Below are 230686 nucleotides of genomic sequence, written 5' to 3'. Positions count from 1 at the left end.
CGGCGATGCCTGAGCCGGCACACTGGCCACAAGCTGCACGTCGTCAAGGAATGGCGCCTTGGCAGGATGGCCGCGTTCGGTTCGTCTTGCGCGGCCAGCGGACATTTGCTGACCCCTCCAGGCCCGAGCGGATCGGTACTCACGTTGCCATTCTCGGGCTGGTTGCCGCCGCGGCGCTGACTGCATGCACCAACGTCGGCGTGCCGGCCCCTACCCATCCACGAATCGTGTCGACGTCACAAACCATGACGCCGGCCACACCGGGCGCACCCGACCCGCTGCGTGTCAACCAGTGGGCGCTCGATGCGGCGCGCCTGCCCGGCGCGTGGGAGCACTCCACCGGCAGCGGGCAGGTGATCGCCATCGTCGACACCGGTGTCGACCCCGCCCACCCCGATCTGGCGGGCAAGCTGGTCGGCGGCTACGACGTGCTCACCAACAGCACGGAAGCCGCCGACCCCCATGGTCATGGCACCCACGTGGCAGGCATCGCGGCCGCGGCCGCCAACAACGGCATCGGCATCATCGGGGCCGCCCCCGACGCCAAGATCATGCCGGTGCGCGCCCTCGACGCCAACGGCGCCGGCAGCGACGACACCATCGCCGCCGGCATCGACTGGGCCACCGAGCACGGAGCGAACGTGATCAATCTGTCCCTGGGTGAGTCCGGTCTGGCGGGCCGGCTGAGCAAGGGCGGCCCGATCAACGCCGCGATCCGCCGTGCCGGCGCGGCTGGGGTCGTTGTCGTCGGGGCCGCCGGCAACGACAGCGACCGCAAGCGCGTGTACCGCATTGGGGTACCGGTCATGGTTGTCGTGGCGAGCGACCAGAACGGCCAGCCGACCGGCTTCACCAACACCGGCGACCTGCGGTCCATCGCCGCGCCAGGCCAGGACATCCTGTCCACCGCTCCGATCGGCCCGACCACCGGGTGGCCGCAGGGCACCGATGGATACGCCACACTGTCCGGCACGTCGATGGCCAGCCCGCTCGTCGCCGGCGTCGCCGCGCTGCTGCTCGCCCAGGGGCGCAGCGCCGAACAGGTGATGACCATACTCGCGGACACCGCGACCAACCCCAGCGCAGATCGACGACTTGGTGCCGGCATCATCGACGCCGCAGCCGCCGTCACCGCCTGAAACCTCAGACGCAACGATCCATCAGCGCTCGGACACCCGACCGCGCGGTCAAGTGACCTGCCGCGATCATCGTTTCGACAGCTACGCTGCGCCAGACTCGCGGCGATCCTTGGTGACGGCGGCCCTCGATGCGTGAATCGCTGCCCTGTCAGCAGTTGAGAGCCACCGTCTAGAGACGCCATCGGCCTCCGATCAGGACTCCATCGCCTGCAACCACATTTCCAGTACCGCGAGCTGCCACAACGCGTTCGACCCGAGAGTGGTCCGTTGGTCGTTGGGCGCGGCGAGCATCACCTCGACCGCTTTGGGTTGATAAAGGCCGCGCTGGCGAGCGGCCTTGTTGGTCAAAGATTCTCGCACCAGGTCGAGCACCTCGCCGTGCAGGTGGCGGATGCCCGGCACCGGGAAGTAGCCCTTCGTGCGGTCAATGACCTCGGCCGGCAACAGCGTGCGGGCCGCGTCTTTGAGCACCCCCTTGCCGCCGGAGGCCAGTTTCAGTTCGGGGGGACAAGTCGCGGCCAGTTCGACGAAGTCGTGGTCCAGGAACGGCACCCGGGCCTCCAGTCCCCAGGCCATCGTCATGTTGTCCACCCGCTTGACCGGGTCGTCGACCAGCATGACCGTCGTGTCCAGGCGCAGCGCGGCATCGACCGCGCTGTCGGCGCCGGCTGCTTCCTGGTGCGCCGCGACGAAGTCGTAGCTGACGTCGCGATCGAGGTGGAAGTCGGGTGCGAGGAGCGCTCGGATATCGTCGTGGGTGCGGTCGAAGAACACTTTCGCGTAGGCGTCAGTCACCTGGTTGCGGGCGACGCTGGCAAGCGGTGGATACCAGTCGTAGCCGGCGAGGATCTCGTCGGCGCCCTGACCCGACTGCACCACCTTGACCGACTTGCTCACCTCCTCGGACAAGAGGTAGAACGCCACACAGTCATGGCTCACCATCGGTTCGCTCATCGCCGCGATGGTGGGGGCGACCGCGGGAACCAACCTTGAGCTGTCGATATGGATGCGGTGATGCTCGGTGCCGAAGGTGTCGGCAACCAGATCGGAATACTGGTATTCGTCGCCGGATTCGCCGCCGGCAGAGTCGAATCCGATCGAGAAGGTCTCCAGTTCGGTTTGGCCCCGCTCGGCCAGCAGGGCGACGACGAGCGAGGAGTCGATGCCGCCGGAGAGCAGCACACCGACGGGCACATCGGCGACCATGCGCCGGTCCACCGCGGTGCGTAACGCGTCCAGCACGGCGTGTTGCCAGTCCCGGGCGGACCAGGAGGACCGCTCCGGTTGACGGCTGAACACCGGGTTCCAATACACGGTGTCCTCGTGCGTGCCGTCCGGCGCGATGACCCGGACGGTGGCCGGCGGCAGCTTCCGGACGCCCTGGTAGATAGTGCGTGGGGCGGGCACCACCGAATGAAACGTCATGTAGTGGTGCAGTGCGTGCCGGTCGATGTCGGTATCCACGTCACCGCCCCGAAGCAGTGCACGGATCGTGGAGGCGAAGCGGAGCCGACCCGCTGCCTCGGCCAGGTAGAGCGGTTTGATGCCCAGCCGGTCGCGGGCGAGGGCAACCACACCGGTGTCGCGGTCGGCGATCGCGAACGCGAACATGCCCTTGAACCGCTCGACGCACCGGGGTCCCCACCGGTGATAGGCCTTTATGACAACCTCACTGTCGGCGGTCGAGAAGAAGCCGTAGCCGGCATACTGCAATTCGGCGCGCAACTCATGGTAGTTGTAGATGCAGCCGTTGAAGACCAGTGTGAGCCCCAGTTCGCTGTCCACCATCGGCTGTGCACCGCAGGCCGACAGATCGATGATCGACAGGCGCCGGTGACCGAAGGCCACCCGGCCGTAGGCGACGACACCGTCGGAGTCCGGGCCCCGACTGGACATCGCCGCGGTCATGCGGTTGACCGCTGACAGGTCAGCCGACGTGCCGTCGAACGTGATGTCACCACAGATGCCGCACATCGCACCCCTCCTTCAGAACACCGGCTGCCCGGTACCGATCCAGGTATCTTTGCTGCCTCCACCCGACGAGGAGTTGACAATGCTCGAACCGCGTGTCGCGACCCGTGTCAGCGCGGCGGGCAGCACGTGCGCGGTGACAGAGTCACCGGTTCCCGGCCGCAGGTGAACGAAGGCCCTGAGATCGACGTGGTGTGGATACATTCCTTCACCGTCGAAAGTAGGGTGGGTGGACAGGCGCACCGTGTCCTGGGCGACGAATCGTTCTGGCTGCGTGAGCAGTTCGCGACGGCGCTGCTCGATCGCGGCGTCCGAGGATTCGGGTCCGATGAGCACACCGCTGCCGCCGAATCCGTCGATGGGCTTGACGACCAACTCAGCAAGATGAGCCAGGACGTGATCGCGTTCGTCGCGCTGTCCGCACACCCAGGTCCGCACCTGCGGCAGCAGCGGTTCCTCGCCGAGGTAGTACTTGATCATCGCCGGCACGCGGGGGTAGATCGCCTTGTCGTCGCCGACGCCGTTGCCGAGGGCGTTGGCGATCGTCAGGGTGCCCGACGCGAGCGCCTGAAGGAGGCCTGCGCGCAGTGGCTCCCCGTCATAGCCGGGCGACGACAGCAGCATGTCCTCGTCCATGCGCACATAGAGGACGTCGACACGGGTTTGGCCGCGCCCGAGGTGACGCCACAGGACGCCGTCGCGCACCGAGAGGTTCGAGGCATGCGCCAACGCGACGTTCATCTCCTCGGCCAGGAAGGTGTGTTCAAACCACGCCGAGTCCTCCCAGCCCGCAGACAACAGCACCACCTGCGGGTCGTCGGGCGCCTCCACCGGAGCGCTGGCGCGCAGCGTTTCGAAAAGCATGCGGGGCACATCGTCGACATCGGCCGTCGTCGCGGGACGGTGCCATTCGGGCACGTGCCGGTCCAGCAGGCGCCTGTTGGCGACCGCGTACGCAGTGCCGGACGGGATCCGCAGGTTGTCCTCCAACACCAGCCAATGCCCGTCTCGGTCGCAGATCAGATCGGTGCCGCTGATGTGGGCGCGTACCGGCCCGGCGAAGACGCGCCCCGTCGAGCGGAAGCCGGGGGCGCGGTCAAGCGCATGCTCGTCGAGGATTCCGTCGTGCAGGATCGCCTGCTCGGCATAGATGTCGCGAAGGAACTCGTTGAGAGCTCGGGCACGCTGAGCCAGGCCCACTGTCAGGGTGTGCCAATCCTCGGCGGTGATGATGCGGGGAACCAGGTCCACCGGGAACACCTGGGCCCGTTCCTGACCGTTGACGCGGAAGGTGATGCCCCCGGCGCGCTGGTCCTGCTCAATCGCACTTTCGCGGGCCCGCAACCTAGCGGCACCGAGGCTGGCCACGCTGTCGAAGATCGCCTTGTAGTGCCGGCGCGGTACGCCGCCGGGTTCGATGGCCTCGTCGTAGCAGACGGCGGGCTGCTGCGATTCGGTGTCGGCAGAGGCGGGGCCTTCAGCGACCTGGTAGCCGAACAGCAGGGAGGGGTCGGCGGCGGCGGCCGCCACGGTGGCAGGCCAGCGTCCCGCCGTCTCGGCGACGAGTTGGTCGACCACGTCGGTGAGTCGGCCCCTGCGGCGCAGCGCACGACGCTGGCGAGCGGCGGACGTTCCCGCCACGAGCACCTCTCGGACGAGCCCGCTGACCTTCGGCCAGTCGCCGAACTCCTCGAGCTGAGGCCGCAGGGACTCGACGAACGAGCTCACGACGGCGCTGGCGGGCCGACTGGCCGGGTGCTGGACGTCGACCAGCTCACCCTCCAGCCCAGAGCGCGCGGCCCGCCAGGTCGCTGCACGGCACAGTGTCGGGGAGATCACCGTCGCCGGCACACCGCGCCGCAGTGCGTCGACTTCACGTTGGACCACGGCGCGGAACAAGCCGGCGATCAACACGATCGTCGCGACGGATGGACAGCTGTCGCAAATGCGCAGCTCCAGCGTCGGCGCCGAATTCGACGGACGAACGTCGAAATACGCCATTCCGGCGTCGGTGATGACACCGCTGCGGATGAGATCCTGGATCAGGGCGTCGTACTCTGCGGCGGTCGCGACCGGCGCAGCCGGTCCCGTCGTCGGCCATCGTTGCCAGACAAGTGTCCGCACGCTGCTGTAGCCGGTGTCCGAGCCGTTCGACCAGAACGGCGAGCTCGCCGACAGCGCCAACAAGATGGGCAGGAACGGCGCCACCCGGTTGGCTGTCGCAACGGCCTCGTCCCGGTCGTCGACACCGACGTGGATTTGCGTGCCGCAGATCAGCTGCTCACGGGCCAGCAGCTGGTAGTCGGCCAGCATCTGGCGGTAGCGCGGAGTCGCGGTCACCTGCATCTCGGCGGGCACCGACAACGGCACCGCCCCCGCCGCCACCACCCCGATGCCCAGGGCCGACGCCGCATCGACCAGCACCCGGCGCCGCTCGCGTAGCTCATGGTCGAGGTCGTCGAGGGAGTGCGTGACCGCACTGTTCATTTCGACGACGCAGCGCTGCAACTCCGCCACGTAGCTGCTTGGCAAATCGCCGAGCAGTTCCGGCGCACGCGCCGTCAATCGCCGAGTGTTGAGGTCGACGAGGTGAAATTCCTCTTCCACTCCCAACGTCGATGGCATCGCCTCCAGCACCCAGGTCACGGTAATTGACGGTTCGTTACGGCAACGTTAAGGCGGATGCCGCTACGTAAACTCTCGCTCTCACTGGGGGCTATGACCCGAAGCGCGAAACCTGTGGGGCGACCGTGAATGCAAAACGTCACGCGGTAGTCACCACGGCGCACCACCCGCCGGCCCTCGAACTCGTATCGCAGCGGCTTGGATAGCCCAGCGATTCAAGGTCATCAGCGGACATGATCACCGCGCCACTCAGCCGTGGCGGGCGATCTGGATGACCTCGTGGGCTTTCCCCGCCCCATCGACATAGGCTGAAGCCTGTCCTTGGCCGCCGACAGCACAATATTCTTCACCATCACGGATTCTTCACCATCACGGATTCTTCACCATCACCGATTCTTCACCATCACGGGATTTTAGACGCACAAAAGGCCTCCCAGTAGCCCGGGGACCGGCCGATCGGCGCGGGTGAGGTCAACTGAGATGCGAGCCACCGCCGCCGAGATGGTACGGGCAAGTACGCAGAGTAATTGACCCCGTCGTGCAGCGCCCGCGCCGATCGATTCGCCAGCCTGATCATTGTGCGCCCAGGTTTCGTCGCAGGCGCGAAATGTCGACGCCTGTGCGACGACGCCTGCTGTTTCCTTGAGATTGCTCAGTCCGGCGTCTACGGCAGCGACTAACGCAGAACACTGGCGAGCATGCCCGCGCCCGCGGCGACCAGCTACTCTCTGCCGCACTCGCTGAATTTGCCGACGACATCCTCGAAGGCTGGGCTGACGCCCTCGAACCATGTTCGGCCGCGTGTTTTAGGCTCGTCGTCGGCGCGGCAATGCTGATACGTGATACACAAGGACGCACGCGTTCAGCGGCTCCCATTTGATCGCTAACTCACGTCGCTGAGACCGACTGATCCGCACCGGCACAACTGGCGCGGCGCTCACTAGCCTTCGATGTCGTCGATCCATTCGTCGGACGTGTCAAAGTCTTGCGCCCATTCCTTGAGGATGGCCGCGATTCCCTGTACGTCGATCTGCCCTTCGGCGACATCCACTTGAGGCCGACGACCTGGCCCGCTTCGGTATAGAGGTTGTAGCCGTTGACCATGTAGAACATCGCCGTCGCCATCCACGCCGTGCGCTTGTTGGCGGTGACAAACGGGTGGGTGCGGGCGAGCGCGTGCAGCAGCGCCGCCGCCTTTTCGTGGATGGTCGGGAAGGCGTCGGCGCCGTGCGCGCTCATCTGCGGACGGGTGACAGCAGCGTCGAGCAGTCCGAAATCGCGGAGTTGATCAGGGCCGACCAACCGTTGATTGATCGTGAGAACGTCGTCGGTAACGAGGTAGACGATCAACTACATGTCCGCCAGCTTGTCCAGCGCCACGTTGTGCTGCTGTAGGACGCGGGCGAACGCCGACTCCATGAGTTCGGTCCGCCCGTGATTCTTGAGGTATTCGATGAGGGCGCGCTTGATAACTTCGTTGGCCGATGTGTCGGTCACGAAGGCGTAGTTCTTCAGCGCGTCCGCAACTTCCCCAGGGAGCCGGACGGTCAGCCCAGTGGTGCGCTGGGCTGACTCATTGGTCACCGTACTCATGACACCATGGTGTCATGGTTGTCAGCCATTGTCACCCGTTGCCAGCCATTGTCACCCGCAGTGACCCATGATGAGCCGTAATCAGCCACTGTCGGCCCTTCACACTTGCCCGGGGTCAAGCTCGCGGGCGGGCTACTCGCCTGCGGCGACAACTTCATCGCGATCGTGAGCGAGATCGACGCCGTCGACGGCTGGAAGGTCGTCGCCCTGGCGCTCAACGGCGATGTTGCGTCACTCGCTCACCAGGTCCATGGCGACGAGGGCAGCAGTGGCTTGACCACTGAGTGGCGGGGATGCTCGACCGTAGCCGCGCAGAGGAAGGACGCGCAGAAGAAGGACGCGCAGAAGAAGGAGGGGAAGCAAGCTAGCAGCTGGCGGGCACACGACCGTGTCTGTCGGTCGCGGTCGCTACATTCTCATTGCATTCATTCAGACATTCTTGAGAGTCGGCGGCACCGTGGGGGCATAGCGAACCTATGTGGAGTGGCGGGAGCGGTGGCCGAAGATCGTTGTCAGCCGTCGAACGGACGAGGCGGTCGAGCTGTTGCAGCGTCGCTGTGGCTATTCGGCGGCGTATTCGAGGTTCTCGATCGCACGGCGCAGTGGGTTGCCTGCGGCAACGTATGAAGGGCCCTGGCGCCGGCAGTCACCCGGCCTGCCGCCATACCGCCGTCGCCGCTGCAAGGCCGAGGAGGCCCACGATCCGCGACTCCTCGTGCTGAACCGGCAGCTGGCGGCGGCCCTGTATCCCGACCACCCGCTCGCTCGCCGTGGTCGCGACGGGACGTGATAACCATTCCCGCATGGGGCTGGGCACGTCTACGCATTCCGTTCAAGGGCTATCGGGGCCGAAGCGTCTACCACTGCTGTCACATCCTCGACCACGAGGACGCGGGCATGACGGCCGTGGGCCCTACGTGCGATAGGCCGTCGACGCGCCATAAGCCATTGCGCGCGCCGACGTCGGTCGCGATGGGCCATCCCGCTTGTGGCCGCCTCAACGATATGACGTTGCGCGTCCGCCGTTTTCACCACGAGCGGGACCGACAGACTACGCCGGCCACCCAGCCGAGCTGAGCTCGGAGACGGCAACTGCCGCCTATCGCGGACCGCCGGCGGGCGTCGCAAGAACTTACTGCCCTGGTGCGGTGGCTCCGGGCGCCATCTGCCCGGGCGCCATACCCCGGTCCATCATGCCTGAGCCCATGGGCAAGTTGCACCTCGTCATCAGATCGTGCATCGGTCGGCGGATGTTCTGGAACGCAGCGGCCACGTCGGGATGAGTATCAGTGAATGACTGGATAGCGGCGTGCCGTTCCTGAGAAGTGGCCTTGCTTCTCGCATCGATGAAGACCTGCTGAACGTCGGGACGGGAGTCCAGGTAGTCGGCCATTTGCGTCATCACGCCGGCATGCACACGCATCACTGCTGCGGGAGAACACGGGTCCGGTGGCGGCGGTTGCGCAACCCCAGTGCCGGCTGCTGCCAGCCCAACAAAGCCCGCCGCCGCAACGGCAGTAGCTGCGCCAACGACACGGCGTCTTGGCCACAACTGCAGACTCCTATTCACTCGATCTCTCCTCTCGTAGTGCTGATGGCCAGCTACCGCCCGTTGCCGGCAAAGGTACACCCAATAATATGCACACTGCCGCCGGAGCTGTGCCTGCCGCCAGACGCATTGGCATGAGTTTCTAAAGTGTCTATACACCGCCGGCTGGCCCACTGAGGATGAGAAGCGACGCGAGCCAGGCCAGGCGGTGGGGTTGTTCCGCTACCAGTTGATCTGCACTGGACGCCGACCTCTCGGCGAAGTGCAACGCATCTTGCGGGCCAGCGCGGGGTTGGGGATGAATCGCCGCTCGGGGACCTCTCTCACGAAAATTGGGTGCCCACCGCTGGTAACCGATCGGTGCCGGGTGTTATCCGGCTTCGATGAGTGCTCGAAGTGCGGTTGGTCGACCAGCGCGTATGCCAAGCAGTTGCGTCAGCGCCGCGGGATGTGTGGTCGAGGTGGACTCGCCGATCCGCGCCTGACCGAGCGCGTGAGCATGGATGGTTCACATTGGCCCGGGTGTTCCTCCTCGGCATCATCAGCTGTTCGCTGGTGGGGATCTTCATCAGCAAATCCCGCCAGCAATGCCGTTGCTGCAGCGGTCAACACCAACGGCCCGGCCGTCGGCCTGCAGTTCATCTCGGGGACCCATGTGCCGTTGGTCGCGTTGCCGACACGGATGTCGGTCGCAGGCTCGGTCTTCCCGGTGAAGTGGATGGCGCAGGGATCCGCACCGTCCTCCTGCCCGAGCAGATGTTCGCCTTGGGCGACCCTGGCGCGTTCGCCATGAACTCACCCGGCTGGGCTGATTCAGATGCTCCAGGTGGTGGTCTCGCGAACGGAGCGCCGCTCGAGCACCGGCAGCGGAGGGCCGTCGGCCGGAGCCCAACCCACCCGGATCAACACCTGCGGATACGCGTCGCCGTCGAAGACCTCGCATGCCAACGACAGTCGACTGCGGGTGTCGCTCAGCGGCGTCGTAAGCGGACAGGTGGCCAACCCCATCGCCGTGGCCATCAGCATGAGCTCACTCATGATCTCGCCGGCGCGCAGCTGCGCGAGATCGTTGTTCGCCTCGGTGGCGAGCACCACCAGCACCGCATCGTCGGCCGGTGCGTCCACTGTCCGGCCGTACTGCAACACCACGTCGCCTTGGGTGGACCGGCCCCAGCCAGCTTTCGGAACCACACCGAACCGCACACCGTCGCGTTCCGCACGCACAAGCAACAACTCCAGCGAGCCCTCAGGAAGCGGCTGCGCCCGATAGCGACGCCGGTCGGCCCGCCGCTGTGGGATCGCCGCCGCCAGTTCGTTGTCACGAACGCTCGGCGGCGCCTCGATCAGTTCAATCAGCGCCAGATGGTCGGCATCGTCACGAGCCGGGAACCGGTGCACCCGCGGAGCCCATCCGACGGCGGCGAACGCCACCGCGCAGTGGTGCAGCACCGCACCACAACTGACCAGGACGTCGCGGCGATCACCCTCGCTGTCCCCCAGTCGGCGACTCCAGTCGGTGAACAGGTCGACGCCGCCGGACGTGACGCGCCAGTGCCAGGGCTGCGCGTTCTGGGCCGAGGGTGCCCGAGCGGCAGTGTCCAGGGCACGCTCGAGCGTCGCCACATCGGGCATGGAACCCGCCAGGTGTCTCACCTCCGCCGGACGCAGTCGTCGATCGATGATAGTGGCACCTGTGACCACTCGTGATGAAGTGGCACCTATGACCACCCGTATTGTTAAGGACGTTGGCCATTCCGCCGGCCGTGGTCGCCCGCGTCGGCGGTGATCTGAACGAAGCTCGAAGACCTCCACCGCGCACTGACCCGTATCAACATCGCTGCCCAAGCGGCAGGCGCCCTCGACCTCTGACCACCCACCACGCCCAGGAGCCACCATGGCCGACGCCCGACCGTCGTTCTTCCAGCGCATCGCCTACGCCTACGGCCGACGGCTGCCCGCATCGATGAGTCGCTGGGTCGCCGAGGACCTCGCCGGGCACGGCGCCGTCCGCAGGCACATGATCCGCATGGCGATTCCACCGCTGCTGGTGCTGGCTCCGCTCTGGCTGCTGCCCACGTCCTTCTACGTGCGCCTGGAGATGACCGCACCGATCTACATCTGGGCGCTGCTGATGGCCCTCGCACTGAACAAGGTGTGGCGCCGTCACCGGTTGGCCCAGCACAACCTCGATCCCGAGCTGGTCGACGTGATCCAGCGCCAGAAGGACGCCCACATCCATGAGAGCTACGCCCGTCGCTTCGGACCCCGCCCGGAAGAGGCCAAGTGGCAACAGAACAGCAGTCCGTTTTGACCCGGTAGCACCGGCGCTACGGCGATTTGGAGAAGGCTTCCGCCGGGCAGTACATTGTCCGACGGCCCGATCCCCGCTGCAGAAAGCCCACGAACATGCCTGCCACGATTCGGAGCAGCCACGGATGCCGTCGCCGATCCAACTCGCGCGGCGCACGTCGCCGAACCTTTCCCCCCATGGCCGGCCAAGCCTTCGAGATCGTCGTGACCCGTGACACGACCGGGTGGACGGTGACCGTCCCGGAACTCGGCTCTGTCACCCACCGCGCCGACCGCGCCGAGGTGGAGATGGCCGCCCGCGACCTCATCGCCCGCCACACCGGCATCCCGCACGGATTTGTCGCCGTCTGGTCACGGGACTGAGCCCTCGGAATAGAGCCCTCGGAATAGGTTGGTCTCCAACAAGGTTCCGCAACCCCACCGAAGCTCAATCGTGACGTGGCACGCCGTCAGGAGCCCGTGCCGCACAGCGTTCGGCACATATTGTCGGGCGATGCGGGTTGTCCTGGTCGCCACGGCCGTGGTGGGCTCACTGTTCACCATAGGTTTCGCACCGGGCGTCGCCTCGGCGGCGCCGACCACCACCACCGAACCCGTTGAGCGCCCGCTGAGTTCGGCCGAAGTGCTGGTTCACAGCCGGTTCGACATCGTCAACGGCGAACCGTTGGGCTTCGAGGCCTGGAGCCCGCTATCCGACACCGCCGGCGTCCGTGTCTACTTCCTCTCGGGTACGCCCGCCTGCTACGGCGTCCGAACCGTCACCACCGAGACCGTCGACACTGTCACCGTCGACCTGCAGTCGGGCTTCCTGCCCGAAGCTGCCGACCGCATGTGCACCGCCAAGGCCGTCCTGGCCGCCACGGACGTCGCACTCGACGCTCCACTGGGCGTCAGAAAAGTCCTCAGCAGGTATTGAGACCGCCCGACAGTTATCTCCGGCCGAGGTCGGGCGTCCTCCGCACTCACCACCGGCTTCACCGAGCACGTGCTCTCGGTGCTGGCCTCGGCGTGAGTAGCTAGGTCCCGAGACCAGTAGACGGACCGAACTGATCACCAGGACGACCGCGATGCAACAGTAGACCGCATCCTTGAACACTCGCCCCAGCGGCAGACGCCGCCCGAGCCGGCCAGCGGTCGATTCACCCGCGCGAGAACCACGAACAGGGCTAGCGCAGCGCGGCGAGGTTGCTGACCGATTTGCGCACGTCGGACTCGATCACCTTCGCCACCAGCGACCCAACCCGGGTGTTGAGCAGACCACCGGACAGGTCGGCGATGACCCGAAACTTCGAGCCGATGTTCGGCTCTTCCTCTACGTGCAACGAGAGCGCGATGCGGATCGCCGGGAATCCGGTCCCGATCAGCTCGATCTCCTTGAGTTCGTCGTACCGGGTGACCCGCCAGTGGATGGTGTTGCGGAATCCCTTGACCTTGATCAGAGACGACACGCAGGTGCCGACCTCGATCTCGGCGGGTACCTGGCTGCGCCATCCTCCGAAGATGGTCAGCCACTCGTCGAACCGCCGGAGATTGGAGGCCAACTCCCACGCCCTCTCCGGCGTGAGGTCCGATGAGACAGCCACGTCGACCGATGCCATGCCACCCTGACTACCCTGGCCGCGGCGTCAGGTAAACGACGTGCGCGGATTCGGGACGGTACACACGTGACGCGCGACACGGTCGCACACCACCGCACCGGTTCCACGCGCCGGGATCGGCGATTGCTTAACCGTAGTCCGCTGCTCTGTGATCTGCGGAGGCTGCTTTCTGACCCTCTGCTCGAAGTGGTCCGCCTGACCGACTTCGCCAAGCGCAAACGGGACACAAGCTGGATGGGTTCCGGTTCCGGCTTTTGTCGTCTTCTGACGGAATTCGGCGATCCGCGTCTCTCCAGGCGCCCGATAAGGGGATCATGGTGCCGATTGACGCGCGGGCAAGGGGGTACCCGCGGGGTGTCGGGATGGCAAGCGAGGGGGAACTCGTGGACATCGGCAAGGCGGCCTTCGTGGTCGTCGCAACCGCGCTCTCGGTCAGCTGGTGCGGGTACCGTCTGGACGTTGGTTTGGCCCACCCCGGGCCGGCCGCCCAACCGGCCGAGACCCGAACCATAGCAGCATCCGCCGCGGCATCCGAGGCGCCGAAGGTCCGGAACAACGTGTCTGTCGCCGCGGCGCACCTTGGTGTCCCCCCGAACGCCGACGGCGACCCCGCCTGCCCGCCGACGCTCGCGTGGGGCCGGCAACCAGACGGCGACGGCGTAATGGTCACGGTGCTGGTCGACGATGCGACCGCCGTCACCGTGCTGGTGCGCACCAGCACCGGTGTCGACGTCGCCGACCGTGCGATCCTCGATCGCGGCGACCTCCGCCTGTTCGAATTCCCAAGGATCGACGCCGCCGCGGTACGAGAGGTCCTGATCATGACGAACACCCAGCGCTGTTTCGCGGTCGCCGATCCACTGACGTTCAAGTGAGGCCGCGGGCGTCGTTCCGCAGCACCGACGCGCAAGACTGTCCGTCGGCGGCGTTTGTGACATGTTCGGCGGGGGAACACACCGCAACATGCTTATTCGACGTATCGCGCGACCCATGTTGTCTGCTGTGTTCATCGGGCGTGGAGTGGAGGCTCTGCGGAGCCCCCAACGGGCTGTCGACGCGGCCAAGCCAACGCTCGAAGGTTTGAGCAAGCTGCCTGATCCGGTCGGCACGAACGTGCCCACCAATGCCGAGACCGTCGCCCGCATCGCCGCGGGCGTGCAGATCGGTGGTGGGCTGCTGCTGGCCTCCGGCAAGCTGCCCCGCCTCGCGTCCGCAGCGCTGGCGTTCAGTGTGGTGCCCGGCAGCCTCGGCGGCCACATGTTCTGGACCGAGACCGACCCGGAGCGTAAGGCCGAGGAGCGCCGCGCCTTCCTCACCGACGTCAGCCTGATCGGCGGCCTGATCATCGCGGCCGTGGATACCGAGGGCAAGCCGTCGCTGGGTTGGCGCAGTCGGCGGGCCGCGCAGAAGGTCACCGCGGCCCTGCCGGTCGGCGCGGCGGCGGGCGGGTCGCTGGCCGACAGTGAGTTCGCCGAGAAGCTTGGCCACGGCCTGCACGTCGGTGCCGAGCGCGGACGCGAGCTGGCGGGCGTCGCGCGGGAACGCGGCGCCGAGCTCGCCGAGGTCGCGACCAAGCGCGGCGCCGAGCTCGCCGAGGTCGCGACCAAGCGCGGCGCCGAGCTCGCCGAGGTCGCGAGCAAGCGCGGCGCCGAGCTCGCCGAGGTCGCGAGCAAGCGCGGCGCCGAGCTCGCCGAGGTGGCCCGCGATCGCGCACCCGAACTGGCCGATGTCGCCAAGGGACGCAGCGCCGAACTGGCTCTGCTGGCCCGCGAGCGGGCCAACGAACTGGCCGAGACCACCCGAAAGCAGACCAAGCAGTCCAAGAAGCAGGTCCGCAAGGAGGCCAAGCGCCGGCTTCACTGACCGTCGTCGATCCTGTCGAACCGGGCGCGTTGAAGCGCCCGGTTCGTCGTCTTCCGGCGGTAGATTCGTTCCCACCCACTACGCGGTCAGGAGCGGATGCAATGACAACCGGTGACTACCCCCCTCAACCGGGCCAGCCGCAGTATGGCCCCCAATCGCAGTACGGGCAGCAGCCGCCGTACGGCCAGCCCGGCGGCTACCCGCCGCACGCTGGCGGACAGGTACCCGGCAGCCTCGGGATGCGTTTCCTGGCCCGGTTGATCGACGGCATCGTCGTCGGCATCGTCGGCGGTCTGCTGATCGCACTGACCGATTCGATGTCCAACTTCTGGGTCACCGGCCTGTTCACCGGGGTGCTGTCGTTCCTGTACTACGTCGTCTTCGAGGTGACGCAGGGCTGGACGCCGGGTAAGAAGCTGCTGGGGATGAGCGTGCGCGGTCCCGGCGGTGCGGCCAAGCCCTCGGCGTCCCAGTCGGCCATTCGCAACTTGTTCACGCTGCTGCCCATCATCCCGTTCATCGGTGGCCTGCTCGGCGTCATCGCGATCATAGTGATCGCGGTGACCATCAACAGCAGCCCGACCAAGCAGGGCAAGCACGACGAGATGGCCGGCGGCACGCAGGTGGTCAAGGGTTGAGATGCGCTGAGACCAGACCCTGAGTACCAGACTGGGAAGTTCCCCGACTACCGTCCGGGGGACTTCTGCTTGGCCGTGCCGACCTCATGATCGGCCGCCTCGGCGTTGGTGGTTGACTTTCCGATGTGAGGAGACGCCCGGACCTGGCCCGCCGCCTGTTCGACCGCATCGAACCCGTGCACGCCGTCACGTATTTCGCCCCCGAATCCCGTTCGGCCCTCGAGGGACTCGGCTACCGCGGATTCTGGATGGGATACTTCGCCGCGCGGTCTGCACCGCTGGGCCGGGTTCCCGCCGACGTGGTGACCGCGATCTTCTACAACTTCACCCCTGAACGGGTCGGCAAGGCGCTACCCGCCGCGTGGGAGGTCGCTCCGCCGGAGGCGGCGCTGAAGGCCAGGGAGCGGTCGGCGGTGGCGGCTCTCGGCCGGTGCGGTGTGGGTTACGACGAACGGGTTCGCACTGCAGCCGCCCTGACCGCGAAGGCGGCGCGCGATCTGCCCGTGGACGGTCGACCGCTGTACGCGGCGAACAAGTCACTGGATTGGCCTGAAGACCCCGTCGCCGTCCTCTGGCACGCGACCACCCTGCTGCGCGAGCACCGCGGCGACGGGCACGTCGCCGTGCTGGCCGCCGCCGGATTGAGCGGCCGTGAGTGCAATGTGCTGCACGCTGCCGCTGGCCGGGTGCCGCGCGAGATGATCATGCGCAGCCGCGATTACGACGACGACCAGTGGCAGCACCACACCGACCGCCTGGCGGAGCGGGGTCTGCTCGACCCCACCGGCGCGCTCACTTCGTCAGGGCAGGCGTTCAAACAGCAGATCGAGGACTCGACCGATGCGCTGGCGCTCAGTGCTCTGGACGCCCTCGACGACGACGAGACCGAGACGCTATTCCAGACGCTGACGCCGGTTACCCGTGCGGTCATCGCCGCGGAGATCGTCCCCATCGCCACTCCGATGGGGCTGTCCCGCGACGATCTCGAGGACTGAAGCGCCCACCTGGCCTGACCCAATTGATCTCCCAGCGGTCGGCGCGGAAGCCGTCGACCACCACTCGCGGCACCGTCGTAGAGCACCGGCAGTGGGCCGTCCACCGGCTTCTCCTGGGCGACCACGTTGAGAGTCAGGCAGTCCTCGCTCATCTGCTGACGCGTGCCCACACCGAGGAGCGTGCACTTCGGGTCCTGGGGCGCAGTTGCCCACGCTGTGGCGGTACCTGACCCCGCGCCAGGGCTCGGCGGGCAGTGGGGCGCGGAACCTGCGGCGCCCCACCGGTGGCTGAGCGTAGGGAATCGCTTAGCCAGCGGTGCACCCGGTCGCGGGTGAACCCCTCGATCGTTCCAGTGCCGATGGTTGCGCGGGTGGTGTGCTCGTGGATCTTCTGACGGGAGCGAACACGTCCCGCCGACGCGCCTGGCCGGGGTGGGCGTGTCGGCCCGCTAGCCTGTCGACCATGCGGATTGCTGTGATGGTCGCGGCGGCTGCGCTGGTCGCGGGCTGTTCCCAGGTGGTCGACGGGCAGGCGCGGCAGACGGAGCCGGCCGTGTCGGCGCCCTCCGGCACCACGCGCACCCCGCCGTCTTCGACGTCGAAACCCCCACCGGCCAGTGCCCCGTCCGCCCGAGCCACGATCGGCGAGGTGATCCGGTGGATCGAGGCCGCGCCTCCCGCCGCACCCGACGATTTCCGCACGGTGATCCGCGACGGGACCGGCACCGAGCTCGGGGACGGCGTCGCGTTCACCACTCCGACCGGCACGTCCAAGTGCGTCACCGACCGCCGCGCCGAGGGGGCACTGACCTGTCTGGTGGACCTGCAGCAGCCGCCGGCGCGTCCACCCGACGTGTACGGCGAATGGAAGGGCGGGTGGGTCGACTTCCCGGGCGCCACACTGGACGTGGGCTCTGCCCACGCCGATCCCGGTCCCTTCTCCGACGGTTTCGGTGTCGAACTGCCGTACGGGCGGGCGCTGAACTTCGGTGACTACCGGTGCCGCGCTGACCAGTCTGGGCTGTTCTGCGTCAACTACGCCCACCAGTCCGCGGCGCGGTTCAGCGACGCGGGGATCGCACCGTTCGGTTGTCTGCGGCAGGTGTCGCCGCCACCTGAGGTCGGCGCCCGGTTCAGCTGCTGACCCTCCGCACACAGTGTGCCGAGCGGTGCGGGTGGCCTCGTGGTACGGCGTCGAGACCCTGATGACAGCGCGTCGGCCGACGAAATCACCGCGTCGTCAGTAGATCGTTCTCGGTGACGGTTGCCATCGCCAGCGTGCGGTATCCGTAATCATCGAACAGCACGGTGACGCGGTCGGTGTCACCACCGATCACCACGCCGTCGCCCCACTCTCTGTGTGCGACCGCGGTGTTGATTGGGATGGCGGACGGTCCGCCGGTGTCCTCGCCGGCGGCCTGGCCGCCGTCACGGCAGCGGTCACAGTTGCCACACGGGCCGGGTAGCGCCTGGCCGAAGTAGGTGAGCAGGAACTGCCGCCGGCAGTGCCGTGACTCGGCGTAACCCCGCATCATCTCGACGCGACTGCGGTCCACGCGTTCGCGCGCCTCCACCACCTCGATCGCGGCATTTACCGCATCCCGGGGCGGGATTCCGTTGGAGAGGAATCCTTTTCGCGTCGACCGGACCGCGCCCGCCTGTTCGAGGAGGTTGATCGCGTTGGTCAGCCGGCGTGCCCGCACGTCGAGTCGTTGGCGAAGCGCCTTGGCCCGGGTGGACTTTTTGGTGTCGAGCGCCTGGTAAACGGCGTTCACTAGTTCGGCGTCGGGACGGTGGGTGGTGAAGAAGCGGGCCAGCCCCAGGTCCTCGGCGCGGTAGAACAGCAGCACGCGCGCCGGGTCACCGTCGCGCCCGGCCCTGCCGATCTGTTGGTAGTAGGAGTCCAGTGAATCGGGCACCGACGCGTGCACGACGAACCGCACGTTGGGTTTGTCGATCCCCATGCCGAACGCCGAGGTCGCCACGACCACGTCGACGTCGTCGTTGCGGAATCTCTCGTGGACGCTGTCGCGTTCGGCCGCCGCCAATCCGGCGTGGTACACCGCCGTACGCACCTCGTGCCGGCCCAGCGCTTCGGCGTAGCGTTCGGCGTCCTTGCGTGTGGCGGTGTAGAGCAGGCCGGGAGCCTCAAGGTCGGCGACGGTGTCCACCACCGCTGCGCGTTTGTCGGGGTCGCTGACGAACTGCTGCACCTCGAGCGTCAGGTTCGGCCGGTCGAAGCCGCCCACCACCAGCAATGGGTCCCGCAGCTTCAGCCGTTCGACGATTTCGCGGCGGACCACGACCGACGCGGTGGCGGTGAGCGCCGCGACCGGCGCGCCGTTGGCGAACCGGGCGAACGCGTCGGCCAACCGCAGGTAGTCGGGACGGAAGTCGTGCCCCCACGCGGAGACGCAGTGCGCTTCGTCGACGACGATCAGCGATACCGACACCTCGGCGAGACGGGCGACCACCTCGTCGTTGGCCAGCTGTTCCGGTGAGACGAAGATGTACTCCGCCTCATGGTTGCCCACCGCCTCCCAGTTGTCCTGGGTCTCGGAGGTCCGCTGCTGGGAGTGGATCGCGACGGCCTCGGGGGCGCGGGTGTCGGCCAGGCCGGCGATCTGGTCCTGTTGGAGCGCGATCAACGGCGAGACCACCACGGTGGCGCCGTCGAGCAGCACCGCGGGAACCTGGTAGATCGCGGACTTGCCGGATCCGGTCGGCAGCACCGCGAGCAGGTCGCGGCCGGCCAGGACGGCCTCCATCGCCTCGAGCTGTTCGGGGTGCAGTTCGTCCCAGCCGAACACCCGTCGGGCCGTGCGGGTCAGCTCCGCCGCATACCTGTGTTCTGAAACCACCGCGCCCAGTTACCCGTCCCGCGACCGGGAAAACCTAACGCCAGCCGTCGGCCGCCCTGGCCGCCCGCATCAGGGCGTCGCACAGCTGACGAAGCTCCTCGGATCCGGCGCCTTCGTCGATCGCGGTTGCGACGTCTTCGGCCGCACAGCGCACCTCGAAAACCCGGTCGGCCAGCAGGGCGGCCTCCTCGGCGGTCAGCACGACGGCGTCCGGGGACAGCGAGGTTCCGCGGACCATCGCGCGCTGCTCATAGGCGCGTTGGCGGCACGACTGCCTGCAGTACTGGCGGCGACGGCCAAGACCTGCGTCGGCGACCTCGCGGCCGCACCAACGGCACGGCTGGGGGCGGGTACGCCGTCTGCTCGCGGTCTCCACGGATTCAGACTGTAGACGGGTCACCCCGCCGATCCCGGTATCATGGAGGGTCGAGTCGGGAACCGTTCGCGGCTCCGCCGCGTTGATAATCCGGCAAGAATATTTTCGATGAGGAGTGTTGACGATGGCTGATCGAGTCCTGAGAGGCAGTCGCCTCGGAGCTGTGAGCTACGAGACCGACCGCAACCACGACCTGGCGCCACGTCAGGTCGCCCGGTACCGCACCGACAACGGCGAAGAGTTCGACGTCCCGTTCGCCGACGACGCCGAGATACCCGGCACGTGGCTGTGCCGCAACGGCCTGGAGGGCACCCTGATCGAGGGTGACGTCCCGGAGCCGAAGAAGGTCAAGCCGCCGCGCACCCACTGGGACATGCTGCTCGAGCGGCGCAGCGTCGAGGAACTCGAGGAACTCCTCAAGGAGCGCCTCGAGCTGATCAAGACCAAGCGGCGCGGCAGCTGAGCGCCGGCTAGCACCGGTATTCCAGTCCGCGGGCGCGATCGAAGCGCCCGCGGATTCCCCAGTCCGCGACCTTGAGAATGGCCTCGCGGATGTTGGACCCGCTCATCTTCGACTGCCCCAGTTCACGCTCCCTGAACGTGATCGGCACCTCTACGACGACGAAACCGTTGTTGATGGTCCGCCAGGTCAGGTCGATCTGGAAGCAGTACCCCTTCGAGTCGACCGCCGCCAGGTCGATCTTTTCGAGCACCTCGCGCCGATAGGCGCGGTAACCGGCGGTGATGTCATGGATGTCGACACCGAGCAGCACCCGGGCGTAGGTGTTGGCCGTCTTGGACAGCGCATACCGGCGGCGCGGCCAGTTGCGGACCGTGCCGCCCGGAACGTAGCGCGAGCCGATCACCAGGTCGGCGCCCGCGTCGACGGCATCGAGGAGCCGGTGTAGCTGCTCTGGTGCGTGGCTACCGTCGGCGTCCATCTCGACCAGCACGGAGTAACCGCGGCCCAACCCCCACGCAAACCCGGCCAGATAGGCCGCGCCGAGCCCGTCCTTGCTAGTGCGGTGCAAGACGTGCATCCGGTCGGGGTCGGTCAGCGCCAACTCGTCGGCGAGTTCCCCGGTGCCGTCAGGACTGCCGTCGTCGACCACCAGGATGTGCACCTGCGGACACGCCTCATGCACGCGGTTGACGATCAGCGGCAGGTTCTCCCGCTCGTTGTAGGTCGGGATGATCACCAGCGTCCGCTGGCTCGCGCGGACGTCCGCGCGGGTCGGGCGTTGCGCTTCCGTCGCCGGGTCGGTCATGAGGCTCCTTTGTTGCTGCCGCTGCGTGCGCCGGACCGGGTGTCAGGGTCCGGGGTCGCGGTTCGGCGCCGCCGCAACCACGTGGGCACGAAATTTCCATTGTGCAGTATGGCGGCCGTCATGGCTCCCACCCCGGCAATGACCAGCAGCGCCTGCACGAGCGGACCCCACCGGGTGGCCGGCGTGACGTCGGTCTTGAGCCGGATCTGGGTGTCCAGATAGGCGGGTTCGAAGAATCCTGTCCGCGCGAGGTCCCGGCCGTCCGGGGCGATCACCGCGCTGATGCCCGTCGTGCCCGCGACCACCACGTACCGGTCGTGCTCGACCGCACGCACTTTGCCAAAGGCAAGTTGCTGGCGGCTCATGGCCTCGTCGAAGGTGGCGTTGTTGGTCGGCACCGCGAGCACCTGTGCCCCGTTGCGGACGGACTCCCGGGCGGCCCGGTCGAAGATGACCTCCCAGCAGGTGGTGATGCCGACGGGCACACCGGCCGCGGTGACCACCCCGGTGCCGTCGCCGGGGACGAAGTAGCCGGCCCGGTCGGCGTAAGGGGACAGCTTGCTGAAAAAGCCGCGCCACGGCAGGTATTCGCCGAACGGCTGCACGATCCGCTTGTCGTGACGGTCAGCAGGGCCGGTGCCCGGATTCCACACCAGCACCGTATTCGTCGACACCGGGTTGTCCGGAGTGTAGTTCGGCGCGCGTACCACGGCGCCGACGAGGATCGGTGCGTTGATCGCCGCGGCGGCCGTCGAGATCCGCGCGGCGGCGTCCGGATTGGCCAGCGGATCGATGTCCGAAGAGTTCTCCGGCCACACCACGAACATCGGTTGCCGCGCCCGGCCGGCCCGCACGTCCTGCGCCAGCCGCAGTGTCTCCTCGACGTGATTGTCCAGGACCGCGCGCCGCTGGGCGTTGAACTCAAGACCCAGTCGCGGGACGTTGCCCTGCACGGCCGCCACCGTCACCGGCTGGTCGTCGACCGCACCGGTCGCCGAGTGCCGCACCTGCGGCCAGACGACCGCCGTCCCGAGCAGGACCACCGCGATGACCGCTCCGGGCAGCACGACCGCAGGCGGTGTGGCGGCGCGGATGTCGTGACCACGAAGCCACTGCACGGTCTCGCCGGCCAGTGCCGCCAGCGCGAACCCGCCGAGCATCACGGCGAATGACAGCAGTGGCGCGCCGCCGATGCGGACCAGCGACAGCAGCGGACCGTCGCTCTGACCGAACGCGACCACACCCCACGGGAAACCCCCGAACGGCACGCTTGATTTCAGCCACTCCTGAGCCGCCCACAGCGCGGCGAACCACAGCGGCCACCCGGGCAGCCGGCGCACCACGACCGCGGCGAGGCCGAACAGCGCGGGAAAGAGCGCCTCGACGGCGGCCAGCGCCAGCCACGGCACCGCCCCCACCAGACCGCTGATCCACGGCAGCAGCGGGATGTAGAAGGCCAGCCCGAAGAGGAACCCGTACCCGAACCCACCCGCGCGCGTCGTCGATTCCGTGCGCAGCACCCACGCCAGCAGCGCTGCCGACAGGAACGCGCAGTACCACCAGTCGAACGGCGGGAAGCTCACGCACAGCAGCAGCCCGCCGGCGATCGTCGCCACCAGCTGCCACATCCGGTCCACGACCGCCTGCCCGAAGCCGCGCAGCCGAGGCCCCAGCGCCGTCATCCGGCCACCCGGTGCGTCACCCATGGATGACGACACCCCGGTGCACCGTCGCGCGACAGCGCGGCAACGCGTCGCCGGGGTCAAGCCGCGGCAGCGCGGGAACGCGCGACCGCGGGTCGGTCGACCAGCGTTGGACGGTGTCGGCGGGCGCGCTGACCGCGAAGTCGTCGGCCTCCCAGATCGCATAGGACGCCGGGGCGCCGGGCACCAGGGTGCCGCTGACCCCGTCCCGAGCGCCTGCCGCCCGCCAGCCGCCGCGGGTGGCAGCGGCGAACGCGGCCCGCGGCGAGATCGCGCTGGCCGGGCGTTGGTGGTGACTCGCCGCCCGCACGGTCGACCAGGGATCGATGCTGGTGACCGGGCTGTCCGAGCCGAACGCGAGTGGCACGCCATGGGATGCTAACAGCGCGAACGGGTTGAGCCCGACAGCTCGATCCCGGCCCAGCCGCTGGGCGTACATGCCCTCCGGGCCGCCCCACAGGGCGTCGAAGTGCGGTTGCACACTGGCCACCACACCCCATGACCCGAGTTGGGCGGCCTGCTCGGTCGTGACCATCTCCAGATGTTCGAGGCGGTGCCCACAACGGGCCACTGCGGGTGGGCCGAAGCGCTCGACGACCTGACTGAGGGCGGCCACCACCGTGCCGACCGCTGCGTCGCCGATGACATGGAAGCCGGCGGTCACACCCGCCTGTGTGCACGCGTGCAGGTGAGCCGCGACGGCGTCCTCGTCGAGGTAGGCGTTGCCGCAGTGCTCCGGTGCGTCGGCATAGGGCCGGGTCAACCATGCGGTGCGCGAGCCGAGCGCACCGTCGACGAACAGGTCGCCCGCCAGCCCGCGGGCGCGGGTGCGGTCGACGAGGTGGCGGGCTTGGTCGGCGTCGGTGACGGCCTCACCCCAGTAGCCGACGATGTCGACCCCGTGCTCGAACTCACGGGCCTCGAGCCAGTCCTCGAGGCCGCCGATCTGGGGTCCGGCACACTCGTGGACCGCGACGATGCCGTGTGCGGCGGCGGCGTCGAGGGCGGCGCGCAGGGCGCGTTCGCGCTGGGCGGCTGTCAGCAGGGCCCGTGCGGTTGCCCGCACGAGGTGGTGTGCGCCGGCGGTCAAGGGCCGCTGCGGGTGGTATCCGGCCGCGTCGGCCAAGCCTGTCGTGCTGTCGCGTAGCGCAGTCGAGGCAGCCGCGGAGTGGGCATCGACGCGGGCGAGATACACCGCCCGCTGCCCCACCGCGGCGTCGACGTCCTCGGTGCTCGGCGGGGTGCCTTCGGGCCACCTGGATTCATCCCAGCCGTGCGCCCAGATCACCCCGTCCGGGTGGGTGCGCACATGCTGGGTGATCAGGTCGAGGCAGTGGCGCAGCGAGGTGGTGTCGCGCAGATCGATGCCGACGAGCGTCAGACCGGTGGCGGTGAGGTGGACGTGGCTGTCGACGAAGGCCGGCGCCACGAAGCCACCGTCGAGGTCGACGGTTTCGGCCTGTGGGAACTGGGCGCGGCCGACGTCGTCGCTGCCGAGCCACACCACGGTGCCGTCGTGTACGGCCATGGCGGTGGCATCGGGGTGGCTGGTGCTGTGCACGCGCCCATTGAGCAGCAGTGTCGTCACGGAGCCGACAGACTAGCCGGGTCAGTCGACCCGGCGCTCCACCGAGGGGGGTTCCACGTCGACGACGTCGACGACCTCACCGTCGATGTAGTCCCCGGTGCGGGATCTGCGCGGCGTACCCATCACGACGATCGGCATCCCGCGCCCGAAGCGACGCGCCGCCAGTGCCGTGACGACCGGACGGGCAGCCACCCGTGTCGGCGGCAGCAGCAGTAGCGCACCGGCGACCGAACTGGCGAGGCCGGGCAGTACGACCAGCACGGTGCCCAGCGCAACCAGTGCGCTGTCGGTGACCGCCCCCGGTGCCGTCGTCGCCGTCAGGCCCGAACGCAGGCGCCGCAGCTGCCGCTTGAGTTGGGAGCCGGCCAGCACGAGACCCAGGACGAAGGTCGCGAGGGAGATCAGGAGCGTCCAGCCCAGACCGACGGTCGAGACCAGTGCCACGACGACCGCAACCTCGACGACCGCGTAGAGCAGGAACAGCCGCATTGCCATAGCCCTCCAACGTCTCAGGGGCCGGGTGGGTTCCGTACATTCGTGACATTCGTGAACCAACAGCAGGTACTTCTCGCCGTGGAACCGCGTTGAACCTGGGGCCACGTCAGGCCGCGGCCTCGATCTCGATGGTTACGTTGTTCTTCATGCCCCCGCGCAGCTTCGAGGCAACGTTGAAGGTCTTGCCGAGCAGTCCGTACTGATTGCCGAGTGCGTCGTAGGTCGCGGCGTTGGCGGACTTGTCGAGGATCTTCGCCGTGGCTTCCACCGGCTCGCTCTTCGGTTTGCCGGTTCGGTCGCATTTGGCGATCGTGACGCGCTGGGTGTTGCGAATCCGCTTGACCTTCCACGACTTCTCCTGCGTGATCACCAGGAGCTTGTCGCCGGCCGGGGCGGCCCAGACCGCCGTCGGCTTGGGTCGGCCGTCCCTGGTGAAGGTGGTCAGCAGGATGTACCTGGAGCCGGCGATGTCGGGGAAGGTGCGGGCCATGTGATCAACCTATCGAAACGGTCTAGTTCTCCAGCTCACCTTCGGTCTCCAGCAGCACCCGGCGCAGCCCGTCGACGATGGCGGGGTCCGGTTGGGCCCACATGCCGCGTCCGGCGGCCTCCAGCAACCGTTCGGCCATTCCGTGCAGTGCCCACGGATTGGACTCCTCCATGAACTTGCGGTTCTCCGTGTCGAGCACGTACTCATGCGACAGCCGGTCGTACATCCAGTCCGCCATGACGTCAGCGGTGGCGTCGTATCCGAACAGATAGTCGACGGTCGCAGCCATCTCGAACGCACCCTTGTAGCCGTGCCTGCGCATGGCGGTGATCCAGCGGGGGTTGACCACGCGGGCGCGGAACACCCGGCTCGTCTCCTCGGACAACGTGCGGGTGCGTACCGCGTCGGGACGGGTGTTGTCACCGATATAGGCCGCGGGAGCCTTACCCGTCAGTGCGCGCACCGTCGCGACCATGCCGCCGTGGTACTGGAAGTAGTCGTCGGAGTCGGCGATGTCGTGTTCGCGGGTGTCGGTGTTCTTGGCGGCCACCGCGATTCGCCGGTAGCTGCGGTTCATGTCGTCGGCGGCGGGTCGACCGTCCAGCCCCCGGCCATAGGCGAAACCGCCCCACGCGGTGTAGACCTCGGCGAGGTCGGCGTCGTCGCGCCAGTTGCGGCTGTCGATCAGCTGCAACAGACCAGCCCCGTAGGTGCCCGGCTTGGAGCCGAAGATCCTTGTGGTAGCGCGCCGTTGGTCACCGTGCTGGGCAAGGTCGGCCCGGGCGTGGGCACGAACGTAGTTGTCGGCGTCGGATTCGTCGAGATCGGCGACGAGGGTCACGGCGTCGTCGAGCATGGCGACCACGTGCGGGAAGGCATCGCGGAAGAAGCCGGAGATTCGCACGGTGACATCGATCCGGGGCCGGCCGAGTTCGGCAGGCGTGATCGGCTCCAGGCCGACCACCCGGCGCGACGCGTCGTCCCACACGGGCCTGACGCCGAGCAGCGCGAAGACTTCGGCGATGTCGTCGCCGGAGGTGCGCATGGCCGAGGTGCCCCACACCGAAAGGCCCACCGACCGAGGCCATCCGCCGTAGTCCTCGCGGTAGCGCTCGAGCAGCGAATCGGCCATGGCGACACCGGTTTCCCACGCCAGCCGCGACGGCACGGCCTTGGGGTCCACGGAATAGAAGTTGCGTCCGGTCGGCAGGACGTTGACCAGGCCGCGCAGTGGGGACCCCGACGGGCCCGCGGCGATGTAGCGGCCGTCGAGCGCCCGCAGCACCTGTCGGATCTCGGCGGCGGTGCCGGCCAGACGCGGCACCACCTCGGTGGCGGCGAACCGCAGGATCGGCGCGACCTGCGGGTGGTCGGTGATGGTGTCCACCGCCGCGACATCCCAGTCGGCCGCCTGCAGCGCCGCCACCAGGTGGCGGGCCTGCGCTTCGACGGCGTCGACGCTGGTTCTCTGGTCATGACCGTCTTCGGCGAGGCCGAGCGCCTGGCGGAGGCCGGGCAACCTCTGCTCTCCGCCGAACAGCTGACGCGCCCGCAGGATCGCCAGCACCAGGTCCAGTTCGGCGTCATCGACGGGCGCGGCGCCGAGGATGTGCAGCCCATCGCGGATCTGGACGTCCTTGATCTCGCATAACCACCCGTCGACGTGCAACAGCATGTCGTCGAACGAGTCCTCGTCGGGGCGCTCTTCGAGGCCGAGGTCATGGTCCATCTTCGCCGCTCGCATCAGCGTCCAGATCTGTTGGCGCACGGCGGGCAGCTTGTTCGGATCGAGCGCCGAGACGTTGGCGTGCTCGTCGAGCAGCTGCTCGAGTCGGGCGATATCACCGTAGGACTCGGCCCGGGCCATCGGCGGAATCAGGTGGTCGACGAGCGTGGCGTGGGCGCGTCGCTTGGCCTGGGTCCCCTCCCCCGGATCGTTGACCAGGAACGGGTAGATCAGCGGGAGATCGCCGAGTGCGGCGTCGGTGCCGCACGCCGCCGACATGCCGAGCGTCTTACCCGGCAGCCATTCGAGGTTGCCGTGCTTGCCGAGATGCACGACGGCGTGGGCGCCGAACCCGGAGCCGATCCAGCGGTAGGCCGCCAGGTAGTGGTGGCTGGGCGGCAGATCCGGGTCGTGGTAGATGGCGACCGGGTTCTCGCCGAAGCCGCGGGGCGGCTGGACCATCAGCACGATGTTGCCGGTCTGGATCGCGGCGATGACGATGTCGCCGTCGGGATCGCGGGTGCGGTCGACGAACAGCTCACCGGGCGGTGGGCCCCAGTGCTCGACGACGGCGTCGGTCAGTTCGGCGGGCAGGGTGGTGAACCAGGCTCGATACTCGCCGGCGGACAGGCGGATCGGGTTGCCGGCGAGCTGACCCTCGGTGAGCCAGTCCGGGTCCTGACCGCCGCGCTCGATCAGGGCGTGGATCAGCGCATCGCCATCGCCTGAGTCGACGCCGGGTACGTCACCGATGTCGTAGCCGGCCTCCCGCATGGCCCGCAGCAGCGCCACCGCACTGGCGGGGGTGTCAAGTCCCACCGCGTTGCCGATTCGCGCATGTTTGGTGGGGTAGGCGGAGAACACCACCGCGACCCGCTTGTCCTTCGCCGCGGTTCGCCGCAGGCGGGCGTGTCCCAGGGCGATGCCGGCCACGCGGGCGCACCGTTCGGGGTCGGCGATGTAGGAGATCAGTCCTTCGCTGTCGATCTCCTTGAAGGAGAACGGCACGGTGATGACCCGGCCGTCGAATTCCGGGACGGCCACCTGCGTGGCCACGTCGAGCGGCGACATGCCGTCGTCACCATCACTCCACTGCGCCCGCGAGCTGGTCAGACACAGGCCTTGCAGGATCGGCACGTCGAGCGCGGCGAGATGGGCGACGTTCCAGCTGTCGTCGTCGCCTCCGGCACCCACCGTGGCGGGAGTGGCAGCACCGGCCGCGAGCACCGTCGTGATGAGTGCGTCGGCGGACTCCAGGAGCTTCAACAGTTCCGGTTCGGCGTTGCGCAGGGATGCGCAGTAGACGGGCAGCGGCCGGCCGCCCTGCGCCTCGATCGCGTCGCACAGCGCCTCGATGTAGGCGGTGTTTCCGGCCAACTGCTGAGCCCGGTAGTACAGGACGGCGATCGTCGGGCCGTCGGTGGTGGGAGCACCCCGTTGCAGCAGCCCCCACGTCGGCATGGTAGCGGGTGGGACGAATCCGACGCCGGTCATCAGCAACGTGTCGCTGAGGAAGGCGTGCAACTGCCGCAGGTTCTCGACGCCGCCCTGCGCGAGATACCCATGCGCCTGCAGCACGGCGCCCTGCGGGACGGTGGAGTGCCTCATCAACTCCGCGTCAGGCTCCCGCTCGCCGCTGACCACGACGGTGGGCAGCCCGGTGGCCGATACGGTGTCGATGCCGTCCTGCCACGCGCGGTAACCGCCGAGCATCCGGATGACCACCACGTCGGCGCCGTCGAGCAACCCATCGAGCTCCCCCGGCACCAGGCGGGAAGGGTTCGCCCAGCGGTACCCGGCCCCGCTGGAGCGGGCGGTGATGAGGTCGGTGTCAGATGTCGACAGCAGCAGAACGGTCGGCGCGGGAAGCGGCGGGGGCACTGGTCATTCGTACCGCACCGCGTCCGCTCACTGCGCCGAGCCACCGCACCGGCGGTGCCACGCACCGCGGCCCGTTCCTAGAATGGCAGGCAGTGACGACTCGATCCTTCGATCAGGACGCGTGCCCGGGTGCCCTCTCGGTGCACCAGGCCGCCGACGGTGCGCTGGCCCGGGTCCGGCTGCCCGGCGGCGTGATCTCCGGCGCCGCGCTCACCGCGCTGGCACAGGCCGCGACCCGCTTCGGCGCACCGGATCTGGAACTGACGTCGCGCGGCAACCTCCAGATCCGCGGGATGACCGACACCGGCGCGGTGGCTGATGCGGTCGGGGACGCGGGCCTGCTGCCGTCGCCGACCCACGAGCGGGTCCGCAACATCGTCGCGTCTCCCCTGTCCGGGCGCTCGGGCGGGCTGGCGGACCTGCGACAGGTGATCGGTGACCTCGACGCGGCGATCCGGCGGGAGCCCGTGCTGGCGGAGTCCTCCGGCCGGTTCTGGTTCGGTCTCGACGACGGTCGCGGCGACATCTCCGGCCTCGGCACCGACGTCGGTGTGCACGCCCTCGACGGGGAGCAGGCGGCGCTGCTGCTGGCGGGCCGGGACACCGGCGTGCGCCTGTCCCTCGACGACGCGGTGCGCACCCTGATCGACGTCGCGGTGCGGTTCGTGGCGGTCCGGGGCAACGCCTGGCGTGTCGGCGAACTCGCCGCCCCCCAGGATCTGCTCGCAGGCCTGCCCGTCACCGCGGAACCCGGCGCCACCTGGCCCCCGGTGATCCGTCCACCGGTCGGCTGGCTCACCCAGAACGACGGCCGGATCACGTTGGGCGCCGGGGTTCGGCTCGGTGTGCTGCCCGCCAGGACCGCCGAGTTCGTCGGCGCGGTCGAGGCACCCGTGGTCATCACGCCGTGGCGGTCGCTGCTGATCTGCGACCTCGACGAAGGCGTCGCCGACGTGGCACTGCGCGTGCTGGCGCCGATGGGGCTGATATTCGACGAGAACTCCCCGTGGCTCGATGTCAGCGCGTGCACCGGGAGCCCGGGCTGCGCACGTTCGGCCGCCGACGTGCGCGCGGATGCCGCTGCCGCCGTCGACGCCACCGCCGAGGGCCACCGCCACTTCGTCGGGTGCGAACGAGGGTGCGGCAGCCCGCCGGACGGCCAGGTCCTGATCGCCGGTCCGGACGGTTATCGGCCGCGCGACCGCCCGTCGTAGGGTGACGGCGTGCTGGACTACATCCGCGACGGCGCCGAGATCTACCGGCAGTCGTTCGCGACGATCCGCGACGAGGCGGATCTGGCGCGGTTCCCCGACGACGTGAGTCGCGTGGTGGTCCGGTTGATCCACACGTGCGGTCAGATCGACGTGGCCGACCACGTGGCGTTCAGCGACGACGCCGTCGGCCGTGCCCACGCCGCGCTGGCCGCCGGCGCACCGGTGCTGTGCGATTCCTCGATGGTCGCCGCCGGCATCACCCGGTCACGGCTGCCCGCCGACAACGAGGTGGTGTCGCTGGTCGCGGACCCGCGGGCACCCGAACTCGCGGCGAAGCTGGGGTGCACCCGGTCCGCCGCAGCGGTCGACCTGTGGGCCGACCGGCTGGGTGGCGCGGTGCTGGCGATCGGGAACGCGCCGACGGCGCTGTTCCGGCTCCTCGAACTGATCGACCAGGGCGCCGCGGTTCCGGCGGCCGTACTGGGTGGGCCGGTCGGGTTTGTCGGTTCCGCGCAGTCGAAGGACGAACTCATCGCACGGCCCCGCGGCATGGCATATCTCGTGGTGACGGGACGGCGGGGCGGCAGCGCAATGGCGGCGGCCGCGGTGAATGCGATTGCGAGTGAGCGCGAATGAGGGGCACGCTGTACGGAGTCGGGCTGGGACCCGGCGACCCGGAACTCGTCACCGTCAAGGCGGCCCGGGTGATCGGGCAGGCCGACGTCGTCGCCTACCACAGCGCACGCCACGGCCGCAGCATCGCGCGCCGCATCGCCGAGCCGTACCTGCGCGGCGGTCAGCTCGAGGAGCATCTGGTCTACCCGGTGACCACCGAGGTGACCGACCACCCCGGCGGTTATGCCGGGGCGATGGAGGACTTCTACCGCGACGCCGCCGATCGGATCGCCGCCCACCTGGATGCGGGCCGCGACGTGGCGCTGCTCGCCGAGGGCGATCCACTGTTCTACAGCTCCTACATGCACATGCACACCCGGCTCACCGAGCGGTTCGCCGGTGAGATCGTGCCGGGCGTCACGTCGGTGAGTGCCGCGTCGGCCGCCATCTCGACGCCGCTGGTGCAGGGAGAGGAGGTACTCACGATCCTGCCGGGGACCCTGCCCGCCGATGAACTCGAGCGCCGACTGGCCGACACCGACGCCGCCGTCGTGCTGAAACTCGGCCGCTCGTACCCGGCCGTGCGGGCCGCTCTGGCGGCGACGGGCCGGCTCGACGAGGCGTTCTACGTCGAGCGTGCGAGCACCCCCGATCAGCGGACGCTGTCGGCGGCGGACGTCGACGGCGACGACGCGGTGCCGTACTTCTCGCTGGCGATGATCCCCGGCGGCTCCGGCAGGCGCACGGCGCCCGGAAGCGTCACCGTCGTCGGACTCGGCCCCGGGGCGGCGGAGTGGATGACCCCGCAGAGCCGCCGTGAACTCGCCGTGGCCACGGACCTGATCGGTTACGGCCCGTACCTCGACCGCGTCGGACTGCGCGACGGCCAGCAACGCCATCCCAGCGACAACACCGACGAGCCGGCCCGCGCGCGGTTGGCCTGCACGCTCGCCGAGCAGGGCCGCGCCGTCGCGGTGGTCTCCTCGGGTGATCCGGGGGTGTTCGCGATGGCGACGGCCGTCCTCGAAGAGGCCAAGCAGTGGCCGGGTGTCGAGGTACGGGTGATCCCGGCGATGACGGCCGCCCAGGCCGTCGCCAGCCGGGTCGGCGCACCGCTCGGCCACGACTACGCGGTGATCTCACTGTCCGACCGGCTCAAGCCATGGAAGATCATCCAGGCCCGACTGACCGCCGCCGCGCAGGCCGATCTGGTGCTGGCGATCTACAACCCGGCGTCGAAGTCGCGCACCTGGCAGGTCGGCGCGATGCGAGACCTGCTGCTCGCCCACCGTGATCCCGGCACCCCGGTGGTCATCGGCCGCGACGTCGCGGGTCCCCGCGAAGAGGTTCGGGTGGCGCGGCTGGCGGATCTGGACGCGGCGGACGTCGACATGCGGTCACTGCTGATCGTCGGATCGTCGCAGACACAGTGGTACACCGCCGGTGCCGGCGAGCGGGTCTTCACGCCGCGTCACTACCCCGGGTGAGCGTGTGCACCCTCGACCTCACCGCACCCGCGACCTGACCCACGCCACCGCCTCCTCCACCGAGTGCACCGCGCGGACTCCGGTCGGTGCCGGCGGCCGGTCCACCATCACCACCGGAATACCGAGGGCCGCCGCAGCGTCCAGTTTGGGCCGAGTCATGTCGCCGCCGCTGTTCTTGGTGACCAGCGCGTCGATGCCGTGGGCGCGCAGGACGGCCAGTTCGTCGTCGTAGCGGTACGGGCCGCGTGAAAGCAGCAGTTCGTGGTCCCGCGGGAGGGCCTCCGCATCGGGCGGGGTCACCGCCCGGATCAGGAACCAGGCGTCGCTGTCCCGGAAGGCGGCGACGCCGGTGCGGCCGGTCGTCAGGAATACCCGAGAAAACCCCTTGGCGACAATGGTTTCCGCCGCCTGGCGATCGGAATTCACCAGGATCGCCTCGCCCGGAGCCCATGCGGGCCGGGCCAGCAGTAGATGCGGGAGTGCCAGGTCGGTGCAGACGGCGGCGGCGTTGGCGGTGATGGTCGCCGCGAACGGATGCGTCGCATCCACGACCGCGTCGACCGGGGTGTCGATCAACCAGCGGCGCATCCCCTCGACGCCGCCGAACCCGCCGATCCGAACCTGCCCCACCGGTAGCGCCGGATCCGGAACCCGCCCGGCCAGGGAACTGATCACGTCGACGTCGGGGTGCAGTGCCGCCGCGAGCGCGCGGGCCTCCATCGTGCCGCCCAGCAACAGAATTCGCATCAGTGCCGCCCCCGGCGCACGCGCCCCGACGAGTACAGGTAGCTATCGGTGCCGCCGGCCGCCAGCACGTCGCCGATGAGGATCACCGCGGTGCGAGTGACGGCGGCGTCGTGCATCTGCGCGGCGATGTCGGCCAGGGTCCCCCGCAGCACGATCTGCCCGGGCCAGCTCGCGAACGCGACGACTGCGCAAGGCGTTTCGGGACGATAGCCGCCGGCCAGCAGTTCGGGCACGATGTTGTCGACCTGCGCGGCGGCCAGATGCAGCACCAGGGTTGCCCCCGATGCGGACAGGCTCCGCAGATCCTCGCCGGGCGGCATGGCCGTCGACAACGTCGCGACTCGGCTCAGGGTGACGGTCTGGGCCACGCCCGGCACGGTGAGTTCACGGCCCAGCGCGGCCGCCGCCGCGGCGAAGGCCGGCACCCCGGGCACCACCTGGTAGCCCACGCCCCGCGCGTCGAGGCGGCGGCACTGTTCGGCCAGCGCACTGTAGATCGACGGGTCTCCTGAGTGCAGGCGCGCCACGTCCTGTCCTGCGGCGTGCGCCCGCGCGAGTTCGTCGACGATCTGGTCGAGCGTCAGCGGGCCGGTGTCGACGATGCGCGCATATGGCGGGCACAGTGCCAGGAGATCCTCGGGCATGATCGACCCGGGGTACAGGCACACCGGACAGCGGCTCAGCAACCGCTGCCCGCGCACGGTGATCAGATCGGCCGCCCCTGGCCCAGCTCCGATGAAGTAGACCGTCATGGCTTGACCGCCACCCACTGGGTCACCGGCATGGCGGGCCGCCAACCGGTGAACGTGCCGACCGGCTCACCACGGTAGTGCTGGTAGCGGCGCAACTCTCCACCCATCTCCGAATACCACCGCGCCAGAACGGCTTCGGACTCGGCGGTGACGGCGTTGGCGACCAGCCGGCCGCCGGCGGGCAGCGCGGCGAGGCAACCGTCGACCAGGCCGGGAAAGGTGAGACCACCGCCGATGAACACCGCCGACGGTTGCGCGGTGACTCCGCCCTGGGTGGGCACCGCCCCGCCGAACGCGGCGGGAGCCGCGCCTCGCACCTCGACGTCCACGCCGTGGGCATCCGCATTGGCCGCGATCCGCGCCCGCCGCTTCCCGTCCCGCTCGAATGCGATCGCCCGGCATCCCGCGCCGCTGCGGCACCACTCGACGCCGATGCTGCCCGATCCGGCGCCCACGTCCCACAGCAGCTCACCCGGGCGCGGCGCCAACGCGGCGAGGGTGACCGCGCGCATCGGCTGTTTGGTGATCTGCCCGTCGTGGGTGAACGCGTCGTCGGGGAGCACATGGAACCGCCGGTCCTCGGGTAGGTAGCGGATGGCGATGACGTTGAGGGCGTCGACGTCGCCGGGCGGGTCGGTCGCCCACGCCCGCGCGGTGGTGTCGCGCCGGCGCTCGGCAGGTCCGCCGAGTTGCTCGAGCACCGTCATCTCGGAGTCGCCACGCCCGGTGTCGGTGAGGAGCCGGGCCAGCACCGCCGGGGTGGATTCGTCGCGGGACAGCACCACCGCCCGACCGCCGCGGCGCACCGCCGTCCTCGGAGCGCCCGTGACCAGGCTGATCACCTCGGTCTCCTGCACCGCCCACCCGAGCTGGGCGCAGGCCAGCGTCACCGACGACACGTGCGGAAGCACAGTGACGCGTTCGGCTCCGATGATCCGCACCGCCGAGCCGCCGATGCCGTGCAGCATCGGGTCGCCGCTGGCCACGATGTGCACATCGCCGTCCGGGGCGTCCCGGATGGCGTGTAGGGCGGGCAGCAGCGGGGACGGCCATTCCCGGCGTTCGGCGGCCACGGTGTGGTCAAGCAGATCGAGCTGTCGAGTCGACCCGTAGATCGTTGTGGCCCGGCGTAATTCGTCGACGGATGCGGGCGAGAGCCCGGCCATACCGTCGGCGCCGATGCCGACCACCACCACCCGGTGCGTCACCTCGGCATCCTTCGCCACACGAACCGCGGCAACATCCGCATGACCACCACCGCGGCACCCAGCGCCCGCGGAATCCACACCTCCCGGCGCCCCTTGGCGAGCGCCTTCACCGTCGCCTCGGCCACCTGCGCCGGGGTGCTCGACAGCGGTGCGGGGTCCATCCCCGCGGTCATCCGCCCGATCACGAAGCCGGGCCGCACCAGCAGCAGGTGCACCCCCGTACCGTGCAACGCGTCGGCCAACCCGTTGGCGAACCCGTCTAGCCCAGCCTTGGCCGAACCGTAGACGTAGTTTGCGCGGCGGACACGGGCGCCGGCCACCGAGGAGAACACGACGATGGATCCGGAGCGGTGCTCCCGCATGGTTGCCGCCAGCACCGTCAGCAGGCTGACCTGCGCGACGTAGTCGGTGTGCACGATCGCCGCCGCGTGCGCCGGGTCCCGTTCGGCGCGCGCCTGTTCGCCGAGGACGCCGAAGGCGACGACCGCAGTGGTGATCGCGCCGTGCTCGGCCACCAGGTTCGCCACCAACGGGGCGTGCGACGCGAGGTCGTCGGCGTCGAAGTCGACGGTGTGCACCGCCGCCGCACCCGCCGCCCGCACCGCGCGGACCTCCTCGTCGAGGCGGTCGGCACCGCGCGCGGCCAGCACCACGGTCGCACCCGGCGCCAGCCGAGTCGCCACCTCGCCGCCGATCTCGCTGCGACCGCCGAAGATCACCACCAACCCGCTATCCGTGTCCCTCACGGCTGCCAGTATCTCCTGCGCTAGCGTGGGTCCCGTGGCTACACCGGGCCGCAAGGCAACCACCCGGCTCACCAGCGATGCGTTGGCGTTCCTGACCGAACGTCATCTCGCCATGCTGACCACCCTGCGGTCGGACAACTCCCCGCACGTCGTGGCGGTCGGGTTCACCTTCGACCCCAAGACGCACATCGCCCGGGTGATCACCTCCGGCGGCTCCCAGAAGGCGGTCAACGCCGAAGAGCGTGGTGTCGCGGTGCTCAGCCAGGTCGACGGGGCCCGGTGGCTGTCGCTGGAAGGCAAGTCGACCGTCAACTCCGACCCGGACGCCGTCCGCGACGCCGAACTGCGCTACGCCCAGCGGTACCGGACGCCACGGGTGAACCCGGAGCGCGTGGTCATCGAGGTACGGGTCGAGCGGGTGCTGGGCTCCTCGCAGTTGCTCGACCGCTCCGGCGACTGACTGCCCGTTGCGCGCCGGCGCAGGGATTACGCCGTCGCGTCGGGTCCCGCGGTCACGACGACGAGGTCGCGCGGCCGGTTGTTCACCGACTCCGCGCCGTCCTCGGTGACGATCACGATGTCCTCGATGCGCGCGCCCCACTGTCCGGGGAAGTAGATGCCCGGCTCCACGCTGAACGCCATGCCCGCCTCGAGCGGCAGGTCGTTACCGGCGACGATGTAGGGCTCCTCGTGCACGGACAGGCCGATGCCGTGGCCGGTGCGGTGCACGAACGCCTCGGCGAGCCCCTCGGCGGCCAGTACGCCCCGCGCGGCGGCGTCGACCTGCTCGGCGGTGACGCCTGGACGCACCGCCTCGACGGCGGCCTGTTGCGCGCGCTGCAGAACGGCGTAGCGGCGCGCCACCTCGGGGTCGGGTTCACCCAGGCTGTAGGTGCGGGTCGAATCGGAGTTGTATCCCGGTTCGTAGGGCCCGCCGATGTCGACGACGACGATGTCCCCGGCGCGCAGCTCACGGTCGGAGGATTCGTGGTGCGGGTCGGCACCATGCGGCCCGGATCCGACGATGATGAATGCGACCTCTGAATGCCCCTCGGCCACAATCGCTTCGGAGATGTCGGCGGCGACGTCGGCCTCGGTGCGGCCGGCCACCAGAAACTCCGGAACCCGCGCGTGCACCCGGTCGATCGCCGCACCCGCCTTGCGCAGCGCGTCGATTTCGGCGGCGTCCTTGACCATCCGCAGCCGCCGCAGCACGTCGGTGGCCAGCACCGGCACCTCACCGAGCACACCGGCCAGCGGCAGCAGATGCAGTGCGGGCATCGAATCGGTCACCGCCGTGCGGGCGGGCGCACCGCCGAGGGATTCGGCGACGAGCTGGTACGGGTTGTCGCCGTCAACCCAATCCCGCACCGTCACACCGAGTTCGGGGATCACGGATTCTCTGAGCGCGGCCAGTTCCAGCCGGGGCACCACGATGGTCGGATCGCCGTCGGCCGGCAGCACCAGGGCGGTGAGCCGTTCGAAGGTCTGCGCGCGCGAACCCACCAGATACCGCAGGTCGTAGCCGGGGCTGATCACCAGGCCGGCCAGTCCGGCGTCACCCGCCGCAGCTGCGGCGGCCCGAAGTCGTCGGGTGTAGACATCGGTGTCGAATCGGCTGCCGGTCATGACTTCAAGGCTACTGTCAGAGGCGATGCTCCGAGATATCCGTACTGATCGACGACCACGATGCCTATCTGTAGGGCACCGGTGGCACGTGACCTCCATGGCGCGCGGCAAGACGGGACCGTTCCGGGTGCAGCCCGAAGTCGTATCGGCCGTCGGCGGGATCACCAGCACCTCCCACGTGTGGGCGAGCCATCCGTGAGCAGCCCGCTGCTGCTGCTCGACGGCGCGAGCATGTGGTTCCGCTCCTACTTCGCGCTCCCCTCGTCGATCACCGCCCCGGACGGCAGACCCGTCAACGCGCTGCGTGGGTTCCTCGACACCGTCGCGATGCTGATCGGCAGAGAGCGACCCGCACGGCTGGTGGTGTGCCGCGACGACGATTGGCGACCGCAGTGGCGCGTGGACCTGGTCCCGTCGTACAAAGCGCACCGCGTCGCCGAACCACAGCCCACGGGAACCGATGTCGAGGTGGTCCCCGACGAGCTCACCCCGCAGGTCGACATGATCATGGAAATGCTCGACGCGTTCGGGATTCCCCACGCCGGTGCGCCCGGATACGAGGCCGACGACGTGCTCGGCACCCTGGCCGCCGCGGAGACACGCGATCGGGTGATCGTGGTGAGCGGTGACCGGGACATGCTGCAGGTGGTGCGCGACGCACCGGTCGAGGTGCGGGTGCTCTACCTCGGCCGCGGTATGAGCAAGGCCACGCTGTTCGGGCCGGCCGAAGTGGCCGACCAGTACGCGGTGCCCAAGGAACGCGCCGGCGCGGCCTACGCCGAACTGGCGTTGATGCGTGGGGATCCGTCCGACGGCCTGCCCGGCGTGCCTGGCGTCGGCGAGAAGACCGCCGCGGCGCTGCTCGCCCAATACGGCTCGCTGGAAGCGATCGTCGCGGCCGCGAAGGACCCGAAGTCGAGGATGTCGAAGGCGTACCGCAAGAAGATGCTGGCCGCCACCGACTACATCGAAGCCGCGGAGCCGGTGGTGCGGGTGGCCACCGACGCCCCCGTCACGATGGCGACGAAGACCGACGAATTGCCGTTGGCCGCGGCGCATCCCCGCCAGGTCGCCCAGTTGGCGGGCCACCTCGGCGTGACGTCCTCGGTCCGGCGCTTACAGAAGGCGCTCGACGCCCTCGATTAGCGCGGCCGGCCGACCTCGTAGGTGCCGTCGTCGTCCTGGAATGTCACGGTGACTTGGCGTTTGGTGCCGTCGATGCTCACCTCGCAGTCGAACGTGGCACCCTTGCGGACCTCGGGGCTCTCCCCGTTGTTGCACTTGACGTCGCGCACGTTCTTGGCGCCGTAGCCGTTCGACTCGTCGGTGAGGATCTGCTGCACACCGGACTGCGCGGCGTTGACGTCCAGCTTCGTCGTCACGAAGAAGCCGGGCTTCCAGAAACCGAGCACCCCGATCACCAGGAGAAGGACCACCAGCAATGCGCCGACGACGCCGCCGAGCACCTTCATCGACGGTTTCGAGCTGTCTTCACCACCGTGGGGTGGGAAGCTTCCGTACTGGCCGGTCTGACCCGGCTGGCCGTACTGCGGCTGTTGACCGTACGGGGGTTGCCCGTACTGCGGCTGACCGTACTGACCGGGCTGGCCGTACTGCGGTTGCCCGTACTGACCGGGCTGGCCGTACTGACCGGGCTGGCCGTACTGACCGGGCTGGCCGTACTGCTCGGTCGGCGGGTAGGGCGGGTACGACGGCTGCTGCTGAGTCGGCTGCTGATACTGCGGATACTGCTGCGGCGTGTACGCCGGCGGCTGCTGCCACTGCGGGTTCTCGGAAGTGCCCTGCTCGCCGCCCGATCCGGCTGCCTGCCACTGATTGTTCGACGGGTCGCCGGCCGGCTGGTCCGTACCCGCGTCCGGTTGTTGACCGGCCCACGGCTGCGTCGGATCAGGTCCCTGCGGTCCGCTCATCGTGTCTCCTTGGTCCTCGCTCGGCTCGCTGGCACCACACCCTACCCCGCATCAACTGCCACGACGCCGCGTCGAATGTCGTTGATTGCGCGTTTCGCGGCGGCGCGCAGAGCGGGCGTCGGCGCGGCGTTTCGGACCTGGTCGAGCAGGTCCAGCACCTGTCGGCACCACCGGACGAAGTCGCCTGCGGACAGCGGTGACCCGCCGCCTGACGCGTCGGATGCGGCCAGCGCGGTGGTCAGGTCTCCGGTGGTCGCCCACCGGTAGATCGTGGTGACGAAGCCCTCGTCGGTCTCCCGGCCAGGGTTCAGCCGGTGGCGGTGTTCGTCGGCGCGCAGGTCGGCCGACAACCGCCGGGTCTGCGACAGCGCACGGCGAACCTTCGCCGTCGGCGCCTCGTACCCCGCTGGGACCCCGGGCGTGTCGCCGCGTGATTCGAACAGCACCGACGACAGCACCGCGGCCAGTTCGGCGGCGTCGAGTCCCTCCCAGGTGCCTGCACGCAGACACTCCGCGACCAGAAGATCACTCTCACTGTAGATGCGGGCCAGCAGGCGGCCGTCATCGGTGACCTTCGGGTCCGCACCGGTGGTGTCGATGAACCCGCGTTCGGCGAGCAGGACGACGATCCGGTCGAACGTGCGGGCCAGCGAGTTGGTGGCGGCGACGACCTTCTTCTGGATCTGCGCGTTGTCGCGTTCGATGCGCAGATAACGCTCGGCAACGCGGGCCCGGTCCTCGCGGTCGGGCAGGTGATGCGCGGGGTGGCGGCGCAACTGGTCCCGCAGCGATACGAGTTCGGGGTCGGTGTCCTGGTCCTCGTGCGCGCCGCTACGCCGGCCTCGCGACTCCGGCATCGCCATCCCGGCCGCCGCGGAGAGCAGCGCCGACGCCAGGTCGCGACGCACCCCTGGGTTGCGGTGCTCGACGCGTTTGGGCAGCGTCATGGTGCCCACAGGCGCAGTCGCGCCGGAGTAGTCGGCCGAGGAGATGCGGCCGGCCCAACGGTGCTCGGTCAGCACGAGCGGGCGCGGATCGTCAGCATCGCGGGCGGATTCCAGGACGACGGCCAGGCCACCGCGCCGCCCGTTGGTGATGGTGATGATGTCACCGCGCCGCAGCGCGCTGAGTGCGTCGTTGGCGGCGGCGCGGCGCTGCAGCCGCGACGCGCGGGACTGCGCACGTTCGCGTTCCGAGATCTTCTCGCGCAGCCGGACGTAGTCCAGGATCGGCGCATCCGGGCCGCCGAGTTCGGCGGCGATCTCGTCGAGCATCCGTTCACCGCGTTGGACACCGCGGCGTAGACCCACCACCGAGCGGTCGGCCTGGTACTGCGCGAACGACTGCTCGAGGAGTTGGCGCGCCTGCGCCGGCCCCATCTGGTGCACCAGGTTGATGGTCATGTTGTAGGACGGCGCGAACGAACTGCGCAGCGGGAACGTGCGGGTCGAGGCAAGACCGGCCACCTCGACGGGTTCCACGTCGGGGGTCCACAGGACGACTGCATGCCCTTCGACATCGATGCCGCGGCGTCCGGCCCGGCCGGTCAGCTGGGTGTACTCCCCTGGTGTCAACGGCATGTGCTGTTCGCCGTTGAACTTGATCAGCCGTTCGAGCACCACGGTGCGGGCCGGCATGTTGATGCCCAAAGCCAATGTCTCGGTGGCGAAGACGGCCTTGACCAACCCGGCGGTGAAAAGTTCCTCTACGGTGTGGCGGAAGACCGGGAGCATGCCGGCGTGGTGGGCGGCCAGGCCTCGGAGCAGACCCTCGCGCCATTCGTGGTAGTCGAGCACTATCAGGTCTGCCTCGGCGAGGTCTGCGCAGCGGCGGTCGATCACCTCGGCGATGCGCTGGCGTTCCCCGTTCGTCGTCAACCGCAGCGGTGACCGGAGACACTGCTTGACCGCGGCGTCACAGCCGGCACGCGAGAACACGAACGTGATAGCCGGCAGTAATCCCTCGCGGTCCAGGACGGCGATCACGTCGGGCCGGGCGGGCGGGCGGTAGATCGTCGGCCGGCTGCGGTGCGCCGAGCGCCCTCGGCCACGCGGCTGCCAGTCGGCGAGGCGGTCTGCTTCGCGCCGGTGGGCGATGTGGCGCAACAGTTCCGGGTCGACGACGAGTTCACGCCCGCTGCGGGCCGGACTGTGCTTGCGGTAGTCGAACAGGTCGAACAGCCGCTTGCCGACCAGGAGGTGCTGCCACAGCGGCACCGGCCGATGCTCGTCGACCACCACGGTGGTGTCGCCGCGCACAGTCTGAATCCAGCCGCCGAACTCCTCGGCGTTGCTGACCGTGGCGGACAGGCTGACCAGCCGGACCTCGTCGGGCAGGTGCAGGATCACCTCTTCCCACACCGCACCACGCATCCGGTCGGCGAGAAAGTGCACCTCGTCCATCACGACGTACGACAGACCGTGCAGGGTAGGCGAGTCCGCATAGAGCATGTTGCGCAGCACTTCGGTGGTCATCACGACGATGTCGGCGTCACCGTTGATCGACTGGTCCCCGGTCAGCAACCCGATCTGCTCCGGCCCGTAGCGGCGGACGAGGTCGGCATGTTTCTGGTTACTCAGCGCCTTGATCGGGGTGGTGTAGAAGCATTTGCCGCCGGCGGCCAGGGCCAGGTGGACGGCGAACTCACCGACGACAGTCTTCCCGGCACCGGTGGGTGCGCAGACGAGCACGCCGTGCCCGTGCTCGAGCGCGGCACAGGCGCGGACCTGGAACGGGTCGAGCGCGAAGGGCAGCGCCGCGGCGAACGCGGCCAGTTGAGGGTCAGGTGGATTCGTCATGAATGGAGGTCCGAGACGGGGTCGACACCACGCTCGGCGGTTCGATCGGTTCGACACCGCCGATCGGCGCGGCCTCGTCCTCGGGCACGGTCTCGGCGGCCTCCCGCTTCGCCTTGCGCTTGTCGTGGATCCGGGCGACCTGGATCGCGACCTCCAGCAGCACGGTGAGCGCAGCCGCCAACGCCAGCATGGAGAACGGATCCGAGCCGGGCGTGAACAAGGCGGCGAACACGAACAGCGCGAAGATCAGGCCGCGGCGCCACGCCTTGAGGCGTTCGTAGGGCAGCATCCCGATGAAGTTGAGCATCACGATCAGCAGCGGGAACTCGAAGCTGAAGCCGAACACCAGCAGCAGGTTGATGAGGAAGCCGAAGTACTGGTCGCCCGACAGGGCGGTGACCTGGACGTCGCTGCCGACGGTGAGCAGGAAACCCAGGGCGGTGGCGAGCACCACGTACGCCAGGATCGCGCCGGCGACGAAGAGCACCGCCCCGACCCCGACGAAGGCCGTCGCGAAGCGGCGTTCGTTGCGGTACAAGCCGGGGGTGATGAACGCCCAGAGCTGGTAAAGCCACACCGGGCAGGCCAGCACGATGCCCGCCATCAGCGCCACTTTCAGCCGCAGCATGAACTGGTCGAACGGCGCGGTGGCCAACAAGCGGCACTGCCCGTCGTCGGTGATGGAGGCCCGGGCGTAATCGGGCAGCGCACAGTAGGGCCCGCGCAGCCATTCGCCGAGGCTGTGGAACCCGAGGATGCCGTGGCTGTACCAGAAGAAGCCCAAGATGGTGGTCAGCACTACCGCCGCAGCGGCGACGAGCAGCCGGTTGCGCAGCTCGTGGAGATGCTCGACCAACGACATGGTGCCGTCGGGGTTGGCCCGTGCGCGGCGTTGCCGCGGGTCGAGCCGCTTGAGGAAACCGGGGGTTTGCACGTGAAGTTGCCTAGGGGCCGCCGACGGACGCGGCCTGACGACGCGGCGTCAGGCCGCGTGGGACGGAAAGCGTGGGATCAGGCCGACCGCTTGTCGGGCTGATCGGCCGTCGGGTTGGCGATGTCGACGCGCTCGGAGGCGATCGGCGTGGCCGGCGAGTTTTCCGACTTGCCTTCCGCCTGCATCTCCTTGATCTCCGACTTGAAGATCCGCATGGACTTGCCCAGCGAACGAGCAGCATCCGGCAGTTTCTTGGCGCCGAACAGCAGCACGAACACCACGATGACGATTACCCAATGCCAGGGTTGTAGACCGCCCAATGTGCACCTCCTCGAAGTCGTGGCCGAGTCTACCCGTCGGCGGGGTCGTTCTCGTAGGCGAGCAGCGCCGCGGCGGCCGATTCACGCACTTTGTCCGCCAGTGCCTGTGGTCTGAGGACCCGCACCGCCGAACCGAAGCCGAGTACGAAGCGGGCCATCCAGTCGTCCGAGGCGTACGTCATCGCCGCTTCGCAGGCGCCGTCGGGGAGCTCGCGCACCACTCGAAGGGGGTAGTAGTCGAACATCCACGAGGCCGACCGGTCGACCAGCAGGGTGGCCGACGGCAGCGCCGGATCGGCGTCGAACAGCGAGGTGTCGGGGCCGGCCTCGACCGCGGGCGGCGGCGGGGCGGCGGGTTCGTCGAGCAGGCGGGCATCGACGATGCGGTCGAAGCGGAACAAGCGGACACCTTCCGCGGAGCGGCACCACGCCTCCAGGTAGGTGTGGTCGGCGACGAGGACCACCCGGATCGGATCGACGACGCGGCTGGTGAGCATGTCGTGGGAAGCCGAGTAGTACTCGATCATCAGCGCGCGGGCGTTGCGCACCGCGGTGCGGACGGCGGTGGCGGCCTCACTTTCTCGCGGCGCGGGTTCCTCGACGGCGGTGACGGCGTCACCGATGTGGTGGCCCGCGACACCGGCGGCCTGCTCGATCTTGGCGATGGCGCTGCGGGCCGCTTCGGGGTCGACCATGCCGGGCACGTCGACCAGGGCGCGCAGCGCGACCAGCACGCCAGTGGCCTCCGGCGAAGTGAGGCGCAGCGGGTGGTCGATTCCGGCGGAGAAGGTGACCTCGATGGTGTCGCCGGACATCTCGAAGTCGATGAGGTCACCGGGTCCGTAGCCGGGCAGGCCGCACATCCACAGTTGGTTGAGATCGTCCTGCAGTTGCTCGACGCTGACGCCGAGGTCGGACGCGGCTTCGATGTAGGTGATCCGCGGGTTGGCCTGGAAGTACGGGACCATGTTGAGCAGCCGGACCAGCCGGGTGGAGACGGCGCTCACGCGGTGGCCTGCGCTTTGAGGCGGGCGATCACGTCGTCGCGCAGGGACTGCGGTTCGAGCGCGACCGCGTCGGCGCCATAGCTGGCGACCTCGCGGGCCAGCCGGTCGAACATGCCGACCTCGACCGTGATGACCTCCCCGGCGCGGCCGCCGAGGGTCATCGGGGCTTCGGCGACGGCTTGGCGGCGCAGCGCGGTAGCCCGGCCCGCGGCGACCCACACCTGGGCTCGGGTACCGGTGGGCCAGTCGGCGACGGCGAGGCGCACCAGCTCACGTAGGTCGACGCCGTCGGGTTTGTGGACGGCGTTGGACGGTCCGATGGTGGTGACGTCGTCGGCGATACGGGACAGGCGGAAGGTGCGGGGTGCGTCGCGGTCGCGGTCGTGGCCGATGAGGTACCACCGGCCGCGGTGGGTGACGACTCCCCACGGTTCGACGGTGCGGGTGGTGTAGGGCTCGGAGCGGTCTCTGCGGTGACCGAACTGGACGGCCTGACCGTTGTCGATGGCTTGCAACAGGGTTCGTAGCGTTTCTTCGTTGCCGCGGACGCCGGGCAGGGTGGCCGTGGAGATGGCGACGGTGTCGGCGGGGTCGACGTCCACGCCGGCGGCGCGCAGCTTGAGCAGCGCTCCCTGGGTGGCGGTGATGAGTTCGGGTGACTCCCAGAGCTGGGTGGCGACGGCGACGGCGGCGGCTTCATCGGCGGTGAGCTCGACGGCGGGCAGTGCGTAGGCGTCGCGGTTGATGCGGTAGCCCTCGGTGGGGTCGAACTGGGAGACGCGGCCGGTTTCCAGCGGGATCCCGAGGTCGCGAAGTTCGTTCTTGTCACGCTCGAACATGCGGGAGAAGGCCTCGTCGCTGGGGCTGTCGGCGTAGCCGGCGACCACCTGCCGGATGCGGTCGGCGGTGATGAAGGTGCGCGTCGAGAGCAGCGCGATGACGAGGTTCATCAGCCGTTCGACTTTGGAGGTCGCCACTCCTAAGAGCTTAAGGCGTCAGCGAGTCGGTCAGGCCCGGCGACGCGGGGGTCTCGGACAGCAAAGTCCGCGGACTACCGCTTCACGACGAGCGCGTCGCCACTCATCACGCTGACGTGCTGCCAGTACAGCCAGTCGGCGATCGCTGCGCGCTGCACCGCGGCGTCGGGCGCTGTCTGCGCTTTGTGCAAGGCGAGTTCCTGGGCGTGGTTGGCGTAGTTCACCATCGCTTGAAGATGGGCTGCGCCGCGATCCGCCGCGGTGCTCATCAACGGCTTCATCACCTCGAACCACAGCATCATCGAATTGTCAGCCGGCGGAGTCGCATCCGCGGGCGCGGGCGGCAGCAAGTCACCCAGCATCGCGTCGTCGACCGAGCCCAGTTGGCGTGCCGCACCCGGGGCGATGACCTCCAGGCGGGACCGGCCGGCCATGTCGCCCCGCTCCGGGATGTCGTCGGCCGTGAGGATCACGCGGGCCGCACCCGGGTCAAAGCCGTCGAACTGCTCCGCCGTCGCCACCACGGCACGCAATGGGACGTCATGGTGCTGGGCCCAGCCATGCAAGGCCAGCATCGGGAAAGTGGCCCACTTCGCGCGCTCTTCAAGCGCAATCGACTCGTCGGCGCTGACCATCTTCACCCCCTCAGGCAACTTCACGCCGTCGGGGATATAGCCGATGCCGTAGCTGTTGGCCACCAGTATGGTGCCGTCTTTGCTGACGCCGGTGGCCCAGAAGAACCCGAAATCCATTGACTCCACGGCATTTAGGGCTGCCGCGACTCGACGCGCCACCTGTACCGGGTCACCCCCTGACTGTCGACGCATCGAGCCAGCGATGGCGTCGCGTTCGGCACGGGCTGCAGACACGGGCACAGGCGCGGGAGCGCCGACCACCGATCCGGCGCTCGATGCCGAAGGCGCCACCGGAGGCGGTGCAGCCGAAGCAGGAACGACCGGCGCGGCGGGCGATGGTGTCGGTGGCGGACCCAACGGCATCGGCGGTGGAGGCATCGCCGGACCGCCACCCGCCATGGGCATACCGCCACCACCGGCCGACGGTGGAGCTACCGGCGCGACCGGCGTTTGCGCCGCTTGGCCTGTCACTGGATTGGACGGACCGGCGGATATCGGCGGCGGAACGTCCGCCGGCGCCGCCATAGACGCGGCCGGCGCCGCCATAGGCGCCGACGCTGGGGCCGACGCCGGCTGCATCGGAGGGCCGAAGTTTGACACAGTGTCCGAGATCGGCGGGGAATGGATCGGCGCCTGATCGCCGTAACCCGACGACGCGCCGGAGGCGCCTTCGCTCGGATCGAAACTCGGCTGGCCGCCGATCGAGGACTGGCTGTCACTGGCAGGACTGCTCGACGAGCCGCCGGACGATGACCCGCCAGCACCGCCGCTGACTCCAAACGACGCGCCACCGCCGGAACCGCTTCCTCCTCCAAGGCTGGGTGCTCCACTTGAGGACGACCCACCGCTGCTCAATGGCGAAGCCGGCGACGTAGACATCAAACGCGCGTTCGCGGATGGCACGCCAGAGGTGAATGGCGGCACCGAAGCGGTGGGCTTACCTGAGGGAGAAGGCGGCGGTCCAACCGGACTGGGTCCGGCTACGGAAGCAGGCAGAGTTTCACTCTCAACTCCTCCGCGACTCTGGAGCGGAGGGTTCGGAGGTACCGGGGCTTGTGGCGCGGAATTGGAGACGAACTGACGATCGACAATTTTTTCTGGTTGCTGCGTTGGCGGAAGGCCGCTCGAAGATGAAGGAACCGAAGTCGAGACTCGACCACCGTCAGTTGGCTTAGTCAAAGTCGAGACCGCTCTGATAGTTGAACCGCGATCTCCATCCCCAGGATCTAATAAATCGTCTTCATCAAACGGCGTTTGAGGGATTCCGCGTTCGAAACCCAACTTCTCAGCGACATCACCGAGCGTATCGAAGTTTTCCATGTACTTGTCGTTTACAAGCGACCGAATTGCATAGGTGGCATCTTTGCCCTGTTCTGCAGCGAGGCGTTCCATCTCCGCGATCTTCTCTTGGGCGCCCCGGACGTTTCCCCCTATCGTCTCTTTCGCACCACTTATATGCTCCGTTGCGCGATCACACCATTGGATCGCAACCTTCAACTGTTGCTCGTGCAGCGCCATCGACCAGGCACTCTTACTTACCTGCGCTCCGGCCTTCTCGGATGCACCTCCCGACCAAACATGGATTCCGTTGAACAGGCTCGCTTGATTTGTCGCCCAACTCTGCCGCGCTCGTTCGAGACCAGTCAGGGTCTCACGAAGAGCACTGGCGCGATTCGAATAGGCGCTTTCACTTGTCTCAGGCCAAGCGCCAGGTCCAGTCATCTCCGCCGCATAAGGGCCGGACGGCTTTTCCGTGGCTGCGGCTCGCCCGATCATTCCGCCGCCTTGCACGCCCACAAAATGGCGTTGACAACGTACGTTGAAGCCGCCGACAGGTAATTATCGGCACTCGTGTAGTCAGGTAAAGCGGCGGCGTAACCGCGGCGGTACTGTGCAGCAAGGTAAGCAAAATCTTCGAACACCGCGTTGCCGCTAGTACCCCCTAAGCGAACGAGAGCGACCGCGTTCGCCTCCATCACAGGGATCGTCTCATCGATGACCCGTCGTTGGTCAGGTGTCCAATCAGCGGCAGAAATATTGGCGTCTATATCACGCCACGGACGAACAGCCGACGAGAAGTCTTTTGCTGTAGAATTCCAATCATTGCAAGACGAACTCGGGGTGTTAAGAAACCGCTCGCCTTCTGACGAATCTCCCAACGATGGTGCATTCGAGGGATCCGGGACTCCTTCTACGAGTGGTGAAACTGCCTGTGCCGAACCATAATTGGTGGCGGAACAAATCATCGCAAGCCCTGAGGCCAAGTTGTCGACAACTACGGCAAGGTCGTCGTCTTCCGGCTCATAAGAAGGTATTCCGTTGGTGAACGCCCGCGAATACGCCTGGAATTGCTGATACAACTCCCGCATTTCACGGTGAGTAGTCAGCTTCACTAGATTCTCAACTTTGTCCGCAGCGTTCTCCATGGATGCGCCGACAGACTCGTACATCGCACTTTGATCGGGGGTCCACGCGGAGGCGGGGACCGAAGCGTCACGAGTTGCCCATCCAGCGCCTTCCGTCGATTCGCTGTACTCCCGTGAAATGCGCCCCCACGCGTCGCACGTCGGGTCCTCGGTGATGATGTTGACCGGTCCGGTGTCGTTGGCGCTGGCGAACTCCGACGCCTTCCCATCGCCGGGCGGCGTCGGCGAATTCTGGTTTGACCCATCGCCCGTCACCAGAATCGTGACGGTCACCGCCAGGGCGACCACCAGCAATAGGATCACGCCACCGAGGACCCACTTCCCCTTACCACCCTGTGACGGCGGCGGTCCGGGGGGCGGACCACCCCACTGTGGTTGCTGCGGCGGTGGACCCCACGGCGGTGGCCCACTGAACTGCCCCTGCCCTGCACCCGGCTGCGCCTGACCACCCCACTGCGGCTGCCGTCCGCCCTGCGGCTGGCCGCCATAGGGCGACTGACCGCCGTACGAATCGGGAGGGGGAGGCAGACTCATATGCGCACCTTCGCGTCAGGAACACTCACGGTCACAACACAATCGTTGAATCAGCAGGCCGTGTCGGCGCCGGCTTCGGCGCAGGCGGCGGCGCCTCAGGCGCGGTACCGGCGGCTTCCGGGGCCTCCGGAGCCGCATGCCGCGGGACGTACTCGGGCACCCGCTCCCCTGCCGTATCGCCCGGTGCAGCACCTTCCGGCTGCTTCTCCTCGAAACGCTCATCCTTCTTCTCGGGCTTCTCACTCAGCCCGTCGTCCAGCGCGGACTTCTGGTCCTTCTCGGCCCCGCCCATCTCGCCGAACTGGCTCGTCATCTGGCCGACCTGCTGCATCCCGCTCTGCACGCCCTGCATGATCCCCTGCGGAATCTGCATCGCCATCCCGGCAAGCTGCATCGGAATCTGCGCGGCCTGCTGCGCCAACTGCATGGGCATGCCCATCATCTGGCCCATCTGGCCCATCTGGTCGCCTGCACCCGTCGCAGCACCGGCCGCACCGCCACCAGGAGCACCCGTCGCAGCACCGGCCACGCCGGCACCGCTCCCGGCGATGGCAGGACCACCGGCACCACCAGCCGGAGCGCCACCGCCGCTGCCGGGAGCGCCCGCGCCTTCCAAGTCCGCCAACGCCTTGCGGATCTGGTCGGCGACCTGCTGATCGGTCTGCTCGTAGAGCCCGGCGGCTTGGATGATGTTCTCCGCGGTCGCCAGTGCTTCGGCCTTGGTCTTCGGCATGCCCTCGATGAGCGGCAGTTCGATCTCCTGAGTCTTGCTCTGTAGCGCCAGCGACAGCGCATCGGTGCCGGTGGTCACCAACGGTTGCAGCGGCTCCGGGATCGCCCGCGCGCCGCTGACCAGACCATTCCCCCCGTTAGCCAGCTCACCGGTGTTGACTCTCAACTCGGTCATCGCCACCCCCACTCACCAGTGCGCGAAACCCTCACCGTCGAACCATCCAGCAAGCACTTCGCCGACAAGATCAAACCTCATCTGCCTCAAGACACGTCTCGGCCACCCGTTCACGAATCGTCCAGCAAATGTTACCTGAGCACGGCTCAACCCCACTGCACGAAATCTGCGGCAGCGGGGCGAGACCTACATGCTGGCGATGAGCCGCTTGACCCGTTCGTCGACCGAGCGGAACGGGTCCTTGCATAAGACGGTGCGCTGCGCCTGGTCGTTGAGCTTGAGGTGCACCCAGTCGACGGTGAAGTCGCGGCCGGCTTCCTGCGCCGCGCTGATGAACTCACCGCGCAGTTTCGCGCGAGTGGTCTGTGGCGGTGTGTCGACGGCGACGTCGATCTCCTCGTCGGTGGTGATCCGCGCCGCGAGACCTTTGCGCTGCAACAGGTCGAACACCCCGCGGCCGCGTTTGATGTCGTGATACGCCAGGTCCAACTGGCTGATCTTCGGGTCGGACAGCTCCATGTTGTAGCGGTCCTGATACCGCTGGAACAGCTTGCGCTTGATCACCCAGTCGATCTCGGTGTCGACCTTCGCGAAGTCCTGGCTCTCGACAGCGTCGAGCTGACGGCCCCACAGGTCCACCACCTGCTCGATCTGCGAATTTGGCTCCCGCGCCTGCAGATAGTCCACCGCGCGCGAGTAGTACTCGCGCTGGATGTCCAACGCGCTGGCCTGCCGCCCACCGGCCAGACGCACCGGACGCCGCCCGGTCAGATCGTGGCTGACCTCGCGGATCGCGCGGATCGGGTTGTCCAGCGAAAAGTCGCGGAACGGAACTCCGGCCTCGATCATCTCCAGCACCAGCGAGGCGGTGCCCACCTTGAGCATGGTGGTGGACTCGCACATGTTCGAGTCGCCGACGATCACGTGCAGCCTGCGGTACTTCTCGGCGTCGGCGTGCGGTTCGTCGCGCGTGTTGATGATCGGCCGGGACCGGGTGGTCGCCGACGAGACACCCTCCCAGATGTGCTCGGCGCGTTGGGACAGGCAGAACGTCGCCGCCTTCGGCGTCTGCAGGACCTTGCCGGCACCGCAGATCAGTTGGCGGGTGACCAGGAAGGGCAGCAGTACGTCCGAGATCCGGGAGAACTCCCCGGCGCGGACAATCAGGTAGTTCTCGTGGCAGCCGTAAGAGTTGCCCGCCGAGTCGGTGTTGTTCTTGAACAGGTAGATGTCGCCGCCGATGCCCTCGTCGGCCAACCGCTGTTCGGCGTCGATGAGCAGGTCTTCGAGCACCCGCTCACCGGCCCGGTCATGGGTGACCAACTGGATCAGGTTGTCGCATTCGGCGGTGGCGTACTCAGGGTGGGAACCGACGTCGAGATATAACCGCGCGCCATTGCGCAGGAAGACGTTCGAACTGCGCCCCCACGACACCACCCGCCGAAAAAGATATCGGGCGACCTCGTCCGGACTGAGCCGGCGGTGGCCATGGAACGTGCAGGTCACGCCGAATTCGGTCTCGATCCCCATGATTCGTCGCTGCACCTCATCGAGCTTACGGGTTCGTCGCCGGTCTCGGCATGCATGGCCTCCGCTAACGCGTCGGCGGAATCGACACCGAACGGACGGTTTGGCACACCCCGTGCTGACCTGGTCGCCGCAGTGGCCCGGCTGCCTGCCGACAGCGGGCTTCGCGAAGTCACCCGGGTCAGGGGCCTGCTGAGCCGACCGGACTCACCCGGTGATGCGGGCGACGCACCGCGGTGAATCGGCGCAGGTGATGCCGTCGATGCTGTGCCCGCACCCGGGTACCGGCTCGGCGCCCACCACGCGGGCGGGGGGCCGGTCGGTGCGCAGTTCGTCGACGAGGTCCAGCGCGAGCCGGGCGTAGCGCCGGTCGGCGTTCGGGGTACGGGCCCGGGCCATCGCGATACCGAGGTCGGCGGCCTGTTCGCGCACCTCTCTGTCGAGGTCCCACACGACCTCGATGTGGTCGGCGACGAATCCGATCGGACAGATAACGACCGCCCTGGTGCCTTGCTCCGCAAGGACGGCCATGTGGTCGCCGATGTCCGGCTCGAGCCAGGGGATGCGCGGCGGACCCGACCGCGACTGCCACACCTGATCGAACCCGGAGTATCCGGCCGCGGCGGCCACCAGTCGGGCGGCGTAGGCGACCTGCCGGCTGTACAGGTAAGGACCGTGCTGCTGGTCGGCGGCGACCGGGATGGAGTGCGCGGTGAACACCAGCCGGGCCTCGTCGCTCAGCTCAGCCGGAAGCGACCGCACCGCAGCGCCGATCGACTCCGCGAACATCTCCACCAGCAGGGGGTGGTCGAAGTAATGCCGCAACTTCACCAGGTGCGGGGCGTTGTCACCGGCGGCCGCACGTCCCCTGGCGATGTCTTCGTTGTACTGCGTGCAGCTGGAGTACCCGCCCCAGGCCGAGGTGGCGAACACCGCCGCGCGGCGCACCCCGTCGTCACGCATGGCCCTCACGGCGTCCTCGACGTAGGGATCCCAGTTGCGGTTGCCGAAGTACACCGGCAACGTCTCGCCGCGAGCGCCGAGTTCGGCGTCGATCTCCGCGATCAACGCGCGGTTGATGTCGTTGATCGGTGATACGCCGCCGAAGTGCAGATAGTGTTCGGCCACGCTTTCGAGTCGTTCCCGCGGGATCCCGCGGCCCCGGGTGACGTTCTCCAGGAACGGCATCACCTGGTCGGGGCCCTCGGGTCCGCCGAAGGACAGCACCAGCAGCGCGTCGACCCCCATGGCGGCGCTAGAGCAACTGGGTGTGCGCGCCGCCGTCGGCGTACACGACGGTGCCGGTGGTGGCCGGTAGCCAGTCCGACAGCAGGGCACACACGGTCTTGGCGACCGGTGTCGGATCCTTCATGTTCCAGCCGATCGGCGCCCGCTGGTCCCAGCCCTCCTCGAGCAGCTTCATCTGCTCACCGGCCTCGGCGCCGAGGGCGCCGCCGACGATGGCGCTCATGGCCAACGTCCGGATAGGTCCGGCGGCAACGAGATTGGAGCGCACTCCGTAAGGACCTGCCTCGCGCGCGACGAAGCGGTTGACCGACTCCAGCGCACTCTTGGCCACCGTCATCCAGTTGTAGGCCGGCATGGCGCGGGTGGGATCGAAATCCATGCCGACGATGCCGCCGCCGCGGTTCATGATCGGCAGCGTGGCCTTGGCCAGCGACGCATACGAGTAGGCCGAGATGTGGATGCCCTTGGCGACGTCCTCGTACGGCGCGTCGAAGAACGGGTTGACGCCCATGCCGGTCTGCGGCATGAAGCCGATGGAGTGGACGACGCCGTCGAGTTTGTTGCCCGCACCGATCTCTGCGGTGACGCGGTCGGCCAGCGTGTCGAGGTGCTCCTGATTCTGCACGTCGAGTTCCAGCAGCGGCGCCGGATTCGGCAGCCGGTCACAGATGCGCCGGATCAGTTTCATCCGGTCGAAGCCGGTGAGCACCAGTTCGGCGCCCGCCTCCTGGGCGACCTTGGCGATGTAGAACGCGATCGACGAGTCGGTGATGATCCCCGTGACCAGGATGCGCTTGCCTTCGAGAAAGCCTGTCATGTAAAAAGTCCCTAACTCTTAGTGGCCCATGCCCATGCCGCCGTCGACCGGGATGACCGCACCGGCGATGTAGCTCGCATCCTCCGACGCCAGGAAGCTGACCGCTCCGGCGACCTCCTCGGCGGTGCCGATCCGCTTGGCGGGGATGAAGTCCAGCGCGCCCTCCTGGATCCGCTCGTCGAGCGCTCGGGTCATTTCCGTGTCGATGTAGCCCGGGGCCACGACGTTGGCCGTAACATTGGCCTTCGACAGCTCGCGCGAGATGGAGCGGGCCATGCCGATCAGACCGGCCTTGGCGGCCGCGTAGTTGGCCTGGTTGCCGATGCCCCACATGCCCGACACCGAGCCGATGAAGATGATGCGGCCGAAGCGCTTGCGCTGCATGCTGCGCGACGCGCGCTGAGCCACCCGGAACGCGCCGGTGAGGTTGGCGTCGATGACGTTCTCGAACCTCTCTTCGGTCATCCGGATGAGAAACGCATCGGCGGAGATGCCGGCGTTGGATACCAGCACCTCGACCGGGCCCTGATGCTGCTCGACCTCTTTGAAGGCGCGATCGACGGCGTCGTTGTCGGTGACGTCACACCGGACACCGAACAAACCTTCGGGCGCGCCGGAGCCTCGGTGGGTCACCGCGACCTTGTGGCCGTCGGCGGCGAGGCGCTGCGCGATCGCCAAGCCGATGCCGCGATTCCCGCCGGTTACCAGGACAGATCGTGACACGAACGGCGGTCTGCCGCCCGCGGCCTGGCTTTCGGTGTCGGCTGCTGCGGAGTCGGTCATGTCCGTCAACTTAACGTCTGGCCCGTCGTCCGCCGAAATCGGCCGTCGGCGTCGCCCAGATCGACGTTTCGCCAGATTCCACTCGCACTTTCGCGCCCGTTTGTTCGTTTCGGCGCAAGAACGGTGGGAGCGGCGTCATCCCGGCAGGCGCCGGTTGAACAGCATCGCCGCGAGCGCCGACAACGCCAGCAGGAACGCGCCCAGACGCAGCCAGCCCACGCTGGCGTCACCCTTGATCGTCTCGTAGCCGATCTGCTGCTGCAGGTTGGCGTAGACCTCACGCAGCTGCTCGAGGCTCGAGGCGGTGAACGCCTCACCACCGGACAGGTCCGCGATCTTCTTGAGCATCTGGTCGTCGACCGGCACCGGTTGGCGCTGATCGTTGATCTCGACGTAGCCGTACGGGGTGCCGAACGAGATCGTCGAAATAGGCACACCCTGGTCCTTCGCGGTGCGCGCTGCGGTGTACGCCCCCTTGGGGTTGTCCGGATTCGACGGCACCGTCTCCTTGCCGTCCGAGAACAGCACGATGCGCGCAGGCGGCGGTTCGTCCCCGCCCCCGATGACGGCGCCCACGGTGGCGATGGCCTGCAGCGCGGTGAAGATGCCCTCACCGGTCGCGGTGCGGTCGGCCAGCTGCAGCTTGTCGATCGCATTCTTGGTGGCCTCACGGTTGGTGGTCGGCGAGACCAGCACCGTGGCGGTGCCCGCATAGGCGATCAGTCCGAGGTTGATGCCGGGTGTCAGCTCGTCGACGAACTGCTTCGAGGCCTCCTGCGCGGCGGCCAACCGGCTCGGCGACACATCGGTGGCGCGCATCGACTGCGACACGTCGATCACCAGCATCACCACGGCACGGTTGCGCGGCACCCGCACATCGTGGGTCGGCCCTGCCATGGCGACGGTGAGCAGCAGCAACGAGGCGACGAGCAGGATCGCCGGCAGGTGGCGCCAGCGGCTGGGCCGGTTCGGCGCAACGCTCTGGAGCAGCTCCATGTTGGCGAAGCGCAGGACCCGGCGCTGCCGGGCCAGCGCGACGATGACGTAGAGCCCGGCCACGCCGAGCACGACGATCAGGAACAAGAAAAACCACGGATGTTCGAAACCCGACAGAGACATCGGGCCGAGCAACGGTAAAGTCATGTGCAGCTTGTCATTTCGTTGTCACGACATAGTGGACAGGTCATCGACGGGCAGGTGATCTTCGCGCGAGCGCTCCTCGCCCACTACCGGCCGGCCATGGCTCCGCGCCGGCGGCTCGCCACGAACTTCACCACGTCGGCGATCCAGTCACGGTCGGTGCGCAGGCTCAGCAGCGGGGCGTCGCAGCGCCGCAGCGTGCGGGCCACCTCGGCCCGGTGCGCGGCGGCCGCCCGCTCGAAATCCTCACGCAGTTGGTGGTCGATGGTGAACTCGCGTGTCACCCCGGTCTCGGCGTCCTGCAGCACGACGTCGCCGACCTCGGGCAGCTCGACGTCGCGCGGATCGAGCACCTCGATGCCCAGCACCTCGTGGCGACCGGCGATCGCCCGCAGCGGGCGCATCCAGTTGATCGGACCGAGGAAGTCGCTAATGATCACCGCCATCCCCCGCCTGCGTTCGGGACGGCGCAGCGCGTCGATCGCCGCGGCCAGGTCGCCCCGCACGCCGGTCGGCGCCTTGGGCATGGTGGCGATGGTCCGCAGCATCTCCTGCTCGTGCATGCGCCCCGACAGCGCAGGCACCCGCCGCACGGATTCGCCGTTGGCGATGATGGCGCCGATCCGGTTGCCGCCCCCGCTGTTGAGGAAGGTGATCGCGGCGGCGGCGGCCACCGCGAGGTCGCGCTTCTCGCAACCCGCGGTGCCGAAGTCGAGGCTGGCCGACATGTCGACCACCAGCCACGTCTCCAACTCGCGGTCGGCGATCATCTCGCGCACATGTGGGACCGTGGTGCGCGCGGTCACCGACCAGTCCATCCGGCGGACGTCGTCGCCGGGCTGGTAGATGCGCGACTCCCCCGGTTCGGAACCCGGACCGGGGATGAGGCCGAGGTGGTCGCCATGGAGGACGCCGTCGAGCTTGCGCCGGACGGTGAGTTCCAGCTTGCGCAACGCCGCCGACAGCGCGGGATCGCGGATCTGGCCACGCTGCAGCGACGGCAAATCGACCGAACGGCCCTCCGAGGAGGTCACCGACCGCCCGCCACACCCGCTCCGGCCGGGACCGCGGGCGGTGCCGAAGGACCTTGTTGCGGAATGGCGTTCACCTGCGGCAGCGCTACGGTCTGCATGATGCGATTGATGACCGTCTCCGCCGAGACCTCGTCGGCCAGCGCATCGTAGGTCAGCACCAGGCGGTGGCGCAGCACGTCCGGGATCACCTCGACGACATCCTGCGGGACGACGTAGTCGCGGCCGCGGATCAGCGCCAGCGCGCGGGCCGCGGCGATGATGCCCAGCGACGCACGCGGGGAGGCCCCGTAGGCGATCCACGACTTGGCGTCGGGCATCCCGAACTTCTCGGGTTCACGGGTGGCGGTGACGATGCGGACGACGTAGTCGACCAGTGCGTGGTGCACGAAGGTGTTGGCCGCGACGTCCTGCAGACGCAGCAGGTCACCGGTGGCGAGGATCTGCTTGGGCTGCGGGGCCTTCACACCCATCCGGTAGATGATCTCGCGCTCTTCCTCGGGCGACGGGTAGTCGATGTTGAGCTTGAACAGGAAGCGGTCGCGCTGCGCCTCGGGCAGCGCGTACACGCCCTCCTGCTCGATCGGGTTCTGGGTCGCCATGACCAGGAAGGGCTGCGGCAGCGGGAAGGTTTTTCCGCCGATGGAGATCTTGCGTTCGGCCATCACCTCGAGCAGTGCGGACTGCACTTTCGCCGGGGCGCGGTTGATCTCGTCGGCCAACAGGAAGTTCACGACCACGGGTCCGAGCTCGATGTCGAACTCCTCCTTGCCCTGGCGGAAGATGCGGGTACCGATGATGTCGGTGGGCACCAGGTCGGGGGTGAACTGGATGCGCGCGAACGTGCCGCCGACCACCTTGGCGAAGGTCTCGACCGCCAGCGTCTTGGCGACACCCGGGACGCCCTCGAGCAGGACGTGCCCCTTGGCGAGCAGGCCGACGAGCATCCGCTCGACCAGCCGGTCCTGCCCGACGATGATCCGCTTGACCTCGAAGACCGCCCGCTCCAGCGTGTGCACCTCGGAATGCAGGCCACCGTTGTTCTGTGGGGCGGGGTTCTGCGCACCGGCGGGAGTCTGCGGCGCTGCGTGGGAGCCGGCGGGATACCCCTGCGCCGGGTTCGGACCGGAATAACCTCCGGCGCCCTGCGGCGGCCCACTCGGTGACGTCATCGAGATCCTCCCACTGTTGCTTCTTCATGGCGATGCGCAGGCGTGTCCCGCGTCAACCCAGGGCGCCCGGCGCCCGCCGTCAACTATTCCAGGCACTTCGGAATCCGTCGACGTCGCCCGGTCCGCCTCAGGCTGTGCTCAGGATTCGATGATGCGGGCTGCGTACGGCTGCAGACCGCTTGTCCGCAACGGGGCGACGGAGACCTTGCCGGCGCTGCTGGCGGACTCTAGCAACTGCCCGTTGCCGAGGTACATCGCCACGTGCTGGCTGCCGCCCGGTCCCCAGAACAACAGGTCGCCGCGTTTGGCCTGCGACACCGGCACCTTGCGCCCGGTGTTGTATTGGTCACCCGAGTACTTGGGGATCAGGACGCCGACTCCCGCGTACGAGAACTGGGTGAAACCCGAACAGTCGTAGCCCACGGTGTTGGCGCCGGAATCGATACCGCGGCTCGGGCCGTTCGGCTTGCCGCCGCCCCAGGAATACGGCGTGCCCATCTGCGAGGCGCCCCGCCGGATCACGTACTCGATGGCCTGCGGACCACGCACGCGGCCGGCGGCCGCAGCGGTCGGCTCCGCCCCGCCCAGCCCGATGCTCGACAGGAACTTGCGGCCCAGGTCCATGGTCGCCTGGGTGGCTTGTGCAGTGGCCGCCAGCGAGGCGTTGGCGATGGCCAGCGGATCGCCGGGCGCGCCGGCGCTGAGCAGTTTGGGCAGCGTGGGGTCCCATTGACCGTCGTCGGGTTCCGCGGCTGCCGGCGTGGCGAGACCGAACAGCAGGGCCACCACCGACACCAATAGCACAAGGCTTGTCATGCAATGTAAATGCCTGGGGCGCAAGGTAATCCTCTTCGTCACCATTCGATTAGTCGGGTCGCATACGGAGTCATGCCGCTCGTGCGGACCGGCGAGACCTTGACCACCGACCCGGTGTACGGGGCCTCGAGCATTTGGCCGTCGCCGAGGTACACCGCGATGTGCTGGCTGGCGTTGGGTCCATAGGAGATCAGGTCGCCGCGCCGCATCTGCGACGACGGAATTTTGCGGCCGGCGTTGTACTGCGAGCCGGAGTAGTGGTCCAGCTTGATGCCGACGCCGGCGAACATGTACAGGACCAGCCCGGAACAGTCGAACCCGACGGTGTTGGCACCCTGGTCGATACCGCGGCTCGGGCCCGAAGCGTTGCCGCCGCCCCACGAGTACGGCACACCCAGTTGCGACATGCCGCGCCGGATCACGTACTCGGTGGCCTGTCGGCCGTAGACCCGCGGGATCGCGCCGTTGGTGTAACCGGTGGGCGTGGGCAGCAGGCCCATCTTCTGCAGGAAGCTGCGGCCCATCTGTGAGGTCACCTGGGCCGACGTCGAGGCGATACCGAGCACGGCGTTGATGATCGCGATCGGATCGCCGCTGACGAAGGCGCTCGGAATGGCGGGCAGCGTGGGATCCCATGCGGTGTCCCAGTTGCCGGCGGCCGGTGCCGGGGCGCCCGGTGCGCGATCCCAGTTCGAGGCGACACCGGATGCGGCGGCCTGCGGAGCGGCCGACGGTGCTGCGGAAGCGGCCGCCACCGCGGGCGCCGAGGCCTTGCGGACCTCGGCGAGCCGGGCCTGGGCGGCGGCACGCTCGGCGCTGAGGCGCTCCAGTTCGGCCTGCTGGCTCCCGAAGTTCTGCTGAGCCTCGGTCAGCGCGGCGACGGCCGCCTGGTAGCTGGCCTCGGCGTCGGCGGCGGCCTGGTCGGCCTTCTGCTTGGCCCGTCGCGCGGCCGACTCCTTGTTGACCTGTTCGGTGCGCGCCCGGTGCAGGTTGTCCATCACCCGCGCCGAACTGATCTCCAGGGTCTGCGCGGTCGACGCGGTGTGCAGGACGTCGGCGGGGTCGGCAGCGGTCACGTACGACGTCGACGGACCACTGACGTAGGTGGCGGCGGCGAAAGTGTCGAATCTCTGCTGCGCGCCGGCGATCGCGATGTTGGCATCTTCGACGCCCCGCCGGCTGGCCTCGAGCTCGCGCTGGGCGGTCGCGGCAGTATCGCGGGCGTTCTGCACCTCGAGGATCGCCTTGTTGACACCTTCCTGCGTGCTCTGCACGGCGGCACCCAGGTCGTACAGCTTCTGGTTGGCGTTGGCGACCGCGGCCACCAGGGTTGCGACGTGGTCGGTGTCCGCCGATCCCGGAGCTCCACTCCACAGCGCCGCGGACATCAGCATTCCGACGGTCAGAGGCAACGCGCACATCCGGCCGAGAAGCCGGGAAGCGGAGGCGCGAGCGGTGCGTCTCATTCGACTCAAGTCTCCTAAGGGTCGACGCGAACGCGGCGGCACGTTCGTGACGGGCACCGATGCACATAAGTCACATCAGGCACAGCAACAACATTGGGTACCGAATGCACCGTACGTCACAATCGACGCTGAAGAAACTTTAGTCACGAATTACATGTTTGTAATTGAAATAACCGTTATCGAATGGTGATCTTCGAAATGCGCAGCGCGACGAAGAACGGCGTCAGCGCTGGTCAGACTCGGTAGTCCCGATTTCGGCCGCCGCGGCCCGTTTGCCTCGAATCTGTAACCACCGCGTCGCCGCCGTAGCGCCCGCGACCCCTAATACAAGGACAATCGTCAATGCGGTCCACGGGAAATCCGGAGTGGTGAGTTGCCCGACGAAATTCTTCGATGACTGGACCGGATCACCGGTCTTGGCCAGATCCTGACCGGCCTCGAGTGTCACCCGATCGAAGACCGGACTGTAGGTGCCAGCGTACGACGGGCTCATCGCCAGGACCGTCGACCCCGGATACGCGTGGCCCACCTCGGTAGCGATGTCGCGCAGCGGCGTTTCGATGTGCGGGTTGGTGTCGATGACGACGATCTTGAGGTCGATCCCGTCGGCGTGGGCCTCGGAGACCACCTGTCGCAACGCCGCCTCGTCGGCGCCGGGTGCGCTGACGCCGTCGTCACCCACGTCGGCGATCACCTTGGTCATGTCGACATCCGGCGGGATGAACCCGGGCAGAAAAGGTACGACCTCCGGCGCGCTCACAGGCAGCACGGTACCGCGACGGCCGCCACGGGGGGTGGCGCGACCCACGGCTGACGACAAGACTGTAATGAGCCCCGGATGTTTGCAGGACAAGCGTACTGTTAGAATCGGACACGCCGCCGACACAGCCCGTCGCGGCGAGAACTATCGGGAGTTGATGTGAGCAGCAAGGATTCTTTTGGAGCCCGTGACACCCTGACCGTCGGGGACAAGTCGTACGAGATCTACCGCCTCGACGCCGTTCCCGGCACGGAGAAACTGCCCTACAGCCTCAAGGTGCTCGCGGAGAACCTGCTGCGCACCGAGGACGGTGCCAACATCACCAAGGACCACATCGAGGCCATCGCGAACTGGGATCCCGACGCCGATCCCAGCATCGAGATCCAGTTCACCCCGGCGCGGGTCATCATGCAGGACTTCACCGGCGTGCCCTGCATCGTCGACCTCGCCACCATGCGGGAAGCGGTCGGCGAACTCGGCGGCGACCCGCAGAAGGTCAACCCCCTCGCACCGGCCGACCTCGTGATCGACCACTCGGTGATCGCCGACCTGTTCGGCACCGCCGACGCCTTCGAGCGCAACGTGGAGATCGAGTACGAGCGCAACGGCGAGCGCTACCAGTTCCTGCGCTGGGGACAGGGCGCCTTCGACGACTTCAAGGTCGTGCCGCCCGGCACCGGCATCGTGCACCAGGTCAACATCGAATACCTGGCCAGCGTCGTGATGGAGCGTGATCGGGTGGGAGAAACTGGGGGGGAAACGGTCACCGTGGCCTACCCCGACACCTGCGTGGGCACCGACTCCCACACCACGATGGAGAACGGTCTCGGCGTGCTCGGCTGGGGCGTCGGCGGTATCGAGGCCGAAGCCGCCATGCTGGGCCAGCCGGTGTCGATGCTCATTCCCCGTGTCGTCGGGTTCAAGCTCACCGGTGAGCGCCGCGCCGGCGTGACCGCCACCGACGTGGTGCTGACCGTCACCGAGATGCTGCGCAAGCACGGCGTGGTCGGCAAGTTCGTCGAGTTCTACGGCGAGGGGGTGGCGGAGGTGCCGCTAGCCAACCGCGCCACGCTGGGCAACATGAGCCCCGAATTCGGTTCCACCGCAGCGATCTTCCCGATCGACGACGTGACCATCGACTACCTGCGGATGACCGGCCGCGCCGACGAGCAGCTGGCCCTGGTGGAGGCGTACGCCAAGGAACAGGGCATGTGGCACGACCCTAGCCGCGAGCCGAAGTTCTCCGAGTACATCGAGCTGGATCTGTCCGACGTGGTGCCGTCGATCGCCGGACCGAAGCGCCCGCAGGACCGCATCGCGCTCGACGACGCGAAGTCCGCGTTCCGCAAGGACATCCACAACTACGTGACCAACGGCAACTCGGCTCCGGAAAGCCGGCTCGACGAAGCCGTCGAGGAGACGTTCCCGGGCAGTGATCCGGTGTCGCTGTCGTTCTCCGACGAGGTCGACGAACCCGCCCACTCCGCGGCCGTCGGCGCCGACGGCCGGCCCACCAACCCCGTGAAGGTCAGCTCCGCCGAGCGCGGTGAGTTCATCATCGACCACGGCGCCGTGGTGATCGCCGCGATCACCTCGTGCACGAACACCTCGAACCCGGAGGTGATGCTCGGCGCGGCGCTGCTCGCGAAAAGCGCCGTCGAGAAGGGCCTGACCACCAAGCCGTGGGTCAAGACCACGATGGCGCCTGGATCGCAGGTTGTCACCGACTACTACGACAAGGCGGGCCTGTGGCCGTATCTGGAGAAACTCGGCTTCTTCCTGGTCGGGTACGGCTGCACGACCTGCATCGGCAACAGCGGTCCCCTGCCCGAGGAGATCAGCAAGGCCGTCAACGACAATGACCTGTCGGTGACCGCGGTGCTGTCGGGTAACCGCAACTTCGAGGGCCGGATCAACCCGGACGTGAAGATGAACTACCTGGCGTCTCCGCCGCTGGTGATTGCCTACGCGCTGGCCGGCAGCATGGACTTCGACTTCGAGAACGACTGCCTGGGCACCGACGAGAACGGCAACCAGGTGTTCCTCAAGGACATCTGGCCGTCGCAGCAGGACATCAACGACACCATCGCCTCGGCCATCAACACGGAGATGTTCAAGAAGAACTACGCCGACGTGTTCAAGGGCGACGACCGGTGGCGCAACCTGCCCACCCCGAGCGGTAACACGTTCGAGTGGGCCGAGGATTCCACCTATGTGCGCAAACCTCCGTACTTCGAGGGGATGCCCCCCGCGCCTGAGCCGGTCAGCGACATCGTCGGCGCACGGGTTCTCGCGTTGCTGGGTGACTCGGTCACCACCGATCACATCTCCCCCGCGGGCAGCATCAAGCCGGGCACCCCGGCCGCGCAGTACCTGGAGGAACACGGCGTCGAGAAGAAGGATTACAACTCCTACGGATCGCGCCGCGGCAACCACGAGGTGATGATCCGGGGCACCTTCGCCAACATCCGGCTCAAGAACCAGCTGCTCGACGACGTCTCCGGCGGTTACACCCGTGACTTCACCAACGGTGGCGAGCAGGCGTTCATCTACGACGCCGCGCAGAACTACGCCGAGCAGGGCATCCCGCTGGTGGTGCTCGGCGGTAAGGAATACGGGTCAGGATCGTCGCGGGACTGGGCGGCCAAGGGCACGAGCCTGTTGGGCGTGCGCGCCGTCATCACCGAGTCGTTCGAACGCATCCACCGCTCGAACCTCATCGGCATGGGCGTCATCCCGCTGCAGTTCCCCGAGGGTGAGTCGGCCGCGTCGCTGAAACTCGACGGCACCGAGACGTTCGACATCACCGGTATCGAGGCACTCAACGTTGCAGGCGAGCGAAGCGACGGGGAAGCCAGAGCCAAGACCCCGGAGACGGTACACGTCACGGCGACCAAACCAGGCGGCGAGACGGTCGAATTCGACGCGGTGGTCCGCATCGACACCCCCGGTGAGGCCGACTACTACCGCAACGGCGGCATCCTGCAGTATGTGCTGCGCAACATGCTCGGGTCCAAGTAACCGGCGCGGTCAGGAGCTGGACTGATGCCCCGGGTCACCGACGACCATCTGGCGGCGCGCCGCCGCCAGATCCTCGACGGCGCCCGGCGCTGCTTCGCGCGGTACGGATACGACAAGGCGACCGTGCGGCGGCTCGAAGACACCATCGGGCTGTCGCGCGGCGCCATCTTCCACCACTTCCGAGACAAGGACACGCTGTTCTTCGAGCTCGCGCGTGAGGACGCCGAGCGGATGGCCGACGTCGCCTCCCGCGAGGGGTTGATCCAGGTGATGCGTGACCTGTTGGCGGCGCCCGATCAGTTCGACTGGTTGGCCACCCGGTTGGAAATCGCGCGCAAGCTGCGCAACGACCCGGTCTTCCATCAGGGCTGGGAGGAGCGCTCTGCCGAACTCTCCGCCGCCACCACGGCCCGCCTGCACCGGCAGAAGGAGGCTGGCCGGCTACGCGACGACGTCCCCAGCGAGGTGCTACAGACCTACCTGGATCTGGTTCTGGACGGGCTGGTCGCGCGGCTCGCCTCCGGCGACGACCCCAAGAAGCTGGGCGCGGTGCTCGACCTCGTCGAAGCGTCGGTGCGCCAGCAGAGCCCCAGCGTCAGCTGACGCTGGAACGACGCGAACGGTGATTCGGCCCGCCCCGGCTGCGCATCGTCGCGCCAGATTCTCGCAGCATGCTGTGGATAGAGCCGTAGGATCGCCCGGTTTTTGCCACCAGTGCGCGGATGCTCGCGCCCGCCTCGTATTCGGCCCGCAACTCGTTGAGGAGTTCTTCCCGGGATTTTTCCGATTTCTTCATTGACATGTCCCCGCTGTTGCGATGCCCGACTGCTCCCATAACTACCCAACCGGGCAACCGCTAACCGGGCGTGCGCGAGATTTCGTCGACAGGTTCGTGAACCGGCTCGAGGCGACGGGCAGCTAGGCGAGCTCGATGAGCTCGCGGTACTCCTCGGACCAGTAGTCCTCGGTGCCGTCGGGAAGCAGCACCACGCGCTGCGGTTCGAGTGCCTCGGCGGCACCGGGGTCGTGGGTGACGAGCACGACGGCGCCCTGGTAGCTGCGCAGGGCGTCGAGGACCTGCTCACGGGAGGCCGGGTCGAGGTTGTTGGTGGGTTCGTCGAGCAACAGCACGTTGGCCGTGGACGCGACCAGACCGGCCAGCGCCAATCGCGTCTTCTCACCACCGGAGAGCGTGCCCGCCGGCTGCTCCAGCTGCGGCCCGCTGAACATGAACGCACCGAGGAGCCCGCGCAGCTCCTGCTCACCGGTGTCGGGGGCGGCGTGCCGGATGTTCTCCCACACGCTCGCCTGGCCGTCGAGGGTGTCGTGTTCCTGGGCGAAGTAGCCCATCTTCAGCCCGTGTCCGGCCTGCAGACCTCCGGCGTCGGGGGTCTCCACCCCGGCCAGCAGACGCAGCAGCGTGGTCTTGCCCGCGCCGTTGAGCCCGAGGACGACGACCCGGGAACCGCGGTCGATCGCCAGGTCGACGCCGGTGAACACCTCGAGCGACCCGTAGTTCTTGGTGAGGCCCTTCACCACCAGTGGCGTGCGACCGCACGGCGCCGGTGTGGGGAACTTGATCCGCGCCACCTTGTCGGCCACCCGTTCCTCGTCCAGCGACGCCATCATCCGGTCGGCCCGACGCAACATATTCTGAGCGGCAACAGCTTTGGTGGCCTTGGCACCCATCTTGGCGGCCTGCGCCCGCAGTGCGGAGGCCTTGCGCTCGGCGTTGGCCCGCTCCCGGCGCCTGCGCTGCTCGTCGGTGGCCCTGGCGTCGAGGTATTTCTGCCAGGTCATGTTGTAGACGTCGGCCTCGGCGCGGACCGCGTCGAGGAACCATACCCGGTTGACCACCGCGGCGAGCAGGTCCACGTCGTGGCTGATCACGACCAGCCCGCCGGTGTGGTTCTGCAGGAAGTCCCGAAGCCACGTGATGGAATCCGCGTCAAGGTGGTTGGTCGGCTCGTCGAGCAGCAGTGTGGTGTCAGAGCCTGAAGCACCAGAACCGCTGTCGCCGGCGGCGAACAGGATGCGCGCCAGTTCCACCCGGCGCCGCTGACCGCCCGAGAGCGTGCGCAGCGACTGGGTCAGCACCCGGTCGGGCAGTCCAAGGCTCGCGCAGATGCGGCCGGCTTCACTCTCGGCCGCATAGCCGCCAAGCGCGGCGAAGCGCTCTTCCAGCTGGCCGTACCGGCGCACCGCTTTGTCGCGGGCGGCGTCGTCGGCCACCTCTGCCATCAGGACCTGCTGCTTCTCGAGGTCGGCGAGCAGCGTGTCGAGCCCACGCGCCGAGAGCACCCGGTCCCTGGCCAGCACATCGAGGTCGCCTTCGCGGGGGTCCTGCGGCAAGTAGCCGACCTGCCCGCTGCGGGTGACCGTGCCGGCGTAGGGCTCCCCTTCGCCGGCGAGAATACGCATGGTGGTGGTCTTCCCCGCGCCGTTGCGTCCGACGAGGCCTATCCGGTCGCCGGGCTGCACGCGCAGCGTCGTGCCCTCGGTGTAGAGCAGCGTGCGCGCCCCGGCGCGGACCTCCAGGTCCGTTGCGGTGATCACGGGCGCGGCTCCTCATGCAGGGTGGGACTCGTGCAGGGTGGTGGGACGGGATTCTGGCGCGGCGAAGCCGGACGCAGACATGGGCTACCTGGGAGGCTACTTGCCTGCCCACATAGGGCGCCAACTCGCTACCGCGGTAGTGGCAATGCTCACGGTTTGCCGTCGCTGAACACGCCGCAACTCGTCCACGTCACTCCGGCTGACCGTTCTCCTGCTCGGCCATCGCGGCGTCGATGTCGAATTCCTTCACCTTCTGCACCAGCTCCTCGAGCGCGGCGGGCGGAAGGGCACCGGCCTGGTTGAACACCAGCTTGCCCTTCTTGAAGGCCATCAGAGTGGGAATCGAACGGATGTCGGCCGCGGCGGCGAGCTGCTGTTCGGCCTCGGTGTCGACCTTTGCGTGCACGACGTCGGGATGCTTCTCGGACGAGGCGGCGAAGGTCGGCGCGAAGGCGCGACAGGGCCCGCACCAGGACGCCCAGAAGTCGACGAGCACGATCTCGTTGTTGATGATGGTCTCGTTGAACCGCTCTGCGGTGATGTCTTGGGTAGTCACGAAGGTCCCAACGCCGGTCGCGGGTGAAGTGTTCCCTGGCCCAAGGCCCGAAAACACCAGCTCAGCCCCGCGGCTGGCGATCGTCGCGCTCGGCCTCGTCGAAGTGACCGCTTGGCCAACGCCGCGGCGAGCGCGGAGTTCAGTAGCAGTTCCCTGGGGCGGGCGGCCACCACGTCAGCTCGATGAGGTAGACGCAGGAGGCGACGGTCTCGCGCACCAATCCGGTGACGGCGTCGACCACCGCGGTCACGAGCGCGACGACCAGAACCACCGCCACACCCAGCCGTACCGATACAGCGGTTCCGCCGAGGCGCGCAGTCCGGTGTCGTAGTCCAGGACGCCGCGGGCCAGTCCGGGATCGCCGACGGGGTATCCGCGGCGGGCGGCCCGCACGACCGTCACCCGGTCAGCGGGGCTGAGTTCGTCGGCGCCGGACCAGTAGCGGTTCATCCGCCGCACCGTCCAGACACCGACGAACGCCCCCGTGACGACGAAGACCACGCCCCGCGCCAACAGCATGCCGGAGTCGAGCAGCGCGAGCGCTCCGAAGAACAGCCCGCCGTCGCACCGATCAGCACTCGCGCGCGATCGGACCGCCGGCCATCCGGTGGCGGGAACGGTCATCACGACGTGATTGTCATCCGCCGGACGGCGTCAGGGACTCAGACCGTGAAACCGAGTGCCCGTAGCTGTTCGCCACCGTCCTTGGTATAGCCGCTCGTCGTTCGTCTGGTTCCGACCGTACGTTCCGCCACTGCCTACTCGCGGTGATCGACGCTTCGGCGCAAGTCACTAGCGGGTCGACAGGCCCTCGGAGGGGTGACGCGGAATCAACGCCGCCGGTGCCGCGTTGTACACCTGCGTGGCTATTGACGATCTGTTTCGACCGCTCACTGTCGGTTCGCTGACTGTCTCCAACCGGTTCGCGATGGCGCCGATGACCCGGCAGGCGTCGCCCGGCGGCATCCCGGGCGCCGACGTCGCCGAGTACTACCGTCGCCGCGCCGCGGGCGGCGTGGGGCTGATCATCACCGAAGGCGTCCGGCTGCCGGATCCCACCTCCGGCTACCCGTCCTCCATCCCCACGCTCGCCGGCGACGACGTCCTCGCGGGCTGGTCACGCGTCCTCGACGCGGTCCACCGGGAGGGCGGCACGGTCGCCGCGCAGCTATGGCATCAGGGCGCGCAGCGCGAGGATGCCGACGGTGTCGTCCCGGTCAGCCCCTCGGGCGTGGACGGACTCGGTCAGCCGCGGGGACGCGCGCTCGAGACCGACGAACTCCCACGGATCGCCGAACTCTTCGCCGAAAGTGCGCGGACAGCGCGGGAGGTCGGCTTCGATGCCGTCGAGTTGCACGGTGCCCATGGGTATCTGCTCGACGAATTCCTCTGGGAGCGGACGAACTTGCGCACCGACGGCTACGGCGGATCTCTTGCCGCGCGCACCCGGTTCCCGGCCGAGGTCGTGGCGGCGGTCCGCGCGGCAGTCGGTCCGGATTACCCGATCGTCTTCCGGTTCTCCCAGTGGAAGGGCACCGACTACGCGGCGTCCATCGCCGACGACCCGACGCAGCTGCAGGACCTTCTCACCCCGCTCGCCGAGGCCGGGGTGGATGTCTTCCATCCTTCGACGCGCAGGCACTACGTCCCGGCGTTCCCCGACCATGACGGTGAGCTGAGCCTGGCGGGGTGGACCAGGAAGGTCACCGGGCTGCCGGTGATCGCGGTCGGCTCCGTCGGTTTGGAGACCCAGTTCCGCAGTGAGAAGCAAGGCCAGGTCATCCAGCCAGCTTCCGTCGATCGCCTCGTCGAGCAGTTCGACGGCGGTGAGTTCGACATCGTGGCGATCGGCCGGGCGCTGCTCGCCGACCCGGCGTGGGTGAACCGCCTGCGTGACGGCGAACTCGACGGCTTCGCCGGATACAACCCCGAGGTGGCGCTGGCGAAACTTGCCTGAGAGCTTCGCGATTGGCTACGGTGACCGCATGCCGCTCGCGTGCACCGCATCCCACGGCCTGACGTCATGAGCTCGCCCCGATGCGCGTGGACGACCTTCCCGTCGTCGACACCGAGGTCCTGGTCGTCGGGGCGGGCCCGACCGGCTTGATGGCCGGTGTGGTGCTCAACCGTCGCGGAGTGCCTGCGGTGGTGGCCGATCGCAAAGCCGGGCCGATCCGGGAGTCCCGGGCGTTGGCGGTGCAGGCCCGCACAATGGAGGTCTACGACCAACTCGGTGTGGCCGACACCGTGCTCGAAAAGGCCTACCCGGCATCGCGGATCCAGGTCGGCGGGTCCGGCGGCGGCGGCCCCGACCTCGTGGCCCTGCAGGACGGGGCCACCCGGTTCCCGGGTATCCAGATCTTCGAGCAGAGCCGTAACGAGGAGGTGCTCGTCGCGGCTCTCACCGCAGGCAACGGTGACATCCAGTGGCGGCATCGGCTGATCGACCTCGTCGACCACACGGCAACACCGGGCGGCCGGGTCGAGGCATTACTGGAGGACGCCGCCGGTGGCCTCCTGCGCATCCGGGCTCGGTGGTGCATCGGCGCCGACGGGACTGCGTCAGCGGTGCGGCGCGAGCTGAACCTGCCCTTCGAGGGCACAACGGACGAGGCGACGTTCTGGGTCGCCGACGTGCGCGACGTGAGCGGAGTGCCCGACCAGGCGCTGAACTTCAGACCGGGCAAGCGGACCTTCGCGGCGGTGTTCCCGCTCGGACCCGAAGGTCACGTCCGGCTGCTGGGGCTGGCCGACAAGGACGCGATCACCGAAGACGAGGCGCTCGCCACCGTGCGTGCCGAGTTCGGGCTGACCCACGGGACGGTGGAGTGGTTCTCGACGTACCGGGTGCACCACCGGGTGGCGGCCAGGTTCCGCGTCGGATCGGTCTTCCTGGCCGGCGACGCCGCACGCGTGCACTCTCCGGTCGGCGGCCAAGGGATGAACACCGGTCTGCAGGACGCCCACAATCTGGCCGTGCCCGCGCGCTTCGCCGCCCCGGCCCGCAAACCCATGCTGCACGTGCCCGCCCACTGGGCCTGGCAAGCCGGATGGACAGCCCTGTGGGACAACGTCATCGGGCTACTCGACCGCGCAACCCCGCGCCGCCTGACCCGACCGGTCAGTCCCTGCCCACCCTGCCATCCCAGGCCCGACCCGACCCGAGGACCTCGCAACAGGAAAAGCTGGTACAAACCAGCGGATCACGCATGCGCCCACGCGAGACACTCAGCCGCATTTCAGGGCAACCACGCCGACGGCACGTCGATGTCCACGAACATCCGTTCGTCGGCCCCGGCCAGCAGCGGGGTGCGCGCCGCCAGCGCCACCAGATGTGCGCGGGCCACCGCGGCGAGCTGGTTGGCGTGTCCAAAGGTGAACTCGCGCAAGAAGATCCCCAACGTGGATGGCGCATACACCTCGTCGAACACCCGCGGTGTGCCACCGGCGCGCAGCACGTTGCCATCGTCGATGCTGTCCGCACCGCAGGCCATAGCCGCGATGATCGAGGTCAGCTTGCCGACCGGGTTCACCGCCCCGGAGCGCACCCGCGTCGACGGCAGGTCCACATGCTCGCCGATCAACTCCGAAAGCCCCGTCCGCTCAGCCAGTTCAGCACCGGAACCAATCCCGCAGCCGACAGCAGATTCCGTTCGTCGAAGACCGCCGAGTCCACCGTAAACGTATACGATGATCGCACCGAAAGTGCCTTCCCGAACGTTGGACAAAACGACTTCACCAATCGCTATTGTCCTAGTCCAGAAGGCACTTTCGTTGTTCACACGCCGATCACGTCACCGGTCCTATCCATTGGTAGTCAGGGGCGCGGTGTCTGCAGAGCAGGCCCGTTTCCCCATCCCCTTTCAATCCGTGCGTTCGATTTTCCCGCACACGGCTTACCGATGATCTTCTAGACACGGTTACGCTGCCTTCGGGTAGCGATTAGTGCCGCGAAGCCGGTGCAGGCCGTGACCGTTAAACCACTCCTCAGTCCACTGACCGGCCTGGCCGGCACGCAGATTGCGGCCCCGCTTCTTAACCATTAAGCGAAACAGCCTCCTGGTGACATACCAGTCGATCTGGCGGAACTTGTCGGCGGCGTTACCGGTGCGAAAATAGTTACCCCAGCCGCGCAGGATCGGATTGATGTCCGCGATCACAACACGGATATCCGTTCCGACGCGGTTGCGGCCGGTCCGTTCCCGGACCTTGTCCCGCAGCCGAACCATCGCCCGCTGCGAGGGCCAACGATGCAGGTAGTACCGCACAATGCGGCGCTGCTCCCACAACCGCCCCGACATGCGAGCCCGGAAATGACAACCCAGAAAATCCAGGCCCTCACACCCGTCGCGCAGGTCGACCACCTTCGTCTTGTCCGGATGCAGCCGCAGCCCCAAAGACGCCAGGATTTCTCCCACCGCCGCCAAGGCGTGCTCTGCTTGTGCCGCACCGCGGCACAACACCACGCCGTCATCGGCGTAACGCACCAACTCGCCCACCCCACGGGCAGCCAACTCGGTGTCGAGCACGTGCAGGTAGATGTTGGCCAGCAACGGGGAAATGACCCCGCCCTGCGGTGTGCCAGCGACCGTCCGCTGCACCACACCGTCAACCATCACCCCTGCCTACAGCCACAACCGCAGCAGTTTGAGCACCCGCCGATCCGAGACCCGCCTGCTGACCTCCGCCAGCAAACGCTCGTGGTCGATCTCGCCGAAGAAATTAGCGATATCGAACTCCACCACGAACCGATAGCCCTCGATGAACCCGGTACGCAACCGTTCCATTGCCTGCGTCGCCGACCGCTTCGGCCGAAACCCATACGAGCACGGCGCAAAATCCGCCTCGAAAATCGGTTCCAACACCAGCTTGGCCGCCTGCTGAGCCACCCGGTCCCGCACCGTCGGTATCCCCAACGGCCGCTTACCACCTTGTGGTTTGTCGATCTCCACCCGACGCGCAGGCGCCGGGTGATACACGCCCTCGCGAAGGTCATGGCGCAACTCTCGCAACATGCATCGTCCAGATCGTGTCGGAGTCTCCCGCGACGAAGTGCGCGCCGAAGACCCGCGGCCAGGGCCATGGCAGGAACGGGTAGAACACCAGTTTGGTGCCGGCGCTCTGGTTGCGCGCTGCACGAGTGGTTAGGCGATCGCCACCGCGGCCGTGACTGCCGTGCATCACTGAGGTGTGGAATCACCGCCAACGTCAGCACCTCGGCGTCGCCGATGCGGGGGACGAACCCCACTTTGGGTCTGGGTGGTACCCGTTCAGGGAACGCTGATCCTGGATGCTCTCACGCCGTCAACCCCATACGACACACCAGTCACACCCCTTGGAATCACTCATCTAGACGGTGAAGCCGAGCGCACGAAGCTGTTCGCGACCGTCCTCGGTGATCTTGTCCGGCCCCCATGGCGGGTTCCACACCCAGTTGATCTTGATGTCCTTGACCAGGCCCGCGCCGACGAGCGCGGTGCGGGACTGATCCTCGATGACGTCGGTCAGCGGGCACGCCGCCGAGGTGAGCGTCATGTCGATGAGCGCCACGTCGCCGGCGTCGCCCTTTTCGACGTCGAGTCCGTAGACCAGTCCGAGATCGACGACGTTGATGCCGAGTTCGGGGTCGACGACATCGCGCATCGCCTCCTCCAGGTCGGCGAGCAGTTCCTCGTTGGGTGCGGTCATCTCTTGTCCTCCGAATCGTGCGACGCCTGGGCCACGGCGTCCTTGAAAGCCATCCAGCCGAGCAGCGCGCATTTCACGCGTGCCGGATATTTCGAGACGCCGGCGAAGGCAATGCCGTCACCGATCACCTCTTCGTCCGCTTCGATGGCGCCCCGGGACGACACCATCTCGGTGAACGCGGCGACGGTCTTGAGCGCATCGCCGACGGACTCCCCGATCACCAGGTCGGTGAGCACCGACGTCGACGCCTGGCTGATCGAACAGCCCTGCCCGTCGTAGGACACGTCGGCCACCGTCTCACCGTCGTCGGCCAGCGCCACTCGCAGCGTCACCTCGTCCCCGCAGGTGGGGTTGACGTGATGCACCTCGGCGCCGAACGGTTCCCGCAGCCCGCGGTGGTGCGGGTGCTTGTAGTGATCGAGGATCACTTCCTGGTAGATCTGCTCGAGCCGCACGCGAAACCTCAGCTCGTGCCGAAGAATTCGACGGCGTGCCGGACACCGGCCACCAACCGCTCGACCTCGTCGAGGGTGTTGTAGACCGCGAACGACGCGCGCGCGGTCGCGGTGATGCCGAACCGGCGGTGCAGCGGCCACGCGCAGTGGTGCCCGACGCGCACGGCCACACCGTCGTCGTCGAGGACCTGACCGACGTCGTGGGCGTGGATCCCGTCGACGACGAAGCTCACCGGCGACCCGCGGTCGGTCATCGACAGCGGCCCGACGATGCGGACGCCGTCGATGCCCGAAAGTCCTTCCAGCGCAGCGGCGACCAGGTCGGCTTCATGCGCCTCGACCTCCGTCATCCCGATCGTCGACAGGTAACGCGCCGCCGCCGCTAGCCCGACGACCTGCGAGGTCATCGGCGTGCCCGCCTCGAAGCGCTGCGGGGCGGGCGCGTAGGTGGCGCCCTCCATGGTCACCGTCTCGATCATCGAACCGCCGGTGAGGAACGGCGGCATCTGCTCGAGCAGCTCACGGCGGCCGTAGAGCACACCGATCCCGTTCGGCCCCAACATCTTGTGACCGGAGAACGCGCCGTAGTCGACACCGAGGGCGTGGAAGTCGATCGGCTGGTGCGGGACCGACTGGCAGGCGTCGAGCACCGTCAGCGCCCCCACCGCCTTGGCGCGGGACACCAGTTCCGCGACGGGGGCGAGAGCGCCGGTCACGTTGGAATGGTGGCTGAACGCCACCACCTTCACGCGTTCGTCGAGCTGCAGTGAGTCGAGATCGATCCGACCGGCCTCAGGCCCATCAGAAGTGACCGAGTACCACTTCAGCGTCGCCCCCGTCCGCCGGGCGACTTCCTGCCACGGGATCAGGTTGGCGTGGTGCTCGAGTTCGGTGGTGACGATGACGTCGCCCGGACCGACGGCCCGGCCCTCGAATCGCTCATCGCCCAGCACGTAGGCGACGAGATTGAGCGCCTCGGTCGCGTTCTTGGTGAACACCAACTCGTCGGTGTCGGCGCCGACGAACGCCGCGATGTCGGCGCGGCCGGCCTCGTAGGCGTCGGTCGACTCCTCCATCAACTGGTGCGCGCCGCGGTGCACCGCGCCGTACGACGTCGTCAGGAACTCACGCTCGGCGTCGAGCACCTGCAGCGGACGCTGTGACGTCGCGCCGGAATCGAGGTATGCCAGCCGGTTTCCGCCGCGCATCACCCGCTGCAGGATCGGGAAATCCGCGCGGATGCCCGCCACGTCCAGCCGGCTCGCCGCGGTCGTCATGGCAACAGCCCCCTTCAGGCGCCCGTCGAAGCAGCCTGCGCGGCGAACCGCTCGTAGCCGTTGGCGTCGAGCTCGTCGGCCAGCTCGGGCCCGCCGGACTCGACGATGCGACCGCCGACGAACACGTGCACGAACTGCGGCTCGATGTAGCGCAGGATGCGGGTGTAGTGGGTGATCACCAGGACGCCGCCGTCGTTGTCCTGGGCGTAGCGGTTCACACCCTCGCTGACGACCTTCAATGCGTCCACGTCCAATCCGGAGTCCGTCTCGTCGAGGATCGCGATCTTCGGCTTGAGCAGCGCCAGCTGCAGAATCTCGTGGCGCTTCTTCTCGCCGCCCGAAAAACCTTCGTTCACACTGCGTTCGGCGAACGACGGGTCGATGGACAAAGCCTCCTGGGCGGCCTTGACCTCTTTGATCCAGTGCCGCAGCTTCGGCGCCTCACCGCGCACGGCGGTGGCGGCGGTACGCAGGAAGTTCGACATCGACACCCCGGGCACCTCGACCGGGTACTGCATGGCCAGGAACAGCCCGGCACGGGCGCGTTCGTCGACGCTCATCGCGAGCACGTCGCGGCCGTCGAGGGTGATCGATCCCGACGTCACGGTGTACTTAGGGTGGCCGGCGATTGCGTAGGACAGCGTGGACTTGCCGGAGCCGTTGGGCCCCATCAAGGCGTGGGTCTCCCCCGAGTTCACGGTCAGGTTGACGCCCTTGAGGATCTCCTTGGCACCGCCGTCGGCGCCGCTGGCGTCCGCGCCCGCGGCGACGGTGACGTGGAGGTCCTTGATTTCGAGTGTGGTCATGACTGGTTGTTTCCTTCAGTGAGGGCTAGCTCGCGTTCGATGGCGTCGGTCAGGCGCTCACGCACGGTGGGTACGGCGATCTTCGAGATGATCTCGCCGAAGAACCCACGCACGATGAGCCGCCGGGCCTGACCCTCGGGGATACCGCGGGCCTGCAGATAGAACATCTGCTCGTCGTCGAAACGGCCGGTGGCGCTGGCGTGTCCGGCGCCGACGATCTCGCCGGTCTCGATTTCGAGGTTGGGAACCGAATCCGCCCGGGCGCCGTCGGTGAGCACCAGGTTGCGGTTCACCTCGAAGGTGTCGGTGCCGGTCGCCTCCGCGCGAATCAGCACGTCGCCCACCCAGACGCTGTGCGCGTCGGGTTTGTCGGACTTCGGGTCCCCTTGCAGGGCACCCTTGTAGAGCACGTCGGACTTGCAGTTCGGGTGCGCGTGGTCGACGAGGAGTCGCGCTTCGAGGTGCTGACCGTCGTCGGCGAAGTAGGTGCCCAGCATCTGGGCGTCCCCGCCGGGTGCGGTGAACCGCACGGTCGCCGAGGTCCGCACGAGGTTCCCGCCGAGCATGACGTTGACGTGGCCGAGCACCGAATCCTTGCCGAGACGGGCGTGGTGGGCGCTGACGTTGACCATGTCGGCGGCCCAGTCGGCGATCCAGATGACCCCGAGATTGGCGGCGTCGCCGACGATGATCTCGACGTTGTCGGCGTAGGTGCCGCTGCCGCGCAGGTCGACGACGACGGTGGCCCGTGCCAGTTCCTCGACCCGGATCTGCAGATGCCCGTAGGCGACCTTGCCCTCGCCGGGTCCGGCGACGGTGACCTCGATCGGTTCGGCGACCACGGTGTCACGCGCGACGGTCACCACGGTTGCGGACTGCAAAGACGAGTACGCCTGGGCCGCAATGCGGTCCGCGGGTGCACCGCCCTGGCCAAGCCGCTCGTCGCTGGGCGCCACGGTCTCGACCGTCACACCGGGCCGGTGCGACACCTCGATGCGGGCGGTACCGGACGCGACAGCCGAACCGTCGTGCAACCCGCGCAGCCGCCGCAGGGGGGTGAACCGCCAGATCTCGTCGCGGCCGCCGGGCACCTCGAACGCGTTGACGTCGAATGAGGTGAAGGCCTCACCCTTGTTGGCGTTCAGTATCGAACCCGGTTTGGCGGCACCCTCGACCGTGTCGGTGAGATTCTCCGTCACTAGCCGACAGCCCCTTCCATCTGCAGCTCGATGAGACGGTTGAGCTCCAGTGCGTACTCCATCGGCAGTTCCTTGGCGATGGGCTCGACGAAGCCGCGCACCACCATCGCCATCGCCTCGTCCTCGGTGAGGCCGCGGCTCATCAGGTAGAACAGCTGATCCTCGCTGACCTTGGAGACGGTCGCCTCGTGACCCATCGTGACGTCGTCCTCGCGGATGTCGACGTACGGATAGGTGTCGCTGCGGCTGATCGTGTCGACAAGCAGCGCATCGCATTTCACGCTCGATCGGGAACCGTGCGCACCCTTGTTCACCTGGACCAGACCACGGTAGGAGGCCCGGCCGCCGCCACGGGCCACCGACTTGGACACGATGTTGCTCGAGGTCTGCGGAGCCAGGTGCAGCATCTTCGCGCCGGTGTCCTGGTGCTGGCCCTCACCGGCGAACGCCACCGAGAGCACCTCGCCCTTGGCGTGCTCACCGGTCATCCACACGGCCGGGTACTTCATCGTGACCTTGGAGCCGATGTTGCCGTCGACCCACTCCATGGTGGCGCCCGCCTCGGCGCGGGCACGCTTGGTGACCAGGTTGTAGACGTTGTTCGACCAGTTCTGGATGGTCGTGTACCGGCAGCGGCCACCCGGCTTGACGATGATCTCGACGACCGCGGAGTGCAGCGAGTCACTCTTGTAGATCGGTGCGGTGCAGCCCTCGACGTAGTGCACGTAGGCGCCTTCGTCGACGATGATCAGCGTCCGCTCGAACTGGCCCATGTTCTCGGTGTTGATCCGGAAGTAGGCCTGCAGCGGGATGTCGACGTGCACACCCGGCGGCACGTAGATGAACGAGCCACCCGACCACACCGCGGTGTTGAGCGCGGAGAACTTGTTGTCCCCGGCTGGGATGACGGTGCCGAAGTACTGCTTGAACAGCTCGGGATGCTCGCGCAGACCGGAGTCGGTGTCGAGGAAGATCACACCCTGGGCCTCGAGGTCCTCACGGATCGAGTGGTAGACCACCTCGGACTCGTACTGTGCGGCGACACCGGACACCAGCCGCTGCTTCTCGGCCTCGGGGATGCCCAGCTTGTCGTAGGTGTTCTTGATGTCGGCGGGCAGGTCGTCCCACGTCGCGGCCTGCTTCTCGCTGGACCGCACGAAGTACTTGATGTTGTCGAAGTCGATGCCGTCGAGGTCGGAGCCCCAGGTCGGCATCGGCTTCTTGTCGAACGTGCGCAGCGCGCGCAGCCGGATGTCGAGCATCCACTCGGGTTCGTTCTTCTTCGCCGAGATGTCACGTACGACGGCCTGGGACAGTCCGCGCTGCGCGCTGGCGCCCGCCGCGTCGGAGTCGGCCCAGCCGTAGCCGTAACGGCCCAGCGAGGCGATGGCCTCCTCCTGCGACAGCGGCTCACCGATGGTGTGTTCGGGCGTGACGCTCGTCGTGTCCGGGGTGGCGGTCATGTCGACGCTCCTTGGTCGGTCGGGACGGATCCGGCGCGGGCTGTGCGCCGGAGTGGTGGTGTCGTGTCGGGCAGAAGCGGCACGTGGGTGGTGCAGGCACAGTCGCCGTTGACGATCGTGGCCAGGCGCTGCACGTGGGTGCCGAGGATCTCCGAGAACGCCTCGCGCTCGGCCTCGCACAGCTCCGGGAACTCCTCGGCGACGTGTGACACCGGGCAGTGATGCTGACAGATCTGCACACCGTCGATCGGACCGCTGACGCGTGCGGTGGTGGTCGCGTAGCCGGCCTCGGTAAGCGCATCGGCCACCTGCTCCGCAGTTGATTCAACACCGTCGACCCCCTGGGTTACTCCCGAGAGGATGGTGTCGATCCGCCGGCGGGCGAAAGTGCGCACGGCGTCGTCGCCGCCGATCTCCCGAAGCTGCCGCATCGCGGCAGCCGCCAGGTCGTCGTAGGTGTGGCCGAGCTTGGCACGTCCGGCCGCGGTGAGCCGATAGCGCTTGGCCGGACGGCCCCGGCCGGTGTGCTGCCACGCCGCGGCCGCGGCGGCCTGTGCGTCGCCCGCGTCGATCAACGCGTCCAGGTGCCGGCGCACGCCCGCGGCGGAGATGCCCAGCCGTTCGCCGATCGCCGATGCGGTGACCGGACCCTGCAGCAGCATCTGGATGATCGCGCTGCGGGTGTGCCCGTCCGAGACGTGCGCGGCAGGCACGCCGACAGCCTCGGTTGGGATTTTCACAACACCATTGTGACGGAATTCGACGAACGGTTCCACCAAGGCCACCCTTAACGGAGCGTGGCCATGTCCATGAGGGGCCGTACGCCCGGCGGCTACTCTGCTCGAATGGCTCGTATGGCCGGGCGGCTGCAGTCCTTCAGCTCCGTGATCGCCCGCTGGCACGGCGACGAGCGCACAGTCGGCTCACCGCTCACCGAGGCCGATCTGGTCGCGCTGCGCCGGACGCGGCTGTTCGGGGCGACGGGCACCGTGCTGATGGCGATCGGCGCGTTGGGCGCCGGCGCCCGCCCCGTCGTTCAGGACCCGACCTTCGGGGTCCGGCTGCTCAACCTGCCCTCCCGCATCCAAACGGTGTCCCTGACCATGACCACGACCGGTGCGGTGATGATGGCGCTCGCGTGGCTGATGCTGGGCCGCTTCGCGCTCGGCAGTAGGCGGATGTCGCGCAGCCAAACCGACCGCACCCTGCTGCTGTGGGCGATCCCGCTGCTCATCGCCCCGCCGATGTACAGCAAAGATGTCTACTCATACCTCGCGCAGAGCGAGATCTCGCTGCAGGGACTCGACCCGTACGAGGTCGGTCCCGCCACCGGGCTGGGTCTCGACCACGTCTTCACGCTGTCGGTGCCCAGCCTGTGGCGGGAGACACCGGCGCCCTACGGTCCGCTGTTCCTGTGGATCGGGCAGAGCATCTCCGCGATCACCGGCGAGAACATCGTCTGGGCCGTGCTCTTCCACCGCTTGGTCGTGCTCCTCGGCGTCGGCCTGATCGTGTGGGCCACCCCACGGCTGGCCCGCCGCTGCGGCGTCGCCGAGGTCAGCGCGCTGTGGCTGGGGCCGTGCAATCCCCTGTTGTTCATGCACCTCGTCGCCGGCATCCACAACGAGGCACTGATGCTCGGCCTGATGCTGGCGGGCACCGAGTTCGCCCTGCGCGGCGTGGACGCCGCCCGGCCACTCGTCCCCCGACCGTTGCACTGGCCGTCGACAGGGGCGCAGTGGGCGCGCTGGTATCCGATGGCGACACTGCTCGCCGGGACCGTGCTGATAGCGATGTCGTCGCAGGTCAAACTGCCGTCGTTGCTCGCGCTCGGCTTCGTCGCGATGGCGCTCGCCTGCCGCTGGGGCGGGACCGTGAAGGCGTTCTTCATCGCCGGCGGATCGCTGACCGCGGTCGCGGTCGCGGTGATGGCGCTCATCGGTTGGGTCAGCGGGCTGGGTTTCGGCTGGTTGTTCACCCTAGGCACCGCCAACGTCGTACGCAGCTGGATGTCCCCGCCGACACTGATCGCGCTGGGCACCGGTCAGGTCGGCATCCTGCTCGGACTCGGCGACCACACCACCGCGATCCTCGGGCTCACCCGCGCCATCGGCGTGAGCATCATCGCGGTGCTGGTCAGCGGGCTGCTGCTGGCGGTGTTGCGGGGGCGGCTGCACCCGGTCGGTGGCCTCGGCGTGGCGCTGGGGGCGACGGTGCTGCTCTTCCCGGTGGTGCAGCCATGGTATCTGCTGTGGGCGATCATCCCCTTGGCTACGTGGGCTACCCGCCCGGGTTTCCGCGGCTCGGCGATCGCGGTCACGCTGATCGTCGGCATCTTCGGCCCGACGGCCAACGGCGACCGGTTTGCGCTGTTCCAGATCGTGATGGCGACATTGGCGAGCACGGTCGTCGTCGCGGTGTTGATGGCACTGACGTGGCGCCGGCTCCCCTGGAAGCCGTTGCCCGAAGGGGATCCGCCGGCGATGCCGGGCCTGGCGTCGACGTCCTCGGCACCCGCGGGATCGGATTCGGGACCACCGCAACCGCGGTCCGCGGCGCCGGGCGCATACGCTGACTCCCCGTGACCACCGGATCCGAAGCCGTCGGCTCCTCCGGCGAACGCTCGGCCGCCCAGCCCGTGCGGCTGCGCGGCGTGACCAAGCGCTACGGGTCGACGACGGCGGTCGCCGGGCTCGATCTCGACGTGCACCGCGCGGAGGTGCTTGCCCTGCTGGGACCCAACGGCGCGGGCAAGACGACCACCGTCGAGATGTGCGAAGGATTCCTGCGGCCTGATTCGGGCACCATCGAGATCCTCGGTATGGACCCGGCGGCGCACAACACCAGGGTGCGTGAGCGCATCGGGGTCATGTTGCAGGGCGGCGGCGGTTATCCGGCGGCCCGAGCCGGCGAGATGCTCGACCTCGTCGCCGCCTACGCCGCCGACCCGCTCGACCCGAGATGGCTGCTCGACACCCTCGGGCTCACCGACGCCGCACGCACCACCTACCGCAGGTTGTCGGGCGGCCAGCAGCAGCGGCTGGCGCTGGCGTGTGCCGTCGTCGGCCGGCCCGAACTGGTCTTCCTCGACGAACCGACCGCCGGGATGGACGCCCACGCCCGGATCGTGGTCTGGGAGTTGATCGACGCGCTGCGCCGCGACGGTGTCACAGTCGTGTTGACCACCCACCAGCTGACCGAGGCCCAGGAGCTGGCCGACCGGCTGGTGATCATCGACCACGGTGTCGCGGTCGCCGCCGGCACACCCGCGGAGCTGATGCGCAGCGGCGCCGAGAACCAGCTGCGGTTCAGCGCGCCACCCAAGCTGGATCTGTCGCTGCTGATCACCGCGTTGCCGGAGAGCTACCAGGCTACCGAGACAACCCCTGGGGAATACCTCGTCGAAGGTCACGTCGACCCGCAGGTGCTGGCCACCGTGACGGCCTGGTGTGCGCGGCTCAACGTGCTGGCCACCGACCTGCGCGTAGAGCAGCGCAGCCTCGAGGACGTGTTCTTGGACCTGACCGGCCGGGAGTTGCGGAAATGACGACCAACCAGTTCGTGCCGGGCACCTTCACACCCGATCCGCGGCCCGCCGCGGTTCCCAAGATGCTGGCCGCCCAGTTCGCCCTCGAACTGCGGTTGCTGCTGCGCAACGGCGAACAGTTGCTGCTCACGATGTTCATCCCGATCACCCTGCTCGTCGGGCTGATCGTGTTGCCGCTCGGCGAGTTCGGCGACGACCGCCCGGGCACGTTCGTCCCAGCCATCATGGCGCTCGCGGTGATCTCGACCGCGTTTACCGGCCAGGCCATCGCCGTGGCCTTCGACCGCCGCTACGGTGCGCTGAAAAGGCTTGGTGCGACGGCACTTCCGGTGTGGGGAATCATCACGGGCAAGTCGCTGGCGGTGGTCGCGGTGGTCTTCCTCCAGTCGATCCTGCTGGGGGCCATCGGCATGGCGCTCGGTTGGCGGCCCGAGGTGGTCGGGCTGTTGCTCGGCGCGGTGGTCATCGCGCTGGGAACCGCGGGATTCGCGGCGCTGGGCCTGCTGCTGGGCGGCACGCTGCGCGCCGAGATCGTGCTCGCGGTCGCCAACCTGCTGTGGTTCGTGTTCGCGGGCCTCGGCGCGCTGACACTGGAAGGTCAGGCGGTGCCCGGCGCGCTGGCATGGGCAGCGCGGCTGACGCCGTCGGGTGCGCTCACCGAAGCGCTGACGCAGGCGATGACATTCTCGGTCGACTGGCTGGGTCTGGCCGTGCTGGCGGCGTGGGGCGGCGTCGCGGCGCTATGCGCGCTGCGCTGGTTCCGCTTCACCTGACACCGGCGCCGGCAGCAGGGTGCTCAGTCCCGTTCGGCTCCCCGCGGTGATCAGGCGGGCCTACTACAAGTCGTAGTTAGGACTGCTCTACCATCGGATTCGTGCCCGTCAGACGACTCTTCCTGCAGTTGGTCGACCTGCTGCCGGTGCCCAGTCTGCGGGTCCAGCGTGCGATCGCCGTCGCGGTCATCCTCACCCAGGGCGGGATCTCGGTCACCGGCGCAATCGTCCGTGTCACCGCGTCGGGGCTCGGCTGCCCAACCTGGCCGCAATGCTTCCCGGGCAGTTTCACCCCGATACCGCACGCCGAGGTGCCGGGCATCCACCAGGCCGTGGAGTTCGGCAACCGCCTGATCACCTTCCTCGTCGTGCTGACCGCCGCCGCGGCGGTACTGGCCGTCACGCGCGCGCGGCGCCGTCGGGAAGTCCTCGTCTACGCGTGGCTGATGCCCGCGTCGACGGTGGCGCAGGCGGTGCTCGGCGGGATCACCGTGCTGACCGGGCTGCTGTGGTGGACCGTCGCGATCCATCTGCTGGTCTCCATGGCCATGGTGTGGCTGTCGGTGCTGCTGTTCGTCAAGATCGGTGAACCGGACGACGGCACGCGGATGCGCACGGTGCCGACGCCGCTGCGCCAGTTGACGAGCGTAAGCGCACTGGCACTGTCGGCGACCCTGGTGACCGGCACCCTGGTGACCGGAGCCGGGCCACACGCCGGCGACAAGAGCATCGAGCAACCGGTGCCCCGCCTGCAGGTCGAGATCACCACGCTGGTGCACCTGCATTCCTCGCTGCTCGTCGCGTACCTGTCGCTTTTGGTCGCGCTCGGGTTCGCGCTGCTGGCGGTGCGGGCGCCGAGGCATGTGCTGACCCGGTTGAGCGTGCTCGTCGCGATCGTCGTCGCGCAGGGCACGGTTGGCGCCGTGCAGTTCCTCACCGGCGTGCCCGCCGCGCTCGTCGCCGTGCACGTGGCCGGTGCGGCTGCCTGTACGGCGGCGACGGCCGCGCTATGGGCGTCGATGCGACAGCGGACCGAGACCGAGACGCTCGAGCGCGACCTCGACCGCGACGGCGAAGTCGCGCTGGCGGTCCGCGCGCGTGCCGGCGTCGAGTTGCCGCCAGCCCAGTGACGGATCGACGAGTTCCACCTCGAGGATCCGGGCGTCGGCGTGATCACCGATGACGTCGACCCGCGCGTAGAGCAACTCGCCGACCTCCATCCCGAGGATGTCCGCAGCCGCCCGCAGCGCCGCGTGCCCGAGGTCCCACAGCTCGAAGTCAGGTTCGGCAGGAGCCAGCGTCTCCAGTGCGTAGGTGCCGGACTCGTCGAACTCGGGCGACCCCTCCGACGGCAGGATCGCGGCCTTGGTGAACGCATGCGACTGCTCACCGCCGAGGAACACCAGCGCTGTCTCCCCGTACTGCACCCTCGCGTCGTACGGCTGTACCAGGACTGCACGGCCCTGGGCCTGAAGCTGCGCCGCATGCGCAACGGCGGGGACGGGGTCGGTGAAGCGTTGCGCCCCGACCGAGCCGCCGCCCACCGCGGGCTTGACCACCACCTCACCGGCGGGGACGACGACACGTTCGCGGCTGCCGAAGCAGCGGGTCGGCACCGTGGGCACTCCGCAGCGCTCCAGGTCCACGAGGTAACGCTTGTCGGTGTTCCATACGACCACGTCGGGGCTGTTGAGCAGATTGCGCACCTGCCGCGCCCAGCCCCTGAACTCGTCGACACGCTCGATGTGGTCCCATGTCGCCCGCAGGATCACCAGGTCGGCCTCCAGCACCGCCAGGTCGTCCCAGGGCAGCCAGCGGGCGTGCAAGCCGCGCCTGCGCAGCGCCTCGGGCAGCCCGTCGTCGTCGCCGTCGCCCTCGGGCAGTGCGCGGCAGGAGGCCAGCACGATCCTCGGATGGAACAGGTCGGGACGCGCGAGCTTCACGTTGGTCATGCTAAGCGGTGGATGATGGTCCGCATGTACGCGATCGAAGTGTCCGAAACCGGCGGTCCGGAGGTCCTCACCCCCGTCGAGAAGGAACCGCCCTCGCCCGGTCCGGGTCAGGTGCTGATCAGGGCCGAGGCAATCGGCGTCAATTTCATCGACACCTACTTCCGCTCGGGCTTGTATCGGCGGGAGGTGCCGTTCGTCGTCGGCACCGAGGTCTGCGGCACCATCGAGGCCGTCGGCGACGATGTCGCGGCCCTGCAGGTCGGGGACCGGGTGGTGACCGACAAGGCGCTCGGCGCCTATGCCGAATACACCGTCGCGCCAGCGGACTTCGTCGCCTATGTGCCCGACGGGGTGGCTCCCGCGGTCGCCGCCTCCTCACTGTTGAAGGGGATGACAGCCCATTACCTGATCAAGTCGACCTATCCGGTGCAGCAGGGCGACACGGTGCTGGTCCACGCGGGAGCCGGCGGGGTCGGGCTGATCCTCACGCAGTGGGCGACCAGCCTCGCAACCAAGGTCATCACCACCGTGTCCACACCGCAGAAAGCCGAGTTGTCCCGCCAGGCCGGGGCGATCGAGGTGCTCGACTACCCCGGCGATCCGCAGGAGTTCGGTGCCCGGGTCCGTGACCTCACCGGCGGCAACGGTGTGGCTGCGGTCTACGACGGCGTGGGTGCGGCGACCTTCGACGCCAGCCTGGCCAGCCTCGCCGTACGCGGCACGCTCGTCCTGTTCGGCGGGGCAAGCGGACCAGTGCCGCCGGTCGACCCGCAGCGGCTCAACTCGTCGGGGTCGGTGTACCTGACCCGGCCGAGCCTGGTGCACTACACCCGTACCCCTGACGAATTCTCATGGCGTGCAGGTGAAGTACTCAACGCAATCGCCAAGGGACAGATCACGGTGACCATCAGCGAACACTATCCGCTGCGCGATGCGGAACGCGCGCACCGCGATCTGCAGGGGCGCAAGACCGTGGGATCCGTCGTCCTGATTCCGTAAGGTGGTGCGGTCAGCCGAACAGTGTCGGCAGCGCCAGTACCGAATCGACCGCCAGGGCGGCGAAGACGACGGCCAGGTAGTTGTTCGACTGCAGGAACAACCGCAGCGGCTTGACCGGCTCGCCGCGCTTGACCGCGCTGTAGAGCTGGTGGGCCATGACCAGGAACCAAGTACCCGCCAGCGCTGCCGCCGCCGCGTACAGCCAGCCGGTGGCCAGCGCCAGCACCAGCGTGGTGAGCACTGTCAGCCACGTGTAGATCAGGATCTGACGGGTGACCTGACGCTCGGTGGCGACCGCCGGAAGCATCGGCACACCGGCCGCTTTGTAGTCGTCCTTGTAGCGCATCGCCAGCGCCCAGGTGTGCGGCGGCGTCCAGAAGAAGATGACCGCGAACATCACCAGCGCGGGCCACTGGATCGTGCCGGTGACCGCCGACCAGCCGATCATCACCGGCATGCAGCCGGCCGCCCCGCCCCACACGACGTTCTGAGAGGTGCGGCGCTTCAGCAGCAGCGTGTAGACGAAGACGTAGAACGCGATGGTGGCGACAGCCAGCAGGCCGGACAGCAGGTTGCTGGTGCCCCACAGCCAGAGAAAGGAGGTGACCGACAACGTGAGACCGAAGACGAGCGCGTTGCGGGTGGAGACGGTGTCGCGGGCGAGCGGCCGGCGGGCGGTCCGCTTCATCTTCTTGTCGATGTCGGCGTCGGCGACACAGTTGAGCGTGTTCGCCCCGGCGGCAGCCAGCATCCCACCGATGAGCGTGTTGAGAATCAGCAGCGGATCGACCGTGCCGCGATCGGCCAGCAACATCGCCGGAATGGCGGTGACCAGCAACAACTCGATCACGCGTGGCTTCGTCAGCGCCAGATAGGCCAAAACCGTGGTGCGAATGCGAGACGGCGCCCCATGGCTGAGGTGGCGCTCGCGAATGCTCACGCAGTCAACTCCTCATCGTCGGCGGTGGTCGTGGCGATGTTGATGGTCTTCCGCTTGGCGATTGGTCCTTGGCGATTGGTCCTTGGAGATCGGTCCTTGGTGATCGGTCACAGCCGCCGCGCAACATCTACTACAGACGATGGTAGACCTCCCGAGACCCCGAGTATGACCGCAGGGTCGATTCCGCGTTACCACCGTAACGGGAAAGCAAATCCCCCGCCCGCACCATGCGGCGGTCCGTCCCGGAGCACTAGGGTTGGAGGCGCGGTCCCGAAGGTTGTGCGCGGCCGCTGACCGAACATGCCATCGAGGAGCGAGCCAGTGACCACCGTCGACGACATCGCGACGCTGACCGAAGCCCACCATCCCGACGACTGGACCGAGGTGGACTCCGCCGCGGTCGACACCGTCCGGGTGCTGGCGGCGGACGCGGTCCAGAAGGTCGGCAACGGCCACCCCGGCACGGCGATGAGTTTGGCGCCACTGGCGTACACACTGTTCCAGCGGACCATGCGGCACGATCCGAGCGATGTGCACTGGCTGGGCCGGGACCGGTTCATCCTGTCCTGCGGTCACTCCAGCCTGACCCTCTACATCCAGCTCTACCTCGGTGGGTTCGGCCTCGAACTCGAGGACATCCAGTCGCTGCGGACCTTCAAGTCCAAGACCCCGGGCCATCCCGAGTTCCGCCACACCAAGGGCGTGGAGATCACGACCGGCCCGCTCGGCCAGGGCCTCGCCTCCGCCGTGGGCATGGCGATGGCGGCGCGCTACGAACGCGGTCTGTTCGACCCGGACGCCGCACCCGGCACCAGCCCTTTCGACCACCACATCTACGTCATCGTCTCCGACGGCGACATCGAGGAGGGCGTGACCAGCGAGGCCTCGTCGCTGGCGGGCACCCAGCAGCTCGACAACCTGATCGTCTTCTACGACCAGAACCAGATCTCCATCGAGCACGATACGAACATCGCCCTGTCGGAGAACGTCGCCGACCGCTACCGCGCCTACGGCTGGCACGTCCAGGAGGTCCAGGGCGGCGAGAACGTCACCGGAATAGAAGAAGCGATCGAGTCCGCCAAAGCAGTGACGGACCGCCCGTCGTTCATCGCGCTGCGCACGATCATCGGCTATCCGGCGCCGAACAAGATGAACACCGGCGGCGTGCACGGCTCAGCCCTCGGCGAGGACGAGGTCGCGGCGGTGAAGAAGATCCTCGGCTTCGACCCGGACAAGACGTTCGAGGTGCGCGACGAGGTCATCGAACACACCCGCAAGCTCGTCGACCGGGGCCGCGAAGCCCATGAGAAGTGGCAGCCGGAGTTCGACGCGTGGGCCGAACGCGAACCCGAGCGCAAAAAGCTCCTCGACCGGCTGCTGGCCCAGGAACTGCCCGAAGCGTGGGACGCCGACCTGACGTACTGGGAACCGGGCAGCAAGGCGGTGGCGACTCGTGCCGCGTTCGGCCAGGTGCTCAACGACGTCGCCCCCAAGTTGCCGGAGCTGTGGGGCGGTTCGGCCGACCTCGCGGGCAGCAACAACACCACGATCAAGGGGGTGAAGTCGTTCGGGCCTCCGTCGATCTCGACCGACGACTTCACCGCCGACTGGTACGGTCGGGTGCTGCACTTCGGTGTGCGCGAGCACGCGATGGGTGCGATCCTGTCGGGCATCGTGCTGCACGGGCCGACCCGCGCCTTCGGCGGCACGTTCCTGCAGTTCTCCGACTACATGCGGCCGGCGGTGCGGCTCGCGTCGCTGATGGACATCGACACCATCTACATCTGGACCCATGATTCGATCGGTCTCGGTGAGGACGGGCCGACCCATCAGCCGATCGAGCACCTCGCCGCGCTGCGTGCGATCCCGAACCTCTCGGTGGTCCGGCCCGGTGACCCGAACGAGACGGCCTATGCGTGGCGCAGCATCGTGGCCCGCGGGAACGGCAGCGGGCCGGTCGGGTTCATCCTGACCCGGCAAGGGATCCCGGTCCTGGAGGGCACCGACTCCGACGGGGTCGCGCGCGGTGGGTACGTCCTCGGCGGCGATGATGCCGGCGGAGCCGACGTCATCATCATCGCGACCGGATCGGAGCTCCAGCTGGCGGTGGAGGCCAAGAAGCGCCTCGCCGACAAGGACATAACGGCTGCGGTCGTGTCCATGCCGTGCGTGGAGTGGTTCGAATCGCAGCCGAAGGAATACCGCGACAGCGTGCTGCCGCCCAACGTCTCCGCGCGCGTCGCCGTGGAGGCCGCCGTCGCCCAGAGCTGGTACAAGCTCGTCGGCGACACCGGTGAGATCGTCTCCATCGAGCACTACGGGGAATCCGCCGACGCCAAGACGTTGTTCCGTGAGTTCGGCTTCACCGCCGAGGCCGTGACCGCCGCTGCGGAGCGATCGATCGCCAACTGACCACCCAGCACCGCTGAAAGGCAATACCATGACCCAGAACGCCAACACCGCCGCACTGTCGGCCGCGGGAGTGTCCGTATGGCTCGACGATCTGTCACGTGAGCGGTTGCAGACCGGCAATCTGCAGCAGCTCATCGATACCCGCAGCGTCGTGGGGGTCACCACCAACCCCTCGATCTTCCAGGCCGCCCTGTCCAAGGGTGATGCCTACGACGCGCAGGTGAAGGAACTCGCGGAGCGGGGCGCAGACGTCGACGCCACCATCCGCACCGTGACCACCGACGACGTGCGCACCGCGTGCGACGTGCTGGCCAAGCAGTACGAGCTGTCCGGCGGCGTCGACGGTCGGGTGTCCATCGAGGTGGACCCGCGGCTGGCGCACGACACCGACAAGACGATCCTGCAAGCCATCGAGCTGTGGAAAATCGTCGACCGGCCGAATCTGCTGATCAAGATCCCGGCCACCGAGGCGGGTGTGCCGGCCATCACCGCGGTGATCGCCGAGGGCATCTCGGTCAACGTGACGCTGATCTTCTCCGTCGAACGTCACCGCGCGGTGATGGACGCCTACCTGGAGGGTCTGGAGAAGGCGAAGGAAGCCGGCCACGAGCTGTCCACGATCCACTCCGTCGCCTCGTTCTTCGTCTCGCGCGTCGACACCGAGATCGACAAGCGCCTGGAGAAGATCGGCTCCGAAGAGGCGCTGGCACTGCGCGGTCAGGCCGGGGTGGCCAATGCCAGGCTGGCCTACGCGGCCTACGAGGAGGTCTTCGTCGGCGGGTCGCGGTTCGGCGAACTCAAGGCCGCCGGCGCCCGCGTCCAGCGGCCGCTGTGGGCGTCGACCGGGGTGAAGAATCCGGACTACTCCGACACTCTGTACGTCACCGAACTCGTCGCCCCCAACACGGTGAACACGATGCCGGAGAAGACGCTGGAGGCCGTTGCTGACCACGGCGTGATCACCGGTGACACCGTGACCGGTAAGGCAGCCGAATCACAGGCGGTGTTCGACGAACTCGACGCCGTCGGCATCGACCTACGAGACGTGTTCATCGCTCTCGAACAGGAAGGCGTCGAGAAGTTCGAGAAGTCGTGGCAGGAGTTGCTCGAAGCCACGCAGGGCCAGCTCGACGAGAAGAAGTCCTGAGCCGATCTATGGGTGCAGCTGAGGCCGCAACCGGATGGCGCAATCCGCTGCGGGACAAGCGCGACAAGCGGATGCCCCGAATCGCGGGGCCGTGCAGTGTGGTCATCTTCGGAGTGACCGGCGACCTGGCACGCAAGAAGCTGATGCCGGCGATCTACGACCTCGCCAACCGGGGTCTGCTGCCGCCGACGTTTGCCCTCGTCGGGTTCGCCCGGCGCGACTGGGCCGACGAGGACTTCTCCCAGGTCGTCCGCGACGCGGTCAAGCAGCACGCCCGCACCCCCTTCCGCCAGGAGGTGTGGGACAGGCTCTCGGAGGGGATCCGGTTCGTCCAGGGCACGTTCGACGACGAGAAGGCGTTCGAGCAGCTCGCGGAGACGCTCAACAAGCTCGACGCGGAACGCGGGACCGGCGGCAACCATGCCTTCTACCTGTCCATCCCGCCGAAAGCGTTCCCCCAGGTGCTCGAACAGCTGTCGAGTACGGGTCTGGCCAAGAAGGCCGAAGGCTACTGGAGCCGCGTGGTCATCGAGAAGCCGTTCGGTCAAGACCTCAAGAGCGCCGAAGAACTCAACGCCATCGTCAACAACGTTTTCCCAGAGTCGTCGGTCTTCAGGATCGATCACTACCTGGGTAAGGAGACCGTCCAAAACATCCTCGCGTTGCGGTTCGCCAACGAGCTCTTCGAGCCGGTGTGGAATTCGCACTACGTGGACAGCGTGCAGATCACGATGGCCGAGGACATCGGACTCGGCGGGCGCGGCGGCTATTACGACGGCGTCGGCGCCGCCCGCGACGTCATCCAGAACCACCTGCTGCAACTGTTGGCCCTCACCGCCATGGAGGAGCCCGTGAGCTTCTCCCCCGACGAGTTGCAGGCCGAGAAGATCAAGGTCCTCTCGGCCAGCACGCTCGCCGAGCCGCTTGACCAGACAACCTCACGCGGCCAGTACACGGCGGGATGGCAGGGCGGCGAGCGGGTCGTCGGGCTCCTGGAGGAGGAGGGCTTCTCGCAGACGTCCACCACCGAGACGTTCGCGGCGATCACCGTGGACGTCGACACCCGCCGATGGGCCGGGGTGCCGTTCTACCTGCGGACGGGAAAACGCCTGGGCCGCCGGGTCACTGAGATCGCGCTGATCTTCAAGAGGGCGCCGCATCTGCCGTTCGACGCCACCATGACCGAGGAGCTCGGACAGAACGCGTTGGTGATCCGCGTGCAACCCGACGAGGGCATCACGCTGCGGTTCGGATCGAAGGTCCCGGGCAACCAGATGGAGGTCCGCGACGTCAGCATGGACTTCTCCTACGGATCCGCCTTCGCCGAGGAGTCGCCCGAGGCCTACGAACGGCTGATCCTCGACGTCCTGCTGGGCGAACCGTCGTTGTTCCCGGTGAACGAAGAAGTCGAACTGTCCTGGAAGATCCTGGATCCGGCGCTGGACTACTGGGGGTCCCACGGCAAGCCCGACCCCTATGAGTCCGGCGGTTGGGGGCCCGATTCTGCGTTCGAGATGCTGCGGCGGACCGGCAGAGAGTGGAGGCGGCCGTGACGAGCGCTCGCGCGAGGAACCGACGCACACCGACGAGCGCTCGCGCGAGGAACCGACGCACACCGACGAGCGCTCGCGCGAGGAACCGACACGCACCGACGAGCGCTCGCGCGAGGAACCGAGAACGCCGATGATCATCGATCTGCCCGATACCGGCACCGGCGCCATCGCCAAGAAGATCCAGGCGCTGCGCGAAGAGGGCGGTGCGGTCACCCTGGGCCGCGTCCTCACCCTCGTCATCGCACCGGACACCGAGTCCCTCCTCGAGGAGTCCATCGACGCGGCCAACGCGGCCAGCCGCGAACACCCGTGTCGCGTCATCGTTGTCGCCCCCGGCGATCGACGCGCGGAGAAGGCCCGGTTGGACGCACAACTGCGGGTCGGCAGCGATGCCGGCGCCAACGAGGTCGTAGTGTTACGCCTGTCGGGGCCGCTCGCCCATCACGCCAGCAGCGTGGTGATGCCGTTCCTGCTGCCCGACACACCCGTGGTGACCTGGTGGCCGGACGTCGCACCACGGACCCCCGCGCAGGATCCGTTGGGCAAGTTGGCGATAAGGCGAATCACCGATGCCACCAACGGGATCGATCCGCTGGCGTCGATCAAGGGGCGGTTGACCGGTTACACCCCCGGAGACACCGACCTGGCGTGGAGCCGGATCACCTACTGGCGTGCGTTGCTCACCGCGGCGGTGGATCAGCCGCCCCACGAGAAGATCAGCTCGGCGCTGGTGTCCGGACTGGGGACCGAACCCGCACTGGACGTCCTGGCAGGTTGGCTGGCCAGTCGCATCGACGGCCCGGTGCAGCGCGCCGTCGGCGAACTCAAGGTCGAACTGGTCCGAGACAGCGAGACCATCACGCTGAGTCGCCCTCAGGACGGCATTACCGCGAAGATCACCCGAACCGCCAAGCCGGAGGCTCTGATCCCGTTGGCGCGCAGGGAAACTCGCGAATGCCTGGCCGAGGACATGCGCAGGCTGGATGCCGACGAGATCTACTTCGAGGCACTGCAGGGTATCGACAAGGTGCAGTACGTATGAGCGTTTCGGTGCGCCGGTACCCGGACAGCGATGCCCTGGTCGCGGCTGTCGCCGACCGGCTCGCCGACGAGATCGTGTCGGCCGTCGCGCTGCGCGGGCGGGCGAACGTCGTGTTCACCGGCGGCGGCACCGGCATCGAGGTGCTCGCTCGCCTGGGCACCCATGACGACCGCATCGACTGGTCGAAGGTGCACGTCTTCTACGGCGATGAGCGGTACGTGCCCGAGGGGGACGACGAGCGCAACGACAAGCAGGCGCATGAGGCGCTGCTGGACCGCATCGACATCCCGGCGAACAACGTGCATGCGATGCCGGCGGCCGACGGCGAGTTCGGTGACGACCTCGGCGCCGCCGCGGTCGCCTACGAGCAGGTGCTGGCGGGGCAGGCCGAACCCGACGAACCGACGCCCGTGTTCGACGTGCACCTGCTCGGGATGGGGCCGGAGGGACACGTCAACTCACTGTTCCCCCACACCCCGGCGGTGCGCGAGACGGCCCATATGGTGGTCGGCGTGCCGGACTGCCCCAAACCGCCGCCACAGCGAATCACGTTGACACTGCCCGCAGTTCGGCGATCCCGTGCGGTCTGGCTGGTGGTGTCGGGTGACGGCAAGGCGGCGGCGGTGGCAGCTGCAGTGGGCGGCGCCGACCCCGACGACTGTCCCGCGGCGGGTGCGGTCGGACGCGAGGCGACGGTGTGGTTCCTCGACGAGGCGGCCGCGTCGCAGCTCTGACCCGCTACTCGTCGCCGACCCGCTCTGCCTGGGCGTCGGCGTAACCGGCGGCATAATCGGAGATGCGGCGGAGCGCATCGCCGCTGACCGACGGTCTCGGGGCGTTCTCGCATTCGCGTGACTGCACGCAATTGAGACGTCCGGACCGGGTCGGCGGTTCCCGGAGCTGTCATAATGGCGGTCATGGTCGACAGAGGCGGTCGCAACACCCGTACGGGCACCGAGCGCATCAGAAAGCTCGCACAGGCGGCACTCAACGCGGACATGACGGTCCAGCAGGTCGACACCATCCTCGAAGGCCTCAGCGGCACGCTTGAGGACCTCAACAGTTCCACGACCAACCTGGATGCGACGCTCGAGCGGTTCAACGACACGATCAACCAGATCAACGCGCTGGCGCCGCGGCTCATCGCGGTGGTCGACCGCTTGGAGGGCATCGTCACGCGAGTCGAACGCCTCGTCGGCATGGGCGAGGCGGTGCTCGGCCCGTTGGCCGCAACGGAGAACGCGGTGCGCGGTGCGCTCAACGCGGTGCGCCGCAGCACCGGTCTCTAACCGCTGGCGCAGGCCCTTCGGGTCGGCCGCGCGTTCGCGGTGGGTGGCCCAATACGCCCGGCACCGATCCGCGGCGTCGCGCTGCAGCGCTCGACGCAGCCGAAACACCGCCTCCCACTGCCGTCCCAGCCGCTGGCGCATCGGTTCCTCCGAGGCGTCCAGCTCGAGGCGGATCACCGCCACCGGCCCGTCGTATTCGAAGTTCGGGGCCTTCGACCTGCCCCGGCGGCGCGATGCGACCACCACCTCATCGCCGCCCTGCCACACCGATGGCGAAACCTGCTGCCGCTGACCGGCCTCACCCGCCACCAGGTCCACGCCGTCTGCGCCGCGGCCCGGCACACGCTGCCCCCACGCCCCGGGCGGCCCTGGAGCCTGCCGCTGCCGGTCAGGGTGTTGCTGATGCTGATCCCTCTACGCACCAACCTCACCACCCGCGCACTGGCCGTCTTATCCGCCAGCAGCCAATCCACGTGGATCGGATCATTCACCACCTGATGCCGATGCCGGTGCTGGCCAAAGCGCTACGCCCCGCCCCCGACACCAGTGCTCACCCTCAGATCATCGACGCCAGCCCGATCCCCGTGTGCAGCATTGTCGCGGTCAGGCAGTGCCGGCCGGGCAACCGCAACGACATCATCGTCGCCCGCGCAACCATCACACACCTGCTCACCGGAGCACATGAGATCCTCGGCGATGGCGGCTACCGCGGCACCACGTCAATCACCAGCCCGACTCAAGGACTGGCAGATCCTTCGACAATGCCGCCGACGACGCGACGCCATCAACCACAGCCTGCAAATCGTTGCCGAACTCTGGAACCTCAAAACAGCCAGTCAATTACGGGTCAGCTCTTAGCCGCTGTTGCGAAGCGCCGTCGCCAGCCCGCTCATCGTCAGCAGGATGCCGCGCTGCACCAACTCGTCGTGCTCCCCCGACCGGTACCGGCGCAGCAGTTCGACCTGCAGGTGGTTGAGCGGTTCAAGGTAGGGGAACCGGTTGAACACCGACCGGGCCAATGCCGGATTGTCGGCCAACAGGTCCTCCTGACCGGTGATCAGCTTGTGCATCCGGATGGTGCGCTCGTGTTCGTCAGCGATCTTGTCGAAGACCCGGCGCCGCAGTTCTTCATCTTCGACCAGCTCCGAGTACCGCGCCGCCAGACCGAGATCCGACTTCGCCAACACCTGCGCCATGTTGGACAACACGGTCCGGAAAAACGGCCAGCGCCGGTAGAGATCCTGCAGCACCTCCAACCGGTCCTGCCCGTCGGCTTTCCCTTCGACGATGTACTGCTCGAACGCGCTTCCGGTGCCGTACCAGCCGGGCAGCATGACCCGTGACTGGCTCCAGGACAGCACCCACGGAATGGCCCGCAGGTCGGAGATGGAGTTCGTCGGCTTGCGGGAGGCCGGTCGGCTACCGATGTTGAGGGCACCGATCTCGCTCACCGGTGTGGAGGCCTTGAAGTAGTCGACGAAACCCGGTGTCTCGTGGACGAGTTCGGCGTACGCACGCTGTGCGCGCGCCGCCAGGTCGTCGAGCACCTGGTAGGCCGGTCCGGCCTCGCCACCGAGGCCCTCGACGTCGAGCAGCGTGGATTCCAGCGTCGCGGCCACCAGCGTCTCGAGGTTGCGGTGGGCGATGCGCGGTTCGGCGTATTTGGCGGCGATCACCTCCCCCTGTTCGGTGATCCGAAGCGAACCGTTCACCGCACCGGGAGGTTGCGCCAGGATCGCCTCGTAGCTCGGTCCGCCGCCACGGCCGACGGTCCCGCCACGACCGTGGAAGAGCCGCAACCGGATGCCGGTCTTGCGGGCGGATTCGACGAGGTCGAGTTCGGCGCGGTAGAGCGCCCAGTTGGCGGCGAGGTAGCCGCCGTCCTTGTTGGAGTCGGAGTACCCGAGCATGACCTCCTGGCTGTCGCCGCGCGCGGTGACCATGGCGCGATACAGCGGAAGGTCGAGCGCCGCCTCGAGGATCGACGATCCGCGCTGCAGGTCGTCGATCGTCTCGAAGAGCGGGACGATGCCCACCGGTGCGTACGGTTCGTCACCGGAGACGTCCAGCAGGCCCGCCTCTTTGAGCAGGACGGCGGCCTCGAGCATGTCGGACACCGACTCGCACATCGAGATGATGTAGTTGGGCACCGCCTGCTGGCCGAACACCCGCACCGCACGCGCGGCGGCGCGCACGATGTCGAGTTCTTTGCGTGCCAGTTCCGAGAGATCCGTATTCTCGGAGGTGAGGGGCCGTCGGGTGGCGAGCTCGCCGACCAGCAGCTCGATGCGGTCGGACTCGGGTAAGGATGCGTAATCGCCGTGCACGCCCGCCCAGGCCAACAGCTCGGCGACGACCTCCTCGTGGACGTCGGAGTTCTGCCGCATGTCCAGTCCGGACAGGTGGAAACCGAAGACTCGCACCGCCTCTCGCAGTCGCAGCAGCCGGTCGTCGGCGAGTACGGCACTGCCGTTGTCCCGCAGTGAGGCGTCGACTACGTCGAGGTCGGACAGCAGCTCGGCCGGCGTGGCGTAGCGGTCCAGACCGAGATCGAGTTCGTGTTCGGGCTGGCTGTCGAGGATCTCCCGGGCCGTGGCGGTGAGCCTGCCGTGGATCACGCGCAGCGCGCGGCGGTAAGGTTCGTCGGCGCGCGCCGCCTCGTAACACGCATCGGCCAGCGCGGTGAGGTCGTCGCTCACGTGGACCAGCCGCGAAGACATCGACAACTCCTGCTGCAGTGCGGTCAGTTCGGCGAAGTAGTGGTCGAACGCCGTATACGCGGCGCGAGACGTGGCCAGCCGCACCACCTCCGCGGTGACGTTGGGGTTGCCGTCGCGGTCGCCGCCGATCCAGGAGCCGGGCCGCAGGATCGGTTCGGCCAGCAGATCGGTACCGGGCCAGCGGGCCTGTAACGCGGTGCGGACCTCGGCGTTGACGCGCGGGATGACGTCGAAGAACGCGGCTTTGTAATAGCGCAGCCCGGTCTCGATCTCGTCCTGGATCTTCAGGCGCGACAACCGGATCAGTGCCGTCTGCCACAGTGTGAGGATGTGCCTGCGCAACTCCAGTTCGATGTCGCGGTCGTCGTCGGTGGTGTCGTGGCCGTGGGCCCGAAGCCGCATCAGCTCGGTGATGCGGTGCTGGGTGTCGAACACCGTGCGTCGGCGGGTCTCGGTGGGATGAGCCGTGATGACCGGCGACACCAGCGCACCGGTCAGCGCCGTGGCCACCTCATCCCGATCCAATTGCGCCGAATCGAGTTTGGCGTAGGTCGCGGCGAGGCTGCTGTTCTGCGGCGGCTCACCCGCGGCCACGTGGACGGCGCGGCGACGCTCGCGGTGGATGTCCTCGGCCACGTTGGCCAGGAGCGCGAAGTGCGTGAACGCCCGGATGACGGGGATCGCGGCGGGTGGACCGATACCGTGGAACATCCGGGTGAGTTCGGAGCGGTCGATCTCGGAGCGGCGGACCCGGAAGGACTCGACGCGGGCGCGTTCGACGAGGTCGAACACGTCCTCGCCGTTCTGTTCGCGGACGGTGTCACCGAGGATCGCGCCCAGCAGTCGGATGTCTTCGCGCATCGGCTCGGTGGCTTCCCGGCCAACTTCTGTGCGGGTCACCGAGCCGATCGGTCCGAGCGCGTCTGGGAGGTCAGCCATGCGTTAAGTATCGGTGCCAGGCGGACCCGCCGCATGGCGGGCGGGTCCACCGGACGGCGACGTGCCGGCCGGACTAGACGCCGTCGGCGGGCTTGTCTGCGCCGGTGATGTCACGCTCGTGCTGCACGCGGCGTTCCAGTTCGTCGTCGTCGATGGGACGCGGTTCCTTGGCGTGCTCACGATGGTCCGGGTGCACCTCTTCGGTCGGCACCATCACATCGCTGATATCGGGCACATCGCTGATATCGGGATTGTCGTCTCGAGCCATGACGGTTCGATACCCACGGCGAGCGTCCGGCAACCGGCATGGGACCGGTGCCACGGGGTCAGCTGTACTTGATCTGCAGCGCCACGCCGACGATCGAGACCACCCAAATGCCGACGACGAACAGGGTCAGCCGGTCGAGGTTCTTCTCGACGACCGTGGAGCCCGAGAGGCTCGACTGGACGCCGCCACCGAACAGGGTGGACAGACCGCCACCCTTGGCACGATGCAGCAGCACCAGGAGCACCACCAGCAAGCTGGTGACGATCAGCGTGATCTGCAGTGCGAGAACCATGGCGGACAGCCTACAGGCCCCGGGCCCGTGGTCAGGGCAGCGGCCCGCCTGCGGCGATGGCCGACAGCGTGGCGAACTGCTCGCCGTCGAGGGAGGCGCCACCGACCAGCGCGCCGTCGACATCCTCCTGGGCGACGATCTCACCGACATTCTTGGCGTTCACCGACCCGCCGTAGAGTACCCGGATCCCGGCGGCCAGCTGCGGTGAGGCGATCTTCCCCAGCTCGTCGCGGATCGCCTTGCAGACTTCCTGTGCGTCCGCGGCGCCGGCCACCCGGCCGGTGCCGATGGCCCAGACGGGTTCGTAGGCGATGACGGCCTGACCGACCTGCTCCGAGGTGAGCCCCGCCAGCGAACCACGCAACTGCTCGACGTTGTGCTGAACGTGGTTGCCAGCCTCACGCACCTCGAGGTGCTCACCGATGCAGACGATGGGCGTGATGCCGTGCCGGAAGGCCGCGGACGCCTTGGCGGCCACCAGGGCGTCGTCCTCGCGGTGGTAGGTACGGCGCTCCGAGTGGCCGACGACGGCGAACGTGCAGCCCAGCTTGGCCAGGAACGCCCCGCTGATCTCCCCGGTGTAGGCACCGACGTCGTGCTGGCTGAGGTCCTGCGCACCGTAGGTCAGGCGCAGCTTGTCACCGTCGACGAGCGTCTGCACGCTGCGCAGATCGGTGAACGGCGGGATGACGGTCACGTCGACCCTGTCGAAGTACTTGTCCGGCAGGGAGAAGGCGATCTTCTGCACCAGCGCGATGGCCTCGAAGTGGTTGAGGTTCATCTTCCAGTTGCCGGCGATCAGCGGCTTACGGGCCATGCTCTAGGACTCCAGCACTTGGATACCGGGCAGTTCCTTGCCCTCGAGGTATTCCAGCGATGCGCCGCCGCCGGTGGAGATGTGGGAGAAGCCGTCCTCGGCCAAGCCCAATTGGCGCACCGCCGCGGCGCTGTCGCCGCCACCGACGACGCTGAAGGCCCCCTTGCCGGTCGCACCGATGATCGCCTCGGCGACGCCCTTGGTTCCGGCGGCGAACGCAGGGAACTCGAACACTCCCATCGGACCGTTCCAGAACACCGTCTTGGCGTTCGACAGCAGGGTGGTGAACCGCTTCACCGACTCCGGGCCGATGTCGAGGCCCATCTTGTCTTCCGGAATGCGGTCGCTCGCCACCGTTTCCGGCTCTGCGTCGGCGGAGAACGCCGGCGCCACGACGATGTCGACGGGCAGGTGAATTACGTCGGCATAGGTGTCGAGAAGTTCGCGGCAGGTGTCGACCATCTCCGGCTGCACGAGTGACTTACCGACCGGAACCCCTTGAGAGGCAAGGAAGGTGAAGCACATTCCGCCGCCGATCACGAGGCTGTCGGCCTTCTTGGCCAGCGATTCGATCACTGCCAGCTTGTCGGAGACCTTGGAGCCACCGAGCACCACCGCATACGGGCGGTCGGTGGAGGTGGTGAGCTGTTCGAGCACCTTGACCTCGGCGGCCACCAGTGTGCCCGCGTAGTGCGGAAGCAGTGTGGCGACGTCGTACACCGAGGCCTGCTTGCGGTGCAGCACGCCGAAACCGTCGGAGACGAAAGCACCCCCCGAACCGTCCGGGCCACCGACGAGTTCGACCAGCGCCTTGGCCAGCGCCCCACGTTCGTCGTCGTCCTTGCTGGTCTCTCGCGGGTCGAAGCGGATGTTCTCCAGCAGCAGGACGTCACCGTCGGTCAGACCTTCGGCGCGGGCCAGCGCGTCGGTGCCCACCACGTCGCCGGCCAACTGCACGTGCCGGCCCAGGTGGTCGCCCAGCGCGGCGGCGACCGGCTTGAGCGAGTACTTCGGGTCCGGTCCGCCCTTCGGCCGCCCGAGGTGGGCGGTGACAATCACCTTCGCGCCCGCCTCGGCGAGGGCTTTCAGCGTCGGCACAGAGGCGATGATGCGGCCGGGATCGGTGATGGCGCCGTTGTCGTCCAGGGGGACGTTGAGGTCGGAGCGCACCAGCACGCCCCGACCTTCGACGCCGTCGTTGAGCAGATCTTCGAGGGTCTTGACGGCCATGTGTCTAGATCTTCTCCCCGTCGCTTCGCTCGCCGATCAAAGGGACTTACCCACCAGCGCGACCAGGTCGACCAGGCGGTTGGAGTAGCCCCACTCGTTGTCGTACCAGGAGACGACCTTGGCGTGATTGTCGATGACCTTGGTCAAACCGGAGTCGAACAGCGAGCTGTGCGGGTCGGTGACGATGTCGCTGGAGACAATGGGGGCGTCGTAGTACTTGAGGATGCCCTTGAGCGGTCCCTCGGCGGCGGCCTTGAAGGCGGCGTTGATCTCGTCGACGGTGCCCGGCTTGTTTAGCTCGGCAGTGAGGTCGGTGACCGAACCGGTGGGGATCGGCACGCGCAACGCGTAGCCGTCGAGCTTGCCCTTGAGCTCGGGCAGCACCAGGCCGATGGCCTTGGCGGCGCCGGTGGAGGTGGGGACGATGTTGATCGCCGCGGCGCGCGCGCGACGCAGGTCCTTGTGTGGACCGTCCTGCAGGTTCTGGTCCTGGGTGTAGGCGTGAATTGTCGTCATCAGGCCCTTGACGATGCCGAATTCGTCATTGAGCACCTTGGCCAGCGGCCCGAGGCAGTTGGTGGTGCAGGAGGCGTTCGAGATGATGTTCTGGCTGCCGTCGTACTTGTCCTCGTTGACCCCGAGCACGATGGTGATGTCTTCGTCGCTGGCGGGCGCGGAGATGATGACCTTCTTGGCGCCGGCATCGAGGTGGCCCTGTGCCTTGTCGCGCTTGGTGAAGATGCCGGTCGACTCGACGACGACGTCGACGCCCAGGTCACCCCAGGGCAGCGCGGCGGGGCCCTCCTTGATCGACAGACCCTTCAAGGTGTCTCCGCCGACGACGATGTTTTCTCCCTCGACGCTGACGTCGAACGGCAGCCGGCCGAGGATCGAGTCGAACTTCAGCAGGTGGGCGAGGGTCTCGTTGTCGGTGAGGTCGTTGACCGCCACGATCTCGACATCGGTGTTCTCGCCTTCGAGCTTCTGGGCGGCCAACGCCCGGAAGAAGTTGCGGCCGATACGGCCGAAGCCGTTGACGCCTACCCGGATGGTCACGTGGATATCCCCTGTCTGCCTGGCGGTGGATTGCTCGCCTGCCAGCCTAGTGCGGCCGGACCCCCGACGCGCGGGCTGGTCAATGCACGCCCAGCCTCTGGTCGGCGTACGGATTGCCCAGCCATGTGCGGCGGATCTGCTGCAGCGTGCCCGCGTCCTCCAACTCGGCCTGCGCGACGCTGATCCGGCTCAGCAACTGCCGGTCGTGGCCGGCGACGGCGATCGCGATGTTCTCGACGGACAGTCCCTTCTGGACCACGTCGACGGCGGGAAGCCTCTTGGTGAGTTCAGTCAGCGTCGGCGCGAGCGCCATGACGGCGTCGCAGCGGCCGATCGAGAGGTCGGACAGCGCGGTGGGCAGGTCGTCGTACGGCTTCAGCTTCGCGGCGCGACCCTGTTCGACGAGGCTCTCGGCGACCTGCCTACTGGGGTTGTCGCGCTGTACGGCGATGGTGAGGCCTTCGAGGTCCTCGGTGCCGTGGACGCCGGGCAGCCGTGCGGTGTCGACGGCGAGGGCCTGTCCGGTGATGAGGTAGGGCGGGGCGAAGGCGGCGTGCCGTTGACGGCCGTCGGTGACGGTCACCCCAGCGATGCAGTCGAGGTCGCCGGCCGCCAGGGCGTCGAAGGCCGTGGCGCCGTCGGATGGGACGAACTGCACCGTCTCGCCGATCGCCTCGGCGACGGCTGTCATGAGGTCGACGTCGAGGCCGGCTTCGCCGTCCATGCCGGCGAACGGCGGGGACAGGACCATCACGCCGACTCTGAGAGTGCCCATACCGGCCACCGTAGCCCCGGGGGCGGTATGCGGCGATCGAGACGGTGGCCGCCGCGGCCAACCGCGGCCGGGCACGCTGGGCGGCAATGGGTCTGCGCTAGGCCTCCTCGAGCAGGTCGGGTGTCACTGCGGACTCGGTGTCCGGGATACCGTCATGCTTGGCTTTGCGGTCAGCCATCGACAGCAGCCGCCGAATTCGTCCGGCGACAGCGTCTTTCGTCATTGGCGGATCGGCGAGCCGGCCCAATTCCTCCAGCGAGGCCTGACGGTGCTCGACACGCAGCTGGCCCGCGGACGCCAGATGGTCGGGAACCGTGTCGCCGAGGATCTCGAGTGCCCGCTCCACCCGCGCCGCCGCCGCCACAGCTGCGCGCGCCGAGCGCCGCAGGTTCGCGTCGTCGAAGTTTGCCAACCGGTTGGCGGTGGCCCGCACTTCCCGCCGCATCCGGCGCTCTTCCCACGCCAGTCTCGTGTCTTGAGCACCCATCCGGGTCAACAGCGCACCGATGGCCTCGCCGTCGCGCACCACCACCCGGTCGCTGCCGCGCACCTCTCGCGCCTTGGCGCTCACACCCAGCCTGCGGGCGGCCCCAACCAGCGCCAGCGCCGCCTCGGGTCCCGGGCAGCTGACCTCGAGCGCCGAGGACCGTCCCGGTTCGGTGAGCGAACCGTGCGCCAGGAACGCGCCGCGCCAGGCGGCCTCGGCGTCGGCCACACTCCCGCCCACGACATCGGCCGGCAGTCCGCGCACCGGGCGGCCCCGCAGGTCGATCAGCCCGGTCTGCCGTGCCAACGCCTCGCCGTCCTTGGCGACCCGTACCACGTATCGCGTGCCCTTACGAATACCACTGGCGGACAACATGTGCACGACGGCGTTGTAGCCGTACAGGTCGTGGATGTCCTTGCGTAGTCGCCGCGCGATGATGCCGAGGTCCACCTCGGCCTCGACGACCACCCGGCCCGACACGATGTGTAGTCCGCCGGCGAAGCGCAACAGCGAGGCCACCTCGGCGCGGCGGGCACTCACCGAGTTCACCACGAGTCGGCTCAGCTCGTCTTTGACCTCGGCTGTCATCGCCACGAGTCGTCACCTCTCGGTCGGTTTCAAAGTCGGGGTACACGCAGTCGGCACCTCGTCGCGGCCCCCCGCCGTCCCGCGAAGCCGGACACCTTCAAGGGCCGCGGCCAGTCGCGCCGGATCATGTAAAGGTGTACCAGGTCGGCAGACGTCGGCGAACCGTACTCGGGCATCGAGGATGTTCGCCGTCCGGCTCAGTTGGTCCCGTTCCCGATCACTGGGCACCCGGCTGGCGTCGACGATGATGTCGTGCACGGTGAAGTTCGGCGCGTGCTGCCACAGCACGTGGATGTGCCGCTCGACGGAGAAACCGGCCGTCTCCCCCGGTTCGGCGGCCAGATTGAGCACCAGCGCCCGGCGCGCCGAGGTGGCGCTCAACGCGGCGGCCAGTTCGGGCACCAGCACGTGCGGGATGACGCTGGTGAACCACGACCCGGGCCCCAGCACCACCAAGTCGGCCGACATGATCGCGTCGACGGCCTGGCGCGTCGCCGGTGGATCGGCCGGCAACAGCCGCACCCGGCGTACCTTTCCGACGGTCGTCGCAATGGCCACCTGACCGCGGATCACGCGGCTCATCCGCGGATCGGATTCCAGGCCGGCGACGTCGGCCTCGATCTGCAGGGCGATCGGGCACATCGGCAGCACCCGGCCCTTGACCCCGAGGACGCGGCCCAACTCGTCGAGGGCGGCTACCGGGTCGGCCAGCACCTCCGAGAGGCCGGCCAACATCAGGTTGCCGATCGGGTGCCCGGCCAGCGCGCCGCTGCCGCCGAACCGGTGCTGGATGATGGTCGCCCACAGCCGCCCGTGCGGGCTGTCGGATGCCAAGGCGGCCAAGGCCATTCGCAGATCACCCGGGGGCACGATGTCCAGTTCGCTGCGCAGCCGTCCCGACGACCCGCCGTCGTCGGCAACCGTGACCACCGCGGTGACATGCGGGCTGAGCCGACGTGCCGCGGACAACGTCGCATACAGCCCGTGTCCGCCGCCGAGTGCGACGATGCGTGGGCTCACCTGCCCTCCTCGCGCGCGGGGAAGCTCATTCGCGCCCCAGGTCCCGGTGCAGCACCCGCACCGTGAGCTCGTCACCGCCTTGCAACCGCCCAGCCAGCGCCTCGGCCATCGCCACACTGCGGTGTTTGCCGCCGGTACAGCCAATCGCTACGGTCATGTAGCGCTTTCCCTCCCGCCGGTAACCCTCGATCACGACGTTCAGCAGCCGATGGTAGGTGGCGACGAACTCCTCCGCGCCGGGTTGACCCAGCACGTAGGCGCGGACGTCGGGGTGCTGACCGGTGTGCGGGCGCAACGCGTCGATCCAGTGCGGATTGGGCAGGAAGCGCACGTCCATGACGATGTCGGCGTCCATCGGCAGGCCGTACTTGTAGCCGAACGATTCGACCGTCACGCTCGTCTCCGCGACCACCTCGCCGCCGAAAGCCCGCTCGATGCTGTCGCGCAGGGCATGTACCGACAGTTTGGAGGTGTCGATCACCAGATCAGCGGAGGCGCGGACCGGTGCCAGCAGCGCCCGTTCCCGCGCGATGCCCTCGGCGAGTGTCTGTCCGCCCTGCAGCGGGTGGCTGCGCCGGTTCTGCTCGTAGCGACGCACCAGGATGTCGTCACTGGCCTCGAGGAACAGCACGCGCGGGGTGATGTTGCGGGTGGCCAGATCGCGGCGCACCCAGTCCAGGTCACCGGTGAACCCTCGCGACCGCACGTCCATGACGACCGCCAACTGGGTGATGCGCGAGCCGGCGGCCAGCCCCAGTTCCACCATGCGGGCGATCAGCTCCGCCGGCAGGTTGTCGGCGACATACCACCCGAGGTCCTCGAGCACCTTCGCCGCGGTTCCGCGGCCTGCGCCGGACAGCCCAGTGACGAGCACGACGTCGATCCCCGATGCGGAGGGTTCGACATCCCCCTGCAGCTGTTCGCTCATGTCCGATTCTGTCATCCCGTCACCCTGCGTTGATCATCGTCGATGACGGCTGCCGCCGCGCCCGAATCGGCCGCTGCGGCCTGCGGGACGCCAAGGGCCTCGAGCACCGCGCGCGCGGTCGTCACCCCGATCCCCGGCACCGCGGTGATCTCCTCGACCGACGCCTCCTTCAACCGCGCCACCGAACCGAAGTGTGTGACCAACGCTTTACGCCGGTGCTCGCCGAGCCCCCGCACCGAGTCGAGCGCCGACGCCGTCATCCGCTTGGACCGCTTGCTGCGGTGGTAGGCGATCGCAAAGCGGTGCGCCTCGTCGCGCACCCGCTGCAGCAGGTAGAGGCCCTCGCTGTTGCGCGGCATGATCAGCGGATCGGGCTCCGCGGGCACCCACACCTCCTCGAGGCGCTTGGCCAGCCCGATCACCGCGACATCGCTGATCCCAATATCGTCGAGCACCGCCTGCGCCGCGTTGACCTGAGGGGCGCCGCCGTCCACGACGAACAGATTCGGCGGGTAGGCGAACTTGCGCGACTTGCCTCCCGCCGCCACCCCGCCGGCGACATCGTAGGGGACCGACGGCACCGTCGGATGCTGCGTGTCGTGCAGGTGCCGGTAGAAGCGTCGCCGGGTGACCTCCGCGATCGAGGCGACGTCGTCGCTGCGGCCATCACCGGCGGCCTCGCGGATCGCGTAGTGCCGGTAGTCCGATTTGCGGGGCAGCCCGTCCTCGAATACCACCAGCGACGCCACCACATCGGTGCCCTGGACGTGGCTGATGTCGATGCACTCGATCCGCAGCGGCGCGTCGGCCAGCCCGAGTGTGTCCTGAATGCTCTGCAGCGCAGCCGTTCTGGCCGTGAAGTCGCCGGCCCGCTTGAGCTTGTGCTGCGCCAATGCCTCTTTGGCGTTACGCTGCACCGTCTCGAATAGCGCCTTCTTGTCGCCGCGCTGCGGCACTCTCAGTGCCACCCGGGATCCCCGCAACTGCGACAGCCACTCCGTCAGCTCGTCGACGTTGTCGGGCAGACAAGGCACCAGCACCTGGCGCGGGACCGGATTCGTCGCCTCGTCCAGACCGTTGTCGCTGGCCCCGCCGAGCTCGGCTTGATCACCGTAGAACTGGGTGAGGAATTGCTCGACCAGCTCACCTTCGCCGGATTCACCGGGGTCACCGGACTTCTCGACGATCCAGCCGCGCTGCCCGCGCACCCGGCCACCACGCACGTGGAACACCTGCACGGCGGCCTCGAGATCGTCGTCGGCGAAGGCGACGACGTCGGCGTCCGTGCCGTCGCCCAACACGACCGTCTGCTTCTCCAACGCCCGCCGCAGGGCGCCGATGTCGTCACGCAGCCGCGCGGCCCGCTCGAAGTCGAGGTCCTCGGCGGCGGCGTTCATCTTGCGTTCCAGGTCGCGCACCAGCCGGTCGGTCTTGCCCGACAGGAAGTCGCAGAAGTCGAGCACGATCTGGCGGTGCTCCTCGGCACTGACCCGCCCGACGCAGGGCGCCGAGCACTTGTCGATGTAGCCGAGCAGACACGGACGGTCAATCTGGTTGTGCCGCTTGAACACACCGGCCGAACACGTCCTGGCCGGGAACACCCGGGTGAGCAGGTCGACCGTTTCGCGGATCGCCCAGGCATGCGAGTACGGCCCGAAGTAGCGCACCCCCTTCTTCCGCGGACCGCGATACACCTTCAGCCGCGGGAACTCCTCGCTGAGGGTGACGGCGAGCACGGGGTAGGACTTGTCGTCGCGGTAGCGAACGTTGAACCGCGGGTCGAACTCCTTGATCCAGTTGTACTCGAGCTGCAGCGCCTCGACTTCGGTGTTGACGACGGTCCACTCCACCTTGGCCGCCGTCGTCACCATCTGCCTGGTCCGCGGCGCCAGCCCGGAGACGTCGGCGAAATAGGAGTTCAACCGGCTGCGCAGGCTCTTGGCCTTGCCGACATAGAGCACCCGGCCGTGCGGGTCCCGGAACCGGTAGACGCCCGGTTCGACGGGGATCGCCCCGGGCGCGGGCCGGTACGTCGATGGATCGGGCACGCTCCCAGGTTACTGCCGCGGCTGCTGCGGGTTGGATCCGCGCGACCCCGCTGAACAAGCCGCAGCGCGACGTGCGGACAGGCCGCGAGTGACTCCGCTACCGTCGAAGGGTGCGGATACCGGCGTCGGTACAGAAGGTGACCGCCCTGCTGGGAGGGGTGGTGTTGCTCATGGCCGGATGTTCCGATCCCCAGCAAGCTCCCCCGACCCCGCCGCCGGTGCCCTGCGAGATCGTGTCGAACGGCACTCCCACCCCCAAGACCCCCGAGGCGGCGCCATCGGGGGATGGTCGGGACGACCTTGCCAACGAACCGGAGGTGGGCACCGGTTACCGCAAGGACATGACGGCGGTGCACACGGCTCGATACTCGGTGTCGACGGCAAACCCGCTGGCCACCCAGGCGGCCTGTCGGGTGCTTCGCGACGGCGGTACCGCGGCCGACGCCGTGGTGACCGCCCAGGCGGTGCTCGGACTCGTCGAACCGCAGTCCTCCGGCGTCGGGGGCGGCGGCTTCCTGCTGTACTACGACGCCGTATCGGCAACGGTGCAGGCCTACGACGGTCGCGAGGTCGCTCCGGCTGCCGCGACGGAGAACTATCTGCGGTGGGTCAGCGACACCGACCGCACGCCACCCAAACCGGATGCTCGGGCGTCCGGGCGCTCGATCGGCGTGCCGGGCATCGTGCGGATGTTGCAGACGGTCCACGACGCGCACGGCAGCACCACGTGGCGGGAACTGTTCGAGCCGGCGGTCCAACTCGCCGACGACGGCTTCGACGTCAGCCCGCGGCTGGCGGCGGCGATCTCCGACAGCCGGGCGGAACTGCGACTCGACGCCGCTGCGGGACGGTACTTCCTCAACGCCGACGGCAGCCCGAAGGTCGCGGGCAGCCGCCTGACCAACTCCGCCTACGCCAAGACCCTCGGCGCGATCGCGTCCGACGGCGCCGACGCATTCTACCGGGGCGCGATCGCCGAAGCCGTCGTCGAGGCGGCGGCGGACGCCTCGGGCGGCCGCACACCCAGCGCGATGACTCTGCAGGATCTCGCCGACTACACCGTCGAAGTCCGTCAGCCGCTGTGTCGCCCGTACCGCGGCAAGGAGATCTGCGGAATGCCGCCGCCGTCGTCGGGCGGTATCGCGGTGCTCGCGACGCTCGGGATGCTGGAGCGTTTCCCCATGGCCGACTACCGCCCCGACGACATCGACCGCAACGGCGGCAGGCCGGACGTGATGGGGGTGCACCTCATCTCCGAGGCCGAGCGGCTGGCCTACGCGGACCGCGACCGCTACGTCGCCGACACCGCCTTCGTACCACTGCCCGGCGGCTCCTCGGACACCCTGCTCAACACCGCCTACCTGGCCGGCCGTGCCGCGCTGATCAACGAACGGCGCAGTATGGGCACCGCCAAACCAGGGCAGTTCGGGCCGCCGGCCGCGCCCACCGCGCAACCCAAGGAGCACGGGACCAGCCAGGTCAGCATTGTGGACTCCTACGGCAACGCGGCGTCACTGACCACCACCGTGGAGTCGCAGTTCGGGTCGTTCCACATGGTCGACGGATTCCTGCTGAACAACCAGCTCACCGATTTCGCCGCCGAACCGGTGGGCCCCGACGGCGTGCCCGTGGCCAACCGGCTGCAGCCCGGTAAGCGGCCGCGCAGCACCATGGCCCCGACGCTGGTGTTCGACGCACCGCCCGGCGCACCCGGCGCACGGGGGCCGCTGTACGCGGTGCTCGGCTCCCCCGGCGGCGCGGTGATCATCCAGTTCGTGGTGAAAACCCTTGTCGGCGTGCTGGATTGGGGCTTGGACCCGCAGCAGGCGGTGGGCATGGTCGATTTCGGGGCCGACAACACCCCGGAGACCAACGTAGGCGGTGAACATCCCAACGTCGACATCACCGACAACGGTGCCAACGATCCACTCGTGACGGGTCTGCGCAAGCTCGGTCACCGTGTCGACCTCGCCGACCAGTCCAGTGGGCTGTCGGCGATCGTCCGCGATGACGCCGGCTGGATCGGCGGCGCCGACCCACGACGCGAGGGGATGGTCATGGGCGACGGCCGGCAGGCAGGAGCGTAGCGACTTGGGGAGCCAGACCCAATGACCGAACAGCACGTCACCCGGCTGACCGAAGCCGACTGGTGGCAATTCGCCGTGGTGCGGTTGCGGGCGCTGACCGATTCGCTGGGTGTCGACGACGCCCAGTACCGGCACGAATCGTCCTTCACCGCCGCGCAGTGGCGCCGCCGACTGCGCGAACACGCACAGTTCGCGGTGCTCGTCGAGGGCCGCCCGGCCGGTCTGATCAGCGCACAGCGCGAAAACCCGCAGTCGGTGTACCTGTACTCGCTGTGGCTGGACCCGGATGCGCGTGGACACGGGCTGGCCCGCCCGCTGGTCGAGGCGGCGGTGGACTGGGCGCGCAGCCAACGGGTGCACACGGTGAGGCTGCGGGTGGCCGCCGACAACGCGGTGGCGCGTGCGGTGTACGAGAGCGTCGGATTCCGGATCTCGGCAGCGACCGTCGGGCCGCGCCACGAGTTCGCGATGTCACTGACTGTGTGATGTCACTGACTGTGTGAGATGTCACTGACTGTGTGAGCGGTAATACGTCAGCGCTTCCCGCAGCTTCTCCATCGCATGGACGGCGCGCTCCTTGTCGACGGCCTGAATGGCCATCAGCGGGATGTACTCGTCGTCGGGCAGGTCCACCCTGGCCCAGCGGGCACCGGTGGGAAACGAGACACCCACAACGTCGGACCAATCGAGAACCCGGTCGGCCCAGAGATTGCGCACCGACAGGCCGCGCGGGCCGACCCGGACCCGTGGGCGCGCGAACAACGTGACCACCGCGCCGATGATCACGCCGAGGAGCGCGATCGCCACCTGGTCGGCAGTCTGGAAGATGACGCCGCTCGAGCCGATCTTGAGCAGGAATCCGACGGTGACGTGCGCCGCCACGATCACCGCGGCCGCAGCATAGGCGAAGTAGGGCGTCAGGTGGGGCCGGATCACCACTTCCCAGTCACTCACGAGAGTCCGCGCAGCTTCCGCAGGGTAAGCGCGGTGGACAGCGCCGCGGCGGCGGCCTGGGCTCCCTTGTCCTCGCTGGAACCGGCGAGCCCCGCGCGGTCGAGCGCCTGCTCCTCGGTGTCGGTGGTCAGCACGCCGTTGGCGACCGGAGTCGAGGCGTCGAGCGAGACACGCGTGAGGCCCTGGGTCACCGCGTCACAGACGTAGTCGAAATGCGGTGTCTGCCCGCGGATCACGACGCCGAGCGCGACGACCGCCTCGTGGTCCGCCGCGAGCGCCTGCGCGACGACCGGGATCTCGATGGCACCGAGTACCCGAACCACGGTCGGGTCACTCACGTTGGCTGCCTGGGCGACCTTGCGCGCGCCCTCGAGCAGTGCATCGCAGATCGTCGAGTGCCAGGTACTCGCGACGATGCCCACCTTCATGCCGGACGCGTCGAGCTGCGGCAGATCCGGCACCCCGGCGCCACCGCTCACCGAGCGCCACCGAGGTCGGTCGGGTGTCGCTCGCCGAGCAGGTACACGCCGTCGTCGTAGTCGTCCATGCTGTGGGACTCGCTGTACTCGTCGAGTCCGGTGAGGTCGTGGCCCATTCGGTCACGTTTGGTCATCAGATAGCGGATGTTCTCGGCGTTGGCGCGGACCGGCAGCGGCACCCGCTCGATGATGTGCAGGCCGTATCCGTCGAGCCCGACCCGTTTGGCCGGGTTGTTGGTCAGCAGGCGCATCGACCGCACACCGAGGTCGACGAGGATCTGCGCGCCGATGCCGTAGTCACGGGCGTCCGCGGGCAATCCGAGCTTGAGGTTCGCATCGACGGTGTCGTCGCCGGCATCCTGCAGCTGGTAAGCCTGCAACTTGTGCATGAGTCCGATACCGCGGCCCTCGTGACCGCGCATATAGAGCACGACGCCGCGGCCCTCTCGGGCGACCATCGCCATCGCGGCGTCGAGTTGCGGACCGCAGTCACAGCGCCGGGATCCGAAGACGTCACCGGTCAGGCATTCGGAGTGCACACGGACCAGCACGTCGTGTCCGTCGCCGTGGGGACCGGCGATGTCGCCGCGGACCAGCGCGACGTGTTCGACGTCGTCGTAGATGCTGGTGTAGCCCACCGCGCGGAATTCGCCGTGTCGGGTGGGGATACGCGCCTCGGCGATGCGCTCGATGTGGCGTTCGTGCTTCCGCCGCCACTCGATCAGGTCGGCGATGGAGATCAGCGCCAGGTGGTGCTCGTCGGCGAAGATCCGCAGTTCGTCGGTCTGGGCCATCGCGCCTTCGTCCTTCTGGCTGACGATCTCGCAGATGGTGCCGGCCGGCTGCATTCCGGCGAGTCTCGCCAGGTCCACCGCGGCCTCGGTGTGGCCCGGACGGCGCAGCACACCACCGTCTTTGGCCCGCAGCGGCACCACGTGCCCGGGCTTGGTGAACTCGTCGGCCGTGGCGGTGGGATCGGCGAGCAGACGCATCGTGGTGGCCCGGTCGGAAGCCGAGATGCCGGTCCCTACACCATTTCTCGCATCGACGGTGACCGTGTACGCGGTACCGTGCTTGTCCTGGTTGACCGCGTACATCGGCAACAAGCCGAGCCGGTCGCAGATCGCGCCGTCGAGCGGGACGCACAGATAGCCCGACGTGTAGCGGACCATGAACGCGACCAGCTCGGGGGTGGCCTTCTCGGCGGCGAAGATGAGGTCGCCCTCGTTCTCGCGGTCCTCGTCGTCGATCACGACGACGGCCTTGCCGGCCGCGATGTCCGCGATCGCCCGTTCGACCGAATCGAGCCTGGTCATTGTCTGCCACCCTTACCGGTTCCCGAACACGCGGAACCAGGAAAAATCATCGTCCTCGCTTCAGTATGAACCACTGGAGCGCACCGAATATTGCCAGTGTCAGTCGGTGGGGCGGCTCATCAGCCGTTCGACGTATTTGGCGATGACGTCGACCTCCAGGTTCACCCGGGTGCCGACCGGTGCGCTGCCGAGGGTGGTGAGTTCGCGTGTGGTGGGTATCAACGACACCTCGAACCAGTCTTCTTCCGCGGCGTGACCCAGCGCAGACACGGTCAACGACACCCCGTCGACGGTGATCGACCCCTTCTCCACGACGTAGCGCGCCAACGCCGTCGGGAGCGCGACGCGCACCACTTCCCAGTGCTCCGACGGTGTGCGCGCAATCACATAACCGGTGCCGTCGACGTGCCCCTGCACGATGTGACCGCCCAGGCGGCTGTTGACCGCGGCGGCACGTTCCAGGTTGACCCGGCTGCCGACGCCGACGTCGCCGAGGCCGGAGCGGTCGAGCGTCTCGCCCATGACGTCGGCGGAGAACACGCCGCCCGGCTGGATCTCCACCACGGTCAGACACACCCCGTTGACCGCGATCGAGTCACCGTGGCCGGCGTCGGCGGTGACGACCGGTCCGCGAATCACCAACCGCGCCGCGTCGGTGAGGTCGTGTTTGCCGATGACCTCGCCCACTTCTTCGACGATTCCCGTGAACACCCGACCAGGCTAGTCCCCGCTCGAACTCCTCCGCTGGCCGCGCGACAGGATGCTCGAACGGCCACCCTCTACGATGCAGTCATGCCGTCGAGCCCTCGCCATGCCGCCCAGGCCCTGATCGTCGCCCTCCTCCTCGCCGCCGCGATGTTCGTCGCGGGTTGCTCCTCATCCTCGGAGGACGCCGACAGACCATTGCCCGACGCTGCCGCACTGCTGCAGGACGCCACGCAGACCACCCGTGACCTGCAGAGCGTGCACCTGAACTTGACGGTGCAGGGCACGATCGAACAGTTGCCGATCGAGTCACTGCAAGGGGACTTGACCAACACGCCGGCGGTGGCGGCCTCGGGCAAGGCCGACATCGTGTTCCTCGGCCAGCGGCTGGAAGGGGTCGAGTTCGTGGTCGCCGACGGCAACCTGTACGGGGCCATCAGTGCCGGCAGCTTCCAGGACTTCGGCCCCGCCGCCGACATCTACGACGCCGCGGCCATCCTCAGCCCCGACAAGGGCCTGGCCAATGTGCTCGCCAACTTCAGCGACCCGAAGGCGGAGGGCCGGGAGAACGTCAGTGGTGTGGACACCGTGCGCGTGAGCGGCACCGTCACCGCCGAGGCCGTCAACGCGATCGCCCCCCAGATCGGCGCGACCGGCCCGGTGCCCGCGGTGGCCTGGATCGAAGAAGAGGGCAACCACAACCTGGCGCAGGTGAAGCTGGAGCCCAGCGCAGGAAACAGCGTCACGATGACGCTGTCGGACTGGGGTAAGCAGGTCACCGTCACTAAGCCGGCGGTGTGATGCCGACCGGCAAGTTCGACCAGGCCGTCGAGCCGGCGAGCAGCCGGAGCCGTCGGATCGCGATCGGTGCGGGCAGTCTCGCGGTGCTGCTCGGCGCGCTCGACACCTATGTCGTGGTGACGATCATCCGCGACATCATGTTCGACATCGGGATCGCGATCAATCAGATCCAGCGGGTGACGCCGATCATCACCTGGTACCTGCTGGGCTACATCGCGGCGATGCCGCTGCTGGGCCGGGCCTCGGACCGGTTCGGCCGCAAGTTCATCTTGCAGCTCAGCCTCGCCGGATTCGCGGTCGGCTCGGTGATCACCGCGCTGTCCGACGACCTGATCCCGATGGTCGTCGGTCGGACCATCCAGGGCACCGCCAGCGGCGCGCTGCTGCCCGTCACGCTGGCACTGGCCGCCGACCTGTGGTCAGCCCGCAACCGCGCTTCGGTACTCGGCGGGATCGGCGCCGCGCAGGAGCTGGGCAGCGTGCTCGGGCCGCTCTACGGCATCGGCGTGGTGGCCGCGCTGAACACCTGGCAGGCCGTCTTCTGGATCAACGTGCCGCTCGCGGCGATCGCGATGGTGATGATCCACTTCAGCCTGCCGGGCAGGCAGAAGTCCGACGAGCCCGAACGGGTCGACGTCATGGGCGGCCTGTTGCTGGCGCTCGCACTGGGCCTGGCGGTGATCGGCCTCTACAACCCGGCGCCCGACGGTGAGCAGATCCTGCCGACCTGGGGTCCGCCCGTGCTCGTCGGCGCGGCGGCCGCGGCGATTGCGTTCTTCGTGTGGGAACGTTTCGCCCGCACCCGTTTGATCGAACCGGCCGGTGTGCACTTCCGGCCGTTCCTCGCGGCGCTGGGCGCCTCGTTGTGCGCCGGTGCGGCGCTCATGGTGACGTTGGTCAACGTCGAACTGTTCGGCCAGGGGGTCCTCGGCCAGGACCAGAACCAGGCCGCCTTCCTGCTGCTGCGGTTCCTGGTCGCCCTGCCGATCGGGGCGCTGCTCGGCGGCTGGCTGGCCGGCCGCATCGGTGACCGGCTGGTGGCGTTTGTCGGCCTGCTGATCGCCGCGGGCGGGTATTTCCTGATCTCCAGGTGGCCGGTCGACCTGCTCTCGGCCCGCCACGACCTGGGCCTCATCAGCCTGCCGGTCCTCGACACGGACCTGGTGATCGCCGGGATCGGCCTTGGCCTGGTGATCGGACCGCTGACCTCGGCGTCGCTGCGCGTCGTGCCCGCCTCCCAGCACGGCATCGCGTCGGCCGCAGTCGTGGTGTCCCGCATGATCGGCATGCTGATCGGCCTGGCGGCGCTGTCGGCGTGGGGCCTGTACCGGCTCAACCAGCACCTGCAGACGTTGCCGTTCCCACCCGGTGCCGACACACTGGCCGAGCGGCTGGCGGCCGAGGCGGACCGCTACCGCGCGGCGTACGTGCTGCAGTACGGCGACATCTTCATCGTCACCACGATCATCTGTGTGATCGGTGCGCTGCTCGGATTGCTGATCAGCGGCAGGCACGAGCACGCGGACGTATCCGCCGTGCCCGGCGACGTCGATTCGCTACGGGACGCAGACGACGAGGCGCCCACCCAGTTCATCAACGTCTCGCGACATTCAGGCGACGCGCCGACCAGGGCTTTCGGCACCGGGGCCGGAGACCAGACCACGCGCATCCCGCGGCAAGCGCCGGCCGGCAGGCACCGGAACGAGGATTGAGTCAGCAGCGCTCGGTACCGGGCCGGATCAAGCGGTAGTCCTCCTGGTCGTCTGGGCGGTTGGGCAGCACGCTGCGCAGGGGTCCCCAGACGAACGACCCCACGGCGCGGGGTGCGGCCGTCGGGATACTGAGCCAGTCCTGTAGTGCAGTCACGCTTGACGTCCTTTGTTGTTGCTCGTCGCGCGCAGATCGTCGGTGAAAGCGCTTCGGCACAAGTGTACCGAGGCGCATCCCCGGCAATAAGTTCTCCAAGCTGGGGGATATGCGGTGTGTGTCGGCTCTCACGCCGGCGCGAATTGGCTGGGAACCGCGCTCAGCTGGGGACCAGCGACAGCAACACGTCCGGCCCGATCGGGGTGATCCCGTCGAACCGCCACCGCTGGGCGTGGGCGATGCTCGGCACGCCGACGTCGTCGACGGCGGTGACCGGCCCGCCGAGCAGGATCGGCGCGACATAGGCCACGATCCGGTCGATCGCCCCAGCCCGCAGGAACGCACCTGCCAGGGTCGGACCGCCCTCGAGGATGACGTCGGTGCGGTCGGACAGCGCGCTGAGCACCTCCTGTGGATCGCGGGTGCGGATCACCATGGTGCGCGAATGGTCGTTCATCACACGGGAATCCGACGAGATCTCGCGCTCGCCGACCACCACGCGCAGCGGTTGGTGTTCGGCGAGGCTGCCGTCGGGGAGCCGCGCGGTCAGCACCGGATCGTCGACCAACACCGTTCCGGTGCCGACCACGATGGCATCCGCGACTGCTCGGCGGCGGTGTACGTCGGCGCGGGCGGCCTCGCTGGTGATCCACTGGCTGCTGCCGTCGGCGGCGGCGCTGCGGCCGTCCACACTGGTGGCGAACTTCCATGTGACATGCGGTGCACCGGTCCGCTGTTTGTGCAGCCACTCCCGCAGCACCCCGCCGGCCACCGCATCGCCGAGTACGCCGGCGGTCACCGTGACACCGGATTCACCGAGCCGGGCTGCTCCCCCGGCAGCCACCGGATTCGGGTCGGGTACGGCGTACACGACGGCCGACACCTCGGCTGCCAGAAGCGCATCGACACACGGCGGGGTCCGGCCGTGATGGTTGCACGGCTCCAGTGTCACCACCGCGGTGCCGCCCGCCGCCCTGGGGCCGGCGCGGCGCAACGCCATCACCTCCGCGTGCGGGCCACCCGGCGGCTGGGTCGCTCCGATACCCGCAACCTCACCGTGGGCGTCCAGGATGACCGCTCCGACAGGGGGATTCGGGTAGGTGCTGCCCTTGACGCGGTCGGCCTGTCCGACGGCCAGCGCCATCGCGGCCTCGGGAGTCATCAGAACAGATGCTTGGAGGCGGCGGCGGCCCGATCGCGCAGCGAACGCACCGCCTCGGCCGGGTCCTCCGCGCTGTACACGGCGGATCCGGCGACGAAACAGTCCACGCCTGCCTCGGCGGCCGCGGCGATGGTGTCTTCGTTGATGCCCCCGTCAATCTCGACCAGAACCTTGAGTTCACCGGAGTCGACCAACCGCCGCGCGATGCCGACCTTCGGCAGCACCTCGGGAATGAACTTCTGCCCGCCGAAGCCGGGTTCGACCGACATGATGAGCAGGGTGTCGAACTCTCGCAGGATCTCCAGGTAAGGATCGATCGGGGTTCCCGGCTTCACCGACAGTCCGGCCTTGGCGCCCGCCGCGCGGATGTCGCGGGCCACCGCGACCGGGTTGTCGGTAGCCTCGGCGTGGAACGTGACGTTGTGCGCGCCGGCCTCGGCGTACGGCGGCGCCCACCGCTCGGGATTCTCGATCATCAGATGGCAATCCATCGGGATGTCGGTCACCTGCAGCAGGGATTTCACGACGGGCAGCCCGAGGGTCAGGTTCGGCACGAAGTGGTTGTCCATGACGTCGACGTGCAGCCAGTCGGCGCCGGTGACCGCGGCCGCCTCGTCCGCGAGCCGGGTGAAGTCGGCGGACAGGATCGACGGTGCGATGAGGGGGTGCGCCATGCGGATCAGATTACTTGCAGCGCTGCGGCGAACATCGCGTCCGTGCCGTGGCGGTGTGGCCAGAGCTGAACGTACGGGCCGTCACCGAGATCGGCGACGGGCTCGAACAGCGTGCGGGTGTCCAGTGCGGTGACGGGATGGCGGCGGAGCGCATCCGCGACCACGCCGACCGTCTCGACCAGATGCGGTGAACACGTCGCGTAGAGCACCACGCCGCCGGGGCGGGTGAGCCGAATCGCCGAGGCCAGTAGTTCCCACTGCAGGCGAGCCAGACCCGGCACGTCCCCGGGTTGCCTTCGCCACCGGGCCTCGGGCCGCCGCCGCAGCGCCCCGAGCCCGGTGCAGGGCGCGTCGACGAGCACCCGGTCGAATCCGGGTTCGACACCGGGATCGCGGCCGTCGACCCGCAGCACCGACACGTCGAGGCCACGGGTGTTCTCCTCGACCATCTCGGCGCGGCTCGGCGCCGGTTCCACCGCGGTGATCGATCCGGGCGCCAGCGCCGCCAGCATGGCGGTTTTCCCGCCCGGGCCGGCACACAGGTCGAGCCAGCGGCCGCGGTCGTCGTCGACGGGGGCCAGGGTGAGCGCGCGGGCCACCAGCTGGCTGCCCTCGTCCTGCACCAGCGCGCGTCCGTCGCGGACGGGTTTCAGTCGGCCGGGGTCACCGCCGGGCAGGTAGACCGCGTACGGCGAATAGCGGCCCACGTCGCCGCCGACCGCCGCCGCGAGTTCCTCGGCGCTCAGCACGCCGGGGCGTGCGGCGAGGTGCACCACCGGGCGGGCGTCGTCACTGGCCAGCAGTGCGTCGAGCTCACCGGCGCGGGCCCCGAGCGCATCGGTGAAGGCTTGGGCGACCCAGCGCGGATGCGCATGGGCGAACGCGATGTGCCCGACCGGGTCGCTGTCGGCGGGCGGCGCCAGCTCCGCGACCCAGGATTGCTCGTCGCGGCCGGCGATCTTGCGCAACACCCCGTTGACGAACCCAGCCCGGGCGGTGTCGAATTCGATGCCCGCCTGCTCGACCGTGGTGGACACCGCGGCGTGCGGCTCCACCCGCGTGCGCAGCAGTTGATAGGTGCCGAGCCGCAGGAGATCGAGCAGCACCGGATCGATCCGGTCCACCGGACGCCCCGCGGCGCTCCCGATGACCGCGTCCAGCAGGCCGCGGCTGCGGCACGTGCCGTAGGCCAGTTCGGTGGCGAACGCGGCGTCTCGCGCGTCGAGGCGGCGCTCGTTGAGCGTCGCGGGAAGCGCAAGATTGGCGTAGGCGTCTCGCTCGGACACCGCGCGCAGGACGTCGAACGCGACGCGGCGCGCCGGGTCCAGCGGTTTGCGTCGCTGGGGACGGTTGCGCTGCGGGCGGTGCGGCGGGCGGGTCACTGAGCCGACACCGACGCGTCGAGGCGGGCGCCGCGCGCCCAGTCGGGGGCGTTCATGGGTTTCTTGCCGGGCGGCTGGACGGTACCCAGGCGCACCGGTTTCGTCGCGGTGCCGACGTGCACCGCGTCCTTGAGGACGCGCAGCGCGCCAGGATCGAGGGGTTCGGCGAAGTCGGCGGAGTCAGTGGATACGACGGTGACCGGTCCCAGCTTCACCCGCACGTCACCGATGACTGTCCAGGCGCCCGGGTTCGGGGTGACGGCGCGGATCCGGCGCTCGACGACGTGGGCGGGCAGATCCCACCGGACACGGGCCTCCTCCACGGGGATCTTCGGGGCGACCGTGACGCCGTCGGTGGGTTGCGCCACCGCCTGCAGCCGGCCGTCGGCGATGCCGTCCAGCGTGCTCTCCAGCAGATTCGCGCCGGAATCGGCGAGGCGGGCCAGGAGGTCCCCCGCGGTGTCGGTCGGCCTGATCGTCTCGGTGACCACCCCGTACACCGGCCCGGAATCGAGTGCCGGCTCGATGAGAAAGGTGGTGGCCCCGGTCACCGAGTCACCGGCCGCGATGGCGGCCTGCACCGGGGCAGCACCGCGCCAGGCCGGCAGCAAAGAGAAGTGCAGGTTGATCCAGCCGTGGGCGGGGACGGCCAGCAGCCGCTCCGACAACAGCGCGCCGTACGCGACGACCGCGCAGCAGTCCGGCGCGATCTCGCCCAGTTCGGCGACGAACTCGTCGGAGTTGGGTTTCGGGGGCCGCAGCACCGGGATGTCATGGTCGAGAGCAAGCTGGGCGACCGGCGACGGCGACGGCTTACCGCGGCGGCCCGCCGCTGCATCGGGGCGGGTCAGTACCGCCACCACCTCATGGCGTGGCGATCCGATCAACCGCTGCAGCGAGGGCAGGGCCGGCTCGGGGGTGCCGGCGAAGACGAGACGCACCGAGACAGTCTAGGGAGGGCGCAGAACGGTGGTTAGCGCCAGCACCAGAGAAGCTCACGTACCAGCCGGGGTTTCGGCGCGGGCAACTCCCTTCTCCGTCTCGTAGTTCTTGGCCCACAGCGCAACGGCCACAGCAGCCCGACATTGAGCAACCCCGACATTGAACAACCCAGACATTGAACAACCCAGACATTGAACAACAAGGTGATCGACGACGCGAACAACCGGGGCAAGCCGTCGTGCTGTCCGGTGGGTTGGGCTCACCCTATGTGCAACGGGTCGATCTGCACACGAGCCGGATCGGTGTGGTGGCGGGCGCTCAGCACGCCGGCCGCCCGGCGTAGTGCGGCCGCCAGTGCCAGCCCCCGATCACGGGGCACCCGCACCAGCATCCGGCTCACCGGCGTGTCGGCCGGTGTGCCTGGCGGGCGTCGCGCGCCGACGGGGAGGTCGACCGGTCCCAGTGCCTCGGCGCCGTCGGGTAGGTCGGCGGCCCCGAGCAACGCCGTCACCGCCGCGAAGGCACCGTCGACGGCGGCGATGTGCACCGCGGGCGGCAGCCCCACCTCGGATCGCGAGTCGAGTTCGAGTTCGGCGTGTCCCAGGGGATCCCAGCGGATCAACGCCTGCACGGTCGGGATCGCCGACTCGGCTACCACGATGACGACGCCGCCGTCCGCACGGGGGCGCACCAGTGCGGAGGCCGACATCCACCGGCGCAGGGTGTCCTCGGCCGCACGGAGATCCTGCCGCCCGAGCAGCGCCCAGCCGTCGAGCAGTAGCGCGGCCCCGTATCCGGCCGCGGGCTCTGGTTCGGCGCCCGGGGTGGCCACCACCAGCGCGGGCTCGTCGGCGACGGCAGCCACCACCGCCTCACCGCTGGAGGTGACGACCGGTGTGCCCGCGAACGCGCGCCCGAGCTCTTCGGCGGTGCGCCTCGTTCCCACCGCCACCGCCCGAACCGACTCGGAGCCACAACGGCAGCAACGTAATCCGATCTCCTCGCGGCCGCACCACCGGCACATCACCGCTCCGCCGCGCTCGAGCAACGACAGCGGGCCGGTGCAGTGTCGGCACCGGGCGATGGCCCGGCAACGCCCGCAGGCCAGCGCGGGTAGGTAACCGCGCCGGGGTACCTGGACCAGAACCGGCCGGCCCGCCTGCAGGGCGGTGCGCGCCGCCCGCAATGCCACCGACGGCAGCCGGGCGGTGCGCGCCGCCGGGTCGCGTTCCTGCTCGAAGCCGCTGTCCTCCAGGGCGATCACGCGTGGCGCCGCCGCCCGCACCGCGGACCGCGGCGCGACGAGGTCGTGTGCCCACCGGCTGCGGACCAGCGCCTGGGCCTCCGCGGTGCGGGCGTAGCCGCCGATGAGCGCCGCGCAACGCAACTGGTGAGCGCGCAGCATGGCCACCTCCCGCGCGTGCAGATACGGGGCCCGCGGTTCGGCCAGGCTGTCGTCACCGTCGTCCCACACCATCACCAGCCCGAGGTTGCACACCGGGGCGAATACGGCGCTGCGGGTGCCGATGACGAACCGGGCACCGCCCCGCAGCACCGACAGCCAGCGCCGGTAGCGCTGCGACGGACCGAGCCCGGCGGACAGGGCGACGACCCGATCGTCGGCGAGCAGCGGGACCGCCGCCGCGTGCAGGGCGTCCACATCACGCTGATCCGGGACGACCGCCAGCACGCCGCGGCCACTGGCGACGGTCAGCGCCGCGGCCTCGGCCAGGCGGGTCGCCCACCTTTCGCCGGGAAGCGCCTGCCACACCGCGCGGGCGGCGCGCCCATCGCCCACCGCGCGGAGGAACTGTTCGGCGCGCGGATAGGCCTGCCAGGCGGTGAGGTCGATCGGGGAAGCCTCGACGGGAGGCAGATCGGCGGCCGGATCCTTCTCGGCGCCGGCGTGCCGTGGTGGTACCGCCAGGCGAAGCACGTCAGGTCGGGTGCCGGCGTAGCGGGCGGCGACCGCGTCGACGAGCCGGCGCACATCGGCGGTCAGCACCTGCTGCGGCGAGACCACCCGGTCCAACCAGCCCAGCTGCCCCGGATGGTCGGTCTCCGAACGCCGCTCGAGCAGGAACCCGTCGACCAGCCGGCCGTGGAAGCGGACCCGGACCCGAACGCCGGGCTGGGCGTCGTCGGAGGATTCGGCGGGCACCAGGTAGTCGAACTCGCGGTCCAGGTGCGGCACCGACAGCATCGGCAGCACACGCGCGATCGGCTCGTGTTCGGCCGGCTGCCGGGTTTTGGTCACCGGACACCTCTAGCAGACGGCCCGGACACGCGGCGACACCGCCTACAACGCGAAGTGCTCCTTGAAAATTTGCCCGTGCACACCGACCGTGCGGTCGACGACCTGGGAGATGGTGAAGTCGCTAGCGGCGGACAGGTACGCGTAGGCGGTGGCACGGTCCATCCCACGGTCGCGTTCAAGATAGTCGAGGCCGTTGACCACCGCCCGGCGCATCGCGACGTCGAGATCGCTGCCCTGCCCGCCGACCGCGCCGTCCGGATCCGACAGGCCGATCGGTATCCAGGCCTGCTCGGTCTCGGCGAACGGATAGCGGAAGGCCACGCTGGGCGCGTCGCCGGATCCCCGCTTGCACACCGTGAGCCGGAAGGTGCCGCGCAGTGAGCCCTCCATCGCCGTCAGCGCCACCTCACCGTCACCCATCGCCATGTGCGGATCCCCGACGTAGAACAGCGCACCCGGCGCGAACACCGGCAGGTAGAACGTCGACCCGACGCCGAGCAGCTTGATGTCGATGTTCCCGCCGCCGATCGTCGGCGGTATGGAGTTCGCGTTCGGCGCATTGAGGCCGTCGTCCTGGGCGTAGGCGACGCCCATCATCCCCATGAACGGGTTGAGCGGAAACCGCACCGACCCGCCGGCGCCCACAGGCATCACGCCGCGGCCCTGTTCGACCGGGGTAAACACCGACACGCCACCCCACTTCGTCGGATCGGGGTCGGACCGCCTGTCGGTCCCGGTCGGTGGCATCACCTCCGCCAGCGAGATGCCGGCGGGCGCGACCTTGTCCGGTGTCAGCGCGAGCGCGCCTTTTCCGTGCCGGCTGGACACCACCCCGTAGGGCACCCGCGGAAGGGTCTGGAGCGTCTCGATCTTCAGCACGTCGCCGGGTTCTGCGCCCTCGACGAAAATGGGGCCGGTCACCACGTGCGGCCCGTCCTTGACGAAGTCACGGGGGGTCCGATTGTATTCCGCAGCGATGGTTTTGGCGTCTTCCAGGACATCGGACTCGTTGACCCCCAGGCCGCCGAAGTACTCGACCGGATTGCGGCCCTGGTCTTCGAGGATGCCTTCATGCGAGACGGCGTCGATGGTGACGGTCTGGCCGGAGCGCATCCGCAGCACCGGGGTGGCGTGCACGGTCGGCACGTACCCCCACAGCACCTGATCGGGCAGTGAGGATAGGTAGTGGTCACCACTGCGGTCACCCTGCCCGGGCTGCAGCACCGGTATCGAGGCGTAGGGCAGTTGAGCGGAGTCGGCCGACGATGCGTTCTTTGTGCACGCCGCGAGGACCGCGCTCGCCCCCACGCCGACCACCGCTGTCTGGAGGAATCCCCTACGACCGCAGCCGTGTCTTCCGCTCATAGCGCGACGCTAGTGACCGAACGTTTCCGTACGGTTAGGTCGCGGTTCACTTCGGTTTACCGTGCGACCGAAGAGCAAGCGCCGTGATGCGGGCCCGCGACGGGGCGGTGCGCCGGCGTGCGTACGGTGAGGTGGTGTCTGTCGCTGACGAGAAACCGCCGATCGACGCCATTCTGAGAAAGGTATTGGATGCGGTGCCGTTCCAGCTCTCGGTCGACGAGGGCGTCGAGGTGGCCCGCCAGAAGCTGCGTGATCTGCCGCGGCGGGAGGTCCATCCCGAGGTCGAGGCGCAGGACCGGACGGTACCCGGACCTGCCGGCGACATCCCTATCCGGGTGTACCGGCCTGCCACCCCGCAGCCGTGGCCGCCGGTCGTGGTCTTCTTCCACGGTGGCGGATTCGCCGCCGGAGACCTCGACACCCATGACGGTGAATGCCGGCACCACGCGGTCGCGGCCGACGCGGTCGTGGTGTCGGTGGACTACCGGTTGGCACCCGAACACCCGTATCCGGCCGCGGTCGACGACGCATGGGCGGCGCTGACGTGGATCGCCGAACACGGCGCCGACCTGTCGGTGAATGCGGCCCGCCTGGCGGTGGCCGGCGATTCCGCGGGCGGCAACCTGTCGGCGGTGCTGACCCACCGTGCCCGTGCACACGGCGGACCGCCGATCACGTTCCAACTGCTCTGGTACCCGGTAACGATGTGGGACCGGTCGCTGCCGTCGGTGATCGAGAACGCCGACGCGCCGATCCTCGATGCCTCCGCCATCGACGGGTTCTCGCGGTGGTACGCCGGTGACGAGTCCGATCCGTCACCCGATATGGCTCCGGGGCGGGCGAGCGACTTCACCGGGCTGCCACCGGCCTACATCGCTGTCGCAGGACACGACCCGCTGCGCGACGACGGCATCCGGTACGCCGAATTGCTGTCCGCCGCAAGCGTACCCGTCGAGTTACACAACGCCCAGACGCTGGTGCACGGCTACCTCGGTTACGCCGGTGTGGTGCCGGCGGCGACAGCGGCGGCCGAGCGGGGGTTCGCCGCACTGCGCGCGGCACTGCACGCTTGAGGCGCCCTTTGGCCGAGCACCGCGGTGTTACCCGGGCATCGCCGACCTACGAGTAGTCGGCCTGGGCCCTTACCGCACTTTCCAGAGAAGCTAGATCGCCGTCTTGAGCGCGTCGGCCTTGTCGGTGCGCTCCCACGGCAGATCGACGTCGGTGCGGCCGAAGTGGCCGTACGCGGCGGTCGGCGCGTAGATCGGGCGCAGCAGGTCCAGGTCCCGCACGATCGCGCCGGGGCGCAGGTCGAACACGTCGGTGATGGCCTTCTCGATCTTGACCGGGTCGACGGCCTCGGTGCCGAAGGTCTCGACGAACAGTCCCACCGGAGCGGCCTTGCCGATGGCGTAGGCGACCTGGACCTCCACGCGGTCGGCGAGGCCCGCGGCGACGACGTTCTTGGCCACCCAGCGCATCGCGTACGCGGCCGAGCGGTCCACCTTGGACGGATCCTTGCCGGAGAACGCGCCGCCGCCGTGGCGGGCCCAGCCGCCGTAGGTGTCGACGATGATCTTGCGACCGGTCAGCCCGGCGTCACCCATCGGGCCGCCGAGCACGAACTTGCCGGTGGGGTTGACCAGCAGCCGGAAGTCAGAGGTGTCCATGGTGTCGTGGTTGAGGTCCGACAGCACCGTGTTGACGACCTTCTCCCGGATGTCCGGGGTGAGAGTGCCCTCGAGGTCGATGCCCTCGGCATGCTGTGTGGACAGCACAATGGTGTCGAGCCGCACCGGCCGGACGCCGTCGTACTGCACGGTGACCTGCGTCTTGCCGTCGGGCCGCAGGTAACCGAGGACCCCGTTCTTGCGGACCTCGGTCAGCCGGCGGGCCAAGCGGTGTGCCAGCGCGATCGGCAGCGGCATCAACTCCGGCGTGTCCTTGATGGCGTAGCCGAACATCAGGCCCTGGTCGCCTGCGCCCTGCAGGTCCAGCGGGTCACCGGCACCCTCGACGCGGGTCTCGTGAGCGGTGTCGACACCTTGGGCGATGTCGGGCGACTGCGCGCCGATGCCGATGTTGACACCGCAGGTCGCGCCGTCGAAGCCCTTGTCCGAAGAGTCGTAGCCCACCTCGAGGATGCGGTGTCGCACGGTGTTGGTGATGTCGGCGAACGCCTCTTTCGCCGAGGTGGTCACCTCGCCGACGACGTGCACCTGGCCGGTGGTGACGAGGGTCTCCACAGCCACACGTGACCGCGGATCCTGTGCGAGCAGCGAGTCGAGGACCGAGTCGCTGATGGCGTCACAGATCTTGTCGGGGTGACCCTCGGTGACCGACTCACTGGTAAACAGCCGACCTTTACTCACGTGTGATCCTCACTTGTATCGAACGTTGTACTGAACTTCCGCTTGTTTCGTTAGACCGTCAACGTTAGACCGTCAAATCATATCGCTCAGTGGCACCCGAACCGCGTACCCGCACTTCGCGCAACCTCTTGATTCAGCCGAATCCCCCGCCGGTCACCCGGTGCTGTTGTGCAGGAACGCGACGATCGCGTCAACGATACGGCTGGCCATGAGAGTCTTCGTCCCGTGCTCCAGCGCGGTCTCGGTTCCGTCGGCCGCCAGCAGCCACCCGTCGTTGTTGTCGACCTCGAATGCCCGGTTCTCCCCCACCGCGTTGACGACCAGGAGGTCGGAGCCCTTGTGCCGCAACTTGGCGCGGGCGTGGAACAACACGTCACCGTTGGCGTCGCCGGTCTCGGCCGCGAACCCGACGATCGCCCGCATGTTGGGCAGCTGCCCGTCGGCGCGCGCCCGGACCGCGCCGGCGAGGATGTCGTCGGTGCGCGTGAGGTCGATGGTCGGCGCGTCCTCATTGGGATCGCTGGACTTCTTGATCTTGCTGGTCGCCGCGTGCGCGGGGCGGAAATCGGCGACCGCGGCCGCCATCACCAGGACGTGGGCGCCCGGAGCGTGCTTGGACACCGCGTCGCGCAGTTGGGCGGCGGACCCGATGTGCACCACCTCGACACCGGCCGGGTCCACTAGACCCGCGGTGTTCCCGGCGATCAGCGTGACGTCGGCGCCACGCTGGGCCATCACCCGCGCCATCGCGTAGCCCTGCTTACCGGAACTGCGGTTGCCGATGAACCGCACCGGGTCGATCGGTTCGCGGGTGCCTCCGGCGGTCACCAGGGCCCTGACCCCGGCTAGGTCGTAGGGTAACGCGTCACCGCGCACCAGCAGCAGGTGGGCCAGGGTGGAGATCTCCTCCGCCTCGGGCAGCCGGCCCGCGCCGCTGTCGGCGCCGGTGAGCCGCCCGGACGCCGGTTCGAGGACCACCGCGCCGCGGCGGCGCAACGTCGCGACGTTGTCGACGGTCGCGGGGTGGAACCACATCTCGGTGTGCATCGCCGGGGCGAACATCACCGGGCACCGGGCGGTCAGCAGCGTGGCGGTCAGCAGATCGTCGGCCCGGCCGGCGACCGCACGTGCGAGCAGGTCTGCGGTGGCCGGCGCGACGACCACCAGATCGGCTTCCTGCCCGATGCGCACGTGCGGCACCTCGTGGACGTCATCCCAGACGCCGGTGTGGACCGGATGGCCGGAGAGGGCCTCGAAAGTCGCGGCGCCGACGAACCTCAGCGCCGATTCGGTGGGCAGGACGCGGACGTCGTGACCGGCTTCGGTCAGCTGGCGAACCACCGTGCACGCCTTGTACGCGGCGATGCCTCCGGCCACGCCGACGATGATCCGCTTGCGGTCCACTCCGGGTGGCCTGAGCTACTCGCCCTCGGTGTGCTCGAGCAGGTCCTCGTGGATCTCCCGGAGGGCGATCGACAGCGGCTTCTCCTGAAGGCCGGGCTCGACCAGCGGACCGACGTACTCCAGGATGCCGTCACCGAGCTGGTTGTAGTAGTCGTTGATCTGGCGGGCGCGCTTGGCGGCGTAGATGACCAGCGCGTACTTGCTCGACACGCGGTCCAGCAATTCGTCGATGGGCGGGTTGGTGATGCCCAGGGGTGTGTCGTAGGCGCCGGCGGCGGCCGCGTCGATGGTCAGGTCATCCACGGCGGTCAACTGCGCGTCGGCGTGCGGGGTGCTCACGTGAGAAATCTCCTGGCGATGTGCGGAAGGTGAGAGGTTCACCTCTGCTTGGGGCGGATCAGGCCGGATTCGTGCCGGCCGACGGGTGGCCCACCAGCAAGGTTACCAATTCTGAGCAGGCAGATTCCAACTGGCTGTTCACGACCGCCACATCGAAGTCGCTCTGGGCGGCCAACTCGGTGCGTGCCGTGGCCAGCCGCCGGCTCATCACCTCCGGGGTTTCAGTGCCACGCCCGACAAGCCGGCGCTCCAGGACCTCCCAGCTGGGCGGGGCGAGGAACACCGAGAGGGCCTCCGGCATGGCGGCCTTGACGGCTCGGGCGCCGGCCAGATCGACCTCGATCAGTACCGGACGGCCCGCCGCGGTGGCCTCGCGCACTGGCTGAGCCGGGGTGCCGGAGCGGTGCAGGCCGCCGTGGATCTCCGCCCACTCCAGCAGGGCGTCGTCGTCGATGAGCTGCTGGAACGCCTCGGTGGTGACGAATGAATAGTCGACGCCGTCCACCTCGCCGGGCCGCGGGGCCCGCGTGGTGGCGGAGACGCTGAAGTAGAGGTCGGGAATCCGCTCCCGCAGACACCGGACGACGGTGGACTTCCCGACAGCGGAGGGGCCGGACAGGACTACAACCCGTCCGACCCCTCGGCCGGTGTTCAACGTGTACGCCTAGGACTGATCGAACTTGTCGAGCAAAGCCTTGCGCTGACGGTCGCCGAGACCGCGCAGCCGGCGGGTCGGGGCGATCTCGAGTTCGGTCATGATCTCCTGCGCCTTGACCTTGCCGACCTTCGGCAACGCCTCCAGCAGCGCGGAGACCTTCATCTTGCCCAAGACCTCGTCGGTCTCGGCATCCTTGAGCACCTGCTTGAGGTTGGTGCCGCCGCGCTTGAGCCGATCCTTGAGCTCGGCACGGGCTCGACGTGCGGCAGCAGCCTTCTCCAACGCTGCCGCGCGCTGTTCGTCGGTCAACTGGGGAAGGGCCACGGGGTTCCTCCGTCTCTGGCGATTTCTCTCGGCCGTCTCTTACTGTCTCGGCTGGTAGAACCAGCCAGCGACGACGACCGTACCCACGCATCCTGACGAAAGCTAACCCCACCCCCGCGTTTCTCGATCAAAAGCCCAGCGTGTAGTCGTGCGCGAGGCCCTGAGAGGTCGGCGCGTCGCGCGGCAGGCGAGGGCACCGGATCGCCCGATTTCGCTGTGCGCCAGGGGTTTCACCGTCGTTTTCCGCGGGCAGGCGCCCCGACCAGGCCTGAAGTGCAGGTAGAGGGTTTCGGCGGGCACCCGCTGGAATTTAAATTTTCCCTGGTCACGGCGTGTCGGGCGTGTCGAGGCCGGCGACGACGACCGTGACCAGCGGGCGCACCGCAACACCACCGACTGTGAAACTTGACGTTCCTCCGCACGGCTGAAAGTCGGGGGATTCCAACCTGTTAGACGGGTTGGAGCAGTAATTCCTCGCGGTTTCCTGCTGGTTCCTGCGTCGACGTCACCGCAACACCCGCAGGCGCTGTGGTTTCTCGGCAGGCGGTGACCGCAAGCCCTGCGGCCAATACATTCTTGACATTCTTGGCGGCGTTCACATCAGCGTGTACGGGCCCGTGCGGGCAGTTTGTGCACCGAAACACCGCTTGGCTCTCACGGGACTTCGGGTCAACATGCCCACACACCGGACACCGTTGCGACGTGAAGGCCGCCGGAACCTTGATCACCTGTGTCCCGGTATAACGCGACACAGACATCAACGCTTGCTCGAACCGATACCATCCTTTCCCCAGTACAGCCCGATTCAAACCTGATTTACTCGACGCGCCGTTCGGCAGGAACGCCCCGGCGTTGCCGGGATCTTCGACCCGAGCAGCACGGCGCGTCATGTTGCGGGTCTTGAGATCTTCGAGCACCACGACTGCGTTCGACTGGGCCAGGCGGTGCGCGGTCTGGACGCAGAAATCCTGGCGGCGGTGCCGCTCAGTGGCCCGCAACTTCGCCAGAGCCCGCCGGGTCTTGGTGCGGTTTGCCGACCCCTTGGCCGCGCGGGACAGCCTGCGTTGCAGCGCTACCAGGCGGCGGCGTTCACCGGTCGTGACGAACTCCCGGTCAGCCAGCTCACCGTCGCTGGTGGCCACCACCACACCACGATCCACCCCCACCGCGGTCCCCGGGGCGGCGTGCTCTGCCGGGGCCGCGATCCCGTCGTCGACGAGCAACGACACGAACCAGTGCGCACCGCCCCGCGACAGGGTGGCCGAGCAGACGGTTTCCCCCTGCAGGCTGCGTGACGCCCGGAATTTCACCCACCCAAGCTTGGGCAGCTTCACCCGCGCATGTTTGCAGCTGAGCTTCTCCACCACCATCTTGTTGCCCTCGGGGAACCGGAACGACGGCGCCCACCGCCGACCCGAACGCCAATGCACCCGAAACGTCCCGTGCTCACGGCACGCCTTATCCAGATCCATCAGTGTCTGCTGCAGGCAGTGCCCCGGAACGTCTCTGAGCCACGAATGCTCCGTCTTGGCTTCGGCCAACTCTTTGGCCTGGGGCCCGTAGTTCATCCACGCCCCGCGCCGGCGGTATTCACCGCGCTGCTCCAACCCGGTGTTCCACACCGCCCGACACACTGCCCCGATCTGCTCGGCGAACACCGCCTGCGCGTCGGTGAACTCCACCCGAAACCGCCGCCCCGTCACCACGATCTCAACGATCCTTCTGCGACTCGACGTAGCGGTTGATCACCGACAACGGTGCCCCACCCACCGTCGCCACGAAATACGAGTTCGTCCACAATGTCGGCAACCGCGATTTCAGCCACGGAACTCCTGCCGCAGCAGCCGCGAGGACCTGCCCTTGATGGCCTTCACCAGCTTGTGAACCCCCAACTGCGGGTCGACCTCCACCAGCAGATGCACGTGCTCAGGCATGGTCTCCATCTCGATCAACCATGCCCCCTTCTCCTCGATCACCTCGACGATGATGTCCTTGAGCCGCTGCTCCATCCGCCCGCCGATCACCTTGCGTCTGTATTTCGGGCACCAGACGACGTGATAGGCGCACTGGAACGCGATATTCGCGTTCGTCCGCAACGTAACACCCACACCCGACAACATTAGACAGCGATCAACCATCTAATGTTTCAACACGCCGCAACCGTACCCGCGCAGTGGCCACCCAAAGCACGAACTTGACGCGCTCACCCCCATACCTGAAAGCAGGGGTCCGCCGCGCTACCTACTTTCGATCGTCGCCGACTGCGAAGCACGGCGCTTCTGGGATTGATTTCTCGCCACCACGTCACAGTCGATGTGGTGCCCACCTCGAGGCGATCAGGCCAGGTACGCCACCGCGTCGCGCATCCGCTCCGCCGCGTCGCGCAACGCGGCGACGTCCGGCCCGACGCGCAGCACCTCCCGCGACACGGTCGGCAGCAGCTGGCCCGGACGGGCCCGCCCAAGGCCGGCGAGCGCCTCCGGGCGGCCGCCCTGCGCGCCGACGCCCGGCACCAACACCGGACCCCCCAGAGCGCTGACATCGGGCGGTGCGGTCACCGTGGCGCCGACGACCACGCCGACCGACCCGGGCCCTTCGGCGACGCGGTTCACCGCCGCCGCCGCGTCCACGACCGACTGCGCCACGGTGCGGCCCTCGATCCGGGCGCGCTGTACGCCGGCGCCTTCGGGGTTCGACGTGGCGGCGAGCACGAACACACCCGACCCGTGCCGCGCGGCGGCGTCGAGCAGCGGCTGCAACGCGCCAAAGCCTAGATACGGCGACGCGGTCACCGCGTCGGCGGCCAATGGCGACTCCCCCGCCCACGCCCGGGCGTAAGCGGCCATTGTGGACCCGATGTCACCGCGTTTGGCGTCGGCCAGCACCAGCACGCCTTCCGAGCGCAGGGCGGCCATGGTGTGTTCGAGCACCGCGTACCCCGCGGCGCCGTACGCCTCGAAAAAGGCCACCTGTGGTTTGACGATCGCGAGGCCCGCGAACGCGCTCACGCAGATATCACAGAACCGGCGCAGACCGTCGGCGCCGACCGGTAGACCCCACGACGTCAGCAGCTCCGGGTGCGGGTCGATGCCCGGGCACAGCGGACCCCGTTCGGACACCGCCTCGGCGAGCCGGCGCCCGAAGCTGCGCACCTCAGTGCTCCAGCTCGCTGTGCAGCTCCTGCAGGCTCATCACCCCGATGTCGCCGCGGATCCGCGACTCGATGCCCTGCACCGCGGCGGAGGCGCCCTGCACGGTCGTGATGCACGGAATGTTCATCGACACCGCGGCCGAGCGGATCTCGTAACCGTCGATGCGCGGACCGGAGTTTCCGTACGGCGTGTTGATCACCATCGCGACGTCGCCGGCGCGGATGGCCTCGACCGCCGAGCGCCGCTTGTCGTCGGCGCCACTGAGACCTTCATAGTGCTTGCGCACCTCGTCGCACGGAATCCCGTTGCGTCGCAGCATCTGAGCAGTGCCTTCGGTGGCGAGCACCTTGAAGCCGAGGTCTGCCAGCCGTTTGACCGGGAACAACAACGACCGTTTGTCGCGGTTGGCGACCGAAACGAAGACGGTACCTTCGGACGGTAGCGACCCGTAGGCGGCAGTCTGGCTCTTGGCGAACGCGCTGCCGAAGTCGTGATCGATGCCCATCACCTCGCCGGTCGACTTCATCTCCGGGCCGAGCAGCGAATCGATCTGCGAGCCGTCGGACTTGCGGAACCGGTGGAACGGCAGGACCGCTTCCTTGACGGCGACCGGCGCGTTGCGCGCGACCGTGGCGCCGTCACCTGTCGCCGCGAGCAGGCCCTCGTCGCGTAGCTGGGCGATGGTGGCGCCGAGCATGATCCGCGCACATGCCTTGGCCAGCGGGACGGAGGTGGCTTTGGACACGAACGGCACCGTGCGGCTCGCCCGCGGATTGGCCTCCAGGACGTAGAGCACGTCGTCCTTGAGCGCATACTGCACGTTGAGCAGTCCGACCACCCCGACGCCGTGAGCGATCGCCTCGGTTGCTCGCCGCACCGATTCGATGTCGCTGCGGCCCAACGTCACCGGAGGCAGCGCGCACGCCGAGTCGCCGGAATGGATGCCGGCCTCCTCGATGTGTTCCATGATGCCGCCGATGTAGACCTCGGTGCCGTCGCACAGCGCGTCGACGTCGATCTCGATGGCGTCCTCGAGAAACCGGTCCACCAGCACCGGGTGCTCCGGCGACAACTGGGTGGCCCTGGTGATGTAGCCCTCCAGCGTCTGCTCGTCGTACACGATCTCCATACCGCGCCCGCCCAGCACGTAGGACGGCCGCACCAGCACCGGATAGCCGATGTCGGCGGCGATCCGACGGGCCTGGTCGAACGTGGTGGCCAGGCCGAACCTCGGCGCGGGCAGCCCGGCGGTGGTGAGCATTTCACCGAACGCCCCGCGGTCCTCGGCCAGGTCGATGGCTTTCGGGCTGGTGCCCACGATTGGCACGCCAGCCTGTTCGAGCCGTTCGGCCAGGCCCAGCGGCGTCTGCCCGCCGAGTTGCACGATCACCCCGGCCACGCCGGGGCCGCCCGCACCGGAGGCCGATTCGGCGTAGTAGACCTCGAGGACGTCCTCGAACGTCAACGGCTCGAAGTACAACCGGTCGGCGGTGTCGTAGTCGGTCGACACCGTCTCGGGGTTGCAGTTGACCATCACCGTCTCGAAACCGGCGTCGCTCAGCGTGGTGGCGGCGTGCACACAGCTGTAGTCGAACTCGATGCCCTGACCGATGCGGTTCGGCCCCGAACCCAGGATCAACACCTTGGGTTTGTCGGCCTGCGGGGCCACTTCCGACTCGGCGGCCGGGTCGAGTTCGTAGCTGCTGTAGTGGTATGGCGTCTTGGCTTCGAATTCCGCGGCGCAGGTGTCGACGGTCTTGAACACCGGATGGATACCCAGGCGCCGGCGCAGCGCCCGCACCCCCACCTCACCGGCGAGTTCGGGACGCAGCGCGGCGATCTGGCGGTCGGACAGTCCGTGATTCTTGGCCCAGCGCAGCAGCGCACCGTCGAGCACCGGCGCCTCGAGGAGTTCGGTGCGCAGCGCCACCAGGCCGGCGATCTGCTCGACGAACCAGGGGTCGACTCCGGACGCCTCCGCGACCTGTTCGACCGACGCCCCCAGCCGTAGCGCGAATTCGATGTCGTAGAGCCGTCCGTCGGTCGGGGTGCGCAGGTTCTCCAGCATCTCCTCGACGGTGGCGACCGGGTCAGGCGCGGTCCAGAAGCCGGCGCGGCCGGTCTCCAGCGAGCGCATCACCTTGCCGAGTGCCTCGATGAAGTTGCGCCCCATCGACATCGCCTCGCCGACCGACTTCATCGTGGTGGTCAGCGTGGCGTCGGCGCCGGGGAACTTCTCGAACGCGAAGCGCGGCGCCTTGACGACGACGTAGTCCAGCGTCGGCTCGAAGCAGGCCGGGGTCTGCTTGGTGATGTCGTTGAGGATCTCGTCGAGGGTGTAGCCGATCGCCAACTTCGCCGCGATCTTCGCGATCGGGAAGCCGGTGGCCTTCGACGCCAGGGCACTCGACCGCGACACTCGCGGGTTCATCTCGATGACGATGAGTCGGCCGTCATTCGGGTTCACCGCGAACTGGATGTTGCACCCGCCGGTGGCGACACCGACCTCACGCAGGATTGCGATGCCGAGGTCGCGCATGGTCTGGTACTCCCGGTCGGTCAGCGTCATCGCCGGGGCGACGGTCACCGAGTCGCCGGTGTGCACACCCATCGGGTCCAAGTTCTCGATCGAACACACCACCACCACGTTGTCGTGGCGGTCGCGCATCAGCTCGAGCTCGTACTCCTTCCAGCCGAAGATCGACTCCTCGATCAGCACATTGGCCGACGGTGACGACGCAAGTCCGTGCCCGGCCATCCGCTCGACGTCTCCGGCCGAGTAGGCCATGCCGGAGCCGAGGCCGCCCATCGTGAACGACGGCCGCACGACGACGGGCAGGCCGAGCTCCTCGACGGTCTCGCGGACCTCCTCCATCGTGAAACACACCCGGCTTTGGGCTGATTCGCCGCCGACCTTGGCGACGATGTCCTTGAACCGCTGCCGGTCCTCGCCGCGCTGGATGGCCTCGAAGTCGGCGCCGATCAACTCGAGGTCGTAGCGCTCGAGCACGCCGTTCTCCGACAGGGCGACCGCGGTGTTGAGTGCGGTCTGCCCGCCGAGGGTGGCCAGCAGCGCGTCGATCTTGTTGCCGCGCTCGGCCTGCTGGGCGATCACCCGCTCGACGAAGGCCGGCGTGATCGGTTCGACATAGGTGAAGTCGGCATACTCCGGGTCGGTCATGATCGTCGCCGGGTTGGAGTTGATCAGTGTCACCGTGAGGCCTTCGGCACGCAGCACGCGGCACGCCTGGGTGCCGGAGTAGTCGAATTCGGCGGCCTGTCCGATGAGGATGGGTCCGGAACCGATCACCAGGACGTGGCGCAGATCTGTCCGACGTGGCATTACTTCTCCTCTGCCATTTGGTCGATGAACTGGTCGAACAGATAGTTCGCATCGTGCGGGCCCGCCGCCGCCTCCGGGTGGTATTGCACCGAGAACGCCCGCCCGTTGACCAGTTTGACGCCTTCCACGACCCCGTCGTTGGCGCAGGTGTGGCTCACGATCGCCTCGCCGAACGGGGTGTCGAAGCGCTCACCCGCTTCGCCTTCGAGGGCGAACCCGTGGTTTTGCGCGGTGATCGCGACGCGACCGGTGGCGTGGTCCATCACCGGCACATTGATGCCGCGGTGCCCGAACACCATCTTGTAGGTGCCGCGGCCGAGCGCCCGGCCGAGGATCTGGTTGCCGAAGCAGATGCCGAACAGCGGGATCCCGGCGCCGAGCACGCCGCGGGTGACCTCTACGACGTGATCGGCGGTGGCCGGGTCGCCCGGCCCATTGGACAGGAACACCCCGTCGGGCTTCAGATCGGCGATCTGTTCGAACGTGGCGCCGGCGGGCAAGACATGGCTGCGGATGCCGCGCCGCGCGAAGTTCCGCGGGGTGTTGGTCTTGATGCCGAGGTCGATCGCCGCGACATTGAACCGATGCGTCCCCTCGGGTTCTACGATGTAGACCTCGTGGGTGCTGACCCTCCCGGCCAGGCTCGCGCCGAGCATGGCCGGTTGGCTGCGGACCCGCTCGAGCAGTTCCGAAACGGGTGCGGCAGCCTCCTCACCACTGAAGATGCCCGCCTTCATCGCGCCGCGGGTGCGCAGGTGGCGCACCAGGGCACGGGTGTCGATACCGGCGATGCCGACGACGCCCTGGCGGACCAGTTCGTCGTCGAGGGTGCTGGTGGCGCGCCAGCTCGAGGCGCGCGGCGACGGGTCCCGCACGGCGTAGCCGGCGACCCAGATCCTGTGGTCGCGGCTCTCGGTGTCCTCGTGGTTCCAGCCCGTGTTGCCGATTTGCGGTGCGGTCGCGACCACGATCTGCCCGTAGTAGCTCGGATCGGTGAGCGTCTCCTGATATCCCGACATCCCGGTCGAGAACACCGCCTCCCCGAGCGTCTGCCCGACGGCGCCGTAGGGCGCCCCGGTGAAGACCCGCCCGTCCTCCAGGACGAGAAGGGCCATGCGCGTATCGATGCCCGATCCACTTCGCTTCTCGCTGCCACTCACGCTACTTCCTCCAGCCAGCGGTCGTACTTGGTGCGGTCGTCGCCGCGGAATCCGGTGTCGATCTCGGTGCCCGACGGCAGCCGCCATCTGATGGCCAGGATGCCCTCATGGGTGAGGGCTTTGCCAACCATGCCGCGCTCGGCGCGGATCGCGGTCACCGACTCCGCGGGGATCCAGATCGAGTGAGCTCCGCTGCGCTGCACCATGATTCCCTCCGGGAACCGGGTCAGGACCGCCTTCGTGCGGTACCCGAGATCACCCACCACGACCCGGTCGTGCCAGTGCGGCGCCAGCGTGCAGCCGACGTAGAGCCCCTTCATCGGCGGGATGATGGTTTGACTCACCGTGTCAGGCAGCGGCGGGAGCTTGCCGATCAACTCCACCTGCCGCTGGGCACGCCTGCGCCAGCCGCGCATCATGGCCCGGATCAGCAGTCCGATCGCCACGACGATCACCACCGCCAGGACAAGCGAGGTGACCAGCGTTCCGGTGTTCACTGTGCCGACCCCCCGGTCGCTTCGCTCCTGCCCACCGGTGCCGGGCTCTTCCCGTCGCGGGCGGTGACCCTGCCGCGCAACATGGTCAGCGTGACAGCGGCGGGCAGCGCCATCGACTCGTACGGTGTGTTGTCGGAGCGGCTGGCCATTGCGGCGCCCGAGACCGTCCAGGTGGCGTCGGGGTCGACGACGGTCAGGTTGGCCGGCTCGCCGACCTCCAGTGGCCGGCCGTGATCGGGTAGCCCGACGATGCCGGCCGGCGCCTCGCTCATCACCCGCGCCACGTCGCGCCAGGTCAGCAGGCCGGGCTCGACCATGGTCCGCACCACCACCGACAGCGCAGTCTGCAGTCCCAGCATCCCGGGCCGGGCGGCGGCGAACTCGCACATCTTCTCGTGGTCGGCGTGCGGCGCATGGTCGGTTGCCACACAGTCGATGACGCCGTCGGCCAGGGCCTGGCGCAGCGCCTCGGCGTCACCGGCCTCACGCAGCGGCGGGTTGACCCGGTTGCGGCCGTCGTAGGTCGCCAGGCGGCTGTCGTCGAGCAGCAGATGGTGCGGTGTGACCTCGGCGGTGATCTTGATCCCGCGCTCCTTGGCCCACCTCACCAGTTCGACGGTGCCCGCGGCGGAGGCATGGCAGATGTGGACACGGGCACCGGCGTCACGCGCCAGCAGAGCGTCCCGGATGACGATCGACTCCTCGGCCGCCCGTGGCCAGCCGGTGAGGCCGAGCCGGGCCGCGTTGGGCCCCTCGTGGGCGACGGCGCCGACGGTGAGGCGAGGTTCCTCGGCGTGCTGGGCGATCAACACGCCCAGGCCGGAGGCATACTCCAGTGCGCGCCGCATGACCAGCGGGTCGTCCACGCAGACACCGTCGTCGGAGAACATCCGCACCTGCGCCACACCGGCGGCCATCATGCCCATCTCGGTGAGCTGTTTGCCTTGCAGCCCCATCGTGACGGCGCCGACCGGGTGCACGTCGACCAGCCCCACCTGCTGTCCCCGGTGCCACACGTGATCGGTGACGACCGGGCTGTCGGCGACCGGCGTGGTGTTGGCCATCGCGAAGACCGCCGTGTAGCCGCCGAGAGCCGCTGCAGCCGAACCGGTTTCGATGTCCTCGGCGTATTCGCGGCCGGGCTCCCGCAGATGGGTGTGCAGGTCGACGAATCCGGGCAGCAAGATCTGGCCGCGTGCGTCGAAGGCCTCGGCGTTCTCCCGAACGCGCAGGCTCACACCGATGTCGGCGACCTGACCGTCCTCGACGAGCACGTCGACGGGTTCACCCTCCCCGTAGAGACGCACACCTCGGATCACGACCGGCGGGCAGGAGCGCAGCGACCCGGGATTGTACGAAGTCATGCGCTGATCGCCTCCTGTTGCGCACCGACGAGCAGATGGAAGAGCACCGCCATCCGGACGTGCACACCGTTGGACACCTGCTGCAGTACCGCGGACTGCGGGGAGTCCGCCACCGAGGAGGAGATCTCCATACCGCGCAACATCGGCCCCGGGTGCAGCACCACCGCCGAATCCGACAGCAGCGCCTGACGCTTGTCCGACAGGCCGTAGCGCACCGAGTACTCGCGCGCCGACGGGAAGAACCCGCCGTTCATCCGCTCGGCCTGTACCCGCAGCAGCAGCACGGCGTCGGCCGCGGGCAGTTCGGCGTCCAGCTCGTGCGAGACCGTGACCGGCCACTGGTGCACGCCGACGGGCAGCAATGTCGGCGGCGCCACCAACACCACCTCCGCACCGAGGGTGTGCAGCAACAGCACGTTGGAGCGGGCGACGCGGCTGTGCAGCACGTCACCGACGATCACCACCCGCCTGCCCTCGATGCCGCCGAGCCGCTGCCGCAGGGTCAGTGCGTCGAGCAGGGCCTGGGTGGGGTGCTCGTGGGTGCCGTCGCCGGCGTTGATCACCGACGGTCCGCCGTCGGCGGAAGCGGTCCACTGAGCGAGCTGCTGGGCGGTACCCGACGCGGGATGCCGGATGATCAGCGCGTCGGCTCCCGCGGCCCGCAGGGTCAGCGCGGTGTCCCGCAGCGACTCACCCTTGGCGACAGACGAACCGGATGCGCTGACGTTGATCACGTCGGCACTCATCCACTTGCCCGCCACCTCGAACGACACCCGGGTGCGCGTCGAGTTCTCGTAGAACATCGTGATCACGGTCCGCCCGCGCAGCGTCGGGAGCTTCTTGACCTCGCGCCCGAGTAGTGCCTGGCTGAACCGGTCGGCGTCGTCGAGGATCGCGGTTGCCTCGTCGCGGTTCAGATCGTCGGCGGTCAACAGGTGCCTGGTCACTAGCGTTTCGGCCCTCCGTGGGATGCGATCCAGACGCCGTCGGCGTCGTCGGTTTCGGCCAGGCGCACCTTGACGTTCTCACTGCGCGACGTGGGCACGTTCTTGCCGACGTAGTCGGCCCGCAGCGGCAGTTCCCGGTGGCCGCGGTCGACGAGCACCGCGAGTTGTACGACGTTCGGGCGGCCGATGTCGCGCAGCGCATCCAGGGCGGCGCGTACCGAACGCCCGGTGTAGAGCACGTCGTCGACCAGGATCACCAGCGCGTTGTCGATACCGCCCGCCGGGATCGAGGTGTCCTCCAGCGGCCGCGGCGGCTTGATGTCCAGATCGTCGCGGTAGAGCGTGATGTCGAGTCCGCCGTGCGGAACCGTCACGCCGGAGAACGTCTTGATCTTCTCGGCCAACCGGGCCGCGAGGGTGACCCCACGGGTGGGTATGCCGAGCAACACCACCCGCGGTGCGTCGGGGCCGTCGACGGCCGTCTTCTCGATGATCTGGTGCGCCATACGGGAAATGGTCCGAGCCACGTCCGCCGCGGTCATCAATTCCCGGTCGGGGTTGTCAGGACTGCCCACGCGCGATCCAGACCTCCTTCTCCGCCTCACCGGACGGATCGTTAAAGGATGTCAAACTCGGGGAAGCCTACCACCGCAGCGGCATCCTCTCCGTCGTGGCTAGCCTGGGCAGCGTGAATCTCGACGGCAACCAAGCGTCCATCCGAGAGGCGATCGACGCCGGGCTGCTCTCCGGCGCCGTCACGCTCGTGTGGCAGGCCGGGCGCGTGGTGCAGGTGAACGAACTCGGTCACCGCGACATCGGCGCCCGCCTGCCGATGCAGCGTGACACGATATTCCGCATCGCGTCGATGACGAAGCCCGTCACCGTGGCGGCAGCCATGACCCTGCTCGAGAACGGCCGCTTCGCGCTCGGCGATCCGGTCACCACCTGGCTTCCGGAACTCGCGGACATGCGGGTACTCGATGACCCGGGCGGGCCACTGGACCGCACCCACCCCGCCCGCAGGGCGATCACCGTCGAGGATCTGATGACCCACCGCAGTGGGCTGGCCTACTTCTTCTCCGTCGGCGGGCCGCTGGCGCGCGCCTACGGCCGGATCTCGGCCAAGCAGAGCCCGGATGCGTGGCTGGCGGAGATCGGCGCACTGCCGCTGGAGCACCAGCCCGGCGACCGGTTGACCTACAGCAACGCCACCGACGTGCTCGGCATCATGCTGGAACGCATCGAGGGCAGATCGCTGCAGGAGGTGCTCACCGAGCGCATCCTCGGGCCGCTGGGTATGTCGGACACCGCATTCTTCGTGGCGCCGCACAACCGCGGGCGGGTCGCGACGATGTACAAAATCGCCGCCGACGACACGCTCAGCCACGATGCGATGGGGCCGCCGACCACGACGACGCCGCCGTTCTGCATGGGTGGGGCGAACCTGTTCTCCACCGCCGACGACTATCTGAGGTTCGCCAGGATGCTGCTGGCGGGCGGCGAGGCGGACGGGGTGCGGGTCCTCTCGGAGCAATCCGTGCGGTCCATGCGCACCGATCGGCTGACCGTCGATCAGAAGAAGCATCCGTTCCTCGGAATGCCGTTCTGGCTCGGGCGGGGTTTCGGGTTGAACCTGTCGGTGGTCACCGACCCCGCCAAATCGCGTCAGCTGTTCGGGCCAGGCGGTCTGGGCACGTTCAGCTGGCCCGGCGCCTACGGCACGTGGTGGCAGGCCGATCCGAGCGCCGAGCTGATCCTGATCTACCTCATCCAGAACCTGCCCAACTTCGGTGCCGACGCCGCAGCGGCGGTCACAGGCAACACCTCGTTGATGAAACTTCAGTCGGTGCAACCGAAGTTCGTCCGACGCACCTACTCCGCTCTCGGCATTTGACGGCCGGTCGGCACCGGCGCGGTTGGCCTGTCGCCATGTCCACTGCGACCGTCCTCGTGAACGGCGCCGGGATCGCCGGTCTGGCGCTCGCGATCTGGTTGACCCGCAGCCGCTCGTCGGACAACCGGATGCCGTCGTCGAGCAAGTCGTGTCGGCACGCCACAGGATCAGCCGCCGGCCACCGGCGAGCACGACCTCCTAGCCCTCCGACGGACCCTGCGCCGATCCGCGCACCGCCTGCGAGGCGGCCCGGATCTGAGGTGTCACGAGCATGACCTGGCCGAGCACACCGTTGACGAAACCGGGTGAGTCGTCGGTCGACAACTGCTTGGCCAGCTCGACCGCCTCGTCGACCGCGACGGGTTCGGGGACGTCCTGGGCGTGCAGCAATTCCCAGACCGCGACCCGCAGGATCGCGCGGTCGACCGCGGGTAGCCGGTCGAGCGTCCAGCCGTGCAGGTGCGCCGAGATCAGGTCGTCGATGTGGGCGCGGTGGTCGGTCACCCCGCGCGCGACGGTGACCGTGTACGGGTTCAGCGCGGTCACGTCGGGTTGTGTACCCGCCAGTTTGTTGCGCGAGGCCGCGACCTCGGCGGGGGTCAACCCTCGCGCCTCGGCCTCGAAGAGCAGATCGACGGCGCGCTTGCGCGCCTGGTGGCGGCCCCGGTCCGGTTTGCGGTCAGACATGGCGGGCAGGCACGGCCGGGCGCCGGTCAGGCATTGACGCGGCCGAGGTAGCTGCCGTCCCGCGAATCGATCTTGAGCTTGTCGCCGGTGTTGATGAACAGCGGCACCTGGATCTCGGCCCCGGTCTCCACCGTCGCCGGTTTGGTGCCGGCGCTGGACCGGTCGCCCTGCAGACCGGGCTCGGTGTGGGTGACGACGAGTTCGACAGTCACCGGCAGTTCCAGGTACAGCGGGACGCCGTCGTGGAACGCGATCTGCACGGGCATGCTCTCGAGCAGAAAGCCCGCGGCGCGGCCGACGAGCATTTCCGGCAGCGGGTGCTGCTCGTAGTCTTCGGAGTCCATGAAGACGAAATCCGAACCGTCGCGGTACAGGTACGTCGCGTCGCGCCGGTCGACGGTGGCGGTCTCCACCTTCACCCCGGCGTTGTAGGTCTTGTCGACGACCTTGCCGGACACCACGTTCTTGAGCTTGGTGCGCACGAAGGCCGGGCCCTTGCCGGGCTTGACGTGCTGGAACTCGACGATCTGCCATAGTTGGCCGTCGATCTGCAGGACAAGCCCGTTCTTGAAGTCGGCGGTCGATGCCACGGTCGTACTACTCCTAGTTCTCTGTTCAGAGGATGGCCAGTTCCTTGGGGAACCGGGTCAGCAAGTCGGGGGCGTCTGATGCTGTGCCCCGGTCGAAGCCGACCACCAGCGTGTCCTCGATGCGGACACCGCCCTGGTCGGGCAGATAGACACCGGGCTCCACGGTGACCACGGAGCCAGCAAGCAGTGTACCGGCGGCGGCCGCGTTGATTCCCGGCGCTTCGTGGATCTGCAGTCCAACACCGTGCCCGAGGCCGTGGCCGAAGTGTTCGGCGTAACCGGCGTCGGCGATCACCTGCCGCGATGCCGCGTCCACCTCGGACAGCGTGACGCCCGCCGCGAGCGCGTCGGTTCCGGCCCGTTGCGCGGTGGCGACCACGTCGTAGATGTCGCGCTGCCAGTCCTCGGCACGGCCCAGTACGAACGTGCGGGTCATATCCGAGTGGTAGCCGCTCACCAGCGCACCGAAGTCGATCTTGACGAAGTCGCCGGTGGCCAGTACCGCGTCGGTGGGCCGGTGGTGCGGGATCGCCGAGTTGGGCCCGGCGGCGACGATCGTCTCGAAAGACGGGCCGTCGGCGCCGTGGTCGAGCATCAGTGCCTCCAGATCACGTCGCACCTGCTTCTCGGTCCGGCCAGGGCGCAGGCCGCCGGCTGCGATCAGATCTTCGAGCGCGGCGTCCGCGGCCTCGCATGCCAGCCGCAGCAGCGCGACCTCGCCGGCGTCCTTCACTTCGCGCAGCGCCTCGACGATCCCGGCGGCGCGGACCAGGTCGACGTCGCCGGCCGCCTTGACCAGGCTGCGGTGTCCGTCGACGGTCACCACGTGGCTCTCGAAGCCGAGGCGGCGCAGGCCGTCGGCGGCGGCGCGTCCGGCCAGGTGCGGCGCGCACGCCCGCTCGATGACGACCTCGGCGTCGGGTGACTGTTTGGCGGCCTGCGTGCGGTATCGGCCATCGGTGGCCAGGATCGGGGTGGTGTCGGACACGCGGACGAGCAGCGCGGCGTTCGAACCGGTGAATCCCGACAGGTATCGCACGTTGACCAGATCGGTGACCAGCATCGCATCGAGTTCGGCGGCAGCCAGCCGTTCGCGCAACCGGTCTCTACGCTGGGAAAGAGTCACAGCCGCTGACGGTACTCGCTACGCTGTTGCGCCATGAGCAAGTGGTTACTGCGCGGACTGGTGTTCGCGGCCCTGATGGTGATCGTCCGATTGCTGCAGGGAGCGATGATCAACGCGTGGGAGACCAGGGCGGCGACGATCAGCCTGGTCCTCGTGTCGATGTACGCGCTCGCGGCGCTCGCGTGGGGGATCATCGACGGCCGTCGGGACGCGCGACGCAACCCCGATCCGGAACGCCGCGCGGATCTGGCGATGACGTGGCTGCTGACCGGTCTGTTCGCCGGCATCGTGAGCGGGTTCGTCGCGTGGCTGATCAGCATGTTCTACGAGGACGTCTACGTCGAGGGGCCGCTCAACGAGCTCACCACGGTGGCGGCGTTCACCGCGTTGTTGACGTTCGTTCTCGCGATCCTCGGGGTGACGGTGGGGCGCTGGCTCGTCGACCGCAAAGCGCCCGACGTGCCGCGCCGCCGCGCTGGTGAGGACGACCGCGCCGACACCGACGTCTTCGCCGCGGTGCGCCCGGGCGGACACGGTGATCCGACGGCGCAACACAACACTCCGATGACCTCTCAGGGCGGCGGAACCGAGCCGGCGACACCGCCGGAGAACCGTCTCTGAGCGCTGGCAAGGTAGCGTAACGCCAGCAGGTAGCCCTGCACGCCCAGGCCGACGATCACCCCCGTGGCGACCGCGCTCAGGTATGAGTAGTGCCGGAACTCCTCTCGGCGGTGCACATTCGACATGTGCACCTCGATCAACGGTGCGCCCAGTTCGGCGCACGCATCGCGGAGCGCGATCGACGTATGGGTCAGGGCCCCCGCGTTGAGCACGACCGGTTCGCCGGCGTCGGCGGCCGCGTGGATCCAGCCGATCAGTTCGGCTTCGCTGTCGCTCTGCCGTACCGAGACACTCAGCCCCAGACCGGCGGCCTCCTGCTCGATCATCGACACCAGATCAGCATGGGTGGTGTTGCCGTAGACGGCGGGTTCACGGCGTCCCAGCCGGCCCAGGTTCGGCCCGTTGATCACGTTGACGGTCGACGTGGCGCTCACCGCGTCGCTCCCACCACCGAGTAGGCCGCGGTGAGCAGGGACGGGTCTGGGCCCTCGAGCCGACCCGGTTTGGCGAGCCCGTCGAGCACCACGAACCGCAGCATCCCGGAGCGGGTCTTCTTGTCGCCCACCATGTACTCCAGTAGTTGCGGCAGCGCGTCGGGGTCATAGCAGACCGGGAGTCCCAGCGCTTCGAGGACCGACCGGTGCCGGTCGGCGGTCTGGTCGTCCAGACGGCCAGCGAGACGGCCGAGTTCGGCGGCGAACACCAGGCCGACGGACACCGCCGCGCCGTGGCGCCACTGGTAGCGCTCGCGGCGCTCGATCGCGTGGGCCAGGGTGTGCCCGTAGTTGAGGATCTCCCGCAGCGCCGATTCCTTCTCGTCGGCCGCGACCACTTCCGCCTTGACCGCTACCGATCGCCGGATGAGTTCCGCCAGGACGTCTTTCGACGGATCGAGGGCAGCTTCGGGATCGGCTTCGATGAGATCGAGGATGTGCGGGTCCGCGATGAACCCGGCTTTGACGATCTCGGCCATGCCGGCGACGATCTCGTTGCGGGGCAAGGTCTGCAGCGTCGCGAGGTCGATCAGCACGGCGGCGGGCTGGTGGAAGGCGCCGACCAGGTTCTTTCCGGCATCGGTGTTGATGCCGGTCTTGCCGCCGACCGCGGCGTCGACCATGCCGAGCAGTGTGGTCGGGACGTGGACGATGTCGATTCCGCGCAACCAGGTCGCCGCGGCGAATCCGGCCACGTCGGTGGCCGCTCCCCCGCCGAGGCTGACAATTGCGTCCTTACGCCCCACCCCGATCCGGCCGAGCACCTCCCAGATGAATCCCACCACCGGCAGCTCCTTGCCGGCTTCGGCGTCCGGGATCTCGATGCGGTGAGCATCGATTCCCGCATCCGCCAAGTGCCTTCGAACGGCTTCAGCAGTCACCGCGAGCGTCGGCTGATGCAGGATCGCCACCTTGTGCCTGCCCTCGAGCAGGCGGCCGAGGTCACCGAGCAGGCCGGTGCCGATGGTCACCGGGTACGGCGGGTCGACCAGCACGTCGACGGTGACCGGCGCTGTCACGTGTTCTTCTCCAAGGTCGTGTTCTTCTCCAACGTCGTTTTCTTCTCCAACGTCGTTGCCCTGTCCGGGTCCGGTGTCCGCTCCACGCGGCAGGCGGCCATCATCGCCGGCGTCGGTGGGGCGTCGGATTGCTGCTGTTCCTTCGTGGCGTCCCTGCGCCACGGTGGGCGACGACGGCGACGTGGCCGGTTCTGCACGGCAGTCGCGGATTTGTTCGCCGGCGGGTGTGCGGACGACTTCTCCAGCCGGGCGACGATGTGGCGGACCACCGCCCCGGGGTTACGGCGGTTCGTGTTCACCCGCATGGTGGCCACCCGCCGGTACAGCGGGACACGCGCGTCCAGCAGAGCCTGGTACTTCTCGGCGCGGTCGGGTCCGGCCAGCAGCGGCCGCACGGTGCTGCCGCCGGTGCGGCGCACACCTTCGGCGGCGCTAATCTCGAGGTAGATCACCGTGTGCCCGGCCAGCGCGTCACGCACACCGGGGGTGGTGACGGCCCCGCCGCCGAGCGAGAGCACCCCATCGTGGGTCTGCAGCGCCGAGCGGACGACCTCTTCCTCGATGCGACGGAACTCCTGCTCACCGTCGGTGCCGAAGATGTCGGCGATCGTGCGTCCCGTGACGCCCTCGATGGCGGCGTCGGTGTCGAGCAGCGTCAGCCCCAGCGCCTTGGCGAGGCGACGGCCGATGGTCGACTTACCCGAACCGGGCAGGCCGACCAGTACCGCCCGCGGCGCCATCAGCCCGACGCCTGCGCCGGCTGCGCGGTGGCCGGTTGGCGTGCGGCGACGGCCCGCAGGTAGGACTCCACGTTGGTCCTGGTCTCGGTCAGCGAGTCGCCCCCGAATTTGCGCAGGGCTGCCCGCGCGACGACGAGCGCCACCATCGTCTCGACGACGACCCCCGCGGCGGGAACCGCGCAGACGTCGGAGCGCTGGTGGATGGCGACGGCTTCCTCGCCGGTCGACATGTCCACGGTCGCCAGTGCGCGCGGAACCGTCGAGATGGGTTTCATGGCAGCGCGGACCCGGAGCGGTTGACCGTTGGTCATACCGCCCTCCAGCCCGCCGGCCCGGTTGGTCCACCGTTCGATGCCGTCGGGCCCCGGGTGGATCTCGTCGTGCGCGACGCTGCCGCGCCGCCGTGCGGTTTCGAAGCCGTCGCCGATCTCGACGCCCTTGATGGCCTGAATGCCCATCACCGCCGCGGCCAGCTGACTGTCGAGGCGGTCGTCCCCGCTGGTGAACGATCCCAGGCCGACCGGCAGCCCGGACACCACGACTTCGACGACACCGCCGAGCGTGTCACCGTCGCGTTTGGCCGCTTCGATCTCGGCGATCATCGACTTCTCGGCCGCCTCGTCGAAGGCCCGCACCGGGCTGTCATCGATCGCCGCCAGATCGGCCGGTGCCGGCGGCGGACCGACGTAGGGAGTCGACGCCCCGATGGAGATGACGTGGGAGACCACCTCGACGCCGAGCACCTGGCGCAGGAAGGCGCGCGCGACGGTGCCCGCGGCGACGCGTGCGGCAGTTTCGCGGGCACTGGCCCGCTCGAGCACCGGTCGGGCGTCGTCGAACCCGTACTTGAGCATGCCGGCGTAGTCGGCGTGGCCGGGCCGCGGCCGTGTCAGCGGGGCGTTGCGGGCGGTCTCGACGAGTTCGGCGGGGTCGACGGGGTCGGCGGCCATCACCATCTCCCACTTGGGCCACTCCGTGTTGCCGATCTGGATCGCGATCGGACCGCCGAGCGTGACGCCGTGCCGGACACCACCAAGCATCGTGATCTCGTCCTGCTCGAACTTCATGCGCGCACCGCGGCCGTAGCCGAGCCGGCGGCGCTTCAGCTGAGCGCCGATGTCCTCGGTCGTCACCGAGACGCCCGCGACCATGCCCTCGAGCACAGCCACGAGCGCGCGGCCATGGGATTCACCGGCAGTGGTCCAACGCAACACGGGTCCCATCTTCCCATGGCGCGTCGGGCGCGGCTAAATCCGCCAACCCGTGGCGTGACTCTGAATTCCACCATGACGGCGCCGGTGCGGTGGACGCCGTCGGCGCACGTATGACAACGGGCAGTCGGCGCTCATATCAGCACCACGGCGACAGCGGCCGCACTGGCCGCACACATCGACGGCCCGTGCGGCACTGGGCGCTCTCGCCGCGCGACTGACACCAGCGCCCACAGCGCGGTGAGCATCGGCGCGGTGAACGCGGCGAGCAGCCACACGTCGATCCCGAAGGCGCCGGTCAATCCGCCGACCCCGAGCGCGAGTTTCGCGTCCCCGGCCCCCATCGCCGCAGGCGCCAGCAGATGCGTGACGGCGTAGATCGCGAACAGTGCGGCGGCGCCGAGAGCGGCGGGCGCCCCCAGGCCGGCGACTGCCGCGCCGATCAGCATCATCGCGGCGCCGGGCAGGGTCAGCCAGTTCGGCAGCCGCCGCCAGCGGATGTCGTAGAGGGTCAACGCCGAGAGCCACACCACCACGACGACCGCCGCCACGAATCGAGGCTAAGCGCTCTGCAGTGCCGCCCTCATCACCTCTTTCGGGGCCGGCCGGCCGGTGAACTGTTCGACCTGCGCGACCGCCTGGTGCAGCAGCATGTCCAGTCCGCTGACCACCCGGCCGCCCGCGGCATGCACCGCCGCTGCCAACGGCGTCGGCCACGGATCGTAGACGGCGTCGAGCAGTACCGGGGTGCGGGCCAGCGCCCCCGCGTATCGCTCGGCCACGTCAGCGGGGACGGTGCTGACGACCGCACCACAGGCTGCCGCAAGGTCAGCCAGGGCGGGGGCGCCCAGGTCGCACCACTGCGCACCGACACCGACACGGTGCGCGAGGTCGACCAACGGCGCCGCCCTGTCCGGGTTGCGGGCGGCGATCGTGAGGTGGGCGGCACCGAGCGCGGCCAGCGCCACCACGGCGGCCGGGGCCGTCCCGCCCGAGCCGACCACGATCGCCGGTCCGTCGACCGCGCCGAGCGCGCCGGAGACACCGTCGACATCGGTGTTGTCGGCCCGCCACCCGTTGGGTGTGCGCACCAGGGTGTTGGCCGACCCGACCAACTCAGCGCGGTCGGTGCGTTCGTCGGCGACATGCAGTGCGGCGAACTTGCCCGGCATCGTCACCGAGACCCCGACCCACTCCGGGCCGAACCCGCCGACGAGCCCGGGAAGTTGGTCGGCGGTGCACTCGATGCGCTCGTAGGTCCAGTCGGTAAGGCCCAACGCGCGGTACGCCGCCAGGTGCAGTTGCGGTGAGCGCGAGTGGGCGATCGGTGACCCGAGGACGGCGGCCTTACGCCTACCTGGCACTGTCGAGGACACCGTTGCGCTGCGCCAGTTCGATGTTGGTCAGGTGCTCGTTGTAATCCCGGGTGAACAGGGTGGTGCCCTGCAGGTCGATGGTGACGAAGTAGAGCCAGTCCCCCTCCGCGGGCTGCTCGGCCGCCAGAAGCGCCGGCTTGCTCGGCGAACAGATCGGGGTGGCGGGCAGCCCGGGCTGCACATAGGTGTTCCACGGGGTCAGCTGGCCGCGGTCGCCGTCTGTGGTGGCGACCTCGATGCGGTCCAAGGGATAGTTCACCGTGGAGTCGAACTCGAGGGTGCGGTTCTCGGCCAACCGGTTGTAGATCACGCGGGCGACCTTTGCAAAGTCCTCCGGCTTGGACTCGCGCTGCACCAGTGAGGCCACTGTGAGGACCTGATACGGCGAGAGGTTCATCGCGGTGGCGGTTTCGAGTAGGCCGCTGTGCGCGTACTGGCTGGCGCTCGACCGGATCAGCGTCGCGAGGGTCTCCTGCGGCGCGGCCGACGGATCGATGTTCCAGCTGCCCGGCGCGATCAAGCCCTCGAGGCGGCGATGGTCGGCGCCCATCGCGGCGACGGGTTGCACCGCCCATTCGGGGACGCCCAGCACCGAGGGCGCCGCCGTCTCCGCGACCCGCTTGAGCTCTTCCACCGGCACACACTGTTGTTGGCCGTCGAGGTTCACGCAGGTGGCTTTCGAGATGAGCGTGAAGATGCCCTCGGTGACGGCGTTGGTCTTGACGTCGGACACGTCGTCGAGCTGGCGGCCCTCGGGAATCACCAGCTTGCCGACGCGGCTCTGCGGGTCGGTGAGCCGTTCGACGGCGTTGGCAGCAGGGATCTCGGTACGGACCTTGTAGAAGCCGGGCTGGATTGCCGTCATCCCGGAGTTGCGCTCCGCGGCGTCGACGAACGCCTTGACCGTCGCCACGACGTTGTTGTCGTGCAACGTCTGGCCGATCGCCGTCGTCGAGTCGCCGTCGTGCACCTGGATCACCACGTCGTTGAGACCCTCGCCGGCGAAGTCGTTGCCGCTAGCGCCGAACATCTTGTGCCACAGCGTGGAACCCAGGAACACCACGCCGATCACGACGACGACCAGCAGCGCGAGAGACACCGCCCCGGCCATCCGGCGCTTCCTGCGACTGCGCTCCAGACGCATCCGCTCCGAGCGGCTCATGCCGCGCCGTGGTGGTCCCACCGCCACGGGTTCCGCACGCTCGTGACGCCAGTGCTCAGCCATGCCCGCCCTCTCCGGGCGCGGCCAGTGCCGCGCGCCGCTGGTCCAGCCAGCTCTGCAAGATGCCCACCGCCGCAACCTGGTCGATCATCGCCCGCTGCCCTTTGGCGCGGACACCGGCCTCGCGCAGCGAACGCTGCGCGGAAACGGTGGTGAGCCGTTCGTCTGCCATGCGTACCGGGACCGGTGCGATCCGCCGGGCCAGCGCCGCGGCGACCTCGATGGCGTCGTGCGCGGCCGGTCCGGTCCGGTCGGCCAGCGTCCTCGGCAACCCCACGACGACCTCGACGGCCTGCAGTTCGGTCGCCAGTTGTGCCAGCCGGCGAATGTGGCGATCCGATCGGTCCCGGCGCACGGTCTCCACCGGGGTGGCCAGCAGACCGTCCGGGTCACTGGCGGCGACGCCGATCCGTACGCTACCGACGTCGATTCCGATTCGCCGTCCGCGGCCCGGGTCGCCCTCTCCCGGGCGGTCGGGGAGGCGGTGGTCGCTGTCGGTCACCACGTCAGCTCCTGTCGATCTCGGCACGCAACGCGGCCAATGCCGCGTCGATGCCCGCCGCCCCCTTACCGGAACCCTGCGCGAGATCTGCCTTGCCGCCCCCACGGCCGTTGACCGCTGCGCCGAGCCGTTTGACCAGTTCGTCGGCGCGTATCCCCAGATCCTGGGCGGCCGGGTTGACGGCCACCACAAAAGGCACGGTGTCGTTCTCGCCTTCGGCGATCAGCGTGACGACGGCCGGGTCGCTGCCCAGCTTGCCGCGGATGTCGCCGACGAGTGTGCGCAGATCGCCCGCCGACATTCCGCCGGCCATCCGCTGCGCCACGAGTCGGACCTTACCGACAAGCTCGGCACCCGCGACAGCGTTGACGGCCGCCGCACGCGCATTCGCCAACCTAAGGCGGTCGAGTTCCTTCTCTGCCGCCCGCAATCGCTCGACCAACCCGGCCACCCGCGCCGGGACTTCCTCGGACGGCACCCTGAGCGACGAGGCGAGCCCGGCCATCAGCGCACGCTCCTTGGCCAGGTGGCGGAACGAGTCCAGGCCGACGTAGGCCTCGACCCGGCGCACGCCTGACCCGATCGAGGATTCCCCGAGGATGGTCACAGGCCCGATCTGGGCGGAGCTACGCACATGGGTGCCGCCACACAGTTCCAGCGAGAACGGACCGCCGATCTCGACCACCCGCACCTCGTCGGGGTAGGCCTCGCCGAAGAGTGCCATCGCGCCCATCGACTTGGCCCGCTCGAGGTCCGTCGTGAAACTGTGCACTTCGAAGTCAGCCTCGACGGCCTCGTTGGTCACCTCTTCGATCTGGGTGCGCTGTTGCTCGGTGAGGGGGCCTTGCCAGTTGAAGTCGAAACGCAGGTAGCCGGGCCGGTTGAGGGAACCGGCCTGCACGGCGTTCGGGCCAAGGACTTGCCGTAGCGCGGCGTGCACCATGTGGGTGCCCGAGTGACCCTGGGTGGCGCCGTGCCGCCAGCGCGGGTCGACCGCCGCCACCACCGTGTCACCTTCGACGAATTCACCGGATTCCACGGTGACTCGGTGTACCCACAGGGTTTTGGCGATCTTCTGCACATCCGACACCGCGGCCTTGGCCGTCTCGGACGCGCCGGTGCCGGTGATGGTGCCCTCGTCGGCGATCTGGCCGCCGGATTCGGCGTAGAAGGGGCTGCGGTCGAGGACCAGTTCGATGCGGTGCCCGGCGGTGACGGTGTCGTGCCCGGCGACGGGAACGCGCCGGCCGTCGACGAAGATTCCGAGGATGCGGGCCTCGGTGGTCAGTTCGTCGAATCCGGTGAACTCGGTCGGATGAGTGTCGACCAGGTCGCGGTAGGCGGTCAGGTCGGCGTGCGCCTGTTTACGGGCGGCGGCGTCGGCCTTGGCGCGCTGCCGCTGCTCGGCCATCAGCCCGCGGAAGCCTTCTTCGTCGACCGACAGACCGGCTTCGGCGGCCATCTCGAGGGTCAGTTCGATCGGGAAACCGTACGTGTCGTGCAGGGTGAACGCGTCGGATCCCGACAGCACGGCGGCACCGGACGACTTCGTGGCGCGGGCGGCGTCCTCGAACAGCCGCGACCCGGAGGCGAGCGTCCGGTTAAACGCGGTCTCCTCGGCGACGGCGATGCGCTGGATGCGATCGAAGTCCGTGCCCAGTTCCGGGTACGAGGGGCTCATCGCGTCGCGCACCGTGACCATCAGCTCGGCCATCACCGGCTGGTCGACACCGAGCAGCTTGGCGGCGCGGACGATGCGGCGCAGCAGGCGGCGCAGTACGTAGCCGCGGCCCTCGTTACCCGGGCTGACACCATCCCCGATGATGACCGCGGCCGTGCGGCAGTGGTCGGCGATGATGCGGTAGCGCACGTCGTCGGTGTGGTTGCCCTGGCCGTAGCCGCGCGGCGCGATGCCGGCGACCAGGTCGATGACGGGACGCAACAGGTCGGTCTCGTAGACGTTGTCCACGTTCTGGAGCAGACACGCCACTCGCTCGACACCCATCCCGGTGTCGATGTTCTTGCGCGGCAACGGTCCGAGGATCTCGAAGTCCTCTTTCGAGGTGCCCTCCCCGCGCTCGTTCTGCATGAACACGAGATTCCAGATCTCGATGTAGCGGTCCTCGTTGGCTTCGGGTCCACCCTCGATCCCGTACTGCGGACCGCGATCGACGTAGATCTCCGAGGACGGGCCGCAGGGCCCTGGAATGCCCATGGACCAGTAGTTGTCGGCCATCCCCCGGCGCTGGATCCGTTCCAGCGGCAGCCCGGCCACCTCCTGCCAGAGCCGGATCGCCTCGTCATCGTCGAGGTATACTGTCGCCCAGAGCTTTTCGGGGTCGAACCCGTAGCCGCCCTGCTCGACAGGGTTGGTCAGCAGGGTCCACGCGAACTCGATCGCGCCCTTCTTGAAGTAGTCGCCGAACGAGAAGTTGCCTGCCATCTGGAAGAAGGTGTTGTGCCGGGTCGTGATGCCCACCTCGTCGATGTCCGGCGTCCGGATGCACTTCTGCACGCTGACCGCACGATCCCAGGGTGGCGTGCGCTGGCCGAGGAAGTAGGGGACGAACTGCACCATGCCGGCGTTGACGAACAGCAGGTTGGGGTCGTCGAGGATCACCGAGGCGCTCGGCACCTCGGTGTGCCCAGCTTTCACGAAGTGATCGAGGAAGCGCTTCCTGATCTCGTGTGTCTGCACGTCTGAGGCATCCTTCATCAGGTCGGGTAATTCGACCGATCTACAGTACCCGCCGCGGTCTTCGCGCCGTCACCACGACGATCGCGGGTCATGCGCCGAGGAAGCTCAACCTCACGGAGCGACGGGGATTGTCCCTGTTGAGGTCGACGAGCACGACACTCTGCCAGGTACCGAGAAGCGGTTCCCCGTCCCGCACGGGGACCGTGACCGAAGGTGAGATCAACGCGGGCAACACATGGTCGGCGCCGTGTCCCGGTGAGCCGTGAGCGTGGCGGTACCGATCGTCGCGCGGGAGCAACCGCTCGAGCGTGTCGAGCAGGTCGTCGTCGGATCCGGACCCGGTCTCGATGAGCGCAACACCGGCGGTGGCGTGCGGCACAAACACGTTGCACAGGCCGGACCGGCCCCCAGAGCGGCGCTGTCCGCAGAACGACCGGACGGCGTCGGTGAGGTCGACGATGCGGCGCCGGGAGGTGTCGACGTCGAGGAGGTCGGTGTCCATGACGCCAGCGTACGAGCCGCGGGTAGGCCATTGCCCGGCCTGATTCGGCGGAGCATAGTGAGAGGTGAACCGGTGGCGCCACCGGGGCGCTGCCCCGTCACCCGAAGGGGGTGAGGCTGTGTTCGCACGCACAACCACCATTGAGGCGCGACCTGACGCGGTAGATGCCGGCATCGGTCATATTCGCAACGAGGTGATGCCGGTCCTGCGGGACATCGACGGTTGCGTCGGGCTGTCCCTCCTGGTGGAGCGCGAATCCTGCCGCTGCATCACGACCACCGCCTGGGAGTCGGCCGAAGCGATGAGCGCCGCCGCAGAGCGAGTCCAGCCGGTGCGCGAGCGCGCCGCCGACGTGTTCGGTGGCGCGCCGGTGGTCGATGAGTGGGAGATAGCGGTGCTGCACCGCGACCATCGGGCCGGAGCCGGGGCCGGGGTGCGGGCGACGTGGTTGAGCGCCCGTCCCGAGCAGTTCGATCAGGTAGTGGCGTTCTATCGCTCCGAGGTGCTGCCCTCGATCGAGGAACTCGAAGGGTACTGCAGCGCAAGCCTGATGATCGACCGCACCTCGGCGCGGGCGGTCTCCTCGGTGTCGTTTGATTCCATGGGAGCGATGAACCGCACTCGGGACCAGGCCCGCTCGCTGCGCACCGCGCGTTTGCGCGATTTGGGCGCCGACCAGCTCGACGTCGGTGAGTTCGAGTTGGTGATCGCCAGCCTGCGGGTTCCCGAGATGGCGTGACCCATAGGGGATCGACGCAGGCGTTTGCTCACCGGATCGGCCAGCGCGGTGAACGCTCGATCCAACTGTTCGTCGACCTCCCACTGGCCATCGGTGAACCGCAATTTTGATAGAGGCTTTTATTCACCACAACCGCTAGATGTGTGCCGTGTGAGTCAAGAATTTGGTCAGCCCCGTTTTCGGATGATTGCCCGCAGCCGGTCGAGGCGACCGCTGATTTCCCGTTCGGCACCGCGGCCGGTGGGGCGGTAGTAGTCCACGCCCACCAGCTCAGCGGGCGGATACTGTTGTGGTACAACACCGTCGGGATGGTCGTGGGCGTAGACATAGCCGACTGCGTTACCGAGTTCGGCGGCACCGGAATAGTGGCCGTCGCGCAGGTGTGCGGGCACCTGACCGGCCTTGCCGTTGCGGACGTCGTTCATCGCCGCCCCGAGCGCGGTGGTGACCGCGTTGGACTTCGCGGCGGTGGCGAGGTATACGGTGGCGTGGGCCAAGGTGAGTTGCGCCTCCGGCATTCCGATGAGCTGCACGGTCTGGGCGGCCGCGACGGCGATGGGCAGCGCCGTGGGGTCGGCCATGCCGATGTCCTCGCTGGCGAGGATCATCAGCCGGCGCGCAATGAACCGGGGATCCTCCCCCGCCACCAGCATCCGCGCGAGATAGTGCAGCGCGGCGTCGACGTCGGATCCGCGGACAGATTTGATGAAGGCACTGACGACGTCGTAGTGCTGGTCGCCGTCACGGTCGTAGCGCACCGCTGCCTTGTCCAGTGACTGTTCGACGATGTCGACCGTCACCCGGCCGTGGGCCGCCGCGGCCGATTCGGCGGCCACCTCCAAGGCGGTGAGGGCCCGGCGTGCGTCGCCTGCCGACAACTGCACAATCATCTCCACCGCGTCATCGCTGACCTCGACACTGCCGTGGAGTCCCCGCGGATCGGCCACCGCGCGGCGGACGACCGCGGCAATGTTTTCCGGTGTCAGCGGCTGCAACTGCAGGATCAGCGACCGGGACAGCAGCGGGGCCACCACCGAGAATGACGGGTTCTCCGTCGTCGCCGCCACTAGCAGCACGATGCGGTTCTCCACCGCCGCCAGCAACGCGTCCTGCTGGGTCTTGGAGAACCGGTGCACCTCGTCGATGAAGAGCACGGTCTGGTGTCCGTGGAGCAGGCCCTGGCGGGCCTTGTCGATCACCGCACGGACTTCCTTGACCCCGGCTGACAATGCCGAGAGAGCCTCGAACCGGCGTCCGGTCGCCTGCGAGATCAGCGAGGCCAGCGTGGTCTTCCCGGTGCCGGGCGGGCCGTACAGGATCACCGACGCGGCGCCGGACCCCTCGACCAGGCGGCGCAGCGGCGAATTCGGCTTCAGCAGGTGTTGCTGACCGACCACCTCGTCGAGGCGAGCGGGACGCATCCGCACCGCCAACGGCGCGGACACCGGTGCGCCCGCCGTCAGTGCGCCGGGGCCGTCAGCCGGCAGATCGAACAGCGAGTCGGACACGCCTCGTGCTTACCACGTCACGGCGACGGCGGCGCCGTGACGAAATCGATGAGCTCCTCGACGCGTCCGATGAGTTCGGGCTCCAGATCCGTCCAGTTCCGGACGTTGCCGCGGATGCGTTGCCACGCCCGGGCGATGTCGGCCTGGGTGCCGTGCGGCCAGCCCAGCGCGGCGCACACGCCGTGCTTCCAGTCCACACCCCGCGGCACCACCGGCCAGGCCCCGATGCCGAGCCGCGCCGGCTTCACCGCCTGCCAGATGTCGATGTAGGGGTGTCCGACGACCAGGGTGTGCGCACCGTAGGACCCCCGCCGGACGGCATCGGCGATGCGCGACTCCTTCGAGCCGGTGACGAGGTGGTCGACCAGCACACCGAGGCGGCGGCCTGCGGCGGGACGGAAGCCCTCGACGATCGCGGCGAGGTCGTCCACGCCGCCGAGGTGCTCGACCACCACGCCCTCGACCCGCAGATCGTCACCCCACACCTGCTCGACGAGATCGGCGTCGTGCCGGCCTTCGACGTAGATGCGACTCGCCAGTGCCACCTTCGCGCGGGCGCCCACCACCGCCACCGAACCGGAGGCTGTGCGCGCCGCCGGCGCCGGCGCACGGCGCAGCGTCGTCAGGATGACCGGCCGCCCGTCGAGCAGGAATCCGGGACCGAGCGGGAACGCCCGCACCCTGCCGTGGCGGTCTTCCAGCTCGACGCGCCCGGTTTCGACGCGGACCACCGCGCCGACATACCCGGATTGCGCGTCCTCGACCACCATCCCCGGCTGCACGGGCTGTTCGGTGGAGCGCACGCGTGTGATCGCATGGGGATTGCGGGCCAGCACGTCGGGGCCGTAGCGATCGGTCACCGGGTGATCGTAGGGACGCCGACGGGTTCTGCGCCGAACATCTGCCCGCGTGTTGCTCCACCGTTGCGCCGATTAGGCCTGCTGCTGTTGCCGGGACGCGGTGGAGCTGGCGAGTTTGGTCGGATCCGCGGTGACCTCGTCGATGACGTTGTGGATGAACCGCATCTTGTCGAGTACCGGCGGCGGCAGCACGAACGGGTAGAGGTCGTCGTGGCCCATCGACCGGTTGACCATGTTCAGCGCCCACGACAGCGGCAGCCACATCTCGATGATGGTGTCGAACCCGCTGGGACCGAGCACCCGTCGTTCGAAGGTGGCTCCGGCCGGCGCGAAGCCGAACGCCGCGGCGGTGTCCAGCGTGTCACGGATGTGCAGATAGTGGGCGAACGTCTCGGCCCAGTCCTCGGCTGGGTGCATGGTGGCGTACGAGGAGACGTAGTGCTCCTCCCACCCCGCGGGGACGCCCTCGCTGTAGTGGCGGTCCAGCGCCTGCTGGTAGTCCAGGTCGGGGTCGCCGAACAGGTCGGTGAACGCGGCGAGGTAGCTCGGCGACGGGCCGACAAGGCGGTAGAAGTAGTAGTGCCCGATCTCGTGGCGGAAATGGCCGAGCAGCGTCCGGTACGGCTCGTCCATCGCGATGCGCAGCTGTTCGCGGTGCACGTCGTCGCCCTCGGCGAGGTCCAGGGTGATCACCCCGTTGGCGTGTCCGGTGAACACCTTCTCGTTCTCGCTCGACAGCAGGTCGAAGGCGAGCCCGTAGTCGGGATCCTGGTCACGGCCGATGACGGGCAGTTTGAGCTGGTGCAGTTCGGCGATCAGTCGGCGTTTCGCCCGTTCGGCGAGGGCGAAGGCCGCCAGCGCCTTGGTGTCGGCGTCGTTGGGCCGCGTGCGGGTCAGCGCGCAGGCCTCACACAGCTGGGCGACCGGCCCCTTCTCCACGAGCCAGTTGCACTGCGCGAGATGCATGTTGGCGCACAACCGGTACTGCCGTGCCGATACCGCGCCAGCGTGGTCGCTCTCCTTCGGCGGGGCGATCACCAACAGTGCCATGTCGTCGAGTGAGAACCCCAGCGCGCTCCCGCAATTGAGGCACAGCGAGTTCTCGAACGCCAGCCGCTGACCGCAGTTGGGACAGTTGAAGTCCCGCATCAGCACAGTCCCCCGCCCACGGATTCGACGGGTGCGACGTCGACGGACACCTCGATCTCGCTGCTGTCGGAGTCGGTGTAGATGACCCCTCGCAGCGGCGGGACGTCGGCGTAGTCGCGGCCGATGCCCACCACGATGTACCGCTCGTCCTCCATCTGGTCGTTGGTGGGATCGAGCCCGAGCCACTGGTTGTGCGGTGTCCAGACCGACGTCCAGGCATGCGTCGCATCGATGCCCACCATGCGCTCCTTTCCGGGAGGGGGATCCGTCGCCAGGTAGCCCGAGACGTAGCTGGCGGCTAGACCGTTCGCGCGCAGGCAGGCGGCAGCCAGCCGGGCGAAGTCCTGGCATACCCCTTCGCGCGCGGCCAAAACCTCGTTCACTCTGGTGGACACGGTGGTGGACCCGGATCGGTAGGCGAAGTCGCGGTGGATCCGCGAGCTGAGGTCGCGCAGCACCTCGATCAGCGGCCGACCTGGCGTGAAACTCGGTGCGGCATAGTCGCGTACGGCCGCGGTGATCTCGGGTGGCCGCAGGTCGAGCATGAACTCGGTGGCCAGTGCGCCGTCGGGGCCTACCGGCCGGGCGATCTCCCACGGCGCCCTGGCCGATCCGCCCCTGTGGACGGTGTCCGACGGAGGATCCACTTCCACCACGGATCTGCTGGTGACGCTCAGCGTGCGATGGCGTCTGGTGACATGGAAATACGAGCTGAGGTTGCCGTACGTGTCTCGACTGGTCGAGCTGTCGGCGGCTTCGGGGTCGATCAGCACGTCGTGGCTCAGGCAACGCTGGCGCGCTGAATCCCTCGGGGTGAGGAAGCCACGCCCGTAGCTGTTGGTGACCACATCGGAATATCGGTACACCGTGCGGTGGGTGATCCGGTAGGTGCGGGTGCCCGCGGTGCCCTGGGTGAGATCGGAGCTCACGGGACCATCCGGCGTAAGGCCGGTCCCCACAACGGCTGCATACCGCCGGGCAGGGACAGGTGTGTCGCGGTGATGACGGCCGACAGCGCAGACAGATCGCGCTGCACGCCGTCGAGCAACTGGGCCAGTTCGACCCGTCGACCGTCGGCCGAGACGTATTCGAGGTCGGCCGGCTCGACGCGGCGCAACCGGGTGGCGAGGTCGTCGACGAGCCGCTCCGGACGCGATGCCCCCGATGTCCCCGGCAGTGCCCGCAAACCGTCCCGCAGCCGGTCGAACTGGTGGACCAGCGATCGCGGATTCCCCGCGTCGAATAGCAGAAGGTCGGCCACGGCGGCAACTCTGACCGTACCGAGCATGCGCCGCCGGTAGGTGACCGAGGACTCGCACGCCACCAACGTCGATTCGGTGATCGTCTGCTCGGCCTCCGGGCTGCGTGCCTCGACGAGTGTGGCGCTCAGCAACGCGGCGAGTCCGAGGCCGCGCTCGATGCGCTTGCCGATGTCCATCATCGTCCAGCCGGCGTCGCGGATCATCGACTCGGCCGCCACACCGGACAGCGCCAGCATCCCGGCCAGCGTCGCGCTGTGCGCGGAGGCCAGGTAGGTATCGCCTTCGGTCTTCGACTCCGGCGGCGCGGACGAGGGCCGCAGCACAGCACGTTCGACGGCGGAGAGCACCATCCACGTGTCGTTCGACAATTGGTCGCGCACCGCCCGAGCCGCCAGCCCCAGCCGTTCGATGGACTGGGCCAGGGATCCGGCGCGGTGGCGGTCTGCGGTGACAGCCCACAGGGTGGTCGGGGCGATCGCGATCATCTCGGCGTCGTCACCACCGGCACCGGCGTCGGTGCCGGTGAGCCGACCGAGCGCGGCGAGCAGCACCGGGACGCATGCGCTTGCTTCCATCCCTTGGCGGTAGCGGTATTCGTGATAGCGCTCGCGGGTGACGTCGAGCAGCCGGGCGGTGTACTCGGCGCGCTCGGCGTAACGGCCCAGCCAGAACAGATCCGACAGCACACGTGGGGAGCTGACCTCGTGGGCGCGGTGGGGGACGACCGGTGCCCGGGATGCCACGACGGCGGGCTCGGCGGGCACGATCCGCTCGGCGGTGACGCGGGCCGGCCTTCGGACCCAGACATCTTTGGCCGCAACGGTGTCCAACGTATACGAGTCGTTGCCGGGAGCCAGGAGGTAGCCGAGGCCGCCCACCATCGGCGCGTATCCGCCGCGCTGCGCCACCGTGAACAGCCGCATGCCGACGTCAGCCGCCGACAGCCCGCCGCTGCGGTGGACGGTCGGCGCCGAGGAGAACTGCGGCAGTTCCCGGCCGACCCACTGCCATGGGGCCGCGTCGATGCGCGCGACGACGTCGTCGCGCTGGCGTCGCGACAACGCCGGCCCGACGATGGTGTCCCCGCCGGTCACCGGCGTGAGTAACAGCGACCCGGCGTTGCTCAACAGATGTGAGCGTTCCAGCTCGATGCCGCCCCAGTAGACCGGCGCGGTGGCGAGCACCGGCGTTTCCCCGAGCAGCTCCGCGGCGAGCTCAGGCAGGAACCGCAGCAGCCCAGGGTTCTCGAGAACGCCGCTGCCGAGGGTGTTGACCACCGTGACCGTGCCGCGCCGCAACACCTCGACCAGGCCGACCACCCCGAGGCGGGAGTCGGCCCGCAGGTCGAGGGGGTCGGCGTAGTCGGCGTCCACTCGCCGCAGCACCACGTCGACCCGCCTGAGGGTGCCGAGCGAACGCATCCACAGCGCGCCCTCGCGCACCACCAGGTCCGGGCCCTCCACCAACGGGAAGCCCAGCACGCTCGCGAGGTAGGCCTGGTCGAACGCGGTCTCGGAGTGGATGCCCGGGCTGAGCACCACGACGACGGGGTCCTCGGCCGATTCCGGCGCCGCGTCGATCAGCGCCAGGCGCAGCGCCTCGGCCCACGGTGACGCCGGCCGCGGTCCGAGCTGTTCGTACAGTTCCGGGACGGCGTGGGCGACCACGCGGCGGTCTGCCAGCGCGTAACCCGCGCCGGAAGGTGCCTGGGTCCAGTCTGCGTTGACGGTGAACGAGCCGTCGGCCGTGCGGCTCACATCGCATCCATGCAGGAAGAGCTGTCGACGGCCGGGAATCTCGATGCCGCGGGCCGCGCGGAGGTAGCCCGGGTTGGCGAACACCAGTTGCGGCGGCAGCACCCCGCTGGTGATCGACCGCTGCGGGCCGTAGAGGTCGGTCAGCACCGCGTCGAGCAGCCTGGAGCGTTGCACAAGACCAGATTCCAGGAGGTCCCAGTCGTCGGCGGAGACCACCAAGGGAAGCCCGTCGAGGCGCCACGGACCGGCTACGGCGTCGTCGTCGGTGACCGCATCGCCGTGCTGGTCGACGTGGATGTAGGTGATGCCGTCGTTGTCGACCAGGCTGCGCACGACCGCCCGCAACTGGTCGAGCCCGCCGCGACCGCGTTCGACGACGCACTGCGCCAGCTCCCGCCAGGCGGGCCTGATCTGGCCCGCCTCGTCGACGAACTCGTCGTACCCGGAGCCGGCACCGCCCCGCACGTCGAACAACGCGTGCTGGGCGCGGGCGGCGCGGTAATCGGCGAGCACACCGTCGACGTCACCGCGTCCGGGTGCCCCCTGGGCAGACAGGACCATCACCGCAGCACCGTACGCACCCGGCCCAGGTCTGGGGTTACTGGCGCTCCCACGTCGGTCGACTGGCCGGCCTGCTTATCCCCCGGGTTCACGACGTCGATGCGGCCAGGAGTGGACCGAGAGAACTCAACTTGGCACCCCCGCCGCGATCCGGCTTCCACGGCGTCTACGGACAGGGTGTCGTAGGGCCGGCGGCCGGTGTGGGCGACAGGGACGTTGCAGCCGCCGCGGGAGGCGCCGGCGGCGGTGTCGACGATCTCCGACCGGACGTGTCCCTCGACGGTGATCGTCCCATGCGCTGATCCCATCACATGATGTACAGGAGCGCATTTTTCGTGACGATCAGTCCTGCTCGTGGTGGCGGCAGTCGGCGCACCTGCGGATCCACAGCACCAACACGCCGGCGGACACGATCCCAACGAGGTTGATCGAGAGTTGGGCGGCCGACTGCGCGGCGACATCCCAGTCGCCTACCGTGGCCGCCACCACGGCGAAACCTGCCGCGGGCACCGTCGTCACGGAGATGAACACACCTACAAGCGCAGCCGACTTCGCCGAGACCAACGACAGCATCCCGGCCGCGCCCGCCAGCAGCGCGACGACCAGGGAGAGCGGTCCCACCTGGAAGATGAAATCGACCTCGTCGAGGTCTCGGGTGCTGGCCAGCTTGATCCAGCCGACCCCCTCGCCGGCCAGTACCGCCAGCGCGGTGACGGCCATCGCGATCGGGAAGCCGATGAGCAGAGCGGCCAGTGCGCGCCGTGCCAGGTGTGTTCGGCGGCGCACCAGCGAGACCGCGAGCGCGGCCAGCGGGCCGAATTCCGGTCCGACGACCATGGCGCCGACCACGGTGACCGGCGAATCGGCGACCACGCCGACTGCGGCGATCATGCACGCCAGAGTGAGGAAGGAGACAAAGGTGAGGTTCAGCGTGGACTCTTCGCGGGTGCGGGCGGCGAGTTCATCCCATACCACCGCATCGGCGGGATCCCCGTCGGCCTCGTCCTCGGCGCGGTAGGCCCGAACCGACAGCACCGTATCCACGACATCGAGCGTGATCGCGCCGCGGTCCCTGACACCGAGGGACTTGAGCCCGTCGACCACCTCGTTGGCCGACTCGCGGGCGATATCGGCGGTGATCTCGTGGCCGCGCGGGTCGATCGCGGCGTCGCGATGGAAGACCAGGTGCACGACGCCGGGATTTTCGGCCAGCAGGTCCAGGACCGGCTCGCACAGGTCGGGTGGCGCGATCACCCGCAGATGCAGCACGCCTGAGGGTAGCTTCTTGGACGTGGCAACCTGGTCGGGTGTCGGAGACGTCGCGCAGCGACTCCCGGACACCGGCATTCAGTGCACCCACACCGGGATCTATCGGCGGGCCGGGGTACGACCAGCCGACGGCACCCCGTTGGCGCCGAACCTCCTCGACGATGGCCTGGTCGGAATCCTCGGGTGGCGCCTGGCTCGGCAACGATTGTTCTGGTCTTGCTGAGTCATGCTGGGTGCCACTTCGAGGGTATGGCGTCGATTCCCGATTCCCTGCGCTGCTGGGGAGTGATCGGCGCAGGCGCACCGGTCAGCGGATCGGTGCCGCCGCCGGACTTCGGGAACGCGATCACTTCGCGGATCGAGTCCATCCCGGCGAGCAGCGCGGTGATCCGGTCCCAACCGAAGGCGATACCGCCGTGTGGCGGTGCACCGAACGTGAAGGCGTCCAACAGGAAGCCGAACTTCTCCTGCGCCTCGTCGTGCTCGATGCCCATCATCGCGAACACGCGCTCCTGGACGTCACGGCGATGGATACGGATCGAACCGCCGCCGATCTCGTTTCCGTTGCAGACGATGTCGTAGGCGTCGGCCAGAGCGCTTCCGGGGTCGGTGTCGAAGTCGTCCTGAGATTGCGGCTGGGGCGCGGTGAACGCGTGGTGCACCGCCGTCCACGCTCCGGAGCCGACCGCCACGTCACCCGCCGCGGTCGCCTCCTCGGCCATCTCGAACAGCGGCCAGTCGACCACCCACGTGAACGCCCATGCGTTCGGGTCGATCACGTCGAGGCGCCTGGCGATCTCGATGCGGGCCGCACCGAGCAGGGCCCGCGACGACTTGACCGGCCCGGCCGCGAAGAAGATGCAGTCACCCGGGTTGGCGCCGACGTGGGAGGCCAGGCCGTCGCGTTCGGCGTCGGTGAGGTTCTTGGCGACCGGGCCGCCAAGCGTGCCGTCGTCACCGACCAGCACGTAGGCCAGTCCCTTGGCGCCGCGCTGCTTGGCCCACTCCTGCCAGCCGTCGAGCGTTCGGCGCGGCTGCGACGCCCCGCCGGGCATCACGACGGCACCGACGTAGGGCGCCTGGAACACCCGAAAGGTGGTGTCGGCGAAGAAGTCCTTGCACTCGACGAGTTCGAGGCCGAACCGCAGATCGGGTTTGTCGGAACCGAATCGGCGCATCGCCTCGGCGTAGGTGATGCGTGGCAGCGGCGTGGGCAGATCATGGCCGATCAACGCCCACAGCGCCTTGAGGATCTCTTCGGACACCGCGATGACGTCGTCGGCGTCGACGAAGCTCATCTCCATGTCGAGCTGGGTGAACTCGGGCTGGCGGTCGGCGCGGAAATCCTCGTCGCGATAGCAACGCGCGATCTGGTAGTACCGCTCCATGCCCGCGACCATGAGCAGTTGCTTGAACAGCTGCGGGCTCTGCGGCAGCGCGTAGAACGACCCTGGTTGCAGACGCGCGGGGACCAGGAAGTCACGCGCCCCCTCAGGGGTGGACCGCGTCATCGTCGGCGTCTCGATCTCGACGAAGTCGTGACGCGCCAGCACCTCGCGGGCGGCAGCGTTCACCTTCGACCGCAATCGGATGGCGTTGCCGGGGCCGTCCCGGCGTAGGTCGAGGTAGCGGTACTTCAGCCGGGCTTCCTCACCGGCCTCGTCGTCGAGCTGGAACGGCAGCGGGGCGCTCTCACCCAGCACCGTCAGCGTGGTGGCGTTCACCTCGATGCCACCGGTCGGGATCTCGGGATTCTCGTTGCCCTCCGGACGGACCTCCACGACGCCTTCGACGGCCACACAGAACTCGGCCCGTAATCGGTGAGCCGCCTCGAGGACCGCGCCTTCGCGGAATACCACTTGAGATACCCCGGACGCGTCGCGCAGATCGATGAAGATGACGCCACCGTGGTCGCGGCGACGCGCCACCCATCCGGCCAGCGTCACTTTCTGACCGGCAGCGGCGGGTCGCAGCGATCCGGCGGCATGACTGCGCAGCACAAAGAGCTCCTGGGGATGAGTGGGCTTGGGACAACGGCCACAGTGTAGTTGGGGCCCTCGTAATAGTTGGGGCCCTCGTAGTTGGGGCCCTCGTAGTTGGACGCTTGTGGCATTCGGCGCCGTGGCGCTCCCCGCCGGTAGCTTGGGGATCGTGACCACCCGCATCGCAGTCGTCGGGCCAGGTGCCATCGGCGCGACCGTGGCCGCCCTGCTGTACGAGGCCGGCCGGCCGGTGCTGCTGTGCGGTCGCACCGCCCGCGCCTTGATCGAGGTCCGTCCCGAGGACCGGGAGCCGATCGTGGTGCCCGGGCCGGTGCACACCGACCCCGCCGACGTCGACGGCCCGGTCGACGTGGTTCTGCTGGCGGTCAAGGACACCCAGAACGAGGCGGCCGCACCCTGGCTGGGGCGACTCTGCGACGACCGCACCGTGGTGTGCGCACTGCAGAACGGTGTCGAGCAGACCGAGCGGGTCGGCCGGTTCTGCCCAGGGGTGACCGTGGTCCCGGCCGCGGTGTGGGTCTCGGCGGAGGTGGAGCCACCGGGGTGGGTGCGAATCCGGACCGAGGCCCGGTTGGTGCTGCCGGACAACGACGCTGCCGCGATGCTCGCCCGCGCGCTGGGCACCCCGCACCTCGGCGTCGAGTGCGATCCCGACTTCCTCACCGCGGCATGGCGCAAACTGCTGGTCAATGCGGTCGTCGGTCTGATGGTGCTGACCGGACGCCGGTCGGGGATGTTCCGCCGCCACGACATCGCCACGCTGGGCCGCCGCTACCTGGCCGAGTGTCTGGCGGTCGCACGGGCCGACGGTGCCGGGCTCGGCGACGAGGTGGTGGACGAGGTCATCGGGATGCTGGCCGCGTCGCCGCCGGACATCACCACGTCGATGCTCACCGACCGCGAGGCCGGGCGGGCCCTGGAATGGGACATCCGAAACGGCGTGATCGCCCGCAAGGGAGCCGCCTACGGTATCGCGACGCCGATCAGCGACGTCGTGGTGCCGCTGCTGGCCGCCGCCGGCGACGGTCCGGGATAGCGGCCTGGAATCTACCGTCGTCGCGGCGGAATCGGGACGACGCTCGGCCGGCCGGTGGTGTACGGCTGTTCCAGTGCTTCCTGCGGCGGTACGCCGGCGAACGGTTCGCCCGTTAGTAGATTCCGCTCCACGCCTGCCGGCGCACCGCGTCCGGATCGTCGACGGACTCGTCGCGCATCGAGCGGATCACCCGCGTGCGCCGGCGGACCGAGTCGTAATGCGGCCAGTCGTCGCGCCACTGCTCACCGTCCTCCCACCCCCGGGTCGCGAAATCGAGCCACGTCCGTTGCATCCGCCGGCCCACCGACGGCAGCACGCGCCGACCCAACGGATGCAGTTTGCGGCCGAGATACGACGCATAGCTGTGCTGGACGTGGACGATCTCGCTGCCGTGGGTGGCGCCCAGGCCAAGCGCCCGAAGCGTCCAGGTGGTGTGGTCGAAGCGGTAGACGTACGTCGGCGCGTGGGCGCTGTAGGCATCGGTGAATGCCCACGTCGGGGCACCGAACATGACATCGGAGCCGATGGCGACCAGCGCTTGACGCCGCGGATGGGCCGGATAGGCCGCCAGGAGCCGCTCGCGGGCGTGCGGGGCGCACCGCCGAATCCACGATTCCGCGGCGGCGGGTGTGGTCGGCAGCATCGGCGGCTTACCCCACGCGAACATGGAAGCCTCGTGACTGTTGGTGCCGATGATCAACGGCACCGGATGGACCGTACCGGCACGGGCTGCAGCGATCGGGTGCTCCGGTAGCAGGTCGACACCGTAGGTCAGTCCGTAGGCGAGCGTTGGTGTCTCGGCCACGCTCTCCAGCTGGAGGCGACCCGCCGCCCGGCGCAGTGACCGCTGAGGTGCGGATTTCACCTGCGCGACATCGAGCCCGAGCAGCTCGAGGAACCGCCGCGCACGGTGGCTGCGGGTGTCGCGGTCGGCGATCAACGGCAACGCCGGGCTCTGTGCGATCGCCCGGGCGAACAATCCCCCGGCGGCAGGGCAGGCCAGCAACGCCAGCACCGACGTCGCGCCCGCCGACTCACCGAACACCGTCACGCGGTCGGGGTCACCACCGAACGCGGCGATGTTCTCACGGACCCACCGCAGCGCGGCAAGTTGGTCGCGCAGTGCCAGGTTGTCGTCGAACCCGTCGCCGAGCGCGCTCAGGTCCAGCCCGCCGAAAGCCCCGATCCGGTAGGTCACGTTGACGACCACGACGTTCCCGTTCGCCGCCAGCCGAGATCCGTTGTAGAGCTGCAGTTGGCCGGCCCCGTAGACAAACGCCCCGCCGGGGATCCAGACCATCACCGGCAGCGCTGCCGTCGTGTCCGGGGACCACACGGTCAGCGTCAGGCACGCCTCGTCACGGAGCTTCGGGTCGTCGCGTCCACCGCCCACGAATGAGCGGCCCTGCGGCGGGATCGGCCCGTGTTCGAGCGCATCGCGCACGCCGCTCCACGGTTCGGGCGCAATCGGTGCGGCGAAGCGCAGCTCACCCAGCGGCTGGCGGGCGTACGGAACGCCGCGCCAGACGTGTACACCGCCTTCGGTGGTGCCGCGTAACCGGCCGAGCGTGGTGTGCGCGACGGTTCGATCATGGGCGACGGCAGACACACCCGAATCGTAGTGTGGGATTCTGAACGCCGGCGCTGAGTCGCGCCTCCCCGAGGGCGGATGGAGTCTGCGATGACCTTCAACGAGGGCATGCACATCGACACCAGCACCAGCTCGAGCACCGGTGGCGGGCGGGGAGGCGGTCGCGGCATCGCCGTCGGCGGTGGGTCGGTGGTCTGCTGATCGTGGTCATCGCATGGTTTTTCGGTGTGGATCCCGGCACGGTGCTCCCGCGACAACAGCGGATCTCGACCGAGGGCGTCGAGACGCCGGGCTTCGACCTCAGTCGGTGCAAGACCGGCGCCGACGCCGACGAGTTCGTGCAGTGCCGGGTGGTGGCGGAAGGACCCACCGGCGGGAGTGTGCGGACCGAGTTGCAGGCCGACGCCTACGCAGGCGTGTGGGCGCACTACGCGGCGGTCACCAAGCAGGAGAGCATGGGGGCACCCTTCCTCGAACCGTTGACCGACAACCACATCGCCGACGCGTTGTCGACTGCATCGGCGGTCGGCGACGACCGGATCCAGGAGGCCGCGACCGGCCGGGTCAATCCCGAATCGTGGACCCACGGCTCGTCCGAACAGCGGCAGAAGTGGTTCACGGTCGGCTATCAGACCGGCGATCCGGCGAAGTGCGACACGTTCGCCACCAACGACCTTGGCTAGGCGCCCGACGGCGGTCGACGGGGTCGCCGAACGCTACCTCGACACGCTCGCCGCACTCGATCCCTGTATGGCAACCGAACTGGGCATCGCCGGTGGCGACCGCAACTACGACGAGGACATCACCGACTACTCCCCCGACGCCGTCGCCGCCCGCGCCGAAGCCGCCAAGTCGGCGCTCAAGGAACTACGTGCCGTCGTCGCGGTGGACGAGACCGACGCGGTGACCGCCGCCGCGATGCGCGAACGGCTCGGCGTACTCATCGACATCCATGAGGCCGGCCTAGACATCGGTGAGCTCAACGTGATCGCCTCGCCGCTGCAGACCATGCGCGACGTCTTCGATCTGATGCCGACCGACACCGTCGAGGATTGGGTGGTGATCAGCCGGCGACTGGCGACGTTGCCGGACCGGGTGCCCGGCTATGCAGAGGCGCTGCGTACGGCCGCGGCAGACGGGCATCCGCCGGCGATCAGGCAGGTGCAGCGGGGCGTCGAGCAGGCCGCCGAGATCGAGCAGTTGTTCGTCGACATGGTGGCCGGCGCCGCACCCGACGCACCGGCGCTGCAGGACGACCTCGACCGGCGCGCTGCCGCGGCCGCGTCCGCCTATCGTGATCTGGGGCGGGTGCTGCGTGAGGACATCGCCCCGCACGCCCGTGAGCGTGACGCCTTCGGCCGGGACGCCTACCGGTTGTTGTCGCGGTCTTTCCTCGGCACCGAGGTAGACCTCGACGAAACCTACGCGTGGGGCCTCGAACACCTCGGCGCGATCGTCGCCGAACAGAGGATCGTCGCCGAGCGGCTTTATCCGGGTGCGGGAGTGGCCGAGACGATCCGGCGCCTCGACGACGAACCGCGCTATCAGGTGCACGGCACCGATGCGCTTCAGGCGTGGATGCAGGATCTCTCGAACCGCGTGGTGGACGCCTTGGCGGACACCCATTTCGACATCGACCCAGCACTGCGCAACCTGGAATGCCGGATCGCCCCGACCCATACCGGCGGCATCTACTACACCGGCCCCTCGGAGGATCTCACCCGTCCCGGTCGGATGTGGTGGTCGGTGCCTCCTGGGAAGGAGACCTTCCACACCTGGCAGGAAACCACGACCGTCTATCACGAGGGGGTGCCGGGGCATCATCTCCAGATCGGGCGTGCCGTCGTGCTCGCCGACCGACTCAACCGCTGGCGGCGGCTGGGCTGCTGGGTGGCCGGCCACGGTGAGGGCTGGGCACTCTACGCCGAGCGGTTGATGGCCGAACTGGGTTGGCTCGAAGACGACGGCGCACGGATGGGCATGCTCGACGCTCAGGGGTTCCGGGCGGCACGGGTGGCGATCGACATCGGCGTGCACTGTGAGCTCACCGCGCCGGACGGCCGCACGTGGGACGCCGAGCGAGCGTGGGATTTCCTGACGCAGCACTGCGCGCAGTCGGAGATGACGCGCCGTTTCGAACTGGACCGCTATCTCGGCTGGCCGGGGCAGGCACCGTCCTACGCCGTGGGTCAACGAATCTGGGAGCAGCTGCGAAACACCATGTCGGCCCGCAGCATGCCGCTCAAGGAGTTCCACAGCCGGGCACTCGATCTCGGGGGAGTGCCGCTCGACGTGCTGCGCTCGGCGCTGGTCGGCGAACTCGCGTGACACCCGCCGACGCTCCGATCGAACCGGGCGCCAGGACTGGACGTGGGTGCTGTCGCGGCCCGGTGCGTAATTAGAACAGCGTCGGCTGCACCGGGCCCCCGGCGACGGGGACCGAGCCGGCGCGCGGTTCAGTGCCTCGCGGACTACCGGTCAGCCCGTGTCTGGCCAGCAGCGGTGCGGCGCGGGCGCGCAGCATCTCGCGATAGTCCGCGGGCAGATAGGCGCCCCGCCGGTAGAGCGCGCGGTACTGCCCCACGAGTTCGGGGTGAGTGCGGGCCAGCCACGCCATGAACCATCCGCGCGTGGAACCACGCAGGTGCAAACCGAACACGGTGGCACTGCGCGCACCGGCCGCCGCGATTGCGCCCAGCAGCGCGTCGAGGTCCGCCACCGAATCGGTCAGGCGAGGCAGCACGGGCGCCACCATCACATGACAGTCCAGGCCGGCTTCGCGGATGGCGTCGATCAGCGCCAGGCGCGTGTGCGGTGAGGGCGTTCCGGGTTCGACGTCACGGTGCAGCTGCGGGTCCCCGACCGCCAGCGAGACCGCCACGCTCACCGGAACCCGTTGCGCCGCCTCGGCGATCAGCGGCAGATCCCGGCGCAGCAGGGTGCCCTTGGTCAAGATGGAGAACGGGGTATGCGAATCCCGCAGAGCCGCAATGATTCCCGGCATGAGGGCGTAGCGCCCCTCGGCGCGCTGATAGGGGTCGGTGTTGGTGCCCAGAGCCACGGTGTCCCCCGACCACGACGGCCGGCGCAGCTCCCGGCGCAGTACGTCGACGACGTTGGTCTTCACGACGACCTGGGTGTCGAAGTCGGTGCCGTTGTCCAAGTCGAGGTACTCGTGAGTGGGGCGCGCAAAGCAGTACCGGCAGGCGTGCGAACAGCCGCGATAGGCGTTGACCGTGTACTGGAAGGGCAGCATCGACGCGTTCTGGACCTTGTTCAGCGCCGACTTGCACAACACCTCGTGGAACGTCATCCCTTCGAACTGCGGCGTCCGCACACTACGCACGAAGCCGATCCGCTGCAGCCCGGGCAGCGCGCCATCATCGACCTCGACACTTTGACCAGCCCAGCGCATGTCCCTAACTCGAACATACGTTCGATACCTTGTCAAGGCGGATGCCTCGATTCACCGGGGCGGGGTCTCCCGTGCTAGCCTGATCGGAGGATGCTTTCTGCATTCGTACGTAAGTCGAAAGAAATCAAGATATGACACAGGGAACCGTTAAATGGTTCAACAGCGAAAAAGGCTTCGGCTTCATCGCTCCCGACGGCGGCTCTGACGACGTCTTCGTCCACTACTCTGAGATCCAGGGCGGCGGCTTCCGCTCGCTCGAGGAGAATCAGCGGGTCGAATTCGAAATCGGACAAGGTGCAAAGGGTCCGCAGGCTACCTCGGTGACCGCGATCTAGCAGATACAAACGAATTGTGGGCCGCCGGATCACTCCGGCGGCCCACAGTCGTTTCAGGGGTGCAACGTCACCGATTGTCCTTGTCCGGCGCGTCCGAGAACACCGGATTCTGCACGGGCACAGAGGATTCCTGCGCCGGACTGGGCTCGTTGACCACGGGGTGCGAGAAAAGATCGCCGTTTTTCATTGGTGAAAACTCCTTCAAGAGTTTCTACTGAGCGGCCGTCATATCGACCGGAACACCGCTGACATGAGCGGCTCACCCGCCACTCTACCCTTCTCCCCTCGCCGTGGCGATCCGGGTCCGATCACCAGGCCACGCAGCATTGCGCGTCACTTCCGCCGTCAGACTGCGCGACGCCACACTTTCGACTGCGATCTCGCAGTGGAAGTTCGGCGGAACGCGAAGGGCACCGCTCGCACTGACCAGCGCCCACCGAGCGGGGTCGTCGAGCGTGGTCTGGAATACCCACGGAACACCCGGCTGCAGCGGCACTTTCACATTCGTCAGACTCTTCGACGAGTGCGAGTCGAAGTCCGACCGGCGCGGCGGCTCGCTCGCCAGGTAGTAGAGCTGCGCGTGCCGCACCGTTACACACTGCGATCACCATTGGGCGGGTGTCCAGCAGGGTTAATTTCTTCGTCACACACAGTCATTCCCCAGAAACACCGGCCGCTTAACGTGCCGATGCGGCACTGCCACGGTGCCTGCGGGCCCCCACGCCGTCGACTAAGGGAAAGGCTCCACATGCGACTACCAGGACGCTCGCTCCACAGATCGGCTCTCGCCGCGGGAAGTCTGGTGGCGGTGACCAGCCTGTTGCTGGCGGGCTGCGGCTCCAAGGCCAGCGACACCGACGCCGCGAGCGCTGAGTCCTGCGTCGACGCCTCGGGCCCGAACATCAAGGTGGGCTCGCTGAACTCGCTGTCCGGCACCATGGCGATCTCGGAGGTCACCGTACGCGACGCCATCAAGCTGGCGGTCGACGAGATCAACGGCGCCGGCGGGGTGATGGGCAAGCAGATCCAGCTCATCGGTGAGGACGGCGCCTCGGAGCCGACGGTGTTCGCGGAGAAGGCGGAGAAACTGATCAGCAGCGACTGTGTCGCCGCGGTCTTCGGCGGCTGGACGTCGTCGAGCCGCAAGGCCATGCTTCCGGTGTTCGAGAGCGCCAACTCGCTGCTGTACTACCCCGTGCAGTACGAGGGCCTCGAAGCGTCGAAGAACATCTTCTACACCGGCGCAACCACCAACCAGCAGATCGTGCCCGCCCTGGACTACCTCAAGCAGCGCGGCGTCAAGTCGCTGTACCTGGTCGGCAGCGACTACGTCTTCCCGCAGACGGCGAACCGGATCATCAGGGCCTACGCCGAGGCGAACGGCATCGAGATCAAGGGCGAGGACTACACCCCGTTGGGCTCGACGGACTTCTCGACGATCGTGAACAAGGTCCGCACCGCCGACGCGGACGCGGTGTTCAACACCCTCAACGGCGACTCCAACGTCGCGTTCTTCCGCGAGTACAAGAACGTGGGACTGACCCCGCAGGCGATGCCGGTGGTGTCGGTGTCGATCGCCGAGGAAGAGGTCGGCGGCATCGGCGTGCAGAACATCACCGGTCAGCTGACGGCCTGGAACTACTACCAGACCATCGACACCCCGGTGAACAAGGCATTCGTCGAGGCCTACAAGAAGGCCTACGGCGCGAACAAGCCCACCTCCGATCCGATGGAGGCGGCCTACGTGTCGGTGTACCTGTGGAAGAACACCGTCGAAAAGGCGCAGTCGTTCGACGTCAAGGCGATTCAGGACAACGCGGGCGGCGTTTCGTTCGACGCACCGGAGGGCAATGTCACGATCGACGGGGAGAACCACCACATCACCAAGACCGCCCGCATCGGCGAGATCCGCCCAGACGGTTTGATCTACACGATCTGGGAGTCCCCCGGACCGATCGAGCCGGACCCCTTCCTGAAGTCCTACCCGTGGGCCGCCGGGCTCTCCAGCTGAGCCACCCGTGGACATCCTGATCGGGCAGCTGGCAACGGGACTGAGCCTCGGCTCCATCCTGCTGCTGGCTGCGCTCGGGCTCTCACTGACCTTCGGTCAGATGGGCGTCATCAACATGGCCCACGGCGAGTTCATCATGGCCGGCTGCTACACCGCCTATGTGGTGCAGCAGGTGTTCACCAGCGCCGGTGGGTCACTGCTGATTTCACTCGTGGTCGGGTTCATCGTCGGCGGTACCATGGGCGCGCTCCTCGAGGTGACGCTCATCCAGCGGATGTATCACCGCCCGCTGGACACGCTGCTGGTCACGTTCGGTGTCGGCCTGATCCTGCAGCAGATCGCCAGGGACATCTTCGGCGCCCCAGCGGTGAACGTCGTTGCGCCGTCATGGCTTTCCGGTGGCGTCGAGATCCTGGGCGCAGTGGTGCCGAAGACGCGCATCTTCATCCTGGTGCTGGCGGTGGTCTGCGTGGCGGTGCTGGCGACCGTGCTCAAGACCAGCCCGATGGGACGGCGCATCCGGGCGGTCGTCCAGAACCGCGACCTCGCGGAGACCAGCGGGATCTCGTCGCGCAAGACCGACATCACGACGTTCTTCATCGGATCCGGTCTGGCCGCCGTGGCGGGGGTGGCGCTGACCCTGATCGGGTCGACCAGCCCCACCACCGGACAGAGCTTCCTGATCGACGCTTTCCTGGTGGTGGTCGTCGGGGGCCTCGGGCAGATCAAGGGGACCGTCATCGCGGCGCTGGCGCTCGGCTTCCTGAACTCGTTCATCGAGTACAACACCACCGCGTCGCTTGCCAAGGTGATCGTCTTCGTGCTCATCGTGATCTTCTTGCAGGTCCGTCCCCAGGGCCTGTTCACCGTTCGGACAAGGAGTCTCGTATGAGAACCCTCGTGGGACGCTGGCAGACGTGGGCGGGCTTCGGCGTCGCGGCGCTGCTGCTCTTCGGGATCGCTCCGGCTGTCCTGTCGGACTTCCGGCTCGGCCTGCTGGGCAAATTCCTCTGCTTCGCGATCGTCGCGGTCGGCATCGGGCTGGCCTGGGGCCGTGGCGGCATGCTGGTCCTCGGCCAGGGCGTGTTCTTCGGCCTCGGCGGCTACATGATGGGTATGCACCTCAAGATCTCCGACGCGCAGCTGCGCGGAGAAGACGTGCCCGACTTCATGCAGATCGCCGGGGTGCGCGAATTGCCCAGCTACTGGGCCCCGTTCGCGTCCCCCGCCTTCACGCTGCTCGCCATTGTCGTGATCCCGGCCGGTATCGCCGCGGTGCTGGGGTTCGGGGTGTTCAAGCGCCGGGTCAAGGGGGCCTACTTCGCGATCCTGTCCCAGGCCCTCGCGGCGGCGCTGGCGATCCTGCTGGTCGGGCAGACCGGGCTGGGAGGGAGCAACGGGCTCACCAACTTCCGGACGTTCTTCGGGTACGCGCTCAACGATCCGATCAACAAGCAGATGCTGTACTTCATCGCCGCGGCCGTCCTGCTGATCGTCGTCGCGGTGGTGCGGCAACTGATGCAGAGCCGCTACGGTGAACTCCTCGTGGCGGTGCGTGACGGAGAGGAGCGGGTCCGCTTCCTCGGCTACGACCCGGCCAACATCAAGGTCGTCGCGTACACAGTGGCCGCGCTGTTCGCCAGCATCGCCGGTGCGCTGTTCACGCCGATCGTCGGCTTCATGGCACCGTCGCAGGTCGGCATCCTCCCGTCCATCGCGTTTCTCATCGGGGTCGCGATCGGTGGGCGCACCACCCTACTGGGACCGGTGCTCGGCGCCATCGGCGTGGCCTGGGCACAGACGCTGTTCTCCGAACGCTTTCCGTCGGAGTGGATCTACGCTCAGGGCCTGCTGTTCATCGTCGTCGTGGGGTTCTTCCCCGCCGGGTTCGCCGGGCTCGCCGTGCTGCTCAACCGGCGCAGGAAACGCGAAGCCGATCCCGCCCGACAGGACTCGAGCCTGCAGTCGAACCCCAACCCGGACACCGAGAAGGTGGGAGCGCCGACATGACCACCACCACCGACCGGGACCCGGTCCCCGGCGGCAACGCCGGTATGGGCGCCGAGTACCTCGAGGTCAGCGGGCTGACCGTCGATTTCGACGGCTTCAAGGCGGTCAGCGACGTGAACCTGACCCTCTTCCAGGGTGATCTGAGGTTCCTGATCGGGCCGAACGGGGCGGGTAAGACGACGGTCATCGACGCGATCACCGGTCTGGTCAACGCCTCCGGTTCGGTCAACAAGTCCGGCGTCGAACTGCTCGGCAAGAAGGTGCACCAGATCGCCAAACTCGGCGTCGGACGCACCTTCCAGACGGCGAGCGTCTTCGAACAGCTCACCGTGCTGCAGAACCTCGACATCGCCGCCGGCGCGCATCGGTCGGCCTGGACACTGCTGCGCCGCAGGAACGGCGTGTCACCGGCCATCGCTGAGGCGCTGCACACCGTCGGCCTGACGGAGATGGCCGACAAACCCGCGGGCGTCCTGGCGCACGGGCAGAAGCAGTGGCTCGAGATCGGCATGCTGCTGGTCCAGAACGCCGACGTGCTGCTGCTCGACGAACCGGTCGCGGGAATGAGCACCGAAGAACGCGAAGAGACTGGAAACCTCTTGCGTCGCATCGGGGGTCAACGCACCGTTGTGGTCGTCGAACACGACATGGACTTCATGCGCGCCTTCGCCACCTCGGTCACCGTCCTGGCCCGCGGCCAGGTGATCGCCGAAGGGTCGGTCGCCGAGGTGCAGGCCAACCCGAAGGTGCAGGAGGTGTACCTGGGCACCGCGGCGGCGGGTGCGGACGATACCGCCGGCGAACTAGTCGGGGAAGGTGACTGACATGCTGCAACTCGTCGACGTCCGCACCGGGTACGGGCGGTCGCAGGTGATCCACGGCGCCAGCATCGAGGTTCCCACGGACGGGGTGGCCGCGGTGATGGGACACAACGGCGCGGGGAAGACGACGCTGCTGCGGGCGGCGGTCGGGCTGCTCAAGTGCACCGCCGGGCGGGTGATGTTCGGCGATGAAGACATCACCAAACTGCGCCCCAGCGCGCGGGTGGCCCGCGGGCTGGCGTACGTCCCGCAGGGCCAGCAGTCGTTCGGCCAGCTGACCACCGCGGAGAATCTCCAGGTGGTGGCCGACGGCCGCAAGAACGGCAAGCAGCTGATCGACGAACAACTCGATCTGTTCCCGGCGCTCAAGGAACTGTTGGCCCGCCGCGCCGGCCTGCTCTCCGGCGGACAACGGCAGCAGCTCGCGATCGCCAGGGCGTTGATCACCAGCCCGAAGTGCCTGATCCTCGACGAACCCACCGAAGGCATCCAGCCGTCCGTCGTCGCCGAGATCGAGGGCGCGATCACCGCCTTGACCGCACGCGGTGACCTCGGTGTGCTGCTCGTCGAACAACACATCGGGTTCGCACTGGAATCGTCGCAGCGTTACTACATCCTCGAAGCCGGCCGCATCACCTCCAGCGGCACCGGAGGTTCGGCCTCGGAGGCCGACGTGCGGGCGGCGATGGCGATCTAAGCTGGCGATCTGAGCTGCTGTCGGCGCCGTCGACGCGCCCTAGCCCAAGCGCGACACAACCTCTGCCACCACGCCTTCCCGCGCCACCTCGGTCTGGTCACCGTTCGTCAGGGACTTCACCTTCACCGCGGTGCCACCAGGGTCGGCAATCAGCGCGATCGACGCACCCGTCCGGTCCGCCGACTTGAGGGCCGCCTTGAGGCTGCGATCGCCGTAGGCGACGTCGACGCGCACACCGGCCCGGCGCAGCTCCGCCGCCAGGACGGCGATGTCGACCTTGGCGTCGGGCTCCGACGGGATGCAGTACACATCGCAGCTGGACGTGTGCCCCGCGGTCTTGCCCTCCGCGCGCAAGGCCAGCACGGTGCGGTCGACCCCCAGGCCGAACCCGATGCCCGACACGTCGTGGCCGCCCAGTCGCCGCATCAGCCCGTCGTAGCGACCGCCACCGCCAATCCCGGATTGCGCGCCGAGCCCGTCGTGGACGAATTCGAAGGTGGTTTTGGTGTAGTAGTCCAGCCCGCGCACCATCCGCGGGTTGATGACGAACGGCACACCGAGCGCCTGCAGGTGGGTCTGCACCGTCTCGAAATGTGCTTTGGCGCTGTCGGACAGGTGGTCGAGCATCACCGGCGCGTCGGCGGTCATCTCCCGCACATGCGGGCGCTTGTCGTCGAGGACCCGCAGCGGGTTGATTTCCGCCCGGCGGCGGGTCTCCTCGTCGAGGTCGAGCCTGAACAGATAGTCCTGCAACAGTTCCCGGTATTGCGGCCGGCAGGTGTCGTCGCCGAGTGAGGTGAGCTCGAGCCGGAAGCCGTCGAGCCCCAGCGACCGGAACCCGGCGTCGGCGACCGCGATCACCTCGGCGTCGAGCGCTGGATCGTCCACCCCGATGGCCTCGACGCCGACCTGCTGCAGTTGGCGGTACCGCCCCGCCTGTGGCCGTTCGTAGCGAAAGAACGGTCCTGAGTAGCAGAGCTTGACGGGCAGCGCACCCCGGTCGAGCCGGTGCTGGATCACCGCGCGGATCACCCCGGCGGTCCCTTCGGGGCGCAGCGTCACCGACCGGTCGCCGCGGTCGGCGAAGGTGTACATCTCCTTGCTGACTACATCCGTGGACTCGCCCACACCGCGCGCGAACAGCGCGGTGTCCTCGAAGATCGGGAGCTCCACATCCCCGTAGCCGGCCCGGCGCGCGGCGGCCAGCAGCCCGTCGCGGACGGTGACGAACTGCGCCGACTCGGGCGGGAGGTAATCCGGAACGCCCTTGGGCGCCTGGAACGCGGTCTCGGTCACAGTCTGAGCCCTTCGAGGAACGGGTTGGTGCGGCGTTCGGCGCCGATCGTGGATCTCGGGCCGTGCCCGGGCAGCACCACGGTGTCGTCGTCGAGCACCAACAGTTTGGTCAGGATCGAACCGAGCAGGTCCCGTCCGCTGCCGCCGGGCAGATCGGTGCGGCCGACGGAACTGCGGAACAGGGTGTCCCCGGTCAGCGCCACCTGTGCGCCGTCGGCCCGCAGCCGGAACACCACCGACCCGCGGGTGTGGCCGGGCGTGTGGTCGACGGTCACCGTCATACCGCCGAGGCCCAGCGTCTGGCCGTCGCGGTCGAGTTCGATCACCTGCCGCGGCTCGCGCAACAACGTGCTCAACAGCAGCTGCCCCACCCTGGGGCCGAAACCCTTGATCGGATCGGTCAGCATGAACCGGTCCTCGGGGTGGATGTACGCCGGGCAGCCGTAGGTGTCGGCGACCTTCTGCGCCGACCAGATGTGATCGATGTGACCGTGCGTCAACAACACCGCCGCCGGAGTGAGGCGGTGGTCGTCGAGGAGGCGGCGCAGCGGCGCCATCGCCCGCTGACCCGGGTCGACGACGATGGCGTCCGACCCCGGCCGCGGGGCGAGCACGTAGCAGTTGCACGCCAACATGCCCGCCGGAAATCCGGTGATCAACACGTATGCCAGTTTCCCATGCCAGGCCCGGTGCCCCGTTTCCAGCGGGTCGTTCACCAGACCCTCAGCAAGTTTTGGCACACTCGGTGCCGACCGGGCGCGGGGATGACCGCGCAGACGAGGAGGACAGCGGCGGTGCCGACCAACGAACAGCGACGCGAAGCGGCCAAACGCAAACTCGAACGGCAACTCGAACGCCGGGCCCAGCAGGCGCGCAAGCGGCGGATCGCGACGATCGCCGGTTCGGCGGTGGCGGCGGTCGTGGTGATCGCAGCCATCATCGCGACCGGCGTGCTCACCAACAGCGACTCCTCGGACACCACCGCATCGGCGCAGACACCCACCTCGACCACCTCCGGGGCGCCCGCCCAGCCGGTCGCCGGCGGCCAGCTGCCGGCGTTCGCGCCGCCCGCCGATCTGGGCGCCGACTGCCAGTACCCCGCGGCCGAGCCGGCAAGCAAGCAGGTCAACCCGCCACGCACCGGCACGGTGCCCACCGACCCCGCCGAGGTCAGCGTCAGCATGTCCACCAACCAGGGAAACCTCGGCCTGCTGCTGGACAACGCCAAGGCACCGTGCACCGTCAACAGCTTCGCCAGCCTCGCGCAGCAGGGATACTTCAACGACACGCCGTGTCACCGACTGACCACCAGCCCGACACTGTCGGTGCTGCAGTGCGGCGACCCCACCGGCGAGGGCACCGGCGGACCGGGATACCAGTTCGCCAACGAGTACCCGACGAACCAGTATCAGCCGGACAACCCGGCACTGCAGGAAGCGGTGCTCTACCCGCGCGGAACGCTGGCGATGGCCAACGCCGGACCCGACACCAACGGCAGCCAGTTCTTCCTGGTCTACCGGGATTCGCAGCTACCGCCCGGCTACACCGTGTTCGGCCGGATCGATGACACCGGCCTGGCCACTCTGGACAAGATCGCCGCAGCCGGCGTCGAAGGCGGCGGTCAGGACGGCGCCCCTGCACAAGACGTGCAGGTCAAGACGATCCTGCTCGACTGATGAGCTACCCGCCGGGGCCTTACCTCGCACCGCCGGCGTATCCGCCAGGTCACCGCGGCGGGTATCCGGGTCCGCGCAGCACCAATTCCTGGGCCGTCGCGGCGCTGGTGTGCGCGTTCCTCTTCGCGCCGCTGGGCATCGCCTTCGGGCACCTGTCGCTGTCCCAGATCAAAAGGTCCGGCGAGGACGGCCGCGGCCTCGCGCTCGCCGGCCTGATCATCGGATACGTCATGACGGCGCTGACCATCCTCGTCGTCGTCTTCAGCCTCTTGTTCCTGGTGGCAGTCACCCAACACGTCGATGAAGTGCGCCTCAACGACGGCGGCCCCATTCGCAGCGCCGCGCCGCCCTCGGGCGACGGGCTGCCCGCCTTCGTCGCCCCGCGGAACCTCGGGGCCAACTGCCAGTACCCGAAGGGCAACCAGCCCGCCAGCTCACCCGTCAGGCCGCCGCGCAGCGGACGAGTGCCGACCGACCCGGCCCGGGTCAGTGCCAGCGTGTCGACCACTCAGGGCAACATCGGGCTGGAGCTCGACAACGGCAAGTCGCCCTGCACGGTGAACAATTTCGCCAGCCTGGCGCAGCAGGGCTACTTCGACGGCACGACCTGCCACCGCTTGGCCACCGCCCGCGCCATGAAGGTGCTGCAGTGCGGGGACCCGACCGGCACTGGCGCGGGCGGGCCGGGCTACCACTTCCCGAACGAATACCCGACCAATCAATACCGGTTGTCCGATCCCGGGCTGCGACGCCCCCTCGTGTACCCGCGCGGCACGCTGGTGATGGCGAACGCCGGCCCCGGCACCAACGGCAGCCAGTTCATGCTCGTCTACGGGGACACACTGGTGCCGCCGACCTACACCGTGTTCGGGACCGTGGACGGCACGGGCCTGGCGACGCTCGACAAGATCGCTGCGCGCGGGGTCGCCGGTGGCGGTGAGGACGGAAAGCCCGCTGCGGAGGTCACGATCACCAGCGCGCGCCTCGACTAGCCCCGGGCGCGCCGGGCGGGTCAAACATCCGGTCAACGCCCTCCATGCCGGCGCGCTGACCCGGCTGCTCAGGCCGCGCTGGTCACCCGGTAGACGTCGTAGACCCCTTCGACGTTGCGCACCACCTGCAGCAGGTAGCCCAGGTGCTTGGGGTCGCCCATCTCGAACGTGAAGCGGCTGATCGCCACCCGGTCGTTGGACGTGGTCACCGATGCCGAGAGGATGTTCACCTTCTCGTCGGCGAGCACCCGGGTGACGTCGGAGAGCAGACGGTGCCGGTCGAGCGCCTCCACCTGGATGGCCACCAGGAACACCGAGGACGGCGACGGCGCCCACGTGACGTCGATGATGCGTTCGGCCTGCTCCTGTAGCGAGGACGCGTTGGTGCAGTCGGTGCGATGCACGCTGACCCCGCCGCCGCGGGTGACGAAGCCCATGATCTGGTCCCCCGGCACCGGGGTGCAGCACTTGGCCAGCTTGGTCAGGACGCCCGGCGCGCCGGGCACCGACACACCCGTGTCGTCGGTGCTGCGCTGACGGATCGGCATGGTCGCCGGGGTGGACCGTTCGGCGAGTTCATCCTCGGCGGCCTCGTTGCCACCGAACTGGGCGAGCAGCCGCTGCACCACGTGGCGCGCCGAGACGTGGCCCTCACCCACCGCGGTGTAGAGGGCCGAGACGTCGGCGTAACGCAATTCACGCGCCAGCGACGCCATCGACGCGGCATTCATCAAGCGCTGCAAGGGTAGTCCACCTCGGCGCACCTCACGGCCGATCGCGTCCTTACCAGCTTCGAGCGCCTCCTCCCGGCGTTCCTTGGCGAACCACTGGCGGATTTTGGCCTTCGCGCGCGGCGAGACCACGAAGGTCTGCCAGTCCCGCGACGGACCCGCTCCCTGGGCCTTGGAAGTGAAGATCTCGACGACCTCACCATTTTCGAGTTTGCGCTCCAGCGCGACCAACCGGCCGTTGACCCGGGCGCCGATACAGCGGTGGCCCACCTCGGTGTGCACGGCGTAGGCGAAGTCGACCGGCGTCGACCCGGCCGGCAGCGTGATCACGTCGCCCTTCGGCGTGAACACGAAGATCTCCTGGACCGCGAGATCGTAGCGCAGCGACTCCAGGAACTCGCCCGGGTCGGCGGCCTCCCGCTGCCAGTCGAGGAGCTGACGCATCCACGCCATGTCATCGATCTCGGCTGCGGTGTGGCCGGCCGGCACACCGTTGCGCCCCTTGGCTTCCTTGTAGCGCCAATGCGCGGCGATACCGTACTCGGCGGTGCGGTGCATGTTGCGGGTGCGGATCTGCACCTCGAGCGGTTTACCCTCCGGCCCGACGACCGTGGTGTGCAGCGACTGGTACACGCCGTAGCGCGGTTGGGCGATGTAGTCCTTGAACCGCCCGGCCATCGGTTGCCACAGCGAGTGCACGACACCGACCGCGGCGTAGCAGTCGCGGATCTCGTCGCACAGGATCCGCACACCCACCAGATCGTGGATGTCGTCGAAGTCGCGGCCCTTGACGATCATCTTCTGGTAGATCGACCAGTAGTGCTTGGGGCGTCCCTCGACGGTCGCGTTGATCTTGGACTTCGTCAAGGTGTTGACGATCTCGGAGCGCACCTTCGCCAGATAAGTGTCGCGCGACGGCGCACGGTCGGCGACCAGGCGCACGATCTCGTCGTACTTCTTCGGATGCAGGATCGCAAACGACAGGTCCTCTAGTTCCCACTTGACGGTCGCCATCCCCAGCCGATGGGCAAGCGGGGCAATGACTTCCAGCGTCTCGCGGGCCTTGCGGGCCTGCTTTTCGGGCGGCAGGAACCGCATGGTGCGCATGTTGTGCAGACGGTCGGCGACCTTGATCACCAGCACGCGAGGATCGCGCGCCATCGCGATGATCATCTTGCGGATCGTCTCGCCCTCGGCGGCGGACCCCAGCGCCACCTTGTCGAGTTTGGTGACGCCGTCGACGAGGTGGCCAACCTCGGACCCGAACTCGGCAGTCAGCGCATCGAGGGTGTACCCGGTGTCTTCGACGGTGTCGTGCAGCAGCGCTGCGATCAGCGTGGTGGTGTCCATCCCCAGTTCGGCGAGAATGTTGGCCACCGCCAGCGGATGGGTGATGTAGGGGTCACCGGAGCGGCGCATCTGGTCGGCATGCCGCTGGTTGGCGACCTCGTAGGCGCGCTGCAATAGCGTCAGGTCGGCCTTGGGGTAAAACTCCCTGTGCACCGCCACCAGCGGTTCGAGCACCGGATTGACGGTGCTGCGCTGTGCGGTCATCCGGCGGGCGAGGCGGGCGCGGACCCGTCGTGAGGCGCTCGACGACGCTTTCGCAGCGTCCGCCCTGGGTGACTCGGCCGGCGTCTGGGATTCGGGGATGTCGGCGATCGGGAGTGGCGCGGTGAGCGGCGAGGTCGTGGTCGTGTCGTCAGCCATCAGTACACCTCCTCGCCACTTACGCTCCAGCCGCGCAGACCTCGAGGATATCCCTCACACCGTGTAGAGGCTGCTGACCGGCAGCGGTTGCACCACCTCACGTCCGCCGAGGGCGGTCAGCTCCAGCACCACCGCGGCACTGCGCACCATGGCGCCGCCGCTGGTGAGGAGTCGATTCGTGGCCGCGACGGTACCGCCGGTCGCGAGAACATCGTCGATGATCACGACGGTGCGCCCGGCGATGTCGATTCCCTCGGCGGGGATCTCCAGCGTGGCCGTGCCGTATTCCAGGTCGTAGGTCTGCGAATGCACCGGAGGCGGCAGCTTGCCGCCCTTGCGCACCGCGAGCACACCAGTGCCCAGCCGCAGGGCGACCGCGGCGCCCAGCAGGAAACCGCGGGCGTCGATACCGGCAACCAGGTCGACGCCCTCGGCGGTCTCGGCAAGCGCATCGGTGACCCCGACCAGTCCCGCGGCGTCGGCGAGCAGCGGTGTCAGATCCTTGAACTGGATCCCGGGTTGGGGAAAGTCGGGCACCTCGCGCATCAATGACTCGATCGCTCGGGAGATGTCGGTGCCCATCCCACGGTCGCTTCGCTGCTGCCCACCGGTCACCGTGACAACCTCCAGCGGTCCATGTTCCAGCCGGCGCCCCAGCGGGTGGGGTTGCCGATCACCGCGTACATCTTCGACGAGGTGAGCAGTGTGCGCTGCTGACGGTACAGCGGCAGGGTCGGCATGTCGGCCCACAGCATCGGCGCACCCTCGCCGAGCAGCCGGGCGAGTTCCTTGGGATCGGAGCTGACCGCCAGCGCGCCGATGATTCCGTCGATGCGCGGGTTCGAGTATCCGCTGAGGTTGTTTCCATTACCGGAGTGCAGCGCGTAGGCGTCCATTGCCGACGATCCGGTCGAACCACTGCCGGGCGCGCCACCGGTGCTGGCAAGCAGGACGTCGATCTCGTCGGCGCGCAAGGTCAACGGTCCGACGGCCGGACCGGCGGCGTCCACCACGCTGATACCAGCAGGCTCACAGGCCTTGGCGATCGCACCGACAGTCGCGGCCAGCCTGGCGTTGGGGCTCTGGTAGCCGATCCGCACCGTCAGCGGGCGGTTCCCCAGCGTGTCGCGGGCGGCGTTCGGGTTCGCGACGCTGAACTGCCCCACCTCGCCGGTGGCCTCCGCGACGGCGAAGGCATCCTCGTCGGCCGGATTGAGCCGTGAGTTGGCGACGGGAACCTCGGCGTTGCGGGCGATGACGTCGCGCGGTGTGCACAATGCCAGAGCGCGCCGCGCCGGCGGCGCAGCCAGCGGACCGCGTGGGGCGAAGATCAGCTGTTCGACACCCGAGGAAGGGCTGTCGGCGCGGACGTAGTCCTCGGGCATGTTGAGGGTGCCCGAAGAGCCGGCGGCGATGTCGACGACGTCGTAGGCACCCTCGTTCACCCGCTCCTGGATGTCGGCACCGCGCGGCCACACCGTGATCCGGTTCGTCACCGGTTCGGTGCCCCACCACTTGTCGTTGGCCACCAGGATGACGGCGCCGTCGTCGGTCACCGACTCCAATTTGTACGGCCCCGAGGAGGGGAACTTCTTCAGGTCGTCGGCGTTCATGCCGGGCTCGAGGTCCCAGGTGGTGTTCCAGCCCTCGGCGATGCGCTCGACGACCGGCAGGTCGCCGTTCGTCAGCGCGGCGGTGACGTCGACCCCGAGTTCGTCGGCGAGGACGTGTGAGGGCATCAGCGCCGTCGCGCTGAACAGCTGCCCGAAGTCGACGAATCCGCGGTCCGGCGCGAACGACACCCGTGCGCGTTTCTGACCGGGCGCGCACTCCACCGACACGACGTCGCTGTAGCCGGCCCGGTTGGCAGCGTCGAACTGCGGGAAGCGTCCGGACTGCGATGCCCACGCGAGTACGAGGTCGTCACAGGTCACCGGCTTGCCGTTGGAGTAGACCGCCTTGTCGCTGATCTGGTAGTCGAGCACGAGCGGCGCGCGGCCGACCACGGCGATGGTGCCGAAGTCGTGGTCACCGACGATCTGGCCTTCTGGGCCGTGGTAGTTGAAGCCGGTCAGCGCGCGGGCGAACGCCTGCGGGCCGCCCGACGCCGCTCCGGCCACGGTGTTGGTGTTGTAGCTCACCAGCGCCCCGTCCACGGCGTAGTTGACCGCGTCCGCGGCGCTGTCGCCACAGGACGACAACGCGGCGGCCGTCAGGGTGGCGACCGCCGCCGCCGTGGCGGCCCGCCGGATCCGTGCAGGCATCGGGCCTACCCGCCGCGCGGGGCGCGCTTACCCGCGGGGCGGCTGGGCTTGCTGGTAGGTCGCGACGGTTTCGCACCGGGCGCCGGCTTGTTCGCCGGCGGCGTGGTGGCCGCCTTTACCGTCGTGGCAGCCGCCACCTTCTCCGGTTCGGCGTCTTTGGCGTCTTCGGCGTCCTCCTCGACCGGCGCGGTGACCGGCGCCGAGCGACCACCCGGCTTACGCCGGTTGAGCACGCGGCGGGTGTGGTCACGCACCAGCTGGGTGCGTTCGCGCAGCGACACCAGCAGCGGGGTGGCGAAGAAAATCGACGAGTAGGTCCCGACGATCACACCGACCAGCTGGACGAGCGCCAGGTCCATCAGCGTGCCGACGCCCAGCAGCCACACCGCGATGACCATCAGCGCGATGATCGGCAGCACCGAGATGAGGCTGGTGTTGATCGAGCGCATGAACGTCTGGTTGACCGCGAGGTTGGCCTGTTCGGCGAAGGTGCGCCGGGTCGTGTGTTCGAAGCCGTTCGTGTTCTCTTCCACCTTGTCGAACACGATCACCGTGTCGTAGAGCGAGAAGCCGAGGATCGTGAGCAGGCCGATCACCGTGGCCGGACTCACCTCGAACCCCACCAGGGAGTACACGCCGGCGGTGACGATCAGGTCGAAGAACAACGTGGCCATCGCCGAGATCGCCATCCAGCGTTCGTAGCGAATCCCGATGTAGAGCGATGCCAGCACCAGGAACACTGCCAGCGCGATCAGTGCCTTTTCGGTGATCTGGCCGCCCCACGTCTCGGACACCGCGGAGTCACTGATCGCCTGGTCGCTGGGCCGTCCATTCTCGCCGAGGGGCTGGAAACGCTCGAACAGCGCGGTGCGGAGCTCGGTGGCCTCCTCGTTGGTCAGCGTCTCCGACCGGATCTGTACGGTCGCCGAGCTGCCGCTGCCGACCGTCACCACCGATTCGGGTGCCTTGCCGAGGGTTTCGCTGAAGACGGTCTCGACCTGGGTTACCTCGGCGTTACCGTTGGCACCGGCCACCGGCATCGAGACCTTGGTGCCGCCTTCGAAGTCGATGCCGAAGGTGAAGCCGCGAATCAGGATGCTGGCCAGCGCAATGAGGACGATCACGCCGCTGACCGCGTACCACATCTTGCGACGCCCGATGACCTCGAAGGCGCCGGTGCCCGTGTAGAGCCGGACGAAGAAGCCGTGTTTGGGCGCCGTGTCGGTACCCCCGGTTTTCGCCGTGTCTGCGCTCTGGTCTACAGCGGGCTTCTGTCTAGCCGCCATTGCCTATCCCCGTCCCGCGGTCGCGTGTGCGGCCGCCCGTCGTTCCCGCGCGATCTGCTGGACCGCGCCGAGGCCGTTGAACTTCGGTTTCGCCGCCCATGTCGTCTTGGAGGCCAGGTAGACCAACGGCCATGTGACCAGGAACACCACGACGACGTCGAGGATCGTGGTGAGCCCGAGGGTGAACGCGAAGCCCTTGACCTGGCCGACGGCCAGGAAGTACAGCACCGCCGCGGCGAGGAACGTCACCGCGTTGCCGGACACGATCGTCTTGCGCGCTCTGGCCCAACCACGCGGCACCGCCGACCGGAACGAGCGTCCTTCGCGGATCTCGTCCTTGATGCGTTCGAAGAACACGACGAAGGAGTCCGCGGTGGTGCCGATACCGATGATCAGACCGGCGATACCGGCCAAGTCGAGGGTGTAGTTGATGTAGCGGCCGAGCAGCACCAGGATCGCGAACACCATGGCCCCGGAGGCCACCAGTGACAACGCGATCAGCACGCCGAGCAGGCGGTAGTACAGCAGCGAGTACAGCAGCACCGCCGCCAGACCGATCGCACCGGCGATCAGTCCGGCCTTCAGCGAGGCCAGCCCCAGCGTCGCCGACACCGTCTCCGCTTCCGACGATTCGAACGACAGCGGCAGTGAGCCGTACTTGAGGACGTTGGCGAGTTCACGCGCGGAATCCGCGGTGAAGCGGCCGGTGATCTGGGTCCGGCCACCGGGGATGGCTTCCTGGATCTCGGGAGCGCTGACCACACGGGAGTCCAGGGTGAACGCGGTCTGGGTGCCGACATTGGCTGCGGTGAAATCCGCCCAGATCTTGGCCGCATCGTCGTCGAACTCGAGGTCGACGACGTACTCGCCGCGCTGGGGGTCCAGACCCGAGGACGCGTTGGCGATCTGCTCACCGCTGATGATCGACTTGTTCAGCAGGTAGACGGTCTGGCCGTCGGTCGAACAGGTGATCAGCGGCAGGTTCGGGTCGTCGTTGCCGGCGAGCACGTCGTCCTCGCCGCAGCGGGTGGCCTGGAACTGCAGTGCCACCAGCTGGATGGACGGATCGGTGCTCTGGCGCAGTTGCTTCTCGTCGGCGATACGCTGGGCGAGGTCCGCACGCTCGTCGGGCGCAGCCGGTACGGGGGACGGCGCAGGTGCGGCCGGCCCGCCCGGCGCGGGGGCAGGATCGGTCGGCGAAGGGGCCGGCTGCTGTGGGTAGGGCCGGGGTTGCGGCGCCGGTGGCGGGTCGGCGGGCGGCGGCGCGTCGCCCGGCTGGGGCACCAGGCCGGGGATTCCCGGCAGGCCTGGCGCCTGGCCGGGCGGCGCCGGCTGGCCGGGCTGGGCGGGTCCTTCGCCGCCCGGTTGGCCGCCCTGCGCGGCGGCAGGCTGTGCCTGCATCGCATGCACCACAGGGCGGATGTAGAGCCGTGCCGTCTGACCGAGGTTGCGGGCCTCGCTGCTGTCGTTCCCGGGCACGGTGATGACCAGGTTCTCGCCGTCGATGACGACTTCGGAACCCGAAACCCCCAACCCGTCGACGCGCGCGCTGATGATCTCCTGGGCCTGGGCCAGCGATTCCCGGGTCGGCGGGGAGCCGTCCGGCGTTCGCGCGGTCAGGGTGACGCGGGTGCCGCCCTGCAGGTCTATACCCAGCTTCGGGTCGGCCTCCTTGTCACCGGTCAGGAAGACCAGGAGGAAGGCGCCTACCAGCAGTACCAGGAAGAGCGACAGATAGCGGGCAGGATGTACCGGCGCCGAAGACGATGCCACGTTGCTTGGGTCCCCTCGGATTTCAGTTCGTCAGCACCGCAAAGGGTACGTGCGGCTGCTGAGGGCTTGCTGTCAGTTTCCCTGTGGTCAGTCCCGCTTGGACCGCCCAGGATCGGACGCCTTATCGACGACGGGGCTTTCGAACACCTCGGTGGCTGCCGCATCGACGGCGTCGAGTTCGTCGCCGGGATCGATGCGGTCCCGCACCGCGAGCTTCATCCACGTCGTGACGACGCCCGGAGCGATCTCCAGGTGGACGTCGTCATCAGTGATGCCGGTGATGGTGCCCTGCAGCCCGGAGGTGGTGTGGATGCGGTCGCCCACCTGAAGAGAATTGTGCAGGTCAATGGTGGCCTGCATCGCCTTCTTCTGGCGGCGGGAGGCGAAGAACATGAAGGCGCCCATGATGATGAGCAGGGGTAGGAATACGACCAGATCCATGGCAGCAAGCGTCTTTCGGTTCGAGGTGTTCGCGGTCACGGCGCCCTTGATCCCCCCGGAAAACAGGCGCCTCGTAGTTGACCAGTGTGCCATTGTCCGCGCCGTAACCGGGATGCCCGGTCACGCGGGGACGGTTGCGCAACCCCGACCCCGCGGAAATCGCACAATTCGTGGGCGCTTGCTGCGTAATCCCCACTGAAGCGCTCCCCGGACGTTTGTTTCCCGCCGCAGGCCGCCGTCGGGGCGACCAGGGCCCGTGCGTGCCGCAGCACCGCCACCCACGTGAGGCAGGAGTCCTTGACGTGAACGCCCTCGAACAGACCGCCACCTCGCCACGCACGGCGGGATGGTCGAGACGCCGACGGTAACCGGCTGATCGAACTGGGCCTCGGCATCGCGGTCACCACGACCGGCAACCCGGCACCCCGGTAATCGAGGCGGTCGCCGCGCAAGCCGCAGGGACCTGTCGATGTACCGGCTGGAGGACTACACCCGCATCACGCACGCCGTGGCCCATATCGGCTGAGACAGCAGGGAGCCCGGTCGTCACCCCTCGGGATTGTCGACCACCGGGATCTCTCTTCGACCGCTGCTAGTGGTGAGTCAGCGTGCGGTTGCGCCCACCACGGTGAAACATGTCGCGCAGGCCGCGCCCGCGCTTCACCGGCTCGTGCTGGGCCGTCGCCTGGATCGGCGCGTTGGCGCCGACCGGCCCCGCAGTGGGCTGCGGACCGGTGTGCGTCATCGGAGCGGCGGCATGCTGCTCGGTGGTCAGCGGCCGCTGCGCGTACTCGACGTCGCGGACGCTGCGGACGGACAGCCGGCCGAGCGCGAGCGCACCGAGGAAGACGATCAGTGCGCCGAGCCCGTAGAAGTAGGTGAGCTCCAGCCACACCCGCTTGGTGTCGGTTCCGGCGACCGGAGTACCGGCGTTGCCCAGGCCCAGCGGACCGGCCAGCGCTCGACCGATGACGAACCAGGCACCCGCGGCGACGGTCAGCCATGCACCCAGCGACGCGGTGGCGCGGTTACGCGACATCAACAGCAGCAGGCCACCGGCGACGGCGACTGCGCCGGGCAGCACTTCCAGCCAGCCTCTGGCATTCGTCCACGTCCACGGCTCGTCCGGGGTGAACGCGAAGTCGAAATACGGCCCGAGGAAGGGAACGAGCGCGCCCCACAGGCCGAGCAGGATGAGTAGGAACCCGCTGATCGCGCCGCGGCTGCGGGGAATCTTCATGCGGCCGCCGCGCGGTTCGTCCGGGCGTTGGGAACCGATCATTGTTGCCTCCTCTGTCGTGGGAACCGAGTACCCGACTGCGCGCCGGTGTAATCCGAATACGCTGCACCTATGGGGTCCACACCGACCGCTGCACAGCAACCACTCACCGACGTGTCGGAACGCTGGCCCGACGCTGCGATGCTCTGACCGCCGACGAAGTGGGCGACGCCAACCCGGTGCGATGAGTACGTCCGGGCTCTGCTCGCCCATGTCCGCCGCAGCTGTGCGAAGGCGTGCGAGCGCCCCCGACACCGCCTAAGCCGGTCAGCTGAACCTGCCGGACATGTTCACCCGCACGATCCTGACCCCGGTGCCGACCGGATCGCCCGAAGCGGCAGTACACGCTGCTGCCGCTGCGGCGGTGATCGTCACGTACGCCACCGATCGCCAGTTGCTGGGCTTGTCTAGTCAGGCCCCCACGCTCTCCACGCGCACGACCGGTGGGATGGCGAGCAGCCGAGAAGAGCCCCATTGCGTCCCCGAGGGTGCTGGGTCGCTCCGGTGCGCCGACGAGATCGGCGGTGATCGCCGTACCGGCTCAGACGAGACCGCAGACGCCGCCGATCCGGATGGTGCGGCTGCCTATACCTGCCCTCCTCACTCGAAGAGCTCCTCACTCGAAGAGCTCAGCCTGGCCCAACCCGGTGAAACCACTTGGTGGGGTAAGCCCGAGGTGCGTCCAGGCCAAGGCTGTGGCGACGCGACCGCGCGGGGTGCGGGCGAGCATCCCGGCGCGCACCAGGAACGGTTCGCACACCTCTTCGACGGTGGTGGCCTCCTCCCCCACCGCGACGGCCAGCGTCGAGACGCCAACCGGTCCGCCGCCGAAGCTTCGGGTCAACGCCGACAGCACCGCGCGGTCGAGCCGGTCGAGACCGAGTTCGTCGACGTCGTAGACCGCCAGCGCCGCCTTGGCGATGTCGCGGGTGATGACGCCGTCGGCGCGCACCTCGGCGTAGTCGCGGACCCGGCGCAGCAGCCGGTTGGCGATCCTCGGTGTGCCACGGGAGCGCTGGGCGATCTCGGCGCTGGCCTCGGCGCCGAGGTGGATGCCGAGGATGCCCGCCGAGCGGGCCAGCACCCGTTCGAGTTCGGCGGGCTCGTAGAAGTCCATGTGGGCGGTGAAACCGAACCGGTCACGCAGCGGACCGGTCAGCGCACCGGACCGGGTGGTGGCGCCCACCAGGGTGAACGGCGCCACCTCCAGCGGAATCGACGTCGCGCCGGGGCCTTTCCCGACGACGACGTCGACCCGGAAATCCTCCATGGCGAGGTATAGCATCTCCTCGGCCGGCCGCGCGATCCGGTGGATCTCGTCGATGAACAGCACGTCGCCCTCCACCAGATTGGACAGCATCGCCGCCAGATCCCCGGCCCGTTCCAGCGCCGGACCCGACGTCACCCGCAGCGAGGACGAGAGCTCGGCGGCGATGATCATCGCCAGCGACGTCTTGCCCAGACCCGGCGGACCGGACAGCAGGATGTGGTCCGGTGTGCCGCCGCGGTTCTTGGCGCCCTCGAGCACCAGCTGCAGCTGCTCACGCACCCGCGGCTGGCCGATGAACTCCCCCAGCGACCGCGGCCGCAGGCTGGCGTCGATGTCGCCCTCGCCGACGGTCAGTGCCGCCGAGACGTCGCGGTCGTCGGCCTCGGCATCCTCCTCGAAGCGGCCCATGTCAGGTCTGATCTTCGCGTGAGCGGCTCATCGCTGGCTACTTCTTCCCCAGCATCGACAACGCCGCCCGCAACGCGCTCGAGGTGGTGGCGTCCGGATCCGCGGCCAGGACCTTGTCGCACGCCTCCTCGGCGTGTTTGGCCGGGAAACCGAGGCCCACCAGGGCTTCGACGACGGGACCGCGCACGGCATGGCCACCGACGGCGGTCGCCGCTGCGCCGGTGGTGACCGGGCCGATCTTGTCCCGCAGTTCGAGCACCATCCGCTCGGCGCCGCGTTTGCCGATGCCGGGCACCCTCGTCAGCGCGGTGATGTCGCCGTCGGCCAGCGCCTGGCGCAGCGTCGGCGCGTCGTACACCGCCAGCGTCGCCAACGCGATCTTCGGTCCCACACCCGATACGCCCAGCAGCGTGCCGAACAGGTCACGGGCGTCGGCGTCGGCGAACCCGTACAGCGTCATCGAATCCTCGCGCACGATCATCGCGGTGACCAGCCGCGATTCCGCACCGCGGCGCAGCGTGGCCAGCGTCGACGGGGTGGCCATCACCTTGTAGCCGACACCGGCGGCCTCGATCACCGCATGGTCCAGCGCGATGTCGATCACCTCACCGCGCACCGAGGCGATCACCTGGCCGCCCTGAGCTTGGCCTGATACGTGCGGCGCTGCTCGGCGGCCATCGCCGCCGCGGCAGCCATCCGCGCGATCATCGGGGCCCGCCAGCAATGGCAGATCGCCAGCGCCAGCGCGTCGGCGGCGTCCGCCGGCGTCGGCTTCGCCTGCAACGCAAGAATTCTCGTCACCATCTCGGTCACCTGCGCCTTGTCGGCGCGACCGTTGCCGGTGACCGCGGCCTTGACCTCACTGGGCGTGTGGAAATGCACGTCGATCTCCCGTTTGGCCGCGGCCAGTGCGATCACCCCGCCCGCCTGGGCGGTCCCCATGGCGGTGTTGGCGTTGTGGTTGGCGAACACCCGCTCGATCGCGATGACGTCGGGCCGGTGGGTGTCCATCCAGTGCTCCACGGTGTCGCTGATGATCAGCAGCCTGCGGTGCAATTGCTCGTCGGAAGGGGTGCGCACCACGTCGACGTCGAGCGCGATCACCTTCCGGCCCTGCCCGCTTTCGATCACCGAAAGCCCACAGCGCGTCAACCCGGGATCGACTCCCATCACCCGCACGGCAAGCCCCTTCGTGAGAACATGTGTTCGACAACACTAGCGGGCGAGCGTGCGGGGATATCCGCGACACACCGCCCAGGTGTACGGGCGAAGATGCTGTGGCGTGATCCCGGCGGGGACACTTCACCGTCTTCTCGTCGGCCACGTCATCGCCGCCGCGGGTGACCACTACCTTCCACGCATGCCGCAGAACTCCCCCGAGGGGCCAGGATCGAGCGCGCTGTGAAATCTCCCACGGCCGCCGTGGCCGGTGTACCGACCATGCCGTCGCGTTCGGATCCGTGACCTCGGTCATGGCGCCATCATCGCCGATCAGCGCCGGCTCAGCGGCGCAATCACGGTGACCTGGCGATGTGACGAGTCGCGCCCATGCCGCTACCTTCGGGATCGACCGTCGAACCCGAGCAGTGGAGCAGATGCCCCGATGCCCGAAGAGACCGAACTCCAATCCGCCACCGACCTCGCCGTCACCCTCAGTTGGGTGGCCGGCGCCGTGGTCGTCGCCTATCTTGTGGGCATCCTGCTCACCTGGGTGTTGTCGCGGGTCGCCCGCCGAAGCCACATCGTCAAGGACATCGAGGTGTGCACCCGGCTACCGATCCGGGCGATCCTGATGGTGATGGCGGCGACGATCGCCGTGCAGCGCACCGCCGACGCGGCGACCACCTGGCGCGGCTGGGTGGACCACAGCTTGGTGATCGCGCTGATCGCGACGGTCACCTGGCTGATCACCGGCCTTGTAAAAGTGGCCGAGCGTCAGGTGATCTCGCGCTTCGGCGGCGGCGACGCCGGATTGACCGACGCCGACCGCCACCGCAGGAGGGTGCGAACGCAGGTGACCGTGCTGCGCCGGCTGGCAATCGCGATCGTCGTCGTCCTCGGGTCCGCCGCGATCCTGATGACCTTCCCCGCCTTCAGCGACATCGGCGCCACGCTGTTCGCCTCGGCCGGTGTGCTTTCGGTGGTCGCCGGTCTGGCCGCGCAGACCTCGCTGGGCTCGGTGTTCGCCGGGCTGCAGATCGCGTTCTCCGACGCCATCCGGGTAGGGGACGTGGTGGTGCTCGAAGAAGAATGGGGCCGCATCGAGGAAATCACGCTGACCTACGTAGTGGTCCGGGTCTGGGACGAACGCCGCCTGGTCCTGCCCTGCACCTACTTCACCACCACGCCGTTCCAGAACTGGACGCGCAGCGCCACCGAGATCATGGGGACCGTCGAGCTGGACGTCGACTTCTCGGTGCCCTTCGACGACATGCGTGCCGAGTTGGACCGCCTGCTTGCCCAGAGCAACCAGTGGGACGGCCGCAGCGGCGTCCTGCAGGTGACCGGCGCGGTCGGCGGGTTCGTGCGGGTGCGGGTCCTGGTCAGCGCCCCGGACGCCAGCGCGCTGTGGGATCTGCAGTGCGCGGTGCGCGAGGGTCTGGTCGACTGGATCCGGCGTACCCACGGCACGGCCCCTAGGTACCGGCTGGAGACCAGCCGACCGGCACCGAAGCGCCCCGACACCACCGGCGGCGAAACCAGGCGGGTCGGCTCGGCGGTGTTCTCCGGCAGCCCGGAGGCCGATGCCCGCGCCCGCGACTTCGCCGGGTCAAACGGGGACGGCCGCAACTAGCTAGCTAAGCTAGCTGTGAGCCGTTCAGAAGGACGAGTGCGGCGCCCCGATCCCCGGGTCGATCTTCGCCGGACCGGCCGCCGTCGGCGCCACCGGGAAGTCGAAGATGGCCGTCGGGATGTACACGGTCGCACAGGCATTCGGGATGTCCACCACACCGGACAGCCGCCCCTCGATCGGCGCGGCGCCCAGCAGCAGGTAGGCCTGCTCGGGACTGTAGCCGAACCTCGTCAGGTAGTCGATCGCGTGCAGGCAGGCGCGCTGATAGGCCAGATGCGAGTCCAGGTACCGCTGTTCGCCGTCTAGGGTGACCGACGTCCCGGAGAACGCCAGCCATTCGGAGTACTGCGGGTCGGTGTTGCCGGGCATGAAGATTGCGTTCTCGCTGACCCCGTAGGTCTCCATCCCGCCGGGGATCACGTCGACGCGCAGATCGATGAAGCCGCCCATCTCGATGGCGCCGCAGAAGGTGATCTCACCGTCGCCCTGGGAGAAGTGCAAGTCGCCGACGGACAGGTTCGCGCCGTCGACGAACACCGGGTAGAAGATCCGGCTGCCCTTGGTGAGGTTCTTGATGTCCTGGTTTCCGCCGTTCTCCCGCGGCGGCGCGGTGCGGGCGGCTTCGGCGGCGGCCTTCGCGAACGCGTCACCGGTGAGGCTGCCGAGGATTGCGTCCCGCGGTTCCGGCGGCAGCGCCAACGGCGGCACCCGGTCCGGATCGGTGGCGATCAGCGCGGCCTCACGGGTGTTCCACCTCGACAGCAGGTCACGCGACGGCGCGGTGCCGATCAGACCGGGATGGACGATGCCGGTGAACTGGACCCCCGGCACATGCCGGGAGGTCGCCTTCTGCCCGGAGAAATCCCAAATCGCCTTGTACGCATCGGGGAACTGTTCGGTGAGGAATCCGCCGCCGTTGCGGGTGGCGAAGATCCCGGTGTAGCCCCAGCCCTGTCCGGCCAGCGGGCCGGAGTCCTCCTGCGGAATTGGACCGACGTCAAGGATGTCGACGATCAGCAGGTCACCCGGTTTGGCGCCTTCGACAGCGATCGGACCGGACAGCGTGTGCACGGTGGTCAGCGGCGCGTTGAGGATGTCGTCAGCCGAATCGTCGTTGTGGATGGCACCGTCGAACCACTCCCGGCAGTGCACCCGGAAGGAGTCGCCCTTCTTCACCGTCACCGCGGCCGGGATGTCGGGGTGCCAGCGGTTGTGCCCGACCTTCTCCTGATCGGTGAACTTCCTGGTGGAGTCGAGCGGGAAGACAACGTCGGGCATGGGCTCCTCCTACGGTCGCGGAAGCTTGCGGTGCAGCGGGTTGGCACTGATCCTGCGCCGACGCGCCGCGGCCGGTGGTGCGGCGACGACCGAGGGGCGGTCGGCGGTGGCGCGGGTGGCGTCCTGCAACGCCATCGCCGCTCCGGCTGCCCCGCCGAGGCGCGGGGCCGCCATCGCCCGGCGCGCAGAACCGCCGCAGTCGGGACACTCGACGACGTCCGGACGGCTGCGCATCGAATGCATCTGCTGGGTGGTGCCGCATCCGGCTTCACAGCGAAAGACATAGAGAATCAAGGCATTTCCTCACTGCGCTCGAAGCCGGTGAGCCTCACCCTACCGAGGCTTCGCGCCGCTCGCGCGGCAGTCGGAGAACCCGACAGGCGCGTGGGCCAGGCGTTCCAGCTGCGCGACCACCCCGCCGACCTGTTCGGCACCACGACGACGATCAGGAAGAAGACCGCAGACGAGTAGACCGAAGCGTCATTCATGCCTGCGGCCTGATCGCAGGGGCGACCTACGTTTCGAGTTGGGCGAGGATCTCGTCGGGGATGTCGGCGTTGGTGTAGACGTCCTGCACGTCGTCGCTGTCCTCGAGGGCGTCGACGAGCTTCATCACCTTGCGGGCGCCGTCGGCGTCCAGCGGCACGGTGACCGACGGCTGGAAGCTGGCGTCGGCGGAATCGTAGTCGATGCCGGCGTCCTGCAGCGCGGTGCGCACGGCGACCAGGTCGGTCGGTTCGGAGATGACCTCGAAACTGTCGCCGAGGTCGTTGACCTCCTCGGCGCCCGCCTCCAGTACGGCCATCAGCACGTCATCCTCGGACAGGCCGTTCTTCTCCAGAGTCACCACGCCCTTGCGCGAGAACAGGTAGGACACCGAACCCGGGTCCGCCATGTTGCCGCCGTTGCGGGTCATCGCGACGCGCACCTCGCCGGCCGCGCGGTTGCGGTTGTCGGTGAGGCACTCGATGAGCACGGCAACCCCGTTGGGCCCGTAGCCCTCGTAGGTGATGGTCTGCCAGTCCGCGCCGCCGGCCTCTTCGCCTGCGCCCCGCTTGCGGGCCCGCTCGATGTTGTCGTTGGGCACCGAACTTTTCTTGGCCTTCTGGATGGCGTCGTAGAGCGTCGGGTTGCCGCCTGGGTCCCCGCCACCGGTGCGGGCCGCAACCTCGATGTTCTTGATCAGTTTGGCGAAGTTCTTACCCCTGCGGGCATCGATGATCGCCTTCTTGTGCTTCGTGGTCGCCCACTTGGAATGGCCACTCATCGGCGAACTACCTCTCTCGCTCAAGTTCAAAGTCCGGTGGTCGAGTCTACGTGCAGGGTGATTCAGGTGTGGTTGGTCGCGCCCGGCGCAACCCACGACACCGGAATCACGTCTCGGTGACCATGTCGACGAACAGTTTGTGCACCCGCCGGTCACCGGTCACCTCGGGGTGGAAGGACGTGGCCAGCATGCGGCCCTGCCGGACGGCAACGATGTGCGCGTCGGCGCGGCCCAGCACCTCGACGTCGTCACCGATGCGCTCGACCCACGGCGCCCGGATGAACACGGCGTGCACCGGAGAGTCCAAGCCCTCGAACGGGATGTCGCCTTCGAACGAGTCGACCTGACGCCCGAACGCGTTGCGCCGAACCGACATGTCGATGCCGTTCAACGGGGTGGCCTCGCGCCCGGGGGCACCGGCGTCGACGATCTCGCGGGCGAGCAGGATCATTCCGGCGCACGAACCGTAGGCCGGCATCCCGTCGGCGAGCCGAGCCCGCAACGGTTCGAGCAGTTCCAGTTCACGCAGGAGGTGACTCATCGCCGTCGACTCCCCGCCGGGAATCACCAGCGCGTCGATCGTTTCGAGTTCGGCGAGTCGGCGTACCTTGACCGCCTCGGCGCCCGCTTCCTGCAATGCAGCAAGGTGCTCACGGACGTCACCTTGCAGCGCGAGCACGCCGACGCGCGGCCTCATCGGCGGCCAGGGGCGAGGTCGCGCGGGTAACGAGTCAGCCCCTCTTGCATCACCGCCGCGACCAAATCGCCGTAGCGGTTGTAGATCTTGCCCTGCGTCAACGCCCGGCCCCCGCACGCCGAAGGCGATGACTGGTCGTAGAGCAGCCATTCGTCGGCGCGGAAGGGCCGCATGAACCACATCGCGTGGTCCAGTGACGCCACCATCAGGTGCTTACGCTCCTCTGAGTGGTTGACCTGGGCCGAACCCAACAGCGTCAGGTCGCTCATGTAGGCCAGCGCGCAGATGTGGAGCACATGGTCGTCGGGTAGCGGGTCGCGGTGCCGGAACCACACCTGCTGCTGGGACGCCTTACCCGCCACCTTCTTCAACTGGTCGCGCGGAATGATGCGGACGTCCCACTCGTCGAACTGCCGGAAGCTGGCATCCTCGAACACCTTGCTGGCCGACTTGAAATCGGGGATGTCGTCAGGCGGCGGCGCCACCGGCATGGCGTCCTGGTGCTCGATACCGCTCTGGTCGGTCTGGAAGGAGGCCGACATTGAGAAGATCGTCTCGCCGTGCTGGATGGCGCTGACCCGGCGGGTGCAGAAGGAGCCGCCGTCGCGAATCCGCTCGACGATGTAGATCGTCGGCGCACGTGCGTCACCGGGCCGCAGGAAGTACCCGTGCAGCGAGTGGACAAGATACTTGGATTCGACGGTTCGCACCGCCGACACTAGCGACTGTCCGGCGACGTGTCCGCCGAACGTTCGCTGTAGGAACCCGGACTCCGGGCTGAACACCCCGCCGCGGTAAATGTTGACCTCGAGCTGTTCGAGGTCGAGGATCTGCTCGATCGCCATTCGGTGACTAGTACAGTCTGCTCTTCGCGCAAGGACTCATCGCGTCACCAGCCGCGTTCGGCGAGCCGGTCCGAGTGGGCGATGTCCGCAACGTTGATGCCGACCATCGCCTCACCCAACCCGCGCGACACTTTCGCCAGCACATCGGGATCGTCGTAGAAGGTCGTCGCCTTGACGATCGCCGCCGCCCGCTCGGCTGGATTACCCGACTTGAAGATGCCCGATCCGACGAACAGCCCCTCGGCGCCGAGCTGCATCATCATCGCGGCATCCGCCGGGGTCGCGATACCACCAGCGGTGAACAGCGTCACCGGGAGCTTGCCGGCGTGCGCCACCTCGGCGACGAGATCGTAGGGCGCCTGCAAGTCCTTTGCCGCCACGTACAACTCGTCCTCCGACAACGAGGTCAGCCGGCGGATCTCGCCGCCGATCTTGCGCATGTGGGTGGTGGCGTTGGACACGTCGCCGGTGCCGGCCTCACCTTTGGAGCGGATCATCGCCGCACCCTCGGTGATCCGGCGCAGCGCCTCGCCCAGGTTGGTCGCCCCGCACACGAACGGCACGGTGAACTTCCACTTGTCGATGTGATGGGTGTAGTCCGCAGGGGTGAGGACCTCGGACTCGTCGACGTAGTCCACGCCCAGGCTCTGCAGGATCTGCGCCTCGACGAAGTGACCGATCCTTGCCTTGGCCATCACCGGGATCGTGACCGCGTCGATGATGCCCTCGATCATGTCCGGGTCACTCATCCGCGACACCCCGCCCTGGGCGCGGATGTCGGCGGGCACCCGCTCGAGCGCCATCACCGCCACCGCCCCGGCACCCTCGGCGATGCGCGCCTGCTCAGGGGTTACCACGTCCATGATCACACCGCCCTTGAGCATCTCTGCCATCCCACGCTTCACCCGGGCAGTGCCCGTCTGATGCGCCGAGCCGTTCTGCGTGGCAGCGCCGTTGCTCCGATCGTCGCGCTGCTCCCGTTCGAAAACCACTGTCATCTCCTCCGAATCGCTACCGATCCAGTCTAGTAGCGGCGCCCAATCAATCGAATCCGCAATTCAGCGGATTGTTTCCACAGGTCCCGGCGGCGCCGGCCCGTCGGCCAGCTCGTTGGCCCGGTCCAGCAACGCACCCAACTGCTCCGGGTAAACGGGCTCTCCGCCGGCGACCAGTTCGGCGATCATTGTCGCATCACACCAGCGGTGACCGTGAATCGTGCGCCGCTCCATGGCCGTGTGACCGCCGACGGACGGCTCGAACCGCGACGTGCGATATACGAAGAACATCTCCTCGCTACGGATCGCCGCGCCGTCGAACTCGAAAACCGCCTGTCGCCGCCACACCGGGCCGACCAGCGCGTCGGGGTCGACGCGCAGCCCGGTCTCCTCGGCGATCTCCCGCGCACCGGCCTGCGCAAGCGCCTCCCCCGGCTCCACCGCCCCGCCGACGGTGAACCACCACCGCGGGGCGTCGACCAGCGACGGGTCGGACCCACAGAACAGCAGCACCGCACCGGTCTCGTCGAGTAGCACGACCCGCGCCGAGATTCGCCGGGTCAGCGGTTCGATGTCGCGTGAAGAGACCTCCGCGATCTCGAAGTAGGTGGGCAGCGCCGCGGTCCCCCCCAGCCGCAGCAGCCGCACGGGCGCGCGTTCGCGCAGCGTCAGGGTGTCGCGCACCGCATCGTTGTGGAACCGGCGGGCCAGCAGGACCCTGGCCTCGGCATCGGCGAGTTCGGCGACCAGTGCGACCGGCAGGGACGCCGGATCGACCAACGCCAACGCGGCCGACAGTTCGTTCTCGGCGGCCTCCCGACCGCTGCGCGGCGCGCGCTCGGCGGCGTCGGCGAGTGCGGCCAGCCGTCTGCCCTGGGGTCCCCCGGCGTAGGCATCGACGGCGACCGCGCGGGCCACCACGGCGCGGCGGGCCAGCGCGCCGTCGAGCGCTTGCCAGCTGAGGTCGTAGCGCACGTGCAACCGGTCGAGACGGTGCGCGGTCTGATATGCCCACGCGCCGACGAGCAGCACGAACACCAGTAGGACCGCCAGCGCGGCGATCAGGACCCACGTCACGGCGCGACCCGGACCTTCACTCCTGCCCCGGCGACGGTCTCGTAGACCCGCATGATCTGGGCGGCCACCACGGACCAGTCGTAGCGGCCGACGACTTCGGACGCCGCGGCGATGTAGCGTTGCCGCGACTTCTCGTCGCCGAGCATCTCGATCAACCCGGCGGCCAGCACCTCGGCGTCACCGACGGTGACCAGCCGGCCGGCCGCGCCGTCGCACAGCACCCGGCGGAACGCGTCGAGGTCGCTGGCTACGACCGCGGTTCCGGCCGCCATCGCCTCCACCAGCACGATGCCGAAACTTTCCCCGCCGGTGTTCGGCGCGCAGTACACGTCGGCGCTGCGCATCGCCGACGCCTTGACCGCGTCGTCGACCTGTCCCATGAAGCACAGGTGCGACGCCAACGGGCCGGCCTGTTCGCGCAACTCGCCCTCGTCACCGCGGCCGACGATGAGGATCTCCACGTCCGGATACCGCGCCACCACGGCGGGCAACGCCCCGAGCAGCACGGTCATCCCCTTGCGCGGCTCGTCATAGCGGCCCAGGAACAGCACCGTGCGCCCCGGGCGCGGATAGCCGTCGAGACGGGGCGCGTCAGCGAAGAACGCGACGTCGACCCCGTTGGGAATCTCGACCGCGTCGGAACCCAGCGCCTCCATCTGCCAGCGCCGCGCCAGGTCCGACACGGCGATCCGGCCGACGATCTTCTCGTGGTACGGGCGCAGGATGCCCTGGAACACCGACAGGGTCAGCGATTTGGTGGTCGAGGTGTGGAACGTCGCGACGATCGGCCCCTCGGCGGCCTGCAACGCCAGCATCGACAGGCTCGGCGCGTTGGGCTCGTGCAGGTGCAGGACGTCGAAATCGCCGTGGGCGAGCCACTTCTTCACCAGGCGGTGGGTGGCGGGCCCGAACCGCAACCGCGCCACCGAACCGTTGTAGGGAATCGGCACCGCGCGCCCGCCCGAGACCACGTAGTCGGGCAGGTCGACGCGCGGTGAGGACGGGGCCAGCACACTCACCGCGTGGCCGCGCTCGCGCATGACCTCTGCCAACTGCAGGACGTGGGACTGCACCCCGCCCGGCACGTCGAAGGAGTACGGGCACACCATGCCGATGCGCATGGTCACCCGGCTCCGGCCAGCCGGGCGCGGCGTGCGTCGGAGAGGTCGGCGATCCACTGCGGCTGCATCATGTGCCAGTCCTCGGGATGTTCGGCGATGTTGGCAGCGAACCGGTCCGCCAGCGCCTGGGTGATCACCCCGACATTGCCACTGGAGGTGTCGAGCGGCGCGAAGACCCGCATACCCCAGCCGTCGCCGTCGAACCAGCAGTGCACCGGCAGCAGTGCCGCCCCGGTCTCGCAGGCCAGCTTCGCCGGTCCGGCCGGCATCCGCGTCGGCTCGCCGAAAAAGTCCACCGCAACGCCTTGGCGGGTCAGGTCGCGTTCGGCCATCAGGCACACCACCCGGTTGGCCCGCAAGCGGTCCCGCAGCAGCTGATACGGCGGGCGCTCCCCGCCGGAGAGCGGGATCACCTCGAAGCCCAGGCTCTCGCGGTAGGCGACGAAACGGTTGAACAGCGACTCCGGGCGAAGCCGTTCGGCCACCGTGGTGAACCTGCCGTGGTTCTGGACCAGCCACACCCCCGCCATGTCCCAGTTACCGCTGTGCGGCAGCGCCACTACGGCGCCGCGGCCCGCCTCGAGAGCGTCCCAGACATGCTGAATGCCGTCGACGGTCAGTTCCCGCCCCAGTTTGCGGTGGTCCATCGTCGGCAGCCGGAAGGCTTCTCGCCAGTACCGGGCGTAGGAGGCCAGCGACGCGCGCATCAGCTCCTCGGGCACGTCGGGCGGCGCGACACCGATGACCCGCGCGAGGTTCTTGCGCAGTTGCGCGGGGCCACCGTTGCGCGCCGAGTACCGCGCCCCCGCGTCAAACGCGCTGCGGGCCACGGTTTCCGGTACGGCACGCACCACCCGCCATCCGGCGGCGTAACCCCAGTCCGTCAGGTGGTCGGTGCCGGGCAGCCAACTGCCGCGTGCGGTCACGATTCGTCCGCCGGCGGCTTCTCTTCGCCTTTGGGCTCGAGCCGGTCCATCGCGCCCGGCGAGCTGCGCACCGTGTGCAGCCGCTGCAGGACCGTGACGACGCTGGCCACGGCCAGGATCCACATCGCCACGGGCAACAGCCACGGGATGTGCAGGAACGACACCCCCGACAGGCCGGCGCCGGTCAGCACGATCACCAGTCGTTCGGGGCGCTCGATGAGGCCGCCGTCGCCGCGCAGACCGCTGGCCTCGGCGCGAGCCTTGATGTAGGAGATGACCTGCGAGGTGATCAGACAGATCAGGGTGGCCACCACCAGCGCCGGGCTGTTCATGCCGAACGCCGCCCACCACAGCAGACCCGCGAAGACGGCGCCGTCGGCGATGCGGTCGCAGGCCGCGTCTAGCACGGCGCCGAACCTGGTGCCGCCGCCGCGTTCACGCGCCATCGCGCCGTCGAGCATGTCGGCCAGCACGAACAGGCCCACCGCGAATGCGCCCCACCACAGCTGTCCGACCGGGAACAGGGTCAAGGCTGCGAGCACGGTACCCGCGGTTCCCAGGATCGTGATGCTGTCGGGAGTGAACCCCGCCCGCAGCGCGGCCCTGGCCAGTGGCCGCGACAATTTGACATAGGCGGCGCGGGTCATCAGGTAGACGTTGCTCACGCGTCCGACCTCCCGTGGCTTCCCTCGCCCCGGCCCGATCCCCGGTCCTGTTTCGCCCACTCCGTCGCCAGCAGCGCGCGTGTCTCGCGCAGCAGCTGCGGGATCACCTTTGACCCGCCGATGATCGTGATGAAGTTGGCGTCGCCGCCCCACCGAGGCACCACGTGCATGTGCAGATGTTCGGCGAGTGAGCCGCCCGCCGAGTGCCCTAGATTCAGCCCCACGTTGAAACCGTGCGGACGCGACACCGCCTTGATCACGCGGATCGCCTTCTGGGTGTACGACATCAGCTCGGCACTCTCGGCGTCGGTGAGATCCTCCAGTTCCGACACCCGGCGGTACGGCACGACCATCAGGTGTCCGGGGTTGTACGGGTACAGGTTGAGCACCGCGTACACCAGCTCACCGCGGGCCACCACCAGTCCATCCTCGTCGGCCAGGTTGGGGATGTCGGTGAACGGCTGTGAGGATTGAGACGAGTCCGAGCCCTTCTTCATCGGTGACTCGGCGATGTAGCTCATCCGGTGCGGCGTCCACAGCCGCTGCAGGTGGTCCGGGTCGCCGACCCCGTGGTCGATAATCGTCTGCTCTTCGCGCAAGCGCTCATCGCTAATCGTCTGCTCTTCGCGCAAGCGCTCATCGCTAATCGTCTGCTCTTCGCGCAAGCGCTCATCGCTAGTTGTCTGGTCGTCCGGTCCGGTGACGTCGCCGTTCACGGTTCGGCGCCCACCTTCACCAGATCGGCGGTGGGGACGGAGTTGCGGCGCTCGGCGATCCAGCTGACGATCGCCTCGACCGCCTCGTCGCGCGGCACGCCGTTGATCTGAGTGCGGTCACCGAAGCGGAAGCTCACCGCGCCGGCGTCGACGTCTTTGTCGCCGGCCAGGAGCATGAACGGCACCCGCTGGTTGGTGTGGTTGACGATCTTCTTGGCCATCCGGTCGTCACTGCGGTCCACCTCGACCCGCACGCCGCGCGAATGCAGCTGTACTGCAACCTCTTCCAGATACGGAGCATGGGCGTCGGCGACCGGGATGCCGACCACCTGAACCGGTGCCAGCCACGCCGGGAACGCCCCGGCGTAGTGCTCGGTCAGCACCCCGAAGAACCGCTCGATCGACCCGAACAGTGCGCGGTGGATCAGCACCGGCCGCTGCCTACTGCCGTCGGCGGCGGTGTACTCCAACTCGAACCGCTCAGGCATGTTGAAGTCCAGCTGGATCGTCGACATCTGCCAGTTGCGTCCCAGCGCGTCCTTGACCTGAACCGAGATCTTCGGCCCGTAGAACGCGGCGCCGCCGGGATCCGGCACCAAATCCAGCCCGGAGGCCTCGGCCACCTCGCGCAGCGTCTCGGTGGCTTCCTCCCAGATCTCGTCGGAGCCGACGTACTTGTCGGGATCCTTGGTCGACAGTTCCAGGTAGTACTCGTCGAGGCCGTAATCGGCCAGCAGCTCGAGGACGAACTGCAGCAGCGACGCCAGCTCGTCTCGCATCTGCTCGCGGGTGGTGTAGATGTGCGCATCGTCCTGCGTCATACCGCGTACGCGGGTCAGGCCGTGCACCACACCGGACTTCTCGTAGCGGTACACCGATCCGAATTCGAAGAGCCGCAACGGCAGTTCCCGGTAGGACCGGCCGCGGGACCGGTAGATCAGGTGATGCATCGGGCAGTTCATCGGCTTCAGGTAGTAGTCCTGCCCTGGTCTGCGTACCTCGCCGTCCGCGTCGAACTCCGCGTCGATGTGCATCGCCGGGAACATCCCTTCGGCGTACCACTCGAGGTGCCCGGAGGTGACGTAGAGCTGCTGTTTGGTGATGTGCGGTGTGTTGACGAATTCGTAGCCGGCCTCGAGGTGTTTGGCCCGCGAATAGTCCTCGAGTTCCTTGCGGACGATGCCGCCCTTGGGATGGAAGACCGGCAGACCGGAACCGAGTTCGTCCGGGAAGCTGAACAGGTCGAGCTCGACACCGAGCTTGCGGTGGTCGCGGCGCTGCGCCTCCTCGATCAGCTCGAGGTGACGGTCCAGCGCCTCCTGCGACTCCCAGGCCGTGCCGTAAATGCGCTGCAGACTGGCGTTGGCCTGATCGCCGCGCCAGTACGCAGCCGAACTGCGTGTCAGCTTGAACGCCGGGATGTACTTGGTCGTCGGGATGTGCGGACCTCGGCACAGATCGCCCCAGACGCGTTCCCGGGTGCGCGGGTTGAGATTGTCGTAGGCGGTCAGCTGGTCACCAGAGCCAGGGGGGCCGACTTCCATCACCTCGGGGTCACCCGACTTGTCGTCGACCAGCTCGAGTTTGTACGGCTCGCCGGCCAGTTCCGCGCGCGCCGCGTCCTTGGACTCGTAGACGCGCCGGGAGAACAGCTGGCCCTCTTTGACGATCTGGCGCATCTTCTTCTCGAGCGCCTCGAGGTCTTCGGGGGTGAACGCCTGTGGGACGTCGAAGTCGTAGTAGAAGCCGTCGGTGATCGGCGGTCCGATGCCGAGTTTGGCCTCGGGGAAGAGGTCCTGCACCGCCTGGGCGAGTACGTGCGCCGCCGAATGGCGGATCACGCTTCGGCCGTCCTCGGTGTCGGCGGGGACCGGAACGACCTCGACGTCGGTGTCCGGCGCCCACGACAGGTCGCGTAACCGGCCCTCGGCGTCGCGGACGACGACGATCGCGTCAGGTGCACCCCGGCTCGGCAGCCCCGCGTCACGCACGGCCGCCCCGGCGGTCGTCCCGGCAGCGACCCGGATCGGGGCTGCGGGGGCTGGGCTGGCGGCGGCGCTCATCGGTGACTCTTTCCGGTGGTTGGGAGACGGTCGATCGCGACCATGCTATCGGTGCGACCGCGCTTCCCCGAGCGTGCTGCGACGATCAGGGGCCCAACCCGAACGGACTGTTCAGCCACTGGTGGTCGATGCCGAAGATTCGGGCAACCCAGTCCACGGCACCCAACAGCCACAGCGTGGCGAACACGACGAGCGCGGTGAGAAGACCGCCGAGGATCTGGATGAAGGCGTGCTGGCCGTGGAACCAGTCCATCACCCGGTCGTAGCGTTCACGGGCATAGACCAGCAGACGGTTCGCCCAGTGAAATTCGGTGGCGAGAATGCCCAGGCCGACGAACACGGTTGCCCATCCCGGCCCTGGATAGGGAATCGTGAGGATGCCGAGCCCCAACACCACGAGGCCGACCACGCCGACGGCGATGCGGTAGAAGAACTCGACGCGCGGCCGCCGTCGCAGTCCGTCACGCCAGCGCTGCCGCCGGTCTTTGATCAGCGACCAGCGCGACGGTTCCTCGGTGTCGTTCTCGGTCACGGCTGCCCCGGGTTGAGTCGGACGAACAACGCCTCCGCGTCGGCGAGCAGGGTGTCACCGTCGAGCAGCCGGCCTTCGACGAAGATCTTGCGCCCCTCGATCCGGTCGATGCCGGCCTCGACGCGCAACGTCTTCTCCACCGGCGCGATGTTGCGGTAGTTCACGTGCAGGAAGGCGGTGCGCTGGAACCGGCTCTGAGTCAGCTTGTAGGTGGTGTACCCGAGCACCGAGTCGAACAGCAGGGCCACCGCACCGCCGTGCGCGGCCCCGTTGCGGCCGAGGTGGAAGCGACGAAACGTGGCCTCCCCCGCGATGCGTCCGTCGTCCGTCTCGGCGAGGAACATCGGCACCTGCAGGATGTTGCCGCGGTTGGGCAGGTCCATCCGCCGCCCGGACGGTGAAGTCCACTCGTCGGCACGGTACGGCGCCAGCAGACCGGTGACCTTCTCGATCAGCCCGGCCGCCTCGGTGACGACCTCGTCGGGGGCGTCCGCCGAGCGGGCGAGGTCCTGCAATTCCCGGACCGCCTCGACGAACCGGCCGTAGTCGGGTCCGCCGCGGGTGGTCGGTTCGGGAGCGTTGAAGCCGCCCCCGTTCTGCGCCTGAGTCGATTCACTGGCCACACCGCTCACCGTATTGGGAGCACGCGGTGAGAAGGTGGCGGGGTGAAGCTCAGCGACCTCGCCGATGTCCCTTTGACCTACCGCGAAGTCGGCGCGACGGCCGGACCGATGCCGCCCGGATACCACCATGTGCGTGAGTCCGCGGTGATCGGGTCCGGCCGCGCCCGCTTCGACGAGGCTGCCGACGCGGTGATGCGCTGGGGGATGCTGCGCGGCGCAGGGTTGCGCGTCCGGCCGACCACCGACGTCGCCCAGGTGGGTTCCGAGGTGATCGTCGGTTTCGGGCCGGTGAAGGCGCCGTGCCGCGTCGTCTACGTCGTCGACGAACCCGACCGTCGCGGCTTCGCCTACGGCACACTGCCCGGGCACGCGGAGACCGGTGAGGAGCTGTTCGCCGTGCGCTACGACCGGGCGACCGACCGGGTGTATGCCGAGGTGGCGGCGTTCTCGCGGCACTGCACATGGTGGAGCAGGCTGGCCGGCCCCGTCACCTCAGTGCTGCAACGCGGGGTCACCCGGCGCTACCTGCGGGCGCTCTGAGACCTCATCTGCGGTCCGGACGCACGTGCATGTCGATCTGATAGGTCAGCACGGCCAGCGTGGACAACGCTGACGACCGCCACCCGTGCGTCCGCCCCGAGCAACAGCCAGCCGGTCACCAGTGCCGGCGTCATCAGCGTCCCGCCCTTCACGGCGTGGGCGATGTGCAAGTCCCCGCCGCCAACCTGGAAGCACGAACGCTTGCGCCGAACCAGAACCGGTGGCGTCGCAGGTCGTCACGCCGCGACGGGGTCGACGGGTTCTGTTCATGCATCTTCCGGTGGCTGGGGCGGTAACCTTAAGCGACTTATCGGAGGAAGATGATCGGAATGTGCTGGTGAATGAACTTGCCGGCGGTGATGGAGTGCACCGGCGGATCGCCGAACTCGTGCAGAAATTGCACGGTCGGACCGACGCCGATGCAGACGTGGTGATCGCCGAACTCGTCGAACACGCCGCGGCAGAGATTCCGGGCGCGGATTACGCGGGAGTGACCGTGAGCCGCAACGGGAAAAAGATCGACACACCGGCAGCCTCGCACAAGTGGCCGATCATGCTCGACGAGATCCAGGAACGCCACCGCGAAGGGCCGTGCCTGACCGCAGCGTGGGAGGAACGCACGGTCCATGTCCCCGACCTGGCGAGCGACGACCGGTTCCCGCGATATCGGCGAGACGCCCTGGAGCGGACGCCGGTCCGGTCCATCATGGCGTTCCAGCTGTTCATCGCCAACGAGACGATGGGCGCGATCAACGTCTACGCCGACCGACCAGAAGCGTTCGGTGCAGAGTCACGCGAGATCGGACTGATCTTCGCCGCCCACTCCTCGGTGGCGTGGAACTCTGCGCGCCGCGACGAACAGTTCAGGCAGGCGCTGGCCAGCCGCGACGTCATCGGACAGGCCAAGGGGATGATCATGGAGCGCTACAGCGTCGACGCGGTGCAGGCGTTCGCGCTCTTGCGCAAACTCTCGCAGGACTCCAACGTCCCCCTCACCCGGGTCGCGACCGACCTGACGAGGAAAGCGACGTCGTCCGAAATCTGACGCGGCGAGGTTTCAGTCCGTCGACGCCGGGGCACCACCGTTTCCAGAAGTCAACACAGAGGGGTTGGTGCGTGATGAGTCTCGACTCGAATCCGGGCGCCGACGCGTCGCTCGGCGAACTGATGAGCCAACTGTCCACCCAGACGTCGCGGCTGGTACGCGACGAGTTGCGGTTGGCGCAGAGGGAGTTCCAGGAGTCCGCGAAGCACGTCGGCATCGGAGCCGGACTGCTGAGCGTCGCAGGGCTTTTCGCCTTCCTGGGGCTGACGACGGTGATCGCCGCGGCGGTGGCGGCGCTGTCGCTGGTGTTGCCCGTCTGGGCTGCGGCACTGATCGTCGCGCTGGTGCTGTTCCTCATCGCCGGGATCGCGGCGCTGGTCAGCAAGAAGCAGGCCGAGGAAGTGACCCCTGCCGCCCCCCGAACCGTCCAAACGGTGAAGGCAGACATCCAAGAGGCGAAGGACCGAGCGTCATGACCACACCTGACCGCCCAGAACCCGGACTCGACGCCGGAGTGGACGACATCGAGGCCGACATCGAGGCCACCCGCCATGAACTCGGAGAGACCGTCGAGGCGCTGTCGGCCAAACTCGACGTCAAACAGCAGGCGAGGGGCAAGGTCGACCAGACGAAGCAGCGCGTCGCTGACAATGCACACACGGCGCAGCACCTCGTCGCCGACAAGGCGCAGAAGTCGGTGCCGGTCGCCGCGGTCGCCGCGGCGGTAGCCGTCGTGTTGGGCGTCGTCGTATGGCGCCGGCGCCACTGAGCGTAGACACGTCGATGCGCGCGCCCGGCGCCGCTCCTGGCGGCCTTGGCGCTGCCCTTCGATCCGGTGGAACTCGCAGCCGCGGCGAGGGCAGTGGTCGGCTGTCGACGATATGGGCGGCCTGATCGCGGCCGGGTTCCTCAGTGTGGTCGCGCGGCGCCGGCCATGTGATTGTCTGCGCAGAGCCGCGGCGGTGGCTGACGGCGCGACTCTACCGGAATTTCGCCCTCGGTGACGGGGTCAACCGGGCGGCCGGGCACGATGGAGAACTTCCCACGGTGAGGACAGGTGTACCGCAGTAGCTGGCTTGGTGGTGGTCCCGGCTGGTTTCGAACCAGCGACCTTCCGCGTGTGAGGCGGACGCTCTCCCACTGAGCTACGAGACCGGGTGGGATCGGCCTAACCGAGTGGACCGAACGACGTCGAAGACTAGCATGCACCGCCGGTCAAGGCGGAATCCGCTGCTCACCGTCGGGCCTCCATAGACGCGTACGCCAGGGTCCTGTCGCCTTCGGAGCGACGACCGTGGTGTGGAAAACGGCGCCGGGACCGGTGCGGCCTAAGGGATTTGTGTGGCCAGGCATGTGTGCACTATCGTTCTGCATCGCGACGGACGACGATCTCGCCCGTGGCGCGCGGATGTAGCGCAGTTGGTAGCGCATCACCTTGCCAAGGTGAGGGTCGCGGGTTCGAATCCCGTCATCCGCTCGAGGTGCAGCAAGCATCAACCCCAGCGGTGGAGTGGCCGAGTGGTGAGGCAACGGCCTGCAAAGCCGTGCACACGGGTTCGATTCCCGTCTCCACCTCCGATGAAGATTTCCGGCGCGATTAGCTCAGCGGGAGAGCGCTTCCCTGACACGGAAGAGGTCACTGGTTCAATCCCAGTATCGCGCACGACGTTCGACTATCACGCCCGATTCACGCCAGGTCTTTGTCGCATTTGCGGACATCTCGATGACTGTCGGCCGTGGATCACATCTCGGCTGTAATTCCTCATGCCTGTTTCGCCCATGGCAGGGCGGGCATGAGGCTCCCGAGGTCTCCGTGGGGTTCAGCAGCGAAGCTCGGCGAGATCGCACTCTGACCAACCCCAGGGGCTGAGCGACACTGGCCCGCGGGGGGCGCATCGCACAGAATGGCCACGCGACGCCAGGCGCCCGTACGGATGTGCTGCACCGCCCGCGGGAAACGAACAACGCCGCGGCGCGCAATGCGCAGCGGCGTTCTTATACGGCGGTGTCCGATCGCCGCGGCGCGGCGTGCGCTATGCGCCGAAGCGCTCGCGGTCACGGGCCTGCCGAGTGGTCCGAAGTGTCGCACTCGGTTGCCTCCCGTACATGCGCCGATACGCCACACTGAACCGCCCCGCGTGCGAGAACCCCCACCGGGCGGCGATCGAGTTCACCGTGTCGACCGCGGGGTCGGCGGCCTCAAGATCGCGGTGGGCGAAATGAAGGCGAACGCAGCGCAGGTATTCGAGCGGCGTTACCCCCAGGTGCCTGCGGTACATGTACTGCACCGCCCGTGCCGTGAGGTTCGCCGCCGCTGCGATCTCCGCAAGACCGATGTCGCTGTCGGCGTTTTCGTGGATGAACGCTACCGATCGTCGCAGACCCGGCGGGCGGGGGCCGCTGGTCGGAGAGCCGTCAAGGTCCGTCACGGTACTTCGGTACCCCTCGGCAAACCCTCGAAAACCCGTTCGCGGCTAGCCCGGTGCTGACACGATCGTCGTCATGACCGAATGCATCGAGGTCCGCCGCGTGATCTCCGCCCCACCCGAAGCGATCTTCGAGGTGCTCTGCGATCCCCAGGGACACGTGGCGATCGACTCCTCGGGAATGCTGCAGGCCGCCGACGGACAACCGGTTTCGGCGGTCGGCGACACCTTCGTCGTCCATATGGACCGTGAAGCGCTCAATGACTTCCCGATGGGCAAATACGACGTGACAGTGGCAATCCGAGAGTTCGAGCCCAACAGGCTGATCGCCTGGACGGTACTCGGGCAGATTCGCCCGCAGATCGGGCACGTCTACGGATACACCCTCGAACCCACTGCAGAGGGCACCGTTGTCACGTCGTTCTACGACTGGTCGCGAATCGATGACAAGTGGCGTGAGGCAGGCATCTTCCCGGTCATCTCCGAAACAGCCTTACGCGCCACCCTGGGAATCCTCGACCGTGCGGTGCGGCGTGGCTACGTCCGCAGCTAAATTCGGATTCCGCGTCAACCATTAGCTGACGCCAGCGATCGTCAACCTGGGTTGACCCATTCGACGGTCCGATCGCGCGCCCTGTCCCCCCTCGACGACTGATCGAGGCCATCAAGACCGTGCAAGACGAACCGCTCGAACACCAACTCGATCACCGCCGCCACGAAGAACTGATCTCACGTCACATCCACGGGCGGCGTCTACAAGATGTGAGGATGCGACCGTTCGAAGACGTGGTAGCCCGACACGGCTCGACCGTACTGCGGGTGTGCCGCGCCGTCGTCGGACCCGTCGACGCGGAGGACGCCTGGTCTGAGACGTTCCTGTCCGCCCTGCGCGCCTACCCGGGCCTGCCCGCCGACGCCAACGTCGAAGCCTGGCTGGTGACGATCGCGCACCGGCGCGCACTCGACGTCGGCCGTGCCAACTCCCGTCGGGCCGTCCCGACCGACACCGTCCCGGACCGCCCGTCCGGCCGCGACGACCCCGCGGACCGTCATCCCGACCTGTGGGCCGCGCTCGCATCGCTTCCCGGCAAGCAGCGACAGGCCGTGGCCTATCACCACATCGCGGGGCTGCCCTTCGCCGAGATCGCCGTACTACTCGACAACTCCCCCGACGCCGCCCGCCGCGCCTGCGCCGACGGCCTCAAGAAGCTGCGCTCGATCTACCGGCAGGAGACCCTTCGATGACCGCCGACATGTTCGCCGCACCCACCGACGACGCCGCGTTGACCCGGTTGCACGCCAAGCTGAACGCCGAGGCCGACACCGCAGGCCTTCTCGACGTCGCCTACCGGACCATCGATACCCCGGTAGGCACTCTGCTACTGGCCGCCACCCCCGCCGGTCTGGTACGGGTGGCCTACGACGTCGAGGATCACACCGCCGTGCTGGCGACCCTCGCCGTCAGGATCAGCCCGCGCATCCTGTGGGCGCCGCAGCGGCTGGACCCCGTGGCGCGTCAGCTCGACGAGTACTTCGCCGGGGCACGCACCGCGTTCGACGTTCCGGTGGACCTGCGGCTCACCGACGGTTTCCGGCGCAGCGTCGTCGAGCAGCTGCGCGCCATCGGCTACGGCGAGCGGGCCAGCTACGCCGCGGTGGCCGCCGCGGTCGGCAACCCGAAGGCGGTGCGGGCCGTAGGCAGTGCGTGTGCGCACAATCCGCTGCCGGTGGTGATCCCGTGCCACCGAGTCGTCCGCTCGGACGGCGCGGCCGGCCAGTACGTCGGCGGGGCGCCCGCCAAGGCGGCGCTGTTGCGACTCGAGAGCGCCTGAGCCGACCCATCGGCTGTGTCGCCCCCACACGGTGTGCCATTATCCGGTGCACACCTAGGGAGGGAAACCATGCGCCCGCTTCTGATGCTGACCGCGGCGCCCGCTTCTGATGCTGATGCTGACCGCGGCGCCCGGCTTCGGCCACCCGCCGCGCATGCCGCGCAATCAGGTCAGGCGCGCCAACGTCGTGATGCAACCGATCAAGGTGGCGGTGCCGTACGCGATGGCGATCACCCTCGAGTTCCGCGGCCCCACACAAATGAGGCCTACCAACCCCTCGGGCAGTGAAACATCCCCCTCAGGCAGTGAAACGTCTACCCCCGCAGGTCTTCCCGGCCACCACCGCCGACCTTCCCGAACTCGCCGACGTCGCCGCCAGCACCTTCCCGCTGGCGTGTCCGGAGTCGGTGACCGCCGAGAACGTCGCCGCGTTCGTCGCCGAGAACCTCTCGCAGCAGCGGTTCGCCGACTACCTCGCCGACCCTGGCCGCGTCGTACTCGCCGCGCGCGACGGTGGACGAATCGTGGGCTATGCCATGCTGATCCGCGGTCTGCCCGACGACGACGACATACACCGCGCGGTCTCGTCGCGCCCGGCGATCGAACTGTCCAAGATCTACGTCCTACCGGAGAGCCACGGCACCGGCGTGTCCTCGGCGCTGATGACCGAGGCACTCGCCCTGGCCCGCGAGACCGGGTGCCGCTGTGTGTGGCTGGGCGTCAACCAGGCGAATCGGCGCGCGCAACGGTTCTACGCCAAACACCGCTTCGCGGTGACGGGCACCAGGACGTTCCGCCTCGGCACCGCGGTGGAGAACGATTTCGTGATGGTCTGCCCGCTCGAAAGCCGGTGAGCCGCTACGACGCCTGACCCGCTGCGGTCAGCGCCAGCAACCGCGATGTCGCCCGCAGATACTTTTTGCGGAACCCACCGGCCAGCATCTCCTCGCTGAAGATCGTGTCGAGCTTCGACCCCGAGGCCACCACGGGGATGCCCGCGTCGTAGAGCCGGTCGGTCAGCGACACCAGGCGCAGCGCGACGCTCTGATCGTCGAGTGGGTGCACCCCGGTGATGAACACCTTCGTGACGCCTTCGATCAGCGACAGGTACCGCGACGGATGCATGGTGGCCAGATGCGCGCACAGCGCATCGAAGTCGTCGAGTGTCGCACCCGCGGTCCCCTCGGCCCGCTGGGTGACCTCCGCGTCGGTGGGCGGTTCCGGCGCAGGCGGAAGATCACGATGCCGGTAGTCGGGCCCCTCGATCCGCACCGTGGTGAAGATCGACGCGAGCGTGTTGATCTCGCGCAGGAAGTCCTGTGCGGCGAACCGGCCCTCGCCCAGCTGCTCGGGCAGGGTGTTCGACGTCGCCGCGATCGACACGCCGCGCTCGACGAGCTGTGAGAGCAGTCGCGAGATCAGTGTCGTGTTGCCCGGGTCGTCGAGTTCGAATTCGTCGATACACAGCACGACGTAGTCGCCGAGCAGTTCCACGCTCTCGACGAACCCGAACACCCCCGCCAGCTGGGTGAGCTCCCCGAACGTCGCGAATGCCTTGGGTTCGGGCAGCTCGTAGTACGACGATGCCAGCAGGTGTGTCTTGCCCACCCCGAACCCGCCGTCGAGGTAGACCCCGACACCCGGCAACACCTCACGCTTGCCGAAGAGCTTCTTCTTGCCCGCCCGCCGCGTCACCGCGTCGGCGCAGAAGGCGCGGCACGCCTCCACCGCTGCGGCCTGTGACGGTTCAGCCGGATCGGGCCGGTAGTTGTCGAAGCTGACGTGGGTGAACGTCGGCGGCGGCACCAACTGCGCCACCAGGCGTTCGGGGGTGACGCTGGGATGCCGGTCGACGAGATGGTCGGGCTGATTCGGCGCACCATTGGACCCAGGCATGCCAAGCAGCGTAGCGACGTGCTGCACTCGTTGATTTGCCCGGATCCACGGCTCGACGTGGACGGCGGCGCGACGGTCCGGGCAGGTCGGGAGGCCGGGCCGAAGGTGGGCCCCGGCACTGCGGCGGTGAGGCGCAGCGCATCGTCACCGGGCGGGGCGAGACCGCACACCGCAGGGCCACAGCAACGTCCTCACCGGCGACGACGGCTCTCTGTACTGCCGACTGTACTGCCGACCTCGCTACTGTGGTCACCATGCGTCGACACCCCCAGTTGCTCCGGGCCGTGAGCCTGTCGACGGTCGCACTGGTGCTGGCTGGCTGTGCGCCGGGACTGGCGGCCAACCCACGGTTCGCCACCAACGACGGCGCGCGGCCGCAGGGCCAGCCCGAGACCACCCAACAGCAGGCCGGACCGCCCGCGGTCGAGGTGCCGAAGAACGACCTGTCCTGGCGCGAATGCACGGATCAGGTGTTCGGGGACGCCGACGTCGACCCGGCGCCGGGTGTGACGCTGGACTGCGCGACCTACGACGCCGACCTCGACCCCATCGACGGCGCCACGGGCACGGTGACCATCGGTGTCGTACGCGCGACGTCGCCGCGCACGCCGCAGGACGCCGGACCGGTGGTGATGACGACCGGCTCCGACCTGCCGTCCTCGGTGCAGCTGCCGGTGTGGCTGGCGCGCTCCCCGGCTGTGGTCGACCAGCATCCGATCGTCGCCGTCGACCGTCGGGGCATCGGCATGTCCGGGGCGCTGGAGTGCCGCGACCTCTACGACCGTCAGGAGATGATCGAGCAGGCCCAGTTCTCCTACGGTGACGATCCGGTCGCCAACCTCGGCGCCATCACGATGACGGCGACGACCAGCTGCACCGACACCATCGCGCCCGGGGACTCGGCCTATGACAACGCGCACGCCGCCGAAGACCTCGAGCGGTTGCGCAGTACCTGGGACGTGCCGGCGCTGGCGCTGCTCGGGATCGGCAACGGTGCCCAGGTGGCGCTGGCCTACGCCGGATCGCACCCCAACAAGGTGGCCCGCTTGGCGCTCGACTCGCCGCTGCCGCTGGCGATCGGCGCCGAGGCCGCCGCAGAACAGCGGGTCAAGGGTGAGCAGGCGGCGCTCGACGCCTGGGCTGCGCAGTGTGTGGCCATCGGTTGCCCGGCCGCCCCCGACCCCAAAGGTGTCGTCGACGGGCTGCTGTCGGCGGCCCGATCGGGAGACGGACCCGGCGGGGCGTCGGTGGCCGCAGTCACCGAAGCGATCTCCACGGCGCTGGCGTTCCCGAAGGGCGACGGTGCCACGTCCACCAACGATCTCGGGGCGGCGCTGGCCGGCGCCCGCACCGGCGACACCGCCCGGCTGACAGCTCTCATCGCCGACGCGGAGGGGCTGCGCCAGACCGACGGTCAGTTCGTCAACTCCTGCAGCGACGCGCTCAGCCGCCCGACCCCCGACCGGGTGCGCGAGCTGGTGGTGGCCTGGGGTAAGCAGTATCCCCAGTTCGGCGTGGTCGGTGCCCTCGACCTGGTCAAATGCCTCAACTGGCCGAGCGGGTCAGCGCCCGCAGAACCCAAGGACCTGTCGGTGCCCGTGTTGCTGCTGGGCGTCCAGAACGACCCCATCGTCGGCAACGAAGGGGTCGCGGCGGTCGCGGCGACGATCCTCAACGCCGGGGCATCCAACAAGCGCGTCATGTGGCAGGGCATCGGCCACGGGGCGAGCGTCTACTCCCCGTGCGCACTGGCACCCGTGGTGAGTTACGTCGACAACGGCGCCCCGCCGGCTACCGACACGTACTGTCCGGCCTGACGTCTCGGCGGCGCAGCGTCGGTGTACGGTTCGCTCGTGGCGGCAGCAGATTCTCTTCGCACCGGCCTGTCCAACGCCTTCCGGCCACGCACGTCGCCCCCCGGCGCGGCAACGGTACTGCGCAGCGTGTTGTGGCCGTTGGCCATCATGACGGTGATCCACCGCACCTACGTCCTGGGAACCAACGGCTACATCACCGACGACTTCGGGCCGGTCTACCGCGCGGTGTCGAATCTGCGCCTGGGGCTGGACATCTACAACGAGCACTTCGACCACGTCGACCCGCACTACCTCTACCCGCCGGGCGGGACCCTGCTGCTGGCGCCGTTCGGCTTCCTACCGGAATTCGCCTCGCGCAACTGGTATTTCACGCTCAACAGCCTCGCCACTCTGCTCGCCGCGTACTTCCTGCTGCGGATGTTCAACTACACGCTGACCTCGGTGGCGGCCCCGGCACTGGTGCTCGCGATGTACTGCACCGAATCGGTCACCAACACCATCGTTTTCACCAACATCAACGGCTTCATGCTGCTGGCCGAGGTGCTGTTCTTCCGCTGGCTGCTCGACGGCAGACGCAGCCACGAGTGGCTGGCCGGCGTGGCGATCGGCCTGGCACTGGTCGTCAAACCGTCATTGGCGCCGTTGTTGTTGTTGCCGCTGCTCAACGGTCAGTGGCGGTCACTGGTCACGGCCGTCGCGGTACCTGCGGCGTTCAACCTCGCGGCCTGGCCGCTGGTGAGCGACCCGATGAACTTCGTCACCCGCACGGTGCCCTACATCATGGGCACCCGGGACTACTTCAACAGCTCCATCGAGGGCAACGGGATCTACTACGGCCTGCCGCCACTGCTGATCCTCGCGCTGCGGATACTCTTCCTGGCGCTCACGGTCGGCAGCCTGGTGCTGCTGTACCGCTTCTATCGCACCCGCGACCCGCGCTTCTGGATGCTGACGTCCTCGGGGGTGCTGCTGATCGCGTCGTTCCTGGTGCTGTCGCTGGGCCAGGCCTACTACTCGATGATGCTGTTCCCGTTCCTGATGACGGTGGTGTTGCCCAACTCGGTGCTGCGCAACTGGCCGGCGTGGCTGGCGGTGTACGGATTCATGACGATGGACAGGTGGCTGATGTGGCGGTGGCCCACCACCGGCCGGTTCCTGGAATACATGAAGGTGACCTACGGCTGGTCGCTGATGCTGGTGGTGGTCTTCGCCGTGCTGTACTTCCGTTACCTCGACGCCAAGGCCGACGGCCGCCTCGACCGGGGTATCGACCCGCCCTGGCTGGCCGACCCCGCCGGGGATGCCGCTGAGGTCAGACGTGCGGCGCCGACGGCGTAGTAGCTTGGGGTCATGACTGCTCCGAAGGTGCAACTGACCGACGACGAGTGGCGCCGCAAGCTCACTCCCGAGGAATTCGCGGTGCTGCGCCGCGCCGGCACCGAGCGGCCGTTCACCGGCGAGTACACCGACACCAAGACCGAGGGTGTCTATCAGTGCCGGGCCTGCGGCGCCGAACTGTTCCGCAGCACTGAGAAGTTCGAATCCCATTGCGGCTGGCCGTCGTTCTTCGACCCGGCCGATTCCGACGCGGTCATCCTGCGGCCCGACGATTCACTGGGGATGCGACGGGTCGAGGTGGTGTGCGCGAACTGCCACAGCCACCTGGGCCACGTGTTCGAAGGCGAGGGCTATCCGACGCCGACCGACCAGCGGTACTGCATCAACTCCATCTCGCTGAGGTTGGTCCCGACGGGCTGACGACCGCGCGGACCACCTCACCGACGCTGCCCTACGGCAGCCGCGCGACCAGTTCCTCGACGCCCACGCGCGGTCCGGTGAAGAACGGGGTCTCCTCGCGGACGTGGCGCCGGGCGTCGGTGGCCCGCAGGTCACGCATCAGATCGACGATGCGGTGCAGTTCCGGCGCCTCGAAGGCGAGGATCCACTCGTAGTCACCGAGCGCGAACGCCGGCACCGTGTTGGCGCGGACGTCCTTGTATCCACGCGCGGCCATACCGTGCTCGGAAAGCATGCGACGGCGCTCGTCGTCGGGCAGCAGGTACCACTCCAGCGACCGGACGAACGGGTAGACGCAGATGTAGTTGCCCGGGTCCTCCCCCGCCAGGAAAGCCGGAATGTGGCTCTTGTTGAACTCCGCGGGACGGTGCAGCGCGACGGTGCTCCACATCGGTGTGCTGGCTCGGCCGAGCCCGGTGGTGCGGCGGAAGTCGGAGTAGGTGGCCTGCAGCGCCTCGACGTTGCCGGCGTGGGTCCAGATCATGAAGTCGGCGTCGGCCCGCATCCCCGCGATGTCGTAGAGCCCGCGGACCACGACCCCACGTTCCTCCTGCTGTTTGAGGAAGGTGGCGGTCTCGTCGACGACCGCCGTGCGCGCCTGTTCCTCGTAACCCAGCTCCCCCGGCCGCACGGAGAACACCGAGAACATGAGATAGCGGATGGTGGAGTTGAGCGCGTCGAAGTCGAGCTTGGCCATGGTTCTATCGTGCCATGGTTCTATCGTGCCATGGTTCTATCGTGCCGCGGCCGAGGTGGCCAGCGACGCCACCGCCCGGCTGGCCGAGGCCACGCAGGCGGGCACACCGATGCCGTCCAGGTAGCCGCCGGCCACGGAGACCGCCTTCGGTAGACCGGCTCGCAGATCGGCCACCAGATCGGCGTGGCCCGGTCCGTACTGCGGCATCGCGTCGATCCAGCGCTGCACGTGGCTGTCGACGGGTTCGGCGTCGATGCCGAACACCGTCGTCAGATCCGCCGCGGCCCAGGCCAGTAGGTCCTCGTCGCCGGTGCTGCGGGCCAGGTCGTCACCGAAGCGGCCGTAGGACAACCGCACCAGTTCGGCGTTCCCGCGCCGGCCCCATTTACGGGAGGAAAGGGTGATCGCCTTGGCGCGCAGACGTTCGCCGCTGGCCACCAGCACCCCGGACTGTTGCGGCAGCGGTGTGCCACCGGGCAACGCCAGCGCGACCACCGCGGCCGAGGCTACCGGGATCCGTCGTGCGGCGGTCGCGGTGCGTGGTGCGATGTGTTCGACCAGCCGAGGCAATCGCGGTGCGGGCACCGCCAGCACCACCGCGTCGGCCGGCCAGCGGTTGCCCTCGTCGTCGACGATGTCGACGCCCCGGCCCACCAGATCGACCCGCTCGACGCCCACCTGGACCCAGTGGACGCCGGCCTGGTGGCGCAGCGCGTCCACAAGCACCGTGTAGCCGCCGTCGACGGCTCCGAAGACCGAGCCCGGCGCCGGCGGCGGCAGAGCCTCCCGCACGGCTTCGGTGAGGTTTCGCGCACCGCGATCGAGCGCGGCGGCCAGGGTGGGGGCGGCCGCGCGCAACCCGATCGACGCCGCCGACCCGGCGTACACGCCGCCCAGGAGCGGATCGACCGATCGGGCCACCACCTGTTCGCCGAAACGGTCGGCGACCAGTTCACCCACGCTGGGGTCGGCGCCGGGGCGCCAGCGCAGCGGCCGCATGGGTTCGTCGGTGATGCAAGCGATCGTTGCGTCGTCGACCAGCCCCGCCATCGACACCGCCCCGGACGGGATGCCCTGGATGGTGTGCTGTGGCATCTGGTGTAGCCGGCCCTCGCTGTAGATGAGCGGGCGGGCGCCGGTGGTGCCGACCTGGCGGCCGGCCAATCCCAGTTCGGCGAGCAGTGCCGGCACCTCCGGCCGTCGCGCGACGAATGCCTCGGCGCCGACGTCGAGCACTTGACCGCCGACCTGTTCGGTGCGCAAGACTCCGCCGAGGCGGTCGGCGGGGTCGAAGACGGTGATCGTGGCGTCCGGCCCGGTGGTCACCCGCAGCCGGTAGGCCGCCGCAAGACCCGAGATACCGCCCCCGACAACGCAGTATCTCCGGCTCACAACGAATGCACCAGCTCCACGGTGGCGGTCACGATCTCCGGATCGGTCGCGGGCAGCACGCCGTGCCCGAGGTTGAACACATGACCCGCCGCGCCGGCGTCGACGGCCTGCCTGCCGTCCTCGACCACGGCCCGCACCGCGCGGTCGACCACCGGCCACCCGGCCAGCAGGACAACCGGGTCGAGGTTGCCCTGTAGCGTGCTGCCGCGCTCGACCCGGCGCGCGGCATCCGTGAGCGAGGTGCGCCAGTCCACGCCAACCACACCGGGCGCGCCGGACGCGGAAATGGCCTCGGACATGGCGCCAAGCAACTCGGCGGTGCCCACACCGAAGTGGGTCATGGGCACACCTGCGGGTGCGAGCGCCTGGAACACGCGCGTGCTGTGCGGCAGCACGTAGGCCCGGTAGTCGGCCAACGACAGCATGCCCGCCCACGAGTCGAACAGCTGCAGGGCGTCGACTCCCGCGTCGACCTGGGCCTGCAGGAAGGCGATCGTCACGTCGGTCAGTGCCGACATGAGCGCGTGCCAGGTGTCGGGCGCACCGAGCATCATGGCCTTGGTGCGTTCGTGGTGCCTGCTCGGCCCCCCCTCCACCAGGTACGAGGCGAGCGTGAACGGGGCGCCGGCGAAGCCGATCAGGGGAACGTCGCCGAGTGCCGCGGTGAGCATCCGCACCGCCTGTCCGACAGGTTCGATCGTCTGCCGCTCGAGCGGTCTGATCGCGGCGACGTCGGCGGCGGTGCGCACCGGATGGTCCATCACCGGTCCCACGTCGGGCACGATGTCCAACGCGATGCCCGACGCACGCAGTGGGACGACGATGTCGGAGAAGAGGATCGCGGCGTCGACGCCGTGCCTGCGCACCGGCTGCAGCGTTATCTCGGTGATCAGCTCGGCGTCGAAGCACGTCTGCATCATGGTGTTGCGCGCCCGCACCGCCCGGTACTCGGGCAGCGAGCGGCCCGCCTGCCGCATGAACCACACCGGCACCCGGGCAGGTTTGCGGCCGCGAGCGGCGGCGAGATAGGGCGAGTCGGGCAGTTCACGGCGGGTGTTCATCGCCCCCAATGCTGCCACGACCGGCAACCGTCCGCGGATGGCCGGATCACCATCGGGGGTCGGTTCGGCGCGCCTGCGCGCACGTGTGGCCGGATGGTCTAGCGTCACCCGCGTGACCACCGCCGAACCGGCCCAGTTCCGTGCTGCGGTGGCGGCGATGAATGCCACCACCGTACGGCCGGAGATCGAACTCGGCCCGATCCGCCCGCCGCAGCGGCTGGCGCCCTACAGCTACGCACTCGGCGCGGAGATCCGGCATCCCGAGACCGCGATCGTGCCCGAACGTTCCGAAGGCGATGCCTTCGGCCGGTTGATCCTGCTGCACGACCCAGAGGGCGCCGAGGCCTGGGACGGCACCATGCGATTGGTGGCCTACATCCAGGCCGACCTCGACTCCAGCGAGGCGGTGGACCCGCTGTTGCCGGAGGTGGCGTGGAGTTGGCTGGTCGAGGCGCTGGACTCCAGGTCTGAGCAGGCCACCGCACTGGGCGGGACGGTCACCGCAACCACGTCGGTGCGGTACGGCGACATCTCCGGTCCTCCGCGCGCGCATCAGCTGGAAATGCGGGCGTCGTGGACCGCCACCACACTGGAACTGGGTCCGCACGTGGAGGCCTTCTGCGAAGTGCTGGAGCACGCCGCGGGGCTGCCGCCCACCGGGGTGACCGACCTCAGCTCACGCACCCGCGCGTGAGATGAGCGAGACGCCGAACCCGGACCTCGAGGGTCCCGATCCGCAAGACGCAAGCACAGCTGCGGCGGCCATCCCGCTGCTCGCTCCGGCCGACGGGGTGCCCGGCCTTGCGGTGACAACTGACGAGATTCTCGCCGCGGCCGAACTGCTCGCCGGGGGTCACGGCCCGTTCGCCATCGACGCCGAGCGTGCGTCGGGGTTCCGGTACTCCAACCGCGCCTATCTCGTGCAGATCCGGCGCGAAGGCGCGGGCACGGTGCTGATCGATCCGGTCAACCACGGCGAGGACCCGACCATGGTGATGGCCCCGGTGGCCGATGTCCTCGACAGCGGCGAATGGGTGCTGCACGCCGCCGACCAGGATCTGCCGTGCCTGGCCGAACTTGGCATGCGGCCGCCGAAGCTCTACGACACCGAACTCGCCGGACGACTGGCCGGCTTTGCCCGGGTGAACCTGGCGACGATGGTCTCCGACCTGCTCGGGCTGCAGCTGATGAAGGGCCACGGCGCCGCCGACTGGTCCAAGCGCCCGCTCCCCGACGAGTGGCTCAACTATGCCGCGCTGGACGTCGAAGTGCTGCTCGAACTCCGTGACGCGGTCGCCGCGGTACTGGACGACCAAGGCAAGACCGACTGGGCCATGCAGGAATTCGAACATCTGCGAACCTACGAAGCGGCGCCGACCCGCCGCGACCGGTGGCGCCGGACCTCCGGTATCCACAAGGTGCGCAGCCCCCAGGCGCTGGCAGCGGTGCGCGAGTTGTGGACCACGCGCGACCACATCGCCCGCAGACGCGACATAGCGCCGGGGCGCATCCTGCCCGACACCGCGATCATCAACGCTGCCACCGCCGATCCCGACAGCGTCGAGAAGCTCACCGCGCTACCGGTGTTCGGCGGCGCCCGGCAACGCCGCAGCGCGCAGGTATGGCTCGACGCGCTCGACCGGGCGCGCCACACCACGGATCTGCCCGACTCGGCCGAGCCGATGAACGGTCCGCCCCCGCCATCACGGTGGGCGCGCCGCAAACCCGAGGCGGCGGCGCGCCTGGAAGCCGCCCGCGCTGGTCTCTCCGCGTTGTCGGAGCGGGTTTCCGTGCCGTCGGAGAACCTCGTCACCCCGGATGTGGTACGCCGGCTGTGCTGGGACTGGAAGCCGGTCACCGACATCGCCGCCGCGGTCGAGGAGTTCCTGGTGGCGGCCGCGGTGCGCCCGTGGCAACGCGACCTGGTGGTGCCGGTGCTGACTGCGGCGCTCGCCGCCAACGCCGCCGAGTGACGCGCCCCGTTTGAGTGATTGACGAAGAGGGAACGGCCGAGGGGTGAGTGCCACTGAAACGCCGGCCAACTCCCCCGACAAGACCAGGGAGCTGTTGCTCGGACCCGCTCTGCGGCACGTCGGCGAGACCACCGCCGTGCTGTGGGTGCAGACCGACTGTCCCGCGACGGTGGCCGTACTGGGCTGCAGCTCAAGAACTTTCCAAGTGAAAGACCACCACTATGCGCTGGTCACCGTCACCGGACTCGCACCGGATTCGTCGACCGAGTACCAGGTGCACATCGACGGCGAACTGGTGTGGCCGCTGCCGGACAGCCCTTTCCCGGCCAGCGTGATTCGCACTCGCGGACCGGTGAGCACCGAGCGGTTGCGTGCGGTGTTCGGCTCCTGCCGCTACCCCAAGACCGGTGTCGAGGAGGTCGACGAGAAACTCGGCGCGGATGCGCTGGACCGTTATGCGGACCGGATGGCTCGGCTCCCCGTCAGTGAGTGGCCGAATCTGCTGATCCTGCTTGGTGATCAGGTCTACGCCGACGAACTGACCCCGGAGGCCCGTCGGCATCTGACGGGGAGGCGCCGGTGGCGGGCCAAACACGGCCAGCGGCCGCCGGACGAGGTGGTCAGCTTCGGCGAATACGAGGGCCTCTACCGGCATTCGTGGTCGGACCCGGAGATCCGCTGGATCATGTCCACGGTTCCCACCGCGATGATCTTCGACGATCACGACATCCGCGACGACTGGAACACCTCGGCGGCCTGGCGCGCCGAGATGGACGCCCAACCGTGGTGGCGTGACCGCATCCGGGCCGGGCTGGCGTCCTACTGGGTGTACCAGCACATCGGCAACCTGAGCCCCGACGAGCTGGCGGCCGACGAGGACTACCAGAAAATGCGTGCCGTCGACGGCGACGTGTGGCCGGTCCTGGTGGAGCTGGCCGACCGCGCGGACGCCGAAGTGGACACCAACAAGGGGGTGCGGTTCAGCTACCGGTGGGATCTCGGGCGCAACCGTTTCATCATGATGGACACGCGCAACGGCCGCATCCTGGCCTCCCGCGAACGGATGATGATCGGTGAACGCGAGTTCGCCTGGCTCGAGGAGCAGGCGGCCGACGGCCTCGACCAGGTCGACCACCTGGTGCTGGGATCCTCGGTGCCGTGGTTGATGCCGCCCGCGCTGTCCGATCTCCAGACCGTCAACGAGATCTCCGCCGACCGACCGGGGTGGCGCGGCGTCCCCGCCGAAAAGGTCCGTCAGGTAGCGGATCTGGAGCACTGGCCGGCGTTCGTTAAGTCGTTCCTGCGATTGACCACGATGATCCGCCGGGCCGCGACGCATCCGGGCGGTCCGGCGACGATCACCGTGCTCTCCGGCGACGTGCACCACAGCTACGCGGCGAAAGCCACCATGACAGGCATCACCGACGAGACGGCCACCGTGCACCAGTTGGTATGTTCACCAGTGCACAACTATGTGCCCTCGTATGTGAAGCCGGTGTTCAAGCTCGGCTGGTCGCGGCGGCTCGCTCCCATCATGCGGCGCTGGGCCCGGCGGCACGGGTCCCCAGAGCTGACCGTCAGCTGGACCAACACCGCTGGACCGGTGTTCGGGAACACCATTGCCACGCTGATGCTGTCGGGCCGTCAGGCCGAAATGCGGTTCGAACAGCCCGACCCCTCGACCGAACTCCGGGAAGTCGCCAGGCTCCCGCTTGGTGGGCGCACACCGGCCGTCAGTCCAGTCGCTCGCTGACCTCGGCGTCGACCGGCGTCGCACCGAGGGCGGCCACCCAGCCGGTGATCTGCCGGGCGATGTTGCGGTCGGTCAGACCCACGTCGGCCAGCACCTCCCCCCGCGAGGCGTGGTCGTAGAACTGCTGCGGCAGGCCGAGATCACGGCACGGTACGTCGACCTCGGCGTGACGCAGCAGCGCCGACACCGACGAGCCGATCCCACCGTGCAGGCCGTTGTCCTCGACGGTGACCACGAGCTTGTGCGCGGCGGCCAACTCGGTGAGCACGCGGGGCACCGGGAGCACCCAGCGCGGGTCGACGACGGTGACACCGATGCCCTGCTTGCGCAGGCGTTCGGCGACCGTAAGCGTCATCGACGCGAACGGACCGACCGCCACGAGCAGGACATCCTCGGATAGGCCGTCAGCCGGCTCCGCCAGCACGTCGACCCCGCGGTACCGGTGCACTGCCGGAATGTCCTCGCCGACGTCGCCTTTGGGAAAACGGATTGCGGTAGGGCCGTCGTTGACGTCGAGCGCCTCGCCGAGCTCCTCACGCAACCGCGCGCCGTCGCGGGGCGCGGCGACTCGTATCCCCGGCACGATGCCCAGCACCGAGAGATCCCACATGCCGTTGTGGCTGGCGCCGTCCGGACCCGTGACACCGGAGCGGTCGAGGACCAGCGTGACCGGCAGCTTGTGCAGCGCGACGTCCATCATCAGCTGATCGAAAGCACGGTTGAGGAACGTCGAGTAGATGGCCACCACGGGGTGCAGGCCACCCATTGCCAGCCCCGCCGCGGACGTCATCGCGTGCTGTTCGGCGATACCCACGTCGAAGAACCGATCCGGGAACCGGTCGCGGAATGCACTGAGCCCGGTGGGGCCGGGCATGGCAGCGGTGATCGCGACGACGTCGCGGCGCTTGGTGCCGTAGTCGATGAGCGCCTCGGAGAACGACGACGTCCACCCGGGCGCCGAGACTTTGGTGGCGCGTCCGGTCGCGACGTCGATGACGCCGCAGGAGTGCATCTGTTCGGCCTCGTCGTTCTCGGCGGGGGCGTAACCCATGCCCTTTCGGGTGACGACATGCACGATGACCGGGGCGTTGAAGCCGCGGGCGTGGCGCAGCGCCGACTCGACGGCGTGCTGGTCGTGGCCGTCGATGGGGCCGACGTACTTCAGGCCGAGGTCGGTGAACATCACCTGGGGTGACAGCGCGTCCTTGATGCCGGCCTTGACGCTGTGCATGCACTGGTAGCAGAACTCGCCGATCACCGGCAGCCCGCGGACGGCCCTGCGGCCCTCCTCGAGCACCCGCTCGTATCCGGGCTGCAGCCGCAGGGCGGCCAGGTGGTCGGCGAACCCGCCGATGGTGGCCGCGTAGCTGCGTCCGTTGTCGTTGACGACGATCACCACGGGGCGGCGCGCGGCCGCGATGTTGTTCAGCGCCTCCCAGCACATGCCGCCGGTCAGAGCGCCGTCGCCGACGACGGCGACCACGTGGCGGTTGCGGTGCCCGGTCAGCTCGAAGGCCTTGGCCAGACCGTCGGCATAGGACAGCGCGGCGCTGGCGTGGCTCGACTCCACCCAGTCGTGCTCGCTCTCGCTGCGCGACGGATAGCCCGAGAGGCCGCCCTTCTTCCGCAGCGAGTGGAACTCGCGGGAACGCCCGGTGAGCATCTTGTGCACATACGCCTGGTGGCCCGTGTCGAAGATGAGCGGATCGTGCGGTGAGTCGAAGACCCGGTGCAGGGCGAGCGTCAACTCCACCACGCCGAGGTTCGGGCCAAGATGCCCGCCGGTGGCAGCGACCTTGTGGATGAGGAACTGGCGGATCTCCCCGGCCAATCCGCTCAGTTGTGACTGCGAAAGGTGCTGCAGATCGGCGGGACCGCGGATCTGTTCAAGCATTCCGTCAGTCTACGCACCACCCCGGGGCTCAGTCGCGCCGAGACTGATACACGTCGGGTACTCCGTCACGGTCCGTATCGACGGTCTCCTGCTCGCAAACTGCCCGGTAGTGACGGTTGCGGAGTCTCAACAGCACGGCGGCGAGCAACGCCGCGACCACCGATCCCGTGAGCACCCCGACCTTCACAAAATCGTCACGATCGGACGCCAGTCCGTAGGCCAGGTCGCCGATGAGCAGCGACACCGTGAAACCGATACCGGCCAGCATCGCCACGCCGAACACGTCTATCCACCGCAGCGCCTCGTCCAGGTTCGCCCGGGTCACCGCAGCCAGGACCCGGGTGGTGAGGTAGATCCCGACGGGTTTGCCGACCACCAGGCCGACCACGATGCCCAGCGCGATGGGGTCGGACATCGCTCTGGCGAAGCCGTCGAGGCCCCCGATCGACACACCTGCGGCGAAGAACGCAAACAGCGGCACCGCCACCCCGGCCGAGATCGGGCGCACACGGTGTTCGAAGTGTTCGGCCAGGCCCGGCCCGGCGCCGGGTCCCCCGGCGGCAGCGCTGCGGACCACCGGGACCGTGAAGCCGAGCAGCACACCGGCGACGGTGGCGTGCACACCGGATTCGTGCACCAACACCCAGGTGGCGAGGGCGAGTGGGATCAGCAGCCACCAGGACCGGATCCGGCGCTGTACGCAGATCGCGAAAAGCAGCAGCGGGATCAGCGCCAGCCCGAGGGCTCCCAGGTAAATCTCCTGGGTGTAGAACACCGCGATGACGGTCACCGCGAGCAGATCGTCGACGACGGCCAGCGTCAGCAGGAAGGTCCGCAGAGCGGTGGGCAGATGCGTCGAGATCACCGCCAGGACCGCGACGGCGAACGCGATGTCGGTGGCCGTGGGGATGGCCCAGCCCTTGACCGCACCCTCGCCTGCCTCGAAAGTGAACGCCACGAAGATCAGCGCGGGCACCACCATCCCCCCGACCGCGGCGGCGATCGGCAGCGCGGCCCGAGCGGGTTCACGCAGATCGCCGGCGACGAATTCGCGTTTGAGTTCGAGCCCCACCACGAAGAAGAAGATCGCCAGCATTCCGTCGGCAACCCAGGTGCCCAGCGTCAGCTGCAGGTGGAGTCCGAACGGTTCACCGCCGACGGACAGATCACGCAGCGAGAAATAGGCGGCCGACCAGGGTGAGTTCGCCCACACCAGCGCCACGGTCGCCGCGGCCAACAGCACGGCCCCGCCCACGGTTTCCTTCTGCAGAATCTCGGCGATCCGGCGGGACTCTGCCCATGAGCCCCGCTCCAACAGGTCGCGGCGGGCGCGGCGGAAAAGTGTCACGGAAGTCCTTTTGGGTCGGCCGGCATCAGCACAGGGTTGCCACCCTGACCGACCAGACTTCCCGGCGCACCGAGATCCAACCCTATCGGCTCTGCGGCCGCGGGGCACTGCGGGTCAACACCCGGATCCGTTCATGGGGCGGAGTTCCGCCGCTGTATCTGCGAGGCACGTGAGCGTAGGGGGGTTAATGGGGGGGTTAACGACAAAAAACGTTGTAGAGCTCACGCAACGCGTTCCTGCTTGGACGAAAGCCCTCCGTCCTCGACCGCTCGCGGGGCACAGCGGTCGCCATGCCTGGCGAACAGTGTTCACCGGGTCAGCACGGCCACGCATTCGACGTGATGGGTGAGGGGGAACGAGTCGAAGACCCGCACCTGTGCGACCGCGTAGCCGGCGCGCAGGTACAACCCGACATCGCGGGCGAATGAACCTGCCTCGCACCCGATGTGGATGATGCGCGGCACCCCGGCGGCGCTGATCGCGTCGATGATCTCGCGCCCTGCGCCGGCGCGCGGCGGATCGAGCACCGCCAGGTCGGCGGCGTCCCTCTCCGCAGACAGGGCCCGGCGCACCGAATCGGTGACCACGGCCACCTGCGGCAGGTCGGCCAGTGCGGCGCGCGCCGACCGGCCCGCGGTCCGGGAGGTGTCCACCGTCAGGACCCGGCCGTGGTCCCCGACCTGGTCCGCCAGCGCCGCCGCAAAAACCCCTGCGCCGCCGTAAAGATCCCACGCCGTCTGGCCGGGACGCAGTGCCGCCCACTGCGCGACGAACTCGCTGTAGCGGCGCGCGGCGGCGCGGTGAGCCTGCCAGAACGCGGTCACCGGCACCCGCCACACCCGTCCGCCGACACGCTGGATGGCCTCGTAGCTGCCGGACACCACCGTCGTCGTCGGCCGGCCGCGGCCCGAGCGCGGTCCGCTCTGCACGATGTGGCGGTCACCGTCGTCGTCGACCGCGACGTGCACATGCGCGCCGGGCGGGAACCGCAGCAGGTGAACGCCGTCGATCAGTTCGGGCGGCAACTGGGCGCACCGTAGATCGGTGACCAGATCCTCACTGTGATAGCGGTGAAATCCGGGTTCGCCGTCGGGGCCGGTGTCCAGCCGGACCCTGGTGCGCCACTGCGTCGCGGCACCGTCGCCGATCGCCTCCGCACTGGCCCGGTCCTCGTCACACCACTGGTATCCACCCAACCGGGCGAGTTGGTTGGCCACCACCGCGCCCTTGAGTCTTCGTGCGCCCTCCGGCGTGACGAATGCCAGGTCGCAGCATCCGGCCCCGTCGACACCGGCGATCGGGCACAGCGACGGGATCCGGTCGGGTGAGGGTTCGATCACCTCAGTGACGTCGGCGTGCCAGTAGGACCCGCGGTCGCTCTGCACGCGGACCCGCACGGTCTCCCCCGGCAGCGCATGCCGGACGAACACGACCCTGCCGTCGTGGCGCGCGACGCAGCTGCCGCCGTTGGCCGGCGGACCGGCCTCGAGGAGGAGCTCCTGTGGAGCGCCGTCGGATCCGCTCACTCCAAGAATCCCCTTCGGGCATCTCCCGGCGCGGACTGCGGCTGCAGGGTCTTGAGCCGTTCGGACGAGTTCAGCTGCCACGGAACCGAGGTCACCATCACATTGGGCATGAACAGCAGCCTGCCCTTGAGCCGCAACGCACTCTGGTTGTGCAATAGCTGTTCCCACCAGTGTCCGACGACGTACTCGGGGATGAACACGGTGACGACCGTACGCGGCGATTCCTTGGTCACCCGCTTGACGTAATCGAGAACCGGGCGGGTGATCTCGCGGTAGGGCGAGGCGATCACCTTCAGCGGCACGGTGACGTCGCTGTCCTCCCACTGGCGCACCAGCGCGCGGGTCTCGGCGTCGTCGACGCTCACGGTGATGGCCTCGAGCACGTCGGGGCGGGTGGCACGCGCATACGCCAACGCCCGCAACGTCGGCAGGTGCAGCTTGGACACCAGCACGATCGCGTGGTTACGGCTCGGCAGCACGATGTCCTGGCCCTGGTCGGCCTCCTGCTGTTCGAGTTCGCGCGACACCGTGTCGTAGTGCTTGCGGATCGAGTTCATGACGATGAACAAACTGCCCATCGCCAGGATCGCAATCCAGGCGCCCGCAACGAACTTCGTCGCCACCACGATGACCAGGACCGTCCCGGTGCACGTCAGGCCGACGGCGTTGATGACCCGCGAGCGCATCATCTGGTGACGCACCGCCGCGTCGGTCTCGGTGCGCAGCAGCCTCGTCCAGTGCCGCACCATGCCGATCTGGCTGAGCGTGAACGAGACGAACACCCCGACGATGTAGAGCTGGATCAGGGCGGTGACTTCGGCGCGGAAGGCCACGATGAAGGCGATGGCGGCGAAAGCCAGCATCAGAATGCCGTTCGAGAAGGCAAGGCGATCGCCGCGCGTGTGCAGCTGCCGCGGCAAGAAGCGGTCCTGGGCCAGGATCGAGCCGAGAACCGGGAAACCGTTGAAGGCCGTGTTGGCGGCCAGCACGAGGATAAGCGCGGTCACGCCCGCGATCAGCAGCACGCCGACGGACGATCCGTGGAAGACCGCATCGGCGAGCTGGGTGATGAGCGTCTTCTGCTGGTACCCCTCCGGGGCCCCGCCCAGCTGTTCAGCCGGCTGCTCGGCCACCTTGGCGCCGGTCGCCTGGGCCAGCACGACGATCCCCATGAAAAGAGTGATGGCGATCACACCGAGCAACGCCAGCGTCGTCGCGGCGTTACGGCTCTTCGGCTTACGGAATGCCGGGACGCCGTTGCTGATCGCTTCGACGCCGGTCAGCGCGGCGCAACCCGAGGAGAAGGCCCGGGCAACGAGGAAGATCAGCGCGAATCCGAGGATGTCGTCGTGTTCGGCGTGCAGCTCGAAGCCGGCCGACTCCGCCCTCAGCGGCTCCCCCAGAACGTAGATCTGGAACAGCCCCCAACCGAGCATGACGAACATCCCGAGCATGAACAGGTATGTCGGGATCGCGAACGCGGTGCCGGACTCGCGAATGCCCCGTAGATTGGCCGCCGCCAACAGCACGATGGCAACGACGGCGAACAGCACCTTGTGCTCGGCGACG

The 230686-nt window shown here is 68.4% G+C and carries 211 protein-coding genes, 4 tRNA genes and 9 pseudogenes (1 of these 224 only partly in view); 72 read left to right on the top strand and 152 right to left on the bottom strand.

All coding sequences use genetic code 11. The features are described 5' to 3' along the window. The first annotated feature begins 227 nt into the window (after positions 1-227). Positions 228-1139 carry a S8 family serine peptidase gene (locus tag G6N07_RS08785; RefSeq protein ID WP_163784147.1) on the top strand — a complete coding sequence of 304 codons (912 nt, stop codon included), beginning with the start codon at positions 228-230 and terminating at the stop codon, positions 1137-1139. A gap of 192 nt (positions 1140-1331) precedes the next feature. On the opposite strand, the gene G6N07_RS08780 is transcribed toward G6N07_RS08785, so the two are convergent. From G6N07_RS08780 to G6N07_RS08765, 4 genes are all read right to left on the bottom strand, one after another. After that, on the bottom strand, positions 1332-3113 hold the full coding sequence (locus G6N07_RS08780; RefSeq protein WP_085191630.1) for an N-acetylglutaminylglutamine amidotransferase: 1782 nt from the start codon (positions 3111-3113) through the stop codon (positions 1332-1334). A gap of 12 nt (positions 3114-3125) precedes the next feature. Continuing rightward, positions 3126-5747, bottom strand: a complete 2622-nt coding sequence (locus G6N07_RS08775; RefSeq protein ID WP_308214554.1) for a glutamate--cysteine ligase — start codon at positions 5745-5747, stop codon at positions 3126-3128. 876 nt (positions 5748-6623) lie between these two features. After that, positions 6624-7037, bottom strand: coding sequence for a type II toxin-antitoxin system death-on-curing family toxin (locus G6N07_RS08770; RefSeq protein ID WP_235849809.1), 414 nt, complete (start codon positions 7035-7037; stop codon positions 6624-6626). A 48-nt stretch (positions 7038-7085) separates the two neighbouring features. Further along, positions 7086-7328 carry a ribbon-helix-helix domain-containing protein gene (locus G6N07_RS08765; RefSeq protein ID WP_085191628.1) on the bottom strand — a complete coding sequence of 81 codons (243 nt, stop codon included), beginning with the start codon at positions 7326-7328 and terminating at the stop codon, positions 7086-7088. Positions 7329-8114: 786 nt separating this feature from the next. On the opposite strand from G6N07_RS08765, the gene G6N07_RS08760 reads away from it, so the two are divergent. Next, positions 8115-8405, top strand: a complete 291-nt coding sequence (locus G6N07_RS08760; RefSeq protein ID WP_235849799.1) for a cupredoxin domain-containing protein — start codon at positions 8115-8117, stop codon at positions 8403-8405. A 55-nt stretch (positions 8406-8460) separates the two neighbouring features. On the opposite strand, the gene G6N07_RS20715 is transcribed toward G6N07_RS08760, so the two are convergent. Next, a complete protein-coding gene (locus G6N07_RS20715; RefSeq protein ID WP_263858037.1) occupies positions 8461-8898 on the bottom strand; it encodes a hemophore-related protein in 438 nt (145 codons plus the stop codon). A 792-nt stretch (positions 8899-9690) separates the two neighbouring features. Continuing rightward, positions 9691-10521, bottom strand: a complete 831-nt coding sequence (locus tag G6N07_RS08750) for a nitroreductase family protein (RefSeq protein ID WP_275990945.1) — start codon at positions 10519-10521, stop codon at positions 9691-9693. Between the two features lie 107 nt (positions 10522-10628). Here G6N07_RS08750 and G6N07_RS20950 point away from each other — a divergent pair. The 4 genes and pseudogenes from G6N07_RS20950 to G6N07_RS08730 form a co-directional block, all read left to right on the top strand. Further along, positions 10629-10746 (top strand): annotated as a pseudogene (locus G6N07_RS20950) (MarR family transcriptional regulator); the annotation flags it as partial. A gap of 25 nt (positions 10747-10771) precedes the next feature. Then, a complete protein-coding gene (locus G6N07_RS08740) occupies positions 10772-11188 on the top strand; it encodes a DUF5313 domain-containing protein (RefSeq protein ID WP_085191621.1) in 417 nt (138 codons plus the stop codon). Between the two features lie 176 nt (positions 11189-11364). After that, complete coding sequence (locus G6N07_RS08735; protein ID WP_085191619.1) at positions 11365-11550, top strand: hypothetical protein; 186 nt, start codon at positions 11365-11367, stop codon at positions 11548-11550. A 130-nt stretch (positions 11551-11680) separates the two neighbouring features. Further along, positions 11681-12103 carry a hypothetical protein gene (locus tag G6N07_RS08730; protein WP_085191617.1) on the top strand — a complete coding sequence of 141 codons (423 nt, stop codon included), beginning with the start codon at positions 11681-11683 and terminating at the stop codon, positions 12101-12103. A 250-nt stretch (positions 12104-12353) separates the two neighbouring features. Here the strand turns inward: G6N07_RS08730 and G6N07_RS08725 are convergent, their stop codons facing one another. After that, complete coding sequence (locus G6N07_RS08725) at positions 12354-12785, bottom strand: type II toxin-antitoxin system Rv0910 family toxin (RefSeq protein ID WP_085191615.1); 432 nt, start codon at positions 12783-12785, stop codon at positions 12354-12356. Positions 12786-13147: 362 nt separating this feature from the next. Between G6N07_RS08725 and G6N07_RS08720 the strand changes: the two genes are divergently transcribed. From G6N07_RS08720 to G6N07_RS08705, 4 genes are all read left to right on the top strand, one after another. Beyond that, the gene (locus tag G6N07_RS08720; RefSeq protein WP_235849797.1) at positions 13148-13660 is read left to right on the top strand and encodes a hypothetical protein; all 513 of its coding nucleotides are present in this window, start codon (positions 13148-13150) and stop codon (positions 13658-13660) included. Positions 13661-13748: 88 nt separating this feature from the next. Further along, positions 13749-14648: a DoxX family protein gene (locus G6N07_RS08715; RefSeq protein WP_085191657.1), complete on the top strand. Its 900-nt coding sequence runs from the start codon at positions 13749-13751 to the stop codon at positions 14646-14648. A 101-nt stretch (positions 14649-14749) separates the two neighbouring features. Beyond that, entirely contained in the window at positions 14750-15286 is a 537-nt protein-coding gene (locus tag G6N07_RS08710; protein ID WP_085191613.1) for an RDD family protein, read from the top strand. A gap of 125 nt (positions 15287-15411) precedes the next feature. Continuing rightward, positions 15412-16281, top strand: a complete 870-nt coding sequence (locus G6N07_RS08705) for an SCO6745 family protein (RefSeq protein ID WP_085191611.1) — start codon at positions 15412-15414, stop codon at positions 16279-16281. Between the two features lie 80 nt (positions 16282-16361). Here the strand turns inward: G6N07_RS08705 and G6N07_RS08700 are convergent. Continuing rightward, positions 16362-16669, bottom strand: a pseudogene (locus tag G6N07_RS08700) (carboxylesterase family protein); the annotation flags it as partial. 75 nt (positions 16670-16744) lie between these two features. On the opposite strand from G6N07_RS08700, the gene G6N07_RS08695 reads away from it, so the two are divergent. Next, the gene (locus G6N07_RS08695; RefSeq protein ID WP_179959964.1) at positions 16745-17425 is read left to right on the top strand and encodes a hypothetical protein; all 681 of its coding nucleotides are present in this window, start codon (positions 16745-16747) and stop codon (positions 17423-17425) included. A gap of 85 nt (positions 17426-17510) precedes the next feature. Here the strand turns inward: G6N07_RS08695 and G6N07_RS08690 are convergent, their stop codons facing one another. After that, positions 17511-19142: a RecQ family ATP-dependent DNA helicase gene (locus G6N07_RS08690; protein WP_085191607.1), complete on the bottom strand. Its 1632-nt coding sequence runs from the start codon at positions 19140-19142 to the stop codon at positions 17511-17513. Positions 19143-19176: 34 nt separating this feature from the next. Next, on the bottom strand, positions 19177-19542 hold the full coding sequence (locus G6N07_RS08685) for a hypothetical protein (RefSeq protein ID WP_085191605.1): 366 nt from the start codon (positions 19540-19542) through the stop codon (positions 19177-19179). A gap of 100 nt (positions 19543-19642) precedes the next feature. On the opposite strand from G6N07_RS08685, the gene rbpA reads away from it, so the two are divergent. Beyond that, the gene (gene rbpA, locus G6N07_RS08680) at positions 19643-19981 is read left to right on the top strand and encodes an RNA polymerase-binding protein RbpA (RefSeq protein WP_085191603.1); all 339 of its coding nucleotides are present in this window, start codon (positions 19643-19645) and stop codon (positions 19979-19981) included. A gap of 7 nt (positions 19982-19988) precedes the next feature. Here the strand turns inward: rbpA and G6N07_RS08675 are convergent, their stop codons facing one another. From G6N07_RS08675 to cobN, 6 genes are all read right to left on the bottom strand, one after another. Next, positions 19989-20786, bottom strand: coding sequence for a polyprenol monophosphomannose synthase (locus tag G6N07_RS08675; protein WP_085191601.1), 798 nt, complete (start codon positions 20784-20786; stop codon positions 19989-19991). Next, complete coding sequence (lnt, locus tag G6N07_RS08670; protein WP_085191599.1) at positions 20783-22492, bottom strand: apolipoprotein N-acyltransferase; 1710 nt, start codon at positions 22490-22492, stop codon at positions 20783-20785. Before lnt ends, G6N07_RS08675 begins: the two co-directional genes overlap by 4 nt. Continuing rightward, the gene (locus G6N07_RS08665; protein ID WP_085191597.1) at positions 22485-24077 is read right to left on the bottom strand and encodes an amidohydrolase; all 1593 of its coding nucleotides are present in this window, start codon (positions 24075-24077) and stop codon (positions 22485-22487) included. Before G6N07_RS08665 ends, lnt begins: the two co-directional genes overlap by 8 nt. A 21-nt stretch (positions 24078-24098) precedes the next feature. Beyond that, on the bottom strand, positions 24099-24572 hold the full coding sequence (locus tag G6N07_RS08660; protein WP_179959963.1) for an FxsA family protein: 474 nt from the start codon (positions 24570-24572) through the stop codon (positions 24099-24101). 106 nt (positions 24573-24678) lie between these two features. After that, positions 24679-25062: a PPOX class F420-dependent oxidoreductase gene (locus G6N07_RS08655; protein WP_085191593.1), complete on the bottom strand. Its 384-nt coding sequence runs from the start codon at positions 25060-25062 to the stop codon at positions 24679-24681. Between the two features lie 22 nt (positions 25063-25084). Beyond that, positions 25085-28669, bottom strand: a complete 3585-nt coding sequence (gene cobN, locus G6N07_RS08650; RefSeq protein WP_085191591.1) for a cobaltochelatase subunit CobN — start codon at positions 28667-28669, stop codon at positions 25085-25087. A gap of 92 nt (positions 28670-28761) precedes the next feature. On the opposite strand from cobN, the gene cobG reads away from it, so the two are divergent. The 3 genes from cobG to G6N07_RS08635 are packed head-to-tail and all read left to right on the top strand — an operon-like array spanning position 28762 to position 31985. Beyond that, positions 28762-29883, top strand: a complete 1122-nt coding sequence (gene cobG / locus G6N07_RS08645; RefSeq protein WP_085191589.1) for a precorrin-3B synthase — start codon at positions 28762-28764, stop codon at positions 29881-29883. A 9-nt stretch (positions 29884-29892) separates the two neighbouring features. After that, a complete protein-coding gene (locus G6N07_RS08640) occupies positions 29893-30519 on the top strand; it encodes a precorrin-8X methylmutase (protein WP_085191587.1) in 627 nt (208 codons plus the stop codon). Next, the gene (locus G6N07_RS08635) at positions 30516-31985 is read left to right on the top strand and encodes a precorrin-2 C(20)-methyltransferase (RefSeq protein ID WP_085191585.1); all 1470 of its coding nucleotides are present in this window, start codon (positions 30516-30518) and stop codon (positions 31983-31985) included. Before G6N07_RS08640 ends, G6N07_RS08635 begins: the two co-directional genes overlap by 4 nt. Before the next feature lie 18 nt (positions 31986-32003). Here G6N07_RS08635 and G6N07_RS08630 read toward each other — a convergent pair whose 3' ends face one another. From G6N07_RS08630 to G6N07_RS08615, 4 genes are read right to left on the bottom strand one after another with little or no spacing between them, the layout of a single operon-like run. Further along, positions 32004-32732: a cobalt-precorrin-6A reductase gene (locus G6N07_RS08630; protein ID WP_085191584.1), complete on the bottom strand. Its 729-nt coding sequence runs from the start codon at positions 32730-32732 to the stop codon at positions 32004-32006. Continuing rightward, positions 32732-33484, bottom strand: coding sequence for a precorrin-4 C(11)-methyltransferase (gene cobM, locus G6N07_RS08625; RefSeq protein ID WP_085191582.1), 753 nt, complete (start codon positions 33482-33484; stop codon positions 32732-32734). The genes G6N07_RS08630 and cobM overlap by 1 nt, the downstream gene beginning before the upstream one ends. Beyond that, on the bottom strand, positions 33481-34692 hold the full coding sequence (gene cbiE, locus G6N07_RS08620) for a precorrin-6y C5,15-methyltransferase (decarboxylating) subunit CbiE (protein ID WP_263858036.1): 1212 nt from the start codon (positions 34690-34692) through the stop codon (positions 33481-33483). The genes cobM and cbiE overlap by 4 nt, the downstream gene beginning before the upstream one ends. Further along, positions 34689-35438 carry a decaprenylphospho-beta-D-erythro-pentofuranosid-2-ulose 2-reductase gene (locus G6N07_RS08615; RefSeq protein WP_085191580.1) on the bottom strand — a complete coding sequence of 250 codons (750 nt, stop codon included), beginning with the start codon at positions 35436-35438 and terminating at the stop codon, positions 34689-34691. Before G6N07_RS08615 ends, cbiE begins: the two co-directional genes overlap by 4 nt. Positions 35439-35472: 34 nt before the next feature. Between G6N07_RS08615 and G6N07_RS08610 the strand changes: the two genes are divergently transcribed. Next, positions 35473-35898 (top strand): F420-dependent biliverdin reductase, encoded by a 426-nt coding sequence (locus G6N07_RS08610; protein ID WP_085191653.1) that lies wholly within the window; start codon positions 35473-35475, stop codon positions 35896-35898. A 26-nt stretch (positions 35899-35924) separates the two neighbouring features. On the opposite strand, the gene G6N07_RS08605 is transcribed toward G6N07_RS08610, so the two are convergent. After that, positions 35925-37067 (bottom strand): M24 family metallopeptidase, encoded by a 1143-nt coding sequence (locus G6N07_RS08605; RefSeq protein ID WP_085191578.1) that lies wholly within the window; start codon positions 37065-37067, stop codon positions 35925-35927. A 195-nt stretch (positions 37068-37262) separates the two neighbouring features. On the opposite strand from G6N07_RS08605, the gene G6N07_RS08600 reads away from it, so the two are divergent. Further along, positions 37263-38213 carry a 5'-3' exonuclease gene (locus tag G6N07_RS08600; RefSeq protein WP_085191576.1) on the top strand — a complete coding sequence of 317 codons (951 nt, stop codon included), beginning with the start codon at positions 37263-37265 and terminating at the stop codon, positions 38211-38213. Here the strand turns inward: G6N07_RS08600 and G6N07_RS08595 are convergent. The 19 genes from G6N07_RS08595 to G6N07_RS08505 form a co-directional block, all read right to left on the bottom strand. Next, positions 38210-38998: a DUF4333 domain-containing protein gene (locus G6N07_RS08595; protein ID WP_085191574.1), complete on the bottom strand. Its 789-nt coding sequence runs from the start codon at positions 38996-38998 to the stop codon at positions 38210-38212. The genes G6N07_RS08600 and G6N07_RS08595 overlap by 4 nt on opposite strands. A 41-nt stretch (positions 38999-39039) precedes the next feature. Beyond that, complete coding sequence (locus G6N07_RS08590) at positions 39040-41796, bottom strand: DEAD/DEAH box helicase (RefSeq protein ID WP_085191572.1); 2757 nt, start codon at positions 41794-41796, stop codon at positions 39040-39042. Beyond that, positions 41780-42730, bottom strand: a complete 951-nt coding sequence (gene tatC, locus G6N07_RS08585; RefSeq protein WP_085191570.1) for a twin-arginine translocase subunit TatC — start codon at positions 42728-42730, stop codon at positions 41780-41782. The genes G6N07_RS08590 and tatC overlap by 17 nt, the downstream gene beginning before the upstream one ends. A gap of 77 nt (positions 42731-42807) precedes the next feature. Continuing rightward, entirely contained in the window at positions 42808-43050 is a 243-nt protein-coding gene (tatA, locus tag G6N07_RS08580) for a Sec-independent protein translocase subunit TatA (RefSeq protein ID WP_085191569.1), read from the bottom strand. A 29-nt stretch (positions 43051-43079) separates the two neighbouring features. Beyond that, positions 43080-44057, bottom strand: a complete 978-nt coding sequence (locus tag G6N07_RS08575; protein WP_085191567.1) for a helix-turn-helix transcriptional regulator — start codon at positions 44055-44057, stop codon at positions 43080-43082. Further along, a complete protein-coding gene (locus G6N07_RS08570; RefSeq protein ID WP_085191566.1) occupies positions 44054-45034 on the bottom strand; it encodes a helix-turn-helix transcriptional regulator in 981 nt (326 codons plus the stop codon). The genes G6N07_RS08575 and G6N07_RS08570 overlap by 4 nt, the downstream gene beginning before the upstream one ends. Positions 45035-45108: 74 nt before the next feature. Next, positions 45109-45786, bottom strand: a complete 678-nt coding sequence (locus G6N07_RS20245) for an EspK C-terminal domain-containing protein (RefSeq protein ID WP_235849796.1) — start codon at positions 45784-45786, stop codon at positions 45109-45111. A 1655-nt stretch (positions 45787-47441) separates the two neighbouring features. Next, entirely contained in the window at positions 47442-48398 is a 957-nt protein-coding gene (locus tag G6N07_RS08560; protein WP_235849795.1) for an ESX-1 system-associated protein, read from the bottom strand. A gap of 262 nt (positions 48399-48660) precedes the next feature. Further along, a complete protein-coding gene (locus G6N07_RS08555) occupies positions 48661-49536 on the bottom strand; it encodes a hypothetical protein (protein ID WP_235849803.1) in 876 nt (291 codons plus the stop codon). Positions 49537-49722: 186 nt separating this feature from the next. Beyond that, complete coding sequence (pafA, locus tag G6N07_RS08550) at positions 49723-51081, bottom strand: Pup--protein ligase (protein ID WP_099050245.1); 1359 nt, start codon at positions 51079-51081, stop codon at positions 49723-49725. Positions 51082-51270: 189 nt separating this feature from the next. Continuing rightward, positions 51271-52311 (bottom strand): ferrochelatase, encoded by a 1041-nt coding sequence (locus G6N07_RS08545; protein ID WP_085191558.1) that lies wholly within the window; start codon positions 52309-52311, stop codon positions 51271-51273. A 7-nt stretch (positions 52312-52318) separates the two neighbouring features. Then, complete coding sequence (gene inhA / locus G6N07_RS08540) at positions 52319-53128, bottom strand: NADH-dependent enoyl-ACP reductase InhA (protein WP_085191556.1); 810 nt, start codon at positions 53126-53128, stop codon at positions 52319-52321. Positions 53129-53146: 18 nt separating this feature from the next. Then, positions 53147-53911 carry a 3-oxoacyl-ACP reductase FabG1 gene (fabG1, locus tag G6N07_RS08535; RefSeq protein ID WP_085191554.1) on the bottom strand — a complete coding sequence of 255 codons (765 nt, stop codon included), beginning with the start codon at positions 53909-53911 and terminating at the stop codon, positions 53147-53149. Between the two features lie 135 nt (positions 53912-54046). After that, the gene (locus G6N07_RS08530; RefSeq protein ID WP_085191552.1) at positions 54047-55054 is read right to left on the bottom strand and encodes a VWA domain-containing protein; all 1008 of its coding nucleotides are present in this window, start codon (positions 55052-55054) and stop codon (positions 54047-54049) included. Positions 55055-55137: 83 nt separating this feature from the next. Then, positions 55138-56085 carry a DUF58 domain-containing protein gene (locus G6N07_RS08525; RefSeq protein WP_085191550.1) on the bottom strand — a complete coding sequence of 316 codons (948 nt, stop codon included), beginning with the start codon at positions 56083-56085 and terminating at the stop codon, positions 55138-55140. Then, the gene (moxR1, locus tag G6N07_RS08520) at positions 56082-57254 is read right to left on the bottom strand and encodes a chaperone MoxR1 (RefSeq protein WP_085191548.1); all 1173 of its coding nucleotides are present in this window, start codon (positions 57252-57254) and stop codon (positions 56082-56084) included. Before moxR1 ends, G6N07_RS08525 begins: the two co-directional genes overlap by 4 nt. Before the next feature lie 138 nt (positions 57255-57392). Continuing rightward, complete coding sequence (ripB, locus tag G6N07_RS08515) at positions 57393-58070, bottom strand: NlpC/P60 family peptidoglycan endopeptidase RipB (protein ID WP_099050244.1); 678 nt, start codon at positions 58068-58070, stop codon at positions 57393-57395. Between the two features lie 38 nt (positions 58071-58108). Further along, positions 58109-59536, bottom strand: coding sequence for an NlpC/P60 family peptidoglycan endopeptidase RipA (gene ripA, locus G6N07_RS08510; protein WP_085191544.1), 1428 nt, complete (start codon positions 59534-59536; stop codon positions 58109-58111). A gap of 223 nt (positions 59537-59759) precedes the next feature. Next, positions 59760-60296, bottom strand: coding sequence for an Rv1476 family membrane protein (locus G6N07_RS08505; protein ID WP_099050243.1), 537 nt, complete (start codon positions 60294-60296; stop codon positions 59760-59762). A 159-nt stretch (positions 60297-60455) separates the two neighbouring features. Between G6N07_RS08505 and acnA the strand changes: the two genes are divergently transcribed. Continuing rightward, positions 60456-63317 (top strand): aconitate hydratase AcnA, encoded by a 2862-nt coding sequence (gene acnA, locus G6N07_RS08500; protein ID WP_085191540.1) that lies wholly within the window; start codon positions 60456-60458, stop codon positions 63315-63317. A 24-nt stretch (positions 63318-63341) separates the two neighbouring features. Then, positions 63342-63920, top strand: coding sequence for a TetR/AcrR family transcriptional regulator (locus G6N07_RS08495; protein ID WP_085191538.1), 579 nt, complete (start codon positions 63342-63344; stop codon positions 63918-63920). Here G6N07_RS08495 and G6N07_RS08490 read toward each other — a convergent pair. The 5 genes from G6N07_RS08490 to G6N07_RS08475 all read right to left on the bottom strand — a co-directional run bounded on the left by G6N07_RS08490 (position 63913) and on the right by G6N07_RS08475 (position 67056). Continuing rightward, positions 63913-64113, bottom strand: coding sequence for a helix-turn-helix domain-containing protein (locus tag G6N07_RS08490; RefSeq protein WP_085191536.1), 201 nt, complete (start codon positions 64111-64113; stop codon positions 63913-63915). The genes G6N07_RS08495 and G6N07_RS08490 overlap by 8 nt on opposite strands. A gap of 122 nt (positions 64114-64235) precedes the next feature. Next, entirely contained in the window at positions 64236-65873 is a 1638-nt protein-coding gene (locus G6N07_RS08485; RefSeq protein ID WP_085191534.1) for an ABC-F family ATP-binding cassette domain-containing protein, read from the bottom strand. A 190-nt stretch (positions 65874-66063) separates the two neighbouring features. Beyond that, positions 66064-66429 (bottom strand): thioredoxin, encoded by a 366-nt coding sequence (gene trxA / locus G6N07_RS08480; protein ID WP_085191532.1) that lies wholly within the window; start codon positions 66427-66429, stop codon positions 66064-66066. Between the two features lie 139 nt (positions 66430-66568). Then, positions 66569-66700: a hypothetical protein gene (locus tag G6N07_RS20710; protein ID WP_263858035.1), complete on the bottom strand. Its 132-nt coding sequence runs from the start codon at positions 66698-66700 to the stop codon at positions 66569-66571. Then, on the bottom strand, positions 66676-67056 hold the full coding sequence (locus G6N07_RS08475) for a hypothetical protein (RefSeq protein WP_235849793.1): 381 nt from the start codon (positions 67054-67056) through the stop codon (positions 66676-66678). Before G6N07_RS08475 ends, G6N07_RS20710 begins: the two co-directional genes overlap by 25 nt. Before the next feature lie 235 nt (positions 67057-67291). Between G6N07_RS08475 and G6N07_RS08470 the strand changes: the two genes are divergently transcribed. Together G6N07_RS08470 and G6N07_RS21190 are read left to right on the top strand one after the other, a co-directional pair. Further along, positions 67292-68386, top strand: a complete 1095-nt coding sequence (locus G6N07_RS08470; protein ID WP_085191530.1) for an NADH:flavin oxidoreductase — start codon at positions 67292-67294, stop codon at positions 68384-68386. A gap of 80 nt (positions 68387-68466) precedes the next feature. Next, positions 68467-69507, top strand: a pseudogene (locus tag G6N07_RS21190) (FAD-dependent monooxygenase); the annotation flags it as partial. 185 nt (positions 69508-69692) lie between these two features. Here the strand turns inward: G6N07_RS21190 and G6N07_RS21185 are convergent. The 10 genes and pseudogenes from G6N07_RS21185 to G6N07_RS08425 form a co-directional block, all read right to left on the bottom strand. Further along, a pseudogene (locus G6N07_RS21185) lies at positions 69693-70129 on the bottom strand (IS1380 family transposase); the annotation flags it as partial. A gap of 220 nt (positions 70130-70349) precedes the next feature. Then, the gene (locus G6N07_RS20235) at positions 70350-70658 is read right to left on the bottom strand and encodes a group II intron maturase-specific domain-containing protein (protein WP_235849801.1); all 309 of its coding nucleotides are present in this window, start codon (positions 70656-70658) and stop codon (positions 70350-70352) included. Between the two features lie 42 nt (positions 70659-70700). Continuing rightward, positions 70701-71444 (bottom strand): annotated as a pseudogene (gene ltrA / locus G6N07_RS20230) (group II intron reverse transcriptase/maturase); the annotation flags it as partial. A 334-nt stretch (positions 71445-71778) separates the two neighbouring features. Then, the gene (locus G6N07_RS08455) at positions 71779-72117 is read right to left on the bottom strand and encodes a metal-sulfur cluster assembly factor (RefSeq protein ID WP_085191528.1); all 339 of its coding nucleotides are present in this window, start codon (positions 72115-72117) and stop codon (positions 71779-71781) included. Further along, complete coding sequence (gene sufU / locus G6N07_RS08450; RefSeq protein WP_085191526.1) at positions 72114-72572, bottom strand: Fe-S cluster assembly sulfur transfer protein SufU; 459 nt, start codon at positions 72570-72572, stop codon at positions 72114-72116. Before sufU ends, G6N07_RS08455 begins: the two co-directional genes overlap by 4 nt. A gap of 8 nt (positions 72573-72580) precedes the next feature. Beyond that, positions 72581-73849 (bottom strand): cysteine desulfurase, encoded by a 1269-nt coding sequence (locus G6N07_RS08445; protein WP_085191524.1) that lies wholly within the window; start codon positions 73847-73849, stop codon positions 72581-72583. Positions 73850-73863: 14 nt separating this feature from the next. Further along, a complete protein-coding gene (gene sufC / locus G6N07_RS08440; RefSeq protein WP_085191522.1) occupies positions 73864-74655 on the bottom strand; it encodes a Fe-S cluster assembly ATPase SufC in 792 nt (263 codons plus the stop codon). After that, positions 74652-75854 (bottom strand): Fe-S cluster assembly protein SufD, encoded by a 1203-nt coding sequence (gene sufD / locus G6N07_RS08435; protein WP_085191520.1) that lies wholly within the window; start codon positions 75852-75854, stop codon positions 74652-74654. Before sufD ends, sufC begins: the two co-directional genes overlap by 4 nt. Then, positions 75854-77317, bottom strand: coding sequence for a Fe-S cluster assembly protein SufB (gene sufB, locus G6N07_RS08430; protein ID WP_085191518.1), 1464 nt, complete (start codon positions 77315-77317; stop codon positions 75854-75856). The genes sufD and sufB overlap by 1 nt, the downstream gene beginning before the upstream one ends. Further along, positions 77314-78057, bottom strand: a complete 744-nt coding sequence (locus G6N07_RS08425) for a helix-turn-helix transcriptional regulator (RefSeq protein ID WP_263858034.1) — start codon at positions 78055-78057, stop codon at positions 77314-77316. Before G6N07_RS08425 ends, sufB begins: the two co-directional genes overlap by 4 nt. A gap of 114 nt (positions 78058-78171) precedes the next feature. On the opposite strand from G6N07_RS08425, the gene mptB reads away from it, so the two are divergent. The 5 genes from mptB to G6N07_RS08400 all read left to right on the top strand — a co-directional run bounded on the left by mptB (position 78172) and on the right by G6N07_RS08400 (position 84588). Continuing rightward, entirely contained in the window at positions 78172-79902 is a 1731-nt protein-coding gene (gene mptB / locus G6N07_RS08420; RefSeq protein ID WP_235849800.1) for a polyprenol phosphomannose-dependent alpha 1,6 mannosyltransferase MptB, read from the top strand. Next, a complete protein-coding gene (locus G6N07_RS08415; protein ID WP_085191514.1) occupies positions 79899-80864 on the top strand; it encodes an ABC transporter ATP-binding protein in 966 nt (321 codons plus the stop codon). The genes mptB and G6N07_RS08415 overlap by 4 nt, the downstream gene beginning before the upstream one ends. After that, positions 80861-81637, top strand: a complete 777-nt coding sequence (locus G6N07_RS08410; RefSeq protein WP_085191512.1) for an ABC transporter permease — start codon at positions 80861-80863, stop codon at positions 81635-81637. The genes G6N07_RS08415 and G6N07_RS08410 overlap by 4 nt, the downstream gene beginning before the upstream one ends. A 101-nt stretch (positions 81638-81738) precedes the next feature. Then, on the top strand, positions 81739-82767 hold the full coding sequence (locus G6N07_RS08405) for a COX15/CtaA family protein (protein WP_085191510.1): 1029 nt from the start codon (positions 81739-81741) through the stop codon (positions 82765-82767). An 846-nt stretch (positions 82768-83613) separates the two neighbouring features. Beyond that, the gene (locus G6N07_RS08400; protein ID WP_085191647.1) at positions 83614-84588 is read left to right on the top strand and encodes a quinone oxidoreductase family protein; all 975 of its coding nucleotides are present in this window, start codon (positions 83614-83616) and stop codon (positions 84586-84588) included. A gap of 10 nt (positions 84589-84598) precedes the next feature. Here G6N07_RS08400 and G6N07_RS08395 read toward each other — a convergent pair whose 3' ends face one another. Further along, entirely contained in the window at positions 84599-85528 is a 930-nt protein-coding gene (locus G6N07_RS08395; protein ID WP_085191508.1) for a heme o synthase, read from the bottom strand. A gap of 321 nt (positions 85529-85849) precedes the next feature. Between G6N07_RS08395 and tkt the strand changes: the two genes are divergently transcribed. The 5 genes from tkt to pgl all read left to right on the top strand — a co-directional run bounded on the left by tkt (position 85850) and on the right by pgl (position 92416). Then, positions 85850-87940: a transketolase gene (gene tkt, locus G6N07_RS08390; protein ID WP_085191506.1), complete on the top strand. Its 2091-nt coding sequence runs from the start codon at positions 85850-85852 to the stop codon at positions 87938-87940. Between the two features lie 28 nt (positions 87941-87968). Next, positions 87969-89087: a transaldolase gene (gene tal / locus G6N07_RS08385; protein ID WP_085191504.1), complete on the top strand. Its 1119-nt coding sequence runs from the start codon at positions 87969-87971 to the stop codon at positions 89085-89087. A gap of 8 nt (positions 89088-89095) precedes the next feature. Then, complete coding sequence (zwf, locus tag G6N07_RS08380) at positions 89096-90640, top strand: glucose-6-phosphate dehydrogenase (protein WP_085191502.1); 1545 nt, start codon at positions 89096-89098, stop codon at positions 90638-90640. A 130-nt stretch (positions 90641-90770) separates the two neighbouring features. After that, positions 90771-91682, top strand: a complete 912-nt coding sequence (gene opcA, locus G6N07_RS08375) for a glucose-6-phosphate dehydrogenase assembly protein OpcA (protein ID WP_085191645.1) — start codon at positions 90771-90773, stop codon at positions 91680-91682. Beyond that, on the top strand, positions 91679-92416 hold the full coding sequence (gene pgl / locus G6N07_RS08370) for a 6-phosphogluconolactonase (protein WP_085191500.1): 738 nt from the start codon (positions 91679-91681) through the stop codon (positions 92414-92416). Before opcA ends, pgl begins: the two co-directional genes overlap by 4 nt. A gap of 4 nt (positions 92417-92420) precedes the next feature. Here the strand turns inward: pgl and G6N07_RS20705 are convergent, their stop codons facing one another. Next, on the bottom strand, positions 92421-92543 hold the full coding sequence (locus G6N07_RS20705) for a hypothetical protein (protein WP_263858033.1): 123 nt from the start codon (positions 92541-92543) through the stop codon (positions 92421-92423). Between the two features lie 56 nt (positions 92544-92599). On the opposite strand from G6N07_RS20705, the gene G6N07_RS08365 reads away from it, so the two are divergent. After that, entirely contained in the window at positions 92600-92971 is a 372-nt protein-coding gene (locus G6N07_RS08365) for an ATPase (RefSeq protein ID WP_085191643.1), read from the top strand. A gap of 854 nt (positions 92972-93825) precedes the next feature. Here the strand turns inward: G6N07_RS08365 and ppc are convergent. From ppc to uvrC, 11 genes and pseudogenes are all read right to left on the bottom strand, one after another. Further along, on the bottom strand, positions 93826-96630 hold the full coding sequence (gene ppc / locus G6N07_RS08360) for a phosphoenolpyruvate carboxylase (RefSeq protein ID WP_085191498.1): 2805 nt from the start codon (positions 96628-96630) through the stop codon (positions 93826-93828). Between the two features lie 73 nt (positions 96631-96703). Next, positions 96704-96898: a hypothetical protein gene (locus G6N07_RS08355; protein WP_085191496.1), complete on the bottom strand. Its 195-nt coding sequence runs from the start codon at positions 96896-96898 to the stop codon at positions 96704-96706. A 58-nt stretch (positions 96899-96956) separates the two neighbouring features. Then, the gene (gene secG / locus G6N07_RS08350) at positions 96957-97190 is read right to left on the bottom strand and encodes a preprotein translocase subunit SecG (protein WP_011559804.1); all 234 of its coding nucleotides are present in this window, start codon (positions 97188-97190) and stop codon (positions 96957-96959) included. A gap of 31 nt (positions 97191-97221) precedes the next feature. Further along, a complete protein-coding gene (gene tpiA / locus G6N07_RS08345; RefSeq protein WP_085191494.1) occupies positions 97222-98007 on the bottom strand; it encodes a triose-phosphate isomerase in 786 nt (261 codons plus the stop codon). Positions 98008-98010: 3 nt separating this feature from the next. Continuing rightward, positions 98011-99237, bottom strand: coding sequence for a phosphoglycerate kinase (locus G6N07_RS08340; protein ID WP_085191492.1), 1227 nt, complete (start codon positions 99235-99237; stop codon positions 98011-98013). A gap of 36 nt (positions 99238-99273) precedes the next feature. Then, a complete protein-coding gene (gap, locus tag G6N07_RS08335) occupies positions 99274-100293 on the bottom strand; it encodes a type I glyceraldehyde-3-phosphate dehydrogenase (protein ID WP_085191490.1) in 1020 nt (339 codons plus the stop codon). A 79-nt stretch (positions 100294-100372) separates the two neighbouring features. Further along, positions 100373-101068, bottom strand: a complete 696-nt coding sequence (locus G6N07_RS08330) for an ABC transporter substrate-binding protein (protein ID WP_085191488.1) — start codon at positions 101066-101068, stop codon at positions 100373-100375. Between the two features lie 97 nt (positions 101069-101165). Beyond that, positions 101166-102143, bottom strand: a complete 978-nt coding sequence (gene whiA / locus G6N07_RS08325; RefSeq protein WP_085191641.1) for a DNA-binding protein WhiA — start codon at positions 102141-102143, stop codon at positions 101166-101168. Then, positions 102140-103163 (bottom strand): annotated as a pseudogene (gene yvcK / locus G6N07_RS08320) (uridine diphosphate-N-acetylglucosamine-binding protein YvcK). The gene whiA and the pseudogene yvcK overlap by 4 nt, the downstream one beginning before the upstream one ends. A gap of 25 nt (positions 103164-103188) precedes the next feature. Continuing rightward, complete coding sequence (gene rapZ / locus G6N07_RS08315; RefSeq protein ID WP_085191486.1) at positions 103189-104106, bottom strand: RNase adapter RapZ; 918 nt, start codon at positions 104104-104106, stop codon at positions 103189-103191. After that, entirely contained in the window at positions 104103-106139 is a 2037-nt protein-coding gene (gene uvrC, locus G6N07_RS08310) for an excinuclease ABC subunit UvrC (protein ID WP_085191484.1), read from the bottom strand. Before uvrC ends, rapZ begins: the two co-directional genes overlap by 4 nt. 170 nt (positions 106140-106309) lie before the next feature. On the opposite strand from uvrC, the gene G6N07_RS08305 reads away from it, so the two are divergent. Continuing rightward, positions 106310-108226, top strand: a complete 1917-nt coding sequence (locus tag G6N07_RS08305; RefSeq protein ID WP_085191639.1) for a gamma-glutamyltransferase family protein — start codon at positions 106310-106312, stop codon at positions 108224-108226. A gap of 21 nt (positions 108227-108247) precedes the next feature. Beyond that, positions 108248-108712 carry a GNAT family N-acetyltransferase gene (locus tag G6N07_RS08300; protein ID WP_085191483.1) on the top strand — a complete coding sequence of 155 codons (465 nt, stop codon included), beginning with the start codon at positions 108248-108250 and terminating at the stop codon, positions 108710-108712. 21 nt (positions 108713-108733) lie between these two features. Here the strand turns inward: G6N07_RS08300 and G6N07_RS08295 are convergent, their stop codons facing one another. The 4 genes from G6N07_RS08295 to G6N07_RS08280 form a co-directional block, all read right to left on the bottom strand. Further along, on the bottom strand, positions 108734-109180 hold the full coding sequence (locus G6N07_RS08295; protein WP_085191481.1) for a PH domain-containing protein: 447 nt from the start codon (positions 109178-109180) through the stop codon (positions 108734-108736). Then, positions 109177-109659 (bottom strand): 6,7-dimethyl-8-ribityllumazine synthase, encoded by a 483-nt coding sequence (ribH, locus tag G6N07_RS08290; RefSeq protein ID WP_085191479.1) that lies wholly within the window; start codon positions 109657-109659, stop codon positions 109177-109179. The genes G6N07_RS08295 and ribH overlap by 4 nt, the downstream gene beginning before the upstream one ends. Further along, a complete protein-coding gene (locus tag G6N07_RS08285) occupies positions 109656-110975 on the bottom strand; it encodes a bifunctional 3,4-dihydroxy-2-butanone-4-phosphate synthase/GTP cyclohydrolase II (protein WP_085191477.1) in 1320 nt (439 codons plus the stop codon). Before G6N07_RS08285 ends, ribH begins: the two co-directional genes overlap by 4 nt. A gap of 99 nt (positions 110976-111074) precedes the next feature. Beyond that, positions 111075-111686, bottom strand: coding sequence for a riboflavin synthase (locus G6N07_RS08280; RefSeq protein WP_085191475.1), 612 nt, complete (start codon positions 111684-111686; stop codon positions 111075-111077). An 81-nt stretch (positions 111687-111767) separates the two neighbouring features. Here G6N07_RS08280 and G6N07_RS08275 point away from each other — a divergent pair, with 81 nt between their 5' ends. Beyond that, the gene (locus tag G6N07_RS08275; RefSeq protein WP_085191473.1) at positions 111768-112481 is read left to right on the top strand and encodes an LppX_LprAFG lipoprotein; all 714 of its coding nucleotides are present in this window, start codon (positions 111768-111770) and stop codon (positions 112479-112481) included. Then, positions 112481-114193, top strand: a complete 1713-nt coding sequence (locus G6N07_RS08270; RefSeq protein WP_099050241.1) for an MFS transporter — start codon at positions 112481-112483, stop codon at positions 114191-114193. The genes G6N07_RS08275 and G6N07_RS08270 overlap by 1 nt, the downstream gene beginning before the upstream one ends. Position 114194: 1 nt before the next feature. Here G6N07_RS08270 and G6N07_RS08265 read toward each other — a convergent pair whose 3' ends face one another. The 7 genes from G6N07_RS08265 to G6N07_RS08235 all read right to left on the bottom strand — a co-directional run bounded on the left by G6N07_RS08265 (position 114195) and on the right by G6N07_RS08235 (position 122129). Then, positions 114195-114347, bottom strand: a complete 153-nt coding sequence (locus tag G6N07_RS08265; protein ID WP_163784145.1) for a hypothetical protein — start codon at positions 114345-114347, stop codon at positions 114195-114197. A gap of 160 nt (positions 114348-114507) precedes the next feature. After that, positions 114508-115509, bottom strand: coding sequence for a bifunctional diaminohydroxyphosphoribosylaminopyrimidine deaminase/5-amino-6-(5-phosphoribosylamino)uracil reductase RibD (gene ribD / locus G6N07_RS08260; RefSeq protein WP_085191469.1), 1002 nt, complete (start codon positions 115507-115509; stop codon positions 114508-114510). Further along, the gene (gene rpe / locus G6N07_RS08255; RefSeq protein ID WP_085191467.1) at positions 115509-116183 is read right to left on the bottom strand and encodes a ribulose-phosphate 3-epimerase; all 675 of its coding nucleotides are present in this window, start codon (positions 116181-116183) and stop codon (positions 115509-115511) included. Before rpe ends, ribD begins: the two co-directional genes overlap by 1 nt. Positions 116184-116188: 5 nt before the next feature. Beyond that, on the bottom strand, positions 116189-117565 hold the full coding sequence (locus G6N07_RS08250; protein ID WP_085191465.1) for an RsmB/NOP family class I SAM-dependent RNA methyltransferase: 1377 nt from the start codon (positions 117563-117565) through the stop codon (positions 116189-116191). Further along, positions 117562-118506 carry a methionyl-tRNA formyltransferase gene (gene fmt, locus G6N07_RS08245; protein ID WP_085191463.1) on the bottom strand — a complete coding sequence of 315 codons (945 nt, stop codon included), beginning with the start codon at positions 118504-118506 and terminating at the stop codon, positions 117562-117564. The genes G6N07_RS08250 and fmt overlap by 4 nt, the downstream gene beginning before the upstream one ends. A gap of 260 nt (positions 118507-118766) precedes the next feature. Continuing rightward, positions 118767-120764 (bottom strand): primosomal protein N', encoded by a 1998-nt coding sequence (locus tag G6N07_RS08240; protein WP_085191461.1) that lies wholly within the window; start codon positions 120762-120764, stop codon positions 118767-118769. 42 nt (positions 120765-120806) lie between these two features. Continuing rightward, a complete protein-coding gene (locus tag G6N07_RS08235; RefSeq protein WP_235849789.1) occupies positions 120807-122129 on the bottom strand; it encodes an acetamidase/formamidase family protein in 1323 nt (440 codons plus the stop codon). An 86-nt stretch (positions 122130-122215) separates the two neighbouring features. Here G6N07_RS08235 and G6N07_RS08230 point away from each other — a divergent pair, with 86 nt between their 5' ends. Then, the gene (locus G6N07_RS08230) at positions 122216-123202 is read left to right on the top strand and encodes an alpha/beta hydrolase (RefSeq protein ID WP_179959962.1); all 987 of its coding nucleotides are present in this window, start codon (positions 122216-122218) and stop codon (positions 123200-123202) included. Positions 123203-123292: 90 nt separating this feature from the next. Here G6N07_RS08230 and metK read toward each other — a convergent pair whose 3' ends face one another. The 14 genes and pseudogenes from metK to pyrR form a co-directional block, all read right to left on the bottom strand. After that, the gene (metK, locus tag G6N07_RS08225; RefSeq protein ID WP_085191459.1) at positions 123293-124501 is read right to left on the bottom strand and encodes a methionine adenosyltransferase; all 1209 of its coding nucleotides are present in this window, start codon (positions 124499-124501) and stop codon (positions 123293-123295) included. A gap of 153 nt (positions 124502-124654) precedes the next feature. Then, positions 124655-125905 carry a bifunctional phosphopantothenoylcysteine decarboxylase/phosphopantothenate--cysteine ligase CoaBC gene (gene coaBC, locus G6N07_RS08220; protein ID WP_085191457.1) on the bottom strand — a complete coding sequence of 417 codons (1251 nt, stop codon included), beginning with the start codon at positions 125903-125905 and terminating at the stop codon, positions 124655-124657. 15 nt (positions 125906-125920) lie between these two features. Continuing rightward, the gene (rpoZ, locus tag G6N07_RS08215) at positions 125921-126244 is read right to left on the bottom strand and encodes a DNA-directed RNA polymerase subunit omega (protein WP_085191455.1); all 324 of its coding nucleotides are present in this window, start codon (positions 126242-126244) and stop codon (positions 125921-125923) included. 58 nt (positions 126245-126302) lie between these two features. Beyond that, positions 126303-126899: a guanylate kinase gene (gene gmk / locus G6N07_RS08210; protein ID WP_085191453.1), complete on the bottom strand. Its 597-nt coding sequence runs from the start codon at positions 126897-126899 to the stop codon at positions 126303-126305. 9 nt (positions 126900-126908) lie between these two features. Further along, positions 126909-127226 (bottom strand): integration host factor, actinobacterial type, encoded by a 318-nt coding sequence (mihF, locus tag G6N07_RS08205; RefSeq protein ID WP_085191451.1) that lies wholly within the window; start codon positions 127224-127226, stop codon positions 126909-126911. 449 nt (positions 127227-127675) lie between these two features. Continuing rightward, positions 127676-128932, bottom strand: coding sequence for an RNA-guided endonuclease InsQ/TnpB family protein (locus tag G6N07_RS08200; protein WP_163784143.1), 1257 nt, complete (start codon positions 128930-128932; stop codon positions 127676-127678). A 4-nt stretch (positions 128933-128936) separates the two neighbouring features. After that, positions 128937-129334, bottom strand: a pseudogene (tnpA, locus tag G6N07_RS08195) (IS200/IS605 family transposase). Positions 129335-129562: 228 nt separating this feature from the next. Continuing rightward, positions 129563-130378, bottom strand: a complete 816-nt coding sequence (gene pyrF / locus G6N07_RS08190) for an orotidine-5'-phosphate decarboxylase (RefSeq protein WP_085190743.1) — start codon at positions 130376-130378, stop codon at positions 129563-129565. 1 nt (position 130379) lies between these two features. Then, positions 130380-133721, bottom strand: a complete 3342-nt coding sequence (carB, locus tag G6N07_RS08185) for a carbamoyl-phosphate synthase large subunit (protein ID WP_085190745.1) — start codon at positions 133719-133721, stop codon at positions 130380-130382. Continuing rightward, positions 133721-134836: a glutamine-hydrolyzing carbamoyl-phosphate synthase small subunit gene (gene carA / locus G6N07_RS08180; RefSeq protein WP_085190747.1), complete on the bottom strand. Its 1116-nt coding sequence runs from the start codon at positions 134834-134836 to the stop codon at positions 133721-133723. Before carA ends, carB begins: the two co-directional genes overlap by 1 nt. Positions 134837-134877: 41 nt before the next feature. Further along, complete coding sequence (locus G6N07_RS08175; protein ID WP_085190749.1) at positions 134878-135378, bottom strand: PH-like domain-containing protein; 501 nt, start codon at positions 135376-135378, stop codon at positions 134878-134880. After that, the gene (locus G6N07_RS08170) at positions 135375-136742 is read right to left on the bottom strand and encodes a dihydroorotase (protein ID WP_085190751.1); all 1368 of its coding nucleotides are present in this window, start codon (positions 136740-136742) and stop codon (positions 135375-135377) included. The genes G6N07_RS08175 and G6N07_RS08170 overlap by 4 nt, the downstream gene beginning before the upstream one ends. Beyond that, complete coding sequence (locus tag G6N07_RS08165) at positions 136739-137689, bottom strand: aspartate carbamoyltransferase catalytic subunit (protein WP_085190753.1); 951 nt, start codon at positions 137687-137689, stop codon at positions 136739-136741. Before G6N07_RS08165 ends, G6N07_RS08170 begins: the two co-directional genes overlap by 4 nt. Then, entirely contained in the window at positions 137689-138264 is a 576-nt protein-coding gene (gene pyrR / locus G6N07_RS08160) for a bifunctional pyr operon transcriptional regulator/uracil phosphoribosyltransferase PyrR (RefSeq protein WP_085190755.1), read from the bottom strand. Before pyrR ends, G6N07_RS08165 begins: the two co-directional genes overlap by 1 nt. 113 nt (positions 138265-138377) lie before the next feature. On the opposite strand from pyrR, the gene G6N07_RS08155 reads away from it, so the two are divergent. Then, the gene (locus tag G6N07_RS08155) at positions 138378-139583 is read left to right on the top strand and encodes a serine hydrolase domain-containing protein (protein ID WP_085190757.1); all 1206 of its coding nucleotides are present in this window, start codon (positions 138378-138380) and stop codon (positions 139581-139583) included. Between the two features lie 198 nt (positions 139584-139781). On the opposite strand, the gene nusB is transcribed toward G6N07_RS08155, so the two are convergent. From nusB to G6N07_RS08140, 3 genes are read right to left on the bottom strand one after another with little or no spacing between them, the layout of a single operon-like run. Beyond that, a complete protein-coding gene (gene nusB / locus G6N07_RS08150) occupies positions 139782-140270 on the bottom strand; it encodes a transcription antitermination factor NusB (protein ID WP_085190759.1) in 489 nt (162 codons plus the stop codon). 26 nt (positions 140271-140296) lie between these two features. Further along, on the bottom strand, positions 140297-140860 hold the full coding sequence (efp, locus tag G6N07_RS08145) for an elongation factor P (protein WP_085190761.1): 564 nt from the start codon (positions 140858-140860) through the stop codon (positions 140297-140299). Between the two features lie 25 nt (positions 140861-140885). After that, on the bottom strand, positions 140886-141986 hold the full coding sequence (locus G6N07_RS08140) for a M24 family metallopeptidase (protein WP_085190763.1): 1101 nt from the start codon (positions 141984-141986) through the stop codon (positions 140886-140888). A 33-nt stretch (positions 141987-142019) separates the two neighbouring features. Here G6N07_RS08140 and G6N07_RS08135 point away from each other — a divergent pair, with 33 nt between their 5' ends. Then, a complete protein-coding gene (locus G6N07_RS08135; protein WP_085190765.1) occupies positions 142020-142607 on the top strand; it encodes a B-4DMT family transporter in 588 nt (195 codons plus the stop codon). Here the strand turns inward: G6N07_RS08135 and aroQ are convergent. The 10 genes from aroQ to G6N07_RS08085 form a co-directional block, all read right to left on the bottom strand. Further along, complete coding sequence (gene aroQ / locus G6N07_RS08130; RefSeq protein WP_085190767.1) at positions 142559-143041, bottom strand: type II 3-dehydroquinate dehydratase; 483 nt, start codon at positions 143039-143041, stop codon at positions 142559-142561. The two genes, G6N07_RS08135 and aroQ, sit on opposite strands and share 49 nt — an antisense overlap. Next, positions 143038-144120 carry a 3-dehydroquinate synthase gene (aroB, locus tag G6N07_RS08125; protein ID WP_085190769.1) on the bottom strand — a complete coding sequence of 361 codons (1083 nt, stop codon included), beginning with the start codon at positions 144118-144120 and terminating at the stop codon, positions 143038-143040. The genes aroQ and aroB overlap by 4 nt, the downstream gene beginning before the upstream one ends. Next, the gene (locus tag G6N07_RS08120; RefSeq protein ID WP_085190771.1) at positions 144117-144860 is read right to left on the bottom strand and encodes a shikimate kinase; all 744 of its coding nucleotides are present in this window, start codon (positions 144858-144860) and stop codon (positions 144117-144119) included. Before G6N07_RS08120 ends, aroB begins: the two co-directional genes overlap by 4 nt. After that, a complete protein-coding gene (aroC, locus tag G6N07_RS08115; RefSeq protein WP_085191133.1) occupies positions 144860-146074 on the bottom strand; it encodes a chorismate synthase in 1215 nt (404 codons plus the stop codon). Before aroC ends, G6N07_RS08120 begins: the two co-directional genes overlap by 1 nt. A 131-nt stretch (positions 146075-146205) precedes the next feature. Then, on the bottom strand, positions 146206-146607 hold the full coding sequence (locus tag G6N07_RS08110) for a prepilin peptidase (RefSeq protein WP_085191135.1): 402 nt from the start codon (positions 146605-146607) through the stop codon (positions 146206-146208). A 24-nt stretch (positions 146608-146631) separates the two neighbouring features. Next, positions 146632-147447: a shikimate dehydrogenase gene (locus G6N07_RS08105; protein ID WP_085190772.1), complete on the bottom strand. Its 816-nt coding sequence runs from the start codon at positions 147445-147447 to the stop codon at positions 146632-146634. Continuing rightward, positions 147425-148672: an endolytic transglycosylase MltG gene (locus tag G6N07_RS08100; protein ID WP_085190774.1), complete on the bottom strand. Its 1248-nt coding sequence runs from the start codon at positions 148670-148672 to the stop codon at positions 147425-147427. Before G6N07_RS08100 ends, G6N07_RS08105 begins: the two co-directional genes overlap by 23 nt. After that, entirely contained in the window at positions 148665-149171 is a 507-nt protein-coding gene (ruvX, locus tag G6N07_RS08095; protein ID WP_085191138.1) for a Holliday junction resolvase RuvX, read from the bottom strand. The genes G6N07_RS08100 and ruvX overlap by 8 nt, the downstream gene beginning before the upstream one ends. Positions 149172-149175: 4 nt before the next feature. After that, on the bottom strand, positions 149176-151869 hold the full coding sequence (gene alaS / locus G6N07_RS08090; RefSeq protein ID WP_085191137.1) for an alanine--tRNA ligase: 2694 nt from the start codon (positions 151867-151869) through the stop codon (positions 149176-149178). Positions 151870-151957: 88 nt separating this feature from the next. Then, positions 151958-152371 carry a secondary thiamine-phosphate synthase enzyme YjbQ gene (locus G6N07_RS08085; protein ID WP_085190776.1) on the bottom strand — a complete coding sequence of 138 codons (414 nt, stop codon included), beginning with the start codon at positions 152369-152371 and terminating at the stop codon, positions 151958-151960. Positions 152372-152489: 118 nt separating this feature from the next. Here G6N07_RS08085 and G6N07_RS08080 point away from each other — a divergent pair, with 118 nt between their 5' ends. Next, entirely contained in the window at positions 152490-153110 is a 621-nt protein-coding gene (locus G6N07_RS08080) for an antibiotic biosynthesis monooxygenase (protein ID WP_085190778.1), read from the top strand. Between the two features lie 167 nt (positions 153111-153277). Here G6N07_RS08080 and G6N07_RS08075 read toward each other — a convergent pair whose 3' ends face one another. The 7 genes from G6N07_RS08075 to G6N07_RS08045 form a co-directional block, all read right to left on the bottom strand. Continuing rightward, complete coding sequence (locus tag G6N07_RS08075; RefSeq protein WP_085190780.1) at positions 153278-154618, bottom strand: replication-associated recombination protein A; 1341 nt, start codon at positions 154616-154618, stop codon at positions 153278-153280. A gap of 17 nt (positions 154619-154635) precedes the next feature. Continuing rightward, positions 154636-155478, bottom strand: coding sequence for a DUF3097 domain-containing protein (locus G6N07_RS08070; RefSeq protein ID WP_085190782.1), 843 nt, complete (start codon positions 155476-155478; stop codon positions 154636-154638). A gap of 72 nt (positions 155479-155550) precedes the next feature. Then, positions 155551-156627, bottom strand: a complete 1077-nt coding sequence (locus G6N07_RS08065; protein WP_085191140.1) for a zinc-binding metallopeptidase family protein — start codon at positions 156625-156627, stop codon at positions 155551-155553. Then, positions 156627-157556: a transglutaminase family protein gene (locus G6N07_RS08060; RefSeq protein WP_085190784.1), complete on the bottom strand. Its 930-nt coding sequence runs from the start codon at positions 157554-157556 to the stop codon at positions 156627-156629. Before G6N07_RS08060 ends, G6N07_RS08065 begins: the two co-directional genes overlap by 1 nt. Then, positions 157553-160207, bottom strand: coding sequence for a circularly permuted type 2 ATP-grasp protein (locus G6N07_RS08055; RefSeq protein WP_085190786.1), 2655 nt, complete (start codon positions 160205-160207; stop codon positions 157553-157555). The genes G6N07_RS08060 and G6N07_RS08055 overlap by 4 nt, the downstream gene beginning before the upstream one ends. Further along, positions 160207-160515 carry a transglutaminase family protein gene (locus tag G6N07_RS08050; protein WP_085190787.1) on the bottom strand — a complete coding sequence of 103 codons (309 nt, stop codon included), beginning with the start codon at positions 160513-160515 and terminating at the stop codon, positions 160207-160209. The genes G6N07_RS08055 and G6N07_RS08050 overlap by 1 nt, the downstream gene beginning before the upstream one ends. Before the next feature lie 34 nt (positions 160516-160549). Further along, the gene (locus tag G6N07_RS08045) at positions 160550-161476 is read right to left on the bottom strand and encodes a DUF389 domain-containing protein (RefSeq protein ID WP_085190789.1); all 927 of its coding nucleotides are present in this window, start codon (positions 161474-161476) and stop codon (positions 160550-160552) included. Between the two features lie 22 nt (positions 161477-161498). Here G6N07_RS08045 and G6N07_RS08040 point away from each other — a divergent pair, with 22 nt between their 5' ends. Beyond that, positions 161499-161699: a hypothetical protein gene (locus G6N07_RS08040; RefSeq protein WP_163784139.1), complete on the top strand. Its 201-nt coding sequence runs from the start codon at positions 161499-161501 to the stop codon at positions 161697-161699. 1 nt (position 161700) lies between these two features. Here the strand turns inward: G6N07_RS08040 and aspS are convergent, their stop codons facing one another. After that, a complete protein-coding gene (gene aspS, locus G6N07_RS08035; protein WP_085190791.1) occupies positions 161701-163476 on the bottom strand; it encodes an aspartate--tRNA ligase in 1776 nt (591 codons plus the stop codon). 151 nt (positions 163477-163627) lie between these two features. Between aspS and G6N07_RS08030 the strand changes: the two genes are divergently transcribed. Next, positions 163628-164515: an oxidoreductase gene (locus tag G6N07_RS08030; RefSeq protein ID WP_085191141.1), complete on the top strand. Its 888-nt coding sequence runs from the start codon at positions 163628-163630 to the stop codon at positions 164513-164515. Between the two features lie 112 nt (positions 164516-164627). On the opposite strand, the gene G6N07_RS08025 is transcribed toward G6N07_RS08030, so the two are convergent. Then, positions 164628-166124: a carboxylesterase/lipase family protein gene (locus G6N07_RS08025; RefSeq protein WP_085190793.1), complete on the bottom strand. Its 1497-nt coding sequence runs from the start codon at positions 166122-166124 to the stop codon at positions 164628-164630. A 72-nt stretch (positions 166125-166196) separates the two neighbouring features. Between G6N07_RS08025 and G6N07_RS08020 the strand changes: the two are divergent. After that, positions 166197-166789 (top strand): annotated as a pseudogene (locus G6N07_RS08020) (neutral zinc metallopeptidase). Continuing rightward, positions 166782-168434: a DUF885 domain-containing protein gene (locus G6N07_RS08015; RefSeq protein WP_085190795.1), complete on the top strand. Its 1653-nt coding sequence runs from the start codon at positions 166782-166784 to the stop codon at positions 168432-168434. Before G6N07_RS08020 ends, G6N07_RS08015 begins: the two are co-directional and overlap by 8 nt. 70 nt (positions 168435-168504) lie before the next feature. Here the strand turns inward: G6N07_RS08015 and G6N07_RS08010 are convergent, their stop codons facing one another. Continuing rightward, entirely contained in the window at positions 168505-169521 is a 1017-nt protein-coding gene (locus G6N07_RS08010; protein WP_085190797.1) for an Rv2578c family radical SAM protein, read from the bottom strand. 131 nt (positions 169522-169652) lie between these two features. On the opposite strand from G6N07_RS08010, the gene G6N07_RS08005 reads away from it, so the two are divergent. The 6 genes from G6N07_RS08005 to urtE all read left to right on the top strand — a co-directional run bounded on the left by G6N07_RS08005 (position 169653) and on the right by urtE (position 175395). Further along, positions 169653-169856 carry a cold-shock protein gene (locus tag G6N07_RS08005; RefSeq protein WP_011559693.1) on the top strand — a complete coding sequence of 68 codons (204 nt, stop codon included), beginning with the start codon at positions 169653-169655 and terminating at the stop codon, positions 169854-169856. Between the two features lie 748 nt (positions 169857-170604). Next, positions 170605-171867, top strand: a complete 1263-nt coding sequence (gene urtA / locus G6N07_RS07995) for an urea ABC transporter substrate-binding protein (protein ID WP_085190799.1) — start codon at positions 170605-170607, stop codon at positions 171865-171867. A 7-nt stretch (positions 171868-171874) separates the two neighbouring features. Beyond that, positions 171875-172759 carry an urea ABC transporter permease subunit UrtB gene (gene urtB, locus G6N07_RS07990; protein ID WP_085190801.1) on the top strand — a complete coding sequence of 295 codons (885 nt, stop codon included), beginning with the start codon at positions 171875-171877 and terminating at the stop codon, positions 172757-172759. Next, positions 172756-173877 (top strand): urea ABC transporter permease subunit UrtC, encoded by a 1122-nt coding sequence (urtC, locus tag G6N07_RS07985; RefSeq protein ID WP_085190803.1) that lies wholly within the window; start codon positions 172756-172758, stop codon positions 173875-173877. The genes urtB and urtC overlap by 4 nt, the downstream gene beginning before the upstream one ends. After that, complete coding sequence (gene urtD / locus G6N07_RS07980) at positions 173874-174701, top strand: urea ABC transporter ATP-binding protein UrtD (RefSeq protein WP_085190805.1); 828 nt, start codon at positions 173874-173876, stop codon at positions 174699-174701. The genes urtC and urtD overlap by 4 nt, the downstream gene beginning before the upstream one ends. A gap of 1 nt (position 174702) precedes the next feature. After that, complete coding sequence (urtE, locus tag G6N07_RS07975) at positions 174703-175395, top strand: urea ABC transporter ATP-binding subunit UrtE (protein ID WP_085190806.1); 693 nt, start codon at positions 174703-174705, stop codon at positions 175393-175395. A gap of 39 nt (positions 175396-175434) precedes the next feature. On the opposite strand, the gene hisS is transcribed toward urtE, so the two are convergent. Both hisS and G6N07_RS07965 read right to left on the bottom strand, forming a co-directional pair. After that, the gene (gene hisS, locus G6N07_RS07970; protein ID WP_085190808.1) at positions 175435-176691 is read right to left on the bottom strand and encodes a histidine--tRNA ligase; all 1257 of its coding nucleotides are present in this window, start codon (positions 176689-176691) and stop codon (positions 175435-175437) included. Further along, positions 176688-177353 carry an MBL fold metallo-hydrolase gene (locus tag G6N07_RS07965; protein ID WP_085191143.1) on the bottom strand — a complete coding sequence of 222 codons (666 nt, stop codon included), beginning with the start codon at positions 177351-177353 and terminating at the stop codon, positions 176688-176690. The genes hisS and G6N07_RS07965 overlap by 4 nt, the downstream gene beginning before the upstream one ends. Before the next feature lie 132 nt (positions 177354-177485). Here G6N07_RS07965 and G6N07_RS07960 point away from each other — a divergent pair, with 132 nt between their 5' ends. Both G6N07_RS07960 and G6N07_RS07955 read left to right on the top strand, forming a co-directional pair. Then, positions 177486-178367 carry a peptidylprolyl isomerase gene (locus G6N07_RS07960; protein WP_085191145.1) on the top strand — a complete coding sequence of 294 codons (882 nt, stop codon included), beginning with the start codon at positions 177486-177488 and terminating at the stop codon, positions 178365-178367. After that, a complete protein-coding gene (locus tag G6N07_RS07955; RefSeq protein ID WP_085190810.1) occupies positions 178367-179359 on the top strand; it encodes a peptidylprolyl isomerase in 993 nt (330 codons plus the stop codon). The genes G6N07_RS07960 and G6N07_RS07955 overlap by 1 nt, the downstream gene beginning before the upstream one ends. A gap of 68 nt (positions 179360-179427) precedes the next feature. Here the strand turns inward: G6N07_RS07955 and G6N07_RS07950 are convergent, their stop codons facing one another. The 10 genes from G6N07_RS07950 to ruvC form a co-directional block, all read right to left on the bottom strand. Next, the gene (locus G6N07_RS07950) at positions 179428-181800 is read right to left on the bottom strand and encodes a RelA/SpoT family protein (RefSeq protein WP_085190812.1); all 2373 of its coding nucleotides are present in this window, start codon (positions 181798-181800) and stop codon (positions 179428-179430) included. Between the two features lie 54 nt (positions 181801-181854). After that, on the bottom strand, positions 181855-182382 hold the full coding sequence (locus tag G6N07_RS07945; RefSeq protein WP_085190814.1) for an adenine phosphoribosyltransferase: 528 nt from the start codon (positions 182380-182382) through the stop codon (positions 181855-181857). A 29-nt stretch (positions 182383-182411) separates the two neighbouring features. Continuing rightward, the gene (locus G6N07_RS07940; RefSeq protein WP_085190815.1) at positions 182412-184064 is read right to left on the bottom strand and encodes an ABC transporter substrate-binding protein; all 1653 of its coding nucleotides are present in this window, start codon (positions 184062-184064) and stop codon (positions 182412-182414) included. A gap of 5 nt (positions 184065-184069) precedes the next feature. Then, positions 184070-185350, bottom strand: coding sequence for a protein translocase subunit SecF (gene secF, locus G6N07_RS07935; protein WP_085190817.1), 1281 nt, complete (start codon positions 185348-185350; stop codon positions 184070-184072). Between the two features lie 3 nt (positions 185351-185353). Then, positions 185354-187123 carry a protein translocase subunit SecD gene (gene secD, locus G6N07_RS07930; RefSeq protein ID WP_085190819.1) on the bottom strand — a complete coding sequence of 590 codons (1770 nt, stop codon included), beginning with the start codon at positions 187121-187123 and terminating at the stop codon, positions 185354-185356. Positions 187124-187210: 87 nt separating this feature from the next. Next, a complete protein-coding gene (yajC, locus tag G6N07_RS07925) occupies positions 187211-187564 on the bottom strand; it encodes a preprotein translocase subunit YajC (protein WP_085190821.1) in 354 nt (117 codons plus the stop codon). 592 nt (positions 187565-188156) lie between these two features. Further along, the gene (locus G6N07_RS07920; protein WP_085190823.1) at positions 188157-188846 is read right to left on the bottom strand and encodes a hypothetical protein; all 690 of its coding nucleotides are present in this window, start codon (positions 188844-188846) and stop codon (positions 188157-188159) included. 613 nt (positions 188847-189459) lie between these two features. Then, entirely contained in the window at positions 189460-190521 is a 1062-nt protein-coding gene (ruvB, locus tag G6N07_RS07915) for a Holliday junction branch migration DNA helicase RuvB (RefSeq protein WP_085190825.1), read from the bottom strand. A gap of 37 nt (positions 190522-190558) precedes the next feature. Further along, positions 190559-191149 carry a Holliday junction branch migration protein RuvA gene (gene ruvA / locus G6N07_RS07910; protein WP_085190827.1) on the bottom strand — a complete coding sequence of 197 codons (591 nt, stop codon included), beginning with the start codon at positions 191147-191149 and terminating at the stop codon, positions 190559-190561. Further along, the gene (ruvC, locus tag G6N07_RS07905) at positions 191146-191700 is read right to left on the bottom strand and encodes a crossover junction endodeoxyribonuclease RuvC (protein ID WP_085190829.1); all 555 of its coding nucleotides are present in this window, start codon (positions 191698-191700) and stop codon (positions 191146-191148) included. Before ruvC ends, ruvA begins: the two co-directional genes overlap by 4 nt. 103 nt (positions 191701-191803) lie before the next feature. On the opposite strand from ruvC, the gene G6N07_RS20700 reads away from it, so the two are divergent. Continuing rightward, positions 191804-191926, top strand: a complete 123-nt coding sequence (locus G6N07_RS20700; protein ID WP_263858032.1) for a hypothetical protein — start codon at positions 191804-191806, stop codon at positions 191924-191926. Positions 191927-192124: 198 nt separating this feature from the next. After that, positions 192125-193315, top strand: coding sequence for a mechanosensitive ion channel family protein (locus G6N07_RS07900; protein ID WP_085190831.1), 1191 nt, complete (start codon positions 192125-192127; stop codon positions 193313-193315). 24 nt (positions 193316-193339) lie between these two features. On the opposite strand, the gene fmdA is transcribed toward G6N07_RS07900, so the two are convergent. Next, entirely contained in the window at positions 193340-194593 is a 1254-nt protein-coding gene (fmdA, locus tag G6N07_RS07895; protein WP_085190833.1) for a formamidase, read from the bottom strand. A gap of 9 nt (positions 194594-194602) precedes the next feature. Next, positions 194603-194827: a zinc ribbon domain-containing protein gene (locus G6N07_RS19825; RefSeq protein ID WP_163784137.1), complete on the bottom strand. Its 225-nt coding sequence runs from the start codon at positions 194825-194827 to the stop codon at positions 194603-194605. 3 nt (positions 194828-194830) lie between these two features. Here G6N07_RS19825 and G6N07_RS19955 point away from each other — a divergent pair, with 3 nt between their 5' ends. After that, a complete protein-coding gene (locus tag G6N07_RS19955) occupies positions 194831-195064 on the top strand; it encodes a hypothetical protein (RefSeq protein WP_220096649.1) in 234 nt (77 codons plus the stop codon). A gap of 43 nt (positions 195065-195107) precedes the next feature. Here G6N07_RS19955 and G6N07_RS07880 read toward each other — a convergent pair whose 3' ends face one another. The 12 genes from G6N07_RS07880 to G6N07_RS07825 all read right to left on the bottom strand — a co-directional run bounded on the left by G6N07_RS07880 (position 195108) and on the right by G6N07_RS07825 (position 206120). Beyond that, positions 195108-195860, bottom strand: coding sequence for a YebC/PmpR family DNA-binding transcriptional regulator (locus tag G6N07_RS07880; protein WP_085190835.1), 753 nt, complete (start codon positions 195858-195860; stop codon positions 195108-195110). A 106-nt stretch (positions 195861-195966) separates the two neighbouring features. Then, positions 195967-196557 (bottom strand): pyridoxal 5'-phosphate synthase glutaminase subunit PdxT, encoded by a 591-nt coding sequence (gene pdxT, locus G6N07_RS07875; protein WP_085190837.1) that lies wholly within the window; start codon positions 196555-196557, stop codon positions 195967-195969. Further along, positions 196554-197402, bottom strand: coding sequence for an acyl-CoA thioesterase II (gene tesB, locus G6N07_RS07870; RefSeq protein WP_085190839.1), 849 nt, complete (start codon positions 197400-197402; stop codon positions 196554-196556). The genes pdxT and tesB overlap by 4 nt, the downstream gene beginning before the upstream one ends. 44 nt (positions 197403-197446) lie before the next feature. Further along, entirely contained in the window at positions 197447-198400 is a 954-nt protein-coding gene (gene pdxS, locus G6N07_RS07865) for a pyridoxal 5'-phosphate synthase lyase subunit PdxS (protein ID WP_085190841.1), read from the bottom strand. A gap of 60 nt (positions 198401-198460) precedes the next feature. Next, positions 198461-199474: an NUDIX hydrolase gene (locus tag G6N07_RS07860; RefSeq protein ID WP_085190843.1), complete on the bottom strand. Its 1014-nt coding sequence runs from the start codon at positions 199472-199474 to the stop codon at positions 198461-198463. Next, positions 199471-200595 carry a glycosyltransferase family 4 protein gene (locus G6N07_RS07855; protein ID WP_085191149.1) on the bottom strand — a complete coding sequence of 375 codons (1125 nt, stop codon included), beginning with the start codon at positions 200593-200595 and terminating at the stop codon, positions 199471-199473. Before G6N07_RS07855 ends, G6N07_RS07860 begins: the two co-directional genes overlap by 4 nt. Positions 200596-200597: 2 nt before the next feature. Further along, entirely contained in the window at positions 200598-201521 is a 924-nt protein-coding gene (locus G6N07_RS07850) for a phosphatidylinositol mannoside acyltransferase (protein ID WP_085190845.1), read from the bottom strand. Then, the gene (gene pgsA, locus G6N07_RS07845) at positions 201518-202186 is read right to left on the bottom strand and encodes a phosphatidylinositol phosphate synthase (protein ID WP_085190847.1); all 669 of its coding nucleotides are present in this window, start codon (positions 202184-202186) and stop codon (positions 201518-201520) included. The genes G6N07_RS07850 and pgsA overlap by 4 nt, the downstream gene beginning before the upstream one ends. After that, positions 202183-202800, bottom strand: coding sequence for an ATP adenylyltransferase (locus G6N07_RS07840; protein WP_085191151.1), 618 nt, complete (start codon positions 202798-202800; stop codon positions 202183-202185). Before G6N07_RS07840 ends, pgsA begins: the two co-directional genes overlap by 4 nt. A gap of 98 nt (positions 202801-202898) precedes the next feature. Continuing rightward, positions 202899-204965 (bottom strand): threonine--tRNA ligase, encoded by a 2067-nt coding sequence (gene thrS, locus G6N07_RS07835; RefSeq protein ID WP_085190849.1) that lies wholly within the window; start codon positions 204963-204965, stop codon positions 202899-202901. 85 nt (positions 204966-205050) lie between these two features. Further along, on the bottom strand, positions 205051-205497 hold the full coding sequence (locus G6N07_RS07830) for a TIGR02611 family protein (RefSeq protein WP_085190851.1): 447 nt from the start codon (positions 205495-205497) through the stop codon (positions 205051-205053). Then, positions 205494-206120, bottom strand: a complete 627-nt coding sequence (locus tag G6N07_RS07825) for a PaaI family thioesterase (RefSeq protein ID WP_085191153.1) — start codon at positions 206118-206120, stop codon at positions 205494-205496. The genes G6N07_RS07830 and G6N07_RS07825 overlap by 4 nt, the downstream gene beginning before the upstream one ends. 42 nt (positions 206121-206162) lie before the next feature. Between G6N07_RS07825 and G6N07_RS07820 the strand changes: the two genes are divergently transcribed. From G6N07_RS07820 to G6N07_RS07800, 4 genes are all read left to right on the top strand, one after another. Then, complete coding sequence (locus G6N07_RS07820; RefSeq protein ID WP_085190853.1) at positions 206163-206660, top strand: DUF1990 domain-containing protein; 498 nt, start codon at positions 206163-206165, stop codon at positions 206658-206660. Positions 206661-206928: 268 nt separating this feature from the next. After that, positions 206929-207705: a GAF and ANTAR domain-containing protein gene (locus tag G6N07_RS07810; RefSeq protein WP_085190855.1), complete on the top strand. Its 777-nt coding sequence runs from the start codon at positions 206929-206931 to the stop codon at positions 207703-207705. 74 nt (positions 207706-207779) lie between these two features. Beyond that, on the top strand, positions 207780-208181 hold the full coding sequence (locus G6N07_RS07805; protein WP_179959961.1) for a phage holin family protein: 402 nt from the start codon (positions 207780-207782) through the stop codon (positions 208179-208181). Further along, on the top strand, positions 208178-208474 hold the full coding sequence (locus tag G6N07_RS07800) for a DUF3618 domain-containing protein (protein ID WP_085190859.1): 297 nt from the start codon (positions 208178-208180) through the stop codon (positions 208472-208474). The genes G6N07_RS07805 and G6N07_RS07800 overlap by 4 nt, the downstream gene beginning before the upstream one ends. A gap of 311 nt (positions 208475-208785) precedes the next feature. On the opposite strand, the gene G6N07_RS07795 is transcribed toward G6N07_RS07800, so the two are convergent. Further along, positions 208786-208860, bottom strand: a tRNA-Val gene (locus G6N07_RS07795). 249 nt (positions 208861-209109) lie between these two features. Between G6N07_RS07795 and G6N07_RS07790 the strand changes: the two genes are divergently transcribed. From G6N07_RS07790 to G6N07_RS07780, 3 genes are all read left to right on the top strand, one after another. Continuing rightward, positions 209110-209182, top strand: a tRNA-Gly gene (locus G6N07_RS07790). 27 nt (positions 209183-209209) lie between these two features. Beyond that, positions 209210-209280, top strand: a tRNA-Cys gene (locus G6N07_RS07785). 16 nt (positions 209281-209296) lie between these two features. Beyond that, positions 209297-209368 (top strand) — tRNA-Val (locus G6N07_RS07780). A gap of 370 nt (positions 209369-209738) precedes the next feature. Here the strand turns inward: G6N07_RS07780 and G6N07_RS07775 are convergent. Continuing rightward, on the bottom strand, positions 209739-210134 hold the full coding sequence (locus G6N07_RS07775) for a helix-turn-helix domain-containing protein (protein WP_085190861.1): 396 nt from the start codon (positions 210132-210134) through the stop codon (positions 209739-209741). Positions 210135-210207: 73 nt separating this feature from the next. On the opposite strand from G6N07_RS07775, the gene G6N07_RS07770 reads away from it, so the two are divergent. From G6N07_RS07770 to G6N07_RS07755, 4 genes are all read left to right on the top strand, one after another. Then, on the top strand, positions 210208-210684 hold the full coding sequence (locus tag G6N07_RS07770; RefSeq protein ID WP_085190863.1) for an SRPBCC family protein: 477 nt from the start codon (positions 210208-210210) through the stop codon (positions 210682-210684). A gap of 215 nt (positions 210685-210899) precedes the next feature. Continuing rightward, positions 210900-211376: an RNA polymerase sigma factor gene (locus G6N07_RS07765; RefSeq protein WP_085191155.1), complete on the top strand. Its 477-nt coding sequence runs from the start codon at positions 210900-210902 to the stop codon at positions 211374-211376. Beyond that, positions 211373-211963: a methylated-DNA--[protein]-cysteine S-methyltransferase gene (locus G6N07_RS07760; RefSeq protein ID WP_085190866.1), complete on the top strand. Its 591-nt coding sequence runs from the start codon at positions 211373-211375 to the stop codon at positions 211961-211963. The genes G6N07_RS07765 and G6N07_RS07760 overlap by 4 nt, the downstream gene beginning before the upstream one ends. A 305-nt stretch (positions 211964-212268) precedes the next feature. Beyond that, positions 212269-212817 carry a GNAT family N-acetyltransferase gene (locus tag G6N07_RS07755; RefSeq protein ID WP_085190868.1) on the top strand — a complete coding sequence of 183 codons (549 nt, stop codon included), beginning with the start codon at positions 212269-212271 and terminating at the stop codon, positions 212815-212817. Between the two features lie 4 nt (positions 212818-212821). On the opposite strand, the pseudogene zapE reads toward G6N07_RS07755, so the two are convergent. Further along, positions 212822-213908, bottom strand: a pseudogene (gene zapE, locus G6N07_RS07750) (cell division protein ZapE). Between the two features lie 205 nt (positions 213909-214113). Between zapE and G6N07_RS07745 the strand changes: the two are divergent. Genes G6N07_RS07745 through msrB form a run of 3 tightly spaced genes read left to right on the top strand, consistent with a single transcriptional unit; the run spans position 214114 to position 217434 of the window. After that, positions 214114-215676 (top strand): alpha/beta hydrolase, encoded by a 1563-nt coding sequence (locus tag G6N07_RS07745; protein WP_085191157.1) that lies wholly within the window; start codon positions 214114-214116, stop codon positions 215674-215676. 21 nt (positions 215677-215697) lie between these two features. Then, positions 215698-217014: an arabinofuranan 3-O-arabinosyltransferase gene (gene aftC / locus G6N07_RS07740; RefSeq protein WP_085190872.1), complete on the top strand. Its 1317-nt coding sequence runs from the start codon at positions 215698-215700 to the stop codon at positions 217012-217014. Positions 217015-217026: 12 nt separating this feature from the next. Further along, positions 217027-217434, top strand: coding sequence for a peptide-methionine (R)-S-oxide reductase MsrB (msrB, locus tag G6N07_RS07735; RefSeq protein WP_085190874.1), 408 nt, complete (start codon positions 217027-217029; stop codon positions 217432-217434). Between the two features lie 31 nt (positions 217435-217465). Here the strand turns inward: msrB and hemQ are convergent, their stop codons facing one another. The 3 genes from hemQ to hemE are packed head-to-tail and all read right to left on the bottom strand — an operon-like array spanning position 217466 to position 220623. Then, positions 217466-218170: a hydrogen peroxide-dependent heme synthase gene (hemQ, locus tag G6N07_RS07730; protein WP_085190876.1), complete on the bottom strand. Its 705-nt coding sequence runs from the start codon at positions 218168-218170 to the stop codon at positions 217466-217468. A 36-nt stretch (positions 218171-218206) separates the two neighbouring features. Next, entirely contained in the window at positions 218207-219562 is a 1356-nt protein-coding gene (locus G6N07_RS07725) for a protoporphyrinogen oxidase (RefSeq protein WP_085190878.1), read from the bottom strand. Continuing rightward, positions 219559-220623: a uroporphyrinogen decarboxylase gene (gene hemE, locus G6N07_RS07720; RefSeq protein ID WP_085191159.1), complete on the bottom strand. Its 1065-nt coding sequence runs from the start codon at positions 220621-220623 to the stop codon at positions 219559-219561. Before hemE ends, G6N07_RS07725 begins: the two co-directional genes overlap by 4 nt. Before the next feature lie 112 nt (positions 220624-220735). Between hemE and G6N07_RS07715 the strand changes: the two genes are divergently transcribed. The 3 genes from G6N07_RS07715 to G6N07_RS07705 are packed head-to-tail and all read left to right on the top strand — an operon-like array spanning position 220736 to position 224349. Further along, positions 220736-221317 (top strand): DUF3000 domain-containing protein, encoded by a 582-nt coding sequence (locus G6N07_RS07715; protein ID WP_085190880.1) that lies wholly within the window; start codon positions 220736-220738, stop codon positions 221315-221317. A gap of 1 nt (position 221318) precedes the next feature. Then, complete coding sequence (locus G6N07_RS07710; RefSeq protein ID WP_085190882.1) at positions 221319-222596, top strand: HRDC domain-containing protein; 1278 nt, start codon at positions 221319-221321, stop codon at positions 222594-222596. Between the two features lie 43 nt (positions 222597-222639). Next, a complete protein-coding gene (locus G6N07_RS07705; protein ID WP_085190884.1) occupies positions 222640-224349 on the top strand; it encodes an alkaline phosphatase D family protein in 1710 nt (569 codons plus the stop codon). Here the strand turns inward: G6N07_RS07705 and dxs are convergent. The 4 genes from dxs to G6N07_RS07685 all read right to left on the bottom strand — a co-directional run. After that, a complete protein-coding gene (gene dxs, locus G6N07_RS07700) occupies positions 224330-226243 on the bottom strand; it encodes a 1-deoxy-D-xylulose-5-phosphate synthase (protein WP_085190886.1) in 1914 nt (637 codons plus the stop codon). The two genes, G6N07_RS07705 and dxs, sit on opposite strands and share 20 nt — an antisense overlap. Positions 226244-226271: 28 nt before the next feature. After that, the gene (gene nhaA, locus G6N07_RS07695) at positions 226272-227591 is read right to left on the bottom strand and encodes a Na+/H+ antiporter NhaA (protein ID WP_085190888.1); all 1320 of its coding nucleotides are present in this window, start codon (positions 227589-227591) and stop codon (positions 226272-226274) included. A 308-nt stretch (positions 227592-227899) separates the two neighbouring features. Beyond that, positions 227900-229117, bottom strand: a complete 1218-nt coding sequence (locus G6N07_RS07690; RefSeq protein WP_085190890.1) for a class I SAM-dependent RNA methyltransferase — start codon at positions 229115-229117, stop codon at positions 227900-227902. Continuing rightward, on the bottom strand, positions 229114-230686 hold the 3' portion of the coding sequence (locus tag G6N07_RS07685) for an APC family permease (RefSeq protein ID WP_197913019.1). Its footprint extends 434 nt past the window's final position; 1573 of the gene's 2007 nt are visible here — the last part of the coding sequence; the start codon falls outside the window, past its right edge — the gene reads right to left on this strand; it ends in the stop codon at positions 229114-229116. The genes G6N07_RS07690 and G6N07_RS07685 overlap by 4 nt, the downstream gene beginning before the upstream one ends.

It is taken from the genome of Mycolicibacterium doricum, from assembly GCF_010728155.1.
Taxonomy (GTDB): Bacteria; Actinomycetota; Actinomycetes; order Mycobacteriales; family Mycobacteriaceae; genus Mycobacterium; species Mycobacterium doricum.
Note: the sequence above shows the minus strand (reverse complement) of the source record. Positions and strands in the feature narration are given on the sequence as shown.

Bases quoted from the DNA above. Each gene is read 5' to 3' on its own strand.
- G6N07_RS08780 (WP_085191630.1), bottom strand. From the start codon at position 3,113: ATGTGCGGCATCTGTGGTGACATCACGTTCGACGGCACGTCGGCTGAC.
- G6N07_RS08765 (WP_085191628.1), bottom strand. From the start codon at position 7,328: ATGAGTACGGTGACCAATGAGTCAGCCCAGCGCACCACTGGGCTGACC.
- G6N07_RS08740 (WP_085191621.1), top strand. From the start codon at position 10,772: ATGGCCGACGCCCGACCGTCGTTCTTCCAGCGCATCGCCTACGCCTAC.
- G6N07_RS08735 (WP_085191619.1), top strand. From the start codon at position 11,365: ATGGCCGGCCAAGCCTTCGAGATCGTCGTGACCCGTGACACGACCGGG.
- G6N07_RS08730 (WP_085191617.1), top strand. From the start codon at position 11,681: ATGCGGGTTGTCCTGGTCGCCACGGCCGTGGTGGGCTCACTGTTCACC.
- G6N07_RS08725 (WP_085191615.1), bottom strand. From the start codon at position 12,785: ATGGCATCGGTCGACGTGGCTGTCTCATCGGACCTCACGCCGGAGAGG.
- G6N07_RS08720 (WP_235849797.1), top strand. From the start codon at position 13,148: ATGGCAAGCGAGGGGGAACTCGTGGACATCGGCAAGGCGGCCTTCGTG.
- G6N07_RS08715 (WP_085191657.1), top strand. From the start codon at position 13,749: ATGCTTATTCGACGTATCGCGCGACCCATGTTGTCTGCTGTGTTCATC.
- G6N07_RS08710 (WP_085191613.1), top strand. From the start codon at position 14,750: ATGACAACCGGTGACTACCCCCCTCAACCGGGCCAGCCGCAGTATGGC.
- G6N07_RS08695 (WP_179959964.1), top strand. From the start codon at position 16,745: ATGCGGATTGCTGTGATGGTCGCGGCGGCTGCGCTGGTCGCGGGCTGT.
- rbpA (WP_085191603.1), top strand. From the start codon at position 19,643: ATGGCTGATCGAGTCCTGAGAGGCAGTCGCCTCGGAGCTGTGAGCTAC.
- G6N07_RS08675 (WP_085191601.1), bottom strand. From the start codon at position 20,786: ATGACCGACCCGGCGACGGAAGCGCAACGCCCGACCCGCGCGGACGTC.
- lnt (WP_085191599.1), bottom strand. From the start codon at position 22,492: ATGGGTGACGCACCGGGTGGCCGGATGACGGCGCTGGGGCCTCGGCTG.
- G6N07_RS08660 (WP_179959963.1), bottom strand. From the start codon at position 24,572: ATGGCAATGCGGCTGTTCCTGCTCTACGCGGTCGTCGAGGTTGCGGTC.
- G6N07_RS08655 (WP_085191593.1), bottom strand. From the start codon at position 25,062: ATGGCCCGCACCTTCCCCGACATCGCCGGCTCCAGGTACATCCTGCTG.
- G6N07_RS08635 (WP_085191585.1), top strand. From the start codon at position 30,516: ATGAGGGGCACGCTGTACGGAGTCGGGCTGGGACCCGGCGACCCGGAA.
- G6N07_RS08630 (WP_085191584.1), bottom strand. From the start codon at position 32,732: ATGCGAATTCTGTTGCTGGGCGGCACGATGGAGGCCCGCGCGCTCGCG.
- cobM (WP_085191582.1), bottom strand. From the start codon at position 33,484: ATGACGGTCTACTTCATCGGAGCTGGGCCAGGGGCGGCCGATCTGATC.
- G6N07_RS08605 (WP_085191578.1), bottom strand. From the start codon at position 37,067: ATGACCGGCAGCCGATTCGACACCGATGTCTACACCCGACGACTTCGG.
- G6N07_RS08595 (WP_085191574.1), bottom strand. From the start codon at position 38,998: ATGAGCGGACCGCAGGGACCTGATCCGACGCAGCCGTGGGCCGGTCAA.
- G6N07_RS08590 (WP_085191572.1), bottom strand. From the start codon at position 41,796: ATGACGAATCCACCTGACCCTCAACTGGCCGCGTTCGCCGCGGCGCTG.
- G6N07_RS20245 (WP_235849796.1), bottom strand. From the start codon at position 45,786: ATGGATTTCGGGTTCTTCTGGGCCACCGGCGTCAGCAAAGACGGCACC.
- G6N07_RS08555 (WP_235849803.1), bottom strand. From the start codon at position 49,536: ATGACCGAGTTGAGAGTCAACACCGGTGAGCTGGCTAACGGGGGGAAT.
- G6N07_RS08545 (WP_085191558.1), bottom strand. From the start codon at position 52,311: ATGGGGGTCGACGCGCTGCTGGTGCTGTCCTTCGGCGGACCCGAGGGC.
- inhA (WP_085191556.1), bottom strand. From the start codon at position 53,128: ATGACAGGCTTTCTCGAAGGCAAGCGCATCCTGGTCACGGGGATCATC.
- fabG1 (WP_085191554.1), bottom strand. From the start codon at position 53,911: ATGACCGACTCCGCAGCAGCCGACACCGAAAGCCAGGCCGCGGGCGGC.
- G6N07_RS08530 (WP_085191552.1), bottom strand. From the start codon at position 55,054: ATGACTTTACCGTTGCTCGGCCCGATGTCTCTGTCGGGTTTCGAACAT.
- moxR1 (WP_085191548.1), bottom strand. From the start codon at position 57,254: ATGACGTCACCGAGTGGGCCGCCGCAGGGCGCCGGAGGTTATTCCGGT.
- ripB (WP_099050244.1), bottom strand. From the start codon at position 58,070: ATGACAAGCCTTGTGCTATTGGTGTCGGTGGTGGCCCTGCTGTTCGGT.
- ripA (WP_085191544.1), bottom strand. From the start codon at position 59,536: ATGAGACGCACCGCTCGCGCCTCCGCTTCCCGGCTTCTCGGCCGGATG.
- G6N07_RS08495 (WP_085191538.1), top strand. From the start codon at position 63,342: ATGCCCCGGGTCACCGACGACCATCTGGCGGCGCGCCGCCGCCAGATC.
- G6N07_RS08490 (WP_085191536.1), bottom strand. From the start codon at position 64,113: ATGAAGAAATCGGAAAAATCCCGGGAAGAACTCCTCAACGAGTTGCGG.
- G6N07_RS20235 (WP_235849801.1), bottom strand. From the start codon at position 70,658: ATGGTTCGGCTGCGGGACAAGGTCCGGGAACGGACCGGCCGCAACCGC.
- G6N07_RS08455 (WP_085191528.1), bottom strand. From the start codon at position 72,117: ATGACCGCACCCAACGAGGAACTGCTCGCCGACCTGGAGGAGGCGATG.
- G6N07_RS08445 (WP_085191524.1), bottom strand. From the start codon at position 73,849: ATGACGACCGCGGCGAGCCGGCTGGACGTGGCGGGCATCCGCGCGGAT.
- sufC (WP_085191522.1), bottom strand. From the start codon at position 74,655: ATGACCACACTCGAAATCAAGGACCTCCACGTCACCGTCGCCGCGGGC.
- sufB (WP_085191518.1), bottom strand. From the start codon at position 77,317: ATGACCGCCACCCCGGACACGACGAGCGTCACGCCCGAACACACCATC.
- mptB (WP_235849800.1), top strand. From the start codon at position 78,172: ATGGCCGGGCGGCTGCAGTCCTTCAGCTCCGTGATCGCCCGCTGGCAC.
- G6N07_RS08410 (WP_085191512.1), top strand. From the start codon at position 80,861: ATGACGACCAACCAGTTCGTGCCGGGCACCTTCACACCCGATCCGCGG.
- G6N07_RS08400 (WP_085191647.1), top strand. From the start codon at position 83,614: ATGTACGCGATCGAAGTGTCCGAAACCGGCGGTCCGGAGGTCCTCACC.
- tal (WP_085191504.1), top strand. From the start codon at position 87,969: ATGACCCAGAACGCCAACACCGCCGCACTGTCGGCCGCGGGAGTGTCC.
- zwf (WP_085191502.1), top strand. From the start codon at position 89,096: ATGGGTGCAGCTGAGGCCGCAACCGGATGGCGCAATCCGCTGCGGGAC.
- opcA (WP_085191645.1), top strand. From the start codon at position 90,771: ATGATCATCGATCTGCCCGATACCGGCACCGGCGCCATCGCCAAGAAG.
- pgl (WP_085191500.1), top strand. From the start codon at position 91,679: ATGAGCGTTTCGGTGCGCCGGTACCCGGACAGCGATGCCCTGGTCGCG.
- G6N07_RS08365 (WP_085191643.1), top strand. From the start codon at position 92,600: ATGGTCGACAGAGGCGGTCGCAACACCCGTACGGGCACCGAGCGCATC.
- ppc (WP_085191498.1), bottom strand. From the start codon at position 96,630: ATGGCTGACCTCCCAGACGCGCTCGGACCGATCGGCTCGGTGACCCGC.
- G6N07_RS08355 (WP_085191496.1), bottom strand. From the start codon at position 96,898: ATGGCTCGAGACGACAATCCCGATATCAGCGATGTGCCCGATATCAGC.
- secG (WP_011559804.1), bottom strand. From the start codon at position 97,190: ATGGTTCTCGCACTGCAGATCACGCTGATCGTCACCAGCTTGCTGGTG.
- tpiA (WP_085191494.1), bottom strand. From the start codon at position 98,007: ATGGCCCGTAAGCCGCTGATCGCCGGCAACTGGAAGATGAACCTCAAC.
- G6N07_RS08340 (WP_085191492.1), bottom strand. From the start codon at position 99,237: ATGGCCGTCAAGACCCTCGAAGATCTGCTCAACGACGGCGTCGAAGGT.
- G6N07_RS08330 (WP_085191488.1), bottom strand. From the start codon at position 101,068: ATGGGCACTCTCAGAGTCGGCGTGATGGTCCTGTCCCCGCCGTTCGCC.
- whiA (WP_085191641.1), bottom strand. From the start codon at position 102,143: ATGACAGCCGAGGTCAAAGACGAGCTGAGCCGACTCGTGGTGAACTCG.
- rapZ (WP_085191486.1), bottom strand. From the start codon at position 104,106: ATGACAGAATCGGACATGAGCGAACAGCTGCAGGGGGATGTCGAACCC.
- G6N07_RS08305 (WP_085191639.1), top strand. From the start codon at position 106,310: ATGGCCGGATGTTCCGATCCCCAGCAAGCTCCCCCGACCCCGCCGCCG.
- G6N07_RS08300 (WP_085191483.1), top strand. From the start codon at position 108,248: ATGACCGAACAGCACGTCACCCGGCTGACCGAAGCCGACTGGTGGCAA.
- G6N07_RS08285 (WP_085191477.1), bottom strand. From the start codon at position 110,975: ATGACCAGGCTCGATTCGGTCGAACGGGCGATCGCGGACATCGCGGCC.
- G6N07_RS08275 (WP_085191473.1), top strand. From the start codon at position 111,768: ATGCCGTCGAGCCCTCGCCATGCCGCCCAGGCCCTGATCGTCGCCCTC.
- G6N07_RS08270 (WP_099050241.1), top strand. From the start codon at position 112,481: ATGCCGACCGGCAAGTTCGACCAGGCCGTCGAGCCGGCGAGCAGCCGG.
- ribD (WP_085191469.1), bottom strand. From the start codon at position 115,509: ATGACTCCCGAGGCCGCGATGGCGCTGGCCGTCGGACAGGCCGACCGC.
- rpe (WP_085191467.1), bottom strand. From the start codon at position 116,183: ATGGCGCACCCCCTCATCGCACCGTCGATCCTGTCCGCCGACTTCACC.
- G6N07_RS08235 (WP_235849789.1), bottom strand. From the start codon at position 122,129: ATGAGCGGAAGACACGGCTGCGGTCGTAGGGGATTCCTCCAGACAGCG.
- G6N07_RS08230 (WP_179959962.1), top strand. From the start codon at position 122,216: ATGCGGGCCCGCGACGGGGCGGTGCGCCGGCGTGCGTACGGTGAGGTG.
- carB (WP_085190745.1), bottom strand. From the start codon at position 133,721: ATGCCACGTCGGACAGATCTGCGCCACGTCCTGGTGATCGGTTCCGGA.
- carA (WP_085190747.1), bottom strand. From the start codon at position 134,836: ATGGCCCTTCTCGTCCTGGAGGACGGGCGGGTCTTCACCGGGGCGCCC.
- G6N07_RS08170 (WP_085190751.1), bottom strand. From the start codon at position 136,742: ATGACTTCGTACAATCCCGGGTCGCTGCGCTCCTGCCCGCCGGTCGTG.
- nusB (WP_085190759.1), bottom strand. From the start codon at position 140,270: ATGTCTGACCGCAAACCGGACCGGGGCCGCCACCAGGCGCGCAAGCGC.
- G6N07_RS08135 (WP_085190765.1), top strand. From the start codon at position 142,020: ATGAGCAAGTGGTTACTGCGCGGACTGGTGTTCGCGGCCCTGATGGTG.
- G6N07_RS08120 (WP_085190771.1), bottom strand. From the start codon at position 144,860: ATGGCGCCGCGGGCGGTACTGGTCGGCCTGCCCGGTTCGGGTAAGTCG.
- G6N07_RS08100 (WP_085190774.1), bottom strand. From the start codon at position 148,672: ATGGCTGAGCACTGGCGTCACGAGCGTGCGGAACCCGTGGCGGTGGGA.
- G6N07_RS08085 (WP_085190776.1), bottom strand. From the start codon at position 152,371: ATGGACACCGACCTCCTCGACGTCGACACCTCCCGGCGCCGCATCGTC.
- G6N07_RS08065 (WP_085191140.1), bottom strand. From the start codon at position 156,627: ATGCGGGACTTCAACTGTCCCAACTGCGGTCAGCGGCTGGCGTTCGAG.
- G6N07_RS08055 (WP_085190786.1), bottom strand. From the start codon at position 160,207: ATGGTCCTGTCTGCCCAGGGGGCACCCGGACGCGGTGACGTCGACGGT.
- G6N07_RS08050 (WP_085190787.1), bottom strand. From the start codon at position 160,515: ATGGGATCAGCGCATGGGACGATCACCGTCGAGGGACACGTCCGGTCG.
- G6N07_RS08010 (WP_085190797.1), bottom strand. From the start codon at position 169,521: ATGCGCTGGGCTGGTCAAAGTGTCGAGGTCGATGATGGCGCGCTGCCC.
- G6N07_RS08005 (WP_011559693.1), top strand. From the start codon at position 169,653: ATGACACAGGGAACCGTTAAATGGTTCAACAGCGAAAAAGGCTTCGGC.
- urtA (WP_085190799.1), top strand. From the start codon at position 170,605: ATGCGACTACCAGGACGCTCGCTCCACAGATCGGCTCTCGCCGCGGGA.
- urtC (WP_085190803.1), top strand. From the start codon at position 172,756: ATGAGAACCCTCGTGGGACGCTGGCAGACGTGGGCGGGCTTCGGCGTC.
- urtD (WP_085190805.1), top strand. From the start codon at position 173,874: ATGACCACCACCACCGACCGGGACCCGGTCCCCGGCGGCAACGCCGGT.
- urtE (WP_085190806.1), top strand. From the start codon at position 174,703: ATGCTGCAACTCGTCGACGTCCGCACCGGGTACGGGCGGTCGCAGGTG.
- G6N07_RS07955 (WP_085190810.1), top strand. From the start codon at position 178,367: ATGAGCTACCCGCCGGGGCCTTACCTCGCACCGCCGGCGTATCCGCCA.
- G6N07_RS07950 (WP_085190812.1), bottom strand. From the start codon at position 181,800: ATGGCTGACGACACGACCACGACCTCGCCGCTCACCGCGCCACTCCCG.
- G6N07_RS07945 (WP_085190814.1), bottom strand. From the start codon at position 182,382: ATGGGCACCGACATCTCCCGAGCGATCGAGTCATTGATGCGCGAGGTG.
- G6N07_RS07940 (WP_085190815.1), bottom strand. From the start codon at position 184,064: ATGCCTGCACGGATCCGGCGGGCCGCCACGGCGGCGGCGGTCGCCACC.
- secF (WP_085190817.1), bottom strand. From the start codon at position 185,350: ATGGCGGCTAGACAGAAGCCCGCTGTAGACCAGAGCGCAGACACGGCG.
- yajC (WP_085190821.1), bottom strand. From the start codon at position 187,564: ATGGATCTGGTCGTATTCCTACCCCTGCTCATCATCATGGGCGCCTTC.
- G6N07_RS07920 (WP_085190823.1), bottom strand. From the start codon at position 188,846: ATGATCGGTTCCCAACGCCCGGACGAACCGCGCGGCGGCCGCATGAAG.
- ruvB (WP_085190825.1), bottom strand. From the start codon at position 190,521: ATGGGCCGCTTCGAGGAGGATGCCGAGGCCGACGACCGCGACGTCTCG.
- G6N07_RS07900 (WP_085190831.1), top strand. From the start codon at position 192,125: ATGCCCGAAGAGACCGAACTCCAATCCGCCACCGACCTCGCCGTCACC.
- fmdA (WP_085190833.1), bottom strand. From the start codon at position 194,593: ATGCCCGACGTTGTCTTCCCGCTCGACTCCACCAGGAAGTTCACCGAT.
- G6N07_RS19825 (WP_163784137.1), bottom strand. From the start codon at position 194,827: ATGCGCAGCCGTCCGGACGTCGTCGAGTGTCCCGACTGCGGCGGTTCT.
- G6N07_RS19955 (WP_220096649.1), top strand. From the start codon at position 194,831: ATGCATCTGCTGGGTGGTGCCGCATCCGGCTTCACAGCGAAAGACATA.
- G6N07_RS07880 (WP_085190835.1), bottom strand. From the start codon at position 195,860: ATGAGTGGCCATTCCAAGTGGGCGACCACGAAGCACAAGAAGGCGATC.
- pdxT (WP_085190837.1), bottom strand. From the start codon at position 196,557: ATGAGGCCGCGCGTCGGCGTGCTCGCGCTGCAAGGTGACGTCCGTGAG.
- tesB (WP_085190839.1), bottom strand. From the start codon at position 197,402: ATGGCGATCGAGCAGATCCTCGACCTCGAACAGCTCGAGGTCAACATT.
- pdxS (WP_085190841.1), bottom strand. From the start codon at position 198,400: ATGACAGTGGTTTTCGAACGGGAGCAGCGCGACGATCGGAGCAACGGC.
- G6N07_RS07855 (WP_085191149.1), bottom strand. From the start codon at position 200,595: ATGCGCATCGGCATGGTGTGCCCGTACTCCTTCGACGTGCCGGGCGGG.
- thrS (WP_085190849.1), bottom strand. From the start codon at position 204,965: ATGAGCGCCGCCGCCAGCCCAGCCCCCGCAGCCCCGATCCGGGTCGCT.
- G6N07_RS07810 (WP_085190855.1), top strand. From the start codon at position 206,929: ATGCATCTTCCGGTGGCTGGGGCGGTAACCTTAAGCGACTTATCGGAG.
- G6N07_RS07805 (WP_179959961.1), top strand. From the start codon at position 207,780: ATGAGTCTCGACTCGAATCCGGGCGCCGACGCGTCGCTCGGCGAACTG.
- G6N07_RS07800 (WP_085190859.1), top strand. From the start codon at position 208,178: ATGACCACACCTGACCGCCCAGAACCCGGACTCGACGCCGGAGTGGAC.
- G6N07_RS07770 (WP_085190863.1), top strand. From the start codon at position 210,208: ATGACCGAATGCATCGAGGTCCGCCGCGTGATCTCCGCCCCACCCGAA.
- G6N07_RS07765 (WP_085191155.1), top strand. From the start codon at position 210,900: ATGCGACCGTTCGAAGACGTGGTAGCCCGACACGGCTCGACCGTACTG.
- G6N07_RS07760 (WP_085190866.1), top strand. From the start codon at position 211,373: ATGACCGCCGACATGTTCGCCGCACCCACCGACGACGCCGCGTTGACC.
- G6N07_RS07745 (WP_085191157.1), top strand. From the start codon at position 214,114: ATGCGTCGACACCCCCAGTTGCTCCGGGCCGTGAGCCTGTCGACGGTC.
- msrB (WP_085190874.1), top strand. From the start codon at position 217,027: ATGACTGCTCCGAAGGTGCAACTGACCGACGACGAGTGGCGCCGCAAG.
- hemQ (WP_085190876.1), bottom strand. From the start codon at position 218,170: ATGGCCAAGCTCGACTTCGACGCGCTCAACTCCACCATCCGCTATCTC.
- hemE (WP_085191159.1), bottom strand. From the start codon at position 220,623: ATGAACACCCGCCGTGAACTGCCCGACTCGCCCTATCTCGCCGCCGCT.
- G6N07_RS07710 (WP_085190882.1), top strand. From the start codon at position 221,319: ATGAGCGAGACGCCGAACCCGGACCTCGAGGGTCCCGATCCGCAAGAC.
- dxs (WP_085190886.1), bottom strand. From the start codon at position 226,243: ATGCTTGAACAGATCCGCGGTCCCGCCGATCTGCAGCACCTTTCGCAG.